Consider the following 230,183-nt stretch of genomic DNA (forward strand, 5'->3'; position numbering starts at 1 on the left):
CGGACGCTCGGAGCGGATGCGTGGCAGGGAGGTGAAGTTGTGGCTTGGCGGCGGGCAGGAGGTTGCCCACTCCAAGGAGTTGCCGTAACCCCATGGGTCATCCACGGTAACGACCTCGCCGTAGCGCCAGGACTTGAATACGTTCCAAATCAGCGGGATAACGGAGGCACCAAGGACGAAGGAGAAGATGGTGGAAATCTGGTTGAAGACCGTGAAGCCATCGGACTCCAGGTAGTCGGCGTAGCGACGTGGCATACCCATGTTGCCGACCCAGTGCTGAACCAGGAAGGTGCCGTGGAAGCCGATGAAGGTCAACCAGAAGTGAATCTTGCCCAAGCGCTCGTCCAACATGCGTCCGGTCATCTTCGGGAACCAGAAGTACAGGCCACCGAAGGCGGAGAACACAACCGTACCGAACAGGGTGTAGTGGAAGTGCGCAATCAGGAAGTAGGACTCAGCCAAATGGAAGTCCAGTGCCGGAGCGGCAAGCATAACACCGGTCATACCACCGAAGAGGAAGGTAGCCATGAAGCCCATGACCCAAATCATCGGGGTATCCCAGGTGATGTGACCCTTCCACATGGTGCCGACCCAGTTGAAGAACTTCACACCGGTAGGCACCGCAATAAGGAACGTCATGAACGAGAAGAACGGCAGCAGGATGGCGCCGGTGACGAACAGGTGGTGTGCCCACACTGCCATGGACAGCGAGCCGATGGCCAAGATGGCGAAGACCAAGCCGATGTAGCCGAAGACCGGCTTGCGGGAAAAGACCGGGACGATCTCGGAGACAACGCCGAAGAACGGCAGCGCGAGGACGTAGACCTCAGGGTGGCCGAAGAACCAGAACAGGTGCTGCCACAGGATGGCACCGCCGTTAGCGGAATCGTAGATGTGGCCTCCCAGCTTGCGGTCATACAGCACGCCCAAGGCGGCTGCGGTCAGCAGCGGGAAGATCATCAACACGATGGCGGAGGCGGTGAATATGCCCCAGCAGAAGACCGGCATACGGAACATGGTCATGCCCGGTGCGCGCAGGGTCAAGATGGTGGTGATCATGTTGATGGCGGAGGCAATGGTACCGACACCGGTAGCGCCCACACCGACGATCCACATATCGGCGCCAATGCCGGGGGTATGTACGCCATCGGCAAGCGGCATGTACATGGTCCAGCCGAAGTCAGCCGCACCACCAGGGGTGATAAAGCCCAGCAGCATGACGACACCGCCAAGCAGGGTAACCCAGAAACCAAAGGCGTTCAGACGCGGGAAAGCCACGTCCGGCGCGCCGATTTGCAGAGGCAGAATGTAGTTACCAAAGCCCCAAACAACTGGCGTAGCAAACAGCAGCAGCATCACGGTGCCGTGCATGGTGAACAGCTGGTTGAACTGCTCATTGGACAGGAACTGCAGACCCGGGGTAAAAAGCTCCGCACGGATCAGCAATGCCATAAAGCCACCGAGGAAGAAGAAGCTGAAGGCCATGATCAAGTACATGATGCCCAGCTGCTTGTGGTCGGTGGTGGTTAAAAATACCCAAGCCTTTGAACCGGTCTTTTCCCTACCGGTTGGCTCTGGACGTGTGGGAGCGACGTAATCGTCGACCCGTGGCGCCACAGCGGTCATAGAATCCTCCTGAATAACAAAGTGTCAGCGGACTGAGTCCACCTACACCTAGGTTTACTTCGATTATATTAGGACATTTTCCCCTGTTCTTGCCAGCTTCCCTTAAAGGTCTTCCAGCTTGGGGGTATCTCCTCAGTAACCACAACCGTCACATAGCCCCTGCACGTGGGGTGGGCATCATTTAGGGCTTATATTCTCCGCCCCAAGTTGTGGTGTCGCATGTCACAGTATATACGAGATATGCAGGTCAAAAACCGAAGAACGCACCCCCGCTCGTTATCAACCTTTCGATTGAGACCGAAGCGAAGGTGCGTGGGAACTAGAAACGACTAGAAGTCCCAGTCATCGTCTGTGGTGTCCTCGGCCTTGCCGATGACATAGGACGAACCCGAGCCAGAGAAGAAGTCGTGGTTCTCGTCGGCATTAGGCGAAAGAGAGGACAGGATGGCCGGCGAGACGCGGGTCTCATCGGCCGGGAAGAGGCCCTCAAAGCCCAAGTTATTCAGAGCTTTATTGGCGTTGTAGCGCAGGAAGCGCTTGACGTCTTCAGTCCAGCCCAGATCGTCATAGAGATCCTCGGTGTAGTCGATCTCATTGTCATAAAGCTCGAAAGCCAGATCGAAGGTGTAGTCCTTCAATTCTTCCTGGCGCTTTTCATCCAGCTTCTTGTATTCCTGCTGGAACTTATAGCCAATGTAATAGCCGTGCACGGCCTCATCGCGGATGATCAGGCGGATGATATCGGCGGTATTGGTCAGCTTCGCCCGGGAAGAAAAGTACATCGGCAGATAGAAGCCGGAGTAGAACAAGAAGGACTCCAGCAGCGTAGAGGCCACCTTCTTCTTCAGCGGATCATCACCGTTGTAGTAGGCCAAGATGATCTTGGCCTTCTTCTGCAGGTTTTCGTTTTCTTCGGACCAGCGGAAGGCATCATTGATCATCGGGGTGGAAGCCAAGGTCATAAAGATATTGGAATAGGACTTGGCGTGCACCGACTCCATGAAGGCGATATTGGTATATACCGCCTCCTCGTGCAGGGTCTGCGAATCCGGCAGCAGGGAGATCGCGCCCACCGTGCCCTGGATGGTATCCAGCAGCGTGAGGCCGGTAAAGACCCGCATGGTGGTTTCTTTTTCTTTTTCCGTCAGCGTCTTCCAGCTGGGGAGGTCATTAGAGACTGGGACCTTTTCCGGGAGCCAGAAATTACCGGTCAACCGCTCCCATACCTCGAGGTCTTTGTCATCGGGGATGGTATTCCAGTTGATAGCTTTTACCGGGCTGTCATGACTAGCAACGTAGTCATCGTATTCGTGCGACACGCGATGTCACTCCAATGCTTCACTGTGTAGAATTTCGAGTCCCAGCATACCCAATGCCGCCCCGCCTCAGCCCGCCGCACCGCGCCTATATTAAAAGCGCAGTGCACAGCCAGGAAAGGACGCCCTCACGATGGCAGAAACCACTCCCCTTTTAGGCCCTGTAGTAGAGCAACTGGGCACGGATATCGTCAGCGGGGAGATGACGGAAGGCACGCGGTTTCGCCTTGGGGACATCGAGAAGCGCTTTGGCATCTCCCGCACCGTGGCGCGCGAGGCCATGCGCACCCTCGAGCATCTGGGAATGGTTTCTTCTGGGCGCCGGGTGGGACTTAAAGTGCTGCCGCGCAGCAGCTGGGCGGTTTATGATCCCGCCGTTATCTCGTGGCGGCTGGGCCACGATAAAACGCGCGCGGAACAGGTCGCGCGCCTCAACGAGCTGCGCCTTGGCATCGAACCTGTAGCGGCGCAGCTCGCCGCGCGCAATGCCAGCCCACAGCAGCGCCGCGAATTGCTGCGGCTAGCAGGAAGGCTCAGCGAGCTCGAGACCACCCCTTCCCCACGGGTGGGCGAAGAGCTCGAAACCGACCTGCAATTCCATACCCTCATCCTGGAGGCCTCCGGCAATGAGATGATTGCCGCGCTGGCGCCAGCCTTGCTGTCCATCTTGAAGGGCAAGTCCGTCTTTGGTTCCCGCAAGCGGGATCCGATTCGCGGCACGACGCAGCTACATATGGATTTAGCGCGGGAGATTGACGCCGGCGAGGCCGAAGCCGCCGAGCGCACCTCCCGCGCTATCCTGGACCGCGCCCGCGCTTAGAGCATGCAGGAAACGCAGCCCTCGATCTCGGTGCCTTCCAGGGCCATCTGGCGCACGCGGATGTAGTACAAGGTCTTAATGCCCTTGCGCCAAGCGTAAATCTGCGCCTTATTCACATCGCGGGTGGTGGCGGTGTCCTTGAAGAACAGCGTCAGCGATAGCCCCTGGTCCACGTACTTCGTTGCCTCAGCGTAGGTATCAACGATCTTCTCGTAACCAATCTCGTACGAGTCCTTGAAGTACTCCAAGTTGTCGTTGTCCATATGCGCCGCCGGGTAGTACACGCGGCCGATCTTGCCTTCCTTGCGGATTTCAATCTTGGAGGCAATCGGGTGGATGGACGAGGTGGAATTGTTGATATAGGAAATCGAGCCCGTCGGCGGCACCGCCTGCAGGTTGCGGTTGTAGAGGCCGTGCTTGGCGACGTCCTCCTTCAGCTCCGCCCAGTCCTCTGCGGTTGGGGTGTAGATGGAGGAGGCATCGAAAAGAGCCTTGACCTTTTCCGTGCGCGGCTGGAACTCCGCCGGATCGTAGGAGTCGAAGAACTCGCCGCTGGCGTAGTCGGATTCGGGGAACTCGGTAAAGGTCGTGCCGCGCTCGCGGGCGATCTTATTGGAGGCGCGCAGGGCGGCGTACATGATGGCCGCGAAGTAAGCGTTGGTGAAGTCCAAGCCCTCCTCGGAGCCGTACTCGATATGCTCGCGGCCCAAATAACCGTGCAGGTTCATCTGGCCCAAGCCGATGGCGTGCGAGTCATCGTTGCCCTTGCGCACGGACGGGACGGAATCGATGGAGGTCTTATCCGCCACGGAGGTCAGCCCGCGAATCGCGGTCTCCACCGTTTGGGAGAAGTCCGGCGAGTCCATGGTCATGGCGATATTCAGCGAACCCAGGTTGCAGGAGATATCGTTGCCCACCTGGTCATAAGAAAGATCCGCATTGAGCTCGGAAGCGGAGTTGACCTGCAAGATCTCCGAGCACAAGTTGGACATATTAATCCGGGAGGTCTTGACCGGGTTGGCGCGGTTTACCGTATCTTCATACATGATGTACGGGTAGCCGGACTCGAACTGCAACTCCGCCACGGTTTGGAAGAAGTGGCGCGCGTTGATCTTCTTCTTCCGGATGCGCGGGTCCTCGACCATTTCTTCGTAGTGCTCGGTAACGGAGATATCGCCGAAGGCCTTACCGTAGACGCGCTCGACGTCATACGGCGAGAACAGGTACATATCGTCGTTGTTCTTGGCCAGCTCGAAGGTGATATCCGGGATCACCACGCCCAAGGACAGGGTCTTAATGCGGATCTTTTCATCCGCGTTCTCGCGCTTGGTGTCGAGGAAGTTCATGATGTCCGGGTGGTGGGCGTTGAGGTACACCGCGCCCGCGCCCTGGCGCGCACCGAGCTGGTTGGCGTAGGAGAATGCATCCTCCAGCATCTTCATCACTGGGATGACGCCGGAAGACTGGTTCTCGATGTGCTTAATCGGCGCGCCGGATTCGCGGATATTGGACAGCAGCAGGGCCACGCCGCCGCCGCGCTTGGACAGCTGCAGCGCGGAGTTGATGGAACGGCCGATGGATTCCATATTGTCTTCGATGCGGAGCAGGAAGCAGGAAACCAATTCGCCGCGCTGCTGCTTACCGGCATTCAGGAAGGTTGGCGTAGCCGGCTGGAAGCGGCCGGTCATGATCTCATCGACGAGGCGCTCTGCCAGCTCACCATCGCCATCACCAAGGAAAAGCGCCGTCATGGAAACGCGGTCCTCAAAGCGCTCCAAGTACCGGCGGCCGTCGAAGGTCTTCAGCGTATAGCTGGTGTAGTACTTATAGGCGCCAAGGAAGGACTTGAAGCGGAACTTATAAGAGTAGGCGCGCTTGAATAGGGACTTGATGAACTCGAAGTCATAAGCCTCAATGACAGCGGGGTCGTAGTACTTATTGCGCACCAGGTAATCGATCTTTTCTTCCAGGTCGTGGAAGTAGACCGTGTTCTGATTAACGTGCTGCAAGAAGAACTGATTGGCGGCCTCGCGGTCCTTATCAAATTGAATCTTGCCGTCTCCGTCGTAGAGATTCAGCATGGCGTTGAGCGCGTGGTAATCCAGCTGCTCTTCCTGCGATACTGGCTCTGCTACGGTCTTTCCCAATTGCGTACTCACAGCTAACGCGGCCTTTCTTAAAATCAGGATTCTATTAGGTGTGTCGCACCGCGGCTAGGCTGCCTCATCCAGTCCTAACTGGGAAGCATTAGCCAGCAGGCCTTCGCGACAAATTTTTATATCTTCATCGTTTCCGAGCAACTCGAAACGATATACATAGGGCACCTTACATTTGGCGCTGATGACGTCACCAGCCTTGCCAAAATCGGCACCGAAGTTGCTATTTCCTCCGGCGATAACCGCCCGAATAAAACTGCGGTTGTGCTCATTATTAAGGAATCTAATTACCTGCACCGGTACGGGCCGGGAGTTTTGGTGGCTAATGGAGGCTCCCCCGCCGTAGGTGGGGCACACCAAGACGAAAGGTTCATTGACCACAAGCGGCTCATCAGTGCGGCGCAGGGGGATTCGTGCGCTAGGGAAACCTAGCTTCTGCACGAACCGGTGCGTATTTTCCGTAGTAGAGGAAAAATACACGACCAACATGACGGCACCTCCCTCCTCGGCTGCTTACGCAGAGGCGGCTAGTGCTGCAAGGTTCTTGATGCGGTCAGGGCGGAAGCCGGACCAGTGCTCGCCGTTTGCTTCTACGACGGGTGCCTGGACGTAGCCCAGAGCCATAATGTAGTCACGGGCTTCATCGTCCACGGTGACATCTACCACGTTGTAATCCAGACCCGCGCGGTCAAGGGCCTTCTTGGTGGCGTTGCACTGAACGCAAGCGGGCTTGGTGTAGACGGTGATAGACATAATAACTCCCTAAAATCCTTTTGCGAGATAGCTTTTGCTCGTAGAAAGCGGAGGTTCTGACCCCTTTTCGGGCCACTTCCTGCACCGCTCTGAGCGACACCAACGACACTATACTTTGGGGGAATTGACCGCAACTGACACAACATATAGTAGTTGCACCCATGATATTCCCAGGAGGGCCAGGGGCGAGACCCCACATGTTGACCACCCCAGCACCCAACCGTGAAACTACACGCCTGACATTCCTGCGGGTTTACCTTCTGTTCACCTAAACATGTGGCAAAGTTCACATTCTGGCGTCGAACCCCAGCAACGAAAAAATCCGCCTCGCTCCGAATTCTCGGAGGAGGCGGACTTTCTTAAGTTTCAATTAGCCCTGACGAGCCTTGAAACGGGGATCCTTCTTGTTGATCACGAAGACCTTACCGTGGCGGCGAATAACCTGGGCGCCCGGCTTCTTCTTCAGCGACCGAAGGGACTTACGGACCTTCATCGGGCGCTCCTTTCGTTATGCGCAATCTACATGCGGTTGAGTAAATAAAGCACGGACTGGGAATCCCCAGCCATGACACGAGGAATAATTTTACCTCACGCGGCCATTAAGACCAAAACACTAGGGCTTAATGGGGTGCGGATTCCCGTGAGTAACGGGTTTTCATCTCCTCGCCTACCTCATCCAGGCTACGTCCCATAGTCTCTGGCACCAAAATGCGGGTGTAGCCGATGGCTATGAGCCCCAGTACGCCGAAGACGCCAAAGGCCACCGGGCCGGTGAGCCACTCCACCAGCGGCAGGAAGTACTGGGCCACGGCCCAGTTGGTGGCCCACAGCGAGAGCCCGGCGATGCCCATGCCCAAGCCGCGTACCTGCAGGGGCACGAGCTCCGAGATGAGCAACCAGGTCGTCGGCGAGACCGCCGCTTGCTGGAAGGCAATAAACGAGGCCATAAATACCAGCGAGACCATCGCCATCGTGGTGGAATCGGCGGCGTGCGAGTACGCCACGGACAAGATGAATAGCGAAATCACGTTGCCGGTCAGGCCGATGAGCAGCAGGCGCTTGCGGCCGATGCGGTCGACCACCTTGAGGCCCACCCAACAGGCGATAACGGATACCACGCCAATGACAATCGAGGTATAGACCGAGTTGGTGGTAGAAATGCCAACCTGGCTCATCATGGTGGGAGCGAAGTAGACGATGGCATTAACGCCGGTGATCTGCTGGGTCAGGCCCATCAGCATGGCGAGCAATACCGTCACCTGCATCCAGCGATTGGCCTTCAGCGCCTTCCACTCGGAGCCGCTGGAGCGGCGCGCCGTTTCCTGGGAGGTAAGCTCCGCCAGGTCCATCCCGGCGCGGCCTGCGACCTCACGGGCCCGCGACATCTTATTGTGCGTGGCAAGCCAGACTGGGGTCTCTGGCAAGAAGAGCATGCCCACGGCGAGGGCCGCGCCCGGTACGGCCGCAAGCCCCAGCATCCATTCCCAACTTTCCGTGGGCGCGAGGGCCGAGTTGACCAAGTAAGCCAACAACTGGCCTACCACGATCAACAGGGTATTCAGGGAGACCATACGCCCGCGGATCTTGGCCGGCACCATCTCTGAGATATACATGGGCGAAACAATGGATACCGCACCAACGGCAAAGCCTAGGAAGGTACGGGCCGTGGCCAGCATGGTCACCGACCCCGCCAGCGCACACCAGATGGAGCCCAAAACAAAGATGATGCCGCCGGCGATCAGCGTAAAGCGGCGGCCAAACCGGTCCGCAATGCGGCCTGCGGTCAAAGCACCCACTGCGGCACCCACCAGCAGCATGGAGGTTACCCACCCCTCTTGGTGGGCTGTCATATTAAATTCCGGGGTGATATACAGCAAAGCACCGGACATCACGCCGGTGTCATAACCAAATAATAAACCGCCAAGGGCGGCAATTGCTGCAACTACCTTGACATAACTTTCTTTATTCACAGCACGCAATTGTGTCAGGAGACTACGATGAACGTCATGTCACCCGATGCCGAAAACTTGCAACAATCCATCATAAAACAGCTGGATGTACGCCCCTTTATCGATCCAGAAGAGGAAATTGCCCGCCGCGTAGATTTCCTCGTGGAATACTTGGAAACGACCCATGCCAAAGGCTACGTGCTGGGCATTTCCGGCGGCCAGGATTCCACCCTGGCGGGAAAGCTCACCCAGCTGGCAGTAGAGCGGGTAGAAGGCGCCGAATTTTGGGCCGTGCGCCTGCCCCACGGCACGCAGGCGGATGAGGACGATGCCCAGATCGCCCTCGATTTCATCCGCCCCGATCACCGGCTCACCGTTGATATTCAACCGGCCACCGCAGCGCTGAGCCACGAGGTCGCCCGTGCGGTGAACCAGGATTCCTTGAACGATTTCAATCGCGGCAATGCCAAGGCGCGCCTGCGCATGACCGCGCAATATGCCATCGCCGGCGAGGTGGGCGCGCTGGTTGTGGGCACGGATCACGCAGCGGAAAACGTCACCGCGTTCTACACCAAGTGGGGCGATGGCGCGGCAGACCTACTCCCCCTGGCCGGGCTAAATAAGCGCCAAGGCGCGGCATTGCTCAAGCACTTAGGTGCGCCAGAGTCCACGTGGTCCAAGGTCCCCACCGCGGATTTGGAAGACGATAAGCCGCAGCTTCCCGATGAAGAGGCGCTCGGCGTCACCTACGCCCACATCGATGACTACTTAGAGGGCAAGGCGGTTCCCGATGCCACCCGCGAGCGCATCGAGACCCTGTGGCACCGCGGCATCCACAAGCGCCAGATGCCGCAAGGGCCAACCGCCTAAGCCAGCGCCTCTAGCGTGGCGAGTGCCGCGCGCTCCAGCGGCCGGTTATAGGCCGAGCCGTGGGTCAGCGCGTGCACAGCTAGTGGGTGCAGTTGATGCATGGGAATCCAGGTTTCAATATCTTTCGGCGCCCCATAGCCGCGGAAGATTTCCTCTACATAGGGCGCGCCGAATAGCGCCAACATGCCCAAATCAGTGTGCGGATGCCCGCCGTGAGCTGCGGGATCGATCATGATGCCACCCTGGGCATCGAAAAGCAGGTTGCCCGCCCACAGGTCACCGTGGATGCGCGCAGGCGCCACATCCCAGCTGCGGGCGGCAATCGCATCGCAAGCCCGCTTAACCAAGTCCCTTTGCGCAGTACTGATTCCGGCCGGCTCCGCAAACGGCAGCACGCGCTGCTGGGCATAGAATTCACCCCAGTTATCGGTGGGCGTGCACTCCTGTTCAATGGTGCCGATGAAGTTTCTTCCTTCCCACCCCTCCGGCGCGCTGCCAAAAGCCGGTGCCCCAGCACGGTGCACGCGCGCGAGCTCCGCACCAAATTTTCGCGCGGCCTCTGCAGTGGGCGCTACCTCGTTGATGCGTTCTGTAACGATTTCCTTGTCGTCGGCGCTGATTACTGTGGCTACCGCATCAGTGGCTTCACCCAACCACCGGAGGCCGGCAGCCTCAGCACCAGCTTGGTCTTTATCGCGTACTTGCTTAGCAAAGGTCTGCATATTGACCAGCATAACTACTTCGGTAGCACACCAGGTTGGGCCGGAAAACTTAGAATTACATGCCTCGCACTTTAATTGACAAAGTTTTTCAGTTAGTTAATTGGCCCACTGCGAATTAAGATGCTGTACATAAATAATTTACCGAATGGTAAATTCTCTCTCTCGAATTGAAAAGGATAACTATGGTCGGAATTAACGGCATTAAGAGAAAGTTCGTCGGTGGTCTCCTCGCGCTTGGTGCTGCCTTGACGATGGCCCAGTCTGCCAACGCAGCAGAACCCCACGGCAAGGAAATGGTCACTTTCGGCGACTCTTTCTCCGCTAACGGCGGCGCCCCTGGGGATCGCGCAGCGGTCAGCCCTTTCTCCGCCTCTACTCCCCTACCGAACACGTGCAGTAACGACAAGCACAACTGGGCACACCAAACTGCCCGGAATCTCAGTCACAGCCTTGCGGACTACACGTGCAACGGCACCAGTTATTGGGTAGCTGCCTTCGTCGAACACGCAGTCCGCTCTGGGAATATTGGCCCCGATACGAAGGAAGTCACCTTCATGTATGGCGGCCTGCAGCCTGGCACCTATATCGATGCACTGGCTAACGCCACCGCCCCAAATATCCCTAAGGGCTCGAGCTACCGCGGATTGCTGAACGCACAATTCAATAAAATTCGATCCGTGGCCCCGAATGCACGCATCACGATGGTCAACTACGTTCCAATGACGGTTAATGACACCCTCTGTGTGGTCAATGACGACCGGATGCAGCTGCCACTGTCCATCCCAGGTGTTACTCGCGCAGAAGAAGAGTTCAACCGCGAAATCGGACGTGCCGCAGGCTCCCTTGGCGTGAACTTCATCGATCTTCACAACCAAGCAAAAACGCACGATCCTTGCCAGCCGGACACCAACCACCGGTGGGCAGTCATTGCTCAGACCCCGACGGCCCCTTCCGTGATGCCAATGCACCCGACTGATGTTGGACACACAGGAATGGCAGGTATTATTACGAATGGCCTAAGGAGCTAGGCCCCCATTTCCCCTATTCCAAGGAACTAAATCTCGGAGGAAACGTGAAGCGTATTAATAAGCTCGCCGCGGCTGCTGCTTTCATCACAGCGCTTGTGGGCACGAGCACCGTTGCCACAGCTGCAGTCCCAGGAAACACCGTTCTCGTTGGTGACAGTATTGTAGCCAACCCAACCGTCGCTGACCATGCGCTGAACAAGGCGCATAAAACGGCTAATACCGGAGTGGGCTGCGTTACCGATAATGCCATTGCCACTGAGATGAGCAATGTTTCCGGTGCACACGTTGACCAGTACCAATGCGCAGGTGCTTCTTTAGCCACTGGAGGCGTTCACGTCGATAACTCTCTCCGCAAGGCAGCAGAAGACGGCAACCTTAACCACGAGACCAAAAATGTCGTTATCGTTGCCGGCGCTAATGACACCTACCCCCACAAAACGGATATCGCAGCCTCCGACCGCGCGATTCGCGGTGGTCTCCGCAGCGCACTCGATGTAGCCCACCAGCACGCACCGAATGCCAAGGTGACTGTCGTAGGTTACCCGCACGTGACCCGCGGCAACTCCACTTGCCTGACCTCTTCGATCATTCCCCTACCCATCGCAGCCGTCTCTGACACAGAACAGCGCCTCCAAAACACCCTGCGCGAAGTGTCCGAGCAAAACGGCGCAACCTTCTTAGATGCACAGCCCATGTCTGAAGGACATGACATGTGCTCGCCAGACCGCTGGTGGGTTAACCTCGTTGACCCAGTACCACCAGCTCCCGGCAACCTACCACTGCACCTTAATGCCCACGGCACCGCAGCTTATGGCCAGTTTATCGGCCACGCTCTGCAGTAAGTAGAAAGAAAATATCCCGCATAGTTTTAAACTATGCGGGATATTTTTATGAGTTTTCTGGTTAGTGGTTATTGATCCAATCGATACCTGCCTGAAATTCCGCCCCACCGTACTGCATATGGGCAAGTTGTCCGCGTAGCAAGTTTATATTATCCATTGGACCATGCTGAGAGGCCTCACCCACGATCTGCTGCAAAGGCAGCTTGCCGTGCGCCGCATCCACCTCCATGGACGGGGATACAAATCCCAGGTATTCCTTTGGGTAGTTACAAATAATATCCTGCGGGTTGCAAACCTCAAGCACATCAGCCCCCAGTTCGCCGTACCCACCGTCGAGGTGGCCTAGCGCGCCAGTCGCGTTGGCCATGTCATCGTGATACTGCGCAGCATCATTACCGCCCTGGTACGGGTTGGCATAGAGGGCTGCAGATGCAAACCTATCCTTATCAAGTGGTCCGCGCCCGTGCGCCGCATCGTTGATGATGCGTGCGGAAATATCTGCTCCCTCGGAATAGCCGACCAAGGAAATCTTGCTATTCGGGCAGTCATTCTGGATTTGTTGAATCTTAGCTGCCGTGCGGTTATACCCTTCGTTAGAAGAGTCAGAATATTTCGACACAGCAAATGGGAAGGCTTGGTAGCCCACAAAGGTGGCGTTCGTATCCGGCTGGAGTCCGAGCTTTACGCCCATCTGTCCGGTAATTAGACCGTGCGGAACATCCGAAGGTGCTGACGGAATAGTATTCGCTCCGCCAGGAACAAAGACGACCTGCTGGTTAGCGCACGTCGGAGCGGACATTGGGTTCCCCGGCATCGCACCAGTGGCGGCGGGAGCAGAAAGCGCAAGTGCGGCTGCAGAGATAGCACCGGCCGCCGCAGCTTTCACCGTAGAATTCATATAATTTCCTATTTTAAAAAAGGTCCCGTCAGTTGACACGGGTTACATTACATGATTCTTAGTTAACAGGCGACACCTCAATGCACTGTAGACCAGACGTGTTTTCGCATAAAAAATCCCGAGCCACCGTTCTTTAACGGTGCCTCGGGACACTACATTGTGGAGCTAACGGGATTCGAACCCGTGACCCCCACACTGCCAGTGTGGTGCGCTACCAGCTGCGCCATAGCCCCATATACGAGGTGCAACCCTGTGGGCCGCAACTCGTATGAATATACATGGCAAGTATTTAACTCACCAAATCGCCTGCTACTTGGTGGCGACGTCTACCCAGTCATTCAAAGACTGACCAGAATCTTTATCCGGAATATCCTTGCCGTTTTGGACAACGCGCGGCGAGGAAACGGAGCCGGTTTCCTTATTCAACTTGTCATAATTGGCCTTGGCCACCTTATTTCCCTGCTTGATATCCACGTTCTTGATGGAATCAACCACGTCATCTTCAGCACCGAGTTCCTTGGCTTGGTCAGCAATGTCCTCGGTGTCCCACTGGGTGGCAACGCTCTGCTGGTTCTGCATCATGTAGTCGCGCAGATTCCAGTAGGTCTTCACATCACCGGACTTAGCCAGTTCTGACATGGCTGCAGCGGCCTTGGTGGAGTAACCGTCCTCGTTTTCGACATCCTGGCCGTCCAGGAAGTTCAACGTGCGTACGTGAACAATCAGCTTGCCGTCCTCAATCGCCTGCAACATGTCCTCATCGGTGTTTTTCGCCAGATCCGCGCAGTGGGGGCAGGAGAAGTCTTCGTACAGATCTACTTCTGGAGTATCGTCATCGGCCGCATCGGACTTCAGGGTAATTGCGTTATCTTTAAAGTCCATGGACATGTTGACGTCTTGCACCTCGATTTCATTGGCCTGTTTGCCGTTCCACACGATGTAGCCAATGACCACAGCGATGATGACGAGGAGGACGCCGACGCCCCAGATGAAACCATTGCCAGACTTGGCATTTGGGTCACTTACTTTGCTCATTTAAACCTTGCCTGTCGATACTTTCGGACTCTTGCAACCTACTGTGCCCACCGCTATGGGTGGAGCGCAAATTTCGTGAACGGGCGTTTGATGGTCCATGCGGTGAGGAAGAGGAAGGCGGCATCGCGAAGCAACGTCAGCCCATAGTTCATGCCTGGCTCCGCATTAGCGTCAGCGGCACCAAAGCAACCACAATCGATGTCCAACCCACGCAGCCATGCCTGGAGAATGCCGACCATGAAAAGCACCATGACCACGGTCGCAACCTTGGAGGACTCACGCAGGAAAATCCCCAGCAGAAGCAGCATTCCGCCCACCAGCTCCAGCGGACCAATGAGCTGGGCCAAATACCCAGACCACTCAGGCGTGAAAATCTCATAAGCCATGATGGATTGCATGGTATCCAGCGGGTGCGCCATCTTCTCTACGCCGGCGATAATCCACACCGCGGCCATGCCAAAGCGAGCAATAAAGCTCACCACATCAAACGTCTTATCCACGCCGATTAGTTTAGCGTTTAACCTCCCCTTTTCAGACACAATGCCCTGTGCTTTTCCTGAGACTTCGCCCACTATGATGTAACCCATGCCGCACTCCCTCATCGTCGGGTCCGGTGCCGCGCTCGGCGCCGGTGTCCGCTATCACTTAACCATCGCGCTCGGCGGCGGGCTGATCCCGCTGCTCATACTCAACATCGTCGGCAGCGCGCTGATGGGGTATACCCGCCCGGGGCCATTCTGGGGCACCGGATTCTTGGGCGGTTTTACCAGCTTCGCTGGCTTTGCTTTCTTCACCGCGGAGTCCCACTGGAGCATCGCCCTGGCCTATGTCGCGGCCACGCTCGTGGGCTGCACCGCCGCCTATCTAGCTGGGGATAAGCTGCGATGAACCTGCTCTTCGTGCTTATCGGCGGCTTTCTCGGCGGCGCGGCGCGCTACGGTTTTACCCGCCTGCTCCCCTCGCCGTATTGCACGTTCGTATCCAATATCCTGGGCTCCTTGGTCTTTGGCCTGGCGGTGGGCTTTTCCCAGCTTGCCGATGCCCCCTTTGCCCATCCCCTCTTCGCCCTCGGCCTCGCCGGTGGCCTTTCCACTTGGTCCACCATGGCGAAAGAGCTGGGGGAAATGGTTAAGCAGCGGCACTGGTGGCCGCTGTGCAAATACCTCTTCTGGACTATCGGGATCGGAGTGGTCTTGGCTTGGCGCGGGGTGATGTGGGCTGGACTTATCTATCACGGGATCTAGGTACGCAATTCCCAGCTCGCTCCTAGCTAGATTGGACCAGCGCAGGCCTACGATTTCTCTGTGTGAACTTCTTTATGAACCTGCCATTGGCCGAGCCCGTCAACGGCGTCATATTCCTCCTCATCCTCGCGGTAGCGGCGATCGTTGTTATCACCCAAAAGAAAATCTGGCCGATACTTTTCGCCCTAGTCCTCTGCGCCATTGCGTGGTTCTTCCTCCGGCGCTGGGAAGTACCCTGGCACATCTATCTAGCCGCGGTGGTTCCCCTGGCCGCACTCCTCCGCAGGCCCAAGGTGATCACGGTCGTGGTGGGAATCTTTTCCTTCTTGGCCACCGTCGGGCTAGTCAATATGGAATATCAAACCTATCCAGACGTCGGCTCCCTCGACCCGCGCCCTGTGGCGAAGGAAATGGACTATGACGAGTTCACCACCACCCATTCCGGCGCCGCCCTCGTCCACGTCGATCTGCCCGGCGCAACGTCCCACTTCTCCGCGCGCACCGCCACCGCGTATATCCCGCCCGCATACTGGACGAATCACAACCTCCCAGTTCTGGTCCTTCTCCACGGCACCCCCGGCGGACCGGATCAATGGTTTGGTTCGGGCGAAGCGGACGAAACCGCCGATCAATTCCAAGCGGCCAATGGCGGGCGCAGCCCCATCGTCATCGCCGTCGATGCCACCGGTTCCGAGACCGCGAACCCCATCTGCGCCGATAGCGATGTCGCCCAAGTCATGACCTACCTCACCCGCGATGTTTCCAAAGATATAAAGTCAAAGTTCCAAGTCAACAACGATCAGCACACCTGGACCATCGGCGGGCTAAGTTACGGCGGCACCTGCGCGCTGCAAATAGCTACCACCCATCCGAATGCCTACGGCTCCGTTATTGATATCTCCGGCGAGGCCGAGCCGACCATTGGCAGCCATTCCGCCACCGTTAATAAGTTTTTCCACGGCGATGAATCCGCCTATAACAACCAAGACCCCGCCTACCTCTTGGAGCGCAACCGCTACGACAACCTTCAGGCCATCTTCATCGCCGGTGATGACGATGCCGCATCCGTCAACGCCCTGCGCTCGCTATCAGATAAAGCTCGGGCAGCCGGAATGAAAACCTATTACGGCACGCGGCCGGGTGGGCACTCCTTCCAGGTCTGGCGCCCCGCGCTACGCGAATCCTTCGCTTGGGCCGCTGCCCGCGGCGGCATCAAGGTAGAAACAGATCCGTTCGATGGGATTAACAATGTCCATTCTTAAAAAGCTTCCCGTTTCCATCGCTCTGCTGGCCATCATGTGGTCGCTACACCTCGTCGATTTTCCCCTCAAACCGTGGCTTGCGCTCACCACCGCTCACCCGGGTGCTTCCATCATCATTACCTTGCTCATCGCCACCTGGCTTGCCCCGGCCGAGTGGCTCCTCGGTTCCACCTATACCCTCACCACCGGGCTGGCGGCGACGGCGATTGGAGTGCCGATAACGCTGGGCATCGCCAAGCACTGGCCCAATAGCACCGACTTCCTCAGCCCGATTGGATTCATCGTAGGCGCGGCCGGGTTCGCCTCCGCGTTCATGCCTCGCCTGTGGCGCCGCCGCCTCCGAATCTCCATTCTTTCCCTGACCGCCACGTACGTGCTGTACGCGGGCGCGCTTTCCGATGTCCTCGGTATCACCACCGCCGCCCTATCCATCGCCGCCGGCCAGCTGCTCGCCAAACCCGCGCCCGGTACGCCGACCGTGCGCGAACAGCGCGTGCTCATCGCCGTCTGCGTCGCCTGCGTTGCGATAGGCCCCGCCTTCATCGCTCTGGATCCGTTGGCGCAAGGCCCATTTTCCGATGTCACGCGCCTGCTCTGGCAAGATAGCCGCGGGATCGGGCCCGTGATAGCCAACCTGTTACCGCTCATCTTGCAGCTCGTCTTTTGCTTCGGCCTCGTGCGCGGGCGCATCACCGCCTGGAGGCTCGCGGTCTTATCGCAGGTAGCGGCCCTTGCCCTGCTTGCCTATAGGCTTTCTTTCCTCCCCGAGCTCATCCCTGTCACGTTGCCTTGGCTTAGCGTGCTCGCAATCCTGCTCATTAACCGGCGGCTGTTTCCCACCCACGAAAACCGGGCCTATCTCCTGCACACCGCTCTGTTAAGCGCTGGCATCGCCGCATGTGGATCGGTGCTCTGGATTCTCATCGCGCAGCTGCACGCCCCGCTGCCGAACGTGCTCGCTGAAACCCCGTTGCGCTTCCTGCCCACCGTGGTGGCCCTGATACTTCCCCACCACGTAATCCCCACGTCCTCCCTCGCCTGGTTCCTTTACGAGTGGATAGGAAACGCCTTTTGGTTCTTCGTGGCCTTCCGCCTCTATCGCGGTTTCTCCCGGCCCACCGATCCAACGAATGAGGCAGATCTCCGCACCGCGCGCCGCCTGCTTGAATCCGGCACCGGCGACCACCTTTCCTTTATGACGCTGTGGAAATCCAATCGCTACTTTTTCCACGGCGATTCCTTTGTGGCTTACCGCGTCTCCAACGGTGTCGCCCTCACCCTAGGCACGCCCGTGGGCAGCGATATCAGCGCCGAATTCGCAGCCTTCGCCGCCCACCAAGGCTGGGCCGTGGCCTGGTATTCCGTCAACGCGGACTTCGCCGCCGCCCACCCGGAGCTCAAGCGCGTCCACGTTGCCGAAGAGGCCGTCTTGCCCTGCCGCACAGAGTTCAAGGGAAAGAAATTCCAGAACGTGCGCACCGCCCGCAATAAAGCAACCAAGGAAGGAATTCGCACCCGCTGGACCAGTTGGGCTGAACTCGACCTGACCACCATCGCCAAGATCACCGCGCTCAGCGAGGAATGGGTAGCAGAAAAGGCGCTGCCCGAAATGGGATTTACCCTCGGCGGGCTAGAAGAAATGAAAGTCCTCGGCACTCGCCTGCTGCTTGCCGAAGCCCAGGACGGCACCCTCCACGGCGTCACCAGCTGGATGCCCGTCTTCGAAAACGGCTCCATCGCGGGCTATACCCTCGACGTCATGCGCCGCAACGAGCACGGTTTCAAGGGAGTTATGGAACTGCTCATCTCAGAAGCCCTGCTCATCGCAAACGCCGAAGGCTGTACCTGGATCTCCTTATCCGGCGCCCCTCTGGCCGGGCAAGCACCGTCGCCCTCCTGGCTCGATAATCTCTTGCAGCGCCTAGGCAAAGAGGTCGAGCCCTTCTACGGATTCCACAGCCTGGCGGCAAGCAAAAAGAAGTTCCAGCCCGAAGTGCACCCATGGTTCCTGTGCTACGACGACGAGCTGAAACTTCCTAATATTGGTCTAGCGACGATGCATGCCTACCTTCCAGACCTCAAGACCACGGATGCGGTCAAGGTCTGGATGTCTAAGCATTAATCCGCAATGGCCTCCAGCGGCGGTGTCTTTGCCGCGCGTTGCGATGGCCATACCGCTGCAATGATGCCCACCACTGCGGATCCCAGCAGCATGATTACCAACATGCCCCACGGAACCTCGGCGCCGCCAAGGCCCTGATCATTCAAGATCTCAATGAAGGACCAGCCCAAGCCGAGACCAATGAGAATGCCCATGATCGCGCCGAAAAGCGAAATCTGGACCGACTCCAGCGTGATCATCCTGCGGATTTGGCGGCGCTGCGTACCCACCGCACGCAACATGCCGATCTCCTGGCGGCGCTCGATAACCCCCAAGGTCAAGGTATTGACAATGCCAAGCACCGCGATGATCACGGCTAGTGCGAGAAGACCGTAGAGAATGGCCAGCATCTGGTCGATAAATCCAGCGGCCTGACCCGCATATTCCTTGCCGGTATTGACTTGCACCACTACGAGATCCTTGACGGCATCCTCGAGGTTCTGGCGCAGCTCTTCCTTGTCGTAGCCTTCTTGGCCTAACACACCCACCATCTGCACGGAGAAATCTCTGTCAGCGGCCACCTGTTCTGCCACGTCCTGCGAAACCACCATATTTTGAATGGTCTCGATGGGCTCAAAGGTACCGACCAGTTTCGCTTCCGCAGTCTTGCCTGGCTCGCTTCCGGTGACCTCGTAGGTCTCTCCTACCTTCCAGCCATTTTCTTTGGCGAAGTCTTCCGTAGCGGCAAAGCCACCTTCAATATTGGCATCGCCTTCCACCATGTTCATCGCCAGCATCGAGGTGGGATCAGCATCCACCGTCACAGTGAACAAACCGCCAGTGCCAAAATCCAAGGAGGCCTGACCATCCACGGCGACCGGCGCCGATCCGACGGTAACGACCTTATCCACACCGTCTGCCTCTGCGGCACGCGCACCGGTTTCCTTCGGCGTCGGGAAGTTTCCGGAGCTTGGACCGGACAAAATATAGTCCGACGTAATAGTTTGGTCCACCGTATCCGAAATGGAAGCCTTCATCGTCTGCCCCAGCATGCCGATGCTCGTTACCAACGCCACGCCCAGGGTCAGGGCAAAGGCCGTGGCGGCGGTGCGGCGCGGGTTACGCCGCGAGTTGGTAGCAGCCAGCTTGCCGATGGACCCGAAGGGCGCGCCAATTGCCTTGCCCAGCGTTGGCACCAGCGGCAAAGACAGCGCGGGCCCAGCCAGGAAGAAACCGATAATCACTCCGACGGCGCCGAGGCCGACGAGAATGGCGCGGACGTTCGTTTCGGCATCGCTAAGCACGCCTGCAAACGCCGCAATAATGCCGCCAATCATGATGATCGCACCGAAGATCGTGCGCACCTTCAACGAAGAGCCGGAGGCCGACTCCGTCGTGCGCATCGCCTCAACCGGTTCCACAGCACCCGCGCGCCGTGCCGGAGCCCACGCGGAGACCACGGTGACAATCGTGCCCAAAATAATGGGGACCACCACGGCCGAAACGCTCAAGCCCAAGCCACCGCCGATGTCCATTCCATTGGCGCCCATAATCGCCTTGATTACGGCGACCAATCCCACGCCGGCAAGAACACCGACGATGGAGCCCAGCACGCCAACGATGACGGATTCCACCACAACGGAATTGGTGATCTGGCGACGCGAAGCGCCCAAAGCACGCAAAAGAGCAAACTCCTTGATGCGCTGGGCCACGATCATGGAAAACGTATTGGCAATAATAAAGGTGCCCACCAACAAGGCGATTAGACCAAAGGCAACGAGGAAGTAGTTCACAAACTTCAATGCCTCAGTCATGGCCTCACTGGTCTGTTCTGCTAGATACTCGCCCGATTCGGCTTTGATGTCGAACTTGTTATTGAGGTCATCAACAAGCGCATTCGCATCCACGCCATCAGCAGCAGAGACCTTCAGCTGGGAGGGGTCACCAAAGCGCTCTAGGTAATTCGCCTCGTCCATGCGCAGCTCGATGTTATCGCCCTGCTCCACCGGCGGTTCCACGATGCCCGTGACCCTAACCTCATCCTGACTATCCGGATGCACCACCAGAATCTTCTGGCCAACGGAAATGTCGTATTTCTCCGCAGCAGAAGAATTGATCGCTACCTCATCTATGGCTTTTGGCTCATCGCCTTCGATGAGCTCACTAGCGCCACCGACGGTTTTATCCGCGGGATAATACGGCACGAGGCTAGAAGTACCGCTTTGGGTTTGGAAAGCTTCCGAATTTTCATCGGCAACAACCACGGTCTGCGAGTCAGCGACGTTGATGTTTTTAACCTCAGGATCATCAAGCAGCTGTTGTCGCAGCCCTTCATCCAGCTTCTGTTCACTATCATCATTCTCACTGACCACTGCGTCTACGCCGCGAAATTGGTTATCCACCGCGGAATCGAAAGTGGCCTTCAATGAATTAGTGAACATGAAAGAGCCAGCAATAAAGGCGGTGCCCAAAACCACCGCCAAAATTGTCAGCCCAAGGCGCAACTTATGCGCCATGATATTGCGCACGGATACCCTGCGCATTGCGTTTCCGCGTGCCATTTAACCCTCAATCTCTGCCATTACATTGTGAATGGCCTCCATCGTCGGATCTTGCAGTTCGTTAACGAGCTTGCCATCAGCAAGGAAAACAACGCGATCGGCATAAGACGCCGCCTTGGCATCATGCGTCACAATGACCACGGTCTGATTATCCTGATCCACCGCAGTTCGTAGAATATCCAGGACCTCGGCCGAAGAATTGGAGTCCAAGTTACCCGTAGGCTCGTCGCCGAAAATAATTTCCGGCCGCGAAACTAAAGCTCGAGCACAGGCTACACGCTGCTGCTGACCACCAGATAGTTCCGCCGGTCGATGCTCCAAACGCTCCGTTAGGCCCAAACGGCGGGTGACTTCTTCAAACCATTGCTTGTCGACATCCTTTCCCGCAATGTCAGTCGGCAGCGTGATGTTCTCCGCCGCCGTCAAGGTAGGGACCAAGTTGAAGGACTGGAAAATAAATCCCAGGCGGTCACGACGCAACGCCGTAATTTCCTTGTCATTGAGGTGCGACATATCGGTATCACCGATAAACGCCGAACCAGAGCTAGCAGAGTCCAACCCTGCCATCGTGTGCATCAACGTAGACTTGCCCGAGCCTGATGGGCCCATAATGGCCGTGAATTGGTTCTTTCCAAACTCAATGGAAACGTGATCAAGGGCGATAACCGCCGTATCATCGCTTCCGTATTGCTTAAACAAGTCAACGGCGCGCGCCGCGGCATCATTCATAAAGCGTGTTCTCCTTGTACATGGGAAATTACCTTTATCCATAGTAACCCGAGTATTCGCAGCATCCCATCACCCCATAGGCTGATTTACACGCAGCGGTGTGATGGTGTGGGAAGATTCGTGTTTCTTTCTAAGAGACCTGCCCCCTCACCTTTCGTATAGAATTAAGGAGACGTTTACCATTAAGCCATGTTATGGAGTGTTTTCTCATGAGCCGTTTTATTGGCTTTGCAGGGATTGCCGTGCTTGTGGTTTCAGGAGTCTTTGCTTTATTCGGTTACACAAAAATTTCGTATTTTTTGCTAGCCGTTGCCGCCGTTGATCTCATGGTTGCCCGGATCTACCAGCCTGACGAATCCAATGACAGAAGAACGAAACAGCTAAAGGCAGTTAGCTGCTTCGCCATACTCCTCGGCACACTTTTCATCTATATAACAGGGTCTTGGATAGGAATCATCGCAATCAACTCAGGAATAATAGATCTCATGTCCGGAGAATATTCAATACTCAAAAAACAGCCGTACAAACGATAGATTTGTCGGCTCTCATGCAAAATGCTGTCTGAAGCGTCTTGGATTTAGTTCCGCGTCATAGGGATAACCGACTATTCCTGCACTTGGCCGAATTCCGGATTCAGCTAATGCCGTGGAGTATCTCAACGACACGTACTGGCTACCCCGATTTTTCCCCGCCCTTCGCGCTCACCGCGGACGGCGGGGTTTCTGGTTTTTCTACCACAGTGAGCGCGACGGGTGATAGGCCCGACCCCCGGGAAAGTAGACGCATCGGGGGTTAGCCCCGTGTGAAAACGTTGATGGTCCCCACAAGAAACCACACCATCCCGAAACCATGTTCTGGGGTGGTGGTCTCTTATTGGGGACCATCATCAACACCGTATGTAATTATTGTTTTGTTGTTTGGTGTCGGCGGTGACTTACTCTCCCACAACCTCCCGGTTGCAGTACCATCAGCGTGTACAGGCTTAGCTTCCGGGTTCGGAATGGGACCGGGCGTTTCCCTGTAGCTATGAACCACCGACAAACCTATCAGAACACTACCCACCACTGCGTGTGGTGTTGTGTCAGATACTGCATAGTGGACGCGACACACAAGAATGTGTTCATTTATTTGTTTACTCGCTTCACAAGTCCACCCAACATAACCAAACAATGTTTGGGTTGTTGTGGTGTGTTTGTTTTGGTCAATTAGTACCAGTAGCCTTCACACCTTACAGTGCTTCCAAGTCTGGCCTATCTACCCCATAGTCTTTAGGGGACCTCAAAAGAAACCTCATCTTAAAACAGGCTTCCCGCTTAGATGCTTTCAGCGGTTATCCCTTCCGTACGTAGCCAACCAGCACTACCCCTGGCGGGATAACTGGCACACTAGAGGTACGTCCGTCCCGGTCCTCTCGTACTAGGGACAGCCTTCTTCAAGTTTCAACGCGCGCGGCGGATAGAGACCGAACTGTCTCACGACGTTCTGAACCCAGCTCGCGTGCCGCTTTAATGGGCGAACAGCCCAACCCTTGGGACCTACTCCAGCCCCAGGATGCGACGAGCCGACATCGAGGTGCCAAACCATCCCGTCGATATGGACTCTTGGGGAAGATCAGCCTGTTATCCCCGGGGTACCTTTTATCCGTTGAGCGACACCACATCCACAAGTAGGTGCCGGATCACTAGTCCCGACTTTCGTCCCTGCTCGACATGTCTGTCTCACAGTCAAGCTCCCTTGTGCACTTACACTCACCACCTGATTGCCAACCAGGCTGAGGGAACCTTTGGGCGCCTCCGTTACATTTTGGGAGGCAACCGCCCCAGTTAAACTACCCACCAGGCACTGTCCCCAACCCAGATCATGGGCCAAGGTTAGATGCTCAATCCGATCAGAGTGGTATTTCAACAACGACTCCACCACCACTAGCGTGACAGCTTCACAGTCTCCCACCTATCCTACACAAACCGAACCAAACACCAATACCAAGCTATAGTGAAGGTCCCGGGGTCTTTTCGTCCTGCCGCGCGTAACGAGCATCTTTACTCGTAATGCAATTTCACCGGGCCTGTGGTCGAGACAGCAGAGAAGTCGTTACGCCATTCGTGCAGGTCGGAACTTACCCGACAAGGAATTTCGCTACCTTAGGATGGTTATAGTTACCACCGCCGTTTACTGGGGCTTAAATTCTCAGCTTCGCAGCCAAAAGACTACTAACCGGTCCTCTTAACCTTCCAGCACCGGGCAGGCGTCAGTCCATATACATCAACTTAACGTCTTCGCATGGACCTGTGTTTTTGATAAACAGTCGCTTCCCTCTATTCTCTGCGACCCCACAACACTCCAACCGCACAGGGTCTTCACATCACAGGGCCCCCCTTCTCCCGAAGTTACGGGGGCATTTTGCCGAATTCCTTAACCACAGTTCACCCGAACGCCTTAGTATCTTCAACCTGACCACCTGTGTCGGTTTAGGGTACGGGCCATACACACACTCGCTAGAGGCTTTTCTCGACAGTACAGGATCACCACCATCAACCCTTTTGGGTCTACGCATCACGCCTCAACCACACTGTGCGGCGGATTTACCTACCACACGATCTGCACGCTTACACCACCAATCCACTAAGTGGCGCGGCTACCTCACTGCGTCACCCCATCACTTGAACCACACATCAGGCCCCACGACATCAACACCACCAACACTCAAAAAAGTGAACAGGTAGCGTATCCGCAGTGGTTAGTATCAGTGCTTCATCATGGGCGCACATGTACGGGTACCAGAATATCAACTGGTTATCCATCGACTACGCCTGTCGGCCTCGCCTTAGGTCCCGACTCACCCTGGGAAGACGAACTTGACCCAGGAACCCTTAGTCATCCGGCGGTAAGGATTCTCACCTTACAATTCGTTACTCATGCCTGCATTCTCACTCGCACACAGTCCACGCCTCCTCACGGTAACGCTTCCACCCATGCACGACGCTCCCCTACCCAAACAACAAAAAATTATTGCTTGCCGCGGCTTCGGCGGTGTACTTGAGCCCCACTACATTGTCGGCGCAGAACCACTCGACCAGTGAGCTATTACGCACTCTTTCAAGGATGGCTGCTTCTAAGCCAACCTCCTGGCTGTCTTCGCGATCCCACATCCTTTTCCACTTAGTACACCCTTAGGGGCCTTAACCGGCGATCTGGGCTGTTTCCCTCTCGACTATGAAGCTTATCCCCCACAGTCTCACTGCCGCACAACACAATTGATGGCATTCGGAGTTTGGCTGACATTGCTAAGATTGTAGTCCCGCTCAACCAACCAGTCGCTCTACCTCCACCAAGCTCAATGCGACGCTGCACCTAAATGCATTTCGGGGAGAACCAGCTATCACGGAGTTTGATTGGCCTTTCACCCCTACCCACAGCTCATCCCCGCAGTTTTCAACCTACGTGGGTTCGCGCCTCCACAACCTCTTACAGCTGCTTCACACTGGCCATGGGTAAATCACCCCGCTTCGGGTCCAGGACATGCCACTTATCACCCCATTAGGATTCGGTTTCCCTACGGCTACCCCACACGGGTTAACCTCGCGACATGCCGCTGACTCGCAGGCTCATTCTTCAAAAGGCACGCCATCACACAATAAAAAGTGCTCTGACGGATTGTAAGCACATGGTTTCAGGAACTATTTCACTCCCCTCCCGGGGTACTTTTCACCATTCCCTCACGGTACTATCCACTATCGGTCACACTGAGTATTTAGGCTTACCGGGTGGTCCCGGCAGATTCACAACAGATTCCACGAGCCCGTTGCTACTCGGGAACCCAACAACCCCCACATCATCATCTTCAGCTACAGGACTCTCACCTACTCCGGCAGGCCATTCCAAACCACTTCACCTAACAACAATGCACAGGGCGTGCCACTGGTAGATGACACACAGCTAGGCCCCACAACACCGCACACACAACCCCTACCAGGTATCACATGCACACGGTTTAGCCTCATCCACGTTCGTTCGCCACTACTAGCAGAATCATTATTATTTTCTCCTCCTACGGGTACTGAGATGTTTCACTTCCCCGCGTAACCCCCACAACAGCTATGAATTCACTGAAGGGTAACCCCACATAACCAGGGCCAGGTTTCCCCATTCGGACATCCTCGGATCAACGCTTTATTGACAACTCCCCGAGGCTTAACGCAGCCTTACACGTCCTTCATCGGCTCAGCATGCCAAGGCATCCACCATGCGCCCTAAATAACGAACACACCAACCACCACACACAAACCACACAACCAACAAAAAGGTCACGCAGCCCACATGCAGCAGCAACAAGTGAACTTGACAAAATAAACAAAAAGAAAAATCACATCACACACACAACACCACCCACACACAAGCAGATGGCATCATGCAGATGCTCGCGTCCACTATACAGTTCTCACACAACACCCCAACTGACAACAAACACCACCACAATGAATGGCATCCATCAACCAGTCAGGCACACAATAAGGGGATAATGCCCCAGACACCCAACAATGCACCAACGACTTACCACTCAACATTAATTTTGTATGCATGGACACTTTTACGCATGTCACAAAGCACTGTCTCAACACTTAATACTGCTGATTAAGGTGTGTCTCCTACCCGGAATTTCCAAATTCGGTGGCAGCAGAACACTCGCCCACTCAACCACCAACCCACCATCAAACACGGTGGGCAACCCACAACTGTGGGCCATGGCTGCAACTGCAGCCCAATAAAAAAGCTCCTTAGAAAGGAGGTGATCCACCCGCACCTTCCGGTACGGGTACCTTGTTACGACTTCGTCCCAATCGCCGATCCCACCTTCGACGGCTCCCTAACACGTTTAGGCCACCGGCTTCGGGTGTTACCAACTTTCATGACGTGACGGGCGGTGTGTACAAGGCCCGGGAACGTATTCACCGCAGCATTGCTGATCTGCGATTACTAGCGACTCCGACTTCATGGGGTCGAGTTGCAGACCCCAATCCGAACTAAGGCCGGCTTTCAGCGATTCGCTCCACCTCACAGTGTCGCAGCGCGTTGTACCGACCATTGTAGCATGTGTGAAGCCCTGGACATAAGGGGCATGATGATTTGACGTCATCCCCACCTTCCTCCGAGTTAACCCCGGCAGTCTCTCATGAGTCCCCAACCAAATGCTGGCAACATAAGACAAGGGTTGCGCTCGTTGCGGGACTTAACCCAACATCTCACGACACGAGCTGACGACAACCATGCACCACCTGTACACCAACCACAAAGGGAAACTACATCTCTGCAGCGATCTAGTGTATGTCAAGCCCAGGTAAGGTTCTTCGCGTTGCATCGAATTAATCCACATGCTCCGCCGCTTGTGCGGGCCCCCGTCAATTCCTTTGAGTTTTAGCCTTGCGGCCGTACTCCCCAGGCGGGGCGCTTAATGCGTTAGCTACGGCACGAAAGTCGTAGAAAGACCCTCACACCTAGCGCCCACCGTTTACGGCATGGACTACCAGGGTATCTAATCCTGTTCGCTACCCATGCTTTCGCTCCTCAGCGTCAGTAACTGCCCAGTAACCTGCCTTCGCCATCGGTGTTCCTCCTGATATCTGCGCATTTCACCGCTACACCAGGAATTCCAGTTACCCCTACAGCACTCAAGTTATGCCCGTATCGCCTGCACGCCCGGAGTTAAGCCCCAGAATTTCACAGACGACGCGACAAACCACCTACGAGCCCTTTACGCCCAGTAATTCCGGACAACGCTCGCACCCTACGTATTACCGCGGCTGCTGGCACGTAGTTAGCCGGTGCTTCTTATCTAGGTACCGTCACACAAAGCTTCGTCCCTAGCGAAAGGAGTTTACAACCCGAAGGCCTTCATCCCCCACGCGGCGTCGCTGCATCAGGCTTGCGCCCATTGTGCAATATTCCCCACTGCTGCCTCCCGTAGGAGTCTGGGCCGTATCTCAGTCCCAATGTGGCCGTACACCCTCTCAGGCCGGCTACCCGTCGCCGCCTTGGTAGGCCATTACCCCACCAACAAGCTGATAGGCCGCGAGCTCATCCTACACCGAAAAAAACTTTCCAACCACCACACTAAAGATGGCTCCTATCCGGTATTAGACCCAGTTTCCCAAGCTTATCCCGAAGTGCAGGGCAGATCACCCACGTGTTACTCACCCGTTCGCCACTCGAGTACCCTGCAAGCAGGGCCTTTCCGTTCGACTTGCATGTGTTAAGCACGCCGCCAGCGTTCGTCCTGAGCCAGGATCAAACTCTCCACAAAAAGAAAAATTTCAGAACAACAAAATTCCAAAATAGGCCGTGAAAAGCCCAAACCTAACCAAAAGAACAAACCACCACAAACCCACAAAAGCAGGTCCATGCTGGCGTCCAAAAATTACTACAAAGAAAAAATCATTGCCTCCCCAACCCGACGGGGCACAAAAGAGGAGACAAAAAGTTGAACACAATCACATGCCAACCAATCCATCAATGCAGCCGAAACACTAAACAGTATTCAAAAAGATGCGTATAACAACACCTTACCGGCACACACCAACCAACAAACCACCATAAGATTCGCTGGCCAACAGACCAATCAACACACAACCATGCACACAAAAATAAAAATAAGTACATTGGCACACTATTGAGTTCTCAAACAACATCCACACACCACAAGAAAATTAACCAAACGTTAACCTCTCATCGGCGGCTCGCACTAACTTACCCAACAACCTGAACCAAGTCAAATCCTTAAGCCAAGCCAGTACAAAAAGTCACTAAAAAGTAACCAACCGGCTACCTCTCGGCGACTTCGATAAAGTTACACCCCACCCCGAAAAACGCACAAATCCCCAGCACACACGAGAAAAATGCGTACTGGGGAAGGTTAATTAAAAGATTTCTTCTTCCTGCGTCCTTTCGATGGTGGCTCCAAGCCGCGAAAGGTTCTCCACAAAGTGGGGATAGCCGCGGTCTATATGGAAGACATCGTGAACGGTCGTCGCTTCGTCGGCGCACAGTGCGGAGAGGACTAGGCCAGCTCCAGCACGGATATCGGAACTCCATACATGCGTAGAGGAAAGATGTTCCTTACCCCGTACCACCACGTGATGGCCATCGACTTGGGCATCGGCACCCAAGCGCAGCATTTCGTCCACGAAGCGGAACCGGGATTCGAAGACGTTCTCCGTGATCACGGTGGTTCCTTCGGCGATGGAGGAAATGCCGATGGCCATGGGCTGGAGGTCCGTCGGAAAGCCTGGGAAAGGCAACGTCTGGTAATCCACGGCGGTAGGACGCTTATCCATGCGCACGCGGAAGCCGTTTTCATAGGTTTCAATCTCTGCACCGGCGGACTTCAGCTTTTCCAGCGGAAGGTGCAGGTGACGCGGAGCAATACCGCCAACGGTGATATCTCCTTGTGTCATGGCTGCGGCATAAGCCCAGGTGCCGGCCACGATGCGGTCACCAATGACCTCGTGCTCTGTTGGGTTAAGCCGGTCCACGCCGTGGATGGTGACCTCGGAGGTGCCTTCGCCTTCGATATTGGCGCCCATGGATTTCATCATCTCGCACAGGTCCACGATCTCGGGCTCGCGGGCGGCATTGTGAAGAACAGTAGTGCCCTCGGCCAAGACGGCGGCGGTCAAGATGTTTTCCGTCGCACCAACGGACGGAAAGTCCAAGCGAATGGTGGAGCCACGAAGCTCGGAGGCCTCAGCGACCACGGCGCCGTGTTCAATGCGGGTGGTGGCGCCGAGTTTTTCCAAGCCGGTCTGGTGCATATCAAGCGGGCGAGAGCCAATGGCGTCACCACCGGGCAGCGCAACCTTTGCATGCCCGCAGCGCGAGGTTAGTGGGCCTAAGACGCATACCGATGCCCTAAATTGGCGAACCGCATCAAAGTCCGCGTTCGATTGCGGCGTCGCAGGGGTAGTAATGCGGACGGTGCTGCCATCGATTGTCACCTCGCAGCCCAAGCCTTCGAGTACCTTTTTCATCAAAGGTACGTCCAGAATCTCTGGGCAATTGGTCAGCGTCGTCGTCCCCTCCGCCAGCAACGCGGCGGCCATGAGCTTAAGGACGCTGTTTTTGGCGCCATCTACTTTGACGGTGCCTGCAAGACGGGCACCGCCGGAAACAATAAACTGATCTTTCACAGCTTTCTACGCTACCGGTTATCAGGGCAACGCGCCGATCCGGCGGGCGGCATTGACGGCTTCGTAGCGAGTGTGCGCCCCCAACTTGCGCATCACGGAGCGTAGGTAGGACTTGACGGTTTCGGCGCCAATTCCCATTTCTTCCGCCGCTTCCACGTTGGTGTGGCCGAGTGCCACGCAGGAGAGGACGTCGAGCTCGCGGGCGGAAAGCTTGGTTGATTGCTTCACGCGCACGGGAGAGACCATCTGATCGCAGAGCGCCTCGAGTTCCTTGCGCAACTCCTCGTCCTCGACGCGGTTGGCCAGCATGCGCAGCTTGGAGTGGGTGGAACGAACCTGTTCCCATTCCGCACCGTTCATCGCATGGCCGCGGGACGCACCTCCCTTTCCACCATCGGCGCGGCGCATCGCGGAGTTGACCGCGAGATCTTGCTCTAGGGTCCGAGCCGTCATCGTTACTTCCTCGATGACCTTATCCCCCAAGCGCACAGGGGAATGTACTCCAACGTAAAGCACTCCCCGGATTTCACGCTGCACGGTAACGGGTACGGCCACGATCGAGTGCAGGCCTTCGTCTTGGATTACGCTGTCGTTCTCGTGGGAAATGGTGGTGGCACGCGTGTAGTCCGATACGCCCACCGCGCGGCGGGTGGTGATGACGCGCCCGCCGACGCCCACGCCGGCATCGATAAGCAGATTCTGCAGCGCCGGCGTACGCAGGCCCACCCACTGGGTAATTTGCAGGCGATTATCCGCCAATAATGTTGCGTACATCGTCACTGGGATTCCGGTGGCGGTTTTGAGAGACGACAGTGCCGCGCGTACGGATTCTTCATCATCTTTGAGGCGATGCGACTCCATGAGACTCTTTCCTCGTCGGGGGTAACCAAGTAGGTGCACCCGATATCCCCGAAAACTTGGGGAGCAGCGGGTAACTACGTGGAATTATAGACAGCAAGTGGGGGTAATTCGAAATCGTCCCTTCGTCTCCGCGGCCGTGAATCCCACATTCCATGCCCGAATGGGTTGTCTGTAATAAATATACCACTCTGTCTACTTAAATAGTGTATCCTTGCGCTTGTACCTGATTTGACCACGAATATGATTCCCAAAGGAGTCCTAATAAATGGCTATTTACAACAATGTCCTAGAGACCATCGGCGGTACCCCACTTATCCGCATCAACCGCTTGGCTGAGGGTAAGGGTGCCACCGTGCTGGCCAAGGTGGAGTCCTTTAACCCTGGTAACTCCGTGAAGGACCGCATCGGCCTCGCCATCATCAAGGCCGCTGAGGAATCCGGTGACCTGAAGCCGGGCGGCACCATCGTTGAAGCTACCTCCGGTAATACCGGCATTGCCCTAGCACTGGCCGGCGCAACCTTGGGCTACGACGTTGTCCTCACCATGCCAGAGACCATGTCCAATGAGCGCAAGGTCCTGCTTCGCGCATACGGTGCAGAAATCATCCTGACCCCGGGCGCTGCCGGAATGCAGGGTGCGGTTGATAAGGCCAACGAGATCGTCGCCGAGCGCGACAACGCCATCTTGGCTTCCCAGTTCGCTAACGAGGCCAACCCCAAGATCCACGAGGCCACCACCGGCCCGGAGATCTGGGACGACGCCGAGGGCAATGTCGATGCCTTCGTCGCAGGCGTCGGCACTGGCGGCACCATCACCGGTGCAGGTCGCTACCTGAAGTCCAAGAACCCAGACGTTTACCTCGCAGCCGTTGAGCCGGCTGACTCCCCTGTGCTGTCTGAAGGCCAGGCAGGTCCGCACAAGATCCAGGGCCTAGGCGCCAACTTCGTGCCGGACGTGCTCGACCGCGAGCAGCTGGATGAGGTCCTGACCGCTTCCCTCGAGGAGTCCATCAAGCTTTCCCGCGACCTTGCTACCGAGGAAGGCCTGCTGGTTGGCATTTCCGCCGGTGCAAACCTTTCCGCCGCGCTGAAGCTGGCTGAGCGCCCCGAGTTCGAGGGCAAGACCATCGTCGTTGTCCTGCCGGACTTTGGTGAGCGCTACGTTTCCACCGTTCTTTTCGAGGACATCCGCGAGGCATAACTAGCCCCGCAACCTAGTCCATGAATAAAAGGCACCCGTCAAGCTTGGCGGGTGCCTTTTTGTGACCAGTATTATAGTCCGCATGAGCATTATTAAATATATCCGCGAAGATTTAGCCAATGCCCGCGACCATGACCCAGCTGCCCGTGGCGACGTTGAAAACGCGATCGTCTATTCCGGCCTGCACGCCATCTGGTCGCACCGCGTGTCCCACTGGCTGTGGAAGCGCGGCCTGCGGGGCCCTGCGCGCATCCTGGCCCAAATTAATCGCTTTTTTACCGGCATCGAGATCCACCCAGGCGCCACCATCGGGCGCCGCTTCTTTATCGACCACGGGATGGGCATTGTCATCGGCGAAACCGCGGAAATTGGCGATGGCGTCATGCTCTACCACGGCGTGACGCTCGGCGGTCAGGTGCTCACCCAGACCAAGCGCCACCCCACGGTGGAAGATAACGTCACCATCGGCGCGGGCGCCAAGGTCTTAGGCCCCATCACCATCGGGGCCGGTTCCGCCATCGGTGCCAATGCCGTTGTCACGAAGGATGTACCGGCCGATCACATCGCCGTGGGCATCCCCGCCAAGAATCGGCCTTCAAATAGGCATGAGCGGGTCAAGCTCGTGGATCCGGACTACTACATCTAAATAGACTAAAAGCGGCCCACAGTCTTGTGTGGGCCGCTTTTTGCTGTGCTTAACCGCGCAGCAGATCCTGGTATTCGGGGTTCTTGTCCATAAAGTGCGCCACGGCAGAGCAGGTGGCGATGACCTTCATGCCGGCAGCCCGGGTTTCATCGAGGGCCTCCTTAATCAGCGGGGAGGACAAGCCCTGACCGCGGAAGTCGTCCCCGATGACCGTGTGGTTGAACTCGCGGGTATCGCCGGAATCTACGTATTCGCAGATTCCCGCTTCCACACCATCAACGGTACGCACGAAACGGGACAAATCGGTCTGATGAGAAATTGCTTTTTCCATGTCCCCCATTAAACCAAAAATGGCCCCTCCTTGATAATAAGGAGGGACCATAGTTGTGGCCAGAGCCAGGATCGAACTGGCGACCCCACACTTTTCAGGCGTGTGCTCTACCGACTGAGCTATCTGGCCAGAAACCCGAAGGTTTCCGCGACCTTGACGGGACTTGAACCCGCGACCTCCGCCGTGACAGGGCGGCGCGCTAACCAACTGCGCCACAAGGCCATTTTCAGTTTTGTGTGCCCCTTGGGCACGGGTAGTTACTTTACACAGGCGCCTAGAAACAACACAAATCAGCACTACAACGCCGTTTTTCCGCCGCTTGCCGATGCCCCAGTGATGCTGAGGTGGCATCAGCAAGCAGCCTGCAAAACCAAAAAGAACAGTACCCGCCGAAGCGTGTACTGTTCAGAATGCGACCTTGACGGGACTTGAACCCGCGACCTCCGCCGTGACAGGGCGGCGCGCTAACCAACTGCGCCACAAGGCCAAATGAGAAATTATTTCGTACCAACACAAAGGTGTTGGTACCCCCAACGGGATTCGAACCCGTGCCGCTGCCGTGAAAGGGCAGTGTCCTAGGCCGCTAGACGATGGGGGCCAGTCGCTTCTTGGCGACTTCTAGAAATATACTGGAGACATCACCAAGAAACAAAATCGCTCCCCCAGAAGGAGTTTTAACCATGTCTGAGCAGCAGAAAACCTGTTCCTGCCACGAGCCGGATATCCACGGATACAACGCCGATAGTAAGAGCAAAGCGCGTTATCTGGCGCGCCTGAAGCGCATCGAAGGCCAGGCGCGCGGGATTCATCGCATGGTCGATGAGGACCAATACTGCATCGATATCATCACCCAAATCTCGGCGGTGACATCCGCGCTAGAGAACGTCTCTCTCGCGCTCTTAGAGGACCACATAGAGCACTGTGTGGCCGGTGCGGCGGCCGAGGACGGCGAGGTGGCTAAGGAGAAGCTAGCGGAGGCTATGCACGCCATTAAGAAGCTCGTGAAAAACTAGAAAAGGAGCCGCCCGAAGGCGGCTCCTGATGTGGGCCCTGTGGGGATCGAACCCACGACCTGCGGATTAAAAGTCCGTAGCTCTACCAACTGAGCTAAAGGCCCAACGTCGCTCTATATTAGCGTGTTGACTTTTAGATCTCCTAATTAACCCCTCTCCTGAGAGGATCCAAACAAAGCAAAAGGAGGGCTTCCCAGCCGGGAGGCCCTCCTTTGCCATGGCGGTGGAGATTAACCGCGCATGTCACCCTTTTCCATGAAGTTAACCTGGAAGTCGAAGGCGGTCTTCAAGTCATGCGGGGTGTGCTGGAACTTGTTTTCCTTCGCACGCTCGTAGTACTCCTCCAACAGCGGACGGTAGTCCGGGTGAGCCACGGCGATGATCTTCTCTACGCGCTGCTTTGGAGCCAAGCCACGCAGGTCAGCCACACCGTATTCGGTGATGATGACCATGGTGTCGTGTTCGGTGTGGTCCGTGTGGGACACGAACGGAACCAGAGCGGAGATGGCACCATCCTTCGCGATGGACGGGGACACGAAGGTGGAGATGTACGCGTTACGGGTGAAATCACCAGAGCCACCGGTGCCGTTCATGATGCGGGACCCGGACACGTTGGTGGAGTTGATGTTGCCGTAGATATCTCCCTCGATCATGCCGTTGGAAGAAATCAGGCCGACGCGGCGGATGACCTCAGGGTGGTTGGAAATCTGCTGCGGGCGCAGGATGATGTGGTTGCGGTAGCGGTCCGCCTCCGCGTTCATCTTTTCTGCGTACTCTGGCGACAGCGCGAAGGAGGTTGCAGAAGCCACGGTCATCTTGCCGGCATCGATAAGGTCCAGCATGCCGTCCTGGATAACCTCGGTGTATGCCTGGATGTTTTCGAACTTGGAGTCCAAAAGGCCTGCCATCACGGCGTTCGGTACGTTACCCACACCGGACTGCATGATGAACTTGTCGTACTCGAGGCGGCCTGCAGCAACCTCGCCCTCCAAGAACTCGATGAAGTTAGCGGCGATCTTCTCAGAGGTCTCGTCCGGCTCGCGGAATGGAGCGTTGCGGTCTGCCGAGTTGGTCTTGACCACTGCAACGACCTTCTCCTCCGGGATCTCCATGTAGGTGGTACCGATGCGGTCGCCCGGCTTGTTAATCGGAATGGGCTGGCGGTTAGGCAGCTTGTCGATGCGGTAGATGTCGTGCATGCCCTCGAGGTTCTCGGACTGCCACTCGTTGATCTCAATGATGATCTTGTCTGCAGCCTCGACGAATTCGAGGTTATTGCCCACTGCGGAGGACGGCACGATATTGCCTTCCTCGGTAATGCGTACGGCCTCGATAATGGCTACCTGGAAGTCACCGTAGAAGCCCTCTTCCACCTGCTGGCCCAGGTGGGACAGGTGAATATCCTGGTAGAGCGCGGTGCCGTCGTTGAACTGCTTACGCAGCAGCGGGTCAGAGTTGTATGGGGAGCGGAAGTTAATGGCCTCTGCCTCTGCCAAAACACCGTCGCAGTCAGGGGCGGTGGAAGCACCGGAGAAGAGGTCAATCTTGAACTCTTCACCCTTTTCGTGCAGTGCCTTCGCCTTATCTGCAATGGCGGTAGGCAGGCCCTTGGGGTAACCTGCACCGGTGAAGCCGGAGATTCCTACGCGGTCACCATTGTTGACGTACTTCGCAGCCTCCTCTGCAGAAACTACGAGCTTCTCAAACGGGGCGTATGCGATTCTATCGGACAACTGTCATCCTCCTTCATATACGAGTAGACCGCCGTTACGGCCAACCCAATTTAGTTACACAGACCACAGTAGCGAAAATTAACGTTTTCGCCACCATCATTTTGTGACTTTCACCCCAATAATGGGATTCCTCAGTGACCGCCACCTTCGTTTCAGTTGCTAATTTCTGCGGTTAACGAGCACAATTAGGGCGTGAATTTGCGCATTGGAAACTATGATCTCTCCTCCCCCGTCATCCTCGCCCCCATGGCGGGGGTAACCAACGTTGCTTTCCGCACGTTGTGCCGGGAACAGGAGCTGGCCCGTACCGGGACGGTGTCGGGCTTGTATGTCTGCGAGATGGTCACCGCGCGCGCCCTGGTGGAGCACAACGAGAAAACCATGCACATGACCACCTTTGCCCCGAATGAAGATCCGCGTTCCCTGCAGATTTATACGGTGGATCCGGAATATACCTATAAAGCAGCCAAGATCATCGTGGATGAGAATTTGGCCGACCACATCGACATGAACTTTGGCTGCCCCGTTCCGAAGGTAACCAGGCGTGGCGGCGGCTCTGCCCTGCCTTATAAGCGCCGCCTCTTTGGCAATATCGTCTCCGCTGCCGTCAAGGCCACCGAAGGCACGAATATCCCCGTGACGGTGAAGATGCGCGTGGGCATTGATGACGAGCACCATACGCACCTCGATGCAGGGCGCATCGCCGTGGATTCCGGCGCCGCCGCCGTAACCCTGCATGGTCGCACGGCCGCGCAGCGCTATTCCGGCGATGCCCGGTGGGATGAGATCGCCCGGCTCAAGGAGCACCTCGCGGACACCGGTGTTCCGGTGCTGGGCAATGGCGATATTTTCCGTGCCGATGACGCCCGCCGCATGATGGAGGCCACCGGCTGCGATGGCGTGCAGGTGGGCCGCGGCTGCCTGGGCCGGCCGTGGCTTTTCGCGGAGCTGGGCGCTGCCCTGCGCGGCGAGTCCATCCCCGCCGAGCCCACCTTGGGCGAGGTCACCCAGGTTATTCTTCGCCACGCGGAACTGCTCGCGCAGCATGAGGGCGAGGACCACGCATCCAGGGACATCCGCAAGCACATTGGCTGGTACCTGCGTGGCTTCCCCGTCGGCGGGCAGGTGCGCGCCGGCTTGGCCAAGGTGGATTCCTTAGAGAGCCTGCGCGAATTGCTGGCGCCCTGGGCGGATTCTGATGCTTTGGCTGCCGATGCCGATGGTGCGCGCGGGCGCCAGGGCTCGCCCTCCAAGGTCGCGCTTCCCGATGGCTGGCTCGATGACCCCGAGGATGAATTCGTTCCGGTCGGCGCTGATATTTATAACTCCGGCGGCTAAACCCACACTGGTGTGACTCAGCAAGCAGTTGCGCGGTTTGTGAGCTATCATTTCCTGCATGCGTACTGCCTACCGTGAACATCTGGACAACTTCTCGCACGACCTCATCGTCATGTGCGATACCGTCCGCACCATCATGGATCAGGCCTCCCAGGCGCTGCTCGATTGCGCCCTGGAACCCGCGGAGGAAGCGCTTAGCCTCACCGAGGAACTCGATGAGATTCGCTCCCGCTGCTCCGAACGCGCGGTAAAGCTTCTGGCTCTAGAAAATCCCATGGCCCAGGATCTGCGCCAGGTGGTCTCTTCCATCTACATCGTTGAGGATCTTTTCCGCATGGGCCAACTGGCCCAGCACATTGCCGATGCCGCGCGCCGTCGCCACCCTGAGGCCGTCGTGCCCGCTGAATACCTCGGATTCATGGAAGAGATGTTCCGCCTGACCCAGGAAATGGGTTCGGTGGTGCACGATATTTTGGTCACCCCTGATGCCGAGCTCTCCGTCAACCTGCGTTCCGATGATGATGCGGTGGACGATATTAACCACCACCTGCTGCGCATCCTCACCCAGCGTGACTGGGAAGGAACGGTGCGCCAGGCCGTAGAGACGGCGCAGATTACCCGCTACTACGAGCGCTACGCGGACCACTGCGTCTCCGTGGCTGGGCGCATCATTTACTTTGCCACCGGCCTATTGCCAGAAGAGTTTGAAAGAAAGCTCCAAGAGGATCAAAAGGACGCCGAGTTCGAGGCCCGCATGAACGAATTAGAGCGCCAATTCCGCCGCTAATAAACGCTAATAAAACTGCCACAAGGGCGGTACCTTCCTGCGCTGGAGGTACCGCCCTTTTCGGACAATCAGAGTCTACCTTTAGCCGAAGCGGCCAGAGATGTAGTCTTCGGTTTCCTTCTGGGAAGGGTTCTCAAAGATTCGGGTGGTTTCATCGAACTCCACCAGGTGTCCCGGCTTGCCGGTAGCTTCTAGGGAGAAGAAGCCGGTCTTATCGGACACGCGGGCGGCCTGCTGCATGTTGTGGGTCACGATGACGATCGTGAAGTTTTCCTTCAGCTCGTGGATAAGATCTTCCACGGCCAAGGTGGAAATTGGGTCCAGAGCGGAGCAGGGCTCGTCCATCAGCAGCACTTCTGGTTCCACGGCAATCGCGCGGGCGATGCACAGGCGCTGCTGCTGACCGCCGGAGAGGCCGCCGCCCGGCTTATCCAGGCGGTCCTTGACCTCGTCCCAGAGGTTAGCGCCGCGCAGGGACTGTTCGGCTACTTCCTTGAGCTTCTTCTTATTCTTCTCACCAGACAGCTTCAAGCCAGCAACCACGTTGTCCTCGATGGACATGGTGGGAAATGGGTTAGCCTTCTGGAATACCATGCCGATGGTATTGCGCACGGAAACTGGGTCGACCTTGGGCCCGTAGATATTGGTGCCATCGAGCAGGATCTCGCCCTTGACGGATGCACCCGGGATGACCTCGTGCATGCGGTTCAAGGTGCGCAGCACGGTGGACTTACCGCAGCCGGACGGGCCGATGAAGGCGGTCACGGCCTGCGCCGGGATCTGCATATTTACGTTCTGTACGGCGTGAAAATCGCCGTAGAAAATATCGACGTCATTGAGCTCGAGCTTAGACATTGTGGAGGTTTCTCCTCTTGAGGGGTGTAAAAGTGGCGGAATCGTGTGCGGCTATTTCTTGACCGAGAACTTCGCGGAAATTACTCGCGCCGCAATATTGAGGATGGCGATGAGGATAACCAGCGTCAGCGCTGCGCCCCACAGCTTATCCAGCACGGCAGGCTGCGCGCCCGCCTTGTACATATCAAGCATCATCAGCGGCAGTGAGGACTGCGAGCCCTTAAACGCATCCCAGTTGATGACCGAGGAGGAACCAACCAAGACCAGCACTGGCGAGGATTCACCCATCACGCGAGCAATGGCCAGCATGATGCCGGTCACGATGCCGGACAGGGCTGTCGGCAGCACGATGCGTGCAATGGTCTTCCACTTGGGCACGCCGAGGGCATAGGAGGCCTCGCGAAGGTCCATGGGAACCACGCGCAGCATCTCTTCGGTATTGCGCACCACGATGGGGATCATCAATAGGACCAAGGACAGGGCGACGGCAAAGCCGGAACGTCCAAAGCCGAAGAGCGTGATCCACATGGCGAAGATGAATAGCGCGGCCACGATGGAGGGCACGCCGGACAGGATGTCCACCATGAACGTGGTGATGCGGCCGAGCCAGCCACCCTTAGAGTATTCCACCAAGTAGATGGCGGTGAAGATACCGATCGGGATGGAGAGGATGGAAGCCAGGGCGGTTTGCACGAAGGTACCGACGATGGCGTGGGCGGCACCGCCGCCTTCGGCGCTATTCATCACGCCGCGCTGGGACAGCGTCCACCAGTCAGCGGAGAAAATCACGCCGCTACCGCGAGCAATGAGCTCCCACAGCACCCAGATCAGAGGGACCATCGCCAAAGCCATAGCGCCCCATACAACGACGGTGGCAATGCTATTAGCCGCCTTGCGGGAACCGGAGATGTCCAGGAAGGTTGCCCCACCAGCGGAGGCGGGCTTGTTATTTGTCGTAGTAGTCATTGTTGTCCTTCCTTACTTGCTCTTCACGATGGCGCGGGCAATGGCGTTGACGACAAACGTCAGCAAGAACAGCATCAAACCGGCGGCGATATAGGCACCGGCGCGCGTCTCGTTACCGAACTCGGCGGCCGCGAGGGCGATGGCCGTGGCGAAAGTGGTACCGCCATCGAAAAGCGAGAAGCGGAAGTCCACCAGGGGCGAGACCACCATGTACAGCGCCATGGTCTCACCCAGAGCGCGGCCCAAGCCCAGCATGGAGCCGGCGACGTAGCCGGACATGCCGAAGGGCAGGACGGTCATGCGGATGACTTCCCAGCGCGTAGCGCCCAGTGCCAAGGCGGACTCGATCTGGCCCGGAGGCGTTTGCACGAAGACCTCGCGGGCGGTGGCGGCGATAATCGGCAAAATCATCACGGCGAGCACGATGCCACCGGTGAAGAGGTTGCGGCCGGTAGCAAAGGCGGGCGAATTATCGTAATGAGTAAACAGGAAGAACCCACCGGCCCAGGACTCCATCCAGGTGTAGAAACTGGACAGGGCTGGGCCAAGGACCTGCCAACCCCACAGGCCGTAGACGATGGACGGCACTGCGGCCAGCATGTCCACCAAGAAACCCAGTGGCTTAACCAAGCGGGCCGGGGCGTAGTTGGACAAGAAGATGGCAATCGCAAGCGCGACTGGCATGGCCAGAATCAGCGCGAATACCGAGATGAGGACGGTGGTGCCGAACATGGTCGGGATACCGAACTTCATCGCAGAAGTATCGGTGGTCTCCCAGCGTTCACCGTGGGTGAAAAAGCCCAGTAGGCCATTCTCGTTCACGCTGAGCGCGGGGACGGCACGCCAGATGAGGAAGGCGGCAATCGCCGCGATCATCACGGTAATCAGCGTGGCAGAGGCCGTGGAGAGGAATTCGAAAATGCGGTCACCGGGGCGCTTGACGGAGCTACCGGAGCTGGAGGTAGCCAAGTCAGTCTCATTATCGCCACGGGTATGAGGCTGTTCGGCGCCAGAGACGGGAAGGGCCTCCGAGGTCGATGTCTGGGTGAGATTATTGTCTGCCATGAGACGTACTAATCCTTATTTGAAGTGGAACAAAGGGACATGCGATGTACATGCCTGCGCCCCCAAAGCGCGTCTCGAGGGCGGCAGTGGGGGCGGGCGGAATGTTATTTCGCGAGTTAAAGCGGGGTTTACGCGTTACTGCAGTGCGTCAACAGCGCTCTTCAGGCGGTCAAGGTGGTCACCCTTAACTGGGATGAAGCCCTGCTCTGCCAACTGGTCATCCTGGTGATCCAGAACGTCGTTGAAGAAGGTCTTGACCAGTTCAGCGGTCTCGTCATCGTAGCCAGCGGAGCAGACGATGTTGTAGGTGGTCAGGATGAGCGGGTATGCACCCTCAACATCGGAAGCGAAGAGAGCCTTGGAGTCAACGACCATGTCGTTCTCAGAAGCGGTGTCCTTGAACTCCAAGTTCTCTAGGGCCTTGTTGACGGTGTCGTCATTCAGCTCAACCGGGCCGTTGCCAAAGTCGATCTTGGCCTTCTTGACGCCGTCAGCTTCCTTCTGGTCAGCGAAGCCGGCCTCAACGTAGGTGATGGCACCCTCGATGTTTGCTACTTGGTCAGCAACGCCGGAGGAACCGTTTGCGCCCTCGCCTACAGCGTCAGGGAACTGCTTGCCTTCGCCGTCCCAGTTACCGGTGGAGGCGTTCAGGAACTTCTGGAAGTTATCGGAAGTACCGGACTCGTCAGAGCGGAAGATGACGTGGATGTCGGTGTCCGGCAGGTCTGCGCCCTCGTTATCAGCGGCGATGGCCTCGTCGTTCCACTTCTTGATCTCGCCCTTGAAGATCTTGGCAATGGTATCGGTGGAGAGGTTGATCTCTTGGTCACCCAGGTTATAAGCAATGGCAACCGGGCCGATGGTGGAAGGCAGGTGCCATGCGTCGTTGCCGTCGCAACGCTCCTTGGCGGCCTCAATCTGGCCGTCGTCTTCCTTCAACGGGGAGTCAGAACCAGCGAAGTCTGCCTGGCCGTTGATGAAAGCCTCAACACCCTTACCGGAACCGGAAGCGGTGTAGGACAGGTTTGCGTCTGGGTTGTCCTCTGCGAAGGCGGTGCCGAAGTAGGACATTGCGTTCTGCTGGGAGGATGCGCCCTCACCAACAAGCTCGCCAGCGACGCCGCTGCCGTCGGAGGAACCCGAGGAGTCAGAGGAGGTGTCCTCAGAACAAGCTACGAGAGCGGTAGAGGTAGCGACCACGAGGCCGAAGATAGCGGCAGAGCGCTTGAAGTTGCGAATCACGGGAAAACCCTTTCCGGTGCAGATCAGAGATTGATTGTCCGAGGAAACCGCATCCCCATAAAAAAGGGGAACCTACATCCCACGTCCGCTCTTCGGAAGCGGGGTGCAGGTGCGCAGGTGCGGCTTTCTCACAATCAGTAAAGCTAACCGGAGGAATTAACCAGCAGGGTGCCGTGAGGTAAACAATTAATGAACAAGCTAGAAAGTTGACATGACCTTAATCACACTAGCCCCAGACGACATGCTCTTCATCAACGGAAAAGCCTAGGCGCTTGTAGGCCTTCAGTGCCGGTTCATTGTCCGCTTCCACGTACAAAATAACCCGCTGAGCTCCCTTTTCTACCATGCGGCGCAGGCCAATCTGCAGCAATGGTCCGCCTAATTTTTGGCCGCGGTACGCCTCCGCAAGGCCCACCACGTAGACTTCACCAAACCCGGGATCTTCTTCCTCGTGCCACTTGGTCCAGTGGAAACCGGCCAGGGTCGGGTGCCCCTGCTCTTTCTCGTCCCAGAAGAACAAGACATCCCGGGGATCAAACCACTCGGCCTCCATGCCGCGGTGCAGGCGCTCTAAATCCCAGCCGCCTTGCTCTGGGTGCCAAGAAAAGGCCTCGTTATTAACGCGCAGCCACTCGCTTTCCACGGTGTCCTTGCCCCACTTGTCCACCGCCTCGCTGTAATTAGCGGCCTGCAGCGGCAGCTCGCCTACGTGCGCCGCGCTATCTAGATCGCTGCCATCGATGCCCATGACCACAAGGGTGCGGGTGACATTCAAGTCGCGGGATTCAGCCAAGGCCTGAGCGGGCTTGCCGTTGCCATGCGCCCAGGTCTCGAGGTTGGTGGTGGCGTTAGCGGTGGCATCGTAAAGCGCGGTGCCATAGCCCTTGCCGCGATAATCGGGGGCGATAAAAAGCTCCGCGGTGGAATCCTCGCGGCTGGATACGCCAATGGGCTCGCCATCCAGCCAAGCCACCAAGTGCTTATGGTGCAGGCGCTCATCGCGCAGGCCGTTGAGGAATTGCTCCGAAAGCGGGGCGATACCATCGGCCTTTTCCGCGTGCGCTGCCAGTTCTTCCAGGCTGCCCGCCAGCTCTGGGGAGGCGGGGAGGTTTTCTTCGGTGATATTCATGGTGTCCATAATACGTAGGCTAAATTTGAAGGCGTGAGTGTAGTCAAAGTCGACCGGCGCATTGTCCACGTCCTCATCCTGGTGGGCGTGGTCTTTGCCGCATGGGTGGCCGATGCCTGCGTGGCCATGCATTCTGAGCACAAGATTGCCCAGGAGGTAAAGGAGAACTCGCGGCTGGAAAACTCCCCCCAGGTGTATATCGGCGGCACCCCGTACCTGTTGGCGGCAGGCTCTAAAGAAATCCCCTACTTGCAGGTCAAGGCGCTCGACGTGGAGGTTCCCAAGCTGGGCATGGTCAATGCCTCGACCGTGCTGCGCGATATCACCGTTACCCCTGAGCAGGTAGTAAACGGCGATATTGAAGGCGCGCCCGTATCCACATATTCGCGCGGCATTTCCCTGGACGGCGTGGCGTTAGGGCGCCTTCTGGGCATTACCGATCTCTCCATTGCCAACCCGGATGATATTTCGCCCTCCGGCGGCGTTTCTGCCGAGGCGGAGCTTACCGGCACCCTGCCCGGCGATAAGGAAAAGTCCACCGCGATGGTCACGCTGCGGCTAGTGGGCCCGGAGTTTCGCATGGAGGTCTACGGCACCGATGATCCGCGCCTCAAGGAGGCGTTTTCCCTCAACTTCGATACGCGCGAGCTCCCGCTGCCGGCGCAGGCCACGATGGTAAGGCTGCAGGGCGGAACCCTTTACTTTGAGGTCCAGCGCCGCAATATCAAGGTCCAGATGGCTCAGCTATCCCCGCTGGAAATCGAGGGTTCGGAGCAACGGGCCGTTGAAGAGGCCGAAAAGAAGGCGGCCGATACCGCCAATAAGGTAGGTCCTGCCCCAGATGAGGACGAATCCTAACGAAGGCGAATAAAGTCCCGCAGCACTTCCTGCACGGAGCGCTGGGCCACCTGCCGCCTGTCTTGCGGCGCGTAGACCTCGATGGCATCGGCCACAGAGGTCAGCGTCACGTGGCGGAAGGTCCCCTCGGATTCGCCATCGGCCTGGAAGCGCTGCGGGGAGTGGCAATCGAGCTCGACGCGCTTGGCATCATCAAAGCCTAGGGTCTTCTCCTTCACCAGCCGCTTGAGCCAGCCGTGTTTATCGGCGCCAAAGAGGTGCAGCAGGCCGATGACCCCGCGCACGCCGCTGAGCTTTTCCAACCCAAAAAGGGCCAGACCCTCATCAAAGGAATTGCGCGGGTTGGTCACTACCGGCAAGGGGCCCAAGAAGGTCCAAGGGTTGGTATTAGAGGTAAATAGGAGCGGGAAGTCCTTTTTATGGAGTGTTTGCCCCAAACGGGATTCCGCGTACACCGTAATCTGCGGCGGGTTGCGGCGCGCGCGCAGCCAGGCCCGAATGGCCACATTGAGGTAGCGCAACGGGGTGGCGGAAAAGCCTTGTTCGCGGGCGCGGTCCACGCGCGCGAGGACGTCCGCGTCCATGCCAAAACCGGCGTTGACGGCAAACCAGCGGTCGTTCCAGGTGCCCAGGTAAATGGTGCGGCGCAGATCGCGCTCTAGCATGCGGGCCAAAACGTGGGTGGCCTCGACCGGCGTATTGGGAAAACCGAGGGCGCGGACGAAGACGTTCGCGGACCCGGTGGGAATGACTGCGAGTGCCGGTACCTCGTCAGGGCTGGGGAGATCCTCACCGGCTGGGCCCAGCAGGCCATTGACGATCTCATTGACGGTGCCATCGCCGCCCACGACAATGATGACATCATAATCATCCCTGGTCAGCCCCCGGACGATGTCCTCTGCATGCCCTGGGTAATGGGTGAATTTCACCAATAGGTGCATGCCTTCGACGGCCCGCAACGTGGGCACGATTTGGCGAAAGAGCCCGTTGGATTGCGAGGTCGAATTGGGGTTGGAAATCATCAGCGCATGCACAACAGCCCAGTCTAGTAGTTAAAGCACCCCCGGCACGACTAGGCTGGACGCCCATGAGCGAAAAGAACGAGAATACCAATACCCCGAACATCGAGACCGCCGCCGCATCCCACCCGGAAAACACCTCCGGCGCGCTCAATGGCAATGATGCGGTCAACCAGGCCGCCGAGCAGTGGAAGGATGCAGCCAGCCACAATATCCCCGCCATCGAGCTTGGCGATGCCCCCGTTCCCGCAGATACGGCCAATCTGCGCCAGGGCCCGTCACTGCACGATGGCCTGCTAGGCCTCCTCCCCCTCGTAGGTGTCTGGCAGGGCGAGGGCCAAGCCCACGACACCGATGGCAGCGAATACACCTTTGGCCAGCAGTTAGTTGTTGCCCACGACGGCGAGAATTACCTGACTTTTAGCTCGCGCACCTGGAAGATCGATACCGAGGGCAAGCCGCAGGGCCCGTCCACCCGCGAGACCGGTTTCTGGCGCATCTCCGCCAAGGATGAAATCGAGGTCACCTACACCTCTTCTACCGGCATCGTGGAAATCTTCTACGGCGAGCCCTTCAACGAGCGCGCTTGGCAGCTCGAATCCGCCTCCACCATGGTCACGGAGACCGGCCCGAAGAACTTGGGCCCCGGCAAGCGCATGTACGGACTCATGCCCAATAACAACCTGGGCTGGGTAGACGAGCGCATGGTCGATGGCGAGATGCGCCCCTATATGTCCGCCGAGCTCACCCGCATCGCTGGCTAGAGCTAGCTAAGCCCCTAACGCGGCATCGATAAGCCCCCGGATTTCTTCCTCGTTATCCGGGGCTTTTAACGTTTTCTCATTCAGCTTGGTCACCCGCACCGCCACGCGCACGGACGAGACCAGCCACACCGAATCGGACTTTTCTAAGTACTCCACCGTCAGCGGCTTGGCCTTGCAGCGATAGCCGCGGTCCTGGGCGTAATCAAAGAGCGCGGCCTGCGTGGTGCCGGGCAAAATGCCGCGCCCGGCGGCGGTGCGCAGCTTCTTTCCCCGCACCGCCACCACGGTAGAGGTAGCGCCCTCTAAGATTTCGCCGGTATCTGGATCCGTCAGGATGAGATCGTCGTAGCCCTTGTCCTTGGCCATGCGCAGCATCGCCATCGTCGCGGCGTAGTTCAGCGTCTTGGCCGGTAGCTCTTCGGCCACGTGCCACAGGCGCGGGCTCGTCAGGACGGTAACGCCGGTGGTGCGTTGGCGAAGCGGGGCATCGCCAAGCGGCTGCACCGTCACCCACGCGGTGGGCACGCCGGTCGAGGACCTGCCGCGGGTATAGGTCCAGGTGCATTTGGCATCGGGATGATCGGCATCGGTACCGCAATAATCCGCGATCGCCAGCCGGGTCGCCTCTTCCCACTTATCCATCGGCGGCTCCGGTAAGTCGAGCGCCCGCGCCGAATCGCGGAAGCGCTGCGCGTGGCGGGCAAGGTTGGCCGCCTTACCGTCGCGAACCAAAAGCGATTCAAAAATGCCATCGCCGCGGGTCACGGCGGCATCATCAGCATAGACCAGCGGCAGGGAGGGCGAATGCTTGCGCACCGACCCACCAAAAGGTTCCACGACGTAGATGACCGGCTCTTTTCGCGGGGAGGGTTTCATAGATTCGATTATGCCCTACCATCGGTAGATGTGAGTTATTCTTCGCCACTTCTTCAACGCGCCGGTGCCGCCGAGCACCAGGACGCGACTGTACTCGATGCCCAAGGTGTGGCCTGGCACTATGGCAATCCCCTCGGGGAACAGCGTGCGGCCGAGACCGAGACCATAGCCATCGACCGCTCGCAGCGCCGCGTGCTGCGCGTCAGCGGTGCTGATGCGCCGGGGTTTCTTAATAACCTGCTCTCGCAGAAGCTTGACGATGCCCCCTCCGGCTTCTCCGCCGGTGCCCTCGACCTGGATATCCAAGGCCACATTTTACACCACATGGATATCACCCGCGCGGGCGAGGACTTCTACCTCGACCTGCCCGCCGCGCAGTTCGAGTCTGCCCAAGACTTTTTAACCAAGATGGTCTTTTGGTCTGAGGTCACGGTCGAAGAAGCAGATATCGCGATCGTGACATTGCTGGGTGAACCCGATATTCCCACCCCACCCACCGTAGTCTTTTCCCGCGAGGTGCAGTGGCCGGGAATCAGGCGCATTGACCTGGGCATTCCGCGCGAACAGTTGGTGGAATCCATGGCCGCCCTAGAGGCAGAGGGCGCGCGGCTTGCCGGGCTCATGGCCTTTACCGCCGAGCGCGTGCGCGCCCGCGAGCCGGAGCTCGCCGCAGATTTGGATAAGAAATCCATCCCGCACGAGGTTCCGCAGTGGATTAGCCGCAGCGATGCTAACCCCGCCCACGTACACCTGAATAAGGGCTGCTACCGCGGCCAGGAAACCGTGGCCCGCGTGGAGAACCTGGGCCGCTCTCCTCGCCTCTTGGTGCTCCTCCACTTGGACGGATCCGCGCCGGAGAGGCCGAATGTGGGCGATGACATTACATTCAATGGCCGTAAGGTAGGTCGCATTGGAACCATCGTGGATGACTGCGACTTCGGCCCCATCGCCTTGGGTCTAGTAAAGCGTTCTGCGCTGGATGCAGGCACATTGGAAATCGGCGATACCGCGGCGTCGATTGATGCATCCTCCATCCCCGAAGATGAGGGCCCCAAGGCCGGGCGCGAGGCGGTAAACCGGCTGCGCGGGCGGTAGATTTTCCACTCATCGGGGGGCCGGTGCGGAATTTTTTCGTCACACGCGCTATTGTGTCTTACAGGAAGATACACAATTGACAAGCCGATGGGGCGCCCAAGAATCCCTGGAGCGCCCTACTAGCCCAAGGGGGTCATGCACATGGGACGCGGACGCGCTAAGGCAAAGCAGACCAAAGTTGCACGCCAGCTCAAGTACAACTCACCCGAGATGGATATCGAGTCCCTTCAGCGGGAACTCGCTGCTCAGCAGGAGGGTGACTCCCACGACTACGAAGAGGATGATCCCTACGCCGAGTATGTCGACGAATGGGATGAGGACAACGACGACGAGCGCTAATCTTCCGCTCGCCGGATAAATCCACAGAAGGCCTTAGGTTTTTAACCTAAGGCCTTCCTCTTGTACCTAGAAGTTTGAGTGTTCGCCCTGCATGATAACGCGCGGTTCTTCGCCGTCTGCTTCGCGGACGCTGCCCAGCTCCCACGCATCAATGTGGCGGGCGGTGAGCATGGCCAAGGCGCGGTCGCGGTCCTCCGGATTGACCACGGCAATCATGCCCACGCCCATGTTGAAGGTCTTTTCCATCTCCGCCAGCTCGACCTTGCCCATGGACGAGATGAGCTTAAAGATCTGGCCCGGATTCCACGTGGAGCGGTTGACCTCAGCGCTCAGGCCCTCTGGAATAACGCGCTCCAGATTGCCGGCCAACCCGCCGCCGGTGACGTGGCAGAAGGTGGATACGGAGCATTCCTGCGCCAGCGCCAGGCATTCCTTGGCGTAGATGCGAGTGGGTTCCAAAAGCTCCTCCCCTAGCGGGCGGCCGAGCTCTTCCACGTACCCGTCTAGCGGCATGCCCGCCTGCTCCAGCAAGACGTGGCGCGCGAGCGAGTAGCCATTGGAGTGCAGCCCAGACGAGCCCATGGCGATGAGTACATCGCCCTCGCGCACGTTGTCTGGGCCCAACACGCCATCGGCCTCAACCACGCCGACGGCGGTAGCGGAGACGTCGTATTCGTTCTCCCCCATCATGCCTGGATGCTCGGCGGTCTCGCCGCCGAGCAGTGCAGCGCCTGCCTGCACGCAGCCCTCGGCAATGCCCTTAACTACCTCGGCTACCTTTTCCGGCACGACCTTGCCCACGGCGATGTAGTCCTGCAGGAATAGTGGCTCGGCGCCGCAGACGACTAGGTCATCGACGCACATGGCCACCAGATCGATGCCGATGGTGTCGTGCTTATCCATGGCCTGCGCAACGGCGAGCTTGGTGCCCACGCCATCGGAGCCAGCGGCGAGGATGGGTTCCTTGTAATCGCCCAGCTTGAAGAGCCCCGCAAAGCCGCCGAGGCCGCCCATGACCTCCGGGCGGGTGGCGCGCTTGGCGTGTGGGGCAAATAGGCTTACCGCGCGGTCGCCTTCTTCGATATTGACGCCGGCTGCGGCGTAGGTGTTGTCACTCATGTTTTTAAAAGTTCCTTAAGTGTTTTTATTGGGTTCCGAGCAGGGTGCGCACGGCATCGGCATTGGGGTTTCCGGCGGGAAGGCCAAGGGGGTAATCGCCGGAGAAGCAGGCGGTGCACAGCTCGGAGCGAGGCTGCTCGGTGGCGGCGACCATTTCATCGATGGAGACAAAGCCCAAGGAGTCAGCGCCGATGGTCTCGCAGATGGTGGAGCAAATCTCTTCCGGGTCATCGGACGGACTGGCGTTGGCAATGAGCTCGCCGGGCGAAGCGAAGTCGATGCCGTAAAAGCACGGCCACTTCACCGGCGGGGAGGCAATCCGCACGTGGACCTCGGCGGCGCCGGCCTCGCGCAGCATGCGGATAAGCGCGTGCTGGGTATTGCCTCGCACGATGGAATCATCCACCACGACGAGCTTTTTGCCGTCGATGACCTCGCGCAACGGGTTAAGCTTTAGCCGGATACCCAGCTGGCGCAGGGTCTGCGTGGGCTGAATAAAGGTGCGGCCTACATACGCGTTTTTCACCAAGCCGTGGGCGAAGGTGATGCCGGATTCGCGGGCGTAGCCCACCGCGGCCGGGTTGCCGGATTCCGGTACGGGGATGACCAGGTCTGCATCCTCAACCGGGTATTCGCGGGCCAGGCGGCGGCCGATCTCCACGCGGGAGGCGTTGACGGAGCGGCCCTTGATATCGCTATCCGGGCGGGCCAAGTACACGTACTCGAAAACGCAGCCGCTGCGCTTGACGGGCGCGAAGTTTTCAGAGCGGATGCCGGCCTCATCGATGGCGACGAGCTCGCCCGGCTCGATTTCGCGAATAAATTGCGCGCCACAGATATCCAACGCGCAGGTTTCGGAGGCAACGACCCAGCCCTTGGCCAGTCGGCCCAGCACCAGCGGGCGCACGCCTTGCGGGTCGCGCGCGGCGTACATGGTGTGGCCATCGGTAAAGGTCAAGCAGAATGCGCCCTTCACCCGCGGCAGGAGCTCGCGGGCGGAGTCGAAGACGGAGGTGGTGTCATCGACGCCATCGGCAAGCAGCATGGACAAGCACATCGAGTCAGAAACCGATTCCTCGTGCGGCTTAATCAGGCCGCGCTCGACGGCCTCTGCACGCAGCTCGAGGTAATTGACCAGGTTGCCGTTGTGGCCCAAGGCAATATCCACGCCCGTAGAGGAGGTGGAAAACATCGGCTGCACGTTGGACCATTCCTTGCCACCGGCCGTGGAATAGCGCGTATGGCCCACCGCCACATTGCCGTTTAAGGCAGAAAGGGTCGATTCATCGAAGATATTGGCCACCAGGCCCATGTCTTTGAAGACGACGATGCGGTCATCATCGCCCACCGCAATGCCGGCGGCTTCTTGGCCGCGGTGCTGGAGAGCAAAAAGGCCAAAGTAGGTAAGTTTGGAGACTTCCTCCCCGGGAGCCCAGACGCCAAAGACGCCACACTCTTCGCGGGGTTCCTCCTCGTTACGATCGTCAAGGTCAGTGATACTAGGAGTATGTACTTCTACCACGGCGTTTATATTAGCGCGTTGGGCCGTCGAAAACTAACGGAATAATCGGCAGCCACTGTGCAATCTCCCCTGAACGCGACCCGGAGGCATCGACGCGACCTGTGTTTTTGACCTCGTCCCAGTCCGTGACACCGGTGGCCAAACGCAGCCAGGTCTCCGCATCCATTTCCACCACATTGGGTGGGGTGCCGCGCGTGTGACGGGGGCCTTCAATGCACTGCACCGCAACAAATGGGGGTACGCGCAGCTCCACCGAATGCCCCGGCGCGTCGGCCTCGAGGGTGCGGGCGGTGCGACGGACGGCATCGGCAAGCAGGGCCCTGCCTGGCTTTTGTTGCCCGTCCGGGTCCTGAATCCAGTCCTTGATGGCGATTATGGCCGCGCGCGTGGCGGCGGGATCTACGGGTTTAGGCATAGCCACAGCATAGCTACTGTTATCTTATTGTTTATGTCACCTACTGACGCTGCTGCGGAAACCCAAAAGTCCCCTACCCTGACGCTGCGCTTTATGGCATCGCCAACCGATGTCACCATGGCCGGCGCCCCCGGCATCAATGGCGGACGCGTGCTGGAGTGGATCGATAAGGCCGCCTACGCCTGCGCCGTGCAGTGGTCCGGGCAGTACTGCGTGACCGCCTATGTGGGCCATATCCACTTCACCCGGCCCATTCCCTCCGGGCACATCGTGGAGGTGCGCTCGCGCATCGCGATGACCGGCCGGTCCTCCATGCACATCATCAACGAAGTGCTGTCTGCTGATCCCCGCGAGGGCATTTTCACCCGCGCTTGCGATTGCCTAGTCATCTTCGTGGCCAAGGACCCCGAAAGCGATAAGACCACCCCGGTGCCCACCTTCGTGCCCGATACCGATGAGCACCTGCGCGTGGCCGAGGCCGCGAAATCCCGCATCGAGCTGCGCAAGGCCATCGAGCTCGAGATGGATAAGCAGACCTACGATGGGCCTTCCGATGCCCCGCGCATGGTCAACCGCTTTTTGGCCAAGCCCACCGACGTCAACTGGGGCGGCAAGGTGCATGGCGGCACCGCGATGCAGTGGATCGACGAGGCCGGCACCGCCTGCACCATGGAGTGGTCCGGCGAGCGCACCGTCGCCGTCTATGCCGGTGGCATCCGCTTTTATAAGCCCATTTCCATCGGCGATCTCATTGAGGTCGATGCCCGCATGATGCGCACGGACCGCCGCTCCATGCAGATGTCCATCCACGTCCGCGCCGGCGATCCCCGCGGCGGCCGCGATAACCTCAACACCGCCATTCACGCCACCGTGGCCTATATTGCCCTGGACCGCGACGGGCAGCCGCTGACCGCGCGCACCTTTACCCCACAGACGGAAGAAGATATCCGCTTGGCCGAGCACGCCAATATCTTGCGCGAGCTGCGCGGCGAATATTCCCCGAAGCCGCTCATCGTGGCGCCGCACTACCAGCACGTGGATTAATTTTTCAGCACATTTTCTTTTGCGCGGCGCCCGCGCACCAGCGTGGTATTAAATTGGTTACAGAGACCACGCTAGAGAAATGAGTTGATATGTCTAACCCACGCCTGCGCCGCAAGGTGCAGTACTCCGCCGCTTTAGTTGCCTCCGCACTGCTGCTGGCCTCCTGCCAGAACCCGGCCAACCAGGAGGATAAAGATGAGGCTTCGGCTACGCCGACGACTACCTCTTCTTCTACCTCCGCGGAAAAGACCTCAGAAGCATCTTCCACGGCATCGAGTTCTAGTTCCGCTACCAGCTCCAGCAGCGCCAGCAGCTCCGCCACAAGCTCTTCCACCACTTCCACCAAATCAAGCGGCTCCCACGCCAAGCAGCGCTCCGAAATCGAGGGGCATGTGGTGGTGCTTTCTACCGGCGGCACCATCGCCAGCACCCACGATGACAAGGGCGCGGTGGTGCCCACCGTCAAGGGCTCTGACTTGGTGGACCCGCTGTACTCCGAGTTCAACAAAGACAAGTTGGAACTTGAGGTCAAAGACATTGCCAACCTGGATTCTTCTGCGATGACCTTGGCCGATACCGATAAAATCATCACCGCCGTACAAGAGCAGCTAGAGCGCGATGACGTCGATGGCGTAATCGTCACCCACGGCACCGATTCCATGGAAGAAACCGCCATTGCGCTCGATACTTTCCACGACAGCGATAAGCCCGTCGTACTCACCGGCGCAATGCGCCCGTTCGATGACGATGATCCAGACGGCCCAGAAAACCTCGCTACCGCGGTAGAGACTGTCACCAACCCGGACTATGCCGGCCACGGCGCATTCATCGCCTTTGGCGGCAAGGTTATCCCCGCCCGCGGCGCGTTCAAATCTGATACGGAAAAGGCCGATGGCTTTGCTACCAACAGCCAGGAGAAATTCCCAGAACGCCCCTATCCGCTGAAGTACGCTCCGCTTGGCGATGTCCGCGTGGACATCATCGCCGCCTACCCCGGCGCCCCAGCGGATCTCATTGAGCAATCCTTGGCCAAGGGCGCACAGGCCATCGTCATTGAGGGCATGGGTTCAGGAAATATCGGCCCCGATCTGGCTAATGCCGCCGTGGAAGCCGCCAAGTCCGTTCCCGTCGTGCTTACTACCCGCGTGGATCACGGGCCCGTTGAGGGCATCTACGGCGGCGCCGGAGGCGGTGCCACGCTTGCCGATGCCGGCGTCATCCCCTCCGGCAACCTCCGCGCACCCCAAGCCCGCATGCTGCTCGCAGCCGCAGTTGCCACGGGAACGGACGCACAGAGGCTCTTTCCCACTGCAGAATGAGGCCGTATACTTTAGCGCGACGCTGAAAGGAGGAGAGCATGGCAGAAATTTTCGACGTTGGACAGTACATTACTGAGCGCATTCCCAATGTGGACAAGCTCAAGCTGTACAAGCTGTGCTACTTCTCCCAAGGCTGGCATCTGGCGTGGACGGGTCGCCCATTATTCCAGGCGGAGTTTCAAGCGTGGCGACATGGCCCTGTTTCCCGCGAACTGCGCACTCAAACCTGGCAGGTAGCAGGGACCAAAGAGCCCTGGCCGGTCCCCTATGTTCCCGGTGGCCTGTCCGACAATCTCAGCACATACGAACGTGCAGTAGTAGATAGCATCATCGCGTTTTACGGCGGAGTTGAATCGATCCGGCTTTCTGACTTGAGTCATGGCCTTGCCTGGAACGAGCTCCTCCAAGAGTTCTCCCAGGCGATGATCTCCGGCGAGCCCACCCCGCGACCTCCGCTACAACCAGCAGAAGTTCTTTTGCCTAATGTTGACCTCAACGGGGATGTGGATGAAGTTTTAGCCACACCACAGGCCAAGGAAATCGAACAAGACTGGTGGGAGACTTTCCGGATTCTCGCTGACCGTTAACCAGACGGATTTGCGGCAAGGATTGATCATCCTGGCGCATGCTGCCCTGTTCAATAACACGGCAATTACGGTCTAGGCAGCGCCAACGACCACTTGCCATACCGCCACGAGATGCACCACTGCCGCCGCGATGGTCGCGGTGTGGAAGTGCTCGTGATAGCCGTAGTAGCGCGCATTGCGCCCAGGCCACTTAAAGCCATAGACCAGCGCACCTACGGAGTAAACCACGCCGCCGGCCAGCAATAGCCAGACCACTGCTGCGCCGGCATCGCTCCACAGCGTGGGTAGTAGCGGCAGCACCAACCAGCCCAGCGCTAGGTACACCACAACATCGAGCCACCGCGGGTGCTCAATCCACACTAGGTTCAAAATCACGCCCAAGATCGCGCCCGCCCACGCAATGGCGAGCATCCATGCTGCCTGCGCTGGGGATAACGCAATCAAACACAACGGGGTGTATGTGGCGGCAATGAATACCGCAATCGTGGCGTGGTCCGCCCGCCGCCACCATTGCACCGCTCGGGGGCTAGGCCACGGATAGCGGTGGTACAGCGCCGAGACGCCAAAAAGCCCTACCAATCCTAGGCCATAGACGGTAACGCCTAGACCCTGCCACCAGTGCAGCGTCATCCACGCATACGTGATGAGAACGGTGGAGGCGATCACCGATAGCAACGCCGCCAGCGCATGACCCCATCCACGGGTCAGCGGCCGCTCGCCGCGATCCGCCATCCAATAGGTGCGCTGCACCAAGCCTTCTTTCAAGGGATGCTCTCCCGCCTCTTTTGTTCCTTCAGCATGTATCTGAGCCACAGCGATACTTCTTTCTCCCACCAGAGCTAAGTTACGTTACCGTAAGTCTACTGAGGGGAGTAAAGAGCTTCAAGGAAAAGGAGAATCTAATCCTTTTCGCCAGAATCCATCCCATCTACGAGCCACATGGTTTCCATTAACGCATGGGTAAAGCCCGATCTCCATCATCGACCCTTGTAGGAGTATATTTATTCATTGGAATTCCGTTCGGATTGCGCAGTCTCCCACGAGCATGAGGAAGCAAATAACCTGAAATGTTAAAAGTTCGGAATGACATGAAAATTCCTCCGCTAGGGCCTGCCTGGGCGGGAGCACTCATGGGACTATCGATCTCCTCATCCCTCATCGATACGCACTTAAGCCCGGTGATTGGACGCCTCCCTGCCGAAATCATGCTCGGCGTGGCAACTCTTGTCTTCTTGGCGCTCACGGCGGGATTCATTAAGTACCGAAATCCAGGTTTTCATTCCGACGACATGCCTGCATGGGGCATGGTTTCCATGGGCATCCTTGCCTTGGGCAGCGCCTACTCCCTCATCTTTGATGCCTGGTCAATTCACGCTGTGTGTTGGGCCGTGGGAACCGTCCTCAGCGTGATTACCTGCTTAAAGTATGTAAAGTATCTTCTCTTCAATCATCCCACTAATCCCGCCTTTGCCTTAGGGCTTCCGCTGGTGGCACCTATGGTTTCCGCCACTGCTTCGGCACAGCTGGCAACGCACGCTGGCGAGTGGAGCTCGGTCATCCACGGCATCGGCGTGTTCTGCTTCGTCTTGGCTTGGGTGACGGGAATGCCGATATTCGCCTTCGTTTACCGGCGTACCTTCCCCAAGGTTCCCACTAACTTCGCTGCCACCGCTTGGATCCCACTGGGGTTGGTCGGCCAGTCCACCGCCGCAGCGCAGCTACTCGCCGGCGACCAATGGCATTTTCGCGCCATGGTCTATGGTGTAGCGATGCTGAGCTTAGGCGTGCCGCTGTCGGTCTATGCCATCGCCAAGCATTGGGGTGCCGCCCTGGGTAATACCCCAATGTCTTATAACCCCAGCTGGTGGGCCAGCACCTTCCCCGTAGGCACCTGCTGCCTTGGCACCCACACCCTGTCCACGCAGCCCGCGGCGCTGGCGTGGGGCTTGGGCTGGATGGATACCGTGAGCGCCGCCCTGCTGGTCCTGCTTCTCTTCCACGTCACTTGGGCTGCTTTCGGAGCTATCAAAACCGTTTCCGAGCATTTCAAGGTCAGTCAAGTAAGCCACGCATAACCCCAGGGGTTTCGGGAGCCTAAGAAGCTTGCGGATCGTGCTCGGCGAAGAATTGGGGCATCGCCTGGAGCAAGTGCTGATTCCACACTCCATGGGCGCTGAGGGCGGATGCGTGGTCAGCGTGTGGGCGCACGTACTCGCTCAGGTCGATGTTCTTTTCATGCGCTATGCGGCGAAAGTCGTCATAGCTTTCCGGCGGGACGAGGCGATCGTTGTCACTGCGCACTATCCTGATGGGCGGCATGTCCTTGGTGAGGTGCGTAGCCGAGGTGACGAAATCCGCACGGTCTGGATATTCCTCGGGCGTTCCACCGAGGTATTTCTGCACGGTATCGCGGGAACCCTGCGCGGCATAGGGATCGTCAGAATCATAGATGTGGCGGACGTCGAGGGCCGGTGAATCCGCATACACGGCGCGGGGAACGGCCGGTGTGCCAGGGCAATCGGTGGGAGGTAGGTGGTTGGGGCGCGCGGCGGCATCGGCAGTCGCATTCAGCACCAACTGTCCGCCAGCAGATTCGCCGTACATAAAGAAGCGCTCCGGGTCGCCGTCATAATCCGCTGCATGGGCATGGACCCAATTCATCGCGCAGCCCACCTGCCCCGCTGCCACCTTCCACGTGGGCTGCTCCCAACTGGACAGCGTGTAATCGATGGATAATACGAGGTAGCCGCGCTGCGCCATCTGCCGCATATTAAATGCCTGGGAGTGCTTGTTCATCTGATCCCAGCCGCCGCCGTGGACGTACATCATGACCGGGTGGGTGCCGCCATCATTGGGCCTATAAATATCCATATCCAGGTCCTCACCGTGGAAAGAATCGTAGGCCACCGTGTGATCAGGACCCTCGTCGGTGCTTTCCACACCAGCCCAACTCAACGCGGCGCGAATATCTACGTCGGTCCCCTGCTCCTTCGCGGCGTGAATCTGCGTCCCAAAAAGCGCTATGCCTGCAATGAACGCAACCGCCGCAAACGCGCCTGGCACGTAGAAGCTGCGGGAGCCGAACCTTCCTAGCACCGCAAGGACTAGGAGAAATAGGGAAAAGATAACAACCGGACCGACATACTGCGGGCCGATGAGCGCACCCGCGCCCCAATAGGGAATATGCGGCGTAAACGGCGCCACCGCAAGCCACAGTGCGAGGAAAGCGACAAGCGCAAGCGGGACGGACAGCAACCGGGCAACGATCTTCATACCGGCAACGTTAGTCCTCGTTTCTGGGAATTCGTGGTGGTGATTGCAGCTCCAGTGGGCGCATTTTCTTCTATGACGTTTCACTGCACTCTGCGGCTAACGAGAGTCTCTAAAACTCCTTGTCTCCACACCAGTGCCCGCGCTGATGAAGAAGCGATCTCGGAACTCTTCATTATCTTCGTCAGCCCCTGCTTCTTCCCAACACGCAGCCAAAAGATCGTTACCAGAATTGAATCCATAGGCTGCTGACACTGGTTCAAGCCGCTTTGCCAAGCTCTTTAATCGAACGCCTTCTTTTCGCAAGGAGTCCACGACGAGAGTCGCCAAATAATTGAATTCCATTATTTGGGAGGCCAGGTCCTCCACCGTCTTTTCTACTGAGGTTACGAGCAATCCGTCGATATTTTCTATATCCCCGACCCCTATTTCACGATCGTCATAAATGTGGATATCATTCTGACTGGTTTGTTTCCGCAAGGAAGCCGAGAAAGTCTGTGTATTCGGAATCAAATCACCAATGCTATGGATAAGTGCTGCGGACTCATGAGACACAACGATCTTATTGTCGGCGTCTATACGTTCTACCGCAAATAGATTTGGTTCAAGGGATATCCAAGCTTCCCTGACATCCGTTAATGGACCAAGCTGAACTGAGGGAAGAAGGTAGATGCCTCTGCGTGCGCGCGTTAGGATCTCGCTCCCTGCCAAGCGATTTATGTGGAGGCGAGAAATACCTTCGCGTTGAGCCTGAGCCGTAGTGATAATGCCCCACTGATTTGCCGCTAAGGATTCTAGCCGCGCCAGAATTTCTACAGCTTTCATTTCGGCACCGAACCCCTCTACCCTTGGCCTCTTTCTTTACTTGTATCAACCAGAGGGATACAAGTAAAGACGGATTGAGTACCTACGTTGCACAGGCTTGAAAGCAAAAAGCCCGGCTTAAAGCCAGGCTTGAGCTAGGCGATGCTAGAGGCCGGCTTACCCCACAACAGAATTAGCGCCCACGACGGCGTAGCCGAAGAGCTCACGCAAGGTGGAGAACCATGCCTCAACCAGCTGGGAGATGGCCACGGATTCGCTGCCTAAGGAAAGCGCCTCGGTTTCAGAAGTCTCACCCACGATGGCCGCGATGGAGGCATCCTCGTCCACGGCGGAGAGATCGAGGCCGAGGCCGGCGGCATCGGCAAGCGCATTCAGCACCGCCTGACCGCCGCGGACATACACCATCACTGAGTGGGTGCCACCATCATCGGGCGGATAGCAGCCGGGCAGCGATCTTCAAGTCCTCGGTTTCCGGAGAGGCGTGGTGGCGGCTTTAGCGGAGAAAAGCCGCCTACTAACTCGCCTTTTTGAAGGAAAGGCGGCGGTCCCGCAGAGGCAAGGCGTCCTTCCGGCTTAGCTCCGCGATACACAGTGCGATGACGAAGCCCACCAAGACGATCAACGAGGACCACGACAACCACATATCAGAATCTGCCTTGGCCAGCGGTGGGAATGAGAAGAGACCCAAGACCGGCACAACATAAATGATGCGATTCTGCCCGCGGGCCAGAACGCCCAGCAGTGGCAATACGGCGCACAAGACGTAATGGTCCCACAAGATATTGGAGGTAGCCGTAAGAACCGTAAAGATGCCGACGGCAGCAATGCGCCACGGCTCCTGTGACCGCAAAGCGGTAATAATAACCAGCGCAATCAATGCCAGGGCTACAAAAGGCGGAATAAGGCTGGCAGCCAGTGAAGGATCATGAACGATAGTGACAAGAATGCTTTCATCTTCAACGCGGTTGGTGCTGAGCTGGGAAGCAATCGATCCGTTGACAGGAGCGACCATTATTGCCGCCTTGATGTCCTGAAGGGTATCCCACCAAGAGGTAAATACGTCCCAGCCAGAAACGACGATTGAGTAGAGTACAGCAACGGCTCCTGTCCCGAGTGCTACCAATCCCGTTTTGCGCGCCCGCGGGAAAACCACGCAGATGAGCACGAGAATAATGGGGGTTAGCTTCACTGCAGATACAAGCCCTAGTGCAATTCCCGCGCGCACTGGGTGCACGCGAGCAGCAGCAAGGCCGTATGCAACTCCCGCAAAAATCAGCGGGCTCGTCTGGCCAAGAAACAACGATGATTGAAAAGCTATCGATGCCCAGCCCAAGACGATTCCAAAAAGCAAGGCCATGGTCGGTATCTCTTCTTCAAACCACAAGAACCAGGCGGAGACTATCAGCACCACCAACGCCCAACCGGAAGCAATCGCGAGCAATATCACGGAAACATCAAAACTCATGACTCGCACGACCAAGCTCATCACATCCGCGAGAAAGGGGACGTGAACATAAGGGTGCGGGAATTCAGTGACATCAGAGTGGGCGATGGTATCTAACCACACATCACCACGTGGCAATGCAAAATCGCGTTCATCAATTCTATATAAATACTCCCGATTTCCATCGCGGACGAGCAATCCAGCAATCCATAGCGCACCCCAGTCACCGTAATTCAGTTTTCCGGCGGAAATTACGGCAACCACGAGGCCAAACACCAGCCCAATACCATGGTGGTACCACCGCAGCACTGTTGATGCGGGCGCGGAGGCTTGATGGCGGGAATGCGCGCTCATGGGACTCCTAATATAAAAATTTCGATTCGAGACAGAGAGAAAGGGCGATGCTCATTGGGCAACGGCCCCGATCACCGAAGATAGTCTAAATGCTCCTCAAGCCCGGCCAAAGCCGGGCTTGAGCTAAGCGGTGACAGGGGCTGGCTTACTCCACAACGGAGTTGGCACCCACGGCGTGACCGAAGAGGTCAGGCAAGGTGGCAGACCATGCCTCAACCAGCTGGGAGATGGCCACGGATTCGCCGCCCAGGGTAAGGGCACCGGTTTCGGTGGTCTCGCCCACGATGGCCGCGGGGATGCCGAGCTCTGCCGCACGGGCGAGCACCTTATCGGCGCGGTCAGCGGTGGTGGCCACGAGCGCGCGGGAAGCGGACTCGGAGAAGGCCGCGGTGAAGGCGTCCTCGTGCACGGCGGCGAGATCAAGGTCGAGGCCGAGGCCGGCGGCATCGGCAAGCGCACCAGCGCGCTTCGCCATTTCAAAGGCGGCGACGGCCAGGCCGCCCTCGGAGACATCGTGCGCGGCGGTGAGCAAATCGTTGCCGTGGAAGAAGTCCGCAAGGCGCTTCTCATTGGCCATGTCCACCTGCGGCGGCAGGCCATTGAGGTTGTCCTTATCGGCGCCCTCGGCGCTGACCAGCTGCCAGATGGAACCGCCGAACTCATCCTTGGTCTCACCCAAGGCGATGAGGACTTCCTTCTCATTGACGGTGCCCAGGTTATTGCCAATGGCCTTGTGCACATCATCGATAACGCCGAGCACGCCCACGACCGGGGTGGGCAGGATGGGCTCGGAGCCGGTCTGGTTGTAGAAGGAGACGTTGCCGCCGGAGACGGGGATAGAAAGTTCAACGGCGGCATCGGCAAGCCCATGTACGGATTCGCGGAACTGCCACATCACGTCCGGGTTTTCCGGCGAGCCGTAATTCAGGCAGTTGGTAATCGCAACGGGCTTGGCGCCGGTGACCGCGACGTTGCGGTAGGCCTCTGCCAGGGCCAGGCGCGCGCCCATGTTCGGATCCAGCTTGGTGTAGCGGCCAGAAGCATCGGCGGAAACGGCGACGCCGCGGCCGGTTTCCTCATCGATGCGCAGCACTCCCGCGTCCGCGTGGTGGGACTGGACGGTATTGCCGCGCACGTAGCGGTCATACTGGTTCATGATGAAATCGCGCGAGCACAGCGAGGGCGAAGAGACGAGCTTCTGCAGGGATTCCACCAGGCCGCGCTTGTCCGTGCCCTGGTATTTCTGCAGCTCATCCTGCCACTCGGGGCGGGCGTAAGGGCGCTCGTACACCGGCGCTTCATCCGCGATGGTGCCAGCCGGCGCATCGACCACGACCTCGCCCTGGTGGCGAATGACCAGGTGGTCACCCTCACTAACCTCACCGATTTCGGCACAGGTGACCTCCCAGTGCTCACAGATTTCGCGGAACTTCTCCACGTTTTCCGGTGCCACGACGGCGCACATGCGCTCCTGGGACTCGGAGGCGAGGATTTCCGCGGCGGTCATGTTTTCCGCGCGCAGCGGCACGGCATCGAGGTTGACCTCCATGCCGCCATCGCCGGACGCGGCCAGCTCAGAGGTGGCACACGCCAGGCCGGCACCGCCCAAGTCCTGGATGCCCACCACAACACCGGCGTGGTAGAGGTCCAGGCAGCATTCGATAAGCACCTTTTCCGCGAAGGGGTCGCCCACCTGCACGGCAGGAAGCTTGCGCTCCGCGCCGTCTTCAAAGGTATCGGAGGCCAGTACGGATACGCCGCCGATGCCATCCAGGCCGGTGCGGGAACCGAAGAGCATGACCTTATTGCCAGTGCCGGAGGCGAAGGCGAGCTTGAGGTCATCGACCTTGAGCGTGCCCACACACAGGGCATTGACCAGCGAGTTTCCCGCATAGGTTTCATCAAAGACGGTTTCTCCGCCAATATTGGGCAGGCCCAAGGAGTTGCCGTAGCCGCCCACGCCGGAGACGACGCCGGGTAGCACGCGCTTGGTATCGGGGGCATCGGCAGGCCCAAAGCGCAGCTGATCCATCACGGCAATCGGGCGCGCCCCCATGGCCATGATGTCGCGGACGATGCCGCCCACGCCGGTGGCCGCGCCCTGGTAGGGCTCCACGTAGGAGGGGTGGTTGTGCGATTCCACGCGGAAGGTCACCGCATTGCCATCGCCGATGTCCACCACGCCGGCGTTTTCACCAATGCCGGCGAGGATCTTCTCCCCCATCTCCTCCGTCATGGTCTCACCAAAGTAGCGCAGGTGCGTCTTGGAAGACTTATAGGAGCAGTGCTCGGACCACATCACGGAGTACATGGTCAGCTCCGCGTCGGTGGGGCGCCGGCCCAGAATATCGTGGATGCGCTGGTATTCGTCATCCTTCAGGCCGAGCTCAACGTACGGCTGCTGCTCATCCGGGGTGGACTGCGCCTTGTCTACGGTGTCATTAGAAACGGTCATGTAGGTGGCCTCCTTAAACCGCCGGCGCTTCCGCGACGGCCTTGATGGCGGATACGAATAGTCCCAATCCGTCGGTGGATGGGCCGGTCAGCGGGTCAATGGCGTGCTCGGGGTGCGGCATGAGGCCCACAATCCGGCCGGTCTCATCGCTTACCCCAGCAATGCCATTGATGGAGCCGTTGTAATTATCGGTATAGCGGAAGACCACGCGGCCTTCGCCCTCGATGCGAGCGATATCGTCATCGCCTGCTTGGAAGCGGCCCTCACCGTGCTTGGCGGGCACCAAAATCTTTTGGCCCTTTTCAAACTCGCTGGTCCAGGCCGTGGTGGAGTGCTCCACCTCCAGGTAAGTATCGGTGCAATGAAAATGCAGGCCCTTATTCCGGGTCAATGCGCCCGGTAAGAGGCCTGCTTCAGTCAAGATTTGGAAACCATTGCAAATGCCGAGCACCGGCATTCCCGCCTTGGCGCGGTCGATGACGCTGCGCATGACGGGGGCGAGCGCCGAAATAGCGCCCGAGCGCAGGTAGTCACCATAGGAAAAACCGCCCGGCACGACTACCGCGTCCACGCTGTGCAGATCAGCATCTGCGTGCCAGAGGTTAATGACCCCGGCGCCGGCGGTGCGGGCTGCGCGGGCGGCATCCACATCATCCAAGGTGCCGGGGAAGGTGATTACTCCGATTTTTGCGGTCACTTACTTGACCTCCAGCTGCGTAACCTCGTAGTCCTCGATGACGGTATTAGCCAGCAGCGTTTCTGCCACCTTATCCAGTTCCTCTGCGGTAACGGAATCATCTACCTCGAGTTCGAAGCGCTTTCCTTGGCGCACATCGCTGACACCGGATACTCCGATGCGACCCAATGCGCGGACGACAGCTTGGCCCTGCGGATCCAGAATTTCCGCCTTGGGCATGACATTGACAACTACACGAGCCATGAAATTTTTGCCTTACTGTATGGGGCTTAGGTCTGCCCGATTCAGTGTAGTCATACCCCCGCCCAATCCCTAGATATACCCCCACTGCAGGGTTTTCACCCCGGTAAAGCAAACTCCGCGTAAATTACCACCAACAGGAAAACGAATTTTGCGCGGCACCCAGGTTTCACCGCCTGCTCGCGCGAAACCCGCCCATTGCCGTCCCGGGTACACCGATTGTTCAGCGAGTAAAAATAAAAGGCGTCCATGACAACTTTTTCTATGATTAAGGTGACTTCTATGGCTCTTCGCCGCCTTGGCAGAGTAGCCCTCGCTGCCGGTTTCTCCACCCTCTCCCTATCCATTGCGGTGCCTACCGCCTTGGCCGCCCCGGATAATTCCACCGCGGTCATCTCTGAGGTCTACGGCGGTGGCGGAAACAAGGGTTCGAGCTTTTCCAATGATTTCATCGAGCTTTATAACCCCACCGATGCCGCAATCGATCTCACCGGCTGGTCCGTGGAGTACTTTGCCTCCAACGGCAATAGCGGCGGCAAGATAACGCTGTCCGGCACCATCGCTGCCCACGGTTACTACCTGGTACAGGCTGCCGCCGGCAATGGCCAGGCCCAGGCGCTTCCCACCCCGGATGCGGAAGGCAAAGTAAATATGTCCGGCACGAAGGGCTCGGTGCAGCTTGCCGATGCCACCGGTAACACCATCGACCTCGTAGGTTACGGCGCCGCCTCCAAGTTTGAAGGCGCTGCCACCGGCGCGCTGTCCAATGACATTTCTGCCTCCCGCAACGCGGCGGGCACCGATACCGATGACAACTCCGCGGACTTCACCATCGGTGCGCCGTCTCCTACCAACTCTGGCAACGAGTCCCCGGCCCCGCAACCGGGTGGCTCGGGTGACTCGGGCGGTTCCGGTGATTCCGAGAACCTTCCCGCGCCCGAGGGCATTACCCCGATTGCTGAAATCCAAGGCACCGGCGATGCCTCCCCACTCGAGGGCAAGAACGTTGCTACCCAGGGCGTTGTCACCGGCGTGTGGAGCGAGGGTGGCCTGAACGGCTTTACCATCCAAACCGGCGGCACCGGCCAAGAAGCCACCGATGCCTCCCAGGCGCTATTTGTCCACATGGGCAAAAAGGGCTCCGATAAATACCCGAGCATCGGCGATTCCGTAGAGGTCACCGGCCAGGTATCCGAGTACTACGGCGCCACCCAGGTCACCGCTTCTGCCCTTAAGCAGCTCGATACTCCGTTGGAAGAGGTCACCCCGCTCGCGGTGGACGAGCTTCCGCAAGGCGACGGCGCCCGCGAGCCCTTTGAGCACATGCTCATCCAGCCCGGCGCGCACACCGTGACCAATAACTACTCGCTCAACCAGTACGGCGAGGTCGGCCTTGCCCCAGGCGATGAGGCCTTCCGCCAGCCTTCCGATGTCCACTCCCCTTCCACCGAGCCCGATTCCGAGCTGCAAAAACTGGCCAAGGATAATGCAGAAAAGCTCGTCACCTTGGATGATGGCCGCACCCGCGATTATTTGAGGACCGATAAGGACACCCCGCTGCCCTATATCGCCCAAGATGACGGCAAGACCATCAAGTCCCTGCGCACCACCGATACCGTCGAATTCCAGCACCCGGTCATCGTGGGCTACTCCCACGAACAGTGGCGCTTCCAGCCCACCGAGCCAGTCACCGGTGATACCGCCGGCGCCGATCTCCCGATTTCCTGGGAAGAATCCCGCGATGCGGAGCTGCACGCCGTCGATGACGTCAAGGGCGAATACACCATCGGCGCCTTTAACGTGCTGAATTACTTCACCTCCCTGGGTGAGGAATTCGGTGGCAGCGCCTATACCGACCGCGCGGGCAATAAGGTCACCGTCAACCGCGGCAAGACCCGCGGCGCCTATACCGAATCCGCGTTAAAGGACCAAGAGCGCAAGATCGTCGCCGCCATCAATGGCCTGGATGCCGATGTCATTGGCCTTTCCGAAATCGAAGATGGCTACGCCGTAACTGGGGACTTTGGCCAGCGCGATAAGGCGCTGAAACGCCTGACCGAAAAACTCAACGAGGCCGCGGGCACCGAGAAGTGGGCATTCGTTCCCTCCCCGTCCAAGGAGCAAGTCCCTGAGCACCCCGATGTTATCCGCACCGCGTTCATCTACCACAAGGACGTGGTCAAGCCCGTAGGCGAATCCCGCATCTTCCAGGATCCGCGCTTTTCCGGCACCGCCCGCGAGCCGCTGGCCCAAGAATTCCAGCCGCTCAATAGCGATGACGAGTCCTTCGTCGCCGTGGCCAACCACTTCAAGTCCAAGGGCTCGGTGGCCAAGGGCGATGAGGATTCCGGCGATGGCCAGGGCAATAACCCCAACGTCCGCAATGCCCAGGCCCAGGCCGTGCTCGATGCCCTGCACAAGCAGGACGATTGGAAGGATAAGCCGCTTTTCGCCCTGGGTGATTTCAATACCTACACCCACGAAACCGCGCTCGATGTCTTCCGCAACGATGGCTTCACCGTGCCTGCGGAAAAGTACGGCGCCGATACCTCCTACCAGTTCGGCGGCCTGCTCGGCACCTTGGACCACGTCCTAGCCAATGAGGTTGCTTCGGGCGCGCTTGACGATGCCCAAGTGTGGAACATCAACGCCGACGAACCCGTTGCCTTTGAGTACTCCCGCCGCAACTACAACGCCGTGGATTTCTACGACGACTCCCCGTTCCGCGCCTCCGACCACGACCCTGTCAAGGTCGGTTTCACCCTGGGTGAGGATGAATCCACCGACGACGGCGATCAGGGCAACGATGCCAACCAAGACGACAATACCGATGGCCCAGGCTTCGGGTTCGGCTCTAGCTCACTTGGCACCGGCGCCATTATCGGCTTCGCCATCCTAGGTGGCCTGCTCGCCATCCCCGGCTTCATGGCGGCCACCGGCAACCTGCAGAAGATCATCCCCGCTGGCATCTGGGGCATGCTCCCGCAGCAGGCGAAGGATTTCATCACTCGCCTGAATAAGTAGGCTCCGCTTACTCGTACAGGCCCATCTCGTCAGAGAGCACTGCGAGCTCGTCAGCCGCAGCACGCTGCTTAAGGTCTCTCTGGCGTTTAAAGTCCTGCACGCTGGAGGCATACAGATGGCGGTAGGCGCCTTCTGTATGCCCCTTCAAGGTTCCCTCATCCATGAGCTCGATGACACGCGGCCGAGAGACATTCAGAAAGTCTGCCGCCTGTTGCGTTGTTAGTTCATCTGTTCGTTTCATGTGATCTACTATAAGGCGTCAACCGAACTAACGCGGCAGGTAAATACTGTAATCAGCGGGAGTAGCGCCCGCGTCGAGGGCGCGGCGAGCAGCCTTTACAAAGTCCTTAATGACCTTGCGGTCATCCAGGTTGCGGGCGGAGATGGAAAGGCGCACGGTATTGCCGCGCTGGGCGGAGCGCTCTGCCGCGCGGATGATGTTTTTGCGCCACCACTTGGCAGAACCGAAGCCCTCACCAAAAGAAAGGTTGCGGGCTTGGTGGAATTTGCCGGTCGGCACCTCCAGGATGCCACGGGTAGAAGCCGCCGCTTCAAAGGGGAATTTGGGCAGGACCTGCAAAGTTCCGGGAGACATGCGCCAGCGCGGGGGCGCGAAGATGGTGGGTTCGAAACCAATCTGCGCCATCTGCCGGGTCGCACCGGCTAAGCGCAGCTTCGCCTCGTGCGAATTGAGGTTGGCAAACTCCGCGCGGCGGCCTTGCACTGCTTGGTCAAAACCATTGAGGATAAGCGGACGGCCAGCGGCCGCTTGATCCTTGAGCCACTGTTGGGTGTCCTTATCCTTGGCCAGGTGCCAATTGCCATCAATATGCGGGGCGATGAGCAGGGAGACGGGGATTTCCTCCCGGTCCAGAACCGACAGGAAGCTTGTAGCCTGCTTCCGAGTGTCCTCAAAAATACTGGAGATAGAAACCAGAAGGTGGCTAGTCATAGCTCAAATTATCGCACAATACCGCCAAATCCGCGCGCTGGCCAGAACGCTGGCCAGGGTGCCCGCCAGCACACGACTTCGTTGCGGTATTACTCCGTCAGGCCGGTGGCCTTATTTATGGTCCAGGCGTATTCGAAGGCGTTTTGGCGCCACTTATCGTAGCGGCCGGATACACCCCCGTGCCCGGCGGCCATCTCCGTCTTGAGCAGGAACTCGCCGCCGGTGGCGGTAGCGCGCAGCTGAGCGATCCACTTTGCCGGTTCTACGTACAGCACGCGGGTATCGTTCAGCGAGGTAATAGCCAAGATGTCCGGATAGTCCTTGGCCTCCACATTCTCGTAGGGCGAGTAAGACTTCATGTAGTCGTAGTATTCCGGATCGTGGTACGGATCGCCCCACTCTTCCCACTCGGGAACGGTAAGGGGAAGCTCCGGCATGAGCATCGAGGTCAGCGGATCCACGAAGGGGACGACGGCTTGGATGGCGGTAAAGCGGTCAGGGGCCATATTCGCCACGGCGCCCATAAGCATGCCGCCGGCAGACCCGCCTTCGGCCACCATTTGGTCCGAGGTGGTCACGCGGCGCTCGATAAGATCATCGGCCACCGCGATGAAATCGGTGAAGGTGTTTTTCTTCTGCAGCATCTTGCCGTCGTCGTACCACTTACGTCCCATCTCGCCGCCGCCGCGCACGTGGGCAACCGCATAAATCATGCCGCGGTCCATGAGCGATAGCCGGGTCGCGGAGAAGTACGGGTCCATGCTGGCCTCGTAGGATCCGTAGCCATACAACAGCGTCGGGTTGGGCTTGGTGCGGTCCAAGTCGGAACGGTGCACCACAGAGACTGGGATCTTGGTGCCATCGTTGGAGGTCGACCAGATGCGGTAGGCCACGTAATCATCCGGATCATAGCCACCGGGGACTTCTTGTTCTTTTAACAGCGTGTACTCGCCGGTATCCACGCGGTAATCGAAAAGCTGCGCGGGCTGAATATAAGACACGTAATTCACGCGGACTACCGGCGCGTCCCATTCCGGGTTCCCGTCCACGGTGACGGTAAAGAGTTCCTCGTTGAAGTTGAGTTCTTCGAATTCCCCAAAGTCATCGCCAACGCGCATGATGGCGGCCCGGCCTATGCCACCGCGACGGTAGCCCACCACCATGTGGTCGCGGTAGGTATCCACGCCTTCGATGCGGGTGGTGTCATCGTATACCAGAAGCTCCGGCAGATCGCGCAGGGCGGGAAGTTCCGCATCCACTTTGGCATAGCCCACCGCGAAGTTCGGGCCGGTGGCGTTGTGGGTGACAATCCAGTAGTCTTCGCCGCCCACTACGGCATGGTCTACGTCATAGTCCACGCCGGTCTCGCGCTTCCACAGCGGGCGGAATTCGCCTTCGGGGTTATCCGTATCCAGCACCCAGGCTTCCGAGGTAATCTTCGAGCCTACCCCGATGAAAAGGTATTTATCGGACCGAGCACTGCCGATGCCCACGTTAAAGTGCTCATCCGCCTCGTGGAAGACGCGCACATCCGCGGACTGCTCGGTGCCTACCTTATGGCGCCACACCGCATCCGGGCGCCAAGCATCATCCACCGTGGAGTAAAAGATGTAGCCGTCGCCCGCCCAGGTAGCGCCATAGAAAATGCCCGTGAGGTGATCTTCTAGAAGCTCTCCCGTGTCGAGGTCCTTAATGGACAGCTCAAAGCGCTCGTCGCCGGCAAAGTCCACGGAATAGGCCAGGTAGCGGCCGGAATCTGAAATGGAGGCCGCACCAAGGGCGAAGAAATCCTTTCCCTCTGCCAGGGCATTGGCGTCCAGGATAATCTCTTCGCCTTCTGGGCTGCCTTCTTCCGGAATCACCGGTGCGGTCCAGGGATCGCTGCCCTCTTCTACCGGGATGCGGCAAGAATAGCCGTAGTTCTTGCCCTCTTCAGAGCGGCCGTAGTACCAGTACTTGCCGCGGCGCGCTGGCACGGACATATCGGTTTGTTTAATGCGGGATTTAATCTCTTGGAAGATATTTTCCGTCATCGCATCCAAGTGCCCGGTATGCGCCGCGGTGTAATCATTTTCGGCGTTGAGGTAATCCAGGGTTTCCTGCGATTGCTTATCGCGCAGCCACTCGTAATTATCCACGAATTCGCGGCCGTGAAATTCACGCTTTACGGGGTGGACTGGGGCTACCGGTGCGGTCGTCTTTTCATCACTCATGCCCTACCACTGTACGCGTCACCGGTTATGCCCCAGCGGCAGGCAACAGCGGCGGGAAACAGCCGTGGGCAACCAGCTACCGCGCGGTTGCCCAGTCCGCCCTAGACGGGCCCGACTGGCTAGGAACGAGGCGCGAGGAAGTCCGCGAAGCGCTCACCCGATAGCTTTTCGTAGGCCTCGATGTAGCGCAGGCGGGTGGCGGAAACGACGTCATCGGGAAGCGCGGGCGGGGTGGTCTCAGAGGACTTATCCCAGCCGGAGGCATCAGAAGTTAGCCAATCGCGCACATACTGCTTATCAAAGGAGGGCTGGACCTCGCCTTCCACGTAGGAATCAGCGGGCCAGTAGCGGGAGGAATCGGGGGTGAGGACTTCATCGGCAAGCACAAGCGTGCCATCCGCATCGAGGCCGAACTCGAATTTGGTATCGGCCAAGATTATGCCCTTCTCTTCCGCAAGCTGGGCGGCCTTGGCGTAAATGCGCAAGGTAGCCGCGCGCAGTTCCTCGGCGCGCTCGCGGCCAAGCTTGTCTGCCACGTGTTCGAAAGAAACGTTCTCATCATGATCGCCCTGCTCAGCCTTCGTGGCTGGGGTGAAAATGGGCTCGGGCAAGCGGGAGGCCTCCACCAAGCCGGCGGGCAGCTCGATGCCGCACACTGTGCCGTCGGCCTGGTATTCCTTTAAACCGGAACCGGTAAGGAAACCGCGCGCCACGCACTCAAAGGGCAACATGTCTAGTTTCTTGACCACCATGGCGCGACCCAAGCACTCTTCCGGAATGCGCTCATCATCGAGCGGTCCGGCGAGGTGGTTGGGAAAATCGATGGCATCAAAGAAGAACTTCGAGGTGGCCGTGAGGACCCGGCCCTTGTCCGGGATGGCCGGTTCCAAGGCAAAGTCGTAGGCGGAGATGCGGTCAGAGACCACCATCAGCAGGGTGGTGTCATCCACATCGTAAATATCGCGGACCTTACCGGAGGCTACATGGGTATAAGAAGAAAGCTCAGGACGCATGGTCCTCATCATAACGCGCGGGCGTGCGCGGGCGTGCGCGGGCACGTAAGCCCGCGCACAACGCTAGAGGATTTCGCCCGGCGTATAGGCAGCGGCCTTCGGGTGCTCGCCCACGAGGGACTTGATGCGGTTCAGGACCTGCGAGACCTGGGATTCGGCGGCGCCGATGAAGGCGTGCTTATCCTCGAGGACCCTTTCGAGCTCGGCCTCGTCCATGGGCAGGCGGTCGTCTGCGGCGAGGCGCTGGACCAGGTCCTGGTTGCCGCCATTTTCGCGCATATTCAGCGCCACGGCCACAGCGTTTTCCTTGATCACCTCGTGGGCGGTCTCGCGGCCCACCCCGGCGCGCACCGCAGCCATGAGGATGCGGGTGGTGGCGAGGAAGGGCAGGTAGCGCTCCAGCTCGCGGTCGATCATGGCGGGGAAGGCGCCGAATTCATCGAGAACGGTGAGGAAGGTTTCGAATTGGCCGTCGATGGCAAAGAAGGCATCGGGAAGCGCAACGCGTCGCACCACCGAGCAGGAGACATCGCCCTCGTTCCACTGGCTGCCGGCGAGGTCTGCGGCCATGGTGAGGTAGCCGCGCAGGATGACCTGCAGGCCGGTCACGCGCTCGCAGGAGCGGGCGTTCATCTTGTGCGGCATGGCGGACGAGCCGACCTGGCCTTCCTTGAAGCCCTCGGTGACGGTCTCGTTGCCGGCCATCAGGCGGATGGTGGTGGCCAGCGATGCCGGGGCGGTGCCCAGGGAGACGAGGCAAGAGATGGCATCGAAATCCAGCGAGCGCGGGTACACCTGGCCCACGGAGTTGAAGATGCGGCGAAAGCCCAGGTAATCCGCGATATTGGTCTCTAGGGAGGCGAGCTTATCCTCGGAACCGCCCATGAGATCGAGCATGTCCTGCGAGGTGCCCATGGGGCCCTTGATGCCGCGCAGCGGGTAGTGCGAAAGCAGGTCTTCCACGCGCTCGATGGCCAGCAGCATTTCATCGCCGGCGGTGGCAAAGCGCTTGCCCAGCGTGGTGGCCTGCGCGGCCACGTTGTGCGAGCGCCCAGCCATAACTAGGGATTGGTACTCGGCGGCGTGACGGCCGATGCGCGAGACCACGGCGATGGCCTTATCCCGGATGATTTCCAGCGAGGTGTGGATCTGCAGCTGCTCCACGTTCTCGGTGAGATCGCGGCTGGTCATGCCCTTGTGGATGTGCTCGTAGCCGGCCAGCGCATTGAATTCTTCGATGCGTGCCTTCACATCGTGGCGGGTGACGCGCTCGCGCTCAGCAATCGATTCGAGGTTTACGTCCTCGATCACGGCTTCGTACGCGCTAATGGCCTTGGCTGGGATGTCCACGCCCAAGTTCTTCTGGGCGTGCATCACGGCGATCCACAGCTTGCGCTCGAGGATGATTTTATGCTCCGCGCTCCAGATATTGGCAAGCTCTGCAGAAGCATAACGGGAGGACAGGACATTGGGGATATTCTTCTTCTCAGCCACGTGGCTTATTATTCCATGCCTGCCCTCCCCCGTGGCTACTTGCTAGATAGAAATTTCCCCGGCTGCTGCGCGCTTGCCGATGTCCCTCCGGACAAACCCGCCCGCAAACTCAATTCCCTGGGCGGTGGCGTAGGCATTCTCGCGCGCGGCATCTAGCGTGTCTCCCTTGCCCAGCACGTTGAGCACGCGGCCACCATTGCTTTGGAATACCCCATTGGAGCGTTTCGTGCCGGCGTGCAGCACGCGCTCTGGATCCTCGAGGCCCTCGCCCGTGATGGCATCGCCCTTGCGGGGCGAGGCGGGGTATCCCTCGGCTGCCATGACCACGGTGATGGCATAGCCATCTTCCCACTGAAGGGGCTCGAGTTCTGCCAGCGTGCCGGTGGCAGTGGCGTTGAGCGCTTGCGCCAGCGGGGACTGTAGGAGCGAGAGCACCGCTTGGGTTTCTGGGTCACCAAAGCGACAGTTAAATTCCACCACCGCTGGGCCCTCGTCGCCCCAAGCTAGCCCGGCATAGAGCAGGCCGGAATAGGGGGTGCCGCGGCGCACCATTTCCTTGGCAACCGGGGTACATACCTCGTCGACGATGCGCTGCACGTCGTCCTTGCCCAGCCACGGCAGCGGTGTGTACGCGCCCATGCCGCCGGTATTGGGGCCTTCGTCGTTATCGTAGGCGCGCTTGTGGTCCTGGGCGGGCAACAGCGGCACGACGGTCTCGCCATCGACAAGGCAAAATAGCGATACCTCGGGGCCGTCGAGGAACGATTCCAAGAGCACCGGATTGCCGGCGCCTAAGACCGCATCTACATGCGCGCGGGCGGCGGCGCGCTCGCCGGTGACTACCACGCCCTTGCCACCTGCCAGCCCATCATCTTTGACCACGAACTGCGGGCCAAAATTATCCAGCGCGGCCTCAATATCGGTATCGCTAGCGCCTGGGCGCAGCTGCTCCGCGCGGGCCGTCTTGACCCCAGCGGCTTCCATGACTTCCTTGGCAAAGGCCTTGGAGCCTTCAATTTGGGCCGCGTCCTTATTCGGCCCAAAGACGGCGATGCCTGCTGCGCGCAGCGCATCCGCCACGCCGGCGACCAGCGGCACCTCAGGGCCGATGACCACGAGCTCGGCAGCGATCTCCCGGGCCAGTTCCACCATGCGTTCTGGATCATCTACCTGGGAGTATTCCGGGTGCAGGGTAGCCAGCGGTTCCATGGCCGCGCTGCCGGGCGCGACGTGGATCTCCGTAGCCTGTGGATCAGCGTGCAGTCCTTTCACGAGGGCGTGTTCACGGCCGCCCGAGCCAATTACGAGAATGCGCATGCCCACTATCATAGCTGGGGGTAGCCTGGCAGCTATGGCTTCTGTATTTAGCAAAATCATCACTGGTGACCTACCCGCCCGCTTTGTCTACCGCGATAAGACCTGCGTGGCATTTCTCTCCATCGAGCCGCTGCGCTACGGCCACACCCTGGTCGTGCCCGTAGAGGAAGTGGATAAGTGGACCGACCTGGATCCGCAGACCTGGGCGCACCTGAACGAGGTGGCCCTGGAAATCGGTGAGGCCATCAAGAACGCGTACGACACCCCGCGCACCGGTTACGTCATCGCCGGCTTCGATGTGCCGCACACCCACATCCACCTCTTCCCCACCGAGAAGATGGAAGAGTACGACTTTTCCAAGGCCTATGCCGCCGAGGACACCGACGATGCCGCCATGGATGAGGCGGCCGCGCGCATCCGCCAGCACCTAGGCACCAACGAGGATGGCTACCGCGAGGACTAATCCTCTGGTTCCTCCAGCGCGGGCAGGCGCACCGTAAAGGTGGTGCCCTGGCCCAACTTGGAGTCCACGCTGATGCTGCCGCCGTGCTGTTCCACCAAGGAATGCACGATGGCAAGGCCCAAACCGGATCCGCCGGTATCGCGCGTGCGCGAGGAATCCGCGCGGTAGAAGCGCTCGAAGATGTGGGCGGCGTCCTCGGACGACATTCCCTTGCCGTCATCGATGACATCCACAAGGATGTCCTTGTTGTCGCGGCGCAACTGCAGGGTGACCGTGGCATCCTCGCCGCCGTGGCGCAGCCCATTGGTAATCAAGTTGAGCAGAACTTGGTGGAGGCGGTCTGCATCGCCATTGACCACGGGGATGGACTGCGCATTATTGACCACCTTGACCTCGCGCTCGGGGAAGGCAGCGCGCGCGGACGATCCCACCGAAAGGGAAAGTTCCAGAAGGTCCACCGGCCGCAGGTCTAGACGCGTTCCTTCCGCGCGGGTAAGCGCAAGCAGATCCTCTACCAGCAGCGACATGCGCTTGGATTCCTTATCGATCTTGGAAAAGACCAGATCGACATCGTTTGTCGCCCCGGAGCGATAGAGCTCCGTGTAACCGCGCAGGCTGGTCAGCGGGGTGCGCAGTTCGTGGGAGGCATCGCCGACAAAGCGGCGCATCTGTTCCTCTTTTTCCTGCGCCGTAACGACCGAGCGCTGCAGGTGGCCCAGCATGATATTGAGCGCGGCGGCCAATTGGCCAACCTCCGTATGCAGCGGCCATTCAGGCACGCGCTTGTCCAGATCGCCGGCCGCGATTTCCGATGCCGTCGATTCCACCACCCGCAGCGGCCGCAACGCCCTACGGATAAACCAGAAGCCCACGCCGGCCATGGCTGCCAAGGCAATCGCTGCAATGGATACCTGCACCATGGCAAGGCCGTGCAGGATCTCCTTTTCATGGGTCATGTCCTTGGCAATGACGGTGATAACGCCATTGGAATCCGCAAAGGCCAGCGCGCGCCACTTGGTGTTATTTTCAATCGAGCCCACCGTCGTGGGGTACCCGCCCAAGGGAACGCCCTCCACGTCCGGGGTGGTGGACGTGGGCCCCGAATAGCGAATGGTGCCATCCGGAAGGTAATTGAGCACCACGTATTCCGTGGGCGGGCGCTTGGTGTGATCACCTAAAAAGAAGTCATTGCCCACATCGCGTGCCCAGGAAGACGACGCTGAGCGCAGTTCGCTATCGACGTTGTTATACAGCACGTTGCGCATGATCGAGTTCACGGCAAAGGACGAACCCGTCAACCCGAGGCCGGAGATGACCACGAGGAGAACCACAAGCCAGGTGCGCAGGGGCATCGCCTGCGGAATCTGCTTGATGTAGTCGCGCTTGGAGCGCTTCTTTTTCTTTCCCTGCCCCTGCTGTGGCAGCTGATCCAGCTGCTCATGCCACTTCTTTGGCGGCTGCTGCGGCTGCTGGGGCTGGGACTGCGCGGTCCTTCCCGCAGCGGGGTTCTCCTGTGAATCTGCCATTATAAAACGTCAGTTTAGGATCGCGGGGTGCGCAGCACATAGCCAACGCCGCGCACGGTGTGGATAAGCTGCGTATCGCCGGTATCGATCTTGCGGCGCAGGTAAGAAATATAGGATTCCACGACGTTGCCATCGCCGCCGAAGTCATAGTGCCAGACGTTGTCCAGGATCTTGGACTTGGAGAGCACCACTTCCTTGTTTTGCATGAGGTAGCGCAGGAGGTTGAATTCCGTGGGAGAAAGCTCAATGAGCTCGCCGCCCTTGGTGACCTCGTGGGTATCGTCATTCAAGGTCAGATCGGCATAGCTCATGGTGGCGTCGTTAGAAGACTCCTCGGCGGCACCGCCGCGGCGCATGATCACGCGCAGGCGGGTGATGACCTCTTCGAGGCTAAAGGGTTTGGTGACGTAATCATCTGCGCCGATGGTCAGGCCGTGAATGCGCTGATCCACGCCGTCCTTGGCGGTCAGGTACAGCACTGGGCCATCCAGGCCTTCCTGGCGCAGCTTGCCCAAGAGCTCAAAACCGTCCATCCCCGGCATCATGACGTCCAAAATGTAGGCATCCGGGTTGACCTCGCGCGCCACGCGCAGGGCCTCATTGCCCGAGTTGGCGCTGTAGACCTCAAAATTTTGGAACTTCAACGATACCGTCAAAAGCTCCACGATATTCGGCTCGTCATCAACGACGAGGACTTTGGCAAGTTTATTGTCTTCCATGCGTCCTGTAGCTCCTATTACTTCCTGTCATCTGCACACCTGCGTGCGTGCAAGCTTCACTAAACCATCATGGCAAACCCAGTTTCTAGCCTACTGATAAGTTTCTGACTGAAACCTGTGAAAGCAAAAAAGCCACGCTTCCCCTTCCCAACCGTGGAACGGAATCCGCGGTAAGAAAAAGGAAGCGTGGCTAGCGCGCTATTTGGCAGTTATAGCTTAGAAGTCCTGCGGGCGCGGGATATTGCGCAGGTTGGACTTGGCCATGGACAGCATGGAGCCCACGCCGCCGCCGAAGACGGTGCGGGTAGCGGCCTTGGAGAAGCCCAGGAGCTGATCGAAGGTCAGCGTCGGTGGCAGGGACAGGGCGTTGGGGTCAGTGACGACATCGATAAGCGCAGGGCCGTTATAAGCCAAGGCCTTCTTGATCTGCTTCGGAGCCTGCTTCGGATCCTCGATTCGGAAGGTCTTGATGCCGGCGGCTTCTGCGATCTTGGAAAAGTCCACGGACTCGTGGTCGGTCTCGTGCTCTGGGATGCCGCCTACCAGCATCTCCAGCTTGACCATGCCCAGCGAGGAGTTATTGAACACGAACATCTTGACCGGCAGCTGGTGCAGCTTGACCGTCAGCAGCTCGCCCATGAGCATGGACAGCCCGCCGTCGCCAGAGAAGGTAATGACTTGGCGGCCAGGATTAGCCTGCTGCGCGCCGATGGCCTGCGGCAGGGCGTTTGCCATGGTGCCGTGGCGGAAGGAGCCGATCTGCTCGCGCTTGCCATTCGGGGTGATGTAGCGCGCGCCCCAAACGTTGCACATGCCGGTATCGACGGTGAAGATGGCGTCATCGTCGGCCTCTTGGTCAATGAGATCCGCAATGTACTCGGGGTGGATCGGGGTGTGCTTTTCCACGTTGGAGGTATAAGCCTCCACGACGTGCTCCAGCTTGTCGTAGTGCTTCTTCAGCATCTTATCCAAGAAGGAGCGGTCCTTCTTCTCCTCCACGTGCGGCAGGATGTTGTCGATGGTGGCGGCAACGTCACCGGTCACGGGGTAGGAGATCTTGGTGCGGCGGCCGATATGGGCACCGTTGATATCCACCTGTGCCACATTGCCCTTAGGCAGGAAGTCGTTATATGGGAAGTCCGTGCCCAAGAGGATCAGCAGGTCTGCCTCATGGGTGGCCTCATGCGCGGCGCCGTAACCCAAAAGGCCGGACATGCCCACGTCAAACGGGTTATCGTACTGGATGTACATCTTGCCGCCGAGCGCGTGACCGATGGGGGCCTTGACCTTTTCCGCCAGCTGCAGCACCTGCTCACGGGCATTTTTCGCGCCGGCGCCGACAAAGAAGGCGACGGACTCGGCTTCATTGATGGCCTGGGTCAGCGCTGCGGCCTCGGCCGGGTCCGGGTAGACCACGGGGCGGCCGGAGGAGATCTTGGATTCTACGAAGGTGTCATCATCAACCTCTTCGGTAGAAACGTCGCCAGGGATAACCAGCACGGACACGCCGTTGCCGGCCATGGTGGACTGGATGGCGTGGTGGAGCACTACCCCGCCCTGGTCACCGGACATGACCATTTCGCAGTAACCGGAGCACTCCTGGAAGATCTGCTCTGGGTGCGTTTCCTGGAAGAAGTGGGAACCAATCTGGCGGGAAGGAATGTGCGATGCCAGGGCCAGCACCTTGGCGCCATTGCGGTTGGCATCATAAAGGCCCTGGATGAGGTGGGTATTGCCCGGGCCACAGGAGGCCGCGCAAACGGCCAGCTTGCCGGTGGTCAGCGAGTCCGCCTCGGCGGCAAAGGCCGCTGCTTCCTCATTGCGCACGTGGATCCACTCGATGGAGGAGCGGCGCACCGCGTCCACGATCGGGTTGAGGGAGTCTCCCACGAGGCCATAGATGTGCTCGACGCCCTGCTTTTCTAGCGTCTCAACAAGTTGTTCTGCGTAATTGCGTGCCATTAAACATCATCCTTAACTCTTTAACTGTTCTAGTACCACTGTGCTACTAAACGTGCAGGAAAGTCCAGCAATTCCTGCATACTCACACCACCGGCCTATCTGTGAGGAAGGCAATACTAACCTGAATTATCACACACTGATTCGCTACGGTTTCTAGCGATGAGCATCGAGTCACCTGATACTGCCACTAAGCCCCCGCACCGCGCGGCCGCGGCGCCCTCCACCCCAGCACAGCGGTGGTCCTTCTTTGCCGTGGTGTCCTTGGGGCTGCTCATGGTGGGCCTGGATAATTCCATCCTTTATACGGCACTGCCTCAGCTAACGCAGCAGCTGCACGCGACAGACATGCAGCAATTGTGGATCATCAATGCCTATACGCTGGTTTTATCGGGCTTGCTCCTCGGTACCGGCACGTTGGGCGATCGCATTGGCCACCGCCTGATGTTCCTCATTGGCCTGGCCACCTTTGGCACCGCCTCCCTCGTTGCGGCTTATTCGCCCAATGCCTGGTTGCTCATCGCCGGCCGGGCTTTATTGGGCTTGGGCGCTGCCATCATGCTGCCTTCTACCCTGGCGCTTATCCGCCTGACCTTCCCCAATGAGGTAGAGCGCAATAAAGCCATCGGTATCTGGAGTTCTGTCGCCGTCGTGGGCGCTGCCGCTGGGCCCACCGTGGGCGGATTCCTCCTAGAGCATTTCTGGTGGGGCTCCGTCTTTTTGATCAACGTGCCCATCGTGGCCCTCGCCATCATCCTTACCTTCCTCCTTGGCCCACCCAACCTGCCGAATCCGCACAAGCACTGGGATTTCCCCTCCTCGTTCTATGCGCTTATCACCCTGACCAGCCTGGTCCTAGCTATTAAGACGGCGGCGGCCACCCAGATCAATGTCGCGCTGCTGGTCTGTTCCATTGCCGCTTTCTTACTCGGCGCCGCAGCCTTTGCCCACCGGCAAAGCCGGCTTAATGATCCGCTTTTGACCTTTGACATCTTCCACTCACCCACTTTTACCGGCGGCGTGCTTACCGCCGGTGGCGCCATGTTTGGCCTTACGGGGCTTGAACTGCTTACCACCCAAAAGCTCCAGCTTGTCGATGCCCTCTCGCCCCTCGACGCCGGCCTTTTCATCTCCGCCATGGCGGTTGCGGCCATCCCCACCGCCATTGTGGGCGGCACCATCTTGCACCGCGTGGGCTTTTTGCCCATCATCAGCGGCGGTTTCCTGAGCATGTCCATCGGCATGCTGGGCATCATCTGGGCCGACCGCGCCGATAACCTCGCGGTATTTATTACCGGCCTCATCCTTACCGGCTTAGGTGCTGGCTCCTCGATGTCTGTTTCTTCCACCGCCATCATCAATGCCGCCCCGTCCCACCGGGCGGGCATGGCCTCTGGCGTGGAAGCCGTCTCCTACGAATTCGGCACGCTGCTTTCCATCGCCATAACCGGCTCCCTCGTGCCGCTACTGATGACGCACAAGCTTCCCGATGCCCTCGCCCCGCAAGGCACCGACGCACTCCTATCACCCGCCACGCACGACACCGCCGCGGCGGCGTATGATTCCGCGTATTTCCTCACCGTCGGCGGGCTTGCCTGCACCACCTTCATCTTCGCGGTACTAACCGCCTGGTGCTTCCGCGATAACCCGAAGTCTGGGGCGCTGTCTGCGCAAAGTAGCGGGTAAATAGCCACCTGGCTGACTTGTAAACTTTTACCCCCTAACTGTTTGCGCAGCTAGGGGGTAGTTTTTGAGCTGGAGACGAGACTTGAACTCGCAACCTACGCATTACAAGTGCGTTGCGCTACCAATTGCGCCACTCCAGCACCGCGGAATTTCTTCCGCTCGTTGCATGGTACCCGAGGACCTCGCCCAAGTGGAAAGCTGGTCCCCCTTGTATGCATTTGCGCCCCACAAGGGTTAGAGTTCAGGCTGAAATTATTACTAGTGTCCCACCGCTTTTTCGAGGGTTATTTTCGTGTCACTACTGTCCGCTATGCGGGAGCGCCTGCGCGCATCTGCAGGCCAAGTCGCCATCATTGACGCGGCCAAAGCCGCACCCCCACCATCGCCACTCGCCCCGGTCGATCTGACCGATGCCGCCCAGGTCACGGGCGTGATGGAGATTGCCGCGCGCATCGGCGAGCTGCTCATTAGCGCAGGATCCGCCAACTCGGATGCCCGCGCGCAGGTCCACCTGGCGGCGTCGTCGTATGGCCTGCACTACTGCCACGTGGATATTTTGATGAATACCATCACCATCCACACCGCGATTGGCACGGGCGATAAACGCCAGAACCTCCACGTATTTCGCGTGGTGCCGGATGTGGGCGTGAACTTTTCCAAGCTTTCGGAAGTAGACCGCCTCATCCGCGATATCCACTCCGGTAGGGTGCCGCCCGCCATGGCGGAAAAGCGCCTGGATGACATCGACCGCATGCCAGCGCCCTATAAGCCGTCCACGGTGATGCTTGGCTGGGGCGGCATGGGTGGCCTGATTTCCATGATGCTCGGCGGCGATCTCCTCGTCGGCCTCGTTGCCTTCGTGGTTTCCGCGCTGATTATGGGGCTTAATGATTGGTTGGCCAATTACCGCCTGCCGCCCTTTTATCAAAACGTCGTCGGCGGCTTCTTGGCCGTCTTCCCAGCCGCGATTTTGTATAACGTAGCCGCCGCCTTTGGCATTAGCATGTCGCCGGCGCAGATTATTGCGTCCGGAATCATCGTGCTGGTGGCGGGGCTGACGTTGGTGCAATCGCTTGTCGATGGCATCACCCGCTCCCCCGTAACCTCTTCCGCGCGTTTTTTCTCCGCGCTGTTATCAACGGGCGCGATCATCGCCGGCGTGGGTGTGGGCATCCAGCTGGCCTCCGCCATGGGCTTTGACCTGCCCCCAATGGGTACCTTGGCGCCGCCGGTCTATCACAAGATTCCCCTCTTGGTGCTGCTCGGCGGCACGGGTTCGGCCGCCTTCGCGCTGGCCTGCGGTGCTAATTGGATAGAAATTACCCTCTCAGGCCTCACGGCGGCCGCCGGTATGGTCTTCTACTACTTCGTGGTCGTGCCCTTCGGCGTCGGCCCGGTGATTGCCTCGGGCCTATCCGCCATCGTGGTGGGCCTAGCCGGCGGTTTGATGTCGCGCCGGTGGGGCATCCCGCCGCTCATTACGATGATCGTGGGCTATACGCCCATGCTGCCAGGCCTCATGCTGTACCGCGGCATGTATGCCTCCATCAACGAGCAGATGATTACCGGCTTTACCAACCTGGCTACCGCGCTGGCCATCTCCGGCGCGCTAGCAGCCGGCGTCGTTTTTGGCGAGCGCGTCGCGCGCCGCCTGCGCCGCCCGAAGTACTTCCGCCCGTACTCCGCCTTCAAGCGCATCGGCCGGTTCTCCTTCCACAAGGCAACTCACCTGGCTCGCAAGGCCCCGCGCATCCCGCGCGTGCCGATGTCCCCCTTTGCCCCACGCGTCAACCGCCCCGAATTGCCGCCCACGCTGGGGCCAAAGCCACCGCAACACGCGCAGGCTCAGCAGCACGCGCCGGGGACCACTCCGGCGGAAGATTTGTGGCCGGCAGATTCCCAGTGGCCGGCCCAGCCGCAAGAAACTGAGCGCACCACCTATACGGTGCCCGGCCAGAAATCACCCGCGCCGGAGGAATCCGATCACACCAAGCCCGACGGGGAGGAACCCGAGGAGCCCTAAACGCCGCCGGTAGCGTACAATATTTAGCCTGATAGCTTTCCCAACATTCAGGAGGACTCGCCGTGCCACCCAAGGTCCAAGACACGCACCCACAGGCAGAACAAGATATTGCCCTGGCAGAGGAAACCGCCCGCGCCGCCCGCCGCGTGGTGGCCACCTACTCCCAAGATTTCTTGGATGGCGTGACCTTGATGTCCATGCTGGGTGTCGAGCCCAAGGGCTTGGTGCACAAGAAGGTGCTGGCGGAACAAGCCGATACCGCGCCGAAGAAATCCACGAAGAAGGCCACCAAGAAGTCGACGTCCAAGGCATCGAAGAAGTCCACTAAAAAGTCGACGAAGAAGACCACCAAAGCGGCCAAAAAGTCCACCAAGAAGTCGACAAAGAAAGCAACAAAGAAGTCGACCAAGGAGTCTTAAGCTAGTCTTGGACTATGAGTGAGCGCGGCAATGACTTCGTAGTAGTGGCAAACCGCCTGCCGGTAGATTTAACTACCGCGGCCGATGGCAGTCAGGAGTGGACGCCCTCGCCTGGCGGTCTGGTCACCGCGCTCTCACCGGTGCTGGAAGCGCACCAGGGCTGCTGGGTGGGGTGGCCCGGCGTTGCCGATGCCGCGCCCGAGCCCTTCCGCACCGAGGCCGGGGTGTTATTGCACCCGGTCAGGCTTAGCGAGTCCGACTTTGAGGCCTTTTACGAAGGCTTTTCCAATGCCACGCTGTGGCCGCTCTACCACGATCTCATCGTCACCCCGACCTATGACCGCGACTGGTGGGATGCCTACCGCGAGGTCAACCTCCGCTTCGCGGACGAGGTAGCCCACGTGGCCGCAGAAGGCGCGACGGTCTGGGTGCAGGACTATCAGCTGCAATTATTACCGGGCATCCTGCGGCAAATGCGCCCCGATCTCACCATTGGGTTCTTCCTGCACATCCCGTTCCCCTCCCCCGATCTTTTCCGGCAGCTGCCTTGGCGGGAGGAAACGGTGCGCGGCATCTTGGGGGCAGACCTGATCGGCTTCCACTTGGAGGCCAATGCCCGCAATTTCTTGGAATTGGCCCGCCGCCAGGGCCTCGAGGTGCGTGGCGAGGCCACCACCCGCGATGTCACCGCCCATATCCGCCTCCCCGGTGGCCGCACCGTGGGCGTGGGCGCGTTCCCCATTTCCATCGCCGCGCAGGATTTCGGCCAGTTTAGCGACGAGGATAAACGCCGCGTGGCCCAATTGCGCAAGGATTTGGGCAGCCCCAAGCGCATCATTTTGGGCGTGGATCGCCTCGATTACACCAAGGGCATCCTGCAGCGCCTGACCGCCTTCGAGGAGCTCTTGGAAACCGGCGCCCTGGATCCGGAAGAGGTCACCTTGGTGCAGCTGGCCACGCCCTCGCGTGAGCGCCTCGACCACTACAAGGCCACCCGCTCCCAGGTGGAAGAGGCCGTCGGCCGCATCAATGGCCGCTTTTCCCGCATGGGCCACCCCGTGGTGCACTACCAGCACCGCGGCGTGCCCAAGGACGTGCTGCGCTGCTACTACCGCATGGCCGATATCATGCTGGTCACGCCCTTTAAAGACGGCATGAACCTCGTGGCCAAGGAGTTCGTGGCCTGCCATGATGACGGTTCTGGCGCCCTGGTGCTCTCGGAATTCGCCGGCGCCGCCGCGGAGCTGGATGAGGCCTACCTGTGCAATCCTTTTGATATCGAGTCCGTCAAACGCGCGCTACTCAACGCCGTGCGCGCGCTTTCCGATGCCCCCTCCACCATGACCCAGCGCATGCTCACCATGCACAAACAGGTCATAAGCCACGATGTGCAGCTGTGGTCGCAGTCGTTTTTGGGCTGCCTGCGCGCTGTCCGGACCGAAACCGCCTCGCAAGCTCCCAACCCACACGGAAAGGACTCCTAATGCCTCCTTCCCTCCCCCGCGTACGCACGGCCGGAGCGGCCGGTGCGGGTACACCCGCTATGAACAAAGGCATCGGCAAGCATGCCGCAGCCGTGGCCACACTGGGTGCCGTCACGCTGCTTGCTGCCTGCGGTTCCGAGGACGATGCCCCGCGGCCCGCCGGTGATGACCGGATCGTGGACAAGCAGTGGCAGGTCGTCTCCATCAACACCGCGCCGGATGCAGCATCCACCATCCCAGAGTCGATTCCTCACGCGCCGGAATTTAGCTTCGGCGAATCCACCTTGGTGGGCACCACCGGCTGCACCCGCCTTGCGGCCCGGCTGACCTACACCACCGATGACGAGCGCGAGAATATTCGCGATGGCAACAAGCTGCACTTCGATGAGGTCAAATACGACGACACCGATGAGGACTGCGAAGGCAGTTCCGTGTGGGCCGATAACCTGCTGCGCAACCTCATTACCTCGGATAATGATTTTATCTACACCGTAAATAGCAATAACCAGCTCATCCTGGAGCTCGATACCGATGAGGTAGATTCGCCCTCCATCAAGCTGGTCTCCCGCGCGTAGCATGGGGTGCCATGACGCTTTCTACCACCATTAAGGCCCTGGCCGCGGCAGAAGAGCTCGCCGTGGTCTCTGATTTTGACGGCACGCTGTCCCCGTTCGCCACCGCCATTTATGACGTGGAAATCAATGCCGATTCGGCCCGCGCCCTGAACCACTTGGCCCACCTGCCGCGCACCACGGCCGCGGTGCTGTCCGGTCGCCACCTCGAGGGCCTGCAGCGCGTGTGCCCCCTGCAATACCCCGTCCTCTTCGGCGGGTCCCACGGCGCCGAGTCCTCTTGGCAGCAGACCGAGCTCACCCCCGCCATGCGCGAGCACCTGGCGCGCAAGGAGGAAGAAATCCGCGGCATCATAGACCGCTTCCCCGGCGCGGAGCTGGAGGTCAAGCCCTTCCAGCGCGTGCTGCACCTGCGCTCGCTCGAGCTGGAGAACCCGGAGCAGGCCGCGGCCGCCTATGCGGCGGGCTTAGCCCTAGATACCGCCGGTTTCCCGCGCACTGCAGGCAAATCCGTCATCGAGTTTTCCGCCACCACCGCCACCAAGGGCACGTGGCTTGAGACCCTCCGCGAGCGCACTGGCGCCACCGCCATGGTCTTCCTAGGCGATGACGTCACCGATGAGGACGGCTTCCGCGCCCTCCACCAGCCGCCGGACGTGGGCGTCAAGGTCGGCGAGGGCGATTCCGTCGCGGCCGTGCGGCTTGCCGATGTCGACGCCGTCGCCCACTTCCTCACCGAGCTCGCTACCGCCCGCGCGGCCGCGGTGCAGTAACCGATTTCCCCGGCGCGAACCGCGTCTGCAGCACCCGCCGCGGCACCGCCTCTGCCTCTTCAGCGCCCTGTGCCCCCGCACCAGCCTTCGCGCTGCCTGCGCCGGCAGAATCACTGGTCGCGCTAGCGATCAGCTTTTCCAGCATGTGGCCGGCCGCGGCGCCCTTGGCCTTATTGGGCTGGATGACTGTGGCTAGGTCGAGGCGTTGCGCCGCATCGATGCCGTCAAAGCCGGTCACGGATAGATCTTCTGGCACGCTGAGGCCGCGCTCGCGGGCATAGGCCAGCACGCCGAGCGCCATGGAGTCGGTCGTGCACAGCACGGCCGTAAGCTCTGGGTGCGCCTCGAGCAGGAGCTCGGCGGCGGCGCGGGTGGTATGGGCATCGTTAATGTGCTGCGTGACCACGGGGACGGATTCGGGCGCGATGCCCGCCTCGGCGAAAACGTCGAGCGCGCCCATAACCCGCGAGCGTTGCACGTGCATCTCCGCATCCTGGACTTCCTGGCATGAAATCGGGCCGTCGTGGCGCTGCAGGCGCAGGCGGATGGCGAGGATGCCGATGTGTCGATGCCCGGCATCGACAAGCGCACGCGCCGCTGGGGCAATCGCCGCGCGATCATCAATGCCCACGAACGGCAGCCCCGCGTCTGTGGGCTGATCGCAGACCACCAGCGGCAGGCCCCGGCCCCGCGCGGCCGCGAGGTAGGCATCGCCCGCGGCAACCGAATAGACCACGAAGCCATCCACCGCGGCAGAACCCACCAGGCTGGTCGCCTCCGCCTCGCCTTCCGGGCCGGCGGGAATCAGCGTCAGCGTGGTCTGCGCGCCTGCCGATGCCTCCGCCATACCCGCCAAGAAATCCACCGACGCCATGTCCTCGAAGGCGTAGGACAAGTGCTCGGTTAGAAGCACGCCTACCGACCCGGCTCGGCGGGTACGCAGGCTGCGCGCCGTGGGATCGGGGCCCGGGTATCCGCGCGCCTTGGCCGCGGCCAAAATGCGCTCCCTTGTTGCCGGGGAGAGCTGGTCAGGGCGGCTATAGGCATTGGATACGGTGGTGCGCGAAACCCCCAACTCCGCGGCTAGGGAGGCCAGTGTCTTCCGGGTGGGGCTGCGTTTAACCATGCCTGTTACCTTACCCTGCACCCCGCCGCTGGATTTTCAATGCATATTCAATTGACAACGATTGCCATCAAACGCACACTGGAGGGTATGCACAAGTCACTACGCGCAACAACAGCCCTACTCGCAGCAAGTGGCCTCCTTTTTACCGCCGCGTGCTCCGCAGATTCTGATTCCGACTCCGGCGACTCTGGTGATAAGAAGATTTCCATCGTCGCCTCCACCTCCATCTGGGCCGATGTTGCCCAGGCCGTGGCCGATACCGCCTCCGGCGTCGACATCGAGGTCAAACCCATCGTGGAAGGCAATGACGCCGACCCCCACCACTTCGAGCCCACCGCGGCCGACATAGCCAAGGCCAATGACGCCGACATGCTCGTGGTCAACGGCGGCGGTTACGATTCCTGGATTTACCAGGCCGTTTCCGATCAGGACAACATCATCTCCGCCTTGCCCCTGACGGACCACGGCAAGCTGGACGAGGACCCCGATGTCATGACCATCGATGCCGCGAAGGCCACCGCCAAGGATGACCCGGACCAGGTCACCAATATCGAGGGTAACGAGCACATTTGGTACGACCCCGCCGCCCTGGAAGAGGTCGCAGGATCCATCGCAGATCAGATCAACGAGGAATACTCCGATGCCGGCGCCACCACCGAGAAAATCGACTCCCACGTGGACCAGCTGCGCGATAAGCTCAAGGAGCTTCCCGATGGCCTGAATTACGCGCAGACCGAGCCCATCGCCGATTACCTCATGAAGTACACCGACGGCAAGGACGTCACCCCCGAGGGCTACCGCAAGGCCACCATCTCCGAGGGCGAGCCCGCTACTGCCGATGTCGCCGCCTTCATCAAGGCCATCGACGACGGCGAGGTCGATCTCCTCATCTTCAACCCCCAGACCGAAACCGATACCGCCGGCCGCATTAAGTCCGCCGCAGAGGACAACGACGTCGAAATCGTAGAAATCGGCGAAACCCCACCGGACGGCAAGAAGTTCTGGGAATACTACGACGAAGTCACGAGCAAGCTGGGGAAGCACTAGTGCTCGTTGAATTCCATGAGGCCGCAGTAGATCCACTGTGGTCGCAGCTTAATCTCGCCGTGGACCGCGGCGAGTTTATCGCCGTTTTAGGCCCCAATGGCGTGGGCAAGTCCACCCTGCTGGGCACCATCCTCGGCACCCGCACGCTGACCAGCGGCCGCGTCGACGTCAACTGCCGGGTCGGGTTCATCCCCCAGCAGCGCATGTTCCCCGCTGATCTTCCCCTGCGCGCCCGCGATTTGGTCTCGCTCTCCGTGGCGCACGGGGTGTTCTGGCACCGGCACCCACCCCGTGGACGGGTGGACGAGCTGTTGGAAGAGGTCGGTGCCACGGGGCTGCGGGACCGGCGCGTCGGCCAGCTATCCGGCGGCCAGCAACAGCTCATCCGCCAGGCCCAAGCCCTGGCCAATGACCCGGACCTCATTCTTGCCGATGAGCCGCTCCTCTCCCTCGACCCCGCCCGGCAAAACTCCACGGTCAACAAGTTGGATTCGCTGCGCCGCGAGCGCGGGACCTCCATCATCTTTGTCACCCACGGCATCAACCCCGTGCTCGGGGTGACGGATAAAGTCCTCTACCTCGCGCCCAACGGCCACACCTTCGGCTCGGTCGATGAGGTCATGCGTTCCGAGGTCCTCTCGGAGCTCTACGGTTCCAAGGTCAATGTCTTAAACGTCGACGGGAGGCTCATCGTTGTCTAATTACTGGGAAGATACCCAATACCTGCTCAGCGTGGACTTCGTGCAGTCCTCGCTCATCGCCTCCGCACTGCTGGGCATTCTGTCTGGCGTGATGACCTCGCTCATCGTGCTGCGCCAGATGTCCTTTTCCGTCCACGCCACCTCTGAGCTGGCGCTTATGGGTGCCTCCGCGGCACTCCTCTTCGGCCTCAACCTGGGCTTCGGCGCGGTCGCTGGCGCCATCGTCGCCGCTATCATCCTGGCCATGCTGGGCTTTAAGGGCCAGCAAGACAGCGCCATCGGCGTGGTCATGAGCTTTGGTCTGGGCCTCTCGGTGCTGTTCTTGCACCTCTACCCCGGCAATTCCAATACCGCGATGACGCTTCTGACCGGCCAAATCGTCGGCGTATCTTCCGCCTCGGTGTGGCTGCTGGCCGCCACCACGGTCATCATCGTCGCCGCCGTCGGCTTCCTCTGGCGGCCCATGCTCTTTGCCTCCGCCGATCCTGATATGGCCCGCGCCGCCGGCGTTCCCACCCGCGCCATCTCCGTCGCCTTCGCCGTCCTCGTCGGCCTCGCCGCAGCGCAGTCGGTGCAAATCGTCGGCTCGCTGCTCGTCATGGCGCTGCTTATCACCCCCGGCGCGGCGGCGGTACAGATCACCTCCTCGCCCCTGCGCGCGGTGCTGTGGTCCACCATCTTCGCCGAGGTCTCCGCCGTGGGCGGTTTCATCCTCTCCCTCGCCCCCGGCCTGCCGGTTTCCGTCTTCGTGACCACCATTTCCTTTGTGATCTACCTGGTGTGCCGGTTCATCGGCTGGCGGCAAGGCAAGCACGCCATCCGCGATGAGGTCGCGGCCAAGCATTTCCACGCCGATAACCGCGCCGCCGCAGAGGCCCACCACGCCGACTAAACTCGGCGGGCATGCATATTCATCGCCGCACCGCGGATGTGGCTGGCCACACCCGCCGCTTCATCGTCATCGAGCCCGAGAACCTCGGGCCCCAGCCGGATCTGCTGCTGTTTTTCCACGGCTCCCACCAATCCGCCAACGTCATCCGCCGCTTTACCAACGGCACGGTGGACGCGCTTGCCGATGCCACCAATACCCTCATCGTCTACCCCGACGGCATCGACCACCACTTCAACGACACCCGCGCCAACCTGCCGGTCCGCGCCCGCGAGCTCGGGGTGGATGACGTTGCCTTTAGCACTTTCCTCATCGAGACTATGCAGCGCGAGTATTCCACCGCGCGCACCTTCGCCGCGGGCTATTCCAATGGCGGGCAGATGGTGCTGCGCCTGCTTTACGATGCCCCCTTCACCCTCACCGGCGCCTGCGTCTTCGCCTCCACGCTGGGCGAAGGTTCCAATCACGCACCTACCCACCCCGATGGCTACCGGCCTACCCCGCTGCTGTTTATCCACGGCACCGAAGATCCGATTGCGCCCTATTATGGCGGGCTTGCCGCCATCGATGGGCAGCAAACTCGCGGGTGCGTGCTATCTGCTCCCGCCACCGCGGAACACTTCGCGCTCGCCAATGGCTGCCGCCCGCCCCGCGAAACCCAGCCCATCCCCGGGATAACCTCCACCTACTACGACGGCGACTACCCCGTGGAGCTCTGGACCATGGAGGGCCTCGGGCACGTGATTCCCTCTAGCAAAGAAACGCCGGCGAGCATAGGGCCAAATACGGATTCCTTCAATGCTGTGGATAAAGTCCGCGAATTCTTCGGCTTAGGTGACGCTTAAGGGTAGTTGTCCACAGGGAGGTGGGGCATCGGCTAGCGCGGGCTTGCGGTGCGCCTTAGTCTCTGGGGCATGAACGCGCTGCAGACTTTTCTGAACGGCCTGGCACCCGGCATGGATATCATCGCCGACTGCCACGGCCTCTCTCTGCGCGCGCTGATTGCGGCCGGGTGCCCCGATACCACCGCCACCCGCCTGCTCACGCTTGCCGAAACCTACTTCGGCACCACCACCTTTCGCCGCCAACAACGCGAATCCATCGCCGCGAGCCGCGCTAACGGGCACAGCCTCACGGCCTTGCTTACCATCGAGCGCCACGCCGCCAAGCTGAAGAAAAAGCACGATGCGTGGGCGCTGCGGCGCGAATTGTGTGGAATGAAGGGAAAGGTCTCGGATATCGATAAGCGGGGCCGCGCCCGCGTCAAAGAGCTCAAGGGCCCCGTGAAGCGCCAGCCCGGCGTGAAGATTTATCGCCGCGCTGACGGCCCCTGGACAATGTCCATTACCGGCCCGTCCGCCGATATCGCCGATATGCACGCCGCGATTGATAAGGACGCCCCGCTTGCCTCTGTGCAGAATATCTTCCACGGCGAGGCCGCCGCCCGCCCCAGCGTGACGACCAATGTCGTGCTTCGCCTCGACGAGCTCGACCGCATCGTCGATTTCGGCTCCGGCTCCCCTTCCGGTTCAAGCTCCAAGCCTGGCTCGAGCTCCAACGCCCGCGCCGGCTCATCCGCTGGCACAAACTCGAAACCCAGCACCGATTCCGGCTCAGCCGCCGGCTCGGGCTCTAACGCCGCTGCTGGCCCTGGCGCAGACCTTGGCACTGACTCTGCCCATGGTTCTGACTCTGACGGCGATGTCGTGGTCCAGCTGACCAATGGCGCCACAATGACCGGCGCTGAGCTGGTTCGACGGGCTTTTACCGAGCACGGCTACGTCACCCTCATTCATCCAGTGGAAGGTCCGGTAAACCTTTACCGCACCTCGCGCTTTGCCTCTGCAAAGCAACGCCTGATGGCAGCGGCCGAAAACCCGGTCTGCCCGTGGCCGGAGTGCCGCTACCCCGCCGATGAATGCCAGGTTCACCACCTCAATGCCTGGAAAAATGGTGGCGAGACCAACCCGCGAAACTTGACCATCGCCTGTCCGTACCACAATGGCGTGAATGACGACGATCCCAACGCCCCGCCATTGCGCGGGCACTTAGCCCGGGTGAACGGAACCATCCGGTGGCTGCCACCCTGGGCAGATAATGGTTAATCGTTGCGGCCCACAACGCTTCGCACCCAGTACGTTGTGCCCGCAAAGAACCCAGCGTACCTTTTGACGCTGGGCTTGCACCCGCGCCGGTGATTCTGAGCGCTCGAAACATGACCAGCATGGCTGCTGGCGATAGTCCGATGCGGCGAGCCGGCAGGGCGAAAATGGGTTATTTTTCGGCGGCGCGGCGCTGGCGCGCGAACTCGGATAGGACCGAACCTGCTGCGACGGAGGCGTTGAGGGATTCGACCCACCCGGTCATGGGAATGGACATGAGGACATCGCAGGTTTCGCTGACCAAGCGCGAAATTCCCTTGCCCTCGGAGCCGATGACGATGACCACGGGATCCGTGCCGCCTTCATAGGTATCCAACGTGTGATCCCCGCCGGCGTCGAGGCCGACGACTTGGTAGCCGTTTTTCTGGAATTCCTTCACGGTGCGCGTGATATTCGTCGCGCGGGCGACCGGCAAACGGGCAGCGGTACCAGCCGAGGTGCGCCAGGCCACCGCGGTAACAGAAGCCGAACGGCGCTCTGGAATGATCACGCCATCGCCGCCAAAAGCGGCCACGGAACGGATGACGGCACCCAGGTTGCGCGGGTCGGTGATGTTATCCAGGATGACGAACATGCCGGGGCGCGGGTTCTCGGCGGCGTTGGCAATCAAATCCTCCACCGCGGCGTACTTGTACGGCGGAATCTGCAAGCCGATGCCCTGGTGCATGCCATTTCCCGTCATGCGGTCCATCTCGTGGCGCTGGACCTCGATGATGGGGATATTGCGGGTATTGCACATGGACACGGCCTCGGAAAGCCGCTTATCATTGCGAGTTCCGGCAGCGATGTAGAGCGTGGTGGCCGGCACCTTGGCGTGCAGACACTCGATGACCGGGTTGCGGCCCACCACCATCTCTGCGGTTTCTTTCTGGTGGCGCCCAGAGTTGCGGCGCTCGCGCTCCAGCTTCGCCTTGTGCTTGGCGTGGTAGACGCGGTCCTCGGCCTTCGGGGTGGGGCCCTTGCCTTCTAGGCCCTTGCGGCGCTGGCCGCCGGAGCCTTTGGTAGCGCCCTTCTTATTCGTCTTGCGGATGCCCGCGCCACCGCGGCCATGGGTTCGTGCCATCGTTTCAGTCCTTTCGAGGAAACCGTTCAATAACCAGCGGAAATAACAGCGAAATGCTGCTTAGCGCTGGGTCAACGACCACGTGGGGCCGTCTGGAGTATCGGTAATGGTGATGCCGGCGGCGGTGAGGCGGTCACGCACGGCATCGGCAGTAGCGAAGTCTTTTTCCGCGCGGGCCTGCGTGCGCCGTTCCAGTTCTGCCTGGACCAGCGCATCCAGCGCCACGTCTGCTCCGCTAGCTTCGCTTCCATCTTCCCACTCCAGCGGGTCAAATCCAAGTACGTGCGCCATCCCACGCACCTGGGCTGCCTTCGCGCGGGCGGCATCCTCGTCCCCGGCGGCTAGGTCTTTATTACCCGCGCGCACGGTGGTGTGGATGGCGGCCAGCGCCTTGGGCACGGCGATGTCGTCATTCATGGCGTCCTCGAAGTCCGGCGTCCACTCGCCGCGTTCGACGCCTGCAAAGCGCTTGACGAAGTCCTCAATACGCCGGTAGCCCGCCGCCGCCTCCGTCAAGGCGGATTCAGAGTATTCCAGCACGGAGCGGTAATGCGCAGAGCCCAGGTAGTAGCGCAGCTCCACCGGGCGCACGAGCTCCAGCATGTTCGAGATGGAAAGCACGTTGCCGAGCGATTTCGACATCTTCTCGCCGGCCATCGTCACCCAGTGGTTGTGCATCCAGTAATTGGCGAACTTATCGCCGGCCGCATGCGATTGCGCGATCTCGTTTTCGTGGTGCGGAAATTGCAGGTCCAAGCCGCCGCAGTGAATATCGAAATTGGATCCCAGGTAGTACGTCGACATGGCAGAGCACTCCAGGTGCCAGCCCGGACGGCCGCGACCCCACGGGGTAGGCCAGCTCGGCTCCCCCGGCTTCGCGGCCTTCCACAGGGCGAAGTCCAGCGGGCTGCGCTTGCCCGCGTTGTCTGACTCGCCTTGTTCCATCTCCTCGACGCGGTTGCCAGACAGCGCGCCGTAGTCGGATCCTTCCGCCTTGGTCCAGGCCTCGACGTCAAAGTAAACGGAGCCGGCCGCGCCATCCGCGGGGGTGGCTTCGGCGTCGTGGGCGGGCGCGGGGACGGGGTAGGCAAATCCGGCATCGATAAGCCGCTGCATGTACTCGACCATCTGGGTGACAAAGCCCGTCGCGCGCGGCTCCACGGACGGCGGAAGCACGCCGAGCAAGTTATAGGCCTTGGTGAACTCGCGCTCGTAGGTGGACACCCACTCCCACCAAGGGCGATTATTCTCGGCGGCCTTGGTGAGGATTTTGTCATCGATATCGGTGACATTGCGCACGAGCGCGACGTCATAGCCTTGCGCGAGCAGCCAGCGGCGCAAGATATCGAAAGCCACGCCGGAGCGCAGGTGGCCGATGTGCGGCTGCGCCTGCGGGGTGGCACCACACAAGTAGATGGAAGCGTGGCCGGGACGGATCGGCTCGAAGTCGCGTTGGCTGCGGGTGGCTGTGTCAAAAATGCGCAAAGTACTCACGCCACCCAGTCTAAATCACCCGTGCGCGGGGTTAGCGTTGGCGCCGCCAGACAACGGCCGTTGCCACCGCTGCGCGGCCCTCTTTGCGGCCGGTAAAGCCCAAATGGTCTGTCGTGGTGGCGGAAATGGACACATCGGCGCCCAGGATTTCCGAAAGCACGGCCTCGGCCTCCTCGCGGCGCGGGCCCATCTTCGGTGTCTGGCCAATGAACTGGGCTGCGGCATTGCCGATGATAAAACCTTCCGCTTCCAGCAGCTCGCGGCACTCGCGCAGGAGCTGGGCGCCGGACACGCCATCGTATTCGGGCCGGCCCACCCCCACGAAGGAGCCGAGATCGCCGAGGTGGGAGGCGGAAAGGAGGGCATCGACAAGCGCGTGGGCTACGACGTCGCCGTCGGAGTGGCCTTCGCAGCCGGGGGCGTCATCGAAAAGCAGCCCGGCAATCCAGCAGGGCTTGCCGGCTTCAATCTGGTGGGCGTCGGTCGCGATGCCGACGCGGGGGATGATGGGCTCAGTCATGCTGCTCCTCTGCAAGGGCGCGGGCCAGGGTCAGGTCCGTGGGGGTGGTGATTTTGAAGGCGAGGATATCGCCCGGCACGGTCTCCACGCGCTGGCCGTGCCATTCCATGAGGCTGGCATCGTCCGTGGCGATGAAATCCGGCTGCTTGCGCCAATAATCCAGGTTGGCCTGGCGCAGCGCTGCGAGGCGGAAACCCTGCGGGGTCTGCACGGCGCGCAAGCGGGCGCGATCGGGGGTGCCGATGATGGTGTCGCCGGCGACCTCCTTGATGGTATCGGTCACGGGAACCACCGGCACAACGGCGGGCGCGCCAGCAAGAACGTGCCGCGCCACGCGCTCGACCATCGCGGTGGGCGTGAGCGCGCGGGCGGCATCGTGGATGAGCACCACGGCGTCCTCGTCCGGAATTGCCTGCAGCCCGGCCCATATGGAATCGGCGCGTTCGCCACGCCCATGCACGAGGCACACCGGGATATCTGCGCCCACGCGCTTGACGATGCCCCCAGCTTCCCCCTCCATAGCCGGGCTCACCACCGCGATTACCTCGTCCACGAGGCCGGAGTTGGCCATGGTGCGCACGGATCGCTCCAGCAGGGTGCGTCCGTGCAGATCGACGTAGGCCTTGGGCACCTCCGCGCCGAGGCGGGTGCCTTGCCCAGCCGCGGCGATTAAGGCGATAACGCGGGGTTTAGTCTTCGTCGTCGAAGGAGAGGTCATCGAGATCGATGTCGTTGTCGATATCGGTGGTAATGGACTGATCATCGACCAAGCCGGCGGCGCGGTGGCGCTCGATGGTGGCGTCGATTTCTTCCATCATGGTATCGGCCTTTTTGTCATCGACCGGCTGCGCCAGTGCCAGCTCGCCCACCAGGATGGTGCGGGCCTTGCCCAGCATGCGCTTCTCGCCGGCGGACAGGCCGCGGTCCTGGTCGCGGCGCCAGAGATCGCGCACCACTTCTGCAACCTTATTGATATCGCCGGATGCAAGGCGCTCCTGGTTGGCCTTGTAGCGACGGGACCAGTTGCCGGCTTCTTCCACGTCTTCATCGCGCAGCACGGAGAAGACCTTTTCCAGGCCCTCCTTGCCCACGACATCGCGCACGCCGACGTTATCCGCATTCTTCTTAGGCACGCGGACGACAAGATCGGATTGGTTGATGTGCAGCACGAGGTATTCCAGCTCTTCGCCGCCCATTTCGCGGGTTTCGATATCCTCGATGACCGCCGCGCCGTGGTGCGGGTAGACGACGACCTCGCCGACCTTATATTCCATTGCCACTCCTTATAATCCCGTGAATATGGCGATAACTAAGGCTGCCATTTTATCACGCGCAGCCTGCCTGCCACCGGACGCCCCCGATTACCCCCACGGATTACCCGCTAGGTTAGCGAGAAACTGTGTACTTTATATCAAAAGGGACTAGGCTAAAGATTTGATAAGCCCTGAGATCGCAATTGATGGAGGATGCTCAACGTGCAGTCCCTGAAGTCCGCCGCCCGTCGCGGTGCCATTATTTCCGTTACCGCCGTCTCCGCTTTGGCGCTGGCTTCGTGCTCGGCAGGCCACGTCGCCCAGACGGCAGAGAAGGTAGCTGCGGTTGATGGCGCTTCTGCCAGCACCGATGACGAAAAGATTGCCGTCCGTGATGTCACCATCCTGACAGAGCCAGACGGTGGCGCCGCGTTGAAGTTCAACGCCGTCAACCAGGGCTATGACACCGATGTCATCACCTTGAAGTCCGTGAAGGTCGACGGCCAAACCGTCGAGATGAAGCAGACCCAGCCGCTCAAGCGCGATCACTCCATCGTGGCGGACTCCCAGAAGAACCTGGACGCTACCCCGGATCACGATTCCGAGACCGTGCAGTACGTGGCCACCCACCTGGATAACGATGACTTTGGCTACGCCGGCCACCGCCCGGTTACCTTCGAGTTTTCCAACGGCTCCATCGAGGTCGACGCCACCGTCGCCGCCTCCCAGATGGAGTCCGGTAAGTACGACCGCGACGTGGAATCCCCAGAGGGCTACACCACCGACGCGAATACCGGTAACTCGCACCACTAATCGCCCACCACACGCGCGCCCTACTCTTTCCGCGGAGTACGGGCGCGTTCGTCGTTTTGGCCGCCACGTTCTAGGCTCTACATTATGGCCAAAAAATCTCGCCCCATCCACACCTGCTCCGAATGCGGTTATGTCTCCCCCAAGTGGCTCGGGCGCTGCCCGGATTGCGGTTCCTGGGGGACGATGGAGGAAAAGGCACCGGTGGTGGCGGGGGCATCGGCAAGCGGTGGGCATAAGGGCGTCGCACCGACGAGCCCGGTGCAGCCCATCACGCAGGTGGGCGCGCAGGCGACGAAGACGGTGCGCACGGGCATCGGCGAGCTTGACCGCGTGCTGGGCTCCGGCATCGTGCCGGGCTCGGTGGTGCTCATGGCCGGCGAGCCCGGCGTGGGCAAATCCACGCTGCTTCTCGAGGTCGCCTCCCGCTGGGCCCAGCTCGGCCGCACCGTCCTCTACGCCACCGCCGAGGAATCCGCCGGCCAGGTCCGCGCCCGCGCCGAGCGCACCGGAGCGCTGCAAGAATCGCTGTACCTCGCGGCCGAATCCAACCTGGACGCCGTATTTGGGCATGTCGATGCCGTCAAACCCGGGCTCATCATCGTGGACTCCGTACAGACCATGCATGCAGTGGGGGTAGAAGGCGTGCCCGGCGGCGTCGCGCAATCGCGCGCCGTGACCGCGGCGCTGACCTCCCTGGCGAAATCTACCGGCATCCCCGTGCTGCTGGTGGGGCACGTGACCAAGGACGGAAACGTGGCGGGACCGCGGGTTTTGGAGCATCTTGTCGATGTCGTCTTAAACTTCGAGGGCGACCGCCAGTCCAGCCTACGCATGCTGCGCGGGATGAAAAACCGCTTCGGCGCGACCGATGAGGTGGGTTGTTTCGAGCAAACCGCCGGGGGTATTCGGGAGGTCGCGGACCCGTCGGGGCTCTTCCTCTCGCACCGGGGCACGACGCCGGATGGCTCCGCGGTAACCGTTGCCATGGACGGCGTACGGCCCATCCTCGCCGAGGTCCAGGCGCTGACCGTGGACCCCGTGGCGAAGAACCCGCGGCGCGTGGTCACGGGGCTCGATGCCAACCGCGTGCCCATGGTGCTGGCCGTATTGCAGGCGCGCGCCGGCCAGCGCACGAACGATAAGGATGCTTATGTGGCCACGGTGGGCGGCATGCGGATTACCGAAACCGCAACCGACCTCGCGGTGGCGCTGGCTACCTGGTCCTCGCTGCACGAGCAGCCGCTGCCAGCGAAGACGGTGGTCATTGGCGAGGTGGGTTTGGCCGGCGAGCTGCGGCCCGTGCCGAATATTGAGCGGCGCCTGCAGGAGGCGGCGCGGCTGGGATACAAGCGGGCGATTATCCCGCGCGGGGAAATCAACCCCGTGGACGGCATGCAGGTGCGGCAAGTCGCAACGCTTGGCGAGGCCCTCGCCGCAGTCCAGCCGTAGTTCAACCGTAGTCCAACCGTAACCGGTGACTGGTTCTTGCCGAGCTGTTGCCAAGCTGTTGCCGAGGGACGGGCGCTCCGGCGGCGCGGACTCCCACGCGGGATGCTTCCGCCCGAGCTGCTTCCGCGTGGCCGAGCCTAACGAGGCCGCGCGCTTAGCGGAGGGTGAAGTCCTGCGGCGGGGAGGAATTATCGCCAATGACCGTGTGGGCGAAGTAAGCACCCGGCTCGGCGGTCGGGCGGTCGGTGCACTTGCCCGGTTCGGAGGCCTGGCGGGACCATTCGGCCTCGAATTTCAGGTCCTTGCCCGCGGGGAAGGTCTGCTCTCCGGTCTGTACGGAGGCGTAGCAATCGGTATCGGACCACACGCGCTGGTTATCGGCCATCTTGTAGACCTCGAAGCGCAGCGAGTTCTCATCTAGATCGATCGTGCAATCCGCGGCGGTGGGGTTGGTCACGGTCATAAAGAACTTCGGCAGCTCGCCGTCCGGCACGGAGTAGTTGAGCATGGAGGTGCGCACCTCCAAGTCCTCAAGCGAGCAGGTATCCTTCGCGGCGTGCACGGACTCCTCGGGCTCCTTGCTTTCCGATGCCCCATCCCCTGCTTCCTCCGCCTCGGACTCAGATTCAGAGGCAGACTCGGATTCGGATTCGCTCGTCGAATCCGCGGACGTGGTTTCAGATTCGCTGGTGGATTCCGAAGACGTGGTCGCCGCCGAAGACTCTGAGGACGCGGCAACGGAATCATCGCTATCGCCGCCGAAGGCGGCCACCGCCGCCCAGATCAGCACCACGGCCAGGACGATCACGATGATAAGCGCGGCGACCCGGCGGCGCTTATAGATCTCTTCTGGAAGGGGCTTATTCTGGTTCACGCACTCAATTTTAAGTGGTAGACGCGCCTGGATCCGCTAAGCGGGCTCCGCGTGTCAACTCAACGCCGTAAGAGTGCAACGGCTCCACGCGCGAGTCCTCGAGGAGGTAGCGGGCGCCGACGATGCCGAAGGAGCCATCGTCAAGCTGCTTGCGCACATTAGGGATGCTGGCCACTACCTGGGTGACGGTTTGGAGGGTGTGTTGGCGCTCGACATCGGCAAGCGTGGCATCAGGCCCCGCAGTCCACGCGGACGTCGCGACCTTCTCGATGATGGGCCGCTGCAGGCCGATGGGCAGCTCGCCGCCGCGCACAAAATCCACCGCGGCCGCCACCGCACCGCAGGACTGGTGACCCAAGACCACCAGCAGGTTGGGGTGCAGATGGTCGAGCGCATAATCCAAGGAAGCCAGCACGGAGGCGTCGAGTATGTGGCCGGCGGTGCGGATGACGAAGGCATCGCCAAAGCCGATATTGAAGATGTGCTCGATGGGCGCGCGGGAATCGGAGCAGGCCAGGACCACCACGCGGGGATCCTGGCCTTTGGTGAGCCCGTCGCGCTCATAAATCTTGTTGAGATCCATGATGGTGCCGTCGATGACGCGCTGGTTTCCGGCCTGGAGGGCCTCCCAGACGGCCTGCGGATTATGGGCAACGTTACTTAATGGCATGAAGTATATTTTAATGCCCTAGACTGTCCTGCGAGATGGATACGCACGCACTTCTTTCCTGGTTTGACGCCAATGAACGCGATTTACCCTGGCGGCGCCCCGGTACCTCCGCCTGGGGAGTGCTGCTTTCCGAGGTCATGAGCCAGCAAACCCCCGTCGCGCGCGTCGCCCCCGTGTGGGAGGAGTGGATGCGGCGCTGGCCCACCCCCGCGGACTTCGCCCAAGCCTCCCGCGCCGAGGTGTTGCGCGCGTGGGGCAAGCTCGGCTACCCGCGGCGCGCGCTGCGGCTCTGGGAGTGCGCGGGGGTAATGGACGAGGTTCCGGCGGACGTGGATGAGCTGCTGGCGCTGCCTGGAATTGGCGACTATACCGCCCGCGCCGTGGCGTGCTTTCACTTTGGCCAGAACGTGCCGGTGGTCGATACCAACGTGCGCCGTGTCTATGCCCGCGCCGAAGACGGGAATTTCCTCGCTCCGTCGCCCTCCAAGCGCGAGCTCGCCGCTGTGGCCGCGCTGTTGCCCGAGCGCAATGGGCCGCGTTTTTCCGCCGCGCTCATGGAGCTCGGCGCGCTGGTGTGTACTGCGAAAAATCCCGATTGTAAGCGCTGCCCCCTGCGCGCGACCTGCGCCTGGCAGCTCGCCGGATGCCCCGAACCTTCCGCCGCGGAACAAACGCGCGCCAAAAAGCGCGTGCAGAAATTTGCCGGGACCGATAGGCAGGTGCGCGGCAAAATCCTAGACGTGCTGCGCGCCGCCGATCACCCGGTGCCGCAGTCTGCTATCGACGTGGTTTGGCCTGATGCCGCGCAACGTTCCCGCGCGCTGGCTTCGCTGCTTGACGATGGCCTCGCCGAGCAAAACTCCGTCGGCCTCTTCCACCTGCCGGTTTAACCACCTGACGGTCTAACCACCTGCCGGTTTAACCTCCCGCCGGGCCTATCAGCGTTGAAGCACAGAGAATCGTTAACGCCAACGGCCGCGGAAGTTGAGCCCGCCAGGGAGGTTGACCCACATGCCGCCGCGAGAATTAAAGGTCACCGGCCCAATCTTCGTGGACATGGAAGCACCGGATCCGGAAATGTTAATCCAGCTATTCTTGCCGGTCTTTTTGCGCGAACGATATTGAAGTCCCATAACCGGCCATTTTAGCAATACCCCCGTGCATCACGCTGGGCACATACGAAAAACCACCCAGGGTTCGCGGTGGAACCGTGGGTGGTTATGCAGGCCCGAGCGGGCCGGGGCGGGGCGGGCCAGCCGATTAGTTACATCGGCTGGCCAGCACCTGCTGGTGGCGGGTTCTTGCCATCGTCGTCGGAGTTACCAGGGCCCGGCTTTTCCGAAGGCACATCCGGGGAAATGACATCCGGCTCGCCGTTGGTGTCGATGCCGTCATTGTCGGAACCGGAACCGCCGTCCTTTGGACCGTTGCCGTCGCCGTTGTCGCCGTCGGAATCGGAGTCGGAGTCATCCGAATCGGAACCGTCAGCGGCCTGGTCGGAGGGGTCGTTGTCGCGAACGGAGGCATCGGCAAGCGAGGGCTCATCGATGTCATCCGGCAGCGGCTTCGGGCGCGGGGTGAAGGTGAACGTAGCGCCGGAGTCGTCCTTGGACTCGCCGTCCCAGCCTTCGACGTCGACCGAGATGATCTCGCCGGCGCCAATCTCGCCGAAGAGAATCTTCTCCGAGAGCTGGTCCTCGATATCGCGCTGAATGGTGCGACGCAACGGGCGGGCACCAAGCACCGGATCGAAGCCGCGCTGGGCCAGGAGGTTCTGGGCCTTATCGGTGAGCTCGATGCCCATATCGCGCTCCTCCAGCTGGGTACCCACGCGGTCAATGAGCAGGTTAACCATCTGCACGATCTGCTCGCGGGTGAGCTGGTGGAAGACCACGACGTCATCGATACGGTTCAGGAACTCGGGGCGGAAGTGCTTCTTCAGCTCGTCGTTAACCTTCGCCTTCATGCGCTCGTACTGGGCGTCCGAATCGTTCTCGCTGGCGCCGGTAAAGCCCAAGCCCACCGGCTTCGAGATGTCCTGGGTACCCAGGTTCGAGGTGAAGATGAGGACGGTGTTCTTGAAGTCGACGACGCGACCCTGGCCATCGGTAAGCCGGCCGTCTTCCAGCACCTGCAGCAAGGTGTTGTAGATCTCCTTGTGGGCCTTTTCGATCTCATCAAAAAGCACCACGGAGAACGGCTTGCGGCGAACCTTCTCGGTCAGCTGGCCGCCCTCTTCGTAGCCAACGTATCCCGGAGGGGCACCGAAGAGGCGGGAGGCGGTGAAGCGGTCGTGGAACTCACCCATATCGATCTGGATGAGGTCATCATCCGAACCGAAGAGGAAGTTAGCCAGCGACTTCGACAGTTCGGTCTTACCCACACCGGACGGGCCGGCGAAGATGAAGGAACCGGAAGGACGGCGCGGATCCTTGAGGCCCGCGCGGGTGCGGCGGATGGCGCGGGAGACGGACTTGACCGCCTCGTCCTGGCCAATGATGCGCTTGTGCAGCTCCTCTTCCATGTTGAGCAGGCGAGAAGATTCCTTCTCCGTCAGCTTCAGCACGGGGATGCCGGTCCAGTGCGCCAGGACCTCAGCGATTTGGTCCTCGCCCACCTCGGCGATTTCCTCCAGGTCACCGGAGCGCCACTGCTTTTCCTTCTCGGAGCGCTCCTCACCCAGCTTGCGCTCGTCATCGCGCAAGCCGGCGGCCTTTTCGAAGTCCTGGGCATCGATAGCCGCTTCCTTTTCCCGGCGAACCTCGGCAATGCGGTCATCGACCTCGCGCAGGCCCTTCGGGGCGGTCATGCGCTTAATGCGCATGCGGGCACCGGCCTCATCGAGGAGGTCGACGGCCTTGTCCGGCAAGAAGCGGTCATTGATGTAGCGGTCCGCCAGCTGCGCGGCGGCGTGCAGCGCCTCATCGGTGTAGGACACGCGGTGGTGCGCCTCGTACTTATCGCGCAGGCCCTTCAGGATGAGGAAGGTGTCATCCAGCGAAGGTTCATCGACCTGCACCGGCTGGAAACGACGCTCCAGCGCGGCATCCTTTTCGATGTGCTTGCGGTACTCATCCAGGGTGGTAGCACCGATTGTCTGCAGCTCGCCGCGGGCCAGCTTGGGTTTTAGCAGCGAAGCGGCGTCGATGGCACCTTCGGCAGCACCGGCACCGACGAGGGTGTGAATCTCATCGATGAACAAGATGATGTCGCCGCGCTGGTTAATTTCCTTAAGAACCTTCTTCAGGCGTTCCTCAAAGTCACCGCGGTAGCGGGAACCGGCAACCAAAGAACCCAGGTCAAGCGAGTACAGCTGCTTGTCCTTGAGAGTTTCTGGGACCTTGCCGTTAACAATGTCCAGCGCCAAGCCCTCAACCACTGCGGTCTTACCAACGCCAGGCTCACCGATGAGCACTGGGTTGTTCTTGGTGCGGCGCGAGAGCACCTGCATGATGCGCTCAACCTCGGACTCGCGGCCCACGACGGGGTCTAGCTTGCCGTCCTTGGCTGCCTGGGTGAGGTTGCGGCCAAACTGGTCTAGCACGAGCGAGTTGGAGCGCTCGCCCGAGCCGCCGGAACCACCGCGCCCACCGGCACCGGCACCGGGACCTGCGCCCGCGCCGATGGGGCCTGGGGCCTGGTTCGAGTCGCCGCCGCCTTCTTGCTGGCCGCCCTCGTAGCCGGACAGCAGCTGGATAACCTGCTGGCGCACGCGCGGCAGATCAGCGCCGAGCTTCGTCAGCACCTGTGCGGCAACGCCGTCGCCCTCACGGATAAGTCCGAGCAGGAGGAACTCCGTGCCAATGTACTTGTGCCCCATCTGCAGGCCCTCGCGCAAGGACAGCTCGAGGACCTTCTTAGCGCGCGGGGTAAAAGGAATGTGGCCGGTGTGCGGCTGGCTGCCCTGGCCGATGATCTCCTCTACCTCACGGCGCACGTCCTCCAAAGAAATGCCCATGGACTCTAGAGCCTTGGCAGCTACACCTTCTCCCTCGTGGATAAGGCCGAGCAGGATGTGCTCGGTTCCGATGTAGTTGTGGTTAAGCATGCGTGCTTCTTCTTGCGCCAAAACGATGACGCGACGAGCACGGTCTGTAAACCTCTCGAACATGACTCCCCTAAACTTTCGCTTCTAATGTGGTACCCACTGTAACGCCGCACGACCCAAAGGATTTCCTCTTTTTGGCCCCCATTGCCCTATAAACGCCCCAAACCGCCCATACTCGCAGCTCACATGGGTGTACGCCGGTAGCGAACAGGCTCTATTTAGCCTAGAATCTTCTACATTCTCCCTGCCGTCTCGTAGATACGAAGGAATAAAACAGCCGTGCCGCACCTTCCCGAATTCTTTGCTTTCCAGCACAACCTGCACGAAAAGGCAGTGCTGGATGAGGGGCCCAATTCCACCCTTTTTGCCGTGGAGGACGGCTCCACCCATGAGGAACTCACGGTGGAGATCTTCGCGGCGGGGGTAGAGGGCATCGTCAAGGCCTCTACCGCCCTGCACGGCCTGCACCACCCCGCGCTCGCCGCCCTGGAGGGCTCTGGCACCACCGCAGATGGCCAGGAATTCTTGGTCCGCAAGGGCTGTAAGGGCACAGCCTTGCCCGCGCTTGCCGATGCCCCCACCAAACCCCGCGCCCAAGAAATCCTCACCCCCGTGGCCGGCGCGGTGGATTTCCTGATTAGCCGCAACCACGCGGATTTCGCCGTCCATGGGCTCAAGGCTGAGCGCGTGTTCGTGGATGAGGATAAAGAGGTCGCCGTCCTCGCCGCCGCGGGCCCAGGTGGTGCCAGCACGGCGGAGGAATCGGCGGAGGAAACCGCCGAGAAAACTCCAGAAAAGGCCGAGAGCGTGACCGGCGCCGATGCCGTCCGCGCCTTCCAAAAACTCGTTGCCGCCACGTGCCCTTCCTTTACGCCGGACAAAGATTACTCGAGCGCCAAAGAGGTCGTGGCAGCGCTGCGCCCCGAGCGCGATCTCGATACTTCGCAGTTCCCGCCGGTGCAGGCCGAAGAGCCCGAGTCCCAGCCGCAACAACAGTTCCCACCGCAACCGCAGCAGCAGTTCCCGCCGCAGAACCAGGCGGGCCCCCAGTATCAGCCGCAGTATCAACAGCAATACCAGCAACAGCCGGTACCACCGATGAATGCGGCCCCGCCAAAGAAGAAGGGCAAGGGCGGGCTCATCGCGCTCATTTCTGTTTTGGCCGTCATCGCAGTGGCTGCGGCGGGAGCGTTGTGGTATTTCCTGTCCTACCCCAGCTGGGATGACAAGGAAAAGAACCTAGCGAATGCTTATCCGAGCCTGATTGGCTCGCGCAGCGGCCAAGACGGCGCGCTCGGCGCGGAATGTTCCTCCCGCGCCCCAGAGGATGGTCAAGAAGCGAAGATCACCTGCTCGGGAGACGGTTTCGACTACACCGCCGCCTACTACCCCAGCGTGGAAGAACGCGATGCGGTCCTCCCAGACGCTGACCCAGTAGAGCTGTCTAACGATAGGTGCACCATCCAAAGCTACGAGGCCTCAACGGATCCGCAGACCTACGTTATGGCCGTGGAAGGCACCCAATCCATCTTCATGGTGTGGGGCGACGATGCCGAAGCCGCGCGGCTAAAGCTGCCGCTGTGTGCGCAGTAGGCGCCGCAAGATAACCGGCGGCGGGATGGCCCGGAACGCCCGCGCGGAGGCCACTCCGTCGGCGCGTCGGGCGACGTGCAGCTTCCCGGCACGGGGACTAGTCTTCGGCGGGCACGCGTTTGAGCAGGGGCGCTAGCACGAGCACGAAAACCGAGAGCACGCCGGCGAAAAGGAAGGCCCAGTGCGCGCCTTGGGCGGTGGCGGCGGCCTCGCTCATACCCTCGGCCTGGCCGGATTTGGTGCCGCTGGTCAAAAAGGCCACGAGGAAGGCGGTACCCGCCGCGCCGGCCAGCTGCTGCAACGTATTTAGGATGGCAGAGCCGTGGGAGTAGAGGTCATCGGGAAGCGAGGACAGCGAGACCGTCATCAGCGGGGTCATCATGAGCGCGATGCCCACGGCGAACAGGATATGCATGCCGATGACCATCCACACCTCGCTGTTTTCTGTCAGCAGGGTCATCAGCCAGATGCCGGTAGAAAACATGACTGCGCCGGGAATCAACAGCGGCCGAGGTCCAAGGGCGTCATAAATCCGCCCCACAATCGGGGAAATCCCGCCCTGCAAAAGGCCGCCGGGCATCACCACGAGGCCGGTGACCAGCGAGGATACCGCCAGCGAGGTCTGCAAATAGATGGGCAAGATATTCACCGTGCCCAGCAGCAGGGCGAACATGAGCAGCATGGCGATGACCGCGAGGGTGAAATTGCGGACCTTAAACGGGCGCAGGTCCAAAAGCGCGCGGTTTACCTTAGCCAGCCGGAGTTGGCGCACGGTAAAGGTAATGAGGGTGAGGACGCCGAGGAGGAGCACGAGGGCATCGGCAAGCGAGCCGCCCTCCACCATCTTCTCGATGGACGATAGGCCATAAATGAGCCCGCCGAAGGCCAGGGCGGATAAGAATACCGACGGGATATCGAGCGGGGTATCCCTGCGCTCGCCCACATTGACCAGGCGGAAGTAGCCGGCGATGCAAATAGCGGCGATGAGCGGGACCATGGTCCAGAAGATGACGTGCCAGGTCGCCATGCTCAAAATGAACCCGCCGACGGTGGGGCCCAGGGCCGGCGCCACGGAGATGACCACGGTGATAATGCCCATGACGGTGCCGCGACGTTGCGGTGGAACGAGCGTCATGGCCACGGTCATAAGGGTAGGAATCATCAGCGCGGTACCGGCGGCCTGTAGCACGCGGCCGGCAAGCAGCAACCCAAAGGCCGGGGCGAGGGCCGCCAGCACCGTGCCCGTGAGGAAAACGCCGGTGGAGGCGCCAAAAATCTGCCGGGTGGTGAATTTATCCATCAGGAACCCGGTGGTGGGAATGACCACACCCATGGTGAGCAAGAAGCCGGTCAGCAGCCACTGCGCGGAGGTCGCCGGGATGGAGAAATCCGCCATGATGGTGGGCAGCGCCACCGAAAGGGCGGTTTCATTCAAAATCATCACCATCGCGGAGAGCACCAAGATGGTGAGGTTGACTATGACCTCTGCGGAGATTTTCGGAGCGGGATTCTGAGACACCAAATCAGGATACTGACTTGGCTAAACCTGCAAAACTTGGGGCGTATGATTTAGATGTCTTTTCCTGCACCCTCGATTCACGTTAGGCAATCTCACAGTGCATTTCCTCAATGATTCCCGCCCGCCCTACGAGCTGACCTACTCGGATGTATTTATGGTGCCGAACCACTCAGATGTTGGCTCGCGGCAGGCGGTCGACCTCACCGCGGCCGATGGCACGGGCAATACCATCCCGCTCATCGTGGCGAATATGACCGCTGTGGCCGGCCGCCGCATGGCAGAGACCATCGCCCGGCGCGGCGGCATGGCCATCCTGCCGCAGGACCTCAGCCTGGAGGCCGCGGCGGAGACGATCGCCTCGGTAAAGGCCGCCGACCTGGTCTATGACACCCCTATCACCATCAAGCCGCACCATACGGTGGGCTATGCCAGCAACCTTTTGCACAAGCGCGCCCACGGCGCGGCCATCGTGGTCGACGGCGCGCTGCCGGTAGGCATCATCACGCCAAAGGATCTGCGCGGGCAGGATAATTTCACCGCCGTGGGCGAGCTCATGACCACTGATTTGGTCACTTTGCCTGTGGGCATCGACCCGCAGGAGGCCTTTACCCGCCTGCGCGCAACCTCGCGCAAGCTCGCCCCAGTGGTCAATCCGGATGGCACGCTGGCGGGCATTTTGACGCGCAAGGGTGCGCTGCGGGCGACGATGTATAAGCCGGGCATCGACAAGCAGGGCCGCCTGCACATCGGTGCCGCGGTGGGCATCAATGGCGACGTTGAGGGCAGGGCGCAGGCGCTTGCCGATGCCGGCGCTGACGTCCTCGTTATCGATACCGCCCACGGCCATCAAGACAGCATGCTGGCGGCGCTGCGCAAGGTCAGCGCCCTGGATCTGGGCCTGCCGATTGCCGCCGGCAATGTGGTCACGGCCGCCGGCGTGCGCGAGCTGGCCGCGGCGGGCGCGGATATTATCAAAGTCGGCGTGGGCCCCGGCGCGATGTGCACCACCCGCATGCAAACCGGCGTGGGACGCCCGCAATTTTCCGCCGTGCTGGAGTGTGCGGCCGCTGCCCGCGAGGTCGGCGCGCACGTATGGGCCGATGGTGGCGTGCGCGATCCCCGTGACGTGGCCCTGGCGCTGGCCGCGGGCGCGTCCAATGTGATGATTGGCTCCTGGTTCGCCGGCACCTTCGAATCACCCGGTGACCTGAACAAGGATGCCGATGGCTCGTTCTACAAAGAATCGTTCGGCATGGCCTCGCGCCGGGCTGTGCGCGGCCGCAATTCCGCCACCGAGGCCTTCGAGCGCGCCCGCCGTGAGATGTTTGAGGAGGGCATTTCCACCTCGCGCATCTACCTCGATCCGGAGCACGGCGGCGTGGAGTACTTGGTGGACCGCATCATCTCCGGCGTGCGCTCATCCTGTACTTATGCCGGGGCCGATTCGCTGGCAAGCTTCCACGAGCGCGCCACCGTGGGCGTGCAATCTGCCGCCGGCTTTGCCGAGGGGCAGCCGCGGGCCACCAACCGCTAGGGTGTTTCAGGCGCGTGCTACTTTTGCAAGTATGTTGACTCGCTATGACCAGGCGGCCTCGCGCGCGGCCGCGCAGGTTATGGGGCAGTATTCCACCAGTTTCTCCCTGGCCACGCGCCTTTTGCGCGGGCGGGTGCGCGAAGACATCCGCCACCTTTATGCCGTGGTGCGCATCGCCGACGAGCTTGTCGATGGCACCGCTGACCAGGCCAGCATCGATGCCGCCGCCGCGCTCGATGCCTACGAGTCCGCTATCTTGGCCGCGCCGGAGAAAAGGCTGCACACCGATCCCGTCGTGCACTCTTATGCCATTACCGCCAGGCGCTGCGGATTCCAGCGCGAGCACCTCGTGGCCTTTTTCGATTCCATGCGCGCAGACCTTAACCAGCGGGAGTATTCCGCTTCCGAGCTCGCCAAGTATATCTACGGCTCCGCCGAGGTCATCGGTTTATTGTGCGTACAGGTCTTCCTAGTGGAAGAGACCGTCTCCGCCGCCGACCGCGCCACGATGGACCGCGGAGCGCGACACTTGGGAGCCGCGTTTCAAAAGATTAACTTCCTGCGGGATTTGGGCGAAGACTCCTCGGTCCTGGGCCGGACCTATTTCCCGCAGGCTGCTGGCGGGGAGCTTTCTGAGCCCGCCAAGTCCGCGCTCATCGCCGATATCCGCCACGATCTCGCTGCCGCCGAAGAATCCATTAACCTCTTGCCGCTATCCGCCCGCTTCGGTGTGCGCGCGGCCGCCGATATCTTTGCCGAGCTCACCAACCGGCTCGCCGCTACCCCCGCCGCGGAGTTAAAAACCACCCGAATATCCGTGCCGAATCGCACCAAGGCGTGGCTGGCCGCCCGCGCAGTGCGCGCGGTGCGTGCGGTGCGCGCGGTGCGATAGCGCACCGCGCGTAGGTAAAGGACCCCGCCGAAGACTGAATACTAAGGAGAACATCATGCACGCCGTCGTCATCGGGGCCGGCATCGCCGGCCTTGCCACCGCTGCCCTCCTCGGAAGAGAGGGCTATGAAGTTACCGTCGTAGATTCCCTAGACGAGGTAGGCGGGCGCGCGGGCAGCTATACGGAGGCGGGGTTCCGCTGGGATACCGGACCGTCCTGGTACCTCATGCCGGATGCCTTCGACCACTTCTTTTCCCTCTGCGGTACCTCGACAGAAAAGGAACTGGATCTGGTGGGACTCTCGCCGGATTACCGCGTCTATACCGGCGGCCCCGGCGAGTCCGCTCCTGGCACCGCCGCGCGCCCCACCCCCGTGGATGTACATTCCGGGACCGATAACGTTGCCCACCTCTTCGAATCGATTGAACCAGGTGCCGGCAGCCAGGTGCGCACTTATTTAGCAGATGCCAGCGACGCCTACCACGTAGCGCTCGATCACTTTTTGTACACCACATTTTCGGCGCCGTTGAACCTGGTGCATGCAGATATTCGGCATCGGCTAGCGCGGATTGCAGCGCTGCTGACTACCAGCTTGCAAAAACACGTCAACGGGCAATTTTCGGATACGCGCCTGCGCCAGATTCTGAGCTACCCAGCAGTTTTTCTCTCTTCCGAGCCCGCCGCGGCCCCAGCACTGTATTCCCTTTTAAGCCATACAGACCTGGTGGAAGGCGTGCGCTACCCCCTCGGCGGATTCCACGCAGTGGTGCAGGCCATTTACCGCCAAGCAGAAAAATTCGGCGCCACATTCCGCTTGGGCGAAGAGGTCACCGCCATCACCACCGCCAGCGGGTCTTCCACACGTGCCACCGGCGTCCGCACGACAACCGGGCATATCGATGCCGATATTGTGGTCTCCGCCGCGGATTTGCACCATACCGAAAATCAGCTGCTTCCCCGGAAACTGCGCACCTATCCGGAGCGCTACTGGGCCCGCCGCAATCCAGGGCTGGGCACCGTGGTGGTACTTGCCGGTGTGCAGGGCAAGCTCCCGCAGCTAGCTCACCATACCTTTTTGTTCAGCCAGGACTGGGACCCCGATTTCCGCGCGGTCTTTTCCGCACCGGACCCAGAACGTCCCCTCGGCGCCTCTGAGTCCATCTACATTTCGAAGGTTTCTGCCACCGACGCGAATGTCGCACCGGAAGACCACGAAAACCTGTTCTTCCTCATCCCCGTACCCGCTGCAGAAGCCTACGGGCACGGCGATGCCTACCACCCCGAGTCTTCCCCGCGCGTTGCTGCTATTGCCGATGCCGCCCTTGACCAGCTTTCCCGCACCGCCGATATTCCTGACCTCCGCGAGCGAATCACCATCACGCGCAGCCTTGGACCAGCCGATTTTGCCGAGCGCTATCACTCCTGGTCAGGTGGCGCTTTGGGGCCAGCACATACGCTATTTCAATCTGCGTTCTTCCGCGGGCGCAATGCCTCGCGCAAGGTGGCCGGCCTCTACTACGCTGGTGCGACCACCGTGCCGGGCGTCGGCGTGCCGATGTGCCTGATTTCTGCAGAAAACATCATCAAACGCCTGCGCGGCGATACCTCCGCTGGGCCGCTTCCCACAGATGGCGCCTGAGAACACTAGGTATTCTTTGTCGCTCGCTCTTCGCGGCGCGGCCTCCGATGCGCAACGCCTCCCGTTCGGCCGCGATTGTGGAGCCTCTGATGCGCAACCTCCTTTGTGCAACCTCCGATGCAATAGGTCTTCGGTGATAACTGAGCAAACTCGGCCCTGAGATGTAGCATTTTTCGCTCAGATATCACCGAGGAGGTTGTACTTTTGTGAAACCGATAGAACTAGGCAGAAGTAGGCGTGCGACTCGGCCTGTGAGCCACACGCGGCGGGTGCAATGGGCAAACAAAAAGGCTGCAGCCAAAGGAAGGCTGCAGCCGGTGTCGGGGCGCTAACGGGTGCCTGCGTGGGTGGGCACCGAGTGGGGGCGCCGGGTATGGGCTACTTCTGTTCTGGCTTTACCAGCGGGAAGAGCACGGTCTCACGAATGCCGAGGCCGGTCAGGGCCATGAGCAGGCGGTCCATGCCCATGCCGGTACCGGCCGTCGGCGGCATGCCCTGTTCCATCGCGGCCAGGAAGTCCTCGTCCAAGACCATGGCTTCCTCATCGCCGCCGGCGGCAAGGCGGGCCTGGTCCTCAAAGCGCTCGCGCTGGACGACGGGATCGACAAGCTCCGAGTAGCCGGTGGCCAGCTCGAAGCCGCGTACGTAGAGGTCCCACTTTTCGGTCACGCCGGGCTCAGATCGGTGCTGGCGGGTTAGCGGGGAGGTCTCGACCGGGAAGTTCTTCACAAAGATGGGGCCTTCCAGTTGGTCCTCGCACAGGACCTCCCAGATTTCCTCCACCAGTTTGCCGTGGCCCCAGCCTTCACCCTGCGGCACGTCGAGGCCAATGACCTTGGCGATGCCCTTCAGGGTCTCCACGTCGGTATCGATGGTGACCTCCGGCTGGCCGGGGAACTTGCGCTGCAAGGCCTCATTCAGGGAAGGATACATCTCGATTTCGGGCCATTGATCGCCACCGAAGTCGAAATCGGTGCCATCGGCAAGCGTGACGGTGGTAGAACTAAAGACCTCGCGGGCCACGGACTGGATGGACTCGCGGGTCATGCGGGCGCAATCATTGTAATCGCCCCAGGCGGCGTAGGTCTCCAGCATGGCGAACTCCGGCGAGTGGGAGCGGTCCACGCCCTCATTGCGGAAGTTGCGGTTGATTTCAAAGACGCGGTCGATGCCACCGACGACGGCGCGCTTCAAGTACAGCTCCGGGGCAATGCGCAGGTAGAGGTCAATATCGAGCGCATTGGAGTGGGTGATAAACGGGCGAGCGGCCGCACCTCCGTGCAGGGTCTGCAGCATCGGGGTTTCGATTTCTACAAAGTCCTGGCCTTCCAGGTAATTGCGCAGCGCGCGCATGACCTTCACGCGCACCATGGCGTTCTTGCGGGCCTCTTCGCGGATAATGAGGTCGTTATAGCGCTGGCGCACGCGGGTATCTTCAGCCATATCCGCGAAGGACACCGGCAGCGGGCGCAGGGACTTGGCCGCCATGGTCCATTCCTCAGCCATGATGGATAGCTCGCCGCGGCGGGAAGCAACCACGTGGCCGCTAACGGAGATGAAGTCGCCCAAGTCCACATCGGACTTCCAGGCATCGAGGCGCTCCTTGCCCACCTTGGCCTGCGAAAGCATGGCCTGCATCTGGGTGCCATCGCCGTCCTGCAAGGTGGCAAAGCACAGCTTGCCGGTATTGCGCATGAAGATAAGGCGGCCGGCAATAGCGTGGGTGACCTCGGTTTCCTCACCAGCGGCCAGGTAGGTCACGCCCTCTTCATTGCCCGGCTCTTCGCCCTCGGCCACTACGCGGAAATCATGGCGCAGATCCTTTAGCGCGATGGTGCGCTCGACGGATACCGGGTAGGCCTCTACGCCGGAGTCGAGCAGGCGATCGCGCTTTTCGCGGCGGATGCGCAGCTGCTCAGGGACATCGTTTACTTCATTATTCTTCTGCTCGCTCACGTTAGCCTAGGGTAGTCGATCCCCACTGCAGCACGCGATTTAGCCCATAGCGCCCCTACCCCGAGAAAGATTTACGCATAGTTCACTTCGCTGTCACCTCAAGGCCAACGCACTGTTGCTGGCATCCCCTTATATATATGGCTGACCCCATGTCTTATCAATATTTTCGACCTTCTTTGGAGCAGTAATAATGGCGCTTAAAGGCCGCAACCTTCTCTCTAGTCTCTTCGCATCCTCTCGTTCCAGCTTGACGTGCACCTACAAGTGCGGCAATGCCTGCTTCGGTGAATGCGAGAACAAGTCTGATAACCCATACTTCGGTGACCAGTTCTCCCGCCGTACCGCTCTGCGCGCGGGCAGCTTGTCCGTAGTAACCGTCGGCGGCGGCGCCGCGCTGGCTGCCTGTTCCAACCCGGATGAAGTCTCCAATGAGGCCTCTTCTTCCGAGGCCAAGGGGGGCAAGACTTCCGAGGCTAATGTAGAACTCACCTCCGCAGAGGGTATGAAGTTTGACCCAGTTGAGCCGAATGAAAAGGACGAAGTAGTCATCCCGGATGGCTATAAGCAGTCCGTTCTCATCGCCTGGGGAGACCCGCTGTTCAAGGATGCGCCAGAGTTTGATGATAAGAACCAGACGGCCGAGGCCGCCGAGAAGCAGTTCGGCTTCAATAACGACTTCGCCGGGCTTATCGAGCATCCGGATGATGACAATCGCCTTATCTACGTCTGCTCCCACGAGTACACCACCGAGCCGCAGATGTTCCCCAACTACGATGCGGATAACCCCACCGAAGAGCAGGCCAAGATTGGTTGGGCTGGCCACGGCCACTCCATCGTGGAGGTGTCCAAGGTGGGCAATACCGGTGAACTCAAGCGCGAGTTTGGTCCGCTTAACCGCCGCATCACCGCCACGACTGAGTTCACTCTGGTTGGCCCAGCAGCCGGCTCCGAATTTGTGAAGACCTCCGCCGATAAGACCGGCGAGAAGGTCAAGGGCACCCTGAACAACTGCTCCGGCGGTATCACTCCGTGGAGCACGATGCTCTCCGGCGAGGAGAACTTTGACCAGTACTTCGCTCACGCCAACCTGGATGACAAGAAGGCACAGGAATCCCTTGAGCGCTTCGGCATGGAAGATGGTGAATCCGAGCGCAAGTGGGAGCGCTTTGATAAGCGTTTCGACGTCTCCAAGGAGCCGAATGAGCCCAACCGCTTCGGCTGGATCGTAGAAATTAACCCACTGGACCCAGAGTCCACCCCGGTCAAGCACACCGCGCTGGGACGCTTCAAGCACGAGGCAGGCAATATTCACATCGCTTCCGATGGCACCGTCGTGTGCTACTCCGGCGATGACTCCCGCTTCGAGTACATCTACAAGTTCATCTCCACCAAGAAGTACGAAGAAGGCAATATCGAGCACAACCTCAGCATCTTGGACCACGGCACCTTGTACGTGGCCAAGATGGAAGGCAACTCGCCAGAAGATGAGATCGACGGTTCCGGCGTACTGCCAGAGGACGGTGCCTTCGACGGGGAGGGTAAGTGGATCAAGCTGCTGACCTCCGATACGGAGAACAACAAATTCGAGTCCCACGTCGATGGCATGTCCGCCGAAGAGGTCGCCGTCTACACCCGCGAAGCCGCCGACAAGGTGGGCGCTACCAAGATGGACCGCCCTGAGGATATGCAGGTCCACCCAGACTCTGAGAAGGTCTACGTGGCCCTGACCAATAACTCCTACCGCGGCGCTACCGGCGAAAACGCCAAGAAGAACAAGGAAGAGCCGATGGAGTGGGCTCCCATCAAGGAGAATAAGAACGGTCTGGTCATGGAGATTGAAGATGACCACGCTGGCGAGAAGTTCACCTGGAACCTCTTCCTGGTCTGTGGCGATCCAGAGGAGGCCAATACCTACTTCGGTGGCTTTGACAAGGAGAAGGTATCCCCCATTTCCTGCCCGGATAACCTGGCCTTTGATAACCACGGCAATATGTGGATTTCCACCGACGGCAACGCGCTTGAGTCCAACGACGGCCTTTACGCCGTAACCACCGAGGGCGATACCCGCGGTGAACTCAAGTGCTTCCTGACCGTGCCGGCGGGCGCCGAGACCTGCGGCCCCATCGTCACCGATGAACGCGTGATGGTCAACGTCCAGCACCCAGGCGAAACCGATGACGCCACCTTTGAAAAGCAAACCTCCCACTGGCCAGAGGGCGGCAAGTCCACCCCACGCCCAGCAGTGGTTGTGGTGTGGAAGAAGGACGGAAATATCGGCGTCGACAAGAATTAAGCACCACTCGATTTAAGCACCCACCGCGCGGCCCTCGTTCCTCTTAGAGCAGGGGCCGCGCTTTTCGTCTATCCACTGCGACTGAACTCGGAGGTGTACTCCGACCCGCCTGCCAAATATAAATCTGCCCAACGGTCTCCCCCACAAACAAATACATACGTGAGTTATGGCATACTATCCGCACGTGTGAGACACGCCACCTTCCCGCCTATGAGGAGACACACTCTATGAACTCTCTTGTCCTCGCCATTGTCGGCATCGCGATGATGGCCGCCGGCTACCTGCTCTATTCCAAGTTCCTGGGCAAGAGCATCTTCCGGTTATCTGAGAACTACACCACCCCGGCGCACCGCCTCAAAGACGGCGTGGATTATGTTCCCACCAATAAATATGTGCTGTGGGGCCACCACTTCACCTCCGTGGCGGGTGCGGCACCGATTATCGGCCCGGCAGTGGCCGTCATTTGGGGCTGGCTCCCGGCATTCCTGTGGGTCACGTTAGGCACCTTCTTCATCGCCGGCATGCACGACTTGGGTGCGCTGTGGGCCTCGCAGCGGCACAAGGGTCAGTCGATTGGTACGTTGTCGGGGCGCTACATCGGCAAGCGCGGGCGCAACCTCTTCCTCATCGTGATCTTCTTGCTGCTGCTCATGGTCAATGCCGCGTTCGCCGTGGTGATTTCGAACCTGCTTATTTCCACGCCCTCGGCGGTCATTCCCACGTGGGGTGCCATCGCCGTCGCGCTGCTGATTGGCCAGGCCATCTACCGCTTGAACTGGAACCTGCCGCTGGTTTCCCTCGTGGGCGTGGTGGCGCTGTACTCGCTGATGGTTTTGGGCGACCGCTTCCCGGTCGTGTTGCCGGAGACGGTCCTGGGCATTCCCGCCAACGGCGTGTGGATCATCCTGCTATTTATCTACGCCTTCATCGCTTCGCTGCTACCTGTATGGGTGCTGCTCCAGCCGCGCGATTACATCAATGGCCTGCAGCTTTTCGTGGGTCTTATCATTTTGTACGGCTCCTTCCTCATCACCCGTCCGGAGCTCGCCGCCCCTGCCGTGCGCGAAAACGTTCCTGACGGCACCCCGGGGATTTTTCCGCTGCTTTTTGTCACCATCGCCTGCGGCGCCATCTCTGGTTTTCACGGCATCGTGGCCTCGGGCACCTCGTCCAAGCAGATTGATAAGGAAACCGATGTCCGCTTCGTGGGCTACTTCGGTGCGGTGGGCGAGGGCCTGCTGGCGCTCGGCACCATCATCGCCACCACCGCTGGCTTTAAGACCCTGGCGAATTGGGAGGAAATCTACGCCGAGTGGAACGCCGGCGGCGTCAATGCCTTCGTGCAGGGCGGCGGCGCGCTGATGAACGAGGGCCTGGGCATTCCCACCTCGTTGTCTGCCACCATCCTGGCAACCATGGCCGTGCTCTTCGCCGCCACCACCATGGACTCCGGCGTGCGCCTGCAGCGCATCGTGGTCCAGGAAATCGGCGAGATCATGGGCATCCGCATCACGGCGCTGGTTTCCACCATCATCGCGGTGGGCCTGGCCTTCGGCCTGACCTTCTCTGCGGGCGCGGACGGCTCCGGCGGCATGACCATCTGGCCGCTCTTCGGTACCACGAACCAGCTCATGGCCAGCCTGTCCTTGGCCATCGTCGTGGTCATCCTCACCCACCTGCGCCGGCCTACCCTGCCGGTTATCATCCCGCTCATCTTCGTCACCATCATGTCTCTGTGGGCAGCGCTGCTGCAGCTCAAGTCCCTGTTCGCGGATCAGAACTGGCTGCTATTCGGCATGGACGTCGTCATCGTCATCGCCTCCATCTGGGTCATCGTGGAGTCGATCGGCGCTATCTCCAACGCGCGCAAGGAACCGCCGCTGGAGTGGACCGACGACGATTCCGACGCTCCCCTTCCCCAGCATGCTCGACAAGCTTAAGGCCTTCGGTGCGGGGCTCAACGAGTTCTACCAAGCCCCGTACCGCGCCGTCTTTGCCAAGGCCCAGCAGCAAGAAGATGACCTATTTATGATGCTGGTGGCCTCGGAGGCGCTCGGCATCCCCAACCCCGCCAGCTACTACACGCTGGAGCTATTGCCGCTGGTTTACGAAGATTTCCACGCCTGGCACACGCGCATGGGCATGGATAAATCACCCTTGGAGAATATTCAATGCTGCTAGAAACCGCGCCCATCATGTTCTTTGGTGGCAAGGGCGGCGTGGGCAAGACCACCCTCGCCACGGCCACGGCCCTGTCGCTTTCCCAGGACCATAACGTGCTATTGGTCTCCACGGATCCGGCGCACAACCTGGGGCATATCTTTGATGCCACGCTTTCCGATGCTCCCACTCACCTCACCCCATCCCTCTCCGCCATCGAGCTCGATCCTGCCCAAGCCACCGAGGAACACCTCGCGAACGTGGGCGCCTCGATGCGCCGCTTCATGCCGGAGCACCTGCACGGCGAGGTAAAAAAGCACTTAGACTTGGCCCGCCAATCCCCCGGCACGCAGGAGGCGGCGCTCTTGGAGCGCATGGCCACCTTGGTCGCAAACGCTAACGAGTATGACTACCTCATCTTCGATACCGCCCCGTCCGGTCACACCTCCCGGCTGATGGCCCTGCCAGAAATCATGGCTGCCTATACCGATGGGCTGCTTGCCCGGCGCGAGAAGTCCGATAAATTCGGCTCATTGGTGCGCGGGATGTCCGCGGAGTCCGGTGCCGATAACGATCCGGTGGACCGGCGCAACCAGGAAATCCGCGCCACGCTCTTCCAGCGCCGCGAGCGCTTCGAGCACCTGCGCACTGCGCTGACCTCAAAGAAGACCGTGTTCCACATCGTGCTCACCGCCGAGCGCCCGCCCGTCTTGGAGTCTTCCGAGTTCCACGCGGATCTCACCGGCAATGGCGTGCGGGTGGGCTCCATGCTGGTCAACCGCCGCACGCCCGCGGACCAAGGCGAGTTCTTGGCATCCCGGCGCGCCGCCGAGGACGAGGCCCTGGCGCTCTTGCACGATAAGCTTCCCGATACCCCGGTCCACGAGATCCCCTGGCTTCCAGAAGAGGTGGGAAGCCCCGAAGCCGTGGCGCGGCTGGCGGAGCATCTATAGCGATCTGGAGCGATCTCTAACGGCCCATCCAGCACCCAGCGACCTCGGGTGAGATCGCAGTCTGCTAAAACGGTGAATATGACTTTGCTCACCAATGACTTCCTGTCCCAATTGCGCGAGGAGGCTGCGGCGGACTCCCAGCTGCGCGTCGCGCGCAATGCCATTACCAGCGTAGGGGTGGCCAAGGCGGCCCTCGATCGCGACCGCATTACCGCCCTCTACCCCACCACCGAGGTAAAACTCGATAGCCTCAGCGTCACCGACCAGATGCGCTCCGGGCGCTGCTGGATGTTTGCCGCGCTCAACGTATTCCGCCACCGCGCAGCCAAGGAGCTCAATATCGATGACTTTGAGTTTTCCTTTACCTACCTGCAGTACTTCGACAAACTAGAGCGCGCCAACTTCGCGCTCAACCAGCTGCTGGATCTCACCGAAGACGGCACCGACTGGGATGACCGCGACGTGGCTACTTCCCTCGAGCTCACAGGCGACGACGGCGGCTGGTGGTCATTTTTCACCAACCTCGTGGACAAGTACGGCGCCGTCCCGGCCGAGGTCATGCCGGAGGTGCACTCGTCCGGCCACACCGCGCAGATGAACCGCGATATCGCCACCATCATCCGCCGCGCCGCGCACCGTGCGGTGGAAGGCGAGGGGGATCGCGGGGGCATTATCAAGCAAGCCCGCACCGATATACAACGCGTGCTCGCCATTCACCTGGGCACCCCGCCCGAGGAATTTACGTGGAGCTACCGCACCAAGGACGAGCAATTCTTCCGCGTGCACTCCACCCCGCGCGAGTTTGCGGATAAGTACCTGCCGAAGTTGGACGAATACGTCGTGCTTGCCGATGACCCCCGCACCGCCAACGACAAGCACCGCCTCTACACCAGCGCCGCCGTAAATAACCTCGCCGGTGGACAGGCCGCCGGCTACCTCAACGTCGATGTGGACGAGCTGCGCGCCGCCGCGCGCGCCAGCATCGAGGCCGGCGAACCGGTGTGGTTTAGCTGCGATGTCTCCCGCCAATTCTCGTTCCAGAACGCCGTGTGGGACGAAGGGCTCGTTGATACCGATGGCCTCTACGGCATCGATTCCACCATGAGCAAGGAGGAGCGTTTTACCTCCGGCGAATCTGCGCCCACCCACGCTATGGCGCTGACCGGCATCGACGGTGCATCGCAAAGCGCTGCACGAGACGGTAAGGAAGTACCTCGGGCATGGCGCGTGGAAAATTCCTGGGGCACCAAGCCGCCGCGCAAGGACGATGCCGATGAGGTACCCGGCAAGGGCTTTGCCACGATGTCGGATGAATGGTTCGGCGAAAACGTCTTCCACATCGCCGTGCGCAAAGAATTCCTCACCCCCGAGCAGCAGCAAGCGCTAAAGACCGACCCCATTGAGCTTCCCTTCTGGGACCGGATGAACTAAGGAGCATCGACACATGAATGAGATCAATCCACAGGAAGTTCACACCACCAATACCTCACTCACCAGCGAGCCCACCATCCGGGTAGCGCGCAATGCGGTGGCGCAGGAGGGCATCGATAAGCTCAGCGTCGACCGCGACCTCGTGCGTGAGCTCAGCACGGCGACTAGCCACAAGCTCGATTCGTGGGGCGCGGCCAACCAGAAGGCCTCTGGCCGCTGCTGGATTTTTGCGGGGCTCAATTCCCTGCGCGGTGACATCATGGACCGCACCAAGATCAAGGATTTCGAGCTTTCGCAGACCTACCTGTACTTCTATGACAAGCTGGAAAAGGCCAATTGGTTCCTCACCGCGGTAGACGAGCTCAAGGACCGCGATATTACGGACCGCACCCTGACCAAGCTCATGGATGACCCCATCGGCGATGGCGGCCAGTGGTCCATGTTCGTCTCGCTGGTGGAAAAGTACGGCGTGGTGCCCAAATACGCCATGCCAGAGACCGCATCCTCTGAGGCCAGCGCCATGCTCAACCGCAACCTGCAGACCGTCCTGCGCCGCGCCGCCCACCAGATCCGCACGGGCAAGTCTGGGGCGCAGGAGCAGGCGCTTGCCGATGTCTACCGCATCCTCACCGCCAACCTCGGCCTCCCGCCCACAGATTTCCAGTGGCAGTACCGCGATAAGGACGATAACTTCCACCGCGAGGGAACTTTTACCCCGCAGGACTTCGCCCGCGAATACCTCCCGAAGGATCTGGGCGAGTACGTCTGCGTGGTCAATGACCCGCGCAATAACTACGGCGAGCTCTACACCGTCGACTACCTGGGCAACGTCGCCGGCGAAAAGGTCACCTACCTCAACGCCCCGGTCGAGGTATTGCGCGATGCCACTCGCTCTGCCATCGAGGATGGCCAGCCCGTCTGGTTCGGCTGCGATACCGGCCAGCAATCCGATGCCGATAGCGGCGTCTGGGCCAAGCGCCTGCACGATTATGAGGGGCTGTATGGGGTGGAAATGGGCATCGAGAAGCCGGACCGCCTCCGCCTCCACGAGTCCCTGATGACGCACGCGATGGTCTTTACCGGCGCGGATATCGCCGAGGGCGGCGACGTCACCCGCTGGCGCGTGGAGAATTCCTGGGGCACCGAGAAGGGCGATAAGGGCTTTTGGACCATGGCCGATGACTGGTTTGACGAGTACGTCTTCGAAATCGCCGTCCACCCGTCCCGCCTGCCTGAGCAATACCAGGAAGCGCTCAAGTCCACCGAGATCACCACCCTGCCGGCGTGGGATCCGATGGGTGCGTTGGCGAACTAGCGCAGTGGCGCGGGTGGCGCGGGGAGACCCGCGCCACGTGATGTGGCGTTCGTTTGCGTGGCGTGACGCGGTGGCCTCACGCCACGTGGCGGACGTACAGCATGCAGGTAAGGTCGCGGTCCTTATCGATGGAGATTTCCTTCTTCCCCACCCGCTCAAAACCGCGGGAATCGTAGAACTGATAGGTGCAGCCATCGTCGGTGTAGAGGTAAATATCCTTGCCGGGGTGGCGCTCCTCAAAGGCCTCGAGGAGCGCGGTGCCCACGCCCTTCACGCCCGAGTTTGGGTCAGCGACGAGGAAGCCGATTTCACCATCCACGGTGTTTTCGGCCAAGTAGCTTAACAACATGTCCTCGTTCGCGGCATCGTAGTCACCGCGGTGACCGCCAGGGCGCAGGCTGTTGAAGAGATCCACGGCCTTGACATAGGCCTTGCGCCACCACGGATACGGCAGCGCTGGTTCGCCTTTAATCGATGCCAAAATCACGCCGAGGAAACGACCATCATCAGCATAGGCGGCCAAAATATCGGTGGCCTGGGCGCGCTCTAAATCCCAAAAATAACGGCCATAGGCTCGCTCGAAGCGCGGGTTCTTTACAAACCAGTGCAGGTGCATGCCTTCGATGGCAAACTCAATCGCCTTGGGCTCATCGCGCGGGTCGAGGTCGCGGATGTGGATTTCGGTCATTAGTCCTCCGGGGATTGGTTTTGTTCGCGCTGCTTTTCGCGCTCGAGCTCGGCCTTAGCCTCGTGCTCTTCAATATTAGTGAAACCAATCCCCAACGGCAGGCCAACGTTGTCAATTACTCTGACTCCGCCAATGGTGGCAGCGACCAGCAGACGGGCATCGCCCTCGGCAGGCGGTTCGCCCAGATCGCGGCCGCGCACTTCTAAGTATTCCGGTTCTACTCCGGCGGTTTCTAGGACACCTGCGGCAACCTCGCGGACCTTTTCCGCGCCTGCCTCGGCAGCGTGTGCACCAGCGGTAAGCGCGGCGGACAGGGCGGCTACGTCCTCGCGCTTATCTTCAGGCACGCGCGTATTGCGCAGGCTCATCACTACGCCATCGGGCATGCGCACGGCGGGAACGCCCTGCACACGAACCCCCAGGTGCAGGTCCTGCACCGCATGGTGAATGGCCAAGAGCAGCTCGTAGTCTTTCTCACCGATAAGCACATCGGTGGGCGATAGCGCCATCATCAGCGTGAGGTAAAGGGTGAGTTCGCCGGATAGGTCTGGTTCTAAGCCTGCTGGGAAGTCTGCGGCATCGCGAGGCGAGATTGTAATCCGGCGGCCATGCGGCCAGAGCTTCTCGGGAGTGTAATCCCAGATGACATCCACGCCCTCGGCGCGCAGGAGATCTACGTCCTCGCCGCGAGGCTCTTGGAGAGCCACGACGGTCATCGCGCCACGAATACGGCGGGCCGCTCGCACCAGCGCGATATGCCCTGCATGCACGCCGGTGGTCAGTGGTACGAAGGCCACGGGGCGACCGGTCTTGCGCAGGGCGCTTCCCACCATGCGGATGCGATCGACCTCGCTGACAACGGTGGCTTGTCCCATCTTCAAGCTCATCGGGATTCCTCCTGCAAGGCCCACATTTCTAATTCGGTGCGGTCTTCTACTTCGCCTAAGCGCCGAGCGGTTTCTAAGTAGTGGCGGCGCATTCCGGGATCCGTGGCCCCGCGATAGGCCGCAATGATGTCCTCTGAATCGATGTCGAATTCGGACGGTGGAATCTCATCGAACTCGGCAAAGAAATTGGCTTCAACGGCAGCTGCTAGGTGCAGGCGGCTAAGCATTTCTATGTAGTAGGAGCGGGCGGCGAAGGCGGGACGCTCGGCATCGGAAAGCGGCACTGCGTGCGCCCGGAATTCGCTCAATACGAAGTCAGCAATGCTCTCACCCAGCTCATCCAGCGTGGATACTGCCCAGCGCCCGCCTGCCATGGGCGCTATTGCCGCCACGATGCAACCGTGAGTCTCCAGCGGATCGAGGCCTTGCACGCCCCGCGACAGGCAGGTATGGAAAGCGATCAGGCCCTTGTGCACGTGGTCCTCGACAAGCTCTACGGCAGCATCCAACCGTGTCTCACCCACCGCTAGAATCAACGCCTGGAAGGAGCCAAGCTCGGCCGGATCATCAAGCATCTCCACGGTATGGCCGGCGCGCTCCATGGCATTGGCTAGGGAAATCCCGGCGAGGCTGCGCCCGAAAAGGGCAACGCGCATGCGTGGTGGACGCATTTATTTATCCTTCTTCATCTGTGCCAGAAGCTCCGAGACGGACACGGAACCATCGCGCTGTTCATCGCTGCGGCGGCGACCACGGGTCTGCTGCTGGCGGCGCGTGGCCGCTTGCTTCTGCTCAGCAGCCACGTGGTGTCCCGAGCCCTTGTATTCCTCGCGCGCATCCTTACCGGTGGTCTGCTGCGGGATGTTTTGGGTCACCGCATCGGAAGCCTGCTCAGCTGCGGTATCAGCCTCTGGCTTGCGGTGGCTACCGCGGGCGCCAGAGTGCGCCGCGCTGCCGGTTCCCGCGGGCTGGGAGCCCTGGCGCTTGATGTCAGAATCTCCGCCCGAATCCCAGCGTACGGCCTGGAAGCTGCCGGTATCGAAGGAAACGTCCTTTGGCTTCTGGTCCGCGCTGGCTGGCGTGGGGGCATCGGCAAGCTGCTCGGCGTGGGCGGGCTTAGCGGCGTTATCGGTCCGGGAAGAGCTACGCTGCGCGCGGGTGTGTTGGCTGATGATGTCATTGAGCGGGTTCGAGTCCGCATGCGCGCCGGAGGGTTGATTGCCCAAGCGGCCAGCGATGGCATCGGCAGACGGCGCACCGGAAGACGCCTGCTCAAAGTCGATGTTTTCTTCCCGGTGGTGGGACGCCGCGGCGGTCTGTGCCTCCAGCTCCATGATGCGGCGCGCCTCCGCGTGCAAGGCTGCGGGCTCGTAGGTGAAATCGTGGCCGGACAACTCCTCAATCTGCTTGCGGATAGAGGACAGCTCGGTGCGAATCTCATCGAGGATCTGCTCATCCGGCAGCTCCTTACCCTCGGCTGCGCGGGCCTGCTTGAGCTCCGCGCGGTGGGCGCGCTCCTGCAGCTCCAGCTTGGTCACGGATTCCTCGGCCTGGCGGCGGTAGCGCATCACCAAGAAAAAGCCCACCACTGCGGCCCACAGGGCGGCGATGAGAGCAATCTTGAGCGCCGCTGCCGAGCCGGAAATGAGCATGACGATGCTGGCAATAACGGCCAAGATGACGAGGGCGATAATCCCAATTTGTCCCCAATCCGGCGAGGACGACGAATTTTTGGAAGAAGAGCGCGGCTGAGTCATGTTCCCTAATGTACCGCTTGAAGCCCGTCCGGTGGCGGCGGGGTCTCGCAGTGTCGCTCCAATCGCAGGCCAGCCGCGGACATGGCGATGCCACCGATAGCGGATGCGAGCACTCCCACCAGATCATCGGAAGCCGCGACAAGGGTGCCCGCATTCGGGATGACGTAGACCGCCACCCCGGCATAGAGCCCGCCGACGATCGCGCCCGTCCATGCCGAGGCTTTGCCCACCAGCATGAACTGCGCAATGGTCATGGGATTAAGCTGCGAGTTATCCAACCCGATGCCGTGATCCTCATCGGTGGCCTTATCCACCTTCCAGGTAAGCCCCAAGCACACCACCACCATGAGCCATAGCGTGGCAGAGACCGTAACTGGGATGGCCATCATGGAGCCATAAAAGCGCGTGGTGAGGATGGCCGCCGCGGCGGCCATGAATACCCCGACGCCGATGAGGGCACCGAGCGAGGTTCGTTTCATAACTCCTCCATCAGGCCCAGGCGGTGGATATCGGCGGTCTCCTGCGGATCCAATGCGGAAACCAGCGCGGAGACATCCTTTCCCTTCAATTTAGCAGCGCCATCGGCGGCTAACCAGGGAATAAGCACGAATGCGCGCTCGTGGGCAAAGGGATGCGGGACGGTAAGTTCCGGATCGGAGGAGCTATAGCCCTCAATATCGACGATGTCCACATCCAGGGTGCGTGGGCCCCAGTGGCGCACGCGCACGCGCTCTGCCGCTTCTTCCAGCTTCTGGCCGCGCCGCAAGAGCTCCAGCGGGCTCTCTTGGACGTCCACGATGAGCACCGCATTCAAAAATTCATCCTGGTCCGTTACTCCCCACGGCGGGGTGGCATAGACGGGCGAGGCCGCCACGATGTCCTCACGGAACTCCGTAAACACCGTCCGCAAAAGCTCCACGCGGTCATCCATATTGGAGCCGATGGATAGTACCGCGCGCATTACTTACTCCCGGGGTTCGTGCCGGGGCGCTGCGCGTCGGCTCCCTTCGGAGTCCCCTCCTGCGAGGCGGGCCGTGGGGCACCGGTGCGCGCGTGCTTGCGGGAGCGGCGGGCGACGACGGCGACATCGGCAAAAGTGCGCGGAATCGGCGCCTTGGGCTTGTGCACGGTCACTTCCACCGCGTGCAGGTCTGCAAAGGAGTCCATAATGGTATCTGCCACCTCGCTGGCGACGGTCTCGATGAGGTCGCGGGAGGGGCCTTCGACGATGCTGGCGGTGACATCGGCAAGCTCTGCGTAATTGATGGTCTTGGTCAGATCATCGTGAGCTGCGGCCTCGGCAAACTCGGACCAGCAGGTGATATCGACGATGAAGGGCTGGCCGGTGCGCTTTTCCTCATCAAAGACGCCGTGGTAGCCAAAGCACTCCAGGCCGGTTAATTCGATGCGATCTGCCATGGTTAATTCCTTTCCGTACCCATCGCGGTAGAGGTCACTGTGCCCGTGCCGGTGGCGGCATTGCGGTAGCTGCCGGTGGCATTGGCGCCGCCTACATAGGACTCGCCGGCGTTCCACGCGGCGGCCACGTCGACGGCATCGCGGGATACGCCCACCTCGTGCACGCGCACGCCCCACGCGCCCATCTGGGCGGAAATGGCGGTCACGGCGGCGGTGGCGGGATCGGCAAGCAAAGGGCTCGCCTCTACCCCGCGGTCTTCCCGGATAGCGGCGAGGAAGCGCTTGCGCGAGGCGCCCACCAGGATGGGGAACTCGCCGTCCAGGAACTCGGGCAGGGCCTTAAGCAGCGCCCAGTTATCCTGTGGGCTCTTGGCAAAGCCGAGGCCCGGATCCAGCACGATATTGTCCTTTTTCACGCCTGCATCCAGGGCGTTTTGGCTCAGCTGGGCGAGGGTCTCGTGCACGTCGCGGACCACATCGCCGCCGTGATCGGCCGTGCCCGCCGCGGATCCGAACGCGCCTTCCTGGAGAGTGCGCCAGTGCATGAGGCAAACGGGCACGCCGGCATCAGCCATGGCGGCATACATTTCAGGATCGGCAAGGCCGCCGGAGACATCGTTAATCATATCCACCCCGGCCGCGGCCGCCGCGGCGGCAACCGAGGCGCGCATCGTATCCACCGAGGTGCGAATGCCCTGCTCGTGCAGCGTCTGGATGACCGGGACCACGCGGTCGGCCTCTTCCTGCGCCTCCACGCGCACCGCACCCGGGCGGGTGGATTCGCCACCCACATCGATCATGTCCGCACCCTGTTCCACCAGTTCACGGGCATGAGTGGTGGCAGCGTCGAAGTCGAGCCACCGCCCGCCATCGGAAAAGGAATCCTTCGTAACATTCACGATGCCCATGACGAGCGTGCGCTTCGGGATGGTCAATTCTCCAACTGAGGAAGCCGGGTGCACTGCGTTCTCCTTTTCGCTCGACAAACTCGACTGCGTACGCGCTACGTACGAATGAAGCTGAGCACTTCCGCGCGGGAGGCGGCGTTATTTTTAAACCCGCCGCGCACCGCGGAAGTCGTTGTGGTCGCGCCCGGCTTGCGGATGCCCCGCATGGCCATGCACAGGTGCTCACACTCGATGACCACGATGACGGATTGGGCCTCGAGGACATCCACGAGTGCATCGGCAATCTGCTGGGTCAGGCGTTCCTGGACCTGCGGACGCTTGGCGTACATATCCGCCAGACGCGCCAGCTTGCTCAGCCCGGTGACGTGCCCATCCTTGCCGGGGATATAGCCAATATGCGCCACCCCATAAAACGGCACGAGGTGGTGCTCGCAGGTGGAGTAGATGGGAATATCGCGCACCAGGACCAGTTCCTGGTGGTCCTCGGCGAAGGTCTTGTGCAGCACCTCCGTCGGATCCTCGTGCAGGCCAGCGAATACCTCACGGTAGGCGCGGGCCACGCGTGCCGGGGTTTCGCGCAGGCCTTCGCGGTCAGGATCCTCGCCCACGGCAAAGAGCAGCTCGCGAACTGCCGCCTCCGCCCGCTCCTGGTCATACGGCGCGCGGGCGGGCACCTGCTGGTTATCAGTGTGATTTTCAGACATGCACGTACTTCTTACTCTTTATCATCGCGCGGCTTTTCCGCATCGCGCGCGTAGGGGTTATCGCGGCGGGAAGATTCATTCCAGCCAGGGGTGAACCATTGGCTGGTTTCTCCCTCTGGCTTGTGGTGCTTGCCCCTGCTTTCCGATGCCGAATCCGATCGCCCTTCCCCACCGTCGCGCTCACCGCGGTTTTCGCTGGCGTTGTGGCCGTTGCCGTCGCGGTCGCTCCGTTCGGCGTGGTCGTTGCCGTCGCGGTCGCTGTGGTTCTCGCGGTCGTTCTGGTTGTTTCGGCTGCTGCTGCCATCGCTGCGGCCGCTGCGGTTCTCGGAATCGCTGCCGCCGCCGTGCAACTCGCGTACCGTTTCGGGGTTCACGTAATCACCGGCGTGCTGGCCAAAGTTAAAGCCAACCTCGCCCTTGATCTCCTCGCCGGCGAGGCGGCGCTCGCGGGCGGCACGGGAGGCATCGAGAAGCGTCATGCGTTTGGGAAGTTCCTCGCCGCGCTCCTTGGCCAGCTCAACCGGCGTCTTGACCGGCGCGTAACCGAGCTGGCGCGGGAAGCGATCGTCTTCGCCGGGGAAGACATCATAGGCATCGCGCGGCACGATGCCGTCGAAGATGCTCTCCAGGTCCGGCCGGCGCAGGGTCTCCTTCTCAAGGAGGGCCTCGGCCAGCTTGTCCAAGAACTCGCGGTTGGTGCGCAGGATGTCGTAGGCCTGCTCGTGCGCGCGCTCGAGGAGGTAGCGCATCTGCTCGTCGATCTTGGCGGCAACGTCATCCGAGTAATCGATGGAGCCGCCGCCCCCGCCCATCTGGCTGAATGGATCGCCCTGCTCCTGGCCGTATTTAACGGTGCCCAGGTCGGGCGAAAAGCCGTATTCCGTCAGCATCGCGCGGGCGATCTTGGTGGCGTTCTCGATATCGGAGGACGCGCCCGTGGTGGGAGCACCGAAGACCAATTCCTCGGCGGCGCGGCCGCCCATGGCAAAGACCAAGCGGGAAAACAGCTCATCGCGGGTGTACATGCCCTTGTCGTCTTCCTGCGAGGTCATGGCGTGTCCACCGGTGCGACCGCGGGCCAGGATGGTGACCTTGTACACGCGCTCGATATCCTTCAACGCCCACGCGGACAGCGTGTGGCCACCCTCGTGGTAGGCGGTGACCTTCTTCTCGTGCTCGGAGATGATCTTGCCCTGGCGCCGTGGACCGCCCACCACGCGGTCGGTGGCCTCTTCCAGCGCGTCGTAAGTAATGACGTTGCCGCCGATGCGGGCGGTGAGAAGCGCGGCCTCGTTAAGCACATTGGCAAGGTCTGCACCGGACATGCCGGCGGTGCGCTTGGCCAGCTGCGCCACATCGACCTCTTCTGCCAAAGGCTTGTCCTTGGCGTGCACGCGCAGGATCTGCTCACGGCCGGCCAGGTCCGGGTTGGTGACCGGAATCTGGCGGTCGAAACGGCCCGGGCGCAGCAGCGCTGGGTCCAAAATATCGGGGCGGTTGGTGGCCGCGATGAGGATTACGCCCTCGCGGTCGCCGAAGCCGTCCATCTCTACCAGCAACTGGTTCAGGGTCTGCTCGCGCTCATCGTGTCCGCCGCCGGTACCGGATCCGCGCTGGCGGCCCACGGCGTCGATCTCGTCCACGAAGATGATGCACGGGCTGTGCTCCTTGGCCTGCTTGAACAGGTCGCGCACGCGGGAGGCACCGACACCGACGAACATCTCCACGAAGTCCGAACCGGAGATGGAATAAAACGGCACGCCGGCCTCGCCCGCAACGGCGCGGGCCAACAGCGTCTTACCGGTACCCGGAGGGCCATAGAGCAGGACGCCGCGCGGAATCTTCGCACCGAGCTCGTAGTAGCGGGAAGGATCATCAAGGAAATCCTTGATTTCCTGCAGCTCGTCCACGGCCTCATCGGCGCCGGCAACGTCCTCGAAGGTATTGGTCGGCATGTCCTTGGTCAGTTCCTTGGCCTTGGAGCCGCCGATGCCGAACATGCCGCCAGCACCCTGCTGCATGCGGGACATGAGCCAGAACAGCAGGCCGAAGAGGATGACCATCGGCAGCAGGAAGCTGAGCATGGAGCCCAAGAAGGAATCCTGGGTGACATTGGTCTGATACTTCTCCGCACCCGAATCCTTGACCGCATCAAAGACCTGCTCGGAGGCGCGCGCGGGGTACTGAGACACGATCTCTTGTACGCCCTCGCGCTCTTCTACCGTGATTTCGTCCTTGAGCTTGATGCGCAGGCGCTGCTCGCGGTCATCAATTTCTACCTCGTCAACGTTTTTATCCTGCAGCTGTTTCAAGGCCACGGAGGTATCCGTGTCCACGTATCCGCGGGTCTCGTTGCTAAAGAACGTAAAGGCGTACAGCGCTACGAGGATCAGCGCCGCAATGCCGCCGTAGCGAAGGAGTTTATTGTTTTTCATTACTGCGCGATTTTAGTTGGTGGTATAGACATCAGGGTGAAGGGTGCCCACAAAGGGCAGGTCGCGGTAGCGTTCCGCGTAGTCAAGGCCATAACCAATGACGAATTCATTGGGGATATCAAAGCCTACATCGAGCAGATCGATCTGCGCCTTGACCACTTCCGGCTTGCGCAACAAGGTCACCACGTTGAGCGACTTCGGGTTGCGCCCCTGCAGGTTGCGAATGAGCCAGGATAGCGTCAGGCCCGAGTCAATGATGTCTTCCACGATGACCACATCGCGCCCGGCGATATCGCGGTCCAAGTCCTTCAAAATGCGCACCACCCCAGAAGAAGACGTGGAGGCGCCGTACGAGGAGACGGCCATAAACTCCAGCTCCGAGGGGATGAATAGCTTGCGCGCGAAGTCCGTCAGGAAAAAGGCCGCACCCTTTAATACGCAGACCAAAAGCAGGTCTTGCTCGGCGTCGGCATATTTCTCAGATACCGCATCCGCCAGCTGCTGGACGCGGTCTTTAATTTCCTCTTCCGTGATGAGGATTGCTTCTACATCGTCTCCGTAGCGGTTTGCGGGGACGGCGAAGTCTTTCTTGTCGTGCACGAGTGCGCTCCTTTAATGACCAGACAATAGTGCCAGTTTGCCACCTATACGTGCTACTTCCAACCTCTGCCCCGCTTGCCGCGCCGAACTCACAGCCACCGGCCCTTGTCCGTGCCAGTTGGTACACAGCTTGCCGATGCCCCCAAGCCCCTCCCTCGTCACCTTCACTCCCCGCTCGACAAGCCAGGCCGCAATAGCGCGCCGGCGTCGCGGCTCCGGCAGCGCGGCCAATTCCGCACAGTCCGCGGTGGCCGGCGTGGCGAGGTATCCTTCATCGCGCGCGGTATCCATCGCCGCTTGCGCCAACGCCGGTACCGCATCACCGCCGATTACCCGCGATAGCTCCGGGATGATTTCCCGGCGCAGCGCTACCCGCCGAAAATCCGTATCCGCGTTCTGCGGGTCCTGCCACACCTCTAACCCCAGCTCCGCGCACGCGCCCTCCGTATCGGCACGGCGCACCTGCAGAAATGGCCGCACTACCCGCGCGCCTTCCACTACTGTCCGCTCCGGCATGCCGGCCACCCGGCCGCGCAGGGCTCCAAGAAGGAGCGTTTCCGCCTGGTCATCGGCCGTATGCGCCACGGCAATCTCCAACGACCTTCCTCCTCTGCGCGAAGCTCCGTCTTCGCGCGCGGCCGCGGACATCGCTCGGTAGCGCTCTTGCCGAGCCACCGCTTCCAGCGAATTCCCCGCTTCGTCCGGCACCTGTACCACGAGCACCCGCGCCCGCGCGCCCAAGCTCTCTGCTTGCCGAGCCGCCTTCTCAGCCTGCGCACGCGAACCGTCCTGCAAACCGTGGTCGACGCACAGCGCGATGACATCGTGGCCCTCCGCGATCATCGCCGCGCACAGCGCTAAAGAATCCGCGCCGCCGGAAAGCCCCACCGCCACGGTGTGTTCCATCTTTGCCGCGCGGACCGCGCGCCGGCAGGCCAAAAAGTGCGGTGAGACCCGCGGCCAAAACGGCGTTACTCCAGGCTGTGGGCTCATTTAGAACTCATGCAGCGCCGCAGCGAGGTCGTCTTGGGCCGCGCGAGCCGCCATAATCTCGCCATCATTGACCAAGAACGCAAAGGAATACACGCGTCCGGATTGGCCTTGCGCGGTGCCCGCCAGCGCGGATACGCCGGTCAATGTGCCGGTCTTCGCCCGGACAAACCCGCGCGCCGTGGACTCCCCGTAGCGCTCGTGCAGCGTGCCGTCACCTCCTGCTACCGGCAAATACGCAGCCAAGGGGCGCAGCTGCGGGTCCTCCACCGCGCCGTTGACAATCTCAGCCAGCACGCTCGCGCTCAACCGGTTATCTACCGAAAGACCCGAGTTGTCCTTGATATCCACGCCACTTACATCGAACCCGTGCTCGCGCAGCACGTCCAGCGTGGCTTGGGTATCGGCTTGGAAGCTGGGCTGCTTGCCGCGGGCATCGGCAAGCTCGCGGGCAATTGCCTCTGCCATGACGTTATCGGAATGCCGCACCATCTCCAGCGCACGCTCGCCCAGGGGATCCGACTCGACGCTGGCCAGCTCCTCCGCACCGTCAGCCATCGTGCCCGCGGCGAATTTATCCGTGCCCAGGCGCTTGGCCAGCTCGCCCGCGACGTCGAGGGCCGGGGTGTGGCTGCGCGGCACATCGCCCTCCGTAGCGCCAATGCGCCCGCCATACAGCATGGCCGGTTCCATGGGCGCGACGAAGCCCTCATCGACGTTTTCCGGATCCCAGCCCGGTGCCTGCGGCTCGCCCGCCCACGCGGAGGTATCGATGTACACGCCCGCGACCTGGGTACCGGTCTTTTTAATCTGATCCGCCAGGTCATCGAGCTGCTCGTTGGTCATCCAGGCATCGCCAGCCGCCTTGATCACCACGTTGTTCGGGTCCTTGCCGCGGTAGACCTTGGTGGTAATCCGCTTCGACTCATCCAGGGCGAGCGTTGCCGCGGCGGTGGTCAGCACCTTCGTCGAGGAAGCCGGGGTCAGCGCCTTATCTGCATCGCGCTCCCACACCACCGTGCCGGTCTCACTATCGATGACCTGCCCGCCAAAGGTGGCCAAATCCTCGTTCTTGCCCAGCTCATCGAGCTTCGCGCTGAGCGCCGCAAAATCCACGTCCTGCGCCTTAGCCGGCTGCAGGGGATTCTCCGGGGCCTGGACCGTTTCGGCCTCGCCATGCGAAAGATCGCCGTACTCGCGCTGGATGGTAACCCCCAGCGCAGCCGTGCCCCCGACCGCCGCCGTGACCACCAGCGCGGTTACTGACCACCAAACCTTCTTAGCTTTCATCGCCACCAACCCTAGCGCGGATGGGCGACGCGCTAGACTATTGACGGTAATTAACACCCAATCCCACATGGAGGACATCGCTGTGAGCGTTGAAGTAACCATTGAAATCCCAAAGGGCTCCCGCAATAAGTACGAGGTGGACCACGAGTCCGGCAAGGTCTACCTGGACCGCTACCTGTTCACCCCAATGGCCTACCCCGCCGACTACGGCTTCATCGACCACACGCTTGGCGAAGACGGCGACCCCCTCGACGCCCTCGTCATCCTCCCCGAGCCCGTTTTCCCCGGTGTCATCGTTGAAGCCCGCATCGTCGGCGTGTTCAAGATGACCGATGAGGCCGGCGGCGACGACAAGCTGCTTGCCGTCATCGATGACCCACGCTGGGAGCGCTACCAGGACATCGATGATGTGGAACAGCACATCAAGGACGAAATCGAGCACTTCTTCGTCCACTACAAGGACCTCGAGCCCAACAAGGAAGTTTCCGGCTCCGGCTGGGGAGACAAGGCCGAGGCCGAGAAGATTCTGGAAGAGGCCAAGGCTCGCCTGAAGTAGGCTGCGGGGTTTCTCGGGGGCTTCGGGGGTTGGCCGCGGATTTTCGCGGCCGACTGGGCCGTTTTGGCGCGTGACTGGCCTGTTTTGAGGCCCAGCTGATGCGTTTTTGGCGGCCACCTGATGCGTTTTTGCAAATAGGCCATGGAAACCGTGAGGTTTGGGGCCACTATTTGTTAAAACGCATCAAACGAGCACCAACCAGGCACCAAAACCCACCAACCAGGCTCCAACCAAGCACCCAACCGTGCTGAATAAGCGCCTAAACGGACCACACAACCTTCGTTTCGGGGGATCGAGGGATAAGAATGGAAATTTTTCGGGGGAAAAGTGCCGCTCAGCAAGCGGTACGCCACGGCGCCGTCCGGATTGCGAACGGCTTCTGCCTGTCAGAGGAGCCGACGCCGAACCAGCTCGCGCGCATCATGAGCGAGCAATGGCCGGATTGTGCGCTCGACGGCTACTCGGCGGCGCTCAAGCACGTCGAAAAGCCGCTGCACTTTCCGCTGGAGTTCTTGCGCAGCTCATCGCTGCCGTCGAGTAAGTACTTCACTTCACGCCGCGCCCGGCCGAAGGGCGCGTTGACCTGGGACGGCGTCACCGTGTGCAATCCGCTGCAGGCGGTCGAGGCGATGCCGGAGGATGATGCGGTTGCCTTCCTCGAGGACTTTTATTCCGGCAAGGACGGACTCCAACGGCTGGAGCTAAATAAGCTGGACTACCAGCGGTTTCCGCGGCCGGTAAAGCGTGCCCTGGACAGGGCGATCATCGGCACGGATAGCGTGCCGGAGCGCCAATTAACGCGCGCCCTCGCGCCGCATTTCACGGTGCATAACAACATAAAAATAGGCCCCTACCACTGGGATCTGGTGATTGAGGAGCACAAGATAGCCATCGAGGTCGATGGCTACGCCTACCACCGGGGAGAAAACCGCCGCCAGTTTGAGTTGGACAGGCACAAGCTTAACGATGCCGTCCATCGCGGCTGGAAGCCCCTCCACTTCACCGCGACGACGATTGACCACTACCCGGATTTCGTGGTGCAGCAGGTACTGGCCACGGCGAAGAATAAGCGGCCCTTTGCGCGGCCGCCGTGGCAATGGCACCGCTTGTGGAGGCATGAAGGCGCGCGGCGCTAGTGCCAAGGCCGGGCCCAGGGCGAGCTAAGCTCAGTAAAGCAAAGCCCAAGGCGACCGAAGCTCAGGAAACCGGTTATTCCTTGCGGCGGCCGCTGCGGAGAACGTGGCCGCGCAGGGGCTCGACGAGCGCGATGGCGAGGAAGGTCACCGCCCAACCCACGGCGAGGAAGCTGAAGGAAATGAGGAGCCGCCCGGCGAGGTCGACGCCTTCTTCCCAAACGGTGCTAAAAAACATCAGGCCGGCGATGCCGCCGCCGAAGAGGAAGCCGAAGAGGCTGAGCGCGACGATGGGTCCCATCACGGCGAGGGTGTTCGTGCGGAATTGGAAGCGGCGCGGCACGCCCATCAGGTCGAGGGAGCGGATAAGTTCCTTGTCCTCGAAGGCGGACGATACTTGGCCGAGGAAGATGGACATGCTGGTCAGCGCGAAGCCGAAGAGCAAGGTCAGGACGACCCCGGTGGAGACGTCTCGGAACATGATGCCCGTTTCTTGTTCTTCCTTCATCGCGGTGGCAAGCGCATCGGTGCCCATGGGCGCGCCCAAGAGGAAGCCGGCGAGGAAGCCGAAGAAGCCGATGGCCGCGCTTTGTCGCCAGGCGCGGCGGGCGTTGGCGTTGACGCGCTGGCAGGCCACGAGGTGTGCGGTGCCGGGGAGCAAAGCCAAAAGGCGGGCGCCGATTTGCAGGAGGTAGGGCGCGACCAGGTTGATGCTCATGACCACCGCGAAGAGCACGACGGCCACGGAGATTTCGGGTGCGCCGGATTTGCCTTTGAGCAGGGCACCGCCGACGGTGACGATGAGGAGGAAGGCGATGAGGCGCCACCATCTGAAAGCGGCGGGCATCTGGCGCTTGGCCACGCCGAGGGGGCTGACGCGCACGCGCCGCATGCCGGCAAGGGCCGCGGCGAGGGCGAGGAGGAAGAGGACTGCGGCCACCGCGAGGTATCCCCACCAGGGCAGGATGATTTCCTCAAAGGCGACGGGGCGGTCCTGGAATTTCACGTGCGTGAAGACCGGGGCGATGAGCACGCTGACGAGCCAGCCGAGCACAATGCCGATGAGGGCTTGGATGCCGGTCTCGACGGCGGCCATGCGCTCAACTTGGTGGGAGCTTAGGCCCAGAAGGCGGAGGGTGGACAGGCGCTGTTCCCTGCCGGAGGCGCCGAGGACGGCGGCCTGCGCGGTCAGGTTAAACAGGGCGGGAACGATGAAAGCGCAAGCCATGAGCGCGAGGACGAACCAGGGCAGGAAGTAATCTTCCGGGGTGTCTCCGGCAGCGGCGCGCAGGGCGGGCACGGCGGATTCTGGGTGGTGGGCGCGCTGCCAGAACATCCAGGTGCCGCCGGCGACGAGAAAGGCGATGGCAGAACCCAGCGTCAGGCTCACGATGGCCAGCACGCTGACAATGCCCGCACCGGAGCGGGCGCGGACGGATTCGCGCTGGAGGCCGAGGACTAGGGTCGCGGTGTTCATGGCTGCACTCCTAAGCGGCGGTCATCGTGAATGATGCCGTCGCGGATTTCCACGCGGCGCTGCATCCAGTCCGCCACCTTGGGGTCATGGGTGACCATGACGAGGCTGGCACCGGATTGGCGCACGGTGGTGGTCAGCATCTGCATGACCTCGTGGCCGGTGGCTTGGTCGAGGGCGCCGGTGGGTTCATCGGCAAAGACGACGCCGGGGTTGGCCACGAGGGCGCGGGCGATGGTCACGCGCTGGGCCTGGCCGCCGGAGACTTGGGCGGGGCGGCGGTCTGCGAGATCGCCGAGCCCCAGCTGGTCAAGCAGCGACAGCGCCTTTGCGCGGGCCGCGCGCCGGCCTAGACCGTTGAGCATCGCGGGTAGCGCCACATTGTCCAGGTTGCTCAGCTCCGGCAGCAGCTGGCCGTCTTGGAAGACGAAGCCGAAGTGGCGGAGGCGGGTGCGGGAGCGGGCGGCATCGGAAAGCGTGGAGATGACTTCGTCGCCAAAGCGGACGCTGCCGTCGGTGGGCGTGAGCACGCCGGACATGCAGTGCAGCAGCGTGGATTTGCCGGAGCCGGAGGGCCCCATGATGGCGACGAGCTCGCCAGGGGTGATGTCCAGGGTGATGCCGGCCAGCACGGGGCCGCCGCCGAAATCCTTCGTGATGTCGTGGAGGGAAAGTGTCTGTGTCATGCTGTTCATTTCACCGTGCCGGGCGCGCTATTCCTACAGCGCTAAGGATACTTTCCGGGTAGTGCTAGCTTTACCCCTGCCTGGAGCGCGCGCGATTAGGCTTGGGGGCGTGTTTTTCAGCAAGAAGCAGGCCACCAGCAATGAGGAGCGGCAGGCGCGGGTCATCGCGGAGCTGACGGCCTCGCGCCGCGCGATTGCGGATGCCTACGAGGTGGAGCGAGCCCGCATCGAACGCGATCTGCACGATGGCGCGCAGCAATATTTGGTGGCGGCCAGCATGAAGCTCGGTGAGGCCCTGCTGGATGCCACCGGCTCTGAGGCCGAGCTGCTGGAGGCCGCGAAGCGGGACGTGGATCGCGGCCTGCGTTCGCTGCGCGCGACGGTGCACGGGATTCACCCGCAGGTCCTCCAGGATCACGGTTTGGTGGCCGCGCTTGCCGATGCCGCCTCCGCCCACGGCCCCCACGTCAGCGTCTACGCCCCACACCCGTTGCCGCGGCTTTCCGCCAGCGTGCTGGCCTGCGGTTATTTCTTCGGTACCGAGGCGCTGACCAATGCCGCGAAACACGCGCCCGGCGCGCCGGTCTCGGTGCTCATCACCTCGGATGCGGCGCTGCATATCTCGGTGGTGGATGAGGGCCCGGGCGGAGCACGGGTGGAGCCGGGGCGCGGGCTTTCCGGCATGGCCGAGCGGTTGGCGGCCTTTGGCGGGGAGATGTCGCTGTCCTCGCCGGAAGGCGGCCCGACGCGGGTGAGTTGTACGATTCCGCTCCTCTTGGAGCGCGGGCAGACGGGAGTATCAGCATGAGTGGATTGAGGATTGTGATTGCGGATGACTCCGCGATCCTGCGCGAGGGCCTTGCCGGGCTCTTGGAGCGCCGCGGCCACGAGGTTGTGGGCAGGGCGGGAACGGCGGTGGAGCTGGAGGGGGTCATCGGCAAGCTGAGTGCCCAGTTGCCGGATGTGGTGATAACGGATGTGCGCATGCCACCGGAGATGGGCGATGATGGGCTGAAGGCGGCGGTGGCGCTGCGCCGCGCCTATCCGGGCCTGCCGGTGATGGTGCTATCGCAGTACGTGGCGCCGGCGTATGCGGTAGCGCTGTTTGATTCCCCGGATGCGGGCACCGGGTATCTGCTCAAGGATCGCGTCTCTGAGGTGCGCGATTTCCTGGCCAGCCTCGAGGTGGTGGCCCAGGGCGGCACGGTCATTGATCCGACGGTGGCGCAGGCGCTGATGCGCTCTGGGCGCAGCGGGTTGGGCGAGCTCAGCCCGCGCGAGCGCGAGGTCCTAGAGCTGATGTCGCGCGGGAAGTCCAATAAGGACATCGCCGCCGAGCTGGTGCTCTCGGGCGCTGCGGTGGCCAAGCACGTCTCCAATATCTTTACCAAGCTGCGCCTGGACCCCAGCGAGGATAACCGCCGCGTAAAGGCGATCTTGCAGTATCTGTCCGCGGCCACCTACGGCGGCTAGCGCGCGGCACGTAAACTGCGGGGTATGCAAAACGTACAGCCAACCGAAGTTCCAGCAGGCGCGCAACTTATCGATGTGCGCGAAAACGACGAATGGGCCACCGTGCATGCGGAGGGCGCCACCCATATTCCCATGAGCGAGATAACGGGTCGCATCCAGGAAATCGACCCGGACCGCGATATTTATGTGATTTGCCACTTAGGCGGGCGCAGCGCGCAGGTCTGCCAGTATTTGGAGAACTCCCTGGGCTGGGACGTTATTAATGTTGAGGGCGGCACCGATAAGTGGGAGGCGGATGGCCTGCCCGTCGTTCGCGATTAATTGGCCTTTACCCATCTTTTGAGATTATGATGATGGTATGGCTTCCACTAATAATTCTGGCATACCAACCTCCCTGCTCGAATCCCCGTCCTTTCAGCTAGAGCGCCTGCGCCGTCGCACCCGCGATGGCGTCGAGGTGGCTCTGCAGACGAAGCAGACGACCATCCGCGAGTTCTGGGTGCTTACCTGCCTCGTCGAGGCGGATGCCGCCTCCCAGTCCTTCCTGTCTGAGACCTTGGCCATCGACGCCTCCGATATGGTGCGGCTTATTGATGCCCTCGAGGAGCGTGGCTGGGCCAAGCGCGAGCGCGATCCCAAGGACCGCCGCCGCCAAATCGTGGCGTGCACCAAGAAGGGCACCAAGACCCACAAGGACTTGGCGGAGCTCGTCGCCAACGCCGAGGATGACGCGCTCGACGTATCCACCAATAAGCAGCTCAAGCACCTGCGCAAGCTGGCCAAGGCCATCATCGCTGCGGACGAGGACGAGGCATAAGCATGGACGAGCCCGAAGAATGTAGTAGGTCTAATACAGAACTTCCCAGCGTCCCGCAGCAGTACCTCCTGCGCGATCTGGCCCCGCGCCCGCGCACGCTGTGGGACATCATCACGACCACCGCTGAGATTCACCCAGAAGCCGCCGCGCTTGATGATGGCGAGATCATCACCTACGCCGAACTCGTCCACGAGGTCCAGCTGTGGGCCACAGAGCTGCACGTCAATGGCGTGCGCCGCGGCGATCGCATCGGCATCCGGATGACCTCTGGCAAGCGGGATCTCTACCTCGCCATCTTGTCCACCCTGGCCGCCGGCGCTGCCTACGTGCCGGTGGATGCGGACGATCCGGATGAGCGCGCGGAGATGGTCTTTGGTGAGGCCGATATTGATGGCCTGTTTAGCGATGACGGCTTCCGCTTCCTGCGCGAAACCCCGCGCCACGCGGCCGAGGAGATCGAGGCCCCGCGGCCTGAGGACACCGCGTGGATCATCTTTACCTCCGGATCCACGGGCAAGCCGAAGGGCGTGGCCGTAAGCCACCGCTCTGCGGCCGCCTTCGTGGATGCGGAGGCCAGCCTCTTCCTCGTCGATCATCCCCACGGCCCACTCGGCCCGGAAGACCGCGTGCTGGCCGGTCTTTCCGTTGCCTTCGACGCATCCTGTGAAGAGATGTGGCTGGCCTGGGGCCACGGCGGCTGCCTGGTTCCGGCCCCGCGTTCCTTGGTGCGGTCTGGCATGGACCTTGGTCCGTGGCTGATTCGCCGCGATATCACCGTCGTCTCCACGGTCCCTACCCTGGCGGGCCTGTGGCCAGCGGAAGCACTGGATAATATCCGCCTGCTCATCGTCGGCGGCGAGGCCTGCTCTCAGGAGTTGGTGGACCGCTTGGCCACCGAGGACCGCGAGATGTGGAATACCTACGGCCCCACGGAGGCCACCGTCGTCGCCTGTGCGCAACGGATGATTCCGGGGCGCGCGGTTTCGATCGGGCTGCCGCTGAACGGGTGGGATTTGGTGGTCATCGATAAGCAGGGCCAACCCGTTGGCCTGGGTGAAACCGGCGAATTGGTCATCGGTGGCGTGGGCCTGGCCAGCTACCTGGACCCGCAAAAGGATGCGGAGAAATACGCGCCGCTGGAATCCATGGGCTGGCAGCGCGCCTACCGCACCGGCGACCACGTGCGCCTGGAAGAAGACGGCCTGTACTTTGTGGGCCGCGTGGATGACCAGGTAAAGATTGGCGGGCGCCGCATTGAGCTGGGTGAGGTCGACGCGAACGTCGCCGCGCTGGATAACGTCTATAACTCCGCCGTGGCTGTGCAAAAGACCCCCGGCGGCGAATCCGTGCTGGTGGGATACGTCTCGCTGGAAGATGAGGCGCGTGGCTTTAACCACGGCGTGGCCCACGAGCGCCTTGCGGAAACCATGCCTGCGGCGCTAGTCCCGCGCATCTGCGTGATGGATGAACTGCCGGTGCGCACCTCCGGCAAGGTGGATAAGAAGGCGCTGCCGTGGCCGCTACCCGGCGTCGGCGTGGAATCGACCACGCTGACAGAGACCGAGAAGTGGCTGGCGGAGCTCTGGGTCGAGACCCTCGGCGTATCCGTGGAGGATGAGAACGCCGATTTCTTTGACCTCGGCGGTACCTCCCTGGCCGCGGCGACGCTGGTGGGCCACATCCGCGATCGCTACCCCACCGTGGCCGTCCGCGATCTCTATGATCACCCGCGGCTAGGTTCGCTGGCAGAGCTCATCGCCGGCGCCGAACCGCGCCCAAAGGCGGAGCAACAGGCGCCGCTGCGCGAGGTTACCCCCGTGGGCGCGAAGACCCGCGTCGCCCAAACGCTGCTGCAAATCCCCGCCATGACGCTGGCTGCGACCACCTGGCTGGCCTGGCTCATGCTGGGCTCGACGGTGGCTTCTGCCTTGGGCGTTAATTGGGCGCAGCCCTTCCCGTGGTGGTTGGTCATTGCGCTGGTGCTCATCTTTGCCACGCCGCTGGGCCGCATCCCCATCGGTGGCTTTGGTGCGCGCCTGATTACCGCCGGCATCACGCCCGGCGATTATCCGCGCGGTGGTTCGACCCACCTGCGCATTTGGACCGCGGAGCGGTGGGCCGATGCCTCGGGATCGCGCTCCATTGCGGGCGCCACCTGGGTCAATAACTACGCCCGCGCCCTGGGCGTGAAGATGAAGCGCGGCGTGGACCTGCACTCGCTGCCACCGGTGACGGGCCTGCTCACCCTGGGCAAGCACGCCGCGGTGGAGCCGGAGGTCGATCTCACCGGCTACTGGTTGGACGGCGACGTCCTCCACGTCGGCGCCATCGACATCAAGGAGGGCGCCCGCGTGGGCGCGCGCTCCACCCTGCTGCCTGGCACCGTGGTGGGCAAGTACGCCCACGTGGAGGCAGGTTCCACCGTCACCGGCCGCAAGAAGATCAAGGACGGCCAGCGTTGGTCCGGCTCGCCCGCCAAGAAGGTGGGCCGCTCCAAGCACCGCTTCCCCTCCAAGCCGCCCAAGCGCCGCCCCTGGTGGGTAGCCATTTACGGTGCGACCTCGCTGTTCCTGGCCGCGCAGCCGCTTATCGCGCTGTTTGTCGGCGCCATCGTTGATTTGGCGCTGGTGCATTGCACGGCCGGCAACCGCTTCATCGGCGCGGTGCTCTTCGCTCCCCTCGCGGCACTCGTGGCCTTTGCCACCTACATGCTGCAGACCTGGCTGGGCGTGCGCATCTTGTCCATCGGCATTTCACCCGGCGTGAACCCGGTGCGCTCCGCCGCCGGCTGGCGCCTGTGGGCCATCGAGCGCCTCATGGATGAGGCCCGCACGCAGCTCTTCCCGCTCTATGCCTCGCAGCTGACCCCACGGTGGCTGCGAGCTTTGGGCGCGCGCATTGGCAAGGACGTGGAGATTTCCACCGCCGTGATGATCCCCGCGCTCACGGACGTCAAAGACGGCGCCTTCCTTGCCGATGACACCATGATCGGCGGCTACGAGCTCGGCGGCGGCTGGATTCACTCCGGCGAGGCCAAGGTGGGCAAGCGCTCCTTCGTAGGCAACTCCGGCATTACCGCACCTGGGCGCAAGCTTTCCAAGAACTCACTGGTCGCGGTGCTGTCCTCCACGCCGAAGAAGACGAAGTCCGGCGCCAACTGGTGGGGTTCCCCGCCAGAGCGCATGCGGCGCGTTACCGCGCAGATCGATGCCCCCGCTGAGTCCGCCGAGGCCCTGACCTATAACCCGGGGTTCAAGCTCAAGGCCGCCCGCGGCGTGGTGGAGACCATGCGCCTGCTCGCGCCGATGTTCTCGGCCATGCTGCTCGCCGCCACCCTGGGGACGCTGTATTACCTGCTTGCCGATGTCGGCTTCCTCGCCACCTGGGCCCTTTCCGGCCTCGTGCTCATGGCGATGGGCGCTATCGCCATGGCCGTAACCATCGCCGTGAAGTGGATCTGCGTGGGCAGGCACAGTGCGGCCGACCACCCGCTGTGGAGCGTTTTCGTGTGGCTCAACGAGCTCCAAGATACCTTCGTGGAGGTCGTCGCCGCCCCGTGGTTCTTCCAGCACACCTACGGCACAGGAGAGATCAACCTGGGCCTGCGGGGGCTGGGTGTGGACATCGGCAAGGGCGCCTGGATCGAATCCTACTGGTTCCCAGAAACCGATCTCTGCCACGTCGGCGCCGGCGCCTCCGTGGGACCCGGTACCGTGGTGCAGACCCACCTATTCCAGGACCGCGTGATGAGCTTGGATACCGTCACCATCGAGGCCGGCTCCACGCTCGCCTCCCACTCGGTGGCGCTGCCCGCCTCGCTCATTGGTGAATCCAGCACCGTCGGGCCCGGTTCGCTGGTCATGCGCGGTGACCGCGTCCCCGCCAACGCCACCTGGCAGGGCAACCCCATCGAGCCGTGGGGTTAGCCCACGCAAACACCGAACCCCAGCTTTAGAGGGACCACCACAAGGTCAACCTCAAGCCGGGGTTCTGTAAGCAAAAGACCCCTCCTCAGCCAAGCCGCTGAACGGTTGACCACCACAAGGAGGGGAATACTATACCGAGTATAATCGGACGTGCCGCCTCAATCAAAAATATTTTTAAAGAGCCCTTAAGTTGGTAGCCATGAGTAGTAAACGGATTAAAAAAGAGTGGTTATCAGAAAACAGGTTGGAGCCCTACCTTACAAAAACCGGTGGATCCACAGATAAGGCTTTTGAGCTCTACGAACTCGATCGCCACCTTAGTGCTTCCCTTTTTCACGAGATAGCCTTCATCGAGGTAGCATTACGTAACTCAGTTTCTGGATATCTCAGCACCGAATACGGAGATGATTGGTATTGCAAGCTCGAGATGGGGTTCGATAAACGGGTTCGAGACAATATCACAGAAGCATGGAATAGCCTGCCAAGAGACTTCACCAAGAATACCGAACGAAGCAGAAGGCTAGGAGGAAGGGTCATTGCTGCTTCGATGTTTAGAACTTGGACAAATATCCTCGATACAGGAGGCTCCACGGGCTTACCAACCCCTTTCAACAATGCTGATCATGACAGAATTTGGTCCCGCCAAGCCTTAATTTCTGTCTTCCCAGGTGCGAATTCAGTAGCTCGGAAGAAAGATCCAGAATATTCCACTCACGGTCTGACCCGTAAGTGGGTTCATTCCAAAATCCTCGAGATAAAGAAAATTAGAAATAGGGTTGCGCATCACGAGTCTGTAGTCCTTCGCGGCATCCCTGTCACGGGCACAGATACTCGTTTACGGCCTAGAGAATGCCACGAGGCCTGCCAAGATGTAGCAGCGATGTTGGACCGTGATTTAGCCTCTTACCTCACGGAAAACCTGCCCACAACAGCAATTCTCACCGAGTTGGACACCTTCTACGCAGGTCTAAATAATTCAAACAAATCATAAATGACCCACCTTCCCCAGGCCGCTAAAGCCTAAGTACCAACCCAACGGCAGGGAAAGCAGGTCATTATGTGCCGGGCCTATTGAACCCGAGACACGCTATCTTCTACACGTGGCGGTCCAGCCAGTCCACCACGGTGTCGAGGGCCTGGTCAGCGGCTGGCTCGTTGAAGACCTCGTGCTTCTGGCCCTCCCAGTTGATGTATTCCACGTCATCAGAGGAAATGGAGTTGTACCAGTCCTGGGAGAAGTACGGCGGAACGATGCCATCCTTGGTGCCGTGCATGATAAGCGTCGGCGCGGTGAATAGGTCAGCGTTCACAGCATCGTAGGTGGCGATAGCACCCAGCTGCAGCGCGGTACCGGCGCTGGTCTTTTGCGCGATGAGCGGGCTAGACGCGTACTCGTCCTTTACGGCCTGGCTGGTGGAAATGCCTTCCGTAAAGGGGTTGGACAGCATGATCTTCTTAGAAAGCTCCGGCGACTGCGCACCAATGTGGGTGCGGTGCGGGATTAGGTTCTGCGCGTAGTGGGCGTTGAAGCTGGTGATATCCGCCAACGGCAGGCGCTCGAACAGGGTGGGGTCGAGCTGCTTTTGCACCTCAGAAATCTCGTCCGGGGTGATGGTCCGGCCGGTTGCCTTCTTGCCGGACAGGTTCAACGGTGCACCGCCGCCGTTGGTGATGATGCCGTCGACCTTGCCAGGTTCACGAATGCCGTACGCCTGGACGGTCAGGGAGCCCATGGAGTGGCCCAGCAGGAAGGTCTTTACATCAGGGTGCTCACCCTTGGCCATGTCGACGACGCGGTCGAAGTCATTGAGGATGTACTGGAAGTTATCGATGTGCCCCAGCGGCGTGCTGCCGGAGGCAGACTTGCCGTGTCCACGGTGGTCCAGGCGGTAGACGTTGTAGCCAGCGTCCAACAGGCGCTTGGCCACGTAGTCATAGCGGCCAGAGTGCTCAGAAACGCCGTGTGCCAACACAACGTTGCCGCGTGGGTTTTCTACCAGCTGCTTGCGGTAGTAAATCTTCACGCCCTCGCCGTCGTGGCTATCGAAGTAGCCGTCTTCATCGGCGATCTGCTTATCGGAAACGGTGGAGCGACCGAGCACGTCGGTCTTATCTGCCGCCACCTCTGCTACTGGCTGGCCGCCTTCTGCAAAGGCGGTAGCGGTGAGCGTTCCCGATACTGCGATGGGCGCCATGGATACAGCGGTTGCGGTAGCCAGAACGCACAGTTTCTTCCTCATCATGTACGTACTCCTTATAGTGGTTTGTATCACGCATACTGATAGGATGACTCTTAAGTCACTTTGATAATAGTTTCCTGGGGAACGTAATTCAAGTATTTTTTATTTATGGCTGTCCGCTTTTTAAGAAATAGCTGCGAGAGTTGTCAGGCACCCTCACGCTGCCGCCATAAAGAAGGTTGAGCCTCCTCAGCGGCCTTAGACATAGCAAAGCGGGAAGACCGATCTCCTCGATCTTCCCGCTCAACGGCGCTAGGGATTAACGCTACTAATCACCAATCTGGTCGCGACCGCGCTTGACGATGTTCCCGTCCGGCTCACCCACCACGTCGTAATCTTTATTGGTGTATTCAAACTTGGACAAGACATACCGCATCGCATTGACGCGAGCGCGCTTCTTGTCATTGGACTTGATGGTAATCCACGGCGATTCCTCAGTATCCGTATAACGGAACTGCTCTTCCTTCGCGCGCGTGTAGTCATCCCACTTATCCAGAGAAGCCAGGTCCATCGGCGAAAGCTTCCACTGGCGCACCGGGTCAATCTGGCGGATAGCAAAGCGCGTGCGCTGTTCCTTCCGGGTAACAGAGAACCACAGCTTGGTCAGCGAAATGCCCGATCCCAGGATCATGTTTTCTAGCATGGGCACCTCGCGCAGGAACTCCGCGTGCTGCGACTCGGTACAAAAGCCCATCACCCGCTCAACGCCGGAGCGGTTGTACCACGAGCGGTCAAAGAAGACGATTTCGCCGGCAGCCGGGAAATGCTCGATATAGCGCTGGAAATACCAGGAGGTGGACTCACGTGGGGATGGCTTTTCCAACGCGACGGTGCGCGCACCACGCGGGTTCAAGTGCTCATTGAAGCGCTTGATGGTTCCGCCCTTACCGGCAGCATCGCGACCCTCAAATAAAATGATGTGGCGCTGGCCAGTTTCCTTGGTCCAGTTCTGCCACTTCAATAGCTCAATTTGAAGTGCGCGCTTAATGGACTCGTATTCATTGCGAGTCATACGCTCTTCATAAGGGTAATTCTCCCGCCACGTCTGCACCGGAGAGCCATCCGGCATGATCAGCGACGGATCATCCTCATCCGTTCCGTCAACGACGAAGCCGTCGGTTTTTGCAAGGTCAATCTCAGGAAGATCGTCGTCTTTAATATCAGCCATGCACTTAGTGTAACCCGAATGTAGACATCTAGCGCGCTAACTTTTCGCAGGTGCACCCCATAAATAAAGGAAAGGAAAACGAAAAAAGACCTACCGAAACCGGTAGGTCTTCTTTGTTTAGTAAGCCTTAAGGCTCACCCGAGGATGCTCTTAGACGAACATGCCGATCAGCTGGGATGCACCGTCAGCAATGTTGATGAACGGCTCAACTACAGTGTGAACAGCTTCAACAACACCGTTGGCTGCACCGTTGAACTCAGAGGAAAAGACGATGGCTTCTTTCATTTTTATCTCCTAGTGAAAAGGTATGGAAAGTGATCCGGGTTAGATTACTTGGAGGACAGCTCTGGCAGCTCTGGGAAATCGATAAGCTCCTTGGCGCCGTCCTTCAGGTTCTGACCGGAAAGAATCTCGGTGACGCCGGACAGTACCTTGTACCAGCCCTGCTGAGTGTTTACGAAGTTGTCAAGGTGCATCTGGATGGTGGCGAGATCCACGTTCATGTTTTTCTCCTCGAATAGGTCCGAAGCTTGTACCCCGAAGGGGCTTTGCAATGTGCAGGCACCCTCGGTAGGCGCTACGAGGAGTATTTTGCCATAGGGCTTCAGCGAAGCAACCCCAGATTTCTAGAAACCTTCTCAGCGCCTTAAGTTTTCATAAAAATTTTACACTGGATTTTTACTTCAATCGTTTACCTTAATTACAACTGTATGCCGCTGAACTGGGACTACCGCGCCGCCGCCTCGCCGCAAGGTTAAGGAAAAATTAACACCGTAAAGATTGGTGATGAATTTTCCTATAAATGCAGAACTGGAGATTTATATGGAATTAGTTTTCATTACCGCGGTTTTGCCCACTTTTTACCCTATAACGGGGTTAGTTCCGGTAACTAAAGATGATTAGAGCCACCACCGATGTAACGAAAAGTAGATCGCAAGCTATACAAACGGATCCGTTCGTATCCCCTGTCTCCTCAAAGGGATAACCGCCTCAGCGCTTTGCAGAGGGGTATAAAACGCCGCTGCGCCCCTCGCCGCGTGCGTTCAGCACACAGTGAGGGGCGCAGCTTTCGCCAGACTCGAGCGCATATAAGAGCGGGAGCTCAGTATGCGCTAAGCGTGGTGCAGGGCGCTTAGAAGCCCATGCCACCCATAGCGTCAGCGTCAGGCATAGCGTTGTTGGAGCCGGCAGGCTCTGGCTTATCGGCCACAACAGCCTCGGTGGTCAGGAACAGTGCCGCAATGGAAGCAGCATTCTGCAGTGCAGAGCGGGTGACCTTAACCGGGTCATTGATGCCGGATTCCATGAGGTTGACGTACTCACCGGTAGCGGCGTTGAGGCCCTCACCAGCAGGCAGGCCGGAGACCTTATCTGCAACGACGCCGGGCTCCAGGCCAGCGTTGTGAGCGATCTGCTTCAGCGGTGCAGACAGTGCTTCGCGGACGATCTTTACACCGGTGGCTTCATCGCCTTCAGCCTCGATGGAATCAAGGACGGAAGCTGCCTGCAGCAGGGCAACGCCACCGCCGGCAACGATGCCTTCTTCCACGGCTGCCTTGGCGTTGCGCACGGCGTCCTCGATGCGGTGCTTGCGCTCCTTGAGCTCAACCTCGGTAGCGGCACCAACCTTGAGCACGGCCACGCCACCGGAGAGCTTGGCCAGGCGCTCCTGCAGCTTCTCGCGGTCGTAATCGGAATCGGAGTTCTCGATCTCGGCGCGGATCTGCTTGATGCGGCCATCGATCTGCTCCTGGGTGCCAGCACCCTGGACGATGGTGGTCTCATCCTTGGTGACAACGACCTTGCGTGCCTGGCCCAAGTACTCCAGCTCGGCGGTCTCGAGGGAGAGGCCAACCTCTTCGGAGATGACCTGGCCGCCGGTCAAGATGGCCATGTCCTGCAGGGTGGCCTTGCGGCGGTCACCGAAGCCCGGGGCCTTAACGGCAACGGACTTGAAGGTGCCGCGAATCTTGTTCACCACGAGGGTGGACAGGGCTTCGCCCTCAACGTCCTCAGCAATGATCAGCAGCGGCTTGCCGGACTGCATGACCTTTTCCAGCAGCGGAACGAGGTCCTTGATATTGGAGATCTTGGAAGAGACCAGCAAGATGTACGGATCCTCCAGGACTGCTTCCTGGCGCTCCATATCGGTGGCGAAGTAGCCGGAGATGTAGCCCTTATCAAAGCGCATACCCTCAGTAACCTCGAGGTCTACGCCGAAGGTGTTGGACTCTTCCACGGTGATAACGGAGTCCTTGTTTACGGAACCGTTGCCCACGGTGTACATAGCTTCGGCGATCTTCTCACCGATTGCCGGGTCTGCGGCGGAAATGCCAGCGGTGGTAGCGATCTGCTCCTGGGTTTCTACTTCCTTGGCGGAAGACAGCAGGGAGTCCACGACCTTCTTGGTTGCGGTCTCGATGCCGCGCTTGATGCCCATTGGGTTGGAACCAGCGGCTACGTTGCGCAGGCCTTCGCGGACGAGTGCCTGTGCCAGAACGGTTGCGGTGGTGGTGCCGTCGCCGGCGACGTCATCGGTCTTCTTGGCAACTTCCTTGACCAGCTCGGCGCCGATCTTTTCGTAAGCATCCTCGAGCTCGATTTCGCGAGCGATGGAAACGCCGTCATTAGTAATGGTCGGTGCGCCCCAGGACTTTTCTAGGACGACGTTGCGGCCCTTAGGTCCGAGGGTGACCTTGACTGCGTCAGCCAGAGTATTCAGGCCGCGCTCAAGGCCGCGGCGGGCCTCTTCATCAAAAGCGATAATCTTTGCCATAGTGTTTGTGCTCCTTGGATTTATTGAGGACGACACTCACGTCTTTCTCGCTGCGGACGCCCGCGACGGCATGGCTGGTGAGTGTGGACCAACCTCAACCACAACGATGGAGATTTATCTAGCACTCATCCTGTCCGAGTGCTAACGCCCATTCTGGCACTCTCCTACCCCTACTGCAAGAAACAACGCGCTTGCCTGTAGCGATCTTTTGCCCGCTGCGTACCGCTGTAGCACTTCCCCTGGGAGGGGTGGCGAAGGAGGAAGGAAGGGGGCATCGGCAAGCGCAGGCAGGAATGCATAGGAATTGTCGTGCGGATCTGTATTGCGACCCAAGCGCTCAAGGTACCGTGGATTGCATGACAGATATGATTGACAGCATACGTAGCGACCGCGACACCATCTTCCGCCAGCTCAGCGAGCTCGTGGGATTCAACTCCGTGCACAATGAGCCGGGATTGGAAGACCAGGCCCAAGGCGCGAGCCAGTGGGTGAAGGCCGCGCTGGAAGAGGCAGGGGCAACGGTAGAAACCATCACCACCGCGGATGGTTCCACCGCCATTGTGGGCGAGCGCAAGGGTGAGGAAGGCGCCAAGACCGTCCTGTTGTACTCGCACTACGATGTCGTGCCCGCAGGAGACCGCGCGGCATGGGAATCCGATCCGTTCACCCTGACCGAGCGTGCCGATGCCGAGGGCACCACCCGCTGGTACGGCCGCGGCGCGGCAGACTGCAAAGGCAATGTGGCCATGCACTTGGCGGCCCTGCGCGCCCTGGAGGCCAATGGCGGTACCAAGGTGAACCTGAAGTACCTCATCGAAGGCTCTGAGGAGCGCGGCGGCGAGGGCCTGTCCCAGCTCATCAAAGACCGCCCGGAGCTTTTCGCTGCCGATGCCATCCTGATTGCAGATGCCGGCAATGCTGCGGTGGGCCAGCCCACCTTGACCACGTCCCTGCGCGGCGGTGCACAGATCGAGGTCGAGGTCAATACCCTGGCCGCGCCCGTGCACTCCGGCCAATTCGGCGGCGCTGCCCCAGATGCGGTGAAGGCGCTGATGCGCACGCTGGATTCGCTCACGGATGAGTACGGCCGCACCACCATCGATGGCGTGGATACCAGCGCCCACTGGCAGGGTCAGGAATACCCGGCCGAGGCCTTCCGTGGCGATGCGCAGCTACTCGAGGGCACCGAGATCATGGGCTCCAAGGATCCAGAAGGCGCTACCCCAGTGGCGGATATGGTGTGGTCCCGCCCGGCCATTTCCGTGACCGGCTTTACCTCTACCCCGGTGGCTGAGGCCGTCAATGCCGTGCCCGCTACCGCGGCCGCCAAGCTGAACCTGCGCGTTCCAGCGGGCACCGATGCCCGCGCCATTGGCGAGGCCGTCTGCGAGCACGTGAAGAACCACGCCCCTTGGGGCGCGCACATCCAGGCGGAGGTCGTGGAGGCCAATGCTGGTTTTTCCACCGACCCGGAGAAGCCCGCCGTGGCGCTTTTGGGCCAGTGCCTATCCGAGGCCTATGGCAAGGACACCGCAGCGCAGGGCATGGGCGGTTCCATTCCCCTGACCACCGAGCTGCAGGAGGCACACCCCAACGCGGAAATCGCGCTCTACGGCGTGGAAGAGCCCAAGTGCACGATCCACTCCGCCAATGAGTCCGTCGATCCCACCGAGATCGAGCACGTCGCCGCAGCGGAGGCGCTTTTCTTGCAGCGTTACGCATAGCGGTAATGCGTGTAACGGCAACATATAATACTGTGCGCTAAAAATAATCTTTCGAAGTTGTGGAAAAACCGGTAAACTTTCGACGAGTTGACCCCGTTTCCGGCCACGCTGCTTGCACAAGTGGGACAGTTCGTACTCGGCCAAGTACGGACTGTCTTGGTGCGTATATGCTCCCGGCGCATATCGCCACGCCCCGCGGCAACGAGGGTCTGAGAACTTGACACAACCTAAGGAGCGCAGATTCCAACGTGCTAATACTTCTGGGTGCCCTCATCGTTGCCACCGTGGTTGCACCGCTGCTCATTATGAATGTGGGCCGCCCAGCCTTTGGTTTATTGGCAATAGTTCCCGGCGTCGGTTTCGTGTGGACCCTCGCGCACTTTGCCCGGGGCACCTTCCGCGACGGCGGCGCGCTGAATTACACCATCGAGTGGATGCCGGCCGCGCACCTCGCCGTGGATCTGCGCATGGATGCCCTGGGCGGGCTCTTTAGCCTCATCATTTTGGGCATGGGCGCCTTGGTCCTGCTGTATTGCTGGGGCTATTTCGATTCCACGCGCCGCCGCCTTGCCATGTTCGCCGGCCAAATGGTGGGCTTTGCCACCGCCATGTTTGGGCTTGTGACCTCCGATAGCCTGCTGCTCATGTACGTCTTCTGGGAGATCACCTCCCTCTTGTCGTACCTATTGGTCAGCTACTATGCCGAGCGCGCCTCCTCGCGCCGCGCCGCACAGCAGGCCCTTATGGTCACCGTCATGGGCGGCCTCTCCATGTTGATGGGCATCTGCCTGCTCGGCCGGCAGACCGGGGCGTGGACGTTTAGTGAAATCCACGCCTACGATCACTTTCCCCAAACGCCGTACGTCACCGTCGCCATCGTGCTCATCCTGGTCGGCGCCCTGACCAAATCCGCCATCGTGCCGGCGCACTTCTGGCTGCCGGGTGCGATGGCAGCGCCGACGCCGGTCTCGGCGTACCTGCACTCCGCGGCCATGGTCAAGGCCGGAATTTACCTGGTCGCGCGCCTGGCACCGGATATGTACGAGGTAGCCACCTGGCACCTCGTGGTCATTTCCTTGGGCGTATTTACCATGCTGCTCGGCGGCTGGATGGCGCTAAAACAAAAGGACCTCAAGCTCATTTTGGCCTATGGCACGGTCTCCCAGCTGGGTTTTATTACCTCCATCGTGGCGGTTGGCTCCCGGGAGGCCATGCAGGCGGGCCTGGCGCTGACCTTTGCCCACTCGCTCTTTAAGGCCGCACTCTTCATGGTGGTCGGCGCCATCGACCACTGCTCGGGCACGCGCGATATTACGAAGCTATCCGGCCTCGGGCGCAGGCAGCCCTTCCTCTACGGCATCGCCATTATCTCCGCCCTGTCCATGGCGGGCATTCCCCCGCTCTTTGGCTTCGTATCCAAGGAGGCCGTGCTGGAATCCACCATGCACGAAGAGCTGCTCATTGGCATGCCGCGCAATATGATCCTGGTGGCTTATGTAGCAGGCTCCATCCTCACCATGGCCTATGCCCTGCGCTTTTTGTGGGGTGCTTTTGCCACCAAGAACCTGCCGGACGATAAGGACGGCGTCTCTAAGGCCGTAGCCACGATGCACAAGGTCAACGTGGGCCTGTGGCTCGCCCCGGCCGTGCTCACCGCGCTGACTATCGCGCTCGGCATCGCGCCGCAGGCGCTCTCGGCGGCCATCGATCAGCACCTCGATTCCACCTTCGAGGCAGGCGAGCACCAGGGCCTGGCCCTCTGGCACGGGTGGTCGGTGACCTTGGGCGTATCCGCCATCATCATCGTGGCCGGAATCATCGTTCACTGGCGCCGCCAGGTGCTGGAGCAATGGCAGTTTGCGTACCCCGCGCTTGGCGATGCCGACGCTGTCTACGACAAGGTCATCTCCACCCTGCGCAAGCTCTCCCTGCGCACCACGGCCGTTACCCAGCGCGGTTCGCTGCAGCTCAACCTGACCGTCATCTTCGCCACCCTTATGGTGCTGCCGCTGACCATGCTGATTACCGGCGATCTCACGGATATCCGCATGGTGGTTGCAGAAAACCCCTGGCAGGTCGTCGCCGCCATCATCATGATGGTGGCCGCCATTGCCGCCACGGTGACCGATAACCGCTTGTCTGCCGTCATCATCGTCGGTATTACCGGATATTCTTTGTCCTTCGTCTTTGCCATCCACGGTGCCCCGGACTTGGCGCTGACCCAGCTGCTGACAGAAACCATCATCATGGTGCTATTCATGCTGGTGCTGCGCCGCATTCCGGCGTCTACCGAGTGGAAGCAGGACCCGAAGATGGGCCGCCTGCGCGCCTGGCTCTCCGTCGGCACTGGCCTGACCGTCACCATCGTGGCGATGTTTGCCATCAACGCGCGGTCTGCCGAACCCATCTCGCAGTACATGCCGGAGCTGGCTAAGGAGATAGGCCACGGCGCCAATGCCGTCAACGTCTTGCTGGTGGACCTGCGCGCCTGGGATACCTTTGGCGAGATCACGGTCATCATCATCGCCGCGCTCGGCGTGGCCTCCCTGATTTATCGCACCCAATCCTTCTCTAGGGACAGCCGCCGGCCTACCCTGCAGGTCACGGGCCGGCGCTGGCTGGCCGCGGGATCGGAATCGGAGCAGGCGCTCAACCGCTCGCTGATGATCGATGTCTCCACCCGCGTGCTCTTCCCCTCCATGATGGCGCTGTCGTTCTACTTCTTCTTCGCCGGGCACAACGCGCCAGGCGGCGGTTTCGCCGGTGGCCTGGTGGCCGCACTCGCGCTCATCCTGCGCTACCTGGCTGGTGGCCGCGCGGAGCTCGATGAAGCCCTGCCCATCGATGCCGGGCGCACCATGGGCGCAGGCCTCACCTTGTCCGCCCTGGCGGTGGTGGTCCCGATGTTCTTTGGTTACCCGCCGCTTACCAGCGGATATACCTCGCCCGAAATCCCGCTTATCGGCGCGGTCTCACTGCCTTCAGCGCTGGTCTTTGACTTGGGCGTCTACCTCATCGTCGTGGGGCTGACGCTCTACGTGCTCAGCTCGCTCGGCGCCAAGCTGGATGAGGAAGAAGAGATGCGTAAGCAGCGCGCCCGCGACCGTGCCCGTTCCTTGGCGCGGAAGAACCGGGAGCGCAGCACCAAACAAAAGGCTCAGCGGGCGCAAAAACAAGAGAAGAAACAAGAAAAGGTACCAGCCACAACGAGCTCCTCCGGCACAGGTTCCGGGGACAACGCAGGAATGGAGAAATAAATGCAAGCCAACCTCTTCCTCCTGCTCGCCGCCGGAGTGATGGTTTCTGCGGGCATCTACCTCTTGCTCGACCGCGCCATGACCAAGATGATGCTCGGGCTGCTCTTGCTGGGCAATGGCGCCAACCTCTTCATGCTGCAGGCCGGCGGCCCGGCGGGCTCACCGCCCATCGATGGCCGCGAGGCCCAGCCTTACGGCAGCGATACTGCGGATCCCCTCACTCAGGCGATGATCCTTACCGCCATCGTCATTTCCATGGCGCTGACGGCCTTCATCCTCACCTTGGCCTACCGCCAGTACCGCTACCGCACCGCCGACGTCATTGAAGATGACGCCGAAGATACCGCCATTGCCGCCAAGGCCTCCAAGCCCGGCAGCGCAGCGGCGAGCGCGGATCATGATGCCTCCAATGACCCCGCCACCGGGCGGGCTACCAAGGAAGGCGATAATTTCGGCCCCGAATCCTTCGAGGAGCCGGTGAAGGGAGCCGAAGATGACTGAGCCATTCCACCAGGCGGCCGAGACGATGTACCCGTACGTCGGTGCGCTTATCCCGCTGCCCATCATCATCCCGGCGGTGGCCGCAGCACTCTCGCTGCTCTTTGCCCGCATGCCTAATGTGCAGCGCCAGATCGCCTTTTTCTCCCTGCTGATTACGGCTGCGGTCAACGCGAGCCTGATCATAATAGTGGATTTCCATGGCATACAGACCCTGCAGATAGGCGGCTGGGACGCGCCCGTGGGCATCACGTTGGTGGCGGACCGGCTCTCCACGATGATCCTCTTTACCTCGTCTGTGGTGCTGTTCTCCGTCATCTGGTACGCCATTTCCCAGGGTGTGCGCGATGGCACCAAGGATGAACCCGTCGCGGTTTTCTTGCCCACCTACATGCTGCTGACCATGGGTGTAAATATCTCCTTTTTGGCCGGCGACCTCTTTAACCTGTACGTCGGCTTCGAGGTCTTCCTCGTGGCCTCGTACGTGCTGTTGACCTTGGGGGCATCGGCAGGCCGCGTGCGCGCTGGCGTGGGCTATGTGATGGTCTCGATGGCCTCGTCCATGATCTTCCTTCTGGCGCTGGCATATGTCTATGCCTCCGTCGGCACCATGAACATGGCCCAGATTGGCCAACGCATGCAAGACATCCCGGAGGGCACCCGCACCGCCATCTTCGCCACCTTGCTCGTGGCCTTTGGCATTAAGGCCGCGGTGGTGCCGCTGGCCGCCTGGCTGCCGGACTCCTACCCCACCGCGCCCTCGCTGGTCACGGCCGTGTTCGCCGGCCTGCTCACCAAGGTCGGTGTCTATGCGATCATTCGCGCGCGCACGTCCATCTTTACCAATGGTGGGCTCGATACCGTGCTGATGTGGGTGGCGCTGGCCACCATGCTGGTGGGCATCTTGGGCGCCATTGCGCAGACCGATATTAAGCGCCTGCTCTCCTTTACCCTGGTCAGCCACATCGGCTATATGATTTTCGGCGTCTCTCTGGGCACTGCCCAGGGGCTATCCGGCGCCATTTTCTACGCCATCCACCACATTCTGGTGCAGACCGCGCTCTTCTTGGTCGTGGGCCTTATCGAGCGCCAGGCCGGTACCTCCTCACTGCGGCGCCTGGGCTCGCTGATGTATTCCGCCCCGCTTATCGCCGTGCTGTATTTCATTCCGGCCATCAACCTGGGCGGCGTGCCGCCGTTCTCTGGCTTTTTGGGCAAGATCATCCTCATTCAGGCGGGCGCCAATGAAGGTTCCTGGCTGGCGTGGGTGCTCATCGGCGGCGCGCTGGTGACCTCGCTGCTGACCCTTTATGTCATGATGCTGGTCTGGGCCAAGGGCTTCCAGCGCGATCGCGCCGATGCCCCCGAGGGCAATGTCGCCCTGGCCCGCCCGGCCCCGCTTTCTGATATCACCGATGAGGTCGAGTTTTCCTCCCGCCAGGACGTCGGCCGCGTGCCATTCGGCATGGTGGGTGCCACGGCGCTGCTGGTCATCGCCTCGACCTCGATTACCTTCCTGGCCGGCCCGATTTCCGGTGTCACCTCCCGCGCTGCCGAATCCGCGCAGGATACCTCCATTTATCAGTACGCCGTACTGGGCGAAAATGCCGATAACCCTACCCGGCACCTTGACCAGAAGGACCGCTACGAAGGCGGCGCGGACTCCTACAAGGAGCGCAGCCAACTGCTGCCGGATCCCGGCCCGGCCCACGATCCGGAATCCGCCGCCCCGGAGACGACGAGCGCGGACACGCCGAGCTCGAAAACGCCAAAATCGGACGCGCCGGCGAAATCGGGGGCATTGGAAAGCCCCACCCCACTAAAGAAGGAGGCCCGCGATGACTAAGAGCCGCTTTGCCGGTCTGCGCTACCGCTTCCGGCCGTGGTTTACCGTCTGGATTACGGTCATGTGGTGCATGCTCATGGGCGAAATCACGGTGGGCAATGTGGTCGGCGGCCTCCTCGTCGCCCTGGTCATCGTCTTCGCCCTGCCACTGCCGGCGATGCCCATTGCCGGCGTCGAGGTCGCGTGGGGCAAATTCTTCCGCTACATGCTGCGCTGGTTCTGGGAGCTGTTTTATGCCTCCCGCAAGGTGGGTTGGCTGGCCTCCCGGCCGCAGCCGCTGCCCAAAACCGCCATCCTGGAATTGCCGATGCGCCTAGAAAATGAGTTCATCCTCTCCCTCGCGGTGACGCTGTACAACCTGCAGCCGGGAGGAACGGTGACAGACATTGACATCGCCAACCGCATGATCACCATCCACATCCTGGATGCCCGGGATGAGGCGCAGATCCAGCGCGAAATCGATGCCGTATCCCGCCTAGAATCTTCCATGATCGAGATCTTTGAAAGGAGCCACCCATAATGGATCCGCAGATCTATCACGCCATCCTGCTGGTTCCCGCATTCTTGCTGTGGGTCTCCGTATTAATTACCGTCTGGCGCATTATCACTGGGCCCAACTCCCTCGACCGGCTGGTGGGAATGGACGGTTTTACCGCCATGTTCCAATGCGCGCTGGCGACCTACATGTGCTGGTCACTAGATACCTCCGTGGTCTCGGCCATGCTGGTCATCGCGCTGCTCGGCTTCATCTCCACCGTGTCCGTTACCAGGTTTAGGAAGAGGGATAACCAATGAGTTGGTCTCTAATCGCCGATATCCTCTCGCTCATCCTCGTCATCAGCGGCAGCCTGCTCATCCTCGCCGCCGCCATTGGCCTAGCCCGCTTTAAGGACACGATGTCCCGCGTCCACGCCGTGAGCAAGCCACAGACCACCGGGCTCATCCTCACCATCATGGGTGCGTTCATCCGCATTACTGGCGCGGAATCTTTCAGTATGGCCGAGCGTGGTGATTTGGGTATGCTTATTTTGCTGGTACTGTTTGCGATGTTTACCAGCCCGGTGACCGCGCAGCGCACCTCACGCATTGCACGCCGTGAAGGCCTGTATGGTTCCGAGGAATCGATGTCGCGCAATGATCGCCCCGCCGGCCGTTCGCTGCGCCGCAAATAGGAGGCACCTTTCACCGTGAAAAAGCTCTACGGACTGCCTACTCTGGCCGCTCTTTTGGTTGCCTTCTTTATTTTCAGCATCTCCCGCTATAGCCAATACGACGGTCCCAACGCCTTCATCTGGCGCGTGCCGCTGGATCTGAAGATTTACTGGCTCGCCGGCGGCGAGGTGGCTAACGGTGCCAACCTTTATGACAACGCCTATATTGGCAACCTTCCTTTTACCTACCCACCCTTTGCCGGCACGCTGTTCAAATGGATTTCCGCGCTTGCCGATGACCCCCTTATCATCCTCTGGCAAGGCGGCACCATCCTTGCTTTATTGGCCGTCATCCTCATGGTCTTCCACGAGCGCGGCCTCAAACTTTCTCCGCTGACCTGGGTTGTTGGCATCCTACTGGTGCTCTGTGCCCCATCTGTAGAGCCGATGTACGGCACCTTGTTCTACGGCCAGATCAATGTCTTTTTGATGTTCCTGGTCGCCCTCGACGTCATTCCTAAGAAGCGGGCCCTGCCCGGTATTGGCATCGGCCTCGCCGCAGGCTTGAAGCTCACCCCGGCCTTTATGGGCTTGGTGCTCCTATTCCAGAAGCGCTGGTGGCAGGCGGTTATCTCCGTCCTTACCTTCGCGGTAACCGTTGCGATCGGTTTCGTCACCATTCCGGATGCCGGGGTGTTCTGGACCGATGCCATCTTTAATTCCTCCCGCGTGGGTGAACACACCAACCCGGGCGCGCAGTCCATCCGCTCGCTCATGGTGCGCGCGTGGGGCATCGACGGCGGCTGGATGTGGCTCGCCGCCGTCGCGGTGGTCTTCGTCTTGACCTGCCTGGCCCTGCGCACCGCGATGAAGCACAAGAATAACTCCGCCGCCATGTCCCTGGCCGGAATTAGCGCCTGCCTGGTCTCGCCCTTCTCTTGGTACCACCACTGGGTCTGGGTCTTCCCGTTGGCCATCGTGGTTCTCATCTCCGTCAACCAGGCACTGGGCAAGCGCCTGCGCGGGGTCATCGGCGCGCAAGTAGCAGCACTCATTTCCTTCGCGGCCATGTGCGTGGTGCTGCTGCCGTACGTCTCCGCAGCCTTCTGGCTCGAAGGCTCCAACCGCTCTTTGAACCAGTTGGACTTCCAGCCCTGGGCCATGCTCCTTTTCACCGCCTCCGGCATCCTCTACATCGCTTTTTATGCCCTGTGGGGATTTATCCCCGGCACCCAACCCAGCGAGGAAGACACCCGCGGCGGCCGGCACGCGGCACAGCGTGCTGCTCATCCGCAGCACGCCCAACAGCACCGCGCCCGGCCCCAGCATGCTCAGCCGCAACATGCCCGGCCGCAGCGCACTCAGGCAGCCGGCGCTCACGCGTCTGGCGCTGCCACACGGGGTTCTGCCACCACCGACGAAACCGCACAGTTCCCGGTATTTAACCCTGAGACCCGCGAGTTTCCCTCCACCGAGGGCTATACCGATATTCCGGCTCCCCCGTCCTACGGTGGCCGCCACGCCCTAGATAACGACTAAGCCGCACGCAGCCGCCGCATGCCGGCAGCCATCTGCGCACCACCGCGCCGGCCTCGTACAGCTTCCTCCAGTGCGACCCTAGGCTTGCGCTCACTAAACGCACGCCTAGCCGATCATCGCTTAGCTGATTAGCGCACCGGCCGGAAGGTATGAAGCTCGCGGCAGGTTTCTTCGACGACATCGCGCCAGCTGCCGGTTTCTTGGAAGAGGCGGCGTTGGCGTTCGTATCCGGCGCCGCCGTCGATGATTTCATGCACCAAGGCCAGTTCTTCCGCACAGCCCAACTCGCGGGCTAGGGGCGTTAGCTCTTCTACCATCTGGGCCAGTTCATCTTTGACCCAGGCCTCGTCCGTGTCGCGCGAGGTAATAACGAGGGCATCCATGCCGTAGCGCGCCCCGCGCCACTTATTTTCCGCCACGTGCCACGGCTGCAAAACGGGTAGCTCCTCGCCGGCATCAATCATGCGGTCATAGTGCACGACCAGGCAGTGCGTTAGCGCGACGACTGCGGATAGCTCCCGCAGGTTCGAAGTGGCATCGGATACGCGGACCTCTACGGTGCCCCACTTCGAGGCCGGGCGGATATCAAAGTGCATCGATCCGGTGTGGTTGATGACCCCGGAGATCGCCTGATCCCGCATATAGGACTGCCACTCATCCCACGTGAAAAATTGGTAGGGCATGCCGGCGGTGGGCAGCTGTTGATAGAGCATCGTGCGATTGGAAGCGTAGCCCGTATCCAATCCTTCCCACCCCGGCGAGCACGCAGAAATGGCCAAGAGGTGGGGATACTTCGTCATCAGCGCATTGATGATGGGCCAAACGCGATCCTCGTGGCTGATGCCAACGTGGACGTGAGTGCCCCACAACAGCATCTGCTTTCCCCAATACTGGGTGCGAGCGATGATCTCTTGATAGCTGGGTTTATCTGACAGCGGGTTTTCCCGAAAATCCGTAAACGGGTGCCCGCCAGAGGCCCACACATCGATGCCGAGCTTATCCGCGGCTTCTTCCACGGCGGCCAGCGAGGTTTCTAACTCCGCAATGGCTTCTGGCACCGTGGAGCAAATGCCCGTGACTAGCTCCACCGTATTCTGTAGGAATTCTTTTTCCACGTGAATATCGGGGTGGGCGGCAGTGGCGAGATCAATGAGCTCAGCCCCGCGCGAGACGAGATCGCGCGAGTCGCGGTCCACGAGCGCGACTTCCCATTCCACCCCGAGCGTGGGCTCGGGGGAACGGGCGAATACTTCTGCCGGAATCTTCACCGGTCCAGCTTAACGGGTAGGGGGTAATATTCCATGAATTTTATTTAGGCCTGTGGGACGGCGAGGGCGACCACAACGGCGCCGTCCTCGGTGGCCTCCTTTGGCAGGTCCCTATTCATAGGCTTGATTTCTGCCTGGTAGCGCGCGGCAACTTCCTTGGCCAGGGACTCCGCGGAGGTATCGCCTTCTGGGTAGAAGACGGTGGTCTTGGGCACGGTCAATACGTCGCCTGGCAGGTTGCCCACGTAGCCCACCTTGAAGCCGCCGTCCTTCAACACATCGGCTTCGTTTTTGGCCTTATCGGATTCACCGGAGTTATTGAGCACGCTGACCTTAATATCATTGCGGTCGCGCGCAGCAGACGGTGCATCGTTGCCGCCGGCCCGGGCTTCATCCCCGGCGCGGTCGGAACCTTCGCCGCGCGCGCCGTCCTCGCGGCCCGCACCGCGGTTAGCCTCGCCCTCGGCGCCGCCGTTCGGGTGCGCGTTATCGCCCTCACGAGGCGGCTGGTTGTTGGCCCCGTCGCGGGAGCCATCGGCACGGGAACCGTCGCCGCGCGCGCCATCCGCCGCAGAACCGCCGGCGCCATTGCCGTCTTGGCCGCCATTGGCGGAGCCGTCCGACTTCGACTGCTCGGAATCAGAAGCGACGGTCGAATCATCGTCCTCCGAGGTCATGGCATAAAGGCCCCAGAGGCCGAGCATCACGGCTACGGCGATCAACACCATGGCAAGCCCGCGCAGTGGTAAACCGCCCTTCTTGACGTGGGCGCCTCCCCCACCGCCGCCGGTTGCGGCCGCAGCAGCGTCTTCGCCGCCTACCTCATTGTCATAAGCGCCGTCGTAGGCGTCGTCATAATAAGCATCGCCATAATCGGCCGCGGCGGCATCGCCAGCGGCATCGTCGAATTGCTGGTCGTATAGATTATCCGGATTCTCTTTAGTCACTTCAGTAACATTAGTAGCCAGTTCTAACGCGGTGGGGTATTTCCCCGCGCGGCGCGCCGCGTATTTTCGCGCTCCTCCCGCAGACGCTTCAGCCTAGCCACCAAGAGGGGATGGGATTCGGCGGCAGCGGGGGCATCGAGAAGCAGATTCAGCCGCTGGTGATAGCGCACCGGCGAGATATCCAGCTGCGCGCGAATGGCCTCTTCCTTGCGGCCAATGCTGCGCGGGGCGGTTTCCTCAAAATCTAAGATGGCGGCGTCTAGGTCAGACAAGGGGTTCATGCCTAAACTGTAGAGCATGACTATTCGCCCCATCGTTATCCACGGCGACCCCGTGCTTCATCAGCCCACCACACCGGTGGAAGAATCCGAGATTTCCAGCCCAGAGATGCAACAGCTCATCGCGGACATGTACGAGACCATGGACGTTGCCCATGGCGTGGGCCTGGCTGCGAACCAGGTGGGCATCGGCAAGCGGCTCTTCGTCTACCACTGTCCCGACACCGAAGGCCCGGATGGCACCGAGCTGCCCGCCGATAAGGCCGGCATGCGCAAGGGGTGCGTTATCAACCCGGTGCTGGAAACCTCCGAGATTCCAGAGACCATGCCTGCCGATGACGGCTCCGATGACGAAGGCTGCCTCTCCGTGCCGGGCGAGGGCTTTCCCACTGGCCGCGCCGATTGGGCGCGCGTGACCGGCAAGGACGAGCACGGCAACGACATCACCGTGGAAGGCTACGGCTTTTTCGCCCGCTGCCTGCAGCACGAGACCGGCCACCTCGATGGTTACGTGTACACCGATACCCTCATCGGCCGCTACAAGCGCCAGGCAAAGAAGGCCATTAAGCGCCATGGTTGGACCGAGCCGGGCTACACCTGGATGCCGGGTGAAGACGAAGATCCCTTCGGGCACGACGATTAATCATGTCTCGCATCTTTCGTTCCGATGACGTGCAGGTAGGCGATCGCGTCGTGGCCCGGCGCGATTTTGGCGATGTGCACAGCGATGTCATTGGCCACGTCCTCAGCCTCGAGCCGCTGGTCATCCGCCCGCAGCAGGTCGGCGGCTACCCCTCTGACCTCGAGGCCGTGGAGATCGCGCCCGAGCAGCTGAAGATTATAAAGCGGCTTTCGCCGCGCATGGTGCGCAATTCCGATATTCGCGCCGTCGAATACGCCACTGCCCAGGCTTTTCCTGGCAAGGAGCACACGTGGACCTCGGACGGCTCCTGGCTCATGCGCGCCGGCGATGGCGTGACGGGCCGGTCTAATTCGGCCGTCCCGCTCGGGCCTTCTGCGGGCTTTAACCCGGTCCCGCTGGAGGAAATCACGGAGTTCTACCGCCGCCACGATCTCCCGGTGCGCCTGCTCATCCCGGAGCGTATTGGCAAGCCCGCAGAGCGCCTGCTTGCCGATGCCACCTGGGAGACCGAACCCGAAATCCTCGTCATGGTCCTGCGCGATCTCGCGGCTCTATCCGCCGAGGTCCCGGGTTCGCACCCCAGCGGCGCGGAGTTCCGCATCGATGCCCAACCCGATGAGGCGTGGCTGCAGATGTACCACTTCCGCGGCCAGGCGCTACCTGCCCAGGCCCTGGAGTACCTGCGCGCCCGCATCGAGGGCACGATGGGCTTTGGGCGGCTCGTTATTGACGGCGAGACCGTTGCCATCACCCGCGGCACCATCACCGAATCCGGCGACGGTACCGCCTGGCTGGGATACTCCGCCGTGGAAGTAGCACCTTCGCATCGCCGCCAGGGCTTGGGCGCCCTATTGGGCCAGCACATGCTGCGCTGGGGGCGCGAGCAGGGCGCAAAGCACGCCTACCTCGACGTCTTGGCTTCTAATACCGCCGGCATTCGCCTGTACGAAAAGCTGGGCTTCATCGAGCAGCACCGTCAGATCTACGCCCAGCTGCGCGGCTAGCCCCAGCTGGGTTAGTCCGCCTAGCCCGCCGGCCGCAGCCTGGACTAGTCCGGGCCATTGCCCGCGCGGTACTGTATTATCCATGCGCATCACCACGTGGAATATCAACTCCGTTCGCACCCGCATCCAGCGGGCGCTGGATCTTCTCCACACGCACGACATTGACGTGCTTTGCTTACAAGAGACCAAGGTCAAGGACGATAAATTTCCCCGCGAGGCCTTCGAGGATGCCGGGTACCATGTCACCTGCCATGGCCTCAACCAATGGAATGGCGTGGCCATCATTTCCAAGGAGGAACCGGAAGAAGTCTTTACTGGATTCCCCCACCAGCCCGGCTTTGCCAAGGACCCAGAAAAGCCCCAGGACCGCGAGGCCCGGGCGCTTGGTGCGCGCATCCGCGGGGTAGAAATCTGGTCGCTGTATATCCCCAACGGCCGCGAAATCACCGACCGCCACTATGACTACAAGCTGGACTTTCTCTACCAGCTCTCCCACTACGCCGCGGGCCGCGCCCAATCCAAGCTGCTTCTAACCGGCGATTTCAATATCGCCCCGCGCGATGAGGACGTGTGGAATATCGAGGCCTTCCGTGGCAAGACACACGTCACCGAACCCGAGCGCGCCGCCTTCCAGATGCTCGAAGAGGCCGGCCTCGAAGAGGTCACGCGCCGTTTTACCGAAGACCAGCGCTATACCTACTTTGATTACAAGGGAATGCGCTTTCACAAGAACGAGGGCATGCGCATCGATTTCCAGCTGGCCTCGCCGCCGCTGGCCAAGCACGTCACCGGCGCGCACGTAGACATGGAAGAACGCGCTGGCGAAAAGACCTCCGATCACTGCCCGCTTAGTGCAGATTTCGATCTGCCCGATTTCGATTCCGTGCGTTAAATGACCTGGTCGCTCGATCTCAGCTTCTGGCAGCTGATCTTCCTTATCATTGATTATTCCATCAAGATCATCGCCGTCGGCTTCGTGCCAGAAGGCCGCCGGCCCTCCAATTCCACCGCGTGGTTGCTGGCCATTCTGGTGCTGCCCGTCATTGGCCTGCCGCTGTTTTTGCTCATGGGCTCGCCGTATATCAACCGGCGCCGCCACCGCATCCAGCAAGAGGCCAATGAACGCCTTGAGGATATTTCCGCCCGCACCCCGGATCATCCCAGGGGCATCCTGTCGGCGGAGGTGGAATCCGTCATCAAACTCAACCGCGAACTGACCGGCTTTCCGGCGCTCATTGGCCACAATCTGGGCCTGCATGCGGATTATGATGAATGCATTCGCGCCATCGCCGCGGCCGTGGACCGCGCCGAAAAGTACGTCTCCATCGAGGTCTATATCCAGTCCTGGGACGAGGTCACGGATGTATTTTTCCAGGCCCTCGCCCGCGCCACCGCGCGCGGCGTCAAGGTTCGCCTGTTGCTGGATCAGATTGGCAGTTTTAAGTACAAGGGCTATTCCTCGCTGGGGGACAAACTGACAGAGATCGGCGTGGATTGGCGCCTCATGCTGCCCATCCAGCTGCACAAGGGCAGGTTCCGCCGCCCGGATCTGCGCAACCACCGCAAGCTCGTCATCATCGATGGCGAGGTAGGTTTTATAGGTTCCATCAACCTGATCAAGCGCCAATACAAAACCACTGACCGCTTTTGGATCGATTACATGGTGGAGTTATCCGGCCCCATCGTCACCGCCATGAACGCGGTTTTCGCGGTGGATTGGTACACCGAATCCGGCGAGAACCTCCCGCTAGATGAGCTGCCCTATGACGATGCCCAAACCGTTGATGCCAACTATCTGCAGATGATTCCCTCCGGCCCCGGCTATACCACCGAGCCAAACCTGCGCATGTTTAACTCCCTGGTACACCACGCCAAGCAGCGCCTGGTGCTGTGCTCGCCGTATTTCGTGCCGGATGAATCGCTCTTAGAGGCCGTCACCACCGCCTGCTACCGCGGGGTGGACGTGGAGCTTTATGTCTCCGATACCGCGGACCAATTCATGGTCAACCACGCCCAGTCTTCCTATTACCAGGCGCTGCTTGAGGCCGGGGTGCATATCTACCAATTCCCCTACCCGTATGTTTTGCACTCCAAGTTCATCATCACGGATCCGGATGACCAGGAGTTCAATCCGCTGTGCATGTTCGGCTCGTCCAATATGGACCCGCGGTCCTTCGGCCTCAACTATGAGACCACCATGCTCGTGGCCAAGGGCGATCTCCTCGCCCAGTTCAACCAGCTCGCCGCCAATTACCGCGCGGTCTGCCACGAGCTCACCCTCGAGGAGTGGAACCAGCGCGGCTTTGTCCGCCGCTACATCGATAACGTCATGCGGCTGACCTCGGCACTGCAATAAGCTCTGCTTGCCGATGCCCCAATAGTCCACTCATAGGCTATCTAAACACAAGCCTTCTTTTGCAGAACCAGAGTAGAACTTCCCGCGTTGAACCGCGCACGGTATCACCGCAGAGATGAGCGTGTAGTCCACTTAATTGACTCCGGATCGGCGTTAATTATTGGAACTAATTGCGAAAGATACGCCGAATCCTCCGCAGATTTCTCTCTTGTCTATTGCTTTTACTATAAACCCTGATTCTGACTTTGATATTGCTTATGCGCGAGAGCGTATCAAAAGCTTAGGGAATACAAGAGTGATCATATCGCGGCTATTCCGAAGAGGATTATTAAAAGGCGCTTCTTTAACGCCCAAAATTCTGTACGGCAAAAAGCTCACCGTTCGCGCCAACGGCAATGCCCGTGCCAACCGTTTTCGCTTCTGGGTCCAGCAAAATCTTCCTGTGGCTGGGTGAATTCAGCCACATATTTACCAGCTTCGCATCTGCGAAATCGTCCCATGCTTGAAGGACGTTTTCGCCACCGGCAGGAATACTATCCGGATAGGTTTCCCAGTGATTTGGCCGATGCTGCAAATCCCCTGTTCCCACCAAATGGTCGGCCCAGTCTTGAGCGATATTGTTTAACGCAGGGTTTTCTGTCACGGGATTTAAACCATGATCCGCCCTTGCTGCATTGACTTCGTTAACAATAGAGTGCGCACGGGCCCCATCGGACTTCATGTGGCTAACTACTTCAGCAGCGTTACCGATAGGTCCTTGTGCCTTAGCTGGAGGGGTAGTTGCGGCTACCCCACCTCCCACTAATGCGGCACCCGCGATAGTCGGGGCTACAAACTTTTCAACAGAATCTGGAAGCATTTCATTGGACACACTTACTACTCCCTCGGATAAACTTGACTACATTACTCTACACAATTTCTTTTTCTTCACCCCCAACCCTAACGCAAAAGAAAAATATTGTCAGTACATAAATAATATTTAAACTGCATTTCCGATAAAATAGAATTATATTTAAAGACGTTTAGAGTTTAATTTGCGATATGCGCCCATCCATAGGGTTCTCAAATATTCTCCCACCTGGAAAGGCTGTTTTCTGAGGCAGCCATTAATCACCACCAATAAAAGTAACCGGCTGATCACAATCAGCCGGTTACCAGTCATGTCTCAAACAACAGACCTACCCTCGCCTAAGCATCGCGCTTGTGCAGCACCAGCACGCCAAGGGCCCACAGCACTGCGGCCCAGATGAAGAACACGATGCCGCTGCCTGCGGAGTCCGTCCACAGTGCGTTATCCACTGGGACATTGAATAGCCAGTTCTGGAAAGCAGTAAAGGGCATGAAGCTACCGATCTTATCGCCTACCACGGGCATCATGCTGACGATTTGATCCACACCCAAGTACAAAATAAGGCCCAGCGCCACAGAGCCCGCGGTCTGGCGAATGAGCATGCCGATTCCTTGGGCGAAGGCCACCACGAGGACCGCAGCCAGTGGGTACTTCCACAGCTGCTCGCGGCCCACTTCATCGTTCCAGGGGTCGAAGGTGGCGGAAATGGAGCTATCCGCAAGCAGATCCGTAAGCAGGTACGCGCCCACCACGCCAATGAAGGTCAGCACGGCCGCGATGACCGCGTATAAGACCAGCTTGGCCACGGCCACGCTCCAGCGCCGCGGGGAGGCCATGAAGGTAATGGCTTGGGTGCCGAAGCGATATTCCGTGGTCACCAGCATGATGGCCTGAATCATCAGCACCGGAAGGCCCAGGGTTACCAGGAATACGACGGTGAACTCGGCCCCAATAGGCTGAAAGCCCATATCAACGGCTTGCGGATCGAGCGGCTCCGTAAACGCAGCGGTGACACCGGCCCAGCCCCAGGAAAATAGGAGGAATAGCGCGGTGGTCCACCAGAAGGAGCGGGTGGTGCGCAGCTTAATCCACTCGGATTTCAAGATATTCAACATGGCGGATTAAACCTCCTGCTCGTTGGGGCGGGCGGACCCACCGGATTGGCCTGCCTGCGCGCCCGAGGCACCAGGCGTGCCTGCGTGATACTGCACGGCATCGCCAGTGAGATCCATGAAGGCATCCTCCAGCGAAGCGCTTTTCAGGGTGAGCTCGTGCAGCGGCACCCCGGTGGAATAGGCCAGCTCTCCTACGAACTCGGGGGTCTGGTTGATGACCTCTAGCCGCGGGCGGCCCTCCTCATCCTTGGATTCGGTAAAGAAAACGCCCTCCTTCTTGAGGGCTTCGCCGAATTCCGGGAGGTGGTTCGAGCGCACATACACCAAGGACTGCGAGTGGCCGCGGACGAACTCGTGGGTGGGCTTATCCGCAACCATCTTCCCCTTGCCAATGACCACGAGGTGATCGGCCGTCTGGGCCATCTCGGACAAGAGGTGGGAAGAGATCAAAATGGTGCGGCCTTCTGCAGCCAGCGCGCGCACGAGCTGGCGCACCCAGCGGATACCCTCTGGATCCAGGCCATTGACCGGCTCATCCAGGATGAGGATTCCGGGATCACCCAATAGAGCACCAGCAAGGCCCAAGCGCTGGCCCATGCCGAGGGAAAAGCCGCCGGCTTTCTTACCGGCGACATCGGAAAGCCCCACCAGCCCCAGCACCTCATCGACGCGGGAGGCGGGAATGCCATTGGACGCCGCCATCCACTTCAGGTGATTCGCGGCCGTGTGGTTGGGGTGTACCGCCTTCGCATCCAAAAGCGCGCCCACCTCGCGCAGCGGGTGCTCCAAGTCGCGATAGGGTTTACCGTTAACGCGAATCTGGCCCGCCGTGGGCTCGTCCAAGCCCACGATCATCCGCATGGTGGTGGATTTGCCGGCACCATTGGGCCCCAAGAAGCCGGTGACCACACCGGGCTTTACCTGGAAGGTGAGATCCTCAACGGCGCGGACAGACCCGTAATCCTTAGTCAGTCCCTGTACTTCAATCATGAGCACTACAGTGCCATAATTTTGGATACTTTACCGGTATAGTTTTTCCACCCGCTGCCGCAGGGCGGGAAAGGCATGGCGGAATGGCGCGATAAGCGGCAGGTTTTCCACTTCATCCAGCCCCACCCAGCGCAGCTCGTGCGATTCCTCGTTGGCGGTGGTGGGCAAGCGCAGGCCGCTGCGGGTGCGCGCCAGCACGGTGGTATAGGTCCATTCCCCCGGCAAATCCCCCGCCGGAGGATAGGGCCCGGCCGTCACTTGGGTGTCGAGCACCTCGACATCGGCAGGTGCGATGGCGCATTCCTCGTGCGTTTCCCGCAGCGCGGCCTGGGTGGGGCTTTCTTGTAGGTCCCGCGCCCCGCCGGGAATCCCCCAGGTATTTCCGTTATTGGTCCACGCGGCGCGGTGTTGCAGCAGCACCTCGCGCCCGGCGACGAGGAAGAGGCCGGCGGCACCGAATTTTCCCCATACGCGAATGCCACTGGGGCCCGCCGCCCAGCCGTCTCCACTGTGAGGGTTATGCATATTTTCTATCCTAGCCACACACGCGGGTAAATGGTGGCGCCTAGCACACTGGGGGCGTTATTCTAAGTAAATGACTGAGCAGGCAGTGCGGGTAGAGTCAGAGCGCGAAGAGGACGCTCACCCCAGCGATCACTGGCTGGATGAGGTTACCGCGCCCTCTCGCCCGGCCCTAAGCGGGCTCACCCACCGCGCCATGGAATGGTTTGCGGGCCCGGCGCGCCTACTGCGGCGGTTTTATTACTTCGCCTCCACCACCCCGGGCAAGCTTTTTACCGTCACCCTGATCCTCACGGTGGCATTGGGAGCCGCCGGCTTATCGATGTCCCAATCTTCCGCCGCCCGCCACTCCGACCTCGACGAGCTGCTCAATACCACCGAGCCGATGTCCAACGCGGCCCACCACCTCTATAGCTCCCTATCGGTGGCAGATACCATCGCGACCACCGGATTCGTGCAGGCCGGCGTGGAATCAGAGGGCAACCGCGAGCGCTATAACGATGCCATCGATGCTGCCTCCATCGCCGCGACCGAATCTGTGCTGGGCACCACGCCTGACGATGCCCGCGTGCGCGATCTCGTCACCTTCATCCAGCGCGAGCTGCCCATTTATACCGCGATGATCGAAAAGGCGCGCTCGAACCACCGCGCCGGCAATGCCGTGGCTAATTCCTATATGTCCAATGCCTCCTCGCTCATGCGCGAGCACATTCTGCCGGCGGCATCCGAGCTCTTCCAGCTGACCACTGCGAAGGTTAACCAGCAGCAGCAAAAGCTCACCTCGCCGCAGTGGGTCCCACTATCTGGCCTTTTGGCTGCGGTTTTCTTCCTCATCGTGGCGCAGTGGTGGCTGTGGCGCCAGACGCGCCGCCGGTTTAACCGCGGCTTTTTAACCGCAACTGTGCTGCTCTTCTTGGCCGTTTTCTGGGTCGCGCTGTCTAACCTAGCCACCTGGTCCACCGGCCACCAAGGCTTTGAAACGGCCTCGCGCCCGTGGGATTCGCTGACAGCCTCGCGCATTGAGGCGCAGCAGGCGCGCACCTCAGAAACCCTCGCGCTGGTGCTGCGCTCCTCTGAGGAAGATACGCTCGAGCGCTTTTCCGGATCGGTAGATTCCATCGAAAAGGCGCTGGGGGATTATGAAAGCGCGCTGCATGATGATGACGTCGAGGTCAACGATCCCGAGCTCATCCACAGCGCCCGCGCCGCCACCGAAAAGTGGCAAGACTCGCACGAAAAACTCATGGAGGCGCTGAGCGAGGGCGACTACGATGAGGCCGTCTACCAGGCCACCATCACGGATCCTGAGGATGGCGAGACCACCGCCGCGCAGTCCTTTAATGAGCTCGATAGCGAGCTTTCGGAGCTCATCGGCCAGGCGCGCATCGCCATGCGCACCTACTTAGAGCGCGGGCTGACCGCCATGACCGCGGTCTCCTCCGCCGTCTTCCTGCTCACCCTGTGCGCCATCTTCGCGGTGTGGCTGGGCATTCGTCCCCGACTGCAGGAGTACCTCTAATGCGCTACCGAGCACGGCTTACCGCACCGCTGACCGCCATCGTTGCCACCTGCAGTGTCCTCGCGCTGGCCGGCTGCGATATTCGCTCCGCTCCCCCGCTGGAATCGCCCGAACAGCAGGCGCTCGATGCCAGCCCCGGCCCGCCGCTGCCGGAGGGCTCCACCATAGAAGAAGCCGGTAGCACCGCGCCCAAGAAGGAAGACGATACCGAACTCAGAGGCACCTACCGGCCGGATGGCAAAACGGCGAAGGAGCGGGTGCCGGACATCGTCAAGCGCGGGCGCCTTATCGTGGGCGTGGACCGCTCCAATAACCTGCTGAGCTACCGCGATGCCGCCTCCGGCGATGTCCGCGGATTCGAGGTCGATATCGCCCACGAGATTGCCCGCGATATCTTCGGCGATCCCAATAAGGTGGATTTCCGCTTCGTCGAATCCTCCGACCGCGCCGCCGTGCTCGATAATGGCACCGTCGATATCATCGTGCGCACCATGACCATTAGCCCCGAACGCGAGAAGGAAGTGGCCTTTTCCATCCCCTATATGACCACGCAGACCCGCATGCTGGTCCTTACCAGCGCTGGGATGAATTCCATCGATGATGCGGAAGACAAAAGGCTGTGCGGGGTGCGCGGTTCCACCGCGCTGGATACCATCCGCGAGCGCGCCCCCAAGTCCGATATCCTCATCACCCGCTCCTGGGGCGATTGCCTCATGGCGCTGCAGCTCAACCAGGCCGATGGCGTGGTGGTTGATGATGCCCTGCTTTCCGGCATGGCCGCGCAGGATTCCTATACCTCCATCGTGGGCGAGCCCCTAAAGACCGAGAACTACGGCGTTGCCGCGCGCCGCCCCAGCAAAGATCATGACACCCGCCCGCTGCTGCGCCAGGTTAATTCCACCTTGGAACGTATCCGCCGCGACGGGACATGGTCCGACATCTTTGATAGGTGGCTCGGCGCTTATCTAGACGAGCCCACCCTGCCGTCGGGTACATACATCGAGGAAGATAAGTCATGAAGCATAACCCGAATTTCAGCGAAGACGAGCTCGAATACCTAGAGCCCGAGAACCTCGATACCCAGCGCCAATTCCGAAAGCCAACTACGTCTTCTTACCACGACGCTGACCACGGCCAAGACCCTGACCAAGACCGCAGCCAGGACCGAGGTCTCGGCGCTACCGACTCCCCTGACGCGGCCAGCACAGCCAGTACAGCCGACGCCGCCGACCCCGCTGGTCAGGATACCGCCGCTGCTCGTCCTAACGCTGCTAACCGCAACGTCGGCGGCGATACGGCGGCCACCACTCATGACGCTGGCAATAGCGATAAAGGCACTAGCGAAGCTGATGTTGATACCGCCGCGGCGCAGGTTCCCGGTACGGCCCCTGCCGCTGCCTTCCCGAATACGGAGGCCACGGGCAGCCGCACAGCGGGTGACAGCACGGCTGGCCAAAACGCTGCGGGCCAGCGCACGACTGGCCCGGGCGCAGCGGGCCAAGACACCGCGGCCCAGGGCACGCGAAACGGAAACGCCGCCGACAAGAGCGACGACGGCGATACGGGCGACACCGGTGGAGTGGGCACGGCAGCCGTGGCGTATGACCCGTTCGCCAGCGAGCCCATCGAGCACCGCGGGGATCCGGGAACCTCTGCGGTGGCCTTCGATCCCTTTGCCGATGACGATGAAGACGACGACGGTTCCATCGATCCGGATCATCTCTCCAGCCTGCTTGCGGACTTAGAGAATATCCGCGCCCAGCGCGAGAACGAACGCGATGAGAAAACGGCGCAGGAAAAATCCTCGGAACGTTCGCGCCAGCAAGCTATCGATACCTTCCGCGAGCGCCGCGGCACGCAGCGCACCGAGCGGCCGGTTGCTGATGGCATGGTGCGCCTGCCGTTTATCACCCCGGCCGATCCCACCGCCGCCCTCATCGATCCCAAGGAGAAGATCAAGGGCAAAAAGGTCCCGCCGCCGCAGCTAGAACCGGGCGATATGGTCGCGGAGCAATACGAAATCCTCGGCGTCATCGCCCACGGCGGCATGGGCTGGATTTATCTGGCCAATGACCACTACGTCTCCGGACGCGTGGTCGTGCTCAAGGGCATGCAAGCCCAAAAGTCAGTCGATGAGACGGCCGCTGCCGAGGCCGAGCGCGAGTTTCTGGCTGACATTACCCACCCGGGCATCGTCAAGATTTTTAACTTCATCGACGATGAGCGCGTGCCCGGTGGGTTCATCGTCATGGAGTACGTGGGTGGGCCATCGCTAAGAAGCAGGCGCAATAAGCAGCCCAACGAGCTTTTGCCCGTTGACATTGCCATTGGCTATATCCTGGAAATCCTGCCGGCGCTGGAGTACCTGCACTCGCGCGGCGTGGTCTATAACGACCTGAAGCCGGATAACATCATCGTCACTGAGGACCAGGTCAAGCTCATTGACTTGGGCGCGGTCTCCGGTATCGGGGCGTTCGGTTTTATCTACGGCACCCAGGGCTTTCAGGCCCCGGAGGTCGCGTCCAAGGGCCCGTCCATCGCCAGCGATATCTATACCATCGGCCGCACCTTGGCCGCGCTGTGCCTCAAGCTGCCCAGCGAGGACGGCGTCTTCCTTCCTGGTATCCCCAACCCGTCCAAGGAGCCGGAGCTGCGCCGCTTCCTTTCCCTCTACCGCCTGCTGCTGCGCGCCACCCACCGCGACCCGCAGCGCCGGTTTAGCTCCATCAAGGAGCTGCGCACCCAGCTCTACGGCGTGCTGCGCGAGGTGCTCGCCATCCGCGACGGCCGCCAGTACCCCTCCCAGCACTCGCTCTTCTCGCCGCAACGTACCACCTTTGGCACCAAACACCTGGTCTTTCGCACGGATCAGCTCATCGATGGCATCGATCGCACCATCCAAATCACCGCCCCAGAGGTCGTCTCCGCCTTGCCGGCGCCCCTGGTAGACCGCGACGATGTCGGCGCCAGCCTGCTGCAAGGTACGTCCTATGCCGAGCCGCAGGAAGCCCTCGAGACCCTGCGCCAGGCCATGCGCACCCCGGAATACGAGCATTCCGCCGAGATTCCCCTCGGCGTGGTGCGCTCCATGATCGACCTGGGCTATACCGACGAGGCGCGCCAGTGGTTAGGCTCCATCGAGGGCCGCCTGGGCCAGGACTGGCGCTACCAGTGGTACGCCGGCATTACGGAGCTCTTGCACGATGATTACGTCGATGCCCAGGAGTACTTCGCCGCTGTCCTCGATTTATTGCCCGGCGAGGCCGCCCCCAAGCTCGCCATCGCGGCCATCAATGAGCTCATCCTGCAGCAGATTGATTACAGTGAAACATCGCTTATCGATGCCACCGTAGCCCGCGCCTGCTCCAACCTCTACACCACCCTGGCGGATCTTCCCTCTTCCGCCTTTGAGGGCCAGCCGGAAATCTGGTCCCACGTCACCCAAGACCCCGGCGCGCTGCGGTTTAATTCCATGCGCCTATACGGCATCGTCTGGGCCACCAACCCCACGACGGTGTCCTCCGCCTTTGGGCTTGCCCGTCAATTGCGCGCGGAAGGACAGGTGGAGCTATCCGTAGCCACCTTGGATAAGGTCCCCAATGCCTCGCGCCACTTCCGCATGGCGCTGCTGACCACCGTGCTGCAGCTCATCGTGCACGATCTATCGGAATCGCGCATTCGCCGCGCTGCCCGACGCCTCGAAGAAGTCCCCACCAACGAGCCGCGCTTCCTCCAAATCAAGATCGCCGTCATCTCCGCGGGCCTGAACTTCCTGCGCAACGCCGATCTCGCGCGGGCATCCTCGCCGAATGATCTCTTCGAGTACGCCTTTACCCAGCGCGGCCTGCGCACCGGCCTGGCCGAGACCCTGCGGGCACTTGCCCGCCAGGCCCCGTTTAGCCGCCACCGCTACGCGCTGGTGGACTTGGCCAACCAGGTCCGGCCCATCACCACCTTCTAGGGCTTACTTACATGGCCTACTTAAATAGGCCTTCCTCGCGCGCCTTGGCGGCAACGTCTGCAGACTTCTGCGCAATAGCCAGCTCCTCATTGGTGGGAACCACTAGGACCTTGACCGGGGAATCGTCGGTGGAGATGACCCGCGGCTCATCGGAGCGGACGAGGTTGCGCTCCTTATCAAAGTCGATGCCGTACATATCCAGGTTGTACAGCGCGTCCTGGCGCACCTCGGTGTCGTTTTCACCCACGCCGGCGGTGAAGGTAATCGCGTCCACGCGGCCCAGGGCAATCATGTAGGAACCGATGAAGCGGCGCAGCTGGTGGATGTAGATGTTATACGCCAGCCATGCGTCTTCATCGCCGTTATCGATGTGCTCGCGCAGCGTACGGAAGTCATTGACGCCCGCAATGCCTTTGACACCGGATTGCTTATTGAGCAGCTTATCGATCTCGTCGATGCTCATGCCCGCCTGGCGCACCAAGTGGAAGATGATACCTGGATCGATATCGCCGGTACGCGTACCCATGGCCAGGCCGGCCAGCGGGGTAAGGCCCATCGAGGTATCGATGGCGCGGCCATTGCGGATGGCGGCCGCGGAGGCACCATTGCCCAGGTGCAGCGTGATCTGGTGGGTGTGCTCCGGATCGCGATCCAAGATCTTCGGCACCTGCTGGGAGACGAACTCGTGGGAGGTGCCGTGGAAGCCGTAGCGGCGGATATCGTACTTGGAGGCAACCTCGCTATTGATGGCATAGAGCGCTGCGGCCGGCGGCAGGGTATTGAAGAAGGCGGTATCGAAGACCGCCACGTGCGGAATATCCGGCAGGATCTTGCGCGCCACGCGGATGCCGTCCAAGTTGGCCGGGTTGTGCAGCGGGGCCAAGGGGATGAGATCCTCGATCATCGATTCAATTTGATCCTCGATGAGCTGCGGTTCCGAAAAGAGGCGGCCGCCGTGCACCACGCGGTGTCCCACGGCGATGATATCGACGTCCTTCGGGCCCACCTGATGATCATCCATCAGGTCAAAGGCGCGTTTTAGGCCAAAGGAGTGATCGGGAACTTCTAGTTCCTCGGTGACCTTTTCCCCGTTGACCTTGATGGTAATGGCGCCGCTCGGCTCGCCAACCTGTTCCACCAGGCCGGAGACGAGTGGATCATCGGTGGCAGTAGCGGTTGGGTCCACCAGCTGAAACTTGATGGACGAGGATCCCGAGTTAAGGACCAGTACGTATGACATTTATTTCTCTCCAGCCTGGATAGCGGTAATGGCAACGGTATTGATGATGTCTGGAACGGTAGCGCCGCGGGATAGGTCATTGACCGGCTTGTTCAGGCCCTGCAGGATGGGGCCCACGGCCAAGGCGCCGCCGGTGCGCTGTGCGGTCTTATAGCCAATATTGCCGGCGTCCAGATCGGGGAAGACGAAGACATTGGCCTTACCCGCGACATCAGAATCCGGCATCTTCTTCGCGGCAACGCCGGGATCGCAGGCGGCGTCGAACTGCAGAGGGCCATCGACCTTGACCGAGGAGTCGAGCTTCTTGGCGGCCTCGACGGCTTCAATGGCGCGCTCGACGTCCGGGCCGGTGCCGGAAGCGCCGGTGGAGTAAGACAGCATGGCTACGCGCGGATCGATGCCGAACTGGGACGCGGTCTGCGCGGACACCACGGCGATTTCGCCCAGCTGTTCCGCGGTCGGGTTCGGGTTTACGGCGCAGTCGCCGAAGGCCCACAGGCGCCCGCGCATGACCATCAGGAAGATGGAAGAGACCACCGATGCATTCGGCTTGGTCTTGATGATCTGGAAGGACGGCTTAATGGTGTGGGCGGTGGTGTGGGCGGCGCCGGAAACCATGCCATCGGCAAGCCCCTTGTGCACCATCATGGTGCCAAAGTAGGAGATGTCCTGCATGGTCTCGCGGGCCTGCTCCAGGGTCACGCCCTTCTTCTTGCGCAGCTCCGCGAAGTCCGCGGCGAATTCCTCCGCAAGCGGCGATTCCAGGTGGTCGATGATATCGGCTCCCGAAATATCCAGGCCCAATTCCTTGGCGCGGGCCTTAATATCGGATTCCTTGCCTAGGATGGTCAGCTGGGCAACCTCATCGCGCAGCAGGGCATCGGCGGCTTCAAGGATGCGGTCATCATCGCCCTCTGGCAAGACGATGTGGGATCCAGTCGTCTTGGCTTGGTCGATGAGCTGCTTTTGGAAGAGGTCTGCGGACATGACGGGCGCGGTCTCCTCTGCCGCGCTTAACGCACCTGGCACGGCCTCTAGGTCGGTGAAGACGCCTGCCACGGTGGCGCCGAGGGACTCTGCCTTGCGCTGTGCCAGCTCCGCGGCGCGCTCTGGGGCGCCGGAGATAATGACCAGCGGCAGGCCCAGCGCGGCGGCGACCTCCGCATCGAAGGAGATCTCGCCGGTGCCTTGAACCAAGATGGCATCGGCAGTAGCGGTGGGCGCGTGGGCCAATACATCCGCCACCGTGGGGTCGAAATCTTCTAAGCGGAGCAGTTCAGCGCCAAGGCTATCCGCCAAGGCGGGAATATCGAGGCCATCGAAGCCGCGGCCGATGGAGCTTAACACTGTGGACTGGGATGCAGACATGCGGATTACCTTTCCTTTGCCGTCACGGGAACACTGGGAACACGCGCCGTAACATCATGCCGTACATCACAGTTACTAGCACGTGGTGACGACTCCACTGTACGTGAATCACCCCCTCCCCCGCCCTTCCGCAACCTCCTAAACTGGGGGTAGATAACTCAGAGCAGTGTGGTATTTATCGCACTACCACCGCGTAGAATGTGAGAAAAACCTAAAGAAAGGACACCCTAAACAGATGACTAGCCCCATGCGTGTCGCCGTGGTCGGCTCCGGACCGGCCGGCATTTACGCCTCTGACCTCCTCGTAAAGTCCGATGTGGACGTGCAGATCGATCTCTTTGAAAAGATGCCCGCGCCCTTTGGTTTGATTCGCTACGGCGTCGCCCCGGATCACCCACGCATTAAGGGCATCGTGCAGTCGCTGCACAATGTGATGGAGAAGGAAGACATCCGCTTCCTGGGCAATATCGAAGTGGGCAAGGACATCACCGTCGAAGAGATGCGCGATTACTACGACGCCATCATCTTCGCCACCGGCGCCACCGCCGATAAGGAAATGGGCATCCCCGGCGAGGACCTCGAGGGCAACCACGGCGCCGGCGAATTCGTGGGCTTTTATGACGGCAACCCCAACTTCGAGCGCGACTGGGACCTGTCGGCAGAGTCCGTCGCCGTCGTGGGCGTGGGCAACGTTTCGCTCGACGTATCCCGCATCTTGGCCAAGACCGCAGACGAGCTGCTGGTGACGGAGATCCCGGACAACGTCTACTCTTCCCTGAAGGAAAACCGCGCCAAGGAGGTCCACGTCTTTGGCCGCCGCGGCCCGGCGCAGGCCAAGTACACGCCGAAGGAGCTCAAGGAGCTCGATGAGTCTCCCACCATCGAGGTCATCGTGGACCCAGAGGACATCATTTACGACGAGGCTTCAGAAAAAGCTCGCCGCGCCGCCAAGTCCACCGACTTGGTCTGCCAGACCCTAGAGTCCTACGCCATGCGGGAGCCTGGCGATGCCCCGCACAAGCTCTACATCCACTTCTTCGAGTCCCCGGTAGAGGTGCTTGGCGATGCCGGCCACGTCACCGCCATCAAAACCGAGCGCACCCAGCTCAATGGCGATGGCTCCGTAAGCGGCACCGGCAAGTTCACCGAGTGGCCCGTGCAATCGGTCTACCGCGCTGTGGGCTACCACCCGCAGTCCGTCGAGGGCATTCCTTTCAATGACGACACGGCCACCATGCCCAACGACGGCGGCCACGTGCTTGCCAATGTCGACGGCGACAAGCTGCCCGGCCTCTACACCACCGGCTGGATCAAGCGCGGCCCGGTGGGGCTTATTGGCAATACTAAATCCGACGCCAAGGACACCACCGGCATGCTGCTAGAGGATTACAAGGCAGGCGAGCTCGAGTCCGCCACCAAGCGCGATCCGCAGGATATCCTCGATCTGCTCAGCAGCCGCGATATCGCCGTCACCACCTGGGACGGCTGGCATCGCCTCAACTCCGCCGAGCAAGCCGCCGGCGAGCCGCACGGCCGCGAGCGCATCAAGATCGTCGAGTGGGACGAGATGGTCAAGCACGCCGGCCCGCAGCGCTAACCAGCGCTGCGCTAGTCGGTATCGTCCACCCCTGAGGTCAGCTTGGGGTCGAGCTCGACCCCACCCTCGTATTCAACAACCTCGATATCGGGCACATTGTCCGCTTGCGGGTCGATGCCGCGCGCACCGCCCTGCGCGAGCAGGCCAGGAGTCGAAGTCACGCTCACCTTATGCGCCGCCAAAGCGGCGCGGTCGCGGGCCTCTTCTACCGTTTCCGCCGTCGTCGTCACAAGCCCCATGCGCCGGCCCTTATAGGCATCGGGCTTGCCAAAGAGCTTCACATCCGTCTCGGCATAGTGGAGGGCGGAGGCGATGCCGGTAAAGGCGACATCGGCAAGCGGCTCCTGCGCGTGTAAGAACATGCTGGCGCCCGGGGTTATCAACGTGGCATCGATGGGGTAGCCCAAAATGGCGCGGGCGTGCAGGTCAAACTGGGAAAAGCGTTGCGTATAGGCGGTAAGCATCGCCGTATCCGAAGGCCGCGGGGAGACCGAAGAAAAGTAAACATCATCGCCGGCGACGAAAAGCTCCACGCCGTACACGCCGCGCCCGCCCAGCTCATTGGAGATGCGCGCCGCAACCGAGCGCGCGTTCTCCAGCGCAATCTCGCTCATGCCGGTAGGCTGCCACTCCTCAACCAAATCGCCCTTTTCGTGGCGGTGGCCAATGGGCTCGCTAAACCACGTGGCCAGCTTGCCCGTGGCCGGATCGATGGACCGGATGGCCAGCAGCGTGACCTCAAGGTCAAAGTCCACGAAGCGCTCCGCCACCACGCGCTGCGAATCCGAGGACACGCGGCGCACCGTCTCCCACGCCTCGCGCACGTCTTCCACATCCCGCGCCAGCATGTGGCCTTTGCCCGAGGTGGACACGTCCGGCTTCACGATGCACGGAAACCCCAGCTCCGTCGCCGCTTCCTCCAGCTCCTCCACCGAGGAGGCAAAGCGGTAGGCCGAGGTCGGCAGCCCAATATCTTCCGCCACCGCGCGCACCCGCTCGCGGTCCTGGGTGAGCGCGCAGGCACGCGCCGTGGGCACGACGACGGCATCAGTGGACTGCTCAACCTGCTCCAGGGCCTCCACCGCAACGATTTCCACCTCCGGCACCACGTAGTGCGGCTGAATTTGCTGCACCAATTCTGATACCTGCGCGGAGTCAGTAATATCCGCGATATAGCTGTAGTGCGCCACTTGGTGCGCCGGCGCCCCCTTGTACTTATCCACCGCGTGCACCTCAAGGCCCAGGGACTGGAAGGAAATAGCCAACTGCTTTCCCAACTCGCCCGCGCCGAGCAGCAATACCTTCGTGGCATTGCCCGTCAGCGGCGTGCCGATATGACCGGCGATTTTGCCTGGAATATCCATGACTTTGCTCCTTTGATTCCGCTCCGAGCAGCAGATACTTCCCCAAATTATTTCATAGATACCCGCCACACCCAGGGCGCACATGCGTGAAGTGCATAAACGCAAGCGCCCGGCCAAGGATTTTCATCCTCGAACCGGGCGCTCGTTGGGCTCTAAAGCAGACTGCTAGGCCTGGGGTGCCTCTGGTGGAACCGGGGCATCTACTGGCTCTGCCACGGTAATGATGTTGTCCTCATACCCCAGCGCACCGCCGACGAACTTGCCGCCGCAGGTGATAAGGACCAGGCGGTTGGTACCGTCCGTGTCATTAACCACGTCCGGGAAATCCCCGCCCTTGGGCAGGCGGTACGGCTTTTCCGTCACACGGAAGGTGCGCTCCTCACCATCGATGACCACGGTGAATTCCTGGTTTTCCTGCAGCCGGGTGAATTTCTCCGCATAGCCGGTGCCCTGGCCCTGGTAATTCACGTGGCCGGTGATCACGCTGGAGCCAACATTGCCGGCATCGCCAGGCACGGCCGAGGCGGAATACCAGCCCAAGCGGGAGACATCGTGTGGCGGCAGCAGCACGCCCTGGTCAGTTACCTGCACTGGGTCCACGGCGGCGTACTCACCGTCGATGCCCACAGACATGCCTTCGAAGCCTTCGAATTGGCCCGGGGCCGGCTCGAATTCGTGCTCCTGCGCACCGGAATCATCGACATAGGCATCGCCCTTATCGTCCGGGGGGTCAACGGCCGAGACGCTTTCCGATGCCCCCTCACTAGCCTCATCATCTTCCCCACCGGTGGTGAGGTAGAGAGCCAGCTGGATCAACATCAGAATTACGGCCACTACCAGCACGATAAAGCCGATCTTCTTACCCCGGCTTACGGGTTCCTCGCGGCCTGTCTCCTCAGACATTGCCCAATCTCCTCATTGTGGTCTTCTCGATGGTTCATCAGATGGGTTGCCCCCTCCAGCGTGTGCGGTGACACCCTGAAGGGGGACATGTTGTGCCCAGGCGCTATCGCCTGTTACCTGACCAGTACGCTCACACTACTTAATGTAGTCCTGCATACCTGGGTCAAGCTCGGTCGCACCGGACGGTACGGACTTGATCTTCGTACGTCCTGCGTCGGACGGTAGCGGTTTACCAGTCTTTCCAGGCTCCTGGCCCATAACCTCGACCGGACGATCGTCCTTGTCGGTACCCTGGTCAACCTTATCCGCCGTATCCTGACCCTTCACCTCGGTGGGGCGAGGCTCTTCGCTGGAGTTCTGGTCAACCTTATCCGGCGTATCCTGGCCCTTCACCTCGGTGCTTGGGTGCTCACCGTGTCCCTCGGTCTCCTTCTCAGGACGATCCTTCGGCTTGTCGTGATCATGGTGGCCGTGGTCGTGATCGTGGTGGCCGAAGATAATCTTGCCCAAGCCGATTCCCAAGCCAATGCCCGGAATCAGGATGGCCCACTTAGGAATCTTGCCCTTGGACGGCTTGCCTGGGACATCGGAGTCATCAGAGGTTACGGTCTGATCCTTATCATCAATGTCCTTGTGCTCAGCAACCTCATTCGGCTTCTCAGCATCCGGAGTGTCCTCACCCTCAGCGTCAACCTCAGTAGAAGTCAACTCCTCAAAGGCAACCGCAGCCTCAACCGGCTCCGTCACATCACTATCAACAGTGATCTTCACATCAACCTTGCCAGCAGACTCCTCCGGAGTAAAGGTCGTCTCACCCTTACCCAGAACAGTCTGACCATCAGCCTTGCTAATCAACTCAGCCTGCAGCGTGTATTCCTTACCAGGAACCAAGCCCTCATAGCTGACCTCATCAACAATCTCAGCACCAGCAACAACCTCATGCGAACCCTGAGCAAAATCAGCATTCGTCGAAATCTCCGGCTTCAGATCCTTCTTAGAGTCATCAGAGGTTACGGTCTGATCCTTATCATCAATGTCCTTATGCTCAGCAACCTCATTCGGATTCTCAGCATCCGGAGTGTCCTCACCCTCAGCGTCAACCTCAGTAGAAGTCAACTCCTCAAAGGCAACCGCAGCCTCAACCGGCTCCGTCACATCACTATCAACAGTGATCTTCACATCAACCTTGCCAGCAGACTCCTCCGGAGTAAAGGTCGTCTCACCCTTACCCAGAACAGTCCGACCATCAGCCTTGCTAATCAACTCAGCCTGCAGCGTGTATTCCTTACCAGGAACCAAGCCCTCATAGCTGACCTCATCAACAATCTCAGCACCAGCAACAACCTCATGCGAACCCTGAGCAAAATCAGCATTCGTCGAAATCTCCGGCTTCAGATCCTTCTTAGAGTCATCAGAGGTTACGGTCTGATCCTTATCATCAATGTCCTTATGCTCAGCAACCTCATTCGGCTTCTCAGCATCCGGAGTGTCCTCACCCTCAGCGTCAACCTCAGTAGAAGTCAACTCCTCAAAGGCAACCGCAGCCTCAACCGGCTCCGTCACATCACTATCAACAGTGATCTTCACATCAACCTTGCCAGCAGACTCCTCCGGAGTAAAGGTCGTCTCACCCTTACCCAGAACAGTCCGACCATCAGCCTTGCTAATCAACTCAGCCTGCAGCGTGTATTCCTTACCAGGAACCAAGCCCTCATAGCTGACCTCATCAACAATCTCAGCACCAGCAACAACCTCATGCGAACCCTGAGCAAAATCAGCATTCGTCGAAATCTCCGGCTTCAGATCCTTCTTAGAGTCATCAGAGGTTACGGTCTGATCCTTATCATCAATGTCCTTATGCTCAGCAACCTCATTCGGCTTCTCAGCATCCGGAGTGTCCTCACCCTCAGCGTCAACCTCAGTAGAAGTCAACTCCTCAAAGGCAACCGCAGCCTCAACCGGCTCCGTCACATCACTATCAACAGTGATCTTCACATCAACCTTGCCAGCAGACTCCTCCGGAGTAAAGGTCGTCTCACCCTTACCCAGAACAGTCCGACCATCAGCCTTGCTAATCAACTCAGCCTGCAGCGTGTATTCCTTACCAGGAACCAAGCCCTCATAGCTGACCTCATCAACAATCTCAGCACCAGCAACAACCTCATGCGAACCCTGAGCAAAATCAGCATTCGTCGAAATCTCCGGCTTTGCAGAAGTATCAGCAGGCTCCTCCGGCTTTTCCGAAGAGGTCGTGCTCGAAGGCTCAGTGCTGGACGTAGTCTTCGAAGTGGACGTCTCCGAGTCCGACGGCTCCGAGGTTTCGGATTCCGAGCTGCTCTCCGTCGATGGTTCAGAGCTCTTGGACTCCGAGGTGCTTGGCTTCGAGCTAGTCGTTGAAGTCTCCGACGAAGACGACTCCGAAGGCTGGTTGTCCTTCTTAGTGTTTACGGTCTGGTCTTCGTCGTTAATGTCCTTGTGCTCAGCAACCTTATTCGGCTTCTCAGCATCCGGAGTGTCCTCACCCTCAGCGTTAACTTCAGTAGAGGTCAACTCCTCAAAGGCAACCGCAGCCTTGACCGTGTTCTTGACGTCACTATCAACAGTAATTTCCACGTCAACGTTGCCAGCGGACTTCTTCGGAGTAAAGGTCTTTTCACCCTTACCAATTACAGACTCGTCTGCCTTATTAACCAATTCCGCATTCAGGGTGTATTTCTTCCCTGGGACCAAGTCCTTGTACTTAACGGTATCGGTTACCTTAGCGCCGGACTCAACCGATTCACCCTTGGCAAGCTTCGCCTTGGTGGAAATCTCTGGGTTCCAGACGGAATTTACGGTCTGTGCCTCGTCGCTCAAGTCCTTGTGCTCAGCGATGACATTCTTCTTGTCAGAATCAGAGGTGGACTTTCCTTCCGCATCAACCTCAGTAGAGGTCAAGGTCTCAAAGGCAACTGCTGCGTCAATGGGCTTCTTAAGATCACTGTCAACAGTGATCTCCACGTCCGCGTCACCGGAGGACTGTTCTGGAGTAAAGGTCTTCTTGCCCTTGCCGACGACCTGGTTGTCCCCAGCCTTATCCTTTAGCTCAGCCTCAAGGGTGTATTTCTTGTGCGGGACCAGATCCTCATAGTGAACCGTGTCCTTTACCTTTGCGCCAGCAACAACCTGATCAGCATCGTCGGCAAACTGTGCCTTGGTGCGAATCTTTGGCTGCAACTTCTTCTCAGATGCACTAGTAGTTGGAGTCGATTCGCTAGGCTCAGTGCTTGGCTGAGTAGTGGATTGCTCCGTCGAAGGTTCCTCAGAGGAAGTGGTCTCCTCAGTCGAGGTCTCCTCATCGGAAGGTTGCTCTTCGGTGGAATTGGGAGTGGACTCTTCCTCCGTAGGCTCGTCTTCCGTGGTTTCTTCCTCAGAAGGTTGCTCGGGAGTCGTAGATTCTTCCGGCTGCTCCTCTTCGGTATCGGGCAGGCCCGGCTGATCCGGCGGCATCAAACGTTGAAACCTACCGGTAGCGCCTAATGAACCTTGCCCTGTTAAGCGCCCGTCAGGTCCCACTACGGTGATATAGGCATCTTCAGGAGCTTTGGGAACATCCACCCCAGACACAGGGACCAAAGGCCAACCTGCTGAATCTTCAACCGTGAAACCGGTGAGCTGGGTAAATTCTTCGAGACTACCATGGTAGAACCCCATGGTCTGTGCAAAAATATCGTTTAACTGTTCGTCAGCGGTTGGGGCAGTCATATACTCGTGCACGCGCTCTTGAACAGACGGATCACCAATTAAGGCACTCAAGTAAACTGAGTAGGTAGCTACCGTTGCCTTATCGCCGTGTTTATAGGCCTGTATCATCTTCGTGGCCACATTAATTGCAGCGTCACGACGCTCTTCGGGGATCTCCACCTTGCCAGCCTGATCAATATCGTAAAGTGCCCCATTTGTCCGATGCATCGGATGATATTTACCGATGTCGATACACCATGCCCAACCGGCATTGTTTTTCGGATTAGCCCAATTACGATATTTTCTAGCTTCCTTCGGCGGTTTTCCCGCCCAGACGAGCGAACCCCATTCAGGGTCTCCGCCGCTAATCTTTCCATTAGGGTTACCCAAATCATCATTAGCGGTGATATCAACCTGACCGCCCGATTCTTGAGCATTAGCCCCTGGAACTGTGACCATGGCAGCGATAACCGCAATAACAGCAAGCACTGCGGTTAAAACCGACCACCTTCCACGAGGGAAATCTCTCACTCCACTCATTTTTCCCCTTTTCGAAAGGACGAATTCTTACAACTTCCGACTGCACAACGGCTTTTTATCCGTGCAGAGTTTTAATATGAACTTGAACACACAGCAAGGAATCTCGGTTTACCAACCATTCAGATTGCCGCCATTTGTGCCTTTTGGAGAGTACCAATCCCTGACATTTAATGAAACAGATCCAAACTGTTAACGTTGATACATCTACTAATAGTTTTTATCGATCTATGGATAGAACATAAGGAACGCTTGGAGGAAAAACCTTCGACAAATAAACCTATGTTCGATATTCAATGCAGAGCGATTCGCCGCCCGAAGGAATATACACTGCGTGTTTTAACACATTTACAGTATTTATTAACACTGTTAACATCAATATCCACGTTCAGCCTTTACACCATTAAGATTAAACGTGCAGATTTTTAAAACCTCCGTCACCAGGAAATTTGTAAATCACATCTTCATGCTTCCCAGTCCTCTGCGGCAACAGGAACATACTTAAGACGTCCATACGTTCGATTTTTCTACACTTCAGTCAGCCCGCAGCATAATCCAACCTTTCCCCAAGCACTGATCGAAGAAACTGATTTAAAGTTAAGAAAAATTTCATTTTGTTCGACACATCACACTCAAGACATACACCCGTTCAGCAAAATTGCACTTTATAAAACCACGGTGCAGCGATAAAATGCGCCCAATACGGGTTCTCGAAAATCGCAAAGCAGAGCTATTTTCCAGCGTTCAATAGAAGAGTGGAGGTATCCCGATAGCTTACATTTAGATAATCTTAAGTTAATAGAAGTGAAGGATCTTGACCCAACACCGCCAGTCACGCTAGCTATGTTTCAAATCATCCGATCAAAGACCATTGATGCTTCTCACAGTTTGATTCAGTTAATGCAGGTCGAATAGGCAGATCTCACTCAGAGATATTCCATTTTAGTAAAAGTGATTAAATTCTCTACTAATGGCGTTGTCAACAAGTTGAATTCCATATAGTTACTAGCCTTTTACGGTGCTAGTATTTTTATCGGTTTAAAACACTAACTCCAGAAAGGACCGGAAATGTCTATTCCTTCTTTTATTGCTAGCGCCATCGCTGCTGTACTGCCGCTAACTGGCAGCACGGGCCCAGTTGACGCCCAGGACCAGCTTGCTGAGCCAGAGGTAACCCAGACCGCTGACGTTGAGCAGTCCACCGACCAGTCCGATGAGCCCGGCGCTCACGCCGAAAAGGGCCGTATCACCGGTGACAAGGAAGGTGTAATCAACGGAGACCAGGACTACTCTGCACCCATCCTGCAGAGCGGTAAGTTGGCTGTGCAGCGCGAACTCGCGCTCGCTACTGACGAGCTGGGCCACGAGTTCATGAACATCGACTTCAAGGACAGCCACAGCGCACACCTGACCTTCCCAGACACCTATAACCCGGATACTGACCAGGCAGCCGTGGACCGCGTGCTGGAAGCACTCAAGATCAATGGCTACGACAACCTGACCGCCGCTTACTAAAGCTGAACGGGCATAGTCTCGGGGAGCTCCGAGGATCCTAAAGAAGGGGCGAGGTACCTCACCAAGGTACCTCGCCCCTTCTTACTTTTATGAGCTCGCGGCTAGGCCGAGCTCATCATCGCAAATACGTCCATTACTGGTCTTCCATGACGTCGTGGCGCACGATGGTCTGGTTGCGGCCGGGGCCGACGCCGATGTAGGAGATGCGGCAGCCAGAAAGCTCTTCAAGGCGCAGCACATAATCCTGTGCCTTCTGCGGAAGCTCCTCGAAGGTGGTGCACTCGGATATGTCCTCGTCCCACGCCGGCATGGTCTCAAAAATCGGCTCGGCGTGGTGGAACTCAGACTGGGTAACGGGCATCTCATCGTAGCGCTTGCCGTCAACGTCATAAGCCACGCAGATAGGAATCTCACCAATGCCGGTGAGCACATCGAGCTTGGTCAAGAAGTAATCCGTAAAACCATTCACGCGCGTGGCGTAGCGCGCAATCACGGAATCGTACCAGCCGCAGCGGCGCGTGCGACCGGTGTTCACGCCGACCTCGCCGCCGGTGGTCTGCAGGTACTCGCCCCACTTATCAAAGAGCTCCGTGGGGAACGGGCCGGCGCCAACGCGGGTTGTATAGGCCTTGATAATACCCAGCGAGGTCTTAATCCGCGTCGGCCCAATGCCAGAGCCAACCGATGCCCCACCCGCAGTCGGGTTCGAGGAAGTCACGAACGGGTAGGTGCCGTGGTCAACGTCCAACATGGTGGCCTGGCCGCCCTCCATGAGCACATTCTGACCATTAGCAAGCGCTTCGTTCAGCTCGAGCTCGGCGTCGATGACCATGGGGCGCAGGCGGTCGCGGTAGCTTAGGAAGTACTCCACAATCTGCTCGGCCTCGATGGCTTTGCGGTTGTACATCTTCACCAGCATCTGGTTCTTGATCTCCAGCGCGGACTCTACCTTCTGGCGCAGGATGGACTCGTCGAAAATATCCTGCACGCGGATGCCAATGCGCGCGACCTTATCGGCGTAGGTCGGCCCGATGCCGCGGCCGGTGGTGCCGATGGCGCGCTTGCCCAGGAAGCGCTCCTGAACGCGGTCAAGGGTCTGGTGATACGGCGCCACGAGGTGCGCGTTCGCGGAAATCTTCAGGCGGGAGGCGTTCGCCCCGCGCGCTTCCAGGCCATCAATCTCATCAAAGAGCGCCTCGAGGTTAATCACCACGCCATTGCCCAGCACAGGGGTGGCGTTTTCAGAAAGAATCCCGGCGGGCAGGAGCTTCAGCTCGTATTTTTCACCGCCGACTACGACGGTGTGCCCGGCGTTATTGCCGCCGTTCGGCTTGACCACATAGTCAACTTTCCCGCCAAGGATATCGGTAGCCTTGCCCTTGCCTTCGTCGCCCCATTGGGCGCCGACAATGACGATCGCTGCCATCTTTTAAGTCACTTCCTCATTATTGAAGCCAAAATACGCATTTACCTTACACTTTTCTGGCCGCAATAGCCCACGTAGCATGTTGTGCATGCGTTTTTTGTTCCTCCGCTGCGGCGCCCCCGACGTTGATTTGCCCGCAGAGGCCTATGATCTTTCGGCCGTTCCTTCCCGCAAGGAGCTCGCGCTTGTCGATGCCGCCGCCACCAACCTCCTCCCCCACGACCCCACGCCTTCGCTTGACGAGATCGCCGCGCAGCCCGATGTCCGCCACCTCGGCGCCCCTGCCGCCGCCCCGCAGGAGCCTTACCTGGAGGACCGCCTGCGCATCGTGGTTGCGGGCTCGGATTCGGCGCTCAACGCCGTCATCACCCGGCTCATGCGCGCCGATAACCTGTGGGCCGAGGTCGCATTCATTCCCACGGGCGAGTCGGCCGCCGCCGCTAATTGGGGCCTGCCCGCCGCGCCGCAAGAGGCCCTCGAGGTCGCCCGCACCGCCTCGGTTCGCCCGGTGCCGCTCATCCGCAACGATTCCGGCCAGGCCGTCGCCGGCTCAGCAACCATCTCGGATTGGTCCAATGGCCCGCTTACCGGTGGAATCATCATCGATGATGACACCCTCGCCGCCTCCGGCCGCCGCACTTTCGGCGCGCGGCTGGTCCCTATGACCGATGCCCCGGGCATCCTGGCGGCCCGCGCAACCTCTCCAGTCGAGCCCGAAGGCCGCCTCCTGCGTTCCCTCCTGCGCAAGCCCGGTCGCCTCGACCCAGACTCCGTCCACACCGGCCGCGCGGTCCAGGCAGGCGGCCCCCAGCTGCGCGTGCTTGTCGATGCCATCCCCCACAAACGCCCCCTCACCCGCGTCACCTTCTACCGCCATCTGCGCGACCTCCAAGTCGTGCGCCCCTAGTCCACCCGTCACAGCTAACGCCGACTTCCCTTGGCTCTTACCGCCGCCCCCGCACCGGCGCCCCTCTCGGCGGATATGCGGGCGGGGTCCTGCTAATTCTGCCCCTTCTGCTTATCTTTGCGTTCCCACACCTCTGGCGGGAACGCCGGGTGTGTAGAGGTAGGAACCAAGTGTGCAACGGCGGACTCGCGCGAGAGTCCGCACACCATCAGCATGTCCACAACAATGGATCTCGTCTGCGCGAGAATCGTATACGCAGAAAGCGTCGCGTCTTCTTCGATAAGATCCATGCCTGCTTGACCGCCCACGTAGCGCAGCCGCTGCACCAGCTCGGGTATCTCTATCGCCTCATCGTGGTCCCGCTTTTGCCTGCCGTACAGCTCTCCCACCGACAGGATAATTTCTGATAGTTCCTCCAAGAGCTCTAACTGCTTCTCGGACACGGTATCGCCGTCTTCAGTAAGCACGAGCGCGCGGCGCGATAGCACCCGCACCCCACGCACCGCATTATCTACCGGCAACAAGATGCGCTCTAGGGACCGAATGCTCCTGCGCGAGGTCCACAAAAGCGGCGATACTTCCGATGCCTCCCTCCCCGATTGCGCCGCACTCAACAGCGTATTCACGTCATTTTGCGTGCCGCGCACCGCATCGCGGGCATCGCGAATAATCTCAGGATTGGTATCGCGGATGCCATGCGTGACGTCATTGAGAATGCTCGATGCAATCCGCAGCACCTTCGACACCTCGCGCCTTGCTTCCTTCAACGGCGAATTCGGGATCAGTGCAATCGTGATAAGCCCAATGCCGGAACCAATCATCGCGTCGATGGCCCGGTGCAGGCCACCCGGCCCCTCGGTCGGCGGAAAAATCGTGGCGATAAGGATGGAACCAAAAACAATCTGGTTGGACACCAGCGGCGATTTCGTAATAAAGGACCCCACCACCAGGCCGGCTCCCACGATGAACAGGATCTGGAACGGGCCCTGCCCCACCACTTGGAAGAGCAAATCGCCCACGGCTACACCGACGATGCCGCCCAGCGACATCTCCAATGCCTTTTTCATCCTGTCCCCGCCCGAAAGTCCCAGAATGATGACTGCCGAGATGGGCGCGAAGAACGGCTGCGGATGCCCAAAGAGAGAGCTAGCCACCCAATACGCCAATGCGGCACCGACGGTGGCCTGGATTATATAAACGAAGCGCGAGCGGATGCGTTGCAGACGCGATAATACTGAGCGGTCCACCACCCGCAGCATTTGCCTCGTTGAGACTCTTTGTTTCGCTTCCGACATGACCTCCAGCATAGAAGACCGCTCTCTACCACCGCCCCCCGAATACCCGCATCCCGGCCCGCGCCAGGTTGTGGATAACGCGCTATATGCGCGCCTCAGCGACCCCAGCAGCGCGAGAATTCCACAGATTCGCCGTTTCGCCCTACTTATCCATTGCCGCATACCCATTCCGCTTTTACGGTCAGGAGCCGTGAACACAGAATTTTTGCAACTTTGCCGTCGCGGTGTGGACCTCGTCGCCGAGTTTCAGGGATGCTCCGAACAGCAGCTCATCGAGGCCGGCGCCAGCCAGATCCTCGCCGCGCAACTCGCCCGCCTCCAGCACACGTATTTCGGCCGCACCTCCAATAGCCGCAAGCAGCGCCTCGCCTGCGAGGCCGCTCGTTCTCGTGGCCACGATCTCTCTGTGCTTGAAAGCATCGAGTCTTTCGCCCAACGCGTTAAAGACACCAACCGCAGTTGGGATCTCCGCCTAGAGCTCTGCCGCGCGGAGGCCCACCTGATTCCGGCAATTGCGAAAAAGCGCCTGAAACAGCTCAACCCCACCAAGCGTCCCTCCCACGGCGTGCGCTATACCCGACGCCCCGACGGTCCCCACACCATCTCCATCACCGCGGATCCCACCGATATCGCGGATATCAAGGGCGTTCTCGCCTCCGTGGATAAAGAAAACCCGCTCGCAGCCGCCAAGCAGATCATCCTCGAAGGCAATCCCGGCGCGCTCCCCACGGTGCATACCAACGTGATCATCACCCTTGACCAACTAGATCGCATCACTGCTGGTCAGGGCAATGACATCATGCTGCAGCTTTCCAACGGCGCGCGCATGTCCGGCGCTCAGCTCGTCGCCCGCACCCTCGCCCAGCGTGGTTACGTCAGCCTGATTCATCCTGAGCACGGCGCGGTGAACCTGTATCGCACCGAACGCATGGCCAGCTGGAAGCAGCGCATGCTAGCCCGCGCGGAACATCCTATTTGCGCTTGGCCCGGCTGCTCCACGCCTGCCGATGACGCCCAAGTCCACCACCTCACCGCCTGGGCCGCCGACGGCCCCACGAACCAAGAAAACCTCGTAACGCTCTGTGCCCATCACAATGCGGTGAACCAAGATGATGATTCCCGACCCACCGCACGCGGGCGCATGGTTCGCATCAAGGGCCGCATCGCTTGGATCCCGCCGTGGAGCGGTAACCCGCGGTTCATCCCCTCACCCGCCCATTCACCACGACCAACAAGGAGTTACGCCTAATCCTCACCCCACCCAGTCCGTCTGGTCCGTCTAATCCACTCGGGTCGCTGGGCCTGCCGTTCCCGCCTGGCCTTGCCAGCCTATATTTCTGCCCAATCTCGCTGGCATAGCTGGTCGGGCCGGCATAGCTTGTCTGGCTGATCTGGCATACGTGCCTGCTCTGTCTCATACCCGGCAAGCCCCCGCCGCATCCTCGCACCCCACAGATGGGCCCAGCAATAGGTCCAGAGATCGGACCAGAAATAGGAAGAGCCGCCTCCCACACAGGGGGAAGCGGCTACTTCGTCGTGCCTACAGCGCGGTCGCGCCTTCGGCTTCAGCTCAACATGGAGCTAATTGGGACTCGTCCTACTTGGCCGTGGTCTTACCCACGGAGTGGAGGTCCTGACATGCCTCGATGACGCGCTCGGACATCCCCTGCTCTGCCTTCTTCAGGTAGGAGCGTGGGTCGTAGACCTTCTTGTTGCCTACCTCGCCGTCAATTTTGAACACGCCGTCGTAGTTTTCCATCATGTGGCGAGCCACTGGGTTGGTAAACGCGTACTGGGTATCGGTGTCCACGTTCATCTTGATGACGCCGTAGCGCAGCGCCTCTTCAATCTTCTCCTTCTCGGAGCCGGAGCCGCCGTGGAAGACGAAGTCAAAGGCGTGCTCGCCCTCGCTCAGGCCGAGCTTCTTCTGCGCAACCTTCTGGCCCTCCAGCAGGACCTCGGGGCGCAGCTTCACGTTGCCCGGCTTGTAGACGCCGTGCACGTTACCGAAGGTAGCGGCCAACAAGTAGCGGCCCTTCTCGCCTGTGCCCAGGGCATCGATGGTCTTTTCAAAGTCTTCCGGAGTCGTGTACAGGTTATCGCCGGCCTTGGCCTCGACACCGTCTTCTTCGCCGCCAACGACACCAATCTCTGCCTCGAGAATGATGTGGGCCTTCTTCGCCTTTTCCAGAAGCTCCTGGGCGATGACCAAGTTTTCATCGATCGGAATAGCAGAGCCGTCCCACATGTGGGACTGGAAGAGCGGGTTCTCACCGCGGTCAACGCGCTCCTGAGAAATAGCCATCAGCGGACGAACGTAATCGTCCAGAACTTCCTTCTGGCAGTGGTCGGTGTGCAGGGCGATATTGACGCCGTAGTGCTTCGCGGCCTCGTGCGCGAAGGCGGCTAGGGCCTGAGCACCTTTAACCTTGTTCTTGACCGCGAGGCCAGAGCCGAACTCTGCACCACCGGTGGAGAATTGGATGATGCCGTCAGACTCTGCCTCGGCAAAGCCCTTCAGTGCTGCGTTGATCGTTTCAGACGAGGTGCAGTTGATGGCTGGGAATGCGAAGCCGTTCTGCTTCGCGGTATCCAGCATCTGGTTATACGCCTCGGGGGTTGCAATTGGCATGAAATTCCATCCTTAAGTGGGATTGCGGTCAAACACGTTCCAACACCCAATTATGCCCACATTTCCGGATTCCCGCCGCAAAATTTGTGTGACATTTCCTGTGTTTACTGCCCAACTCTCAAAAATGCCGCACCCCGCGCATCAACCCCGCGCAAAGTGTTTAATAGCACGGTTAATCGCGACCCGATTTTTCATGCAGGTCACGAGCCACCCGGGCGCACGCCTCCAGAAGCATCCAACCAGACAGCTGCACGGATAGGTCGCGCTCATCCACGCGAATGATGCCCATCTTTTCACTGACGGTCGTGTGCCCGAAGCCGTAGTTATGCGGTAGGCGGGCATCGGCGGTCCAGTCAGAGCCAAAAATTGGCAGGCCATCGACCTCGAGCCGGTGCTCCCACACGGATTCGGCAGACGCCACCACCATCCGGGTCGCCAACTTCTTGGTGGCCCGGTTCGCGGGCGAGTCCCCGGGCAACCGCACGGCAACATCGGCAAGATAACGCATCAGAATGCCCTTAAACAGGCCGCCATCACCATCACCGGTCTCCCAATCCACGACGCCGGAGGGAGTCGCCATCCCGGAAGCAATAGCCTGCACTAGGCCCCGAATCTTAATGATGTAGCTCATCATCTCGGATGCCAGTTCGGCCTCGTAGACGCTGTCGATCTGCTCCAGCTTGCCGATGCTCGACTCCTCCCGCATCGCCAACACAATCTCCAGGCACGCCCCCAGCATCACGCCTTGGCAATACGGGTGGACTTGTTTGACGATCTCGGGGCCGTCCATGCGCATGCGCACGCCGTCCATGATGAAGCCATCTTCATTGACCAAATTATCGTAGACCCAGTCAACGATGCGGCGGGCGGCGGTAATATCTCCCATCCGCGCCAGCATGATGGCACCAGGCCCGTTGGCCGGCACGTTCATGAAGTTCTCGCCATCGCGCCACGGCAAAATGCCCAGCGAGTCATCGAGGCCTTCGGAAATATTGCGCTGCAAAGACGCCAACGCCTTGGGCGGTTTCATCTTGTCTAACTCGCCCACACGCCCCAGGGCGAGTGCGAGCCAGGCTTTGTCGTCGAAGTACTTATTCTTGGTCAGCTGCGTCAGGTTCCGGACGCGGATCCCGCGCGTGGTGTCGAGAATGCGCTGGCGACGGGCCTTGGTATTTTTCCTCTCCGCCGCATCAACGAGGCAGTCGAGGTAATGCGCTTGCCACCAGTAGTGCCAGTGCACGAGGAGTTTTTCTTTCGTGGTGGGCGGCCAGCTGACGATGGCGAGGTTGGTTCGCGGTAGGCCCCATACGGAATGCGCATGGCGCTCATCAATGGCGGTTTCCGCGAGTTCGGCGCGGTGGGCCCACTTTTCTTCCACGTTTTCTTTATCACTCCAGTAGCAAGGTTTATTACAGCTAGTGTAACGATCTCTTACCAGGAATTGTTCAGATCGGCGTGCTGCCGGATCCAGGTATACATGGCGATGCCCGCGGCCACGCCTGCGTTGATGGACCGCGTGGAGCCGAATTGCGCGATGGAGCAGGTCATCAGGGCGGCGTCTTGCGCGGCGGCGCTTACTCCGGGGCCTTCTTGCCCGAATAGCAGCAGGCTGCGTTCCGGCAGTTCGGCGGTTTCGAGGGGCACGCAACCGGGGGTATTATCAATGGCCACGACCGTGAGGTCTTCCTCGGCGGCCCAGGCAATGAGCTTATCGACGCTCTCATGATGCCGCAGATGCTGATACCTATCCGTTACCATGGCGCCGCGGCGGTTCCACCGGCGCCGCCCCACAATGTGGACGGTATCGACGGCAAAGGCGTTGGCGGTGCGCACGACGGTGCCGATATTGGCGTCATTTTCAAAGTTCTCGATGGCGATATGCAGGCTGTGCCGCCGCTTATCGATATCCCCCTTAATCGCCTCCCTTCGCCAATACCGATACGCGTCGACGACATTGCGCCGGTCGCCCTCGCGCAGAAGTTCCGGATCGTATTTTTCCGCCTCCGGCCCTTGCGGCCAGGGCCCTTCCCAGGGGCCCACGCCGTGGCGGCCTTCATTCCATTCGGTCGGCCCTTTCACCTGCTCTGCAGATTCGCCCTGCGCAGTACTTTCGCCCTGCGCAGTATTTTCACCGTGCGCTTCCTGACCGGTCGGCTCGGTTCCCGCAGCCTCGCCTGCTGGCTCGGCCTGACCGGCCGGCTGTGACTGGCGTGCATGATCCATACTGTTACGCGAGTCCAAGGTCGTTCAAGCCAAGCAGGGAACGGTATTCAAGGCCCTCGGCCGAGATGACATCCTCGGCGCCGGTGGCGCGGTCAACGACGGTAGCCACGCCGACCACCTCTGCTCCAGCTTCGCGCAAAGCGGCAACTGCCGTGAGCGGCGAATTGCCGGTCGTGGTGGTGTCTTCGACGACCAGCACCTTCTTTCCGGTCACATCTGCGCCCTCGATGCGGCGCTGCATGCCGTGCTTTTTGGCTTCCTTGCGCACAACGAAGGCGTCGATATCACGGCCATCGGCATGCATGATGGAGGTTGCAACAGGATCCGCGCCAAGGGTTAGTCCTCCCACGGCCGCAAAATCCCAATCCGCGGTGAGCTCGCGGAGCAAGGACCCGATTAGCCGGGATGCTTCGTGGTGTAAAGTCGCACGGCGCAAATCAACGTAGTAATCGGCCTCTTTGCCCGAGGACAGAGTAACCTTGCCATGCACCACGGCAAGCTCCTTGACCAGTTCCGCGAGACGCTTCTTCTTGTCTTCTTGCAGGTGCACTTCAGTCATCGCATTGCTCCTTTTTCTAGAGTTTCTTTAGAGTTTTCAGCATATGAGGAAAGTCCTGGCTATGTGGGCCAACGCAACATTCTAGGCTACTCTCCCTGCTGCGACCCGGAATCGTCATAGCGGTCTGTATCCTCTTTCTCCCGTGCAGCGGCCGTGCCACTGGCGTCTTGGGAGCTGCCTCGAGAAGAATTTCTGGTTGAGCCGGTGGACGAGTCTTTGGCCGCGTCACCGAGGTCGTCACCAAAAGCATCATCGGAAGCGTCGTCGAAGATGGAAGCCTCCCCGAATTGCTGGCGCGGCAGGCGGGCGGTGCCTGAATCGGGGATGGGGCGCTCATTGCCATCGGCAATGGCATCTACCTCGTCCGCCCCAATCGCCGTGTGCTCAACCGGGCCGCGGGTCTCGGAGTACGTGCGAGACGGCATGTCCAATGGTTCTTCGGGCCGTTGGATGACCGGCCGGGAGAACTCTGGCTTTCCCACCGACGCTGTTCCACCCACCGCTTCAACCACGGGCGGGGCGGGAATTTCCCTGGCTGGGTCTAGGTCCTCAAAGTGAATGGTATGCACGGAAGAGGAACGGGGTGGGAGGACGCGGGAGGCATCGGCAAGCAAGGCAAGCGGCGGGAGCATTGCCTCCCAATCTGCGGTGCGCGAATGCTTAGTGGTTTGTGCCAAAACCCACTCGGTTTCCAGCCACAGCGCGGACACCACCTCCGGCATGCGCTGCAGCGCGATACGCACGCGCTCGTCCACCATCCGCTCCGTCACGCCGCGATCGGAGGAATAAACATCAAACCCCTCGATGTTCATGGCCAATAACAGGTCCTCGGACATCTCGGCTTCTTGACTATCGAAGCGCTGGAAATCAATGACCACATCCGATGCCGCACCCGTTCGCATCGCCATCACATTGACGCCGTCAATATCCATCAGCAGCATTTCATGGCCGTATACGTTGCCGGCAACGATGTCTTTCGGTGCGGCACCAGAGGAGGCGACTCCCCTTGTCCATTCATCCACAAGGTACTGGTCCGACTTCATGTACTCGAACCCTCGAGTTTCGGCCCAGTTTTTGCGTTCCCGGCGAATGGTGCCCGGGATAAGCGGCCGCGGCCTTCCTACCGGTTTGGGTTTTGCGTGACTTTCCTGTTGGTCTTCAGTCTCCTCGTGGCCTGCCTCTTCGCGGGAGGCATCCGCACCCAATTCCGATTCCGCTTCCGCTTCCGCATCTAAGCCCGCGTCATTGTTAGCGCCAGAATCTGCACCAGAAGCTGAGGAAGAATCTGAGGCAGAATCCAGGCCAGCCTCTGCTGGTTTTTCAGTGTTGCCTGCAGCGTGGGCTCTGCCGGTTCTGTCGGCGCTGCCTACACTGGCGCTATCTACACTGTCTGCGTTATCTGCGCTATCTGCGTCGGATACATGGGCTGCATTGGTGGTGGAGGTGGTTGCGGTGCCTTTTACAGCGTCATTGCTCGAAAGCACCGCGGACTCGCTAGTGCGGGTATCGTCAGCTTTGTCGCTAACTCTGCGGTCTGCATCATCTCTAGTGCGATGGTGACGGCCTGAAGAGGTAGCGGAGGAAGAATCGGATTCAATATCGGGGGATGGCGAATGCTTCGCCGCAAAACCAGAGGGCGTTCCAGAGTCTGTTTCGGTACCGTCTTCGCCTTCAGGTTCTGCAGGACCTTCGGTCCGCGCAGGGTCTTCAGCATTCTCGCCAGGTTCGGTGACTGCGTGGGAAGGCACGTCCTGGTCTTCCCGGCTATGTTGGGGCTTTCCACCTTGAGATTGTTCTGCCGCCGAATTATCGGATCCGCCTGCAGCGGCGTCTCGCTGCTGGGTATCCGGGCCATGCTGGGAGTCAGTATCCGGCGGCGTATCGGCATCAGCGCTGCCTTGAACATCAGCGCTGCCTTGGGCATCGGTGCTGTGCTGGGCATCGGCTGCGCGCTGCGTGCGGTCGTAGTACAGCAAAAAGCCACCGGCGATGCCGAGTACGAGCGCGAGAATCAGGAGTAAAGAAGCCATCATCTCCTGATAATAATAGGTACCGGCACCCCACGGTGCCGGTACCAGTCGGAGTCGGAGCGATTAATTGGAATTAATCGTTAACCGAAGTCCTATCCCCGCGTTCTACCGGGTTGGTCGGGTCTGCCGACCACTGCGACCAGCCGCCGATGTAGTGGCGCAGGCCGGTAAATCCTGCGTTCTCCATCGCCGCGAGTGCAAGAGCGGAGTGGTTGCCCGAACCGGAATAGATGATTGCATCCTTGGTGTTTTCCTGAGTCAGCCCAGCCGCGGCCAACACCTCACGGATTTCATCCGGGGACTTCAACGTGCGCACCCCATCGTTGTGGAAGAGGCGCTCGGGAACATTGACCGCACCGGGAATGTGACCTGCCTTCAAATCCAGGTTCTCGCGACGGCCAGCAAAGCGGTTGCTCGAACGCGTATCGATGAGCACACCATCATGCTTACGGACGTCTTCAATCGTGGCGGTAGGCAGCTGGCCGGGAGTGACCTCGAATTTCGAGCCGACCGCGATATTGCCCGGACCCGTGAGGGTTTGGTAACCGTTCGCGAGCCAGTTTTCCAGGCCGCCATCGAGGATGCGCACATCAGTTAGGCCGGCCCAGCGCAGCGTCCACCACGCGCGGCCGGCAAAAAGCCCGCGGCCCTCGTCATAGACCACCACGGGGCGGTCTTCCTGCAGGCCCCAAGAACGGATCCAGGCTTGCAGCTTGTCTTCGTCCGGAAGCGGGTTGCGGCCATTGCGCGAGCCTGGAAGGCCGACGAAGGCCGCACCGGTATCGCCGAAAAGCGCGGTGGGGATGTGCTGCGACGCAAAGTCGATGAAGCTCTGGCCCGTCTTGGGGTGCCAGTGGGTGCCGAGAAGAGTGAAACGATCGCCGTGGTAGATGGATTCTTTGAGTTCCTGCGGGGAAACTAAAATGCTCATGCCTTCCAGTCTAAAGGCATGAGCATTATTTTTCGCCCGGTAATTTAGCGAGCAGAAATATCCAGCTCCGCGCCGCCATCGGCGACGTCGACGTGGACGGTATCGCCATCGGCAATGTCACCGGCCAAAAGCTTCTTCGCCAGCTTGTCACCGATAGCCTGCTGGATGGTCCGGCGCAGCGGGCGGGCGCCGTAGGCGGGGTCATAGCCGCGGTCGGCCAACCAGGACTTGGCGGAATCGGATACCTGCAGCGTCAGGCGGCGGGCCTCCAGGCGTTCGGTGAGACCGCGCAGTTGGATGTCCACGATGCCGCGCAGCAGTTCCTCCGACAGCGGCTCGAACATCACCACGTCATCGAGGCGGTTGATGAACTCCGGCTTGAAGGCCCGCTTTACGGCCTCCATCGTCTCGTCCTTCGTACCGCCGGCGCCCAGGTTGGACGTTAGGATGATGACGGTATTGCGGAAGTCGACGGTGCGACCCTGGCCATCGGTAAGCCGCCCCTCATCCAGGACCTGGAGGAGGACGTCGAAGACGTCGGGGTGGGCCTTTTCCACTTCGTCGAAAAGCACGAGCGTATAAGGCCGACGCCGCACGGCCTCGGTGAGCTGGCCGCCGGCTTCGTGGCCGACGTATCCCGGAGGGGCACCGACGAGCCGGGAAACGGAGTGCTTCTCGCCGTACTCGGACATATCGATGCGCACCATGGCGGATTCATCGTCGAAGAGGAAGTCCGCCAGCGCCTTAGCCAGCTCCGTCTTACCCACGCCGGTAGGGCCGAGGAAGAGAAAGGAGCCGGTCGGGCGGTTGGGGTCAGCCACGCCCGCGCGGGAGCGACGCACGGCATCGGAAACAGCGGTCACGGCCTCGCGCTGGCCGACGACCCTCTTGCCCAACACCGATTCCATGTTCAGCAGCTTCTCGGTCTCGCCCTGCAGCATCTTGCCGGCGGGAATGCCGGTCCACGCAGAGACGACCTCTGCGATGGTATCCGGGCTGACCTCCTCATCCAGCATGGTATTGCGCTGGGCGGCGGCCTTTTCCTCGGCTGCTGCCAGGTCCTTTTCCAGCGGCGGGATCTTGCCGTAGTTGATCTCGGAGGCTAGGGCGAGGTCGCCGTCGCGCTCGGCAATTTCTGCTTGGCGGCGGAGATCGTCGAGATCTTCCTTAATATCCTGCACGTCATCGATGGCCTTCTTCTCGTTGGCCCAGCGCGCCTTGAGCTCGCCGAGCTTTTCGCGCTGGTCCGCGAGCTCGCCTTGCAGGGCGGCCAGGCGGTCCTTGGAGGCGGCGTCGGATTCCTTCTTCAGCGCGAGCTCCTCGATCTCCATGCGGCGAACGATGCGCTCGAGCTCATCGATTTCCTGCGGCGAGGAGTCGATTTCCATGCGCAGGCGGGAGCCGGCTTCATCGACTAGGTCGATGGCCTTGTCCGGCAGGAAGCGGTTGGTGATGTAGCGGTTCGATAGCTCCGCTGCAGACACCAAGGCGGAGTCCATGATGCGCACGCCGTGGTGCACCTCGTAGCGCTCCTTGAGCCCGCGCAGGATACCGATGGTGTCTTCCACGGACGGCTCTGCGGCATAGACCTGCTGGAAACGGCGCTCGAGGGCGGCGTCCTTTTCGATGTACTTGCGGTACTCATCCAGCGTGGTTGCACCGACGAGGCGCAGCTCGCCGCGGGCCAGCATGGGCTTGATCATGTTGCCGGCATCCATGGAGCCTTCTCCGGTAGCGCCGGCGCCGACGATGGTGTGCAGCTCATCGATGAAGGTAATGATTTCGCCCTCAGATTGCTTGATTTCATCAAGCACAGCCTTAAGGCGCTCTTCGAACTCGCCGCGGAACTTGGCGCCGGCGACCATGGAACCGAGATCCAGGCTGATAAGCGTCTTGCCCTTCAGGGACTCAGGGACGTCGCCAGCCACGATGCGCCGGGCCAGGCCCTCAACGATCGCAGTCTTGCCGACGCCCGGCTCACCAATCAGCACCGGATTGTTCTTCGTCCTGCGCGAGAGCACCTGGACGACGCGCCGGATTTCCTGATCGCGCCCGATGACCGGGTCGATCTTGCCCTCACGCGCCCGCGCGGTGAGGTCGGTGGCGTACTTTTCTAGCGCCTGGAATTGGTCTTCCGGGTTCTCCGAGGTCACCTTGGCGGCCCCGCGCACGGAGGGGAAGGCGCCCTTGATGGCGTCGTAGGTTGCGCCGCGGCCGGTCAGCAACTCGGCGGCGTCGGTCTTCGAACCAGCGATGGCGGCGAGGAGGACTTCGGTGGACACGAACTCATCGCCAAGCTCGCCCGCCAATTCCTGCGACTTGGTCAGTACGTTTAAGCCATCCCGGTTGAATTGCGGGTTGGACATATTGGCACCCTCGGCGCTGGGATAAGAGTTAACCAGCTCGCGCGCTTCTTTCAGCACGGTATCCGGGTCAACGCCGGTGGCCTTGAGCACTGGCGCGGCGATGCCGCCTTCCTGCCCAAGGATGGCCGCCAGCAGGTGCGCCGGGCGGATATCCGGGTTGCCATTCGCGGAAGCGGTCTGCAGGGCTTCCTGCAGAGCCTCTTGTGTTTTGGTGGTGGGGTTAAAAGAACTCATGTGTACGTTTCTCCTTCTAAGATTTATTCGTCCATTTTAAGGATTCACTAGGTATAACGCACATAAAGTTGAGCCTATTCCACTCAACCCAAATTTTTTGAGTCCACCTGGCTCAACTTCGCGCTTTACCCCGCAGATACCTCCTGCTACCTCCTGCGCCCCTACCGCACTGCCACAACAGCCCTATCGAAGATCGGGCACCCCAGGAGTGAGCGTCCCACGCTAATGAGGACTGGACCCCTCCATGACGCGAAAGACTAGGCCGCGAAACGGGGCGCCCAGCGCTAATGAGGGCTGGGGGTAGACGGGCATCGGCAAGCAAGCGAATTGGCGGCACGCCAAAGCCGGGCCGCCACACCAAAAATGTGGGAGCCCGGCTTGCGCAGAGTAGATATGTGAGGGCTAGGTTTCTTGTTTCTGACCCACGTGGCCGATGCCCTCTTTGAAAATCGTGCCGCGCGGCGGGAGCAAGCCCATGAATTTGAACGTCAGGTACACGCCGATGGAAATGGCCAGCGAAACGGCACCGAACGCGCCGGTAAACCCGTACATCACCGCCATTGGTGCAATGATGGTCCACGAAATCTCGAACGGGCCGAAGCCGATGTAGGCCATGCCGTATTCGGACAGCGTGCCGGACTTCAGCTTCGGGTCGACGATCTTGAGCACGGCGATGCCGGTAGCCACGGTGGCCGTCGCCCAGCCCCAGCCGAAGATGCCGCGCTCGATCCAGCGCTCGCCAAAGAACTCGGCGGGGAACCACATCAAGAAGAAGGTACAGAAGATGGTGCCCAGAATGAACAGAACGAGCAGTGCCTGCCAGTAGGAGGCGATAGCGGCAGGAACAATGGCGGCCACGCCGAAGGCGATGAGGTAATCGGTAGCGGCACCGGAGATGGAGGATACGGAATCCTTATCCAGGTAGTCCTCGGCGCCGACGAAGTTCATGATGGCGCGGAAGATGAGGCCGATAACCATGGACATCGCAAAGAGCGGGATGGAAACATTTTCCCAAATGCTGGAAATGCCCTTATTGACGCCGTACGCCGTCATAACCGTGAGGATGATGAAGCCGAAGTGCAGCGCGAGCGGCTCAATGGAAGAGGGGTTGGTGGTGGCGCGGCCGAGGGAGGGTCGCTCATCCAGGTTCTTGATGTAGCCGCGGCGAATCTCTTCCGGCAGCTCCTTGGGCACGTAGGACACCTTGCCCTTGCGGATGCCCCAGTTACCAGCGATGACACCGCCGATAATCGCGGCCAGCGTGCCGACGGTCGCAGACGTAAAGCCCAGGGACGCTGCCGCATCGGCGCCGACGCCCTCCAGCGCGCCACCCACAGCGGCGGCCGTGCCGAAGCCACCGGTAAAGCCAACCGGCAGCATCATGCCGAACCAGTTGGGGGTATCAAAGACTGGGGCGAAGAAGAGCAGGCCGAGCACGATGAAAAGGCCCCACTGGCCGGTAAACATCATGGTGGAATAGCCCCACATATTGCGCGCGCCCTTGCCCATGTTGCCGCCAACCTCCATGGAATACGCCATCGAGGCAAAGACCACGGCGATGAGGATGGAGGTGTAATCGCCGAGGTTATCGGAGAAGTTGATCCAACCCAGCACGTTGGGCCCGACCAGCAGACCAAGCAGGCCGGCGGTGATGGGGGCAGGCAGCAATAAGTCCTGGAAGATGAACTTCACTTGGTGGCGCAAAATATTGCCGATGACCATGAGTAAGGAAATCCAACCCACGTCCAGCATGAGCGTATAAGCGGAAAAATCTTCCATGGGAATCCTTTCTAGCTGTGCAGTTATGGCAGGCTGCTCACGTGTAGCGAGCGCGCAGATAAAAAATACATTACCTACCATCTAGTGAGCCACAACATACGGCGGATTTTCACCCCCGCTACAATGGCACGGTGGAGCACTACCTCAGCATCATCATCGGCGCGGGCCAGGCAGGCTTGGCGACGGCCCACCAGCTCACCTCCCGCGGCCTTATCCCCGCCCAAGACTTTTTGCTTATCGATGCCAACCCCGCCCCCGGCGGCGCCTGGCGTCACCGGTGGGATTCCCTGACGCTGGGAAAGGCCCATAACATCGCGAGTCTGCCGGGCATGCCCGCCCCGCCCGCCGATGCCTCCTCCCCCGCCTCCCAGGTAGTTGCCAACTATTACGGCGCCTACGAAGAGAAGTTTCAGCTGCGGCCATACCGCCCGGCGCGCGTCAGCAGCGTCCGTGCCCTGTCCAGCCCGCACCGCGCACGCGGCGCGCGCAATCCCCGCGGCACACGCGGCGCGTTCCTCGTGACGTTGGAGTCCGGCGAGCAGTTTTCCGCGGACACCATCGTTAACGCCACTGGCACGTGGGATAGGCCGTATATTCCTTATATTCCGGGCATCGGCAGTTTCGGCGGGCGCCAACTGCACACTAAGGATTATTCGGCGGCGGAGGATTTTGCAGGCCAGCACGTGTTGGTCGTTGGCGGTGGGCTATCCGCGGTGCAGTTCTTATTGGAGCTTGAGGGCATCGCCCAGACCACCTGGGCCACGCGGCGGGCACCGGATTTTACGGATACGGAGTTTGATAAGCAGTGGGGCTTGGATGTGGAAAAGAAGGTCCGCGAGCGGGTCTTTAGCGGCAATCCTCCAGCCTCGGTGGTCTCGACCACCGGGATTCCGCCCTGGCAGGAATACCTGGATGCGGTAGAGCGCGGCGTTTTAGTCTCGCGCGGAATGTTCGATGCCATCGACGCGACCGGCGTGCGGTTTGGCGAGTCTGCGAGCGGTGAGGTGGCGGGGGCATCGGAAAGCGTGGCGGCATGGCAGCCGTACCCGGCGGGCACGCACGTGGCGGTGGACGTCATCTTTTGGAATACCGGTTTCCGCCCGGTTCTGGACCACCTGGCGCCGTTGCGTTTGCGCTCGCGCAAGGGCGGGATTGTCATGCGCAACGAGGTCTCGCCTATCGCGAACCCACGGGTGTTCCTCGCCGGATACGGGTCGACAGCCTCGACGGTGGGGGCGACGCGCGCGGGGCGCTTGGCCGCGCGCGAGGTTATCAAGGTGCTGGGGTTGTAGCGCGGGGACGGTAATGTGCGCGCTAAAAGGCAGGCAAGCACACTAGGATGGGAAAGCATGTGGGAATTGGGCGAGCACTTCCGAAAGTACGCAGACGACTACCGCGATGCGGTGCATGAGCAGTTTTTCCTCATGGTGCCGGAGGCGCGGCAGGTCTTTTCCCTTTCTATGCAGGACACCCACCGGTCCATGGTGCACGCATTGGCGTGGGTGATTGAACACGCGGAGCCCAGCAGCGCCGGCACGAAGGCAGGGTCCGGGGTTGGGGCTGCGCTGCCCGAGGCCGTCCGAGAGAAGATCGCGCAGCTCGGCCACGATCACCGCAGGCATGGCTTCCCGGCCGAGGTTTATGCGCGCTTCGAGGAGGCGCTCATTAAAGGCCTGCGGGTGTTGGCGCTCACGCGGTATCAGTACGACTTTGCCTGCGCCGTCATCCACGAGGTCTGCGCGGAGATGGCGACCGCGGCGCGCGAGGCGGACCTGGCTGGGGAGGCGCCGGCGTATTCGGGGCAGGTGGTTGCGGTGGAGCGGCCGACGCGCGAAACCGCGGTCATTCGCGTCGAGGCGGGAATGCCCGCAGCCTTCGAGCCGGGGCAGTATTTCCCCGTCACCACCCAGTACCTTCCCGGCCAATGGCGCATGCTCACCCCAGCCCAGCCCAGCGATGCCACCGGCCAGCTGGTCTTCCACGTCGCCGCGGTGGGCGAGGCTTCGCGGTCGCTTGCGCATACCAAGCCGGGTGATTGGTGGACTTTGGGCCGGCCCACCGGGTCCATCTGGCAGGACCTGCGCGCGTTGCGCGGGGGCAGGCTGGTCATCGTGGCCTATGGCACCGGTTGGGCGGCGGCGCGGTGCTTGGCGCTGGCGGCCCGCCAGGCCGCGGATGCGGGCGAGGAGGGACTCGCGAAGAACCTGGACCTGCAGATTTTTGCCGTTGCGGATAGCCCCGGCGCGCACTATGACACGCATTTCCAGCAGAACCTTGCGGCCCTCTACCCCGATCTCAACCTGCGTCGCATCATCCGGCAGGAAAACGACCCGTGGCTGCTGGGCGCACGGCCGCTTGCCGATGCTGCCACCCACACCCTCTCCCCCGACCCGACCGATGTAGTAGTCAACGAGGTCGAGTTATCCACAGGCACGCCCACCTACTTCGCCCTCTTCGGCAGCGCCGAGGAGGTAGCGGAAGGAAGGAGGGGGTTGGAGAAAAGGGGCATCGGCAAGCAGTGGATCTTAAGCCACAGCTGGGGCCGCGACCGGGAGTGGCTGCCGAAGGATTATGCGGCGCAGTCTTAGTCGTTAAGTTCTAGCACCGGCAGGGAGCGGCGCGTCTTCGCTACTTCTTGCGGGTCGATATCGGCGTAGAGGATTTCGTCTTCGTAGCCGGCCTCGGCCACGCGCACGCCGTTGGGATCGACGATGGTGGAGTGCCCGATGCCGGTCGGGCCCGAGGGGGATCCGGCCTCCGCGTTGCCGCCTGGCCGGGATTGGCCCGCGGCGAGGATATAGCTGGTGGAATCCAGCGCCCGCGCGGCCGTGAGCAGGCGCCACTGCTCTAGCTTGCCGGGGCCATCCGCCCAGCTGGTGGAGACAACGATGAGCTGCGCGCCCTCGCGCGCCAAGTCCTTGAACTGCTCTGGGAAACGGATATCGTAGCAGACCACGACGCCGACGGTGAGGTCATCGACGTCGAAGGTCACCAAGGATTCCCCAGGCTGCACCGTATCGGATTCGCGGTAGTCAAAGGCATCGTAGGTGTGGATTTTCTCGTAGCCGCCCAGCACGCCAGGGCCCGCGACGAGCGCGGTATTGGATACGCGGTTGATGGTCTTGTCCTCGCGCTCGATGGTATCGGCTGGGCAGAACATGCCGACGACGACGGTGACCTCCAACTCCTCCGCCGCTTCCTGAATCGCGGTGGCGAACGGGCCTTCGAGGTTCTGCGCTTGCTCGTCTAGGCGGCCCGAGCGGAAGTTCTGCGAGGTGGCCTCTGGCAGCACGATAAGGCGCGCGCCCGCCGCCGCGGCCTCGCGGATTTTATCCAGGGCAAGTTCTTGATTTTCCTCGATACTGCCGGTAGATGTCAATTGCACTGCTGCTACTTTCATAAATCCCAACTTAGTGCAGCGTCACCTAGTTATCCACAGGTTGGCGATTTTGCCCTCGCGGCCACAGCCCGCAGCGGCCACGCTTAAGGCCATGACTTTTGTAGACATTCCTGAACACCTTCCCGCACATGTAGCCGCCTTGAGGGCGCGGCCGGCGGCGGCGTTGCCGGGGGCACACTTAAACGTAGCTTCCCGGACGTCTGCCTCCCTCCAGCGCGCGGTGGCGCAGTGGTCTGAGACGCAGCAGCTTAGTGATGCCACCGTTTCCGAGCGCCTGCGCAGCCTCCACGCCTTCCTGGACCGCAGCGGCGCGCTCGATTCCTCTCTCGCCGCGAGCTTGGGGAGGACGCGATGAATTTATCGACTGCCCTGCGCTACAGCGCCGCGCAGCTCGCCGCGGACCGCGCTGGTCTGCATAATCACTATGTGGACTCGCACCACGATTGGCGGTCTCTACCGCTGGGTGGGCCCGCGGGCGTGGCGGCGCGCTCCGGTTTGGCCGAGGCGACCGAGTGGCTGAGTAGCCCGCTTGGGCAGATGGAGCACGTCATCGAGGTGCTGGACCGGCACGCGGATCTGCAGGCCTGGCGCGAGGGGGTGGAAGCGCAGATCATTTCTTTTCTAGGCAAGGTTGATGAGTTTTCTGGGCCCGCCGCGCTGGCCGGCGGCGTGCTGCTACGGGAGGTGCGCGCGCTTGGCGATGCCCTCGACTGGCTCTGCTCCCAAGAAATCGACGCCCTCTGCACGCCCGCGGGGGTGGAACCGCCGCAGCGGCTGGAGGATTTTGCCGATCTTCCCCTCGATACCATCCACGAGATTAACCTCGCCCAGGCCAGTGACCGCGTGGCGGAGCTGGCCGCGGGTAACCCCGATATGCGCATCGTGGAGACCAGCCCCGGACGGCTGGTGGCGCTGGTGGATCCTGAGGGCTTTCGCACGGAGCCTGCGTCCGTGACCACGTTTGTCGAAGGCGTGCATTCCTCCGACCCCACTACCTGGCAGCGCGCCGTGGACCGTGGCCGCAATATCGCTAAGGCGAGCGGTGGTCCTGCCGCCGTGTGGTCGGGCTATCAGGCCCCGTCGAGTTTGCCGCGCGCCGTGCACGCCGATCCCGCGCGGGCGGCGGGGCAGGAGCTGGTGCGGTTTCAGCGGGGCATCGGCAAGCGGTATCCAGGCGCGAAGCGAACGGTGGTGGGTTATTCCTATGGCTCCGTCGTGACCGGATACGCGGCGCGCGAGGAGGACATTGCCTCCGATATCGTGCTCGTGGGCAGCCCCGGTACCAGTGTCCAGCATGCCCGCGAGCTGCACGGCACCGTGTGGGCGGCGACCAATGACAATGACCCCATCGCTATCGCGACGGGGCCACTGAGCGGGATCCACGGCCCGGATCCCACCACTCAGTCCTTTGGCGCTACTCCCCTGCCCGGCGCGGATGGCCTGCCCGGAGACCACGGATCCTATTGGGAGGATCCGCAGTTCCTGCGCGGTTTGGGCACGGTGGCCGCCGGGGAATCGAGCTCGGATTAGCGCGGGCTGAGGGGGCGCCGGTTGTGGGTTTAGAAGAGGCCTGCAGGGGCGTCCGAGTACGAGACCAGCATGTTCTTGGTTTCCTGGTAGTGGCCGAGCATCATCAAGTGGTTCTCGCGGCCCAAGCCGGATTCCTTATAGCCACCGAAGGCGCTGTGTGCCGGGTAGTCGTGGTAGTGGTTGACCCACACGCGACCGGCCTGAATATCGCGCCCGGCGCGGTAGCAGATGTTTTGCTGGCGCGACCACACGCCGGCGCCGAGGCCGAAGTTGGTGGTATTCGCGATCTCGATGGCCTCGTCGTAATCCTTGAAGGTCGCCACAGACAGCACTGGCCCGAAGATTTCCTCCTGGAAGATGCGCATCTCGTTGCTGCCCTTAAAGACCGTGGGCTCGATGTAGTAGCCGTTTTCGAGGCCCTCCACCTTGTTCACGTGGCCGCCGATGAGCGTTTCCGCGCCTTCTTCTGGGCCGATCTTGAGGTATTCGGTGATTTTGTCCATCTGTTCCTGGGAGGCCTGGGCACCCATCATGGTTTCGGTATCCAACGGGTGACCGATCTTGATCTTCTTGACGCGTTCGATGGCGAGCTCCAAGAACTTATCGGCAATATCCTCATGGACCAGGGCGCGCGATGGGCAGGTGCAGACCTCGCCCTGGTTGAGGGCAAACATGACGAATCCCTCGACGCACTTTTCCAGGTAGGAGTCATCTTCATCCATGATGTCTTTGAAAAAGATGGACGGCGACTTACCGCCGAGTTCCAGGGTGACCGGGATGACCTTGTCTGCGGCGGCCTTATTGATGAGCTTGCCCACCGGGGTGGAGCCGGTAAACGCGATTTTGGCGATGCGATCCGAACCCGACAATGCCGCACCGGCTTCCTCGCCCACGCCGTTGACGATATTGAGTACGCCGTCTGGGAGGAGGTCGCCGATGATGTCCATGAGCAAGAGGATGGATGCAGGCGTTTGCTCCGCAGGCTTGAGCACGATGCAGTTACCAGCGGCCAGGGCCGGTGCGATCTTCCAAGAGGCCATGAGCAGCGGGAAGTTCCACGGGATGATTTGACCGACAACGCCGAGTGGCTCGTGGTAGTGGTAGGCCACGGTGTCCTCGCTGATTTGGGACAGGCGGCCCTCCTGCGCTCGGATGGCGCCCGCGAAGTAACGGAAGTGGTCAACGGCCAGCGGGATATCGGCGGCCAAGGTCTCGCGGACGGCCTTGCCGTTTTCCCAGGTCTCCGCCACAGCGATCTTTTCGAGGTTCTCTTCAATCCGGTCCGCGATGCGGTGCAGCAAGAGCGTGCGCTCTGCTGGAGTGGTCTTGCCAAAGGTAGCAAACGCCTTTTCCGCGGCATCGATGGCTGCGTTGATATCGGCTTCCTTGCCGCGGGCCACCTGACAAAATACCTCGCCGGTCACGGGGCTGATGTTGTCCATGTATTCGCCATCGACTGGCGGCACCCACTTTCCACCGATGTAGTTGTCATAGCGGTCGCGGTAGTTGACGATGGCCCCTTCGGTTCCGGGTGCTGCGTACAAAGTCATGATGGTGATGTCCTCTCGTGCAGAAATCTCGACTGGGACACTTGCCGTGTATGGCGCGTGCCACTGCAGGCGTTCTACTGTGCTGTACCGCACCTGCTTTCCCTGTCATAATAATGCAATTTTTCGCATTTCGCACTAAATAGGGGTGGGAAATTAACTTTTCTTCACGGTGCGAAGTCCGGTTGTGCGGGTGTATCACCGTCCGGGTGAGGGTGTAGCAGTCTGCGAGAGGGCGCGGGAACGGTGGGGACCGATGGGTCCGAGAGGAGGGCACCGAGAGAGCGAAGGACTCTTGGGCAGAAATAAACCCTCCATACCTGTGCGGGTGCTAGGCCGCGGCAAAGGTATGGAGGGTTTAAGTTGAGGTTTCTCGTCCGCAGGACGAGTTAGGTGTTTTAGCCGCCGTTGTTTCGGCGATTACGTTTGCGGTCGCGCGCGGTGCGCGGGCTCCACATCACCACGGAGGTAGACCGCGGAACGTGGACCAGCTCGCCGCTGCGTTGGGAACGCACCGGGACCTGCGAGCCTTGGGGGCCTTGCGGCCCCTGGGCGCCGCGGGTGCGCTGCCCCTGTGCTTGGGGGTGTTGTGCCCCTGAACGCTGCCCGGCGGCGAGCTGATCACGGAGGGCACGGACTTCATCGGCAAGCGCATCGCGCTCGGCCTCTAACTGGTCGCGTTCTTCGGTTAACTCGATGATGGATTTGATGCCGGCGAGATTGACGCCATCGTCTTGCGAAAGCGCCTGAATCTTGCGGAGCAATTCAATATCGCGATCCGAATAGCGGCGGCCGCCGCCGCGGGTGCGGGCTGGGGAGACCAAACCCATGCGGTCATAGGTGCGCAGGGTCTGGGCGTGCATCCCGGAAAGCTCGGCAGCCACGGAAATGACGTAGACGGCGGTGCCGGAACCTTCCGCCTTTCCAGTACTCATTGTGCAATGCACCTCCTGCCTTAATTGCTCTCCGCGCCGGCCCAGCCTGCGCGGGGATTAAAGCCAGAGTCCTTTTCGGCCTGTGCATAGGTGCGCAGGGCGCTAGAGGCCGCTGCATCGAGCTTGGAAGGCACGGTGACCTGCACGCTCACCAAGAGGTCGCCAGCCTTGCCGGCGCGCTTGGCAATGCCGCGCCCACGCACGCGCAAGGTGCGGCCGTCCGGGGTACCGGTGGGGATCTTCACGCGGACCGGGCTGTCCAAGGTGGGAACCGTGATGGTGTCACCCAGGGCGAGCTCGGCAAACGAGACGGGGACGGTGATGTGGATATCGTCGCCGTCGCGGGTAAAGACCTTGTCAGGCTTGACGGTGACCGCAACGAAGAGGTCACCGGCCGGGGTGCCATTCGGGCCAGCCTCGCCCTGGCCGGCGATGCGGACCTTTTGGCCGTCGATGACGCCGGCGGGGATGCGGACCGTGATATTCCGAGTGCGGTGCACCGTTCCGGTGCCGTTGCAGTCTGGGCACGGATCCGTGATGCGGCGACCCGTACCATCGCAGTCCTTGCACGGGGCGGAAAAACCGAACGCACCGCGGTTTTCCGAGGTGTACCCGGAGCCATTGCAGGTACCGCACGTTGAGGTCTTGCCGGAGGAAGAACCCGAGCCGTGGCACGTGGTGCACGGCGCGTTACCGCTTAAGGCCAGCGGGATGGTGGTCCCCTTGGCTGCCTCGCGGAAATCGAGGGTTATTTCCGTTTCGACGTCGGCCCCCCGCGACGGTTTAGCTGAGTGGCCAGCACTACCGCTGCGGTTGAAAACGCTACCGAAGATATCCCCAAAACCGCCGCCTTGAGACGATCCTCCAGTGGCTCCTCCGAAGAGGTCCGAGAGGTCGAAGTCTTGCGTACCTTGTCCACCCATGTTCGTGGATCGAAACCCGCCGGGAAAGCCGGCGCCTCCGTTCTGTCCGAAGCCACCGCCGTTGCGCAGCATGGCCTTGAACTGGTCGTATTCCTTGCGCTCGGAGGCATCGGAAAGCACATCGTATGCTTCCGCAACCCGCTTGAACCGGTCCGCTGCCGCGGGGTCATCGGGGTGGGTATCGGGGTGGTTTTCGCGGGCAAGCTTGCGGTACGCGCGCTTGATCTCGCTTTGGTCTGCGGACGAGGAGACCCCCAGATCCGCATAATAATCTTTGTCTGCCCATTCGGGTTTAGCGCTCACTGGGCATCTCCTCCTTTCAAGAAGAATCGGTTGTATTTATTAAAAAGGGCGCCAGGGGAAGTTGAATCAGTCAGTTCCCAAGGCGCCCTTTTTCCGGATTAATCGGCCTGTTCGGTGCCTTCCGAACTGCCGGAATCCTCACCGGGGTCCGCGATGATGACCAGCGCGTTGCGCACCAGCCTCTCACCTACGCGGTAACCCTGGCGCAGCACGGTGCCGAGCACCTGCTCATCGCCGGAGGACAAATCCTGCACGGCCTCGTGCATCTCTGGGTCGAAGGGTTCGCCCTCTTCACCAAAGGCGGTGAGGTTGTGCTGCTCTAGGCCCTTGCGGAGCTTATCCGCAACTGCCTTGAGCGGGCCCTCCAAGTCACCGTGCTGCTTGGCCAAATCGAGGTCATCAAGCACCGGCAGCAAATCACTAATAACTTTTGCCTTCGCGGTCTCGATAACGGATTGGCGGTCACGCTCGGTGCGGCGGCGGTAGTTGGTGTATTCCGCATTCAGACGCTGAAGGTCTTCCGTGCGTTCTGCCAACTGCGCTTCCACATCGTTGGTGGCAGCACCGGTGGAGGTTGGCTCATCACCTTCCGCCTCGGCTTCGACCTCATCGGCGTTGACATCAGCCAGCGCGTCTTCGAGGTCAGCATCAAGGGTGGGATCCAACTTGGCTTCCTCGGAGGCATCGGCCTGCGCGTCGTTGGCAGCCTGTGCTTCCTCGGCCTTTTCGGCAGCAGCCTCAGCGCGGTCAGCCGAGGTAGCCTCCGGATCCGTGTTTTTCGGGTCGCCTGGGTTTTGCGGCATTCCGCTGTCCTGAGTCATTACTTGTCGCCATCCTTGTTGTCATCGGAGTTCTGCTCGTCTTCGTCCACAACTTCAGCGTCGACCACGTTTGGGTCGCCCTGTGCAGCGCCAGCATCGGCAGCACCCTCAGCGCCGCCTTCTGCAGCCTGTGCCTCGTAGATCTGCTTGCCCATCTCCTGGGATTCGGTGGACAGCTTCTCTACTGCGGACTTGATGGCATCAAGGTCATCGCCCTTAAGGGCCTCGTCTACAGCGTCAGCAGCCTCGGTGACCTTGGTCTTGGTGTCCTCAGAGACCTTGTCCTCGTTGTCCTCCAAGAACTTGCGGGTCTGGTAGGAGGTGGACTCTGCGTTATTGCGCAGCTCCTGCTCCTCGCGACGCTTCTTGTCTTCCTCAGCGTGCTGCTCGGCGTCCTTAACCATACGGTCGATCTCTTCCTGGGAAAGGCCAGAGCCTTCCTGGATCTTGATGGTGTTTTCCTTGCCGGTGCCCTTGTCCTTTGCGGTCACGTGGACGATGCCGTTGGCGTCGATGTCGAAGGTGACCTCAATCTGGGGCACACCGCGAGGTGCCGGTGCGATGCCGCCGAGCTCGAAGGAACCCAGCAGCTTGTTGGCGGTAGCCATCTCGCGCTCACCCTGGAAGACCTGAATCTGCACGGAAGGCTGGTTGTCTTCTGCGGTGGTGAAGGTCTCGGACTTCTTGGTCGGGATGGTGGTGTTGCGCTCAATAAGCTTGGTCATCACGCCGCCCTTGGTTTCAATGCCGAGGGAGAGCGGGGTGACATCGAGAAGCAGCACGTCCTTAACCTCACCGCGCAGCACACCTGCCTGGAGGGCAGCACCCACTGCAACGACCTCGTCCGGGTTAACGCCCTTGTTCGGGTCCTTGCTGGTCAGCTCCTTGACCAGGTCAGATACGGCCGGCATACGGGTGGAACCGCCGACCAGCACAACGTGGTCGATATCGCCAACGGAAAGGTCAGCATCCTTGATGACCTGGTTGAACGGAGCCTTGGTGCGGTCCAGCAGATCCTGGGTGATCTTCTGGAACTCGGTGCGGGTCAGGGTCTCGTCCAAGAACAATGGGTTCTTGTCGGAGTCAACGGTGATGTAAGGCAGGTTGATGTTGGCCTGCTGGGAAGAGGACAGCTCAATCTTGGCCTTCTCTGCAGCCTCGCGCAGACGCTGTACGGCGCGCTTGTCCTTGGTCAGGTCAACACCCTGGGAGCTCTTGAAGCGGTCAACCAACCAGTCAACGATGCGCTGGTCCCAGTCATCGCCGCCCAAGGTGTTATCGCCTGCGGTGGCCATAACCTCAACGACGCCATCGCCAATTTCCAGCAAGGATACGTCGAAGGTGCCGCCACCCAAGTCAAAGACCAGGATGGTCTGCTCTTGCTCGCCCTTTTCCAGGCCGTATGCAAGCGCAGCCGCGGTGGGCTCGTTGACGATGCGCAGGACGTTCAGGCCGGCAATCTGGCCAGCTTCCTTGGTGGCCTGACGCTGTGCGTCCTCGAAGTATGCAGGAACGGTAATAACGGCGTCCGTAACATCCTCACCCAAGTAGGACTCTGCATCGCGCTTGAGCTTCATCAGCGTGCGAGCGGAAATCTCCTGGGAGGTGTAGTCCTTGTCATCGATGTTGACGGTCCAGTCAGTACCAATGTGGCGCTTGACGGAGCGGATGGTGCGGTCCACGTTGGTCACGGCCTGGTTCTTGGCGGACTGACCAACCAAGATTTCGCCGTTCTTAGCAAACGCTACAACGGAAGGCGTGGTGCGGGAACCTTCGGAGTTAGCAATAACGGTAGACTCGCCACCTTCCAGTACGGAAACGACGGAGTTCGTCGTACCAAGGTCAATACCTACTGCGCGTCCCATGATTCATTCTCCTTTTTATCGAGTGCAGTTAATAAAGTTGATTGTCAGTGACTCAACTTCTCGTTGCGTCCGTGCGCTACTCTAACAGAAGTTGCGAACTCGTTCATAAATTCTTGAGCCCGTGTCACTCAATCTTTATAACCACTAAGACTCAAATCTTATTCCCGCCGGCTCAACTCTCCTTAAAAATTATGCTATTTTCCCAGCTCTCAGCCCTAAATCTTGCTCCTCTCTTCCACGTCAGGAAAGAGCGAATCACCTTTTAGAAACAAACTCTGCCATACCCAAAAGCTCACCAAAGGGCCATAAAAAGGTGGCCAAAAGTTACCTCACAAAGGATCCAAAAGAGGCTTGGCAGGCGTATTTAACTCGCACATACTGGAAACCACAGCAGCCACTGGTTGCTACCCAGAGAGATTGATTTGTAGTTTCACTCCGCCAATTCGAAAGGAAACGTCCAATGCTCGACACCCTCGTAAATCTCAGCTCCTCCCTCGATTTCGAGGCAATCTTCAAGGCCATCAAGGGCGCTGCTGAGCTGTCCTCCGAGTCCAACTCCGACTCCGTGGACCTGTCCTCCGTAATCGAGGGCCTGTCCTCCAAGGACAACGCTGACGCTGCTACCGAAACCGCAGCTAACGCTTAAGTAAACCTTCGCGTTTACACTCCTTCATGAAGACCGACTAAACCCCCGCACTTTTCCACGCAGGTTTTAAACCTCGCACCGGAAGGTGCGGGGTTTAGTTGTTTTCATTTGCTGGTTTCACGCTTCCAGGCCTTAAGCTAGGTGCGAGACGCCACAAGCCCTTTCGCAACTATTCAGTCTGAGCACCAAAGAAGCGCATTCCACCTTGACTTTCACCCCGCCACTTCCCTTTCGCCACCGCCTTCGCGCGGCGATGACCCTACAGCGCACCGCAGCGCTGATCGCCATCATTTGCTTGGCACTTACGCTTTTCGCCGCATTTCTCACCCCAACTAAACACCAACTTTCAGCGGCAATAGTCGGGGTAATTTTGACGGCTATCACGACTGCTGCCTATCGGTACCCGAAGACAATGGCAGTGGGTTTTCTGGCAATTTGGATTATCGCCATTCTTACCGTGGGAATCCCCTACGCCAGTTCCGTTTTCTTAGCCCCGGTATTCCTTGCCGTATTCGCTTTTCGCAGCACCAAGTGGCAGTCAATCCTTCTCTGCGCAGTGTTTTGGCTGGTAGGCCTGGTAGATCCTGGTACGTTGCGGCTAGTCCTCGATCCAACACCCGCACTGGTCTGGGGAATTTTCTTGGTCATTAGCACCTTCATCGGCAGCTCACTCGCTCATTCCGCACGGCGCTATAAAACCGCCATGGTGGAGTGGAATAACGATGTTAAGCGCCGACAATCTGACCTAGCTGAAACCCTGCACAACTCGGTAATCTCCAGCCTTACCGTCAATACCATGCAGCTAGAAGCGCTCAGTTTGGAATACGCCAGTACACCGGAGCTCAGCCGCCGCCTCGATGAATTAAGCGATGCAATGCGCTCGTCGATGTCTGAAATACGCGCTTTAACTAAAGTCTTGCGTTCCAATATTGACGGAATCAACGATGAATTGAGTTTTAAACAAGAACCACATCCTACAAACTTTGCGCAGGTACTGGCCTGGGAAGAAGGACAGCTATCTAAGCTCAACCGCACTCCAATTATTAAGGTAAGCGGAGAAGATTTTTGCCCCCAGTTTTCCCCCTCCGTTCTTGACTCGGTCGAAGCCATCACCAGGGAGGCTTGCCTCAACGCCGTCAAGTACTCACCACCCGGGGCAGAAATTACCGTATCGGCCCAACCACATTTGGGATGGACGATTCTTACTATCCGCAACCCTATTGCCAAGCCAACGAGCACCACGCCGGAGACTTCCTCCGGCATAGGAATTAATTCGATGACGCGCCTTGCGGCAACTATCGATGCTCGGCTGGAGGCAGGTCGTGTCGATGAATACTGGGAGCTCACGCTCGCGCTGCCCCCGTCTGCGCATGAAGAACGTTAGTTCAGCCACCTTCGCTGGCAGCGCCACCATTCCTTTACTACACTTACGTATGTTTCTTATAAATCCGGTTTTTATATAAAGGAGTCGTGCAATGCAGGCTGCCCTCGCTAGCTTTCTCGCGCCCCTCATGCTGTCCGCCTCTCTCTTTGGCGCAGACCTCACCCCTGGCGACCTCCCGCAAAACAATAAATACGAGTCCTCGGCAGAGCTCGTCTTCGGCTGCCCAGCCCCATGGTGCTTCAAGTAAAAACTTCGCTGCTCCTAGTCGATGATGACCCACTAGTCATCGAGGCACTCGGCCACTATTTCGCTGCGGCCGAAGATATGGAAATCAGCGCCGTCGCAGAAAATGGGAAAGCCGCATTACAGCAGCTAGAACAACACGATGTCGATGCCGTCATCGCGGATATTCATATGCCGGAGATGGACGGCACAGCACTGCTGCGCGAGCTTAATGAGCTGCCTAATCCACCGGTATTCATTGCTATGACCGCAATGGATAATGACGACACCCTAAGGGAAGTCCTGTCCAATAAGGCGGCAGCCTATATCCTCAAAAGCTCGAAGCCGGCCTATATTTTGGATACGGTGCGCGAGGCCGTCCGCGGTGGCACGGTCGTGGCTCCCCAACCTTTAACGCGCTTATTCCAACAAATGCCTGGCTGGAGCGAAAACGATGCTCAATCTACGTCTGCGGTTTCCGCCCCTGAGCACCATATTTCGCCTGCTCAAGCTCAGATCCTCGATTTAGTATGCGAGGGAAAATCCAACGAAGAGATCGCAAAAAGCACTCACTATGCTCCGGGAACGGTAAAGAAATATGTTTCTAGCCTGTTAACCGAATTTCACGCCAAGTCTCGTCTCGAGCTAGCGGTCAAGGCGCTAAAAGCGGGGTACGGCAAATAGCTGCATAGGCGCGAATAGCGCTCACCCCTAATCGTGGCCCCACCCCCTTAAAACCCCACATGCTGGGGTTTTCTTTTTTACCTTTATACCCCCACTGCCGATTTTGCTAACGAGACTAGCATCACTATATCGACAACCCTATAATTGATTTCACACACAACTACATAGCATTTCCCACGCATCATTCGGCATCATTCGTCCACTGATGCCTGTGCTAGGACCGGATTAGGAAACCACTACTGGGCTTTCATTCCTGCCCCCTAGCTCCACATCGCCACAGTGTAGAAAGCAGGTGAGTGTTGAACACCAACTTGGCACGCGTCCGCCGCCATAGCGACAGGCCCCCGGTCCCCCACTACCGGTAGCACTATGGCTTGTTGATTCGCTTGGTTTAAACCTCCGAGCAGCGGCGCGCGCATCCCGCGTGTTCCACTCATTGCCAGGTATGCGGAGACCTAATCGCCGCATGCTTTCTAATTTTCATAGACTTACCAGCCAATTTCTGCCCCCGGCGCTAAAAGTCACAGAACAAAGGCCACACCGCGGTGTGGGTTGGCCACCAACCTGGAAGTACACGTTTCGAAAAAGAGGTTGAATTTCACATGACTTCTCCCGCATACACCCGCACGCCACTATCTGATGATGTTGAGGCCGTACTGCCTGCCGTTATTAAGCGCGCGCAAGGCTGGCTCGATTCCACCGCGGATGAAAAGGATAAGGCCACCGAGCAGCTCGCGGAGCTGTTGCGCGATGACAATGGCGTGAAGTTCACCATGGACTTCGTTGACCGCGTCATGCGCCCAGAGGATGACAAGGTTGCGGCCAAGGCACTGAAGGACATTTCTTCCCAGTACGATCCTTCCTTCTTGGGCAGCATCAATGGCGCGCTCGTCGGTGCCGGCGGTTTCTTCGGCCCGATCCTGCCTAACCTGGTCATGCCGGTAGCGCGCCTGTACATGCGCAAGATGGTTGGCCACTTGGTGCTGGACGCGGAATCGGATGCACTCAATGACACCCTGGAAAAGGCCGCCGCTTCCGGTGAACAACTGAACCTCAACCTCCTGGGTGAGGCCGTCCTTGGTGAAGAGGAAGCACAGTCCCGCGCGCGCCGCACGCTGGACCTCATCAAAAACCCGCGCGTGACCTACGTATCCGTCAAGGCGTCCTCGATGGTGGCGCAGCTGAACAACTGGGACATCGGCAGTTCCGTGGAGCGTTTGAAGGACCGCCTGCGCCCGCTCTACCAGGAGGCCGCACGCCGCAACCCACAGGTCTTTATCAACATGGACATGGAGGAATACCACGACCTCCATCTGACGCTGCGCCTTTTCAAGAGCCTTTTGAGCGAGCCGGAGTTCAAGAACCTGGAATCCGGCATCGTGTTGCAGGCTTACCTGCCCGATACCTTCGATGCCCTCCAGGACATCGCGGAATTTGCCAAGCAGCGCGTGGCAGAGGGCGGCGCCAAGGTCAAGGTGCGCATTGTAAAGGGCGCCAACCTGTCTATGGAGACCGCAGAAAGCGAGGTCCACGACTGGCCGCTGGCTACCTACACCAACAAGCTGGACGTAGACGCTAACTACTACCGCCTGCTGGACTTTATCCTGCAGGAGGAATTCGCGGACTGCATCCGCATCGGCGTGGCCAGCCACAACCTGTACACCGCCGCCATGGCCTACGAGCTAGGTGTAAAGCGCGGCGTGCTGCACATGCTGGATTCTGAGATGCTGCAGGGCATGTCCCCGGCGCAGCAGGCAGCGGTGCGCAAGGTCTACGAGGGCCGCCAGATCCTCTACACCCCCGTCGTCCACGCGGATGATTTCGACGTCGCCGTGTCCTACCTGGTGCGCCGCTTGGAGGAGAACTCCGCGCCGCAGAACTTCCTTTACGCCCTCTTTGCACCGGGCGAGGAACCGCTGGCTAGCCAGGAAGAGACCTTCCGCAAGGCCGTGGCCAAGCGCTGGGATACCTTCGCTGGATCGCGCCGCACCCAGAACCGCCTCGAGGATTCCGGGCGCCAGGCACCGGATTCCGGACGCTTCAGGAACGAGCCCGATACGGACCCGGCAATTACCCCGAACCGCACCTGGGCCAAGCGCGCGCTTGCGAATGACCCCGGTGAGCACGGCGTCCAAGAGGTCACCGACCCATCCGCTGTTGAAAGCTACGTCGCCCGCGCCAAGGAATTGGGCACCGAATGGGGCAAGCGCCCCGCCGCAGAGCGCGCCGCAGCCCTAGACGCCGTCGCGGACCAGCTGGCAGCCAAGCGCGGGGACTTCATCTCCGTGGCAGCCTACGAGGCAAATAAGACGGTCACCCAGACTGACCCTGAGGTCTCGGAAGCCATCGACTTCTGCACCTACTACGGCCAGTCCGCCCGCTTCTTGGAAGAGGCCCACTCCGAGTTCCACCCGCACACCGTCACCGTGGTGACCCCGCCGTGGAACTTCCCCATCGCCATTCCTACCGGCGGCATTGCAGCCTCCTTGGCGGCGGGCTCGGCGGTCATCGTCAAGCCTGCTCCCCAGGTGGTCCACTGCGGCAAGATGGTGGTTGAGGCCTTCCGCACCGCACTCGAAGCAGAAGGCCTGGACCCGGATCTGGTGCAGCTGGTGCTTACTGATGAAGGCGATGCCGGCAAGGCCCTGCTCTCCCACGATGACGTGGACAACATCATTTTGACCGGTGCGTCCGATACCGGCGCGCTCTTCCGCTCCTGGAAGCCCAAGATGAACCTGATGGCAGAGACCTCCGGTAAGAACGCGCTGGTCATCACCCCAGCAGCAGACCCGGACCTGGCCATCCAGGACCTGTACAACTCCGCCTTCGGCCACTCCGGCCAGAAGTGTTCGGCCGCCTCGCTGGTGATTTTCGTTGGCGCTGCGGGCAAGTCCAAGCGCCTGCGCGAGCAGCTGCTGGATTCCGTCAAGACCCTGAAGCCTGGCCCGGGCTATGACATCACCACCACGATGAACGGCCTGGCTGAAAAGCCGAGCGAGAAGCTGCTGCGCGGCCTGACCCAGCTGGAGCCGGGCGAAAAGTGGCTGCTGAAGCCAGAGAAGCTCAACGAAGAGGGCACCCTGTGGTCCCCGGGCATTCGCGATAATGTCCAGCCGGGCTCCTGGTACCACAAGAATGAGTGCTTCGGCCCCATCCTCGGCATCATGTACGCCGATACCTTGGAAGAGGCCATCGCTTGGCAAAACAGCACCGGCTATGGCCTGACCGGCGGCATCCACTCCCTGGATGACAAGGAAATCGAGTACTGGATCGACAACGTTGAGGTGGGCAACGCCTACGTCAACCGCGGCATTACCGGCGCGATTGTCCAGCGCCAGTCCTTCGGTGGCTGGAAGAAATCCGTCATGGGACCGGGCGCCAAGGCCGGCGGCCCGAACTACGTAGCCCAGATGGGTACTTGGACCGATGGCGAGCTCAAGCCGCGCGACGTGGATATCGCCCCAGCCAGCGTGAAGATTCTGCAGCGCCTGCGCGATGAGCTTTCTGATGAGCTCAGCCAGAACGATCTGGAATGGCTCTGGCGCTCTGCCGAGCTGGACCGGATTGCATGGCTCGAGGAATTCGGTCGCACCCACGACCGCACCGCACTGGTTTCTGAGGCCAATCGCTTCCGCTACCGCCCACTGTTGACCAAGCTGCGCATCCGCGTGGGCGAGGACTACAAGCTGCGCGATGTCGCCCGCCAGGTACTGGCTTCCGGGATTACCGGCACCGAGACGGAAATCTCCGCCGCCCCAGAGGTTGCCGGCCAGCTGCAGGAGCTCGGCTTCGACGTGAAGTCCATTTCTGACGGTTCCTTCGCCGCCGCCGTGGCCAATGACGAGTCCTCCCGCGTGCGCGCCCTGGGCACCGTGCCGGATTCCGTTTACGAGGCAGCGGTGCGCTCCAACTCCGTGGTGCTGGACCAGCCCGTGCTTGCCGATGGCCGCCGTGAGCTCATGCCTTACCTCCTCGAGCAGGCAGTCTCCGTGACCATGCACCGCTTCGGCATCATCCGCAACGTGGGCAACCTGCGCGACTAATACGCCAGTTGCCGTCGCCGCGGCACAGTGACTAAGCGCCCCACCTTCTCCCGCCCTTTTTCTGCTGGGAATTGGGTGGGGCGCTACCTTTTCTCTGCTTTTCCCGCGCTATCTCTAGGTGGTTTCGTGTGGCATAGTAGATGAATGACTACGCCAGATAACCACTCTTCCAGCGGCACCGAGCAGCACCCGGGCCAGAACTCGGCGCAGGGCGCGCAGTATCCGTCGACGCTCGAGCAAAACTCCGTCAACCGCAAGGCTGACGCAAAGAACCCCTTTGTCGCGCCGCTGGTCTCCCCCGATGAATCCCAATTGGGCGCTGAGGTAGCCACCGCCGATCCCGCCGATCGCGATAATAAATCCGCCGTGCTGGCCAAGGACTTCCGCAGCATGGCCAAGATTTCGGTGTGCTTTATCCTCATCGTCGCAGGATTGGGCCTGGCGGGTTTCCTGCTGCGCTTTATTTGGGTGGGTCTGCTGCCGGTTATCCTCGCCATCTTGGTCTCGACGGTGCTTTATCCAGTTAGCGCCTACCTGCGCTCCAAGGGCTTTCCCCGCACCCTGGCAGCGGTCACAACGCTTTTGGGTTTGGTGGTTATTTTCGGCGGCATCTTTGCCGCCATGGCGCCCATGGTCACCGCGCAGTCCAAAGTGCTTATCAATGAAGCCGAAGCCGGCATTATGCAGCTGACCAAGATGGTCAATGATTCCCCACTGGATATTGAGGTGGACCAACTGCAGTCGGTCCTCGAGGACATCGTGTCCTTTGCCAAGGGCCAGGCTTCCACCATCGCCACCGGCGTGCTTTCCGGTTTCTCCATGGCCAGCTCCATTGCGGTAGCCACCGTCATCATGCTCTTTATCACCTTCTTCATCATTAAAGACGGCGATAGATTCCTGCCCTGGCTGCGCAAATACACCGGTAACTCCGCTGCCTGGCACATCACGGAACTGACCTCCCGCGTGTGGAAGACGTTGTCTGGCTTCATTCAGGCCCAAGCCCTAGTCGCGCTTGTCGATGCCGTCTTTATCGGCCTCGGCCTCTGGGTCCTCCAGGTCCCACTGGCACTGGCCATCGCCGTCATCACATTCTTCGCGGGCTTTATCCCCATCATCGGTGCTGTCACCGCCGGCGCCTTGGCCGTCATTATCGCCTTGGTCTCCAACGGGCTGACCAATGCGCTGCTCGCTCTGGCGCTAATCATCATTGTCCAGCAGGTAGAAAGCAATGTCCTCCAGCCCATCCTGCAGTCCAGGGCCATGGGCCTGCACGCGGCCATCGTTTTGCTTTCCATCACCGTGGGCTCCACCCTGGCCGGCATCGTGGGTGCTTTCCTTGCCGTGCCAGTCGCCGCGACCATTACCGTTGTCCTGCGCTACCACGCAGAGATGGCCGCCCTGCGCGCCGGTGAGGTCTCCCCCGATGACATCGAAATAGTCACCGGATCCAAGTCCATATCCAAAGACGACAAAAATGAGGACGCGGTCAATACAGACCCCGAGTCCGAGCGCACCGGCGAAGAAGGCGACGGCGACAGCCCCCTCGAAGAGTCTCCTCGCGAAAAGGTAAAGCAGCTTTTCGCGGCCATGAGCCCGCAAACCTAAAAAGCCCTGCTCTTCCTCCGCCGTGCGAAACGGCGAGGAAGGAAACGGAGGCATCGGCTAGCGCAAGAAGCCTAAATCGGCTGCGGCAGCGGCCAGCTGGCGGGCGCTGCGGTCCAAGACGCCAGCCCAGGTGCCCATCGATTCCTCATTAGCGGAATCGGAGACCTGCTTCAGCAGTGTGCAGGGCACACCAAAGCGCTGGCAGGCAGCGGCAATAGAATAGCCCTCCATATCGCATAGCTGGGATTTTTTCACCAGCTCATTGCGCAATGCGGTAGTAGAGACAAACATGTCACCTGTCGCCAGCCCGCGCGTGGGAAGCTCGCCGGAGGTCTCCAGCTCAATGAATTCTGGCAGGAGGTAACGGCTGATATCGGTCAGCACTTCTAGCTTGAAATCGTGCTTGGTTACTTTATTGATCTCGAAGACGCCATCCATGCCATCGACAAGCGCGCCTGCCGTACCAATATTGACCACGCGTTCAGGCAAAGCATCGTTTGCGCGAGCCTCTGCCAATACCTCCGTCAGGGAAATCGCGGCTGGAACCGTGCCGATTCCGGTAATGAGCAGCGCTTCGCCGTCTGGAATGTGCGCAGCTTCGGCGTCCACGGCGGCGACGAAAAGTGTGCGTCCGTTGAGATTCTCCATGTCTGCGAGAATACCTGCTCGCCCTAATCAAAGTTCAACGTGTGGTTCCTTTGGTGCAGGCGAATCGTAATATTTTTATGCCCGGCGCCCACGGCGATGATTCGGCCAGTAAGCGTACTTGCGACGGCGAGGTCTTCCTCCGTCGTCGCCTCCGCCGCCTCCCGTGCCGTGGGCAACTAAGCACCACCCGGATCTGGGCTGTCAAGGTGAATGAAGCGTTCGCGATCCACATCTATCAAATACCTTTCCGTGACCTTGAAACGACCGTGGCTCTCGTCGAAGGAATCGCGGCGCCAACTGCCCTCGGCCACGCGGCAGACAAAGGGGCAATAGCCAAAGCACGAGAGCACGATATAGCGCGTCTGCGGGCTCACGTGCCACTGGCCGCGCACGGAACTCCAGACTTGGCGGTAGGTTGCGGCCAGGCTCATCCCCAGCCGCAACCCTTGCTGTCAGTTCTCATCCAACCCGGCACCTTCTACCTGAGTGTTTAGCTCTCCGAGCCGCGTCGCATTGGCCACGTACATCCCCAGCCACACCTCCTCCGGCAATGGTGTAGGGACTGGTGATATCGCAATGGAAAACGACTCTGGGAATGCCCTTTCCACATCCTTGGGAAGGCGCTGACGCCCGGCAAGGTCCACAGGCGAACGCCCCACGCGATACCCGCACCACAGTCGCACGCAGCTGGCGGTCATAAGTCTCCTAATGCGTAGCCCCCGCACTGATTCGCCCCAGCAGCTTCTTGGCGTAGTCTCTCTCCACCTACTGCTCCACTCCCGGCGCGATCTCCATTTCCGGCAGCTGACATAGCAAGATGAGGTCAATAACGTCACCCAAATCAAAGACTTTGCTCAATTCTGATTGGGCATCTGGTCCGAAAGCTTCGATTGCGCCATAGGCCAACGCACCGCCTAATCGCCTGATAAGGTCTCGGGGCACGCTCACTCGTTTGCGAGCTGTGTGAAATTCGGACGCATTGCGATTTCGCTCCAGTGCCACAGGTGCTTCTTTCTCGTTCCTCATAGAGGATTCAAATTTAGGTCACACTTGGGGTTAAGCTGGCCAGGAAGGGGACCTGACCCCTAGTTGGTGGACACCTGATATCCAGCCCAGTCGAGCTGGGAAGAAAGGTAATCTACCACCATGTCCAGGTATTCCGAACAGTTCAAACGCGATGCCGTGGCCCTCTATGAAAACAATGAGGACCTCTCGTTGAACTCAGCATCAGCCGAGCTCGGCATCAACCGAGCCTCGCTGCATTCTTGGGTCAAAAAGTACGGCACCGGCAAACGTGCCCGCATAAAAGCCGTGCATGATAAAGCCCAGGCGACGAATGATTCTGAGCGAATCCGCCAGTTGGAAAAAGAAGTTTCTAAGCTGCGCGAAGAACGCGATATTCTGCGTAAGGCTGCGAAATATTTTGCCGAAGAGACTCACTGGTGATCCGCTTCCAGTTTGTCTATGACCACCGAACCGAATACTCGGTCAAGCGGATGTGCCACGTGTTAAAGCTCAATCGCTCCTCGTTTTACAAATGGGTCAAAACCCGCGAAAAACGCAGGTTAAAGATGTATTCTGATGCCGTTATTGGTGCAAGGATCACAACCATCTTTGATGATGAGCATGGTCTTTACGGGGCTAAACGCATCGCTGCAAGCCTCAAGGAAGACCCGGCGTATACCCCGGTCAATCACAAGAAAGTTGCACGCATCATGAAAGCCATGGGACTTAAAGGCTTTACTAAACGCCGTCGATGTACCACCACTAGGCGCAAGCCTGGTCACCGCGTCATGCCGGATTTACTAGGCCGTACATTCACAGCTGACGAGCCGAACCGTGTGTATGTCGGCGACATTACCTACCTGCCCTGTAAGGGAGGCAAAAACATGTACCTTGCCACAGTCATTGATACCTATTCACGGAAACTTGCAGGTTATGCACTCGCAGACCACATGCGTGTCTCGTTGGTCATCGATGCCCTAGCCCACGCACACGGTGTGCGCGGCAGTCTTGACGGGGCTATTTTCCATTCCGATCACGGCAGCGTGTACACCTCACAAGCGTTCAGAAACTACTGCTCGTCGTTAGGTGTACGCCAGTCCATGGGAGCGGTAGGTACGAGTGCTGATAACGCCCTGGCAGAATCGTTTAACGCTACTTTAAAGCGGGAAGTGATGCGAAATCGGAAAGTCTTTGACAACCCAATTAGCTGCCGTCAGGAAGTCTTCCGGTGGTGCATGCGCTACAACACCCGCAGGCGCCACTCCTGGTGCAATCTCGTAGCTCCTGATGTCTTTGAAACCGAGACTTCGGCTATACTGACCAAAGCAGCATAGTTAACCCCCGACGTGTCCACTTTTCGGGGGTCGGGCCCAGGAGCCGGCTTACTATTCCCGACTGCAAGTCCCTCGTTTGCTCAAGCTCTCGCACTAAAGCACAGCCTTCAGCTGTTGCTAGGCCCTTTTATTCAACGGTTTTGGGGGCGACTTACTCCCTCTAGCTTCAACTCTTGACCGCACAGATGTCGTACTTATGTCGTTCGTTTTATGCGAAAGTAACTTGAATGGAGCTAAATGCCTAGATTAAAGTTTAATTGAAACAATTTCTGCAAATTGTATGTCACTAGTACATCATGGATTAATCGTTAGATTGTCCAATCTCTCTCGTATTCCGCTCTTAAATTGCTTATGGAGGAGTCCAGCTTTTGAACGACAACAATGCTTGGGGCCAGCCGGATCACCCCTCCTCGGATCCTTCTACTGAAGGTATGCGCCCCTTGCCGCGCAAGGAACAAGCTTGGGGCACGCCCTCACCTAATTCCTCTACAGCCTCGACTACTGCAGCATCATCTACAGACGAGAACTTTGAACACCCTAAGTCCTCCAGTAAAAATAGACGCATCGTGTTCCTAGTCATCTCTGTGCTAGCGGTTCTCGCTCTGGTTGGCGGTCTAGCTTGGGCATTCGTTGATAGGAACGATACAAATGATGCAGATGATCCAAATGAACCTGCATTGGCGACTAGCTCTGAGGCTAAAGATGACTCCCACTCTGAGAAGGGAGCCGAGTCCGACAAACATGAGGATAATTCCAAAAAAGGACGAGGAAAAGAATCCCCCAGAGAAGAAAATGATGCTAAAGCACAAGAGCTGACCAAATACGAGAAGTGCAATAATTACGCAGACGACAAACTTAGCGATTTGCGCTCCCCAGTAAAGATGTACTGCGATGACTCTTGGCTTTTTGCAGGTGAAGACGGCACCGGGAACCTCGCCTTGTTCTATTGGACCGACAATGCGTGGCACATTTACAAAACAGATGGATCGGTGCCGCAATCCGATATGGGATGCTACGACCAGTCCAAACTTGAAGACGCTGGTGCCCCACGCCGCTTGCTTGATGAGGTTTTGCTGTGCGACGACAATGCTAACGCCAAAGCCGAAAGCGCTAAGGAAACCACCAACAGATCCGGGGCCGAAGATGAATTCGCCTGGGCCGGAGATTGGGACGGAAAGTGCGACGGCCGATACATCCTCATCGCTGAGTCCGTGCTCATCTCAAGTGGCGAACCGTTTAGCGAGACCTCCCGCGTACAGGACAAGTACCCGGGATCGAAAATTCTTTACGGCGGCGCTTGCAGCTCTCTTCGTAGTCAAGTAAACGGCAACGACGTCTATGCTATCTACTTCGACGCAGGCCATAGCGTGGAGAAAGTGTGCGAGCTAAAAGCGCAATACGGTGGCAATGCTCGTTCACTGAATAATAACGCCGACTTCTCCGACCCCTGCTAGTTCCCTCTTTACGTAAATACTCTCTTCCTGATCTCTCACTCTCTTCTCCGTACAACCCTGGATCTAACACTAGAAAGGAACTCTCTATGCCCCACTACAACCTCTACGACTCTCTCCCTCGATGCTTCGGCCGATTCCACCGATCTCATCGCAGAGATTGACAACAAGCTTGCCCACGTAGATCCTGCGGACACCGCAGCACGCGACGAACTGAATACTGCGCGACAAATCTTTTCCGCGGACAACCGGCGCAAGCAATACGATAACGAGTTGGCTGATGCCACTGGGGCCGAAGTAGATATCGCGCGCATCCGCTACATCGCTGCTCTCCCGTCCGACACTGCACCGCAAGAGAATCCTGCTTCCAATTCCCCGGTGCCTGGATACGCTCCTCAACACTCGGCGCAACAACAAGACTGGAAGCCGCAGGCAACGAATCATCAATCCAGCAGCAATTCAAGCTTCAACGTCGCTAATAAACAATTCACCGTCGACTTTAGTAATGTAGCGTTCTCTGTCGAGCCAGACCGCCAACGTTGTCAATCCATCATGTGGTGCGTGCTATGGGGCATACTGCTCCTCATGTGGCTTATTGCCGGAATCCGAGGCTTGTCCCTTGCCGGCGAAGCTAGTGACGTCACCGCCCTGGACCTCGTCTTTGATTCCTCGGAGCTGGAGTCTAAGACCGCAGGCTTCAGCGCCTCACTGATCAAAACGCTCGTAACCACTCCGCTCATGTTGATTCTTTGGGAGTTCGTGTGGTCGATTCGCAAGACTATGGGACGACGGGCAATTGAGAATGCCTAACTCGCATAGGCCTTTCCACGGCCGAGTACTGGCCATCGGAGCACCAATGATCCTCGCAAACGTGTCCCTTGCTCTGGCTGGCTGTGACGATAATTCCACCAACGCTGATGGTCAACGCCTCCAGTATGAGACTGCTTCGAGGTCCACCTCACCAGAAAAAGATGACGACGCAGAGCAGGAAACCTCGAGGAAAGATTCTTCCCCAAGAGAAGAAACTACTTCCAAGCCAGTGCCGCCCAACGTAGTGATGGATGAAGAAGAGGAAAGCCAAGCGTCCCAACTAGGTGACGAGAATTCTTCTGCAAGCAAATCCGACCAAACCTGCGGTACGCAAAGCGCCCAGACAGCGTTCCAAGACAGCGTTTCCCAAGTTGCGCCGTGGTACACCATCGGTTGGGAGCTAATCGATTCCTCAGGCTACGACCCTTGCGCTTCCCTATCGTGGGAAACCCTGATGATCGAGGGAGGAACAAGTTCTTCTCCCTACCACATCATGCTGTTCAACCACGGTGAGTACTTAGGGACCGCAACAGCAGAACCCTACGGCTTCGCTCCCACGGTTGAACGCGTAAACGATTCCGAAATCGCGGTGACCTATCACTGGCCTCGCAAAGGTGAAAGCAATGCCAACCGCTCGGGTACAACCAATGCGGGATTCCGCTGGGATGAGAGCGAGCAGAAGGTCATCATGTCGGGTGATGTTCCACCAACACGATAGGTCAATGTAAAACAAGCACGTTTCGCTGAATTTTCAACCGTTTTGTGGCAAATCTTGCTAGGTTCGCGCTGGTGGCTGCACTCCCCTGCTACGTGCACCTAGCCATCGAAGGGCCCGCTGTGCTGGGCCCAACTTCGCCGCTGTTGCTCGGTGCACAGGCCTCAATATGACGCGCAGCGACATGAGCGACAGCGGCTAAAGTGAGAGTGGCGCGAAAAACGACTAGCGCAGTCGGTGGCCTACGAAGCCGGCGGCCAGGGTATTGCCGGAGGATTGATCAATGAGCAGGAAGTTACCCACGGCACCGCGGGCGGCGTAATCCTCCACGGGCAGTTCGGCCTGGGTCTGGATGGTGATGTGGGCGATATCGTTCATGACAACGGCCTCGGGATCGTCCACGTCGGATACGCCGTCGAGATCCAAGGTGCGGGAAAGAGCAGCGATGCGGGTCTTGACCAGGGAGGAACCGTAGCGCAGCTTGAGCATCTGGCCGGGTTTTAGGTCCTTTTCGGTAAGGCCTACCACCGTGGCAGCGAATTCCCGGGTGGCCGGGGGACGCTGGGCGCCGGCGAGGAGATCGCCGCGGGTGAGATCGATGGCATCGGCAAGCAGCAGCGTCACCGAATCGCCGGCGGCGGCAGAATCGGCGGGGCCATCGCCGGTGTCGATCTGGGTGACGGTGCTGGTGCGGCCTTCGGGCAGGTGCACCGTGTCGCCCACGGAGATGGAACCGGCCTTCACGCGGCCGGCGTAGCCGCGGTAATCGGTGGCGTGTTCGCGGATGACGTACTGGATGGGAAAGCGAAAGTCCAGCTCATCGGCGCGGCCAGTAGCGACGGGGATGGTCTCAAGGACCTCGAGGACGGTGGGGCCGGTGTACCAGTCCATGGTGGTAGAGCGCTCGACCACGTTATCGCCCTTGAGCGCGGAAATGGGCACGACGGTGGTATCGGTAATGTCCAGGCGCTGCGCAATCTTATGGAATTCGGCCTCGATATCGCGGAAGACCTGCTCGTCATAGTCCACGAGGTCGATCTTGTTGACAGCGAGGACGACGTGGCGCACGCCCAAGAGCGCGGCCACGTTGAGGTGGCGGCGGGTTTGTTCGACGACGCCGTGGCGTGCATCGATGAGCAGCACCACTACCTGCGAGGTGGACATGCCGGTAACCGTATTGCGGGTGTACTGCACGTGGCCTGGGGTATCGGCGAGGATGAAGGTGCGCTTATCGGTGGCGAAGTAGCGGTAGGCCACGTCGATGGTGATGCCTTGCTCGCGCTCGGCACGCAGGCCATCGACAAGCAGGGAAAGATCCATGCCATCGAAACCGCGATCGGAGGAAGAGCGCTCCATGGACTCGACCTGGTCCGCGAGCACGGACTTGGTGTCATAGAGCAGGCGGCCGACGAAGGTGGATTTGCCGTCATCAACGGAGCCAGCGGTGCATAAGCGCAGGGTATCGCGCTGTTTGAGGGCGCCGACATTCGGCTCGAGGGTAGTCGTCATCAGAAGTAGCCTTCCTTCTTGCGGTCTTCCATGGCGGATTCGGAAAGTTTGTCATCGGCGCGGGTGGCGCCGCGCTCAGACAGGGTGGAAATGGAGATTTCCGCGAGCACCTCATCGGGGCTGGATGCGGTGGAGTCGACGGCACCGGTGCAGGACATATCGCCGACGGTGCGGTAGCGCACGGTGCGGGTCTCTAGCTGCTCATCGCCTTTCGGCCCGCCCCATTCACCTGGTGAAAGCCACATGC

Annotated in this window: 198 protein-coding genes, 7 tRNA genes, 3 rRNA genes and 1 pseudogene (2 of these 209 cut by a window edge); 90 read left to right on the forward strand and 119 right to left on the reverse strand. The window is 60.2% G+C overall.

Features of this window, described 5'->3' with window-relative positions:
• Positions 1-1,626 carry the 5' portion of a cytochrome c oxidase subunit I gene (ctaD, locus tag ACLI1T_RS09290; RefSeq protein ID WP_237792544.1) on the reverse strand. 69 nt of this gene lie to the left of the window's left edge, so 1,626 of the gene's 1,695 nt are visible here — the first part of the coding sequence; it begins with the start codon at positions 1,624-1,626; its stop codon lies off the left edge, out of view.
• A 329-nt stretch (positions 1,627-1,955) separates the two neighbouring features.
• Positions 1,956-2,945, reverse strand: a complete 990-nt coding sequence (nrdF, locus tag ACLI1T_RS09295; RefSeq protein ID WP_023023720.1) for a class 1b ribonucleoside-diphosphate reductase subunit beta — start codon at positions 2,943-2,945, stop codon at positions 1,956-1,958.
• Positions 2,946-3,075: 130 nt separating this feature from the next.
• Here nrdF and ACLI1T_RS09300 point away from each other — a divergent pair, with 130 nt between their 5' ends.
• Complete coding sequence (locus ACLI1T_RS09300; RefSeq protein WP_349887458.1) at positions 3,076-3,762, forward strand: FadR/GntR family transcriptional regulator; 687 nt, start codon at positions 3,076-3,078, stop codon at positions 3,760-3,762.
• Here ACLI1T_RS09300 and nrdE read toward each other — a convergent pair.
• The 5 genes from nrdE to ACLI1T_RS09325 form a co-directional block, all read right to left on the reverse strand.
• Positions 3,759-5,921 (reverse strand): class 1b ribonucleoside-diphosphate reductase subunit alpha, encoded by a 2,163-nt coding sequence (gene nrdE / locus ACLI1T_RS09305; RefSeq protein WP_237792546.1) that lies wholly within the window; start codon positions 5,919-5,921, stop codon positions 3,759-3,761. The two genes, ACLI1T_RS09300 and nrdE, sit on opposite strands and share 4 nt — an antisense overlap.
• Positions 5,922-5,975: 54 nt before the next feature.
• Positions 5,976-6,407, reverse strand: coding sequence for a class Ib ribonucleoside-diphosphate reductase assembly flavoprotein NrdI (nrdI, locus tag ACLI1T_RS09310; RefSeq protein WP_005277734.1), 432 nt, complete (start codon positions 6,405-6,407; stop codon positions 5,976-5,978).
• 24 nt (positions 6,408-6,431) lie between these two features.
• Positions 6,432-6,671, reverse strand: a complete 240-nt coding sequence (gene nrdH / locus ACLI1T_RS09315) for a glutaredoxin-like protein NrdH (protein ID WP_005284554.1) — start codon at positions 6,669-6,671, stop codon at positions 6,432-6,434.
• A gap of 370 nt (positions 6,672-7,041) precedes the next feature.
• A complete protein-coding gene (gene ykgO / locus ACLI1T_RS09320; RefSeq protein ID WP_003847162.1) occupies positions 7,042-7,164 on the reverse strand; it encodes a type B 50S ribosomal protein L36 in 123 nt (40 codons plus the stop codon).
• A 127-nt stretch (positions 7,165-7,291) separates the two neighbouring features.
• Positions 7,292-8,641, reverse strand: a complete 1,350-nt coding sequence (locus tag ACLI1T_RS09325; protein WP_023023726.1) for a sugar porter family MFS transporter — start codon at positions 8,639-8,641, stop codon at positions 7,292-7,294.
• 27 nt (positions 8,642-8,668) lie between these two features.
• Here ACLI1T_RS09325 and nadE point away from each other — a divergent pair, with 27 nt between their 5' ends.
• On the forward strand, positions 8,669-9,490 hold the full coding sequence (gene nadE, locus ACLI1T_RS09330) for an ammonia-dependent NAD(+) synthetase (protein ID WP_023023728.1): 822 nt from the start codon (positions 8,669-8,671) through the stop codon (positions 9,488-9,490).
• On the opposite strand, the gene ACLI1T_RS09335 is transcribed toward nadE, so the two are convergent.
• Entirely contained in the window at positions 9,487-10,224 is a 738-nt protein-coding gene (locus ACLI1T_RS09335) for a fructosamine kinase family protein (RefSeq protein ID WP_034659024.1), read from the reverse strand. The genes nadE and ACLI1T_RS09335 overlap by 4 nt on opposite strands.
• A 170-nt stretch (positions 10,225-10,394) precedes the next feature.
• Here ACLI1T_RS09335 and ACLI1T_RS09340 point away from each other — a divergent pair, with 170 nt between their 5' ends.
• Positions 10,395-11,240 carry a GDSL-type esterase/lipase family protein gene (locus ACLI1T_RS09340; RefSeq protein WP_411702504.1) on the forward strand — a complete coding sequence of 282 codons (846 nt, stop codon included), beginning with the start codon at positions 10,395-10,397 and terminating at the stop codon, positions 11,238-11,240.
• A 44-nt stretch (positions 11,241-11,284) separates the two neighbouring features.
• On the forward strand, positions 11,285-12,082 hold the full coding sequence (locus tag ACLI1T_RS09345) for a GDSL-type esterase/lipase family protein (protein ID WP_411702505.1): 798 nt from the start codon (positions 11,285-11,287) through the stop codon (positions 12,080-12,082).
• A gap of 61 nt (positions 12,083-12,143) precedes the next feature.
• Here the strand turns inward: ACLI1T_RS09345 and ACLI1T_RS09350 are convergent, their stop codons facing one another.
• From ACLI1T_RS09350 to ACLI1T_RS09365, 4 genes are all read right to left on the reverse strand, one after another.
• A complete protein-coding gene (locus ACLI1T_RS09350; protein WP_411702506.1) occupies positions 12,144-12,980 on the reverse strand; it encodes a cutinase family protein in 837 nt (278 codons plus the stop codon).
• Positions 12,981-13,140: 160 nt separating this feature from the next.
• Positions 13,141-13,213, reverse strand: a tRNA-Ala gene (locus tag ACLI1T_RS09355).
• 76 nt (positions 13,214-13,289) lie between these two features.
• The gene (locus ACLI1T_RS09360) at positions 13,290-14,015 is read right to left on the reverse strand and encodes a DsbA family protein (protein ID WP_411702507.1); all 726 of its coding nucleotides are present in this window, start codon (positions 14,013-14,015) and stop codon (positions 13,290-13,292) included.
• Positions 14,016-14,068: 53 nt separating this feature from the next.
• Entirely contained in the window at positions 14,069-14,515 is a 447-nt protein-coding gene (locus ACLI1T_RS09365) for a MauE/DoxX family redox-associated membrane protein (RefSeq protein ID WP_411702508.1), read from the reverse strand.
• A gap of 85 nt (positions 14,516-14,600) precedes the next feature.
• On the opposite strand from ACLI1T_RS09365, the gene ACLI1T_RS09370 reads away from it, so the two are divergent.
• The 4 genes from ACLI1T_RS09370 to ACLI1T_RS09385 all read left to right on the forward strand — a co-directional run bounded on the left by ACLI1T_RS09370 (position 14,601) and on the right by ACLI1T_RS09385 (position 18,643).
• Positions 14,601-14,903, forward strand: a complete 303-nt coding sequence (locus ACLI1T_RS09370; protein WP_411702509.1) for a fluoride efflux transporter family protein — start codon at positions 14,601-14,603, stop codon at positions 14,901-14,903.
• Entirely contained in the window at positions 14,900-15,259 is a 360-nt protein-coding gene (locus tag ACLI1T_RS09375) for a fluoride efflux transporter FluC (RefSeq protein WP_411702510.1), read from the forward strand. The genes ACLI1T_RS09370 and ACLI1T_RS09375 overlap by 4 nt, the downstream gene beginning before the upstream one ends.
• A gap of 62 nt (positions 15,260-15,321) precedes the next feature.
• Positions 15,322-16,521, forward strand: coding sequence for an alpha/beta hydrolase (locus tag ACLI1T_RS09380; RefSeq protein ID WP_411702511.1), 1,200 nt, complete (start codon positions 15,322-15,324; stop codon positions 16,519-16,521).
• Entirely contained in the window at positions 16,508-18,643 is a 2,136-nt protein-coding gene (locus tag ACLI1T_RS09385) for a bifunctional lysylphosphatidylglycerol flippase/synthetase MprF (protein WP_411702512.1), read from the forward strand. Before ACLI1T_RS09380 ends, ACLI1T_RS09385 begins: the two co-directional genes overlap by 14 nt.
• Here the strand turns inward: ACLI1T_RS09385 and ACLI1T_RS09390 are convergent.
• The gene (locus tag ACLI1T_RS09390; RefSeq protein WP_411702513.1) at positions 18,640-21,183 is read right to left on the reverse strand and encodes an ABC transporter permease; all 2,544 of its coding nucleotides are present in this window, start codon (positions 21,181-21,183) and stop codon (positions 18,640-18,642) included. The genes ACLI1T_RS09385 and ACLI1T_RS09390 overlap by 4 nt on opposite strands.
• On the reverse strand, positions 21,184-21,912 hold the full coding sequence (locus tag ACLI1T_RS09395; RefSeq protein ID WP_411702514.1) for an ABC transporter ATP-binding protein: 729 nt from the start codon (positions 21,910-21,912) through the stop codon (positions 21,184-21,186).
• Positions 21,913-22,121: 209 nt separating this feature from the next.
• On the opposite strand from ACLI1T_RS09395, the gene ACLI1T_RS09400 reads away from it, so the two are divergent.
• The gene (locus ACLI1T_RS09400; protein ID WP_411702515.1) at positions 22,122-22,445 is read left to right on the forward strand and encodes a hypothetical protein; all 324 of its coding nucleotides are present in this window, start codon (positions 22,122-22,124) and stop codon (positions 22,443-22,445) included.
• A 388-nt stretch (positions 22,446-22,833) separates the two neighbouring features.
• Here the strand turns inward: ACLI1T_RS09400 and rrf are convergent.
• The 5 genes from rrf to ramA form a co-directional block, all read right to left on the reverse strand.
• Positions 22,834-22,951, reverse strand: a 5S ribosomal RNA gene (gene rrf / locus ACLI1T_RS09405).
• A gap of 147 nt (positions 22,952-23,098) precedes the next feature.
• Positions 23,099-26,177: ribosomal RNA gene (locus tag ACLI1T_RS09410) — 23S ribosomal RNA — on the reverse strand.
• 514 nt (positions 26,178-26,691) lie between these two features.
• Positions 26,692-28,210: ribosomal RNA gene (locus ACLI1T_RS09415) — 16S ribosomal RNA — on the reverse strand.
• Together the 16S, 23S and 5S rRNA genes form the textbook arrangement of a ribosomal RNA operon.
• A 613-nt stretch (positions 28,211-28,823) precedes the next feature.
• Entirely contained in the window at positions 28,824-30,092 is a 1,269-nt protein-coding gene (gene murA / locus ACLI1T_RS09420; RefSeq protein ID WP_023023781.1) for a UDP-N-acetylglucosamine 1-carboxyvinyltransferase, read from the reverse strand.
• Between the two features lie 21 nt (positions 30,093-30,113).
• Positions 30,114-30,953 (reverse strand): acetate metabolism transcriptional regulator RamA, encoded by an 840-nt coding sequence (gene ramA, locus ACLI1T_RS09425; RefSeq protein WP_005279642.1) that lies wholly within the window; start codon positions 30,951-30,953, stop codon positions 30,114-30,116.
• Positions 30,954-31,218: 265 nt separating this feature from the next.
• Between ramA and cysK the strand changes: the two genes are divergently transcribed.
• Together cysK and epsC are read left to right on the forward strand one after the other, a co-directional pair.
• Complete coding sequence (gene cysK, locus ACLI1T_RS09430) at positions 31,219-32,154, forward strand: cysteine synthase A (protein ID WP_023023783.1); 936 nt, start codon at positions 31,219-31,221, stop codon at positions 32,152-32,154.
• Between the two features lie 82 nt (positions 32,155-32,236).
• Complete coding sequence (gene epsC, locus ACLI1T_RS09435; protein WP_239268312.1) at positions 32,237-32,800, forward strand: serine O-acetyltransferase EpsC; 564 nt, start codon at positions 32,237-32,239, stop codon at positions 32,798-32,800.
• Between the two features lie 49 nt (positions 32,801-32,849).
• Here epsC and ACLI1T_RS09440 read toward each other — a convergent pair whose 3' ends face one another.
• The 5 genes from ACLI1T_RS09440 to ACLI1T_RS09460 form a co-directional block, all read right to left on the reverse strand.
• Positions 32,850-33,131 (reverse strand): GNAT family N-acetyltransferase, encoded by a 282-nt coding sequence (locus ACLI1T_RS09440; protein WP_411702516.1) that lies wholly within the window; start codon positions 33,129-33,131, stop codon positions 32,850-32,852.
• A 56-nt stretch (positions 33,132-33,187) separates the two neighbouring features.
• Positions 33,188-33,260, reverse strand: a tRNA-Phe gene (locus tag ACLI1T_RS09445).
• A 19-nt stretch (positions 33,261-33,279) separates the two neighbouring features.
• Positions 33,280-33,353 (reverse strand) — tRNA-Asp (locus tag ACLI1T_RS09450).
• A 191-nt stretch (positions 33,354-33,544) separates the two neighbouring features.
• Positions 33,545-33,618 (reverse strand) — tRNA-Asp (locus tag ACLI1T_RS09455).
• Positions 33,619-33,653: 35 nt separating this feature from the next.
• Positions 33,654-33,729 (reverse strand) — tRNA-Glu (locus tag ACLI1T_RS09460).
• 82 nt (positions 33,730-33,811) lie between these two features.
• Between ACLI1T_RS09460 and ACLI1T_RS09465 the strand changes: the two genes are divergently transcribed.
• Positions 33,812-34,144, forward strand: a complete 333-nt coding sequence (locus ACLI1T_RS09465) for a metal-sensitive transcriptional regulator (protein WP_023023790.1) — start codon at positions 33,812-33,814, stop codon at positions 34,142-34,144.
• Positions 34,145-34,175: 31 nt separating this feature from the next.
• Here ACLI1T_RS09465 and ACLI1T_RS09470 read toward each other — a convergent pair.
• A tRNA-Lys gene (locus ACLI1T_RS09470) sits at positions 34,176-34,248 on the reverse strand.
• Positions 34,249-34,374: 126 nt separating this feature from the next.
• Positions 34,375-35,877 carry an acetyl-CoA hydrolase/transferase family protein gene (locus ACLI1T_RS09475; RefSeq protein WP_349887356.1) on the reverse strand — a complete coding sequence of 501 codons (1,503 nt, stop codon included), beginning with the start codon at positions 35,875-35,877 and terminating at the stop codon, positions 34,375-34,377.
• 192 nt (positions 35,878-36,069) lie between these two features.
• Between ACLI1T_RS09475 and dusB the strand changes: the two genes are divergently transcribed.
• Both dusB and phoU read left to right on the forward strand, forming a co-directional pair.
• Positions 36,070-37,215 (forward strand): tRNA dihydrouridine synthase DusB, encoded by a 1,146-nt coding sequence (gene dusB, locus ACLI1T_RS09480; protein WP_411702517.1) that lies wholly within the window; start codon positions 36,070-36,072, stop codon positions 37,213-37,215.
• Between the two features lie 58 nt (positions 37,216-37,273).
• Positions 37,274-38,002, forward strand: coding sequence for a phosphate signaling complex protein PhoU (phoU, locus tag ACLI1T_RS09485; RefSeq protein WP_349853235.1), 729 nt, complete (start codon positions 37,274-37,276; stop codon positions 38,000-38,002).
• Positions 38,003-38,083: 81 nt separating this feature from the next.
• On the opposite strand, the gene pstB is transcribed toward phoU, so the two are convergent.
• From pstB to mshD, 5 genes are all read right to left on the reverse strand, one after another.
• Positions 38,084-38,857: a phosphate ABC transporter ATP-binding protein PstB gene (gene pstB, locus ACLI1T_RS09490; RefSeq protein ID WP_005279626.1), complete on the reverse strand. Its 774-nt coding sequence runs from the start codon at positions 38,855-38,857 to the stop codon at positions 38,084-38,086.
• A gap of 51 nt (positions 38,858-38,908) precedes the next feature.
• On the reverse strand, positions 38,909-39,823 hold the full coding sequence (gene pstA, locus ACLI1T_RS09495; protein WP_023023811.1) for a phosphate ABC transporter permease PstA: 915 nt from the start codon (positions 39,821-39,823) through the stop codon (positions 38,909-38,911).
• A 12-nt stretch (positions 39,824-39,835) separates the two neighbouring features.
• Positions 39,836-40,888 (reverse strand): phosphate ABC transporter permease subunit PstC, encoded by a 1,053-nt coding sequence (gene pstC, locus ACLI1T_RS09500; protein ID WP_411702518.1) that lies wholly within the window; start codon positions 40,886-40,888, stop codon positions 39,836-39,838.
• Between the two features lie 135 nt (positions 40,889-41,023).
• Positions 41,024-42,130, reverse strand: a complete 1,107-nt coding sequence (gene pstS / locus ACLI1T_RS09505; protein WP_023023815.1) for a phosphate ABC transporter substrate-binding protein PstS — start codon at positions 42,128-42,130, stop codon at positions 41,024-41,026.
• A gap of 226 nt (positions 42,131-42,356) precedes the next feature.
• The gene (gene mshD, locus ACLI1T_RS09510) at positions 42,357-43,259 is read right to left on the reverse strand and encodes a mycothiol synthase (RefSeq protein WP_411703313.1); all 903 of its coding nucleotides are present in this window, start codon (positions 43,257-43,259) and stop codon (positions 42,357-42,359) included.
• Positions 43,260-43,292: 33 nt separating this feature from the next.
• On the opposite strand from mshD, the gene ACLI1T_RS09515 reads away from it, so the two are divergent.
• Positions 43,293-44,117, forward strand: a complete 825-nt coding sequence (locus ACLI1T_RS09515) for a DUF2993 domain-containing protein (RefSeq protein ID WP_023023819.1) — start codon at positions 43,293-43,295, stop codon at positions 44,115-44,117.
• Here the strand turns inward: ACLI1T_RS09515 and ACLI1T_RS09520 are convergent.
• Positions 44,114-45,151, reverse strand: a complete 1,038-nt coding sequence (locus ACLI1T_RS09520; protein ID WP_411702519.1) for a diacylglycerol/lipid kinase family protein — start codon at positions 45,149-45,151, stop codon at positions 44,114-44,116. The two genes, ACLI1T_RS09515 and ACLI1T_RS09520, sit on opposite strands and share 4 nt — an antisense overlap.
• Before the next feature lie 53 nt (positions 45,152-45,204).
• Here ACLI1T_RS09520 and ACLI1T_RS09525 point away from each other — a divergent pair, with 53 nt between their 5' ends.
• The gene (locus tag ACLI1T_RS09525; protein WP_411702520.1) at positions 45,205-45,900 is read left to right on the forward strand and encodes an FABP family protein; all 696 of its coding nucleotides are present in this window, start codon (positions 45,205-45,207) and stop codon (positions 45,898-45,900) included.
• A 6-nt stretch (positions 45,901-45,906) separates the two neighbouring features.
• Here the strand turns inward: ACLI1T_RS09525 and ACLI1T_RS09530 are convergent, their stop codons facing one another.
• A complete protein-coding gene (locus ACLI1T_RS09530; RefSeq protein ID WP_411702521.1) occupies positions 45,907-46,776 on the reverse strand; it encodes an aminodeoxychorismate lyase in 870 nt (289 codons plus the stop codon).
• Positions 46,777-46,806: 30 nt separating this feature from the next.
• Here ACLI1T_RS09530 and ACLI1T_RS09535 point away from each other — a divergent pair, with 30 nt between their 5' ends.
• Both ACLI1T_RS09535 and ACLI1T_RS09540 read left to right on the forward strand, forming a co-directional pair.
• Complete coding sequence (locus ACLI1T_RS09535) at positions 46,807-47,871, forward strand: YgfZ/GcvT domain-containing protein (RefSeq protein WP_023023828.1); 1,065 nt, start codon at positions 46,807-46,809, stop codon at positions 47,869-47,871.
• Positions 47,872-48,012: 141 nt separating this feature from the next.
• Positions 48,013-48,210: a DUF3073 domain-containing protein gene (locus ACLI1T_RS09540; protein WP_023023830.1), complete on the forward strand. Its 198-nt coding sequence runs from the start codon at positions 48,013-48,015 to the stop codon at positions 48,208-48,210.
• Positions 48,211-48,276: 66 nt separating this feature from the next.
• On the opposite strand, the gene purM is transcribed toward ACLI1T_RS09540, so the two are convergent.
• From purM to ACLI1T_RS09555, 3 genes are read right to left on the reverse strand one after another with little or no spacing between them, the layout of a single operon-like run.
• On the reverse strand, positions 48,277-49,329 hold the full coding sequence (gene purM, locus ACLI1T_RS09545) for a phosphoribosylformylglycinamidine cyclo-ligase (RefSeq protein WP_023023832.1): 1,053 nt from the start codon (positions 49,327-49,329) through the stop codon (positions 48,277-48,279).
• A 25-nt stretch (positions 49,330-49,354) separates the two neighbouring features.
• The gene (gene purF / locus ACLI1T_RS09550) at positions 49,355-50,851 is read right to left on the reverse strand and encodes an amidophosphoribosyltransferase (protein WP_023023835.1); all 1,497 of its coding nucleotides are present in this window, start codon (positions 50,849-50,851) and stop codon (positions 49,355-49,357) included.
• A gap of 10 nt (positions 50,852-50,861) precedes the next feature.
• Entirely contained in the window at positions 50,862-51,266 is a 405-nt protein-coding gene (locus tag ACLI1T_RS09555) for a sterol carrier family protein (protein ID WP_023029522.1), read from the reverse strand.
• A 33-nt stretch (positions 51,267-51,299) separates the two neighbouring features.
• Here ACLI1T_RS09555 and ACLI1T_RS09560 point away from each other — a divergent pair, with 33 nt between their 5' ends.
• From ACLI1T_RS09560 to ACLI1T_RS09570, 3 genes are all read left to right on the forward strand, one after another.
• Positions 51,300-52,310, forward strand: a complete 1,011-nt coding sequence (locus tag ACLI1T_RS09560) for an acyl-CoA thioesterase (protein ID WP_023023838.1) — start codon at positions 51,300-51,302, stop codon at positions 52,308-52,310.
• Positions 52,311-52,399: 89 nt separating this feature from the next.
• Positions 52,400-53,629, forward strand: a complete 1,230-nt coding sequence (locus ACLI1T_RS09565) for an asparaginase (protein ID WP_411702522.1) — start codon at positions 52,400-52,402, stop codon at positions 53,627-53,629.
• Positions 53,630-53,667: 38 nt separating this feature from the next.
• Positions 53,668-54,216: a Panacea domain-containing protein gene (locus tag ACLI1T_RS09570; protein WP_411702523.1), complete on the forward strand. Its 549-nt coding sequence runs from the start codon at positions 53,668-53,670 to the stop codon at positions 54,214-54,216.
• Between the two features lie 72 nt (positions 54,217-54,288).
• On the opposite strand, the gene trhA is transcribed toward ACLI1T_RS09570, so the two are convergent.
• Entirely contained in the window at positions 54,289-54,948 is a 660-nt protein-coding gene (trhA, locus tag ACLI1T_RS09575; protein WP_232208563.1) for a PAQR family membrane homeostasis protein TrhA, read from the reverse strand.
• Positions 54,949-55,304: 356 nt separating this feature from the next.
• Here trhA and ACLI1T_RS09580 point away from each other — a divergent pair, with 356 nt between their 5' ends.
• A complete protein-coding gene (locus ACLI1T_RS09580) occupies positions 55,305-56,291 on the forward strand; it encodes a TDT family transporter (protein WP_411702524.1) in 987 nt (328 codons plus the stop codon).
• A gap of 19 nt (positions 56,292-56,310) precedes the next feature.
• Here the strand turns inward: ACLI1T_RS09580 and ACLI1T_RS09585 are convergent, their stop codons facing one another.
• From ACLI1T_RS09585 to purS, 7 genes are all read right to left on the reverse strand, one after another.
• Positions 56,311-57,489 (reverse strand): alpha/beta hydrolase fold domain-containing protein, encoded by a 1,179-nt coding sequence (locus ACLI1T_RS09585; protein WP_411702525.1) that lies wholly within the window; start codon positions 57,487-57,489, stop codon positions 56,311-56,313.
• Positions 57,490-57,585: 96 nt separating this feature from the next.
• Complete coding sequence (locus ACLI1T_RS09590) at positions 57,586-58,311, reverse strand: type IV toxin-antitoxin system AbiEi family antitoxin domain-containing protein (RefSeq protein ID WP_411702526.1); 726 nt, start codon at positions 58,309-58,311, stop codon at positions 57,586-57,588.
• Positions 58,312-58,467: 156 nt separating this feature from the next.
• Positions 58,468-58,719 (reverse strand): hypothetical protein, encoded by a 252-nt coding sequence (locus ACLI1T_RS09595; RefSeq protein WP_156904628.1) that lies wholly within the window; start codon positions 58,717-58,719, stop codon positions 58,468-58,470.
• A gap of 106 nt (positions 58,720-58,825) precedes the next feature.
• Complete coding sequence (locus ACLI1T_RS09600; protein ID WP_411702527.1) at positions 58,826-60,109, reverse strand: glycosyltransferase family 87 protein; 1,284 nt, start codon at positions 60,107-60,109, stop codon at positions 58,826-58,828.
• A 145-nt stretch (positions 60,110-60,254) separates the two neighbouring features.
• Positions 60,255-62,564: a phosphoribosylformylglycinamidine synthase subunit PurL gene (purL, locus tag ACLI1T_RS09605; RefSeq protein ID WP_411702528.1), complete on the reverse strand. Its 2,310-nt coding sequence runs from the start codon at positions 62,562-62,564 to the stop codon at positions 60,255-60,257.
• A 13-nt stretch (positions 62,565-62,577) separates the two neighbouring features.
• On the reverse strand, positions 62,578-63,261 hold the full coding sequence (gene purQ / locus ACLI1T_RS09610) for a phosphoribosylformylglycinamidine synthase subunit PurQ (RefSeq protein ID WP_411702529.1): 684 nt from the start codon (positions 63,259-63,261) through the stop codon (positions 62,578-62,580).
• Positions 63,262-63,504 carry a phosphoribosylformylglycinamidine synthase subunit PurS gene (gene purS / locus ACLI1T_RS09615; RefSeq protein WP_005279580.1) on the reverse strand — a complete coding sequence of 81 codons (243 nt, stop codon included), beginning with the start codon at positions 63,502-63,504 and terminating at the stop codon, positions 63,262-63,264.
• A gap of 279 nt (positions 63,505-63,783) precedes the next feature.
• Here purS and ACLI1T_RS09620 point away from each other — a divergent pair, with 279 nt between their 5' ends.
• On the forward strand, positions 63,784-66,525 hold the full coding sequence (locus ACLI1T_RS09620; protein WP_411703314.1) for an ExeM/NucH family extracellular endonuclease: 2,742 nt from the start codon (positions 63,784-63,786) through the stop codon (positions 66,523-66,525).
• Positions 66,526-66,532: 7 nt separating this feature from the next.
• Here the strand turns inward: ACLI1T_RS09620 and ACLI1T_RS09625 are convergent, their stop codons facing one another.
• From ACLI1T_RS09625 to purD, 6 genes are all read right to left on the reverse strand, one after another.
• Positions 66,533-66,766: a helix-turn-helix domain-containing protein gene (locus ACLI1T_RS09625; protein ID WP_023017938.1), complete on the reverse strand. Its 234-nt coding sequence runs from the start codon at positions 66,764-66,766 to the stop codon at positions 66,533-66,535.
• 27 nt (positions 66,767-66,793) lie between these two features.
• Positions 66,794-67,477: a DUF2334 domain-containing protein gene (locus ACLI1T_RS09630; protein WP_005279578.1), complete on the reverse strand. Its 684-nt coding sequence runs from the start codon at positions 67,475-67,477 to the stop codon at positions 66,794-66,796.
• 89 nt (positions 67,478-67,566) lie between these two features.
• A complete protein-coding gene (locus tag ACLI1T_RS09635; protein ID WP_411702530.1) occupies positions 67,567-69,690 on the reverse strand; it encodes a S9 family peptidase in 2,124 nt (707 codons plus the stop codon).
• A 119-nt stretch (positions 69,691-69,809) separates the two neighbouring features.
• Positions 69,810-70,703, reverse strand: coding sequence for a phosphoribosylaminoimidazolesuccinocarboxamide synthase (locus ACLI1T_RS09640; RefSeq protein ID WP_284850204.1), 894 nt, complete (start codon positions 70,701-70,703; stop codon positions 69,810-69,812).
• 63 nt (positions 70,704-70,766) lie between these two features.
• Positions 70,767-72,206 carry an adenylosuccinate lyase gene (gene purB / locus ACLI1T_RS09645; protein ID WP_411703315.1) on the reverse strand — a complete coding sequence of 480 codons (1,440 nt, stop codon included), beginning with the start codon at positions 72,204-72,206 and terminating at the stop codon, positions 70,767-70,769.
• Between the two features lie 33 nt (positions 72,207-72,239).
• A complete protein-coding gene (gene purD, locus ACLI1T_RS09650) occupies positions 72,240-73,514 on the reverse strand; it encodes a phosphoribosylamine--glycine ligase (RefSeq protein ID WP_411702531.1) in 1,275 nt (424 codons plus the stop codon).
• Positions 73,515-73,548: 34 nt separating this feature from the next.
• Here purD and ACLI1T_RS09655 point away from each other — a divergent pair, with 34 nt between their 5' ends.
• Positions 73,549-73,977: an HIT family protein gene (locus ACLI1T_RS09655; RefSeq protein ID WP_023023872.1), complete on the forward strand. Its 429-nt coding sequence runs from the start codon at positions 73,549-73,551 to the stop codon at positions 73,975-73,977.
• Here the strand turns inward: ACLI1T_RS09655 and ACLI1T_RS09660 are convergent.
• The 3 genes from ACLI1T_RS09660 to ACLI1T_RS09670 form a co-directional block, all read right to left on the reverse strand.
• On the reverse strand, positions 73,974-75,503 hold the full coding sequence (locus tag ACLI1T_RS09660; RefSeq protein WP_023023874.1) for a sensor histidine kinase: 1,530 nt from the start codon (positions 75,501-75,503) through the stop codon (positions 73,974-73,976). The two genes, ACLI1T_RS09655 and ACLI1T_RS09660, sit on opposite strands and share 4 nt — an antisense overlap.
• Positions 75,504-75,517: 14 nt before the next feature.
• The gene (locus ACLI1T_RS09665; RefSeq protein ID WP_005279568.1) at positions 75,518-76,222 is read right to left on the reverse strand and encodes a response regulator transcription factor; all 705 of its coding nucleotides are present in this window, start codon (positions 76,220-76,222) and stop codon (positions 75,518-75,520) included.
• A 216-nt stretch (positions 76,223-76,438) separates the two neighbouring features.
• On the reverse strand, positions 76,439-78,184 hold the full coding sequence (locus tag ACLI1T_RS09670) for a pyruvate dehydrogenase (RefSeq protein ID WP_284771747.1): 1,746 nt from the start codon (positions 78,182-78,184) through the stop codon (positions 76,439-76,441).
• 159 nt (positions 78,185-78,343) lie between these two features.
• Between ACLI1T_RS09670 and ACLI1T_RS09675 the strand changes: the two genes are divergently transcribed.
• Positions 78,344-79,867, forward strand: coding sequence for an MFS transporter (locus ACLI1T_RS09675; protein WP_411702532.1), 1,524 nt, complete (start codon positions 78,344-78,346; stop codon positions 79,865-79,867).
• A 67-nt stretch (positions 79,868-79,934) separates the two neighbouring features.
• Here ACLI1T_RS09675 and ACLI1T_RS09680 read toward each other — a convergent pair.
• Positions 79,935-80,007: transfer RNA gene (locus ACLI1T_RS09680), tRNA-Thr, on the reverse strand.
• Positions 80,008-80,159: 152 nt separating this feature from the next.
• Here ACLI1T_RS09680 and thrE point away from each other — a divergent pair.
• The 5 genes from thrE (at position 80,160) to otsB (ending at position 85,138) form a co-directional block, all read left to right on the forward strand.
• Positions 80,160-81,890 (forward strand): threonine/serine exporter ThrE, encoded by a 1,731-nt coding sequence (gene thrE / locus ACLI1T_RS09685; protein ID WP_239268378.1) that lies wholly within the window; start codon positions 80,160-80,162, stop codon positions 81,888-81,890.
• A gap of 62 nt (positions 81,891-81,952) precedes the next feature.
• Positions 81,953-82,309 carry a hypothetical protein gene (locus ACLI1T_RS09690; protein WP_411702533.1) on the forward strand — a complete coding sequence of 119 codons (357 nt, stop codon included), beginning with the start codon at positions 81,953-81,955 and terminating at the stop codon, positions 82,307-82,309.
• 14 nt (positions 82,310-82,323) lie between these two features.
• Entirely contained in the window at positions 82,324-83,793 is a 1,470-nt protein-coding gene (locus ACLI1T_RS09695) for a trehalose-6-phosphate synthase (RefSeq protein WP_411702534.1), read from the forward strand.
• Entirely contained in the window at positions 83,793-84,368 is a 576-nt protein-coding gene (locus ACLI1T_RS09700) for a hypothetical protein (RefSeq protein WP_411702535.1), read from the forward strand. Before ACLI1T_RS09695 ends, ACLI1T_RS09700 begins: the two co-directional genes overlap by 1 nt.
• An 11-nt stretch (positions 84,369-84,379) precedes the next feature.
• On the forward strand, positions 84,380-85,138 hold the full coding sequence (gene otsB / locus ACLI1T_RS09705) for a trehalose-phosphatase (RefSeq protein WP_411702536.1): 759 nt from the start codon (positions 84,380-84,382) through the stop codon (positions 85,136-85,138).
• Here the strand turns inward: otsB and ACLI1T_RS09710 are convergent.
• A complete protein-coding gene (locus tag ACLI1T_RS09710; protein ID WP_411702537.1) occupies positions 85,110-86,264 on the reverse strand; it encodes a LacI family DNA-binding transcriptional regulator in 1,155 nt (384 codons plus the stop codon). The two genes, otsB and ACLI1T_RS09710, sit on opposite strands and share 29 nt — an antisense overlap.
• A 39-nt stretch (positions 86,265-86,303) precedes the next feature.
• Here ACLI1T_RS09710 and ACLI1T_RS09715 point away from each other — a divergent pair, with 39 nt between their 5' ends.
• From ACLI1T_RS09715 to ACLI1T_RS09735, 5 genes are all read left to right on the forward strand, one after another.
• Positions 86,304-87,311, forward strand: a complete 1,008-nt coding sequence (locus ACLI1T_RS09715; protein WP_411702538.1) for a metal ABC transporter solute-binding protein, Zn/Mn family — start codon at positions 86,304-86,306, stop codon at positions 87,309-87,311.
• Positions 87,311-88,012 (forward strand): metal ABC transporter ATP-binding protein, encoded by a 702-nt coding sequence (locus ACLI1T_RS09720; RefSeq protein ID WP_411702539.1) that lies wholly within the window; start codon positions 87,311-87,313, stop codon positions 88,010-88,012. The genes ACLI1T_RS09715 and ACLI1T_RS09720 overlap by 1 nt, the downstream gene beginning before the upstream one ends.
• A complete protein-coding gene (locus ACLI1T_RS09725; RefSeq protein WP_411702540.1) occupies positions 88,005-88,904 on the forward strand; it encodes a metal ABC transporter permease in 900 nt (299 codons plus the stop codon). The genes ACLI1T_RS09720 and ACLI1T_RS09725 overlap by 8 nt, the downstream gene beginning before the upstream one ends.
• 11 nt (positions 88,905-88,915) lie before the next feature.
• Complete coding sequence (locus ACLI1T_RS09730; protein ID WP_411702541.1) at positions 88,916-89,746, forward strand: alpha/beta hydrolase family esterase; 831 nt, start codon at positions 88,916-88,918, stop codon at positions 89,744-89,746.
• Between the two features lie 69 nt (positions 89,747-89,815).
• The gene (locus ACLI1T_RS09735) at positions 89,816-91,006 is read left to right on the forward strand and encodes an HNH endonuclease signature motif containing protein (protein ID WP_411702542.1); all 1,191 of its coding nucleotides are present in this window, start codon (positions 89,816-89,818) and stop codon (positions 91,004-91,006) included.
• A gap of 169 nt (positions 91,007-91,175) precedes the next feature.
• Here ACLI1T_RS09735 and rlmB read toward each other — a convergent pair whose 3' ends face one another.
• Genes rlmB through ACLI1T_RS09760 form a run of 5 tightly spaced genes read right to left on the reverse strand, consistent with a single transcriptional unit; the run spans position 91,176 to position 95,414 of the window.
• On the reverse strand, positions 91,176-92,126 hold the full coding sequence (rlmB, locus tag ACLI1T_RS09740; protein ID WP_237792359.1) for a 23S rRNA (guanosine(2251)-2'-O)-methyltransferase RlmB: 951 nt from the start codon (positions 92,124-92,126) through the stop codon (positions 91,176-91,178).
• 60 nt (positions 92,127-92,186) lie between these two features.
• Positions 92,187-93,620, reverse strand: a complete 1,434-nt coding sequence (cysS, locus tag ACLI1T_RS09745; RefSeq protein WP_411702543.1) for a cysteine--tRNA ligase — start codon at positions 93,618-93,620, stop codon at positions 92,187-92,189.
• Between the two features lie 31 nt (positions 93,621-93,651).
• The gene (ispF, locus tag ACLI1T_RS09750) at positions 93,652-94,140 is read right to left on the reverse strand and encodes a 2-C-methyl-D-erythritol 2,4-cyclodiphosphate synthase (protein ID WP_411702544.1); all 489 of its coding nucleotides are present in this window, start codon (positions 94,138-94,140) and stop codon (positions 93,652-93,654) included.
• A complete protein-coding gene (gene ispD, locus ACLI1T_RS09755) occupies positions 94,133-94,858 on the reverse strand; it encodes a 2-C-methyl-D-erythritol 4-phosphate cytidylyltransferase (protein ID WP_411702545.1) in 726 nt (241 codons plus the stop codon). Before ispD ends, ispF begins: the two co-directional genes overlap by 8 nt.
• Positions 94,830-95,414 carry a CarD family transcriptional regulator gene (locus ACLI1T_RS09760; RefSeq protein WP_005279544.1) on the reverse strand — a complete coding sequence of 195 codons (585 nt, stop codon included), beginning with the start codon at positions 95,412-95,414 and terminating at the stop codon, positions 94,830-94,832. The genes ispD and ACLI1T_RS09760 overlap by 29 nt, the downstream gene beginning before the upstream one ends.
• 192 nt (positions 95,415-95,606) lie before the next feature.
• Here ACLI1T_RS09760 and ACLI1T_RS09765 point away from each other — a divergent pair, with 192 nt between their 5' ends.
• Both ACLI1T_RS09765 and radA read left to right on the forward strand, forming a co-directional pair.
• Positions 95,607-96,206 carry a hypothetical protein gene (locus ACLI1T_RS09765; protein WP_411702546.1) on the forward strand — a complete coding sequence of 200 codons (600 nt, stop codon included), beginning with the start codon at positions 95,607-95,609 and terminating at the stop codon, positions 96,204-96,206.
• Positions 96,207-96,290: 84 nt separating this feature from the next.
• Positions 96,291-97,655 (forward strand): DNA repair protein RadA, encoded by a 1,365-nt coding sequence (gene radA / locus ACLI1T_RS09770; protein WP_284782656.1) that lies wholly within the window; start codon positions 96,291-96,293, stop codon positions 97,653-97,655.
• 154 nt (positions 97,656-97,809) lie between these two features.
• Here the strand turns inward: radA and ACLI1T_RS09775 are convergent, their stop codons facing one another.
• A complete protein-coding gene (locus ACLI1T_RS09775) occupies positions 97,810-98,529 on the reverse strand; it encodes a hypothetical protein (protein WP_349868448.1) in 720 nt (239 codons plus the stop codon).
• A 10-nt stretch (positions 98,530-98,539) separates the two neighbouring features.
• Positions 98,540-99,199 carry a carbonic anhydrase gene (locus tag ACLI1T_RS09780; RefSeq protein ID WP_239268412.1) on the reverse strand — a complete coding sequence of 220 codons (660 nt, stop codon included), beginning with the start codon at positions 99,197-99,199 and terminating at the stop codon, positions 98,540-98,542.
• A 35-nt stretch (positions 99,200-99,234) separates the two neighbouring features.
• Here ACLI1T_RS09780 and ACLI1T_RS09785 point away from each other — a divergent pair, with 35 nt between their 5' ends.
• Positions 99,235-100,089, forward strand: a complete 855-nt coding sequence (locus ACLI1T_RS09785) for an A/G-specific adenine glycosylase (protein WP_411702547.1) — start codon at positions 99,235-99,237, stop codon at positions 100,087-100,089.
• Positions 100,090-100,161: 72 nt separating this feature from the next.
• Here ACLI1T_RS09785 and ACLI1T_RS09790 read toward each other — a convergent pair whose 3' ends face one another.
• Together ACLI1T_RS09790 and ACLI1T_RS09795 are read right to left on the reverse strand one after the other, a co-directional pair.
• Positions 100,162-100,332 carry a DUF4236 domain-containing protein gene (locus tag ACLI1T_RS09790; RefSeq protein ID WP_081443674.1) on the reverse strand — a complete coding sequence of 57 codons (171 nt, stop codon included), beginning with the start codon at positions 100,330-100,332 and terminating at the stop codon, positions 100,162-100,164.
• A 131-nt stretch (positions 100,333-100,463) separates the two neighbouring features.
• Positions 100,464-103,310, reverse strand: coding sequence for an ATP-dependent Clp protease ATP-binding subunit (locus ACLI1T_RS09795; RefSeq protein WP_411702548.1), 2,847 nt, complete (start codon positions 103,308-103,310; stop codon positions 100,464-100,466).
• Between the two features lie 216 nt (positions 103,311-103,526).
• Between ACLI1T_RS09795 and ACLI1T_RS09800 the strand changes: the two genes are divergently transcribed.
• The gene (locus ACLI1T_RS09800) at positions 103,527-104,840 is read left to right on the forward strand and encodes a serine/threonine protein kinase (RefSeq protein ID WP_411702549.1); all 1,314 of its coding nucleotides are present in this window, start codon (positions 103,527-103,529) and stop codon (positions 104,838-104,840) included.
• A 97-nt stretch (positions 104,841-104,937) separates the two neighbouring features.
• Here ACLI1T_RS09800 and ACLI1T_RS09805 read toward each other — a convergent pair whose 3' ends face one another.
• Entirely contained in the window at positions 104,938-106,359 is a 1,422-nt protein-coding gene (locus ACLI1T_RS09805; RefSeq protein WP_411702550.1) for an MDR family MFS transporter, read from the reverse strand.
• Positions 106,360-106,456: 97 nt separating this feature from the next.
• Between ACLI1T_RS09805 and ACLI1T_RS09810 the strand changes: the two genes are divergently transcribed.
• The 3 genes from ACLI1T_RS09810 to crtI are packed head-to-tail and all read left to right on the forward strand — an operon-like array spanning position 106,457 to position 110,424.
• Complete coding sequence (locus tag ACLI1T_RS09810) at positions 106,457-107,893, forward strand: GuaB1 family IMP dehydrogenase-related protein (RefSeq protein ID WP_411702551.1); 1,437 nt, start codon at positions 106,457-106,459, stop codon at positions 107,891-107,893.
• Positions 107,894-107,924: 31 nt separating this feature from the next.
• Positions 107,925-108,785, forward strand: coding sequence for a phytoene/squalene synthase family protein (locus tag ACLI1T_RS09815; RefSeq protein ID WP_411702552.1), 861 nt, complete (start codon positions 107,925-107,927; stop codon positions 108,783-108,785).
• Between the two features lie 55 nt (positions 108,786-108,840).
• Positions 108,841-110,424, forward strand: a complete 1,584-nt coding sequence (gene crtI / locus ACLI1T_RS09820; RefSeq protein WP_411702553.1) for a phytoene desaturase family protein — start codon at positions 108,841-108,843, stop codon at positions 110,422-110,424.
• Positions 110,425-110,802: 378 nt separating this feature from the next.
• Here crtI and lysS read toward each other — a convergent pair whose 3' ends face one another.
• Positions 110,803-112,380, reverse strand: coding sequence for a lysine--tRNA ligase (gene lysS / locus ACLI1T_RS09825; RefSeq protein WP_411702554.1), 1,578 nt, complete (start codon positions 112,378-112,380; stop codon positions 110,803-110,805).
• Between the two features lie 190 nt (positions 112,381-112,570).
• Here lysS and ACLI1T_RS09830 point away from each other — a divergent pair, with 190 nt between their 5' ends.
• From ACLI1T_RS09830 to ACLI1T_RS09855, 6 genes are all read left to right on the forward strand, one after another.
• Positions 112,571-114,673, forward strand: a complete 2,103-nt coding sequence (locus ACLI1T_RS09830) for a PhoX family protein (protein ID WP_411702555.1) — start codon at positions 112,571-112,573, stop codon at positions 114,671-114,673.
• A gap of 227 nt (positions 114,674-114,900) precedes the next feature.
• A complete protein-coding gene (locus ACLI1T_RS09835; protein WP_284782641.1) occupies positions 114,901-116,613 on the forward strand; it encodes a carbon starvation protein A in 1,713 nt (570 codons plus the stop codon).
• On the forward strand, positions 116,597-116,854 hold the full coding sequence (locus ACLI1T_RS09840; protein ID WP_023029243.1) for a cory-CC-star protein: 258 nt from the start codon (positions 116,597-116,599) through the stop codon (positions 116,852-116,854). The genes ACLI1T_RS09835 and ACLI1T_RS09840 overlap by 17 nt, the downstream gene beginning before the upstream one ends.
• Positions 116,845-117,786: an ArsA family ATPase gene (locus ACLI1T_RS09845; protein ID WP_411702556.1), complete on the forward strand. Its 942-nt coding sequence runs from the start codon at positions 116,845-116,847 to the stop codon at positions 117,784-117,786. The genes ACLI1T_RS09840 and ACLI1T_RS09845 overlap by 10 nt, the downstream gene beginning before the upstream one ends.
• A 78-nt stretch (positions 117,787-117,864) precedes the next feature.
• On the forward strand, positions 117,865-119,217 hold the full coding sequence (locus tag ACLI1T_RS09850) for an aminopeptidase C (RefSeq protein ID WP_411702557.1): 1,353 nt from the start codon (positions 117,865-117,867) through the stop codon (positions 119,215-119,217).
• 13 nt (positions 119,218-119,230) lie between these two features.
• On the forward strand, positions 119,231-120,532 hold the full coding sequence (locus tag ACLI1T_RS09855; protein ID WP_411702558.1) for an aminopeptidase C: 1,302 nt from the start codon (positions 119,231-119,233) through the stop codon (positions 120,530-120,532).
• Positions 120,533-120,608: 76 nt separating this feature from the next.
• On the opposite strand, the gene ACLI1T_RS09860 is transcribed toward ACLI1T_RS09855, so the two are convergent.
• The 13 genes and pseudogenes from ACLI1T_RS09860 to dacB form a co-directional block, all read right to left on the reverse strand.
• A complete protein-coding gene (locus ACLI1T_RS09860) occupies positions 120,609-121,220 on the reverse strand; it encodes a GNAT family N-acetyltransferase (protein WP_411702559.1) in 612 nt (203 codons plus the stop codon).
• Positions 121,220-122,107, reverse strand: coding sequence for a pantoate--beta-alanine ligase (locus tag ACLI1T_RS09865; RefSeq protein WP_411702560.1), 888 nt, complete (start codon positions 122,105-122,107; stop codon positions 121,220-121,222). The genes ACLI1T_RS09860 and ACLI1T_RS09865 overlap by 1 nt, the downstream gene beginning before the upstream one ends.
• Positions 122,104-122,778: a hypothetical protein gene (locus ACLI1T_RS09870; protein ID WP_284782633.1), complete on the reverse strand. Its 675-nt coding sequence runs from the start codon at positions 122,776-122,778 to the stop codon at positions 122,104-122,106. The genes ACLI1T_RS09865 and ACLI1T_RS09870 overlap by 4 nt, the downstream gene beginning before the upstream one ends.
• Positions 122,779-123,864, reverse strand: coding sequence for a DUF6779 domain-containing protein (locus ACLI1T_RS09875; RefSeq protein ID WP_411702561.1), 1,086 nt, complete (start codon positions 123,862-123,864; stop codon positions 122,779-122,781).
• Positions 123,865-123,869: 5 nt separating this feature from the next.
• On the reverse strand, positions 123,870-124,343 hold the full coding sequence (locus ACLI1T_RS09880; protein WP_284622993.1) for a DUF3180 domain-containing protein: 474 nt from the start codon (positions 124,341-124,343) through the stop codon (positions 123,870-123,872).
• Positions 124,340-124,825 (reverse strand): 2-amino-4-hydroxy-6-hydroxymethyldihydropteridine diphosphokinase, encoded by a 486-nt coding sequence (gene folK / locus ACLI1T_RS09885; RefSeq protein WP_411702562.1) that lies wholly within the window; start codon positions 124,823-124,825, stop codon positions 124,340-124,342. Before folK ends, ACLI1T_RS09880 begins: the two co-directional genes overlap by 4 nt.
• Before the next feature lie 83 nt (positions 124,826-124,908).
• Positions 124,909-125,283: pseudogene (gene folB, locus ACLI1T_RS09890) on the reverse strand (dihydroneopterin aldolase); the annotation flags it as partial.
• 2 nt (positions 125,284-125,285) lie between these two features.
• Positions 125,286-126,245, reverse strand: coding sequence for a dihydropteroate synthase (folP, locus tag ACLI1T_RS09895; RefSeq protein WP_411702563.1), 960 nt, complete (start codon positions 126,243-126,245; stop codon positions 125,286-125,288).
• A 41-nt stretch (positions 126,246-126,286) separates the two neighbouring features.
• The gene (gene folE, locus ACLI1T_RS09900; RefSeq protein WP_023023959.1) at positions 126,287-126,895 is read right to left on the reverse strand and encodes a GTP cyclohydrolase I FolE; all 609 of its coding nucleotides are present in this window, start codon (positions 126,893-126,895) and stop codon (positions 126,287-126,289) included.
• A gap of 11 nt (positions 126,896-126,906) precedes the next feature.
• On the reverse strand, positions 126,907-129,330 hold the full coding sequence (gene ftsH, locus ACLI1T_RS09905; RefSeq protein ID WP_411702564.1) for an ATP-dependent zinc metalloprotease FtsH: 2,424 nt from the start codon (positions 129,328-129,330) through the stop codon (positions 126,907-126,909).
• Positions 129,331-129,342: 12 nt separating this feature from the next.
• Positions 129,343-129,930: a hypoxanthine phosphoribosyltransferase gene (gene hpt, locus ACLI1T_RS09910; protein ID WP_411702565.1), complete on the reverse strand. Its 588-nt coding sequence runs from the start codon at positions 129,928-129,930 to the stop codon at positions 129,343-129,345.
• Positions 129,931-129,942: 12 nt separating this feature from the next.
• The gene (gene tilS, locus ACLI1T_RS09915) at positions 129,943-130,923 is read right to left on the reverse strand and encodes a tRNA lysidine(34) synthetase TilS (protein ID WP_411702566.1); all 981 of its coding nucleotides are present in this window, start codon (positions 130,921-130,923) and stop codon (positions 129,943-129,945) included.
• Positions 130,924-132,210, reverse strand: a complete 1,287-nt coding sequence (gene dacB / locus ACLI1T_RS09920) for a D-alanyl-D-alanine carboxypeptidase/D-alanyl-D-alanine-endopeptidase (RefSeq protein WP_034659560.1) — start codon at positions 132,208-132,210, stop codon at positions 130,924-130,926. It lies immediately after the preceding gene.
• A gap of 82 nt (positions 132,211-132,292) precedes the next feature.
• Between dacB and ACLI1T_RS09925 the strand changes: the two genes are divergently transcribed.
• Together ACLI1T_RS09925 and ACLI1T_RS09930 are read left to right on the forward strand one after the other, a co-directional pair.
• On the forward strand, positions 132,293-132,766 hold the full coding sequence (locus ACLI1T_RS09925) for an inorganic diphosphatase (protein WP_035108560.1): 474 nt from the start codon (positions 132,293-132,295) through the stop codon (positions 132,764-132,766).
• Positions 132,767-133,071: 305 nt separating this feature from the next.
• Entirely contained in the window at positions 133,072-133,902 is an 831-nt protein-coding gene (locus tag ACLI1T_RS09930; protein ID WP_411702567.1) for an endonuclease domain-containing protein, read from the forward strand.
• A gap of 73 nt (positions 133,903-133,975) precedes the next feature.
• Here ACLI1T_RS09930 and ACLI1T_RS09935 read toward each other — a convergent pair whose 3' ends face one another.
• Both ACLI1T_RS09935 and ACLI1T_RS09940 read right to left on the reverse strand, forming a co-directional pair.
• Positions 133,976-135,376, reverse strand: coding sequence for an FtsX-like permease family protein (locus ACLI1T_RS09935; protein ID WP_411702568.1), 1,401 nt, complete (start codon positions 135,374-135,376; stop codon positions 133,976-133,978).
• Positions 135,373-136,059: an ABC transporter ATP-binding protein gene (locus ACLI1T_RS09940; protein ID WP_411702569.1), complete on the reverse strand. Its 687-nt coding sequence runs from the start codon at positions 136,057-136,059 to the stop codon at positions 135,373-135,375. Before ACLI1T_RS09940 ends, ACLI1T_RS09935 begins: the two co-directional genes overlap by 4 nt.
• Between ACLI1T_RS09940 and ACLI1T_RS09945 the strand changes: the two genes are divergently transcribed.
• From ACLI1T_RS09945 to ACLI1T_RS09970, 6 genes are all read left to right on the forward strand, one after another.
• Complete coding sequence (locus ACLI1T_RS09945) at positions 136,058-136,867, forward strand: sensor histidine kinase (protein WP_411702570.1); 810 nt, start codon at positions 136,058-136,060, stop codon at positions 136,865-136,867. The two genes, ACLI1T_RS09940 and ACLI1T_RS09945, sit on opposite strands and share 2 nt — an antisense overlap.
• Positions 136,864-137,532 (forward strand): response regulator transcription factor, encoded by a 669-nt coding sequence (locus ACLI1T_RS09950; protein ID WP_349868140.1) that lies wholly within the window; start codon positions 136,864-136,866, stop codon positions 137,530-137,532. The genes ACLI1T_RS09945 and ACLI1T_RS09950 overlap by 4 nt, the downstream gene beginning before the upstream one ends.
• A 24-nt stretch (positions 137,533-137,556) precedes the next feature.
• Positions 137,557-137,853: a rhodanese-like domain-containing protein gene (locus ACLI1T_RS09955; protein ID WP_349853279.1), complete on the forward strand. Its 297-nt coding sequence runs from the start codon at positions 137,557-137,559 to the stop codon at positions 137,851-137,853.
• 37 nt (positions 137,854-137,890) lie between these two features.
• Positions 137,891-138,349: a MarR family winged helix-turn-helix transcriptional regulator gene (locus ACLI1T_RS09960; RefSeq protein WP_023023982.1), complete on the forward strand. Its 459-nt coding sequence runs from the start codon at positions 137,891-137,893 to the stop codon at positions 138,347-138,349.
• A 2-nt stretch (positions 138,350-138,351) separates the two neighbouring features.
• Entirely contained in the window at positions 138,352-142,275 is a 3,924-nt protein-coding gene (locus ACLI1T_RS09965; RefSeq protein ID WP_411702571.1) for a Pls/PosA family non-ribosomal peptide synthetase, read from the forward strand.
• 199 nt (positions 142,276-142,474) lie between these two features.
• Positions 142,475-143,266: an Abi family protein gene (locus ACLI1T_RS09970; protein ID WP_411702572.1), complete on the forward strand. Its 792-nt coding sequence runs from the start codon at positions 142,475-142,477 to the stop codon at positions 143,264-143,266.
• A 103-nt stretch (positions 143,267-143,369) separates the two neighbouring features.
• Here ACLI1T_RS09970 and ACLI1T_RS09975 read toward each other — a convergent pair whose 3' ends face one another.
• From ACLI1T_RS09975 to groL, 5 genes are all read right to left on the reverse strand, one after another.
• A complete protein-coding gene (locus ACLI1T_RS09975) occupies positions 143,370-144,518 on the reverse strand; it encodes a lysophospholipase (RefSeq protein WP_349862463.1) in 1,149 nt (382 codons plus the stop codon).
• Positions 144,519-144,783: 265 nt separating this feature from the next.
• Positions 144,784-145,683: a polyphosphate kinase 2 gene (ppk2, locus tag ACLI1T_RS09980; RefSeq protein WP_023023989.1), complete on the reverse strand. Its 900-nt coding sequence runs from the start codon at positions 145,681-145,683 to the stop codon at positions 144,784-144,786.
• A gap of 150 nt (positions 145,684-145,833) precedes the next feature.
• Positions 145,834-145,968, reverse strand: coding sequence for a hypothetical protein (locus ACLI1T_RS09985; protein WP_349887076.1), 135 nt, complete (start codon positions 145,966-145,968; stop codon positions 145,834-145,836).
• 44 nt (positions 145,969-146,012) lie between these two features.
• A complete protein-coding gene (locus ACLI1T_RS09990) occupies positions 146,013-146,186 on the reverse strand; it encodes a hypothetical protein (protein ID WP_349862459.1) in 174 nt (57 codons plus the stop codon).
• 629 nt (positions 146,187-146,815) lie between these two features.
• A complete protein-coding gene (groL, locus tag ACLI1T_RS09995; protein ID WP_005279471.1) occupies positions 146,816-148,459 on the reverse strand; it encodes a chaperonin GroEL in 1,644 nt (547 codons plus the stop codon).
• A 1-nt stretch (position 148,460) separates the two neighbouring features.
• Here groL and ACLI1T_RS10000 point away from each other — a divergent pair, with 1 nt between their 5' ends.
• From ACLI1T_RS10000 to ACLI1T_RS10040, 9 genes are all read left to right on the forward strand, one after another.
• A complete protein-coding gene (locus ACLI1T_RS10000) occupies positions 148,461-148,604 on the forward strand; it encodes a hypothetical protein (RefSeq protein ID WP_156904629.1) in 144 nt (47 codons plus the stop codon).
• A 211-nt stretch (positions 148,605-148,815) separates the two neighbouring features.
• A complete protein-coding gene (locus ACLI1T_RS10005) occupies positions 148,816-150,183 on the forward strand; it encodes a dipeptidase (protein WP_411702573.1) in 1,368 nt (455 codons plus the stop codon).
• A gap of 248 nt (positions 150,184-150,431) precedes the next feature.
• Positions 150,432-153,440 (forward strand): Na+/H+ antiporter subunit A, encoded by a 3,009-nt coding sequence (locus ACLI1T_RS10010; protein ID WP_411702574.1) that lies wholly within the window; start codon positions 150,432-150,434, stop codon positions 153,438-153,440.
• On the forward strand, positions 153,441-153,941 hold the full coding sequence (locus ACLI1T_RS10015) for a Na(+)/H(+) antiporter subunit C (RefSeq protein ID WP_411702575.1): 501 nt from the start codon (positions 153,441-153,443) through the stop codon (positions 153,939-153,941). It abuts the gene before it with no gap.
• Positions 153,934-155,784 carry a Na+/H+ antiporter subunit D gene (locus ACLI1T_RS10020; RefSeq protein ID WP_411702576.1) on the forward strand — a complete coding sequence of 617 codons (1,851 nt, stop codon included), beginning with the start codon at positions 153,934-153,936 and terminating at the stop codon, positions 155,782-155,784. The genes ACLI1T_RS10015 and ACLI1T_RS10020 overlap by 8 nt, the downstream gene beginning before the upstream one ends.
• Entirely contained in the window at positions 155,777-156,304 is a 528-nt protein-coding gene (locus ACLI1T_RS10025; protein WP_411702577.1) for a Na+/H+ antiporter subunit E, read from the forward strand. The genes ACLI1T_RS10020 and ACLI1T_RS10025 overlap by 8 nt, the downstream gene beginning before the upstream one ends.
• The gene (locus tag ACLI1T_RS10030; protein ID WP_023018012.1) at positions 156,304-156,579 is read left to right on the forward strand and encodes a monovalent cation/H+ antiporter complex subunit F; all 276 of its coding nucleotides are present in this window, start codon (positions 156,304-156,306) and stop codon (positions 156,577-156,579) included. Before ACLI1T_RS10025 ends, ACLI1T_RS10030 begins: the two co-directional genes overlap by 1 nt.
• On the forward strand, positions 156,576-156,956 hold the full coding sequence (locus ACLI1T_RS10035) for a monovalent cation/H(+) antiporter subunit G (protein ID WP_005279458.1): 381 nt from the start codon (positions 156,576-156,578) through the stop codon (positions 156,954-156,956). The genes ACLI1T_RS10030 and ACLI1T_RS10035 overlap by 4 nt, the downstream gene beginning before the upstream one ends.
• Before the next feature lie 15 nt (positions 156,957-156,971).
• Positions 156,972-158,474, forward strand: a complete 1,503-nt coding sequence (locus ACLI1T_RS10040) for a glycosyltransferase 87 family protein (RefSeq protein WP_411702578.1) — start codon at positions 156,972-156,974, stop codon at positions 158,472-158,474.
• A 128-nt stretch (positions 158,475-158,602) separates the two neighbouring features.
• Here ACLI1T_RS10040 and ACLI1T_RS10045 read toward each other — a convergent pair whose 3' ends face one another.
• The 3 genes from ACLI1T_RS10045 to ACLI1T_RS10055 are packed head-to-tail and all read right to left on the reverse strand — an operon-like array spanning position 158,603 to position 160,988.
• The gene (locus ACLI1T_RS10045) at positions 158,603-159,742 is read right to left on the reverse strand and encodes a glutamate--cysteine ligase (RefSeq protein WP_411702579.1); all 1,140 of its coding nucleotides are present in this window, start codon (positions 159,740-159,742) and stop codon (positions 158,603-158,605) included.
• A gap of 44 nt (positions 159,743-159,786) precedes the next feature.
• On the reverse strand, positions 159,787-160,689 hold the full coding sequence (locus tag ACLI1T_RS10050; protein ID WP_411702580.1) for a LytR C-terminal domain-containing protein: 903 nt from the start codon (positions 160,687-160,689) through the stop codon (positions 159,787-159,789).
• A 23-nt stretch (positions 160,690-160,712) separates the two neighbouring features.
• The gene (locus ACLI1T_RS10055) at positions 160,713-160,988 is read right to left on the reverse strand and encodes a DUF3263 domain-containing protein (protein WP_084529689.1); all 276 of its coding nucleotides are present in this window, start codon (positions 160,986-160,988) and stop codon (positions 160,713-160,715) included.
• Here ACLI1T_RS10055 and ACLI1T_RS10060 point away from each other — a divergent pair.
• From ACLI1T_RS10060 to ACLI1T_RS10075, 4 genes are all read left to right on the forward strand, one after another.
• Complete coding sequence (locus tag ACLI1T_RS10060) at positions 160,987-161,610, forward strand: peptide deformylase (protein ID WP_349868129.1); 624 nt, start codon at positions 160,987-160,989, stop codon at positions 161,608-161,610. The genes ACLI1T_RS10055 and ACLI1T_RS10060 overlap by 2 nt on opposite strands.
• 2 nt (positions 161,611-161,612) lie before the next feature.
• Entirely contained in the window at positions 161,613-162,614 is a 1,002-nt protein-coding gene (locus tag ACLI1T_RS10065; RefSeq protein WP_349887086.1) for a GNAT family N-acetyltransferase, read from the forward strand.
• A gap of 82 nt (positions 162,615-162,696) precedes the next feature.
• Positions 162,697-163,506: an exodeoxyribonuclease III gene (locus ACLI1T_RS10070; RefSeq protein WP_349887087.1), complete on the forward strand. Its 810-nt coding sequence runs from the start codon at positions 162,697-162,699 to the stop codon at positions 163,504-163,506.
• The gene (locus ACLI1T_RS10075; RefSeq protein ID WP_411702581.1) at positions 163,507-164,970 is read left to right on the forward strand and encodes a phospholipase D-like domain-containing protein; all 1,464 of its coding nucleotides are present in this window, start codon (positions 163,507-163,509) and stop codon (positions 164,968-164,970) included. It abuts the gene before it with no gap.
• 343 nt (positions 164,971-165,313) lie between these two features.
• Here the strand turns inward: ACLI1T_RS10075 and ACLI1T_RS10080 are convergent, their stop codons facing one another.
• From ACLI1T_RS10080 to ACLI1T_RS10095, 4 genes are all read right to left on the reverse strand, one after another.
• The gene (locus tag ACLI1T_RS10080; RefSeq protein ID WP_411702582.1) at positions 165,314-165,841 is read right to left on the reverse strand and encodes a CAP domain-containing protein; all 528 of its coding nucleotides are present in this window, start codon (positions 165,839-165,841) and stop codon (positions 165,314-165,316) included.
• Between the two features lie 317 nt (positions 165,842-166,158).
• Positions 166,159-166,935, reverse strand: a complete 777-nt coding sequence (locus tag ACLI1T_RS10085; RefSeq protein ID WP_411702583.1) for an ABC transporter permease — start codon at positions 166,933-166,935, stop codon at positions 166,159-166,161.
• Positions 166,936-166,941: 6 nt separating this feature from the next.
• The gene (locus tag ACLI1T_RS10090) at positions 166,942-167,925 is read right to left on the reverse strand and encodes an ABC transporter ATP-binding protein (RefSeq protein WP_411702584.1); all 984 of its coding nucleotides are present in this window, start codon (positions 167,923-167,925) and stop codon (positions 166,942-166,944) included.
• Positions 167,926-167,955: 30 nt separating this feature from the next.
• On the reverse strand, positions 167,956-168,450 hold the full coding sequence (locus ACLI1T_RS10095) for an NUDIX domain-containing protein (RefSeq protein WP_023024031.1): 495 nt from the start codon (positions 168,448-168,450) through the stop codon (positions 167,956-167,958).
• A gap of 70 nt (positions 168,451-168,520) precedes the next feature.
• On the opposite strand from ACLI1T_RS10095, the gene ACLI1T_RS10100 reads away from it, so the two are divergent.
• From ACLI1T_RS10100 to ACLI1T_RS10110, 3 genes are read left to right on the forward strand one after another with little or no spacing between them, the layout of a single operon-like run.
• Positions 168,521-169,966 carry a hypothetical protein gene (locus tag ACLI1T_RS10100; protein WP_023024033.1) on the forward strand — a complete coding sequence of 482 codons (1,446 nt, stop codon included), beginning with the start codon at positions 168,521-168,523 and terminating at the stop codon, positions 169,964-169,966.
• A complete protein-coding gene (locus ACLI1T_RS10105) occupies positions 169,966-170,985 on the forward strand; it encodes a glutamate ABC transporter substrate-binding protein (RefSeq protein ID WP_411702585.1) in 1,020 nt (339 codons plus the stop codon). Before ACLI1T_RS10100 ends, ACLI1T_RS10105 begins: the two co-directional genes overlap by 1 nt.
• Entirely contained in the window at positions 170,982-173,927 is a 2,946-nt protein-coding gene (locus tag ACLI1T_RS10110) for a tetratricopeptide repeat protein (RefSeq protein WP_411702586.1), read from the forward strand. The genes ACLI1T_RS10105 and ACLI1T_RS10110 overlap by 4 nt, the downstream gene beginning before the upstream one ends.
• A 16-nt stretch (positions 173,928-173,943) precedes the next feature.
• Here the strand turns inward: ACLI1T_RS10110 and ACLI1T_RS10115 are convergent, their stop codons facing one another.
• Positions 173,944-175,167, reverse strand: coding sequence for an acetate kinase (locus ACLI1T_RS10115; RefSeq protein WP_298693623.1), 1,224 nt, complete (start codon positions 175,165-175,167; stop codon positions 173,944-173,946).
• Positions 175,168-176,535: a phosphate acetyltransferase gene (gene pta, locus ACLI1T_RS10120; protein ID WP_411702587.1), complete on the reverse strand. Its 1,368-nt coding sequence runs from the start codon at positions 176,533-176,535 to the stop codon at positions 175,168-175,170.
• A gap of 235 nt (positions 176,536-176,770) precedes the next feature.
• On the opposite strand from pta, the gene ACLI1T_RS10125 reads away from it, so the two are divergent.
• Positions 176,771-178,132, forward strand: coding sequence for an FAD-dependent oxidoreductase (locus tag ACLI1T_RS10125; RefSeq protein WP_411702588.1), 1,362 nt, complete (start codon positions 176,771-176,773; stop codon positions 178,130-178,132).
• Between the two features lie 11 nt (positions 178,133-178,143).
• On the opposite strand, the gene purT is transcribed toward ACLI1T_RS10125, so the two are convergent.
• The 3 genes from purT to ACLI1T_RS10140 form a co-directional block, all read right to left on the reverse strand.
• Positions 178,144-179,496 carry a formate-dependent phosphoribosylglycinamide formyltransferase gene (gene purT / locus ACLI1T_RS10130; RefSeq protein WP_411702589.1) on the reverse strand — a complete coding sequence of 451 codons (1,353 nt, stop codon included), beginning with the start codon at positions 179,494-179,496 and terminating at the stop codon, positions 178,144-178,146.
• A 165-nt stretch (positions 179,497-179,661) separates the two neighbouring features.
• Positions 179,662-180,399, reverse strand: a complete 738-nt coding sequence (locus tag ACLI1T_RS10135; RefSeq protein WP_239268538.1) for a class F sortase — start codon at positions 180,397-180,399, stop codon at positions 179,662-179,664.
• 135 nt (positions 180,400-180,534) lie between these two features.
• Positions 180,535-184,350, reverse strand: coding sequence for a VaFE repeat-containing surface-anchored protein (locus ACLI1T_RS10140; protein WP_411702590.1), 3,816 nt, complete (start codon positions 184,348-184,350; stop codon positions 180,535-180,537).
• A gap of 1,377 nt (positions 184,351-185,727) precedes the next feature.
• Here ACLI1T_RS10140 and ACLI1T_RS10145 point away from each other — a divergent pair.
• Entirely contained in the window at positions 185,728-186,174 is a 447-nt protein-coding gene (locus ACLI1T_RS10145; protein WP_411702591.1) for a hypothetical protein, read from the forward strand.
• 133 nt (positions 186,175-186,307) lie between these two features.
• Here the strand turns inward: ACLI1T_RS10145 and ACLI1T_RS10150 are convergent, their stop codons facing one another.
• Positions 186,308-187,600 carry an adenylosuccinate synthase gene (locus tag ACLI1T_RS10150; RefSeq protein WP_411702592.1) on the reverse strand — a complete coding sequence of 431 codons (1,293 nt, stop codon included), beginning with the start codon at positions 187,598-187,600 and terminating at the stop codon, positions 186,308-186,310.
• 88 nt (positions 187,601-187,688) lie between these two features.
• Between ACLI1T_RS10150 and ACLI1T_RS10155 the strand changes: the two genes are divergently transcribed.
• The gene (locus ACLI1T_RS10155) at positions 187,689-188,507 is read left to right on the forward strand and encodes a hypothetical protein (RefSeq protein WP_411702593.1); all 819 of its coding nucleotides are present in this window, start codon (positions 187,689-187,691) and stop codon (positions 188,505-188,507) included.
• Between the two features lie 92 nt (positions 188,508-188,599).
• Here the strand turns inward: ACLI1T_RS10155 and ACLI1T_RS10160 are convergent, their stop codons facing one another.
• On the reverse strand, positions 188,600-189,814 hold the full coding sequence (locus ACLI1T_RS10160) for an FUSC family protein (protein WP_411702594.1): 1,215 nt from the start codon (positions 189,812-189,814) through the stop codon (positions 188,600-188,602).
• A gap of 178 nt (positions 189,815-189,992) precedes the next feature.
• Here ACLI1T_RS10160 and ACLI1T_RS10165 point away from each other — a divergent pair, with 178 nt between their 5' ends.
• Complete coding sequence (locus ACLI1T_RS10165) at positions 189,993-191,051, forward strand: HNH endonuclease signature motif containing protein (protein ID WP_411702595.1); 1,059 nt, start codon at positions 189,993-189,995, stop codon at positions 191,049-191,051.
• Positions 191,052-191,399: 348 nt separating this feature from the next.
• On the opposite strand, the gene fbaA is transcribed toward ACLI1T_RS10165, so the two are convergent.
• The 8 genes from fbaA to ACLI1T_RS10205 all read right to left on the reverse strand — a co-directional run bounded on the left by fbaA (position 191,400) and on the right by ACLI1T_RS10205 (position 202,556).
• Complete coding sequence (gene fbaA, locus ACLI1T_RS10170; protein WP_023024081.1) at positions 191,400-192,434, reverse strand: class II fructose-bisphosphate aldolase; 1,035 nt, start codon at positions 192,432-192,434, stop codon at positions 191,400-191,402.
• Positions 192,435-192,606: 172 nt separating this feature from the next.
• The gene (locus ACLI1T_RS10175; RefSeq protein ID WP_411702596.1) at positions 192,607-193,812 is read right to left on the reverse strand and encodes a glycoside hydrolase family 76 protein; all 1,206 of its coding nucleotides are present in this window, start codon (positions 193,810-193,812) and stop codon (positions 192,607-192,609) included.
• A gap of 53 nt (positions 193,813-193,865) precedes the next feature.
• Entirely contained in the window at positions 193,866-194,657 is a 792-nt protein-coding gene (locus ACLI1T_RS10180) for a TrmH family RNA methyltransferase (RefSeq protein ID WP_411702597.1), read from the reverse strand.
• A 4-nt stretch (positions 194,658-194,661) separates the two neighbouring features.
• Positions 194,662-195,216 (reverse strand): orotate phosphoribosyltransferase, encoded by a 555-nt coding sequence (pyrE, locus tag ACLI1T_RS10185; protein WP_411702598.1) that lies wholly within the window; start codon positions 195,214-195,216, stop codon positions 194,662-194,664.
• A gap of 86 nt (positions 195,217-195,302) precedes the next feature.
• Positions 195,303-197,249: a hypothetical protein gene (locus ACLI1T_RS10190; protein ID WP_411702599.1), complete on the reverse strand. Its 1,947-nt coding sequence runs from the start codon at positions 197,247-197,249 to the stop codon at positions 195,303-195,305.
• Between the two features lie 70 nt (positions 197,250-197,319).
• Complete coding sequence (locus tag ACLI1T_RS10195; protein WP_411702600.1) at positions 197,320-198,177, reverse strand: sulfurtransferase; 858 nt, start codon at positions 198,175-198,177, stop codon at positions 197,320-197,322.
• 44 nt (positions 198,178-198,221) lie between these two features.
• Entirely contained in the window at positions 198,222-200,777 is a 2,556-nt protein-coding gene (gene clpB / locus ACLI1T_RS10200; RefSeq protein WP_349853811.1) for an ATP-dependent chaperone ClpB, read from the reverse strand.
• A 402-nt stretch (positions 200,778-201,179) separates the two neighbouring features.
• On the reverse strand, positions 201,180-202,556 hold the full coding sequence (locus ACLI1T_RS10205) for a sodium/glutamate symporter (RefSeq protein WP_411702601.1): 1,377 nt from the start codon (positions 202,554-202,556) through the stop codon (positions 201,180-201,182).
• A gap of 131 nt (positions 202,557-202,687) precedes the next feature.
• On the opposite strand from ACLI1T_RS10205, the gene ACLI1T_RS10210 reads away from it, so the two are divergent.
• Positions 202,688-203,848 carry an NAD(P)-binding domain-containing protein gene (locus tag ACLI1T_RS10210; RefSeq protein WP_411702602.1) on the forward strand — a complete coding sequence of 387 codons (1,161 nt, stop codon included), beginning with the start codon at positions 202,688-202,690 and terminating at the stop codon, positions 203,846-203,848.
• Positions 203,849-203,905: 57 nt separating this feature from the next.
• Positions 203,906-205,144 (forward strand): FAD-binding oxidoreductase, encoded by a 1,239-nt coding sequence (locus ACLI1T_RS10215; protein WP_411702603.1) that lies wholly within the window; start codon positions 203,906-203,908, stop codon positions 205,142-205,144.
• Here the strand turns inward: ACLI1T_RS10215 and ACLI1T_RS10220 are convergent.
• A complete protein-coding gene (locus ACLI1T_RS10220; RefSeq protein WP_411702604.1) occupies positions 205,141-205,956 on the reverse strand; it encodes a carbon-nitrogen hydrolase family protein in 816 nt (271 codons plus the stop codon). The genes ACLI1T_RS10215 and ACLI1T_RS10220 overlap by 4 nt on opposite strands.
• A 91-nt stretch (positions 205,957-206,047) precedes the next feature.
• Between ACLI1T_RS10220 and ACLI1T_RS10225 the strand changes: the two genes are divergently transcribed.
• The gene (locus ACLI1T_RS10225) at positions 206,048-206,311 is read left to right on the forward strand and encodes a hypothetical protein (protein WP_411702605.1); all 264 of its coding nucleotides are present in this window, start codon (positions 206,048-206,050) and stop codon (positions 206,309-206,311) included.
• On the forward strand, positions 206,308-207,486 hold the full coding sequence (locus ACLI1T_RS10230; RefSeq protein WP_411702606.1) for an alpha/beta hydrolase: 1,179 nt from the start codon (positions 206,308-206,310) through the stop codon (positions 207,484-207,486). The genes ACLI1T_RS10225 and ACLI1T_RS10230 overlap by 4 nt, the downstream gene beginning before the upstream one ends.
• 29 nt (positions 207,487-207,515) lie before the next feature.
• Here the strand turns inward: ACLI1T_RS10230 and ACLI1T_RS10235 are convergent, their stop codons facing one another.
• From ACLI1T_RS10235 to dnaK, 5 genes are all read right to left on the reverse strand, one after another.
• Positions 207,516-209,036: an aldehyde dehydrogenase family protein gene (locus ACLI1T_RS10235; RefSeq protein ID WP_411702607.1), complete on the reverse strand. Its 1,521-nt coding sequence runs from the start codon at positions 209,034-209,036 to the stop codon at positions 207,516-207,518.
• A gap of 395 nt (positions 209,037-209,431) precedes the next feature.
• Positions 209,432-209,968, reverse strand: coding sequence for a heat shock protein transcriptional repressor HspR (locus tag ACLI1T_RS10240; protein WP_411702608.1), 537 nt, complete (start codon positions 209,966-209,968; stop codon positions 209,432-209,434).
• 20 nt (positions 209,969-209,988) lie between these two features.
• Positions 209,989-211,194 (reverse strand): molecular chaperone DnaJ, encoded by a 1,206-nt coding sequence (dnaJ, locus tag ACLI1T_RS10245; protein ID WP_411702609.1) that lies wholly within the window; start codon positions 211,192-211,194, stop codon positions 209,989-209,991.
• Positions 211,195-211,292: 98 nt separating this feature from the next.
• Positions 211,293-212,015 (reverse strand): nucleotide exchange factor GrpE, encoded by a 723-nt coding sequence (grpE, locus tag ACLI1T_RS10250; RefSeq protein WP_411702610.1) that lies wholly within the window; start codon positions 212,013-212,015, stop codon positions 211,293-211,295.
• A complete protein-coding gene (gene dnaK, locus ACLI1T_RS10255; protein ID WP_411702611.1) occupies positions 212,015-213,880 on the reverse strand; it encodes a molecular chaperone DnaK in 1,866 nt (621 codons plus the stop codon). The genes grpE and dnaK overlap by 1 nt, the downstream gene beginning before the upstream one ends.
• Before the next feature lie 460 nt (positions 213,881-214,340).
• Between dnaK and ACLI1T_RS10260 the strand changes: the two genes are divergently transcribed.
• The 6 genes from ACLI1T_RS10260 to ACLI1T_RS10285 all read left to right on the forward strand — a co-directional run bounded on the left by ACLI1T_RS10260 (position 214,341) and on the right by ACLI1T_RS10285 (position 222,464).
• Entirely contained in the window at positions 214,341-214,526 is a 186-nt protein-coding gene (locus ACLI1T_RS10260; RefSeq protein ID WP_023024121.1) for a hypothetical protein, read from the forward strand.
• Positions 214,527-214,731: 205 nt separating this feature from the next.
• On the forward strand, positions 214,732-215,910 hold the full coding sequence (locus ACLI1T_RS10265) for a sensor histidine kinase (RefSeq protein WP_411702612.1): 1,179 nt from the start codon (positions 214,732-214,734) through the stop codon (positions 215,908-215,910).
• Positions 215,911-216,001: 91 nt separating this feature from the next.
• Positions 216,002-216,157, forward strand: coding sequence for a hypothetical protein (locus ACLI1T_RS10270; RefSeq protein WP_284771664.1), 156 nt, complete (start codon positions 216,002-216,004; stop codon positions 216,155-216,157).
• Positions 216,142-216,816 (forward strand): response regulator transcription factor, encoded by a 675-nt coding sequence (locus tag ACLI1T_RS10275; RefSeq protein ID WP_349853635.1) that lies wholly within the window; start codon positions 216,142-216,144, stop codon positions 216,814-216,816. Before ACLI1T_RS10270 ends, ACLI1T_RS10275 begins: the two co-directional genes overlap by 16 nt.
• A 602-nt stretch (positions 216,817-217,418) precedes the next feature.
• On the forward strand, positions 217,419-220,859 hold the full coding sequence (locus tag ACLI1T_RS10280) for a bifunctional proline dehydrogenase/L-glutamate gamma-semialdehyde dehydrogenase (RefSeq protein ID WP_411702613.1): 3,441 nt from the start codon (positions 217,419-217,421) through the stop codon (positions 220,857-220,859).
• 144 nt (positions 220,860-221,003) lie between these two features.
• A complete protein-coding gene (locus ACLI1T_RS10285; protein ID WP_411702614.1) occupies positions 221,004-222,464 on the forward strand; it encodes an AI-2E family transporter in 1,461 nt (486 codons plus the stop codon).
• 57 nt (positions 222,465-222,521) lie between these two features.
• Here ACLI1T_RS10285 and ACLI1T_RS10290 read toward each other — a convergent pair whose 3' ends face one another.
• The 3 genes from ACLI1T_RS10290 to ACLI1T_RS10300 all read right to left on the reverse strand — a co-directional run bounded on the left by ACLI1T_RS10290 (position 222,522) and on the right by ACLI1T_RS10300 (position 224,138).
• Positions 222,522-223,112: a nucleosidase gene (locus ACLI1T_RS10290; protein ID WP_411702615.1), complete on the reverse strand. Its 591-nt coding sequence runs from the start codon at positions 223,110-223,112 to the stop codon at positions 222,522-222,524.
• Between the two features lie 176 nt (positions 223,113-223,288).
• Positions 223,289-223,543 carry a hypothetical protein gene (locus ACLI1T_RS10295; protein ID WP_349863431.1) on the reverse strand — a complete coding sequence of 85 codons (255 nt, stop codon included), beginning with the start codon at positions 223,541-223,543 and terminating at the stop codon, positions 223,289-223,291.
• A 334-nt stretch (positions 223,544-223,877) separates the two neighbouring features.
• Entirely contained in the window at positions 223,878-224,138 is a 261-nt protein-coding gene (locus ACLI1T_RS10300; RefSeq protein ID WP_239269247.1) for a hypothetical protein, read from the reverse strand.
• A gap of 120 nt (positions 224,139-224,258) precedes the next feature.
• On the opposite strand from ACLI1T_RS10300, the gene ACLI1T_RS10305 reads away from it, so the two are divergent.
• The 4 genes from ACLI1T_RS10305 (at position 224,259) to ACLI1T_RS10320 (ending at position 228,430) form a co-directional block, all read left to right on the forward strand.
• Positions 224,259-225,451 (forward strand): IS3 family transposase gene (locus tag ACLI1T_RS10305; protein WP_411702616.1). Its coding sequence is split into 2 segments (ribosomal slippage): positions 224,259-224,538 and positions 224,538-225,451, totalling 1,194 coding nucleotides; the frame shifts between segments, so codons are not numbered across the junction.
• A gap of 368 nt (positions 225,452-225,819) precedes the next feature.
• Positions 225,820-226,905: a hypothetical protein gene (locus ACLI1T_RS10310; protein WP_349887521.1), complete on the forward strand. Its 1,086-nt coding sequence runs from the start codon at positions 225,820-225,822 to the stop codon at positions 226,903-226,905.
• Positions 226,906-227,175: 270 nt separating this feature from the next.
• Positions 227,176-227,712 carry a hypothetical protein gene (locus tag ACLI1T_RS10315; protein WP_411702617.1) on the forward strand — a complete coding sequence of 179 codons (537 nt, stop codon included), beginning with the start codon at positions 227,176-227,178 and terminating at the stop codon, positions 227,710-227,712.
• A 46-nt stretch (positions 227,713-227,758) separates the two neighbouring features.
• The gene (locus ACLI1T_RS10320) at positions 227,759-228,430 is read left to right on the forward strand and encodes an LppP/LprE family lipoprotein (RefSeq protein ID WP_411702618.1); all 672 of its coding nucleotides are present in this window, start codon (positions 227,759-227,761) and stop codon (positions 228,428-228,430) included.
• 222 nt (positions 228,431-228,652) lie between these two features.
• On the opposite strand, the gene ACLI1T_RS10325 is transcribed toward ACLI1T_RS10320, so the two are convergent.
• Positions 228,653-229,936 carry a sulfate adenylyltransferase subunit 1 gene (locus tag ACLI1T_RS10325; protein ID WP_411702619.1) on the reverse strand — a complete coding sequence of 428 codons (1,284 nt, stop codon included), beginning with the start codon at positions 229,934-229,936 and terminating at the stop codon, positions 228,653-228,655.
• A protein-coding gene (gene cysD, locus ACLI1T_RS10330) for a sulfate adenylyltransferase subunit CysD (protein WP_411702620.1) crosses the window boundary here: on the reverse strand, positions 229,936-230,183 show its end. Its footprint extends 652 nt past the window's final position; only the last 248 of its 900 coding nucleotides appear in the window; its start codon lies beyond the right edge, outside the window; it ends in the stop codon at positions 229,936-229,938. The genes ACLI1T_RS10325 and cysD overlap by 1 nt, the downstream gene beginning before the upstream one ends.

The organism is Corynebacterium tuingiense, from assembly GCF_046718165.1.
In the GTDB taxonomy this organism is placed as follows: Bacteria; Actinomycetota; Actinomycetes; order Mycobacteriales; family Mycobacteriaceae; genus Corynebacterium.

What these genes read in the sequence shown, in the direction of transcription:
- ACLI1T_RS09300 (WP_349887458.1), top strand. Translation starts at nt 3,076, where the DNA reads ATGGCAGAAACCACTCCCCTTTTAGGCCCTGTAGTAGAGCAACTGGGC.
- nrdI (WP_005277734.1), bottom strand. Translation starts at nt 6,407, where the DNA reads ATGTTGGTCGTGTATTTTTCCTCTACTACGGAAAATACGCACCGGTTC.
- nrdH (WP_005284554.1), bottom strand. Translation starts at nt 6,671, where the DNA reads ATGTCTATCACCGTCTACACCAAGCCCGCTTGCGTTCAGTGCAACGCC.
- ykgO (WP_003847162.1), bottom strand. Translation starts at nt 7,164, where the DNA reads ATGAAGGTCCGTAAGTCCCTTCGGTCGCTGAAGAAGAAGCCGGGCGCC.
- nadE (WP_023023728.1), top strand. Translation starts at nt 8,669, where the DNA reads ATGAACGTCATGTCACCCGATGCCGAAAACTTGCAACAATCCATCATA.
- ACLI1T_RS09335 (WP_034659024.1), bottom strand. Translation starts at nt 10,224, where the DNA reads ATGCTGGTCAATATGCAGACCTTTGCTAAGCAAGTACGCGATAAAGAC.
- ACLI1T_RS09340 (WP_411702504.1), top strand. Translation starts at nt 10,395, where the DNA reads ATGGTCGGAATTAACGGCATTAAGAGAAAGTTCGTCGGTGGTCTCCTC.
- ACLI1T_RS09350 (WP_411702506.1), bottom strand. Translation starts at nt 12,980, where the DNA reads ATGAATTCTACGGTGAAAGCTGCGGCGGCCGGTGCTATCTCTGCAGCC.
- ACLI1T_RS09360 (WP_411702507.1), bottom strand. Translation starts at nt 14,015, where the DNA reads ATGAGCAAAGTAAGTGACCCAAATGCCAAGTCTGGCAATGGTTTCATC.
- ACLI1T_RS09370 (WP_411702509.1), top strand. Translation starts at nt 14,601, where the DNA reads ATGCCGCACTCCCTCATCGTCGGGTCCGGTGCCGCGCTCGGCGCCGGT.
- ACLI1T_RS09375 (WP_411702510.1), top strand. Translation starts at nt 14,900, where the DNA reads ATGAACCTGCTCTTCGTGCTTATCGGCGGCTTTCTCGGCGGCGCGGCG.
- ACLI1T_RS09385 (WP_411702512.1), top strand. Translation starts at nt 16,508, where the DNA reads ATGTCCATTCTTAAAAAGCTTCCCGTTTCCATCGCTCTGCTGGCCATC.
- ACLI1T_RS09390 (WP_411702513.1), bottom strand. Translation starts at nt 21,183, where the DNA reads ATGGCACGCGGAAACGCAATGCGCAGGGTATCCGTGCGCAATATCATG.
- ACLI1T_RS09395 (WP_411702514.1), bottom strand. Translation starts at nt 21,912, where the DNA reads ATGAATGATGCCGCGGCGCGCGCCGTTGACTTGTTTAAGCAATACGGA.
- ACLI1T_RS09400 (WP_411702515.1), top strand. Translation starts at nt 22,122, where the DNA reads ATGAGCCGTTTTATTGGCTTTGCAGGGATTGCCGTGCTTGTGGTTTCA.
- ramA (WP_005279642.1), bottom strand. Translation starts at nt 30,953, where the DNA reads ATGGAGTCGCATCGCCTCAAAGATGATGAAGAATCCGTACGCGCGGCA.
- cysK (WP_023023783.1), top strand. Translation starts at nt 31,219, where the DNA reads ATGGCTATTTACAACAATGTCCTAGAGACCATCGGCGGTACCCCACTT.
- epsC (WP_239268312.1), top strand. Translation starts at nt 32,237, where the DNA reads ATGAGCATTATTAAATATATCCGCGAAGATTTAGCCAATGCCCGCGAC.
- ACLI1T_RS09440 (WP_411702516.1), bottom strand. Translation starts at nt 33,131, where the DNA reads ATGGAAAAAGCAATTTCTCATCAGACCGATTTGTCCCGTTTCGTGCGT.
- ACLI1T_RS09465 (WP_023023790.1), top strand. Translation starts at nt 33,812, where the DNA reads ATGTCTGAGCAGCAGAAAACCTGTTCCTGCCACGAGCCGGATATCCAC.
- phoU (WP_349853235.1), top strand. Translation starts at nt 37,274, where the DNA reads ATGCGTACTGCCTACCGTGAACATCTGGACAACTTCTCGCACGACCTC.
- pstB (WP_005279626.1), bottom strand. Translation starts at nt 38,857, where the DNA reads ATGTCTAAGCTCGAGCTCAATGACGTCGATATTTTCTACGGCGATTTT.
- pstA (WP_023023811.1), bottom strand. Translation starts at nt 39,823, where the DNA reads ATGACTACTACGACAAATAACAAGCCCGCCTCCGCTGGTGGGGCAACC.
- pstC (WP_411702518.1), bottom strand. Translation starts at nt 40,888, where the DNA reads ATGGCAGACAATAATCTCACCCAGACATCGACCTCGGAGGCCCTTCCC.
- mshD (WP_411703313.1), bottom strand. Translation starts at nt 43,259, where the DNA reads ATGAATATCACCGAAGAAAACCTCCCCGCCTCCCCAGAGCTGGCGGGC.
- ACLI1T_RS09525 (WP_411702520.1), top strand. Translation starts at nt 45,205, where the DNA reads ATGAGCGAAAAGAACGAGAATACCAATACCCCGAACATCGAGACCGCC.
- ACLI1T_RS09530 (WP_411702521.1), bottom strand. Translation starts at nt 46,776, where the DNA reads ATGAAACCCTCCCCGCGAAAAGAGCCGGTCATCTACGTCGTGGAACCT.
- ACLI1T_RS09540 (WP_023023830.1), top strand. Translation starts at nt 48,013, where the DNA reads ATGGGACGCGGACGCGCTAAGGCAAAGCAGACCAAAGTTGCACGCCAG.
- purM (WP_023023832.1), bottom strand. Translation starts at nt 49,329, where the DNA reads ATGAGTGACAACACCTACGCCGCAGCCGGCGTCAATATCGAAGAAGGC.
- ACLI1T_RS09555 (WP_023029522.1), bottom strand. Translation starts at nt 51,266, where the DNA reads ATGCCTAAACCCGTAGATCCCGCCGCCACGCGCGCGGCCATAATCGCC.
- ACLI1T_RS09560 (WP_023023838.1), top strand. Translation starts at nt 51,300, where the DNA reads ATGTCACCTACTGACGCTGCTGCGGAAACCCAAAAGTCCCCTACCCTG.
- ACLI1T_RS09565 (WP_411702522.1), top strand. Translation starts at nt 52,400, where the DNA reads ATGTCTAACCCACGCCTGCGCCGCAAGGTGCAGTACTCCGCCGCTTTA.
- ACLI1T_RS09570 (WP_411702523.1), top strand. Translation starts at nt 53,668, where the DNA reads ATGGCAGAAATTTTCGACGTTGGACAGTACATTACTGAGCGCATTCCC.
- trhA (WP_232208563.1), bottom strand. Translation starts at nt 54,948, where the DNA reads ATGGCGGATCGCGGCGAGCGGCCGCTGACCCGTGGATGGGGTCATGCG.
- ACLI1T_RS09580 (WP_411702524.1), top strand. Translation starts at nt 55,305, where the DNA reads ATGAAAATTCCTCCGCTAGGGCCTGCCTGGGCGGGAGCACTCATGGGA.
- ACLI1T_RS09585 (WP_411702525.1), bottom strand. Translation starts at nt 57,489, where the DNA reads ATGAAGATCGTTGCCCGGTTGCTGTCCGTCCCGCTTGCGCTTGTCGCT.
- ACLI1T_RS09590 (WP_411702526.1), bottom strand. Translation starts at nt 58,311, where the DNA reads ATGAAAGCTGTAGAAATTCTGGCGCGGCTAGAATCCTTAGCGGCAAAT.
- ACLI1T_RS09600 (WP_411702527.1), bottom strand. Translation starts at nt 60,109, where the DNA reads ATGAGCGCGCATTCCCGCCATCAAGCCTCCGCGCCCGCATCAACAGTG.
- purL (WP_411702528.1), bottom strand. Translation starts at nt 62,564, where the DNA reads ATGACCGTTTCTAATGACACCGTAGACAAGGCGCAGTCCACCCCGGAT.
- purS (WP_005279580.1), bottom strand. Translation starts at nt 63,504, where the DNA reads ATGGCTCGTGTAGTTGTCAATGTCATGCCCAAGGCGGAAATTCTGGAT.
- ACLI1T_RS09620 (WP_411703314.1), top strand. Translation starts at nt 63,784, where the DNA reads ATGGCTCTTCGCCGCCTTGGCAGAGTAGCCCTCGCTGCCGGTTTCTCC.
- ACLI1T_RS09625 (WP_023017938.1), bottom strand. Translation starts at nt 66,766, where the DNA reads ATGAAACGAACAGATGAACTAACAACGCAACAGGCGGCAGACTTTCTG.
- ACLI1T_RS09630 (WP_005279578.1), bottom strand. Translation starts at nt 67,477, where the DNA reads ATGACTAGCCACCTTCTGGTTTCTATCTCCAGTATTTTTGAGGACACT.
- ACLI1T_RS09635 (WP_411702530.1), bottom strand. Translation starts at nt 69,690, where the DNA reads ATGAGTGATGAAAAGACGACCGCACCGGTAGCCCCAGTCCACCCCGTA.
- ACLI1T_RS09640 (WP_284850204.1), bottom strand. Translation starts at nt 70,703, where the DNA reads ATGCGTCCTGAGCTTTCTTCTTATACCCATGTAGCCTCCGGTAAGGTC.
- purD (WP_411702531.1), bottom strand. Translation starts at nt 73,514, where the DNA reads ATGCGCATTCTCGTAATTGGCTCGGGCGGCCGTGAACACGCCCTCGTG.
- ACLI1T_RS09655 (WP_023023872.1), top strand. Translation starts at nt 73,549, where the DNA reads ATGGCTTCTGTATTTAGCAAAATCATCACTGGTGACCTACCCGCCCGC.
- ACLI1T_RS09660 (WP_023023874.1), bottom strand. Translation starts at nt 75,503, where the DNA reads ATGGCAGATTCACAGGAGAACCCCGCTGCGGGAAGGACCGCGCAGTCC.
- ACLI1T_RS09665 (WP_005279568.1), bottom strand. Translation starts at nt 76,222, where the DNA reads ATGGAAGACAATAAACTTGCCAAAGTCCTCGTCGTTGATGACGAGCCG.
- ACLI1T_RS09670 (WP_284771747.1), bottom strand. Translation starts at nt 78,184, where the DNA reads ATGGCACGCAATTACGCAGAACAACTTGTTGAGACGCTAGAAAAGCAG.
- ACLI1T_RS09675 (WP_411702532.1), top strand. Translation starts at nt 78,344, where the DNA reads ATGAGCATCGAGTCACCTGATACTGCCACTAAGCCCCCGCACCGCGCG.
- ACLI1T_RS09695 (WP_411702534.1), top strand. Translation starts at nt 82,324, where the DNA reads ATGAGTGAGCGCGGCAATGACTTCGTAGTAGTGGCAAACCGCCTGCCG.
- ACLI1T_RS09700 (WP_411702535.1), top strand. Translation starts at nt 83,793, where the DNA reads ATGCCTCCTTCCCTCCCCCGCGTACGCACGGCCGGAGCGGCCGGTGCG.
- otsB (WP_411702536.1), top strand. Translation starts at nt 84,380, where the DNA reads ATGACGCTTTCTACCACCATTAAGGCCCTGGCCGCGGCAGAAGAGCTC.
- ACLI1T_RS09710 (WP_411702537.1), bottom strand. Translation starts at nt 86,264, where the DNA reads ATGGTTAAACGCAGCCCCACCCGGAAGACACTGGCCTCCCTAGCCGCG.
- ACLI1T_RS09715 (WP_411702538.1), top strand. Translation starts at nt 86,304, where the DNA reads ATGCATATTCAATTGACAACGATTGCCATCAAACGCACACTGGAGGGT.
- ACLI1T_RS09730 (WP_411702541.1), top strand. Translation starts at nt 88,916, where the DNA reads ATGCATATTCATCGCCGCACCGCGGATGTGGCTGGCCACACCCGCCGC.
- ACLI1T_RS09735 (WP_411702542.1), top strand. Translation starts at nt 89,816, where the DNA reads ATGAACGCGCTGCAGACTTTTCTGAACGGCCTGGCACCCGGCATGGAT.
- rlmB (WP_237792359.1), bottom strand. Translation starts at nt 92,126, where the DNA reads ATGGCACGAACCCATGGCCGCGGTGGCGCGGGCATCCGCAAGACGAAT.
- ispF (WP_411702544.1), bottom strand. Translation starts at nt 94,140, where the DNA reads ATGACTGAGCCCATCATCCCCCGCGTCGGCATCGCGACCGACGCCCAC.
- ispD (WP_411702545.1), bottom strand. Translation starts at nt 94,858, where the DNA reads ATGACCTCTCCTTCGACGACGAAGACTAAACCCCGCGTTATCGCCTTA.
- ACLI1T_RS09760 (WP_005279544.1), bottom strand. Translation starts at nt 95,414, where the DNA reads ATGGAATATAAGGTCGGCGAGGTCGTCGTCTACCCGCACCACGGCGCG.
- ACLI1T_RS09765 (WP_411702546.1), top strand. Translation starts at nt 95,607, where the DNA reads ATGCTCAACGTGCAGTCCCTGAAGTCCGCCGCCCGTCGCGGTGCCATT.
- radA (WP_284782656.1), top strand. Translation starts at nt 96,291, where the DNA reads ATGGCCAAAAAATCTCGCCCCATCCACACCTGCTCCGAATGCGGTTAT.
- ACLI1T_RS09780 (WP_239268412.1), bottom strand. Translation starts at nt 99,199, where the DNA reads ATGCCATTAAGTAACGTTGCCCATAATCCGCAGGCCGTCTGGGAGGCC.
- ACLI1T_RS09785 (WP_411702547.1), top strand. Translation starts at nt 99,235, where the DNA reads ATGGATACGCACGCACTTCTTTCCTGGTTTGACGCCAATGAACGCGAT.
- ACLI1T_RS09790 (WP_081443674.1), bottom strand. Translation starts at nt 100,332, where the DNA reads ATGGGACTTCAATATCGTTCGCGCAAAAAGACCGGCAAGAATAGCTGG.
- ACLI1T_RS09795 (WP_411702548.1), bottom strand. Translation starts at nt 103,310, where the DNA reads ATGTTCGAGAGGTTTACAGACCGTGCTCGTCGCGTCATCGTTTTGGCG.
- ACLI1T_RS09815 (WP_411702552.1), top strand. Translation starts at nt 107,925, where the DNA reads ATGTTGACTCGCTATGACCAGGCGGCCTCGCGCGCGGCCGCGCAGGTT.
- crtI (WP_411702553.1), top strand. Translation starts at nt 108,841, where the DNA reads ATGCACGCCGTCGTCATCGGGGCCGGCATCGCCGGCCTTGCCACCGCT.
- ACLI1T_RS09830 (WP_411702555.1), top strand. Translation starts at nt 112,571, where the DNA reads ATGGCGCTTAAAGGCCGCAACCTTCTCTCTAGTCTCTTCGCATCCTCT.
- ACLI1T_RS09835 (WP_284782641.1), top strand. Translation starts at nt 114,901, where the DNA reads ATGAACTCTCTTGTCCTCGCCATTGTCGGCATCGCGATGATGGCCGCC.
- ACLI1T_RS09840 (WP_023029243.1), top strand. Translation starts at nt 116,597, where the DNA reads ATGCTCGACAAGCTTAAGGCCTTCGGTGCGGGGCTCAACGAGTTCTAC.
- ACLI1T_RS09845 (WP_411702556.1), top strand. Translation starts at nt 116,845, where the DNA reads ATGCTGCTAGAAACCGCGCCCATCATGTTCTTTGGTGGCAAGGGCGGC.
- ACLI1T_RS09850 (WP_411702557.1), top strand. Translation starts at nt 117,865, where the DNA reads ATGACTTTGCTCACCAATGACTTCCTGTCCCAATTGCGCGAGGAGGCT.
- ACLI1T_RS09855 (WP_411702558.1), top strand. Translation starts at nt 119,231, where the DNA reads ATGAATGAGATCAATCCACAGGAAGTTCACACCACCAATACCTCACTC.
- ACLI1T_RS09860 (WP_411702559.1), bottom strand. Translation starts at nt 121,220, where the DNA reads ATGACCGAAATCCACATCCGCGACCTCGACCCGCGCGATGAGCCCAAG.
- ACLI1T_RS09865 (WP_411702560.1), bottom strand. Translation starts at nt 122,107, where the DNA reads ATGAGCTTGAAGATGGGACAAGCCACCGTTGTCAGCGAGGTCGATCGC.
- ACLI1T_RS09870 (WP_284782633.1), bottom strand. Translation starts at nt 122,778, where the DNA reads ATGCGTCCACCACGCATGCGCGTTGCCCTTTTCGGGCGCAGCCTCGCC.
- ACLI1T_RS09875 (WP_411702561.1), bottom strand. Translation starts at nt 123,864, where the DNA reads ATGACTCAGCCGCGCTCTTCTTCCAAAAATTCGTCGTCCTCGCCGGAT.
- ACLI1T_RS09880 (WP_284622993.1), bottom strand. Translation starts at nt 124,343, where the DNA reads ATGAAACGAACCTCGCTCGGTGCCCTCATCGGCGTCGGGGTATTCATG.
- folK (WP_411702562.1), bottom strand. Translation starts at nt 124,825, where the DNA reads ATGCGCGCGGTACTATCCATCGGCTCCAATATGGATGACCGCGTGGAG.
- folE (WP_023023959.1), bottom strand. Translation starts at nt 126,895, where the DNA reads ATGTCTGAAAATCACACTGATAACCAGCAGGTGCCCGCCCGCGCGCCG.
- ftsH (WP_411702564.1), bottom strand. Translation starts at nt 129,330, where the DNA reads ATGAAAAACAATAAACTCCTTCGCTACGGCGGCATTGCGGCGCTGATC.
- tilS (WP_411702566.1), bottom strand. Translation starts at nt 130,923, where the DNA reads ATGAGCCCACAGCCTGGAGTAACGCCGTTTTGGCCGCGGGTCTCACCG.
- dacB (WP_034659560.1), bottom strand. Translation starts at nt 132,210, where the DNA reads ATGAAAGCTAAGAAGGTTTGGTGGTCAGTAACCGCGCTGGTGGTCACG.
- ACLI1T_RS09930 (WP_411702567.1), top strand. Translation starts at nt 133,072, where the DNA reads ATGGAAATTTTTCGGGGGAAAAGTGCCGCTCAGCAAGCGGTACGCCAC.
- ACLI1T_RS09935 (WP_411702568.1), bottom strand. Translation starts at nt 135,376, where the DNA reads ATGAACACCGCGACCCTAGTCCTCGGCCTCCAGCGCGAATCCGTCCGC.
- ACLI1T_RS09945 (WP_411702570.1), top strand. Translation starts at nt 136,058, where the DNA reads ATGCTGTTCATTTCACCGTGCCGGGCGCGCTATTCCTACAGCGCTAAG.
- ACLI1T_RS09940 (WP_411702569.1), bottom strand. Translation starts at nt 136,059, where the DNA reads ATGACACAGACACTTTCCCTCCACGACATCACGAAGGATTTCGGCGGC.
- ACLI1T_RS09950 (WP_349868140.1), top strand. Translation starts at nt 136,864, where the DNA reads ATGAGTGGATTGAGGATTGTGATTGCGGATGACTCCGCGATCCTGCGC.
- ACLI1T_RS09955 (WP_349853279.1), top strand. Translation starts at nt 137,557, where the DNA reads ATGCAAAACGTACAGCCAACCGAAGTTCCAGCAGGCGCGCAACTTATC.
- ACLI1T_RS09960 (WP_023023982.1), top strand. Translation starts at nt 137,891, where the DNA reads ATGGCTTCCACTAATAATTCTGGCATACCAACCTCCCTGCTCGAATCC.
- ACLI1T_RS09965 (WP_411702571.1), top strand. Translation starts at nt 138,352, where the DNA reads ATGGACGAGCCCGAAGAATGTAGTAGGTCTAATACAGAACTTCCCAGC.
- ACLI1T_RS09970 (WP_411702572.1), top strand. Translation starts at nt 142,475, where the DNA reads ATGAGTAGTAAACGGATTAAAAAAGAGTGGTTATCAGAAAACAGGTTG.
- ACLI1T_RS09975 (WP_349862463.1), bottom strand. Translation starts at nt 144,518, where the DNA reads ATGATGAGGAAGAAACTGTGCGTTCTGGCTACCGCAACCGCTGTATCC.
- ppk2 (WP_023023989.1), bottom strand. Translation starts at nt 145,683, where the DNA reads ATGGCTGATATTAAAGACGACGATCTTCCTGAGATTGACCTTGCAAAA.
- ACLI1T_RS09985 (WP_349887076.1), bottom strand. Translation starts at nt 145,968, where the DNA reads ATGAAAGAAGCCATCGTCTTTTCCTCTGAGTTCAACGGTGCAGCCAAC.
- ACLI1T_RS09990 (WP_349862459.1), bottom strand. Translation starts at nt 146,186, where the DNA reads ATGAACGTGGATCTCGCCACCATCCAGATGCACCTTGACAACTTCGTA.
- groL (WP_005279471.1), bottom strand. Translation starts at nt 148,459, where the DNA reads ATGGCAAAGATTATCGCTTTTGATGAAGAGGCCCGCCGCGGCCTTGAG.
- ACLI1T_RS10005 (WP_411702573.1), top strand. Translation starts at nt 148,816, where the DNA reads ATGACAGATATGATTGACAGCATACGTAGCGACCGCGACACCATCTTC.
- ACLI1T_RS10015 (WP_411702575.1), top strand. Translation starts at nt 153,441, where the DNA reads ATGCAAGCCAACCTCTTCCTCCTGCTCGCCGCCGGAGTGATGGTTTCT.
- ACLI1T_RS10020 (WP_411702576.1), top strand. Translation starts at nt 153,934, where the DNA reads ATGACTGAGCCATTCCACCAGGCGGCCGAGACGATGTACCCGTACGTC.
- ACLI1T_RS10025 (WP_411702577.1), top strand. Translation starts at nt 155,777, where the DNA reads ATGACTAAGAGCCGCTTTGCCGGTCTGCGCTACCGCTTCCGGCCGTGG.
- ACLI1T_RS10030 (WP_023018012.1), top strand. Translation starts at nt 156,304, where the DNA reads ATGGATCCGCAGATCTATCACGCCATCCTGCTGGTTCCCGCATTCTTG.
- ACLI1T_RS10035 (WP_005279458.1), top strand. Translation starts at nt 156,576, where the DNA reads ATGAGTTGGTCTCTAATCGCCGATATCCTCTCGCTCATCCTCGTCATC.
- ACLI1T_RS10060 (WP_349868129.1), top strand. Translation starts at nt 160,987, where the DNA reads ATGACTATTCGCCCCATCGTTATCCACGGCGACCCCGTGCTTCATCAG.
- ACLI1T_RS10055 (WP_084529689.1), bottom strand. Translation starts at nt 160,988, where the DNA reads ATGCTCTACAGTTTAGGCATGAACCCCTTGTCTGACCTAGACGCCGCC.
- ACLI1T_RS10065 (WP_349887086.1), top strand. Translation starts at nt 161,613, where the DNA reads ATGTCTCGCATCTTTCGTTCCGATGACGTGCAGGTAGGCGATCGCGTC.
- ACLI1T_RS10070 (WP_349887087.1), top strand. Translation starts at nt 162,697, where the DNA reads ATGCGCATCACCACGTGGAATATCAACTCCGTTCGCACCCGCATCCAG.
- ACLI1T_RS10075 (WP_411702581.1), top strand. Translation starts at nt 163,507, where the DNA reads ATGACCTGGTCGCTCGATCTCAGCTTCTGGCAGCTGATCTTCCTTATC.
- ACLI1T_RS10085 (WP_411702583.1), bottom strand. Translation starts at nt 166,935, where the DNA reads ATGTTGAATATCTTGAAATCCGAGTGGATTAAGCTGCGCACCACCCGC.
- ACLI1T_RS10090 (WP_411702584.1), bottom strand. Translation starts at nt 167,925, where the DNA reads ATGATTGAAGTACAGGGACTGACTAAGGATTACGGGTCTGTCCGCGCC.
- ACLI1T_RS10095 (WP_023024031.1), bottom strand. Translation starts at nt 168,450, where the DNA reads ATGCATAACCCTCACAGTGGAGACGGCTGGGCGGCGGGCCCCAGTGGC.
- ACLI1T_RS10100 (WP_023024033.1), top strand. Translation starts at nt 168,521, where the DNA reads ATGACTGAGCAGGCAGTGCGGGTAGAGTCAGAGCGCGAAGAGGACGCT.
- ACLI1T_RS10105 (WP_411702585.1), top strand. Translation starts at nt 169,966, where the DNA reads ATGCGCTACCGAGCACGGCTTACCGCACCGCTGACCGCCATCGTTGCC.
- ACLI1T_RS10110 (WP_411702586.1), top strand. Translation starts at nt 170,982, where the DNA reads ATGAAGCATAACCCGAATTTCAGCGAAGACGAGCTCGAATACCTAGAG.
- ACLI1T_RS10115 (WP_298693623.1), bottom strand. Translation starts at nt 175,167, where the DNA reads ATGTCATACGTACTGGTCCTTAACTCGGGATCCTCGTCCATCAAGTTT.
- pta (WP_411702587.1), bottom strand. Translation starts at nt 176,535, where the DNA reads ATGTCTGCATCCCAGTCCACAGTGTTAAGCTCCATCGGCCGCGGCTTC.
- ACLI1T_RS10125 (WP_411702588.1), top strand. Translation starts at nt 176,771, where the DNA reads ATGACTAGCCCCATGCGTGTCGCCGTGGTCGGCTCCGGACCGGCCGGC.
- purT (WP_411702589.1), bottom strand. Translation starts at nt 179,496, where the DNA reads ATGGATATTCCAGGCAAAATCGCCGGTCATATCGGCACGCCGCTGACG.
- ACLI1T_RS10135 (WP_239268538.1), bottom strand. Translation starts at nt 180,399, where the DNA reads ATGTCTGAGGAGACAGGCCGCGAGGAACCCGTAAGCCGGGGTAAGAAG.
- ACLI1T_RS10140 (WP_411702590.1), bottom strand. Translation starts at nt 184,350, where the DNA reads ATGCATCGGACAAATGGGGCACTTTACGATATTGATCAGGCTGGCAAG.
- ACLI1T_RS10145 (WP_411702591.1), top strand. Translation starts at nt 185,728, where the DNA reads ATGTCTATTCCTTCTTTTATTGCTAGCGCCATCGCTGCTGTACTGCCG.
- ACLI1T_RS10150 (WP_411702592.1), bottom strand. Translation starts at nt 187,600, where the DNA reads ATGGCAGCGATCGTCATTGTCGGCGCCCAATGGGGCGACGAAGGCAAG.
- ACLI1T_RS10155 (WP_411702593.1), top strand. Translation starts at nt 187,689, where the DNA reads ATGCGTTTTTTGTTCCTCCGCTGCGGCGCCCCCGACGTTGATTTGCCC.
- ACLI1T_RS10160 (WP_411702594.1), bottom strand. Translation starts at nt 189,814, where the DNA reads ATGCTGGAGGTCATGTCGGAAGCGAAACAAAGAGTCTCAACGAGGCAA.
- fbaA (WP_023024081.1), bottom strand. Translation starts at nt 192,434, where the DNA reads ATGCCAATTGCAACCCCCGAGGCGTATAACCAGATGCTGGATACCGCG.
- ACLI1T_RS10180 (WP_411702597.1), bottom strand. Translation starts at nt 194,657, where the DNA reads ATGGATCATGCACGCCAGTCACAGCCGGCCGGTCAGGCCGAGCCAGCA.
- pyrE (WP_411702598.1), bottom strand. Translation starts at nt 195,216, where the DNA reads ATGACTGAAGTGCACCTGCAAGAAGACAAGAAGAAGCGTCTCGCGGAA.
- ACLI1T_RS10190 (WP_411702599.1), bottom strand. Translation starts at nt 197,249, where the DNA reads ATGATGGCTTCTTTACTCCTGATTCTCGCGCTCGTACTCGGCATCGCC.
- ACLI1T_RS10195 (WP_411702600.1), bottom strand. Translation starts at nt 198,177, where the DNA reads ATGAGCATTTTAGTTTCCCCGCAGGAACTCAAAGAATCCATCTACCAC.
- clpB (WP_349853811.1), bottom strand. Translation starts at nt 200,777, where the DNA reads ATGAGTTCTTTTAACCCCACCACCAAAACACAAGAGGCTCTGCAGGAA.
- ACLI1T_RS10205 (WP_411702601.1), bottom strand. Translation starts at nt 202,556, where the DNA reads ATGGAAGATTTTTCCGCTTATACGCTCATGCTGGACGTGGGTTGGATT.
- ACLI1T_RS10215 (WP_411702603.1), top strand. Translation starts at nt 203,906, where the DNA reads ATGTGGGAATTGGGCGAGCACTTCCGAAAGTACGCAGACGACTACCGC.
- ACLI1T_RS10220 (WP_411702604.1), bottom strand. Translation starts at nt 205,956, where the DNA reads ATGAAAGTAGCAGCAGTGCAATTGACATCTACCGGCAGTATCGAGGAA.
- ACLI1T_RS10225 (WP_411702605.1), top strand. Translation starts at nt 206,048, where the DNA reads ATGACTTTTGTAGACATTCCTGAACACCTTCCCGCACATGTAGCCGCC.
- ACLI1T_RS10230 (WP_411702606.1), top strand. Translation starts at nt 206,308, where the DNA reads ATGAATTTATCGACTGCCCTGCGCTACAGCGCCGCGCAGCTCGCCGCG.
- ACLI1T_RS10235 (WP_411702607.1), bottom strand. Translation starts at nt 209,036, where the DNA reads ATGACTTTGTACGCAGCACCCGGAACCGAAGGGGCCATCGTCAACTAC.
- ACLI1T_RS10240 (WP_411702608.1), bottom strand. Translation starts at nt 209,968, where the DNA reads ATGAGTACTGGAAAGGCGGAAGGTTCCGGCACCGCCGTCTACGTCATT.
- grpE (WP_411702610.1), bottom strand. Translation starts at nt 212,015, where the DNA reads ATGACTCAGGACAGCGGAATGCCGCAAAACCCAGGCGACCCGAAAAAC.
- dnaK (WP_411702611.1), bottom strand. Translation starts at nt 213,880, where the DNA reads ATGGGACGCGCAGTAGGTATTGACCTTGGTACGACGAACTCCGTCGTT.
- ACLI1T_RS10260 (WP_023024121.1), top strand. Translation starts at nt 214,341, where the DNA reads ATGCTCGACACCCTCGTAAATCTCAGCTCCTCCCTCGATTTCGAGGCA.
- ACLI1T_RS10270 (WP_284771664.1), top strand. Translation starts at nt 216,002, where the DNA reads ATGCAGGCTGCCCTCGCTAGCTTTCTCGCGCCCCTCATGCTGTCCGCC.
- ACLI1T_RS10275 (WP_349853635.1), top strand. Translation starts at nt 216,142, where the DNA reads ATGGTGCTTCAAGTAAAAACTTCGCTGCTCCTAGTCGATGATGACCCA.
- ACLI1T_RS10280 (WP_411702613.1), top strand. Translation starts at nt 217,419, where the DNA reads ATGACTTCTCCCGCATACACCCGCACGCCACTATCTGATGATGTTGAG.
- ACLI1T_RS10285 (WP_411702614.1), top strand. Translation starts at nt 221,004, where the DNA reads ATGACTACGCCAGATAACCACTCTTCCAGCGGCACCGAGCAGCACCCG.
- ACLI1T_RS10290 (WP_411702615.1), bottom strand. Translation starts at nt 223,112, where the DNA reads ATGGAGAATCTCAACGGACGCACACTTTTCGTCGCCGCCGTGGACGCC.
- ACLI1T_RS10295 (WP_349863431.1), bottom strand. Translation starts at nt 223,543, where the DNA reads ATGAGCCTGGCCGCAACCTACCGCCAAGTCTGGAGTTCCGTGCGCGGC.
- ACLI1T_RS10300 (WP_239269247.1), bottom strand. Translation starts at nt 224,138, where the DNA reads ATGAGGAACGAGAAAGAAGCACCTGTGGCACTGGAGCGAAATCGCAAT.
- ACLI1T_RS10320 (WP_411702618.1), top strand. Translation starts at nt 227,759, where the DNA reads ATGATCCTCGCAAACGTGTCCCTTGCTCTGGCTGGCTGTGACGATAAT.
- ACLI1T_RS10325 (WP_411702619.1), bottom strand. Translation starts at nt 229,936, where the DNA reads ATGACGACTACCCTCGAGCCGAATGTCGGCGCCCTCAAACAGCGCGAT.